230 protein-coding genes, 1 tRNA gene and 1 pseudogene (2 of these 232 only partly in view) are annotated in these 226483 nt (G+C 56.5%); 113 read left to right on the top strand and 119 right to left on the bottom strand.

Features of this window, described 5'->3' with window-relative positions; all coding sequences use genetic code 11:
* Positions 1-302, top strand: the 3' portion of a protein-coding gene (locus BXY66_RS06705; RefSeq protein ID WP_132859372.1) for a hypothetical protein. Its footprint begins 130 nt before the window's first position; only the last 302 of its 432 coding nucleotides appear in the window; its start codon lies off the left edge, out of view; its stop codon occupies positions 300-302.
* 18 nt (positions 303-320) lie between these two features.
* On the opposite strand, the gene ntrX is transcribed toward BXY66_RS06705, so the two are convergent.
* The 5 genes from ntrX to dusB form a co-directional block, all read right to left on the bottom strand.
* Positions 321-1748, bottom strand: coding sequence for a nitrogen assimilation response regulator NtrX (gene ntrX / locus BXY66_RS06700; protein ID WP_132859371.1), 1428 nt, complete (start codon positions 1746-1748; stop codon positions 321-323).
* Positions 1745-4012, bottom strand: a complete 2268-nt coding sequence (locus BXY66_RS06695) for a sensor histidine kinase NtrY-like (RefSeq protein ID WP_243694313.1) — start codon at positions 4010-4012, stop codon at positions 1745-1747. Before BXY66_RS06695 ends, ntrX begins: the two co-directional genes overlap by 4 nt.
* A 99-nt stretch (positions 4013-4111) precedes the next feature.
* The gene (locus tag BXY66_RS06690) at positions 4112-5476 is read right to left on the bottom strand and encodes a response regulator (RefSeq protein ID WP_132859370.1); all 1365 of its coding nucleotides are present in this window, start codon (positions 5474-5476) and stop codon (positions 4112-4114) included.
* The gene (locus tag BXY66_RS06685; RefSeq protein WP_132859369.1) at positions 5476-6561 is read right to left on the bottom strand and encodes a two-component system sensor histidine kinase NtrB; all 1086 of its coding nucleotides are present in this window, start codon (positions 6559-6561) and stop codon (positions 5476-5478) included. Before BXY66_RS06685 ends, BXY66_RS06690 begins: the two co-directional genes overlap by 1 nt.
* On the bottom strand, positions 6558-7565 hold the full coding sequence (gene dusB / locus BXY66_RS06680; RefSeq protein WP_132859368.1) for a tRNA dihydrouridine synthase DusB: 1008 nt from the start codon (positions 7563-7565) through the stop codon (positions 6558-6560). The genes BXY66_RS06685 and dusB overlap by 4 nt, the downstream gene beginning before the upstream one ends.
* Before the next feature lie 159 nt (positions 7566-7724).
* On the opposite strand from dusB, the gene BXY66_RS06675 reads away from it, so the two are divergent.
* The 5 genes from BXY66_RS06675 (at position 7725) to BXY66_RS06655 (ending at position 12008) form a co-directional block, all read left to right on the top strand.
* A complete protein-coding gene (locus BXY66_RS06675; protein WP_132859367.1) occupies positions 7725-8870 on the top strand; it encodes a bifunctional 2-C-methyl-D-erythritol 4-phosphate cytidylyltransferase/2-C-methyl-D-erythritol 2,4-cyclodiphosphate synthase in 1146 nt (381 codons plus the stop codon).
* Complete coding sequence (locus BXY66_RS06670) at positions 8867-9355, top strand: phosphatidylglycerophosphatase A family protein (protein ID WP_132859366.1); 489 nt, start codon at positions 8867-8869, stop codon at positions 9353-9355. Before BXY66_RS06675 ends, BXY66_RS06670 begins: the two co-directional genes overlap by 4 nt.
* Positions 9352-9840, top strand: a complete 489-nt coding sequence (locus BXY66_RS06665; protein ID WP_243694312.1) for a CinA family protein — start codon at positions 9352-9354, stop codon at positions 9838-9840. The genes BXY66_RS06670 and BXY66_RS06665 overlap by 4 nt, the downstream gene beginning before the upstream one ends.
* Positions 9841-9997: 157 nt before the next feature.
* Entirely contained in the window at positions 9998-11179 is a 1182-nt protein-coding gene (locus BXY66_RS06660) for an ammonium transporter (RefSeq protein ID WP_132859365.1), read from the top strand.
* A 319-nt stretch (positions 11180-11498) separates the two neighbouring features.
* Entirely contained in the window at positions 11499-12008 is a 510-nt protein-coding gene (locus tag BXY66_RS06655) for a hypothetical protein (protein ID WP_132859364.1), read from the top strand.
* Here the strand turns inward: BXY66_RS06655 and BXY66_RS06650 are convergent.
* Together BXY66_RS06650 and BXY66_RS06645 are read right to left on the bottom strand one after the other, a co-directional pair.
* Complete coding sequence (locus BXY66_RS06650) at positions 12001-13290, bottom strand: MmgE/PrpD family protein (protein WP_132859363.1); 1290 nt, start codon at positions 13288-13290, stop codon at positions 12001-12003. The two genes, BXY66_RS06655 and BXY66_RS06650, sit on opposite strands and share 8 nt — an antisense overlap.
* A gap of 29 nt (positions 13291-13319) precedes the next feature.
* Positions 13320-13763 carry a type II toxin-antitoxin system RatA family toxin gene (locus BXY66_RS06645; protein ID WP_132859362.1) on the bottom strand — a complete coding sequence of 148 codons (444 nt, stop codon included), beginning with the start codon at positions 13761-13763 and terminating at the stop codon, positions 13320-13322.
* 99 nt (positions 13764-13862) lie between these two features.
* Here BXY66_RS06645 and hpt point away from each other — a divergent pair, with 99 nt between their 5' ends.
* Together hpt and BXY66_RS06635 are read left to right on the top strand one after the other, a co-directional pair.
* Positions 13863-14405 (top strand): hypoxanthine phosphoribosyltransferase, encoded by a 543-nt coding sequence (hpt, locus tag BXY66_RS06640; protein ID WP_132859361.1) that lies wholly within the window; start codon positions 13863-13865, stop codon positions 14403-14405.
* The gene (locus tag BXY66_RS06635) at positions 14402-14590 is read left to right on the top strand and encodes a hypothetical protein (protein ID WP_132859360.1); all 189 of its coding nucleotides are present in this window, start codon (positions 14402-14404) and stop codon (positions 14588-14590) included. The genes hpt and BXY66_RS06635 overlap by 4 nt, the downstream gene beginning before the upstream one ends.
* Here BXY66_RS06635 and BXY66_RS06630 read toward each other — a convergent pair.
* Entirely contained in the window at positions 14580-15455 is an 876-nt protein-coding gene (locus BXY66_RS06630; protein WP_132859359.1) for a LysR family transcriptional regulator, read from the bottom strand. The two genes, BXY66_RS06635 and BXY66_RS06630, sit on opposite strands and share 11 nt — an antisense overlap.
* A gap of 92 nt (positions 15456-15547) precedes the next feature.
* On the opposite strand from BXY66_RS06630, the gene BXY66_RS06625 reads away from it, so the two are divergent.
* Both BXY66_RS06625 and BXY66_RS06620 read left to right on the top strand, forming a co-directional pair.
* The gene (locus tag BXY66_RS06625; RefSeq protein ID WP_132859358.1) at positions 15548-16012 is read left to right on the top strand and encodes a c-type cytochrome; all 465 of its coding nucleotides are present in this window, start codon (positions 15548-15550) and stop codon (positions 16010-16012) included.
* A 69-nt stretch (positions 16013-16081) separates the two neighbouring features.
* Positions 16082-16960: a c-type cytochrome gene (locus BXY66_RS06620; protein ID WP_132859357.1), complete on the top strand. Its 879-nt coding sequence runs from the start codon at positions 16082-16084 to the stop codon at positions 16958-16960.
* Between the two features lie 64 nt (positions 16961-17024).
* Here BXY66_RS06620 and lipA read toward each other — a convergent pair whose 3' ends face one another.
* Positions 17025-17975, bottom strand: a complete 951-nt coding sequence (gene lipA / locus BXY66_RS06615) for a lipoyl synthase (protein ID WP_132860368.1) — start codon at positions 17973-17975, stop codon at positions 17025-17027.
* Positions 17976-18184: 209 nt separating this feature from the next.
* Between lipA and BXY66_RS06610 the strand changes: the two genes are divergently transcribed.
* Entirely contained in the window at positions 18185-18733 is a 549-nt protein-coding gene (locus BXY66_RS06610; RefSeq protein WP_132859356.1) for a peroxiredoxin, read from the top strand.
* Positions 18734-18787: 54 nt separating this feature from the next.
* Here the strand turns inward: BXY66_RS06610 and BXY66_RS06605 are convergent, their stop codons facing one another.
* The gene (locus BXY66_RS06605) at positions 18788-19858 is read right to left on the bottom strand and encodes a DUF6456 domain-containing protein (protein WP_132859355.1); all 1071 of its coding nucleotides are present in this window, start codon (positions 19856-19858) and stop codon (positions 18788-18790) included.
* A gap of 244 nt (positions 19859-20102) precedes the next feature.
* On the opposite strand from BXY66_RS06605, the gene BXY66_RS06600 reads away from it, so the two are divergent.
* On the top strand, positions 20103-20393 hold the full coding sequence (locus tag BXY66_RS06600) for a DUF6477 family protein (RefSeq protein ID WP_132859354.1): 291 nt from the start codon (positions 20103-20105) through the stop codon (positions 20391-20393).
* 18 nt (positions 20394-20411) lie between these two features.
* On the opposite strand, the gene BXY66_RS06595 is transcribed toward BXY66_RS06600, so the two are convergent.
* On the bottom strand, positions 20412-21962 hold the full coding sequence (locus BXY66_RS06595) for a trimethylamine methyltransferase family protein (protein WP_132859353.1): 1551 nt from the start codon (positions 21960-21962) through the stop codon (positions 20412-20414).
* A gap of 315 nt (positions 21963-22277) precedes the next feature.
* On the opposite strand from BXY66_RS06595, the gene guaA reads away from it, so the two are divergent.
* The 12 genes from guaA (at position 22278) to BXY66_RS06535 (ending at position 34445) form a co-directional block, all read left to right on the top strand.
* Complete coding sequence (gene guaA / locus BXY66_RS06590; protein ID WP_132859352.1) at positions 22278-23837, top strand: glutamine-hydrolyzing GMP synthase; 1560 nt, start codon at positions 22278-22280, stop codon at positions 23835-23837.
* 195 nt (positions 23838-24032) lie between these two features.
* Entirely contained in the window at positions 24033-24908 is an 876-nt protein-coding gene (locus tag BXY66_RS06585; protein WP_132859351.1) for a DMT family transporter, read from the top strand.
* Positions 24909-24969: 61 nt separating this feature from the next.
* Positions 24970-25887 (top strand): DMT family transporter, encoded by a 918-nt coding sequence (locus BXY66_RS06580; RefSeq protein WP_132859350.1) that lies wholly within the window; start codon positions 24970-24972, stop codon positions 25885-25887.
* A 343-nt stretch (positions 25888-26230) separates the two neighbouring features.
* Complete coding sequence (locus BXY66_RS06575) at positions 26231-27274, top strand: outer membrane protein transport protein (protein ID WP_132859349.1); 1044 nt, start codon at positions 26231-26233, stop codon at positions 27272-27274.
* Between the two features lie 299 nt (positions 27275-27573).
* On the top strand, positions 27574-28653 hold the full coding sequence (locus tag BXY66_RS06570; RefSeq protein WP_132859348.1) for a transporter: 1080 nt from the start codon (positions 27574-27576) through the stop codon (positions 28651-28653).
* A 142-nt stretch (positions 28654-28795) separates the two neighbouring features.
* On the top strand, positions 28796-29470 hold the full coding sequence (locus tag BXY66_RS06565) for a thermonuclease family protein (RefSeq protein ID WP_243694311.1): 675 nt from the start codon (positions 28796-28798) through the stop codon (positions 29468-29470).
* A 115-nt stretch (positions 29471-29585) separates the two neighbouring features.
* Positions 29586-30446 carry an ATPase gene (locus BXY66_RS06560; RefSeq protein ID WP_132859347.1) on the top strand — a complete coding sequence of 287 codons (861 nt, stop codon included), beginning with the start codon at positions 29586-29588 and terminating at the stop codon, positions 30444-30446.
* A gap of 56 nt (positions 30447-30502) precedes the next feature.
* Positions 30503-31459, top strand: coding sequence for a homoserine O-acetyltransferase MetA (gene metA, locus BXY66_RS06555; protein ID WP_132859346.1), 957 nt, complete (start codon positions 30503-30505; stop codon positions 31457-31459).
* 86 nt (positions 31460-31545) lie between these two features.
* Positions 31546-32505, top strand: coding sequence for an alpha/beta fold hydrolase (locus BXY66_RS06550; protein WP_132859345.1), 960 nt, complete (start codon positions 31546-31548; stop codon positions 32503-32505).
* A 41-nt stretch (positions 32506-32546) separates the two neighbouring features.
* On the top strand, positions 32547-33416 hold the full coding sequence (gene ppk2 / locus BXY66_RS06545) for a polyphosphate kinase 2 (RefSeq protein WP_132859344.1): 870 nt from the start codon (positions 32547-32549) through the stop codon (positions 33414-33416).
* Positions 33409-34026, top strand: a complete 618-nt coding sequence (locus tag BXY66_RS06540; RefSeq protein ID WP_132859343.1) for a TetR/AcrR family transcriptional regulator — start codon at positions 33409-33411, stop codon at positions 34024-34026. Before ppk2 ends, BXY66_RS06540 begins: the two co-directional genes overlap by 8 nt.
* The gene (locus tag BXY66_RS06535; protein ID WP_132859342.1) at positions 34023-34445 is read left to right on the top strand and encodes a hypothetical protein; all 423 of its coding nucleotides are present in this window, start codon (positions 34023-34025) and stop codon (positions 34443-34445) included. Before BXY66_RS06540 ends, BXY66_RS06535 begins: the two co-directional genes overlap by 4 nt.
* Here BXY66_RS06535 and BXY66_RS06530 read toward each other — a convergent pair.
* The 6 genes from BXY66_RS06530 to BXY66_RS06505 all read right to left on the bottom strand — a co-directional run bounded on the left by BXY66_RS06530 (position 34439) and on the right by BXY66_RS06505 (position 39089).
* Positions 34439-34930, bottom strand: a complete 492-nt coding sequence (locus BXY66_RS06530; RefSeq protein ID WP_132859341.1) for a hypothetical protein — start codon at positions 34928-34930, stop codon at positions 34439-34441. The genes BXY66_RS06535 and BXY66_RS06530 overlap by 7 nt on opposite strands.
* The gene (locus BXY66_RS06525; protein WP_132859340.1) at positions 34918-35757 is read right to left on the bottom strand and encodes a c-type heme family protein; all 840 of its coding nucleotides are present in this window, start codon (positions 35755-35757) and stop codon (positions 34918-34920) included. The genes BXY66_RS06530 and BXY66_RS06525 overlap by 13 nt, the downstream gene beginning before the upstream one ends.
* Positions 35754-36434 carry a cytochrome c3 family protein gene (locus BXY66_RS06520; RefSeq protein ID WP_132859339.1) on the bottom strand — a complete coding sequence of 227 codons (681 nt, stop codon included), beginning with the start codon at positions 36432-36434 and terminating at the stop codon, positions 35754-35756. The genes BXY66_RS06525 and BXY66_RS06520 overlap by 4 nt, the downstream gene beginning before the upstream one ends.
* Positions 36435-36584: 150 nt before the next feature.
* On the bottom strand, positions 36585-37070 hold the full coding sequence (rpsI, locus tag BXY66_RS06515; RefSeq protein WP_132859338.1) for a 30S ribosomal protein S9: 486 nt from the start codon (positions 37068-37070) through the stop codon (positions 36585-36587).
* A gap of 3 nt (positions 37071-37073) precedes the next feature.
* Entirely contained in the window at positions 37074-37535 is a 462-nt protein-coding gene (rplM, locus tag BXY66_RS06510) for a 50S ribosomal protein L13 (protein WP_132859337.1), read from the bottom strand.
* 159 nt (positions 37536-37694) lie between these two features.
* Positions 37695-39089 carry an aminotransferase-like domain-containing protein gene (locus tag BXY66_RS06505; RefSeq protein WP_243694310.1) on the bottom strand — a complete coding sequence of 465 codons (1395 nt, stop codon included), beginning with the start codon at positions 39087-39089 and terminating at the stop codon, positions 37695-37697.
* An 89-nt stretch (positions 39090-39178) separates the two neighbouring features.
* Between BXY66_RS06505 and BXY66_RS06500 the strand changes: the two genes are divergently transcribed.
* Positions 39179-39409, top strand: a complete 231-nt coding sequence (locus BXY66_RS06500; protein ID WP_132859336.1) for a DUF1127 domain-containing protein — start codon at positions 39179-39181, stop codon at positions 39407-39409.
* Positions 39410-39471: 62 nt separating this feature from the next.
* Here the strand turns inward: BXY66_RS06500 and BXY66_RS06495 are convergent, their stop codons facing one another.
* Both BXY66_RS06495 and BXY66_RS06490 read right to left on the bottom strand, forming a co-directional pair.
* The gene (locus BXY66_RS06495; protein ID WP_132859335.1) at positions 39472-40116 is read right to left on the bottom strand and encodes a DUF2459 domain-containing protein; all 645 of its coding nucleotides are present in this window, start codon (positions 40114-40116) and stop codon (positions 39472-39474) included.
* Positions 40113-40532, bottom strand: coding sequence for a PaaI family thioesterase (locus tag BXY66_RS06490; protein WP_132859334.1), 420 nt, complete (start codon positions 40530-40532; stop codon positions 40113-40115). Before BXY66_RS06490 ends, BXY66_RS06495 begins: the two co-directional genes overlap by 4 nt.
* Before the next feature lie 56 nt (positions 40533-40588).
* Here BXY66_RS06490 and BXY66_RS06485 point away from each other — a divergent pair, with 56 nt between their 5' ends.
* The 4 genes from BXY66_RS06485 (at position 40589) to gluQRS (ending at position 44458) form a co-directional block, all read left to right on the top strand.
* Positions 40589-41377, top strand: a complete 789-nt coding sequence (locus BXY66_RS06485; RefSeq protein ID WP_132859333.1) for an enoyl-CoA hydratase — start codon at positions 40589-40591, stop codon at positions 41375-41377.
* 252 nt (positions 41378-41629) lie between these two features.
* Positions 41630-42973 carry a methylenetetrahydrofolate--tRNA-(uracil(54)-C(5))-methyltransferase (FADH(2)-oxidizing) TrmFO gene (trmFO, locus tag BXY66_RS06480; RefSeq protein WP_132859332.1) on the top strand — a complete coding sequence of 448 codons (1344 nt, stop codon included), beginning with the start codon at positions 41630-41632 and terminating at the stop codon, positions 42971-42973.
* 37 nt (positions 42974-43010) lie between these two features.
* A complete protein-coding gene (locus BXY66_RS06475; RefSeq protein ID WP_132859331.1) occupies positions 43011-43622 on the top strand; it encodes a class I SAM-dependent DNA methyltransferase in 612 nt (203 codons plus the stop codon).
* The gene (gluQRS, locus tag BXY66_RS06470) at positions 43619-44458 is read left to right on the top strand and encodes a tRNA glutamyl-Q(34) synthetase GluQRS (protein WP_132859330.1); all 840 of its coding nucleotides are present in this window, start codon (positions 43619-43621) and stop codon (positions 44456-44458) included. Before BXY66_RS06475 ends, gluQRS begins: the two co-directional genes overlap by 4 nt.
* Here gluQRS and hisI read toward each other — a convergent pair.
* A complete protein-coding gene (gene hisI / locus BXY66_RS06465; protein WP_132859329.1) occupies positions 44455-44817 on the bottom strand; it encodes a phosphoribosyl-AMP cyclohydrolase in 363 nt (120 codons plus the stop codon). The two genes, gluQRS and hisI, sit on opposite strands and share 4 nt — an antisense overlap.
* Before the next feature lie 68 nt (positions 44818-44885).
* Here hisI and BXY66_RS06460 point away from each other — a divergent pair, with 68 nt between their 5' ends.
* Positions 44886-45338, top strand: a complete 453-nt coding sequence (locus BXY66_RS06460; RefSeq protein WP_132859328.1) for an iron-sulfur cluster assembly scaffold protein — start codon at positions 44886-44888, stop codon at positions 45336-45338.
* A gap of 267 nt (positions 45339-45605) precedes the next feature.
* On the opposite strand, the gene BXY66_RS20685 is transcribed toward BXY66_RS06460, so the two are convergent.
* The 5 genes from BXY66_RS20685 to sciP all read right to left on the bottom strand — a co-directional run bounded on the left by BXY66_RS20685 (position 45606) and on the right by sciP (position 51501).
* The gene (locus BXY66_RS20685; RefSeq protein WP_279432485.1) at positions 45606-45728 is read right to left on the bottom strand and encodes a hypothetical protein; all 123 of its coding nucleotides are present in this window, start codon (positions 45726-45728) and stop codon (positions 45606-45608) included.
* A gap of 107 nt (positions 45729-45835) precedes the next feature.
* Positions 45836-47926, bottom strand: a complete 2091-nt coding sequence (recG, locus tag BXY66_RS06455; protein WP_132859327.1) for an ATP-dependent DNA helicase RecG — start codon at positions 47924-47926, stop codon at positions 45836-45838.
* A 7-nt stretch (positions 47927-47933) separates the two neighbouring features.
* Positions 47934-50189 (bottom strand): NAD-dependent DNA ligase LigA, encoded by a 2256-nt coding sequence (ligA, locus tag BXY66_RS06450; protein WP_132860365.1) that lies wholly within the window; start codon positions 50187-50189, stop codon positions 47934-47936.
* A gap of 87 nt (positions 50190-50276) precedes the next feature.
* On the bottom strand, positions 50277-50990 hold the full coding sequence (gene ctrA / locus BXY66_RS06445) for a response regulator transcription factor CtrA (RefSeq protein WP_132859326.1): 714 nt from the start codon (positions 50988-50990) through the stop codon (positions 50277-50279).
* 202 nt (positions 50991-51192) lie between these two features.
* A complete protein-coding gene (sciP, locus tag BXY66_RS06440; RefSeq protein ID WP_132859325.1) occupies positions 51193-51501 on the bottom strand; it encodes a CtrA inhibitor SciP in 309 nt (102 codons plus the stop codon).
* A 125-nt stretch (positions 51502-51626) separates the two neighbouring features.
* Here sciP and mnmA point away from each other — a divergent pair, with 125 nt between their 5' ends.
* Entirely contained in the window at positions 51627-52772 is a 1146-nt protein-coding gene (gene mnmA, locus BXY66_RS06435; protein WP_132859324.1) for a tRNA 2-thiouridine(34) synthase MnmA, read from the top strand.
* Positions 52773-52779: 7 nt separating this feature from the next.
* On the opposite strand, the gene BXY66_RS06430 is transcribed toward mnmA, so the two are convergent.
* The 14 genes from BXY66_RS06430 to pyrH form a co-directional block, all read right to left on the bottom strand.
* On the bottom strand, positions 52780-53352 hold the full coding sequence (locus BXY66_RS06430; RefSeq protein WP_132859323.1) for a hypothetical protein: 573 nt from the start codon (positions 53350-53352) through the stop codon (positions 52780-52782).
* A gap of 3 nt (positions 53353-53355) precedes the next feature.
* On the bottom strand, positions 53356-54510 hold the full coding sequence (gene lpxB / locus BXY66_RS06425; protein WP_132859322.1) for a lipid-A-disaccharide synthase: 1155 nt from the start codon (positions 54508-54510) through the stop codon (positions 53356-53358).
* A complete protein-coding gene (locus BXY66_RS06420) occupies positions 54510-55310 on the bottom strand; it encodes an LpxI family protein (RefSeq protein WP_132859321.1) in 801 nt (266 codons plus the stop codon). Before BXY66_RS06420 ends, lpxB begins: the two co-directional genes overlap by 1 nt.
* A 3-nt stretch (positions 55311-55313) precedes the next feature.
* A complete protein-coding gene (gene lpxA, locus BXY66_RS06415) occupies positions 55314-56111 on the bottom strand; it encodes an acyl-ACP--UDP-N-acetylglucosamine O-acyltransferase (RefSeq protein ID WP_132859320.1) in 798 nt (265 codons plus the stop codon).
* A gap of 5 nt (positions 56112-56116) precedes the next feature.
* A complete protein-coding gene (gene fabZ, locus BXY66_RS06410; protein WP_132859319.1) occupies positions 56117-56581 on the bottom strand; it encodes a 3-hydroxyacyl-ACP dehydratase FabZ in 465 nt (154 codons plus the stop codon).
* A gap of 115 nt (positions 56582-56696) precedes the next feature.
* Positions 56697-57251: an OmpH/Skp family outer membrane protein gene (locus BXY66_RS06405; protein ID WP_132859318.1), complete on the bottom strand. Its 555-nt coding sequence runs from the start codon at positions 57249-57251 to the stop codon at positions 56697-56699.
* A 6-nt stretch (positions 57252-57257) separates the two neighbouring features.
* Positions 57258-59612: an outer membrane protein assembly factor BamA gene (gene bamA / locus BXY66_RS06400; RefSeq protein ID WP_132859317.1), complete on the bottom strand. Its 2355-nt coding sequence runs from the start codon at positions 59610-59612 to the stop codon at positions 57258-57260.
* A 187-nt stretch (positions 59613-59799) separates the two neighbouring features.
* The gene (locus BXY66_RS20415; RefSeq protein ID WP_165929114.1) at positions 59800-59937 is read right to left on the bottom strand and encodes a hypothetical protein; all 138 of its coding nucleotides are present in this window, start codon (positions 59935-59937) and stop codon (positions 59800-59802) included.
* 81 nt (positions 59938-60018) lie between these two features.
* Positions 60019-61371, bottom strand: coding sequence for an RIP metalloprotease RseP (gene rseP, locus BXY66_RS06395; RefSeq protein WP_132859316.1), 1353 nt, complete (start codon positions 61369-61371; stop codon positions 60019-60021).
* Positions 61372-61381: 10 nt separating this feature from the next.
* On the bottom strand, positions 61382-62554 hold the full coding sequence (gene dxr, locus BXY66_RS06390; protein ID WP_132859315.1) for a 1-deoxy-D-xylulose-5-phosphate reductoisomerase: 1173 nt from the start codon (positions 62552-62554) through the stop codon (positions 61382-61384).
* The gene (locus tag BXY66_RS06385; RefSeq protein WP_243694309.1) at positions 62551-63321 is read right to left on the bottom strand and encodes a phosphatidate cytidylyltransferase; all 771 of its coding nucleotides are present in this window, start codon (positions 63319-63321) and stop codon (positions 62551-62553) included. The genes dxr and BXY66_RS06385 overlap by 4 nt, the downstream gene beginning before the upstream one ends.
* Positions 63318-64043, bottom strand: a complete 726-nt coding sequence (locus BXY66_RS06380; protein ID WP_132859314.1) for an isoprenyl transferase — start codon at positions 64041-64043, stop codon at positions 63318-63320. The genes BXY66_RS06385 and BXY66_RS06380 overlap by 4 nt, the downstream gene beginning before the upstream one ends.
* A 3-nt stretch (positions 64044-64046) precedes the next feature.
* Positions 64047-64613, bottom strand: coding sequence for a ribosome recycling factor (gene frr, locus BXY66_RS06375; RefSeq protein ID WP_132859313.1), 567 nt, complete (start codon positions 64611-64613; stop codon positions 64047-64049).
* Between the two features lie 180 nt (positions 64614-64793).
* Positions 64794-65528, bottom strand: a complete 735-nt coding sequence (gene pyrH, locus BXY66_RS06370; RefSeq protein ID WP_132859312.1) for a UMP kinase — start codon at positions 65526-65528, stop codon at positions 64794-64796.
* Between the two features lie 128 nt (positions 65529-65656).
* On the opposite strand from pyrH, the gene miaA reads away from it, so the two are divergent.
* From miaA to BXY66_RS06345, 5 genes are all read left to right on the top strand, one after another.
* Complete coding sequence (gene miaA, locus BXY66_RS06365; protein WP_132859311.1) at positions 65657-66535, top strand: tRNA (adenosine(37)-N6)-dimethylallyltransferase MiaA; 879 nt, start codon at positions 65657-65659, stop codon at positions 66533-66535.
* Positions 66536-66658: 123 nt separating this feature from the next.
* The gene (locus BXY66_RS06360) at positions 66659-67630 is read left to right on the top strand and encodes a helix-turn-helix domain-containing protein (protein WP_165929113.1); all 972 of its coding nucleotides are present in this window, start codon (positions 66659-66661) and stop codon (positions 67628-67630) included.
* Between the two features lie 232 nt (positions 67631-67862).
* Entirely contained in the window at positions 67863-68948 is a 1086-nt protein-coding gene (locus tag BXY66_RS06355) for an ABC transporter permease (RefSeq protein WP_132859309.1), read from the top strand.
* A gap of 15 nt (positions 68949-68963) precedes the next feature.
* Positions 68964-70415, top strand: coding sequence for an ABC transporter permease (locus BXY66_RS06350; protein ID WP_132859308.1), 1452 nt, complete (start codon positions 68964-68966; stop codon positions 70413-70415).
* 151 nt (positions 70416-70566) lie between these two features.
* Entirely contained in the window at positions 70567-72654 is a 2088-nt protein-coding gene (locus BXY66_RS06345) for a dipeptide ABC transporter ATP-binding protein (protein WP_132859307.1), read from the top strand.
* Positions 72655-72740: 86 nt separating this feature from the next.
* Here BXY66_RS06345 and BXY66_RS06340 read toward each other — a convergent pair whose 3' ends face one another.
* From BXY66_RS06340 to BXY66_RS06330, 3 genes are all read right to left on the bottom strand, one after another.
* The gene (locus tag BXY66_RS06340) at positions 72741-74210 is read right to left on the bottom strand and encodes a M20/M25/M40 family metallo-hydrolase (RefSeq protein ID WP_132859306.1); all 1470 of its coding nucleotides are present in this window, start codon (positions 74208-74210) and stop codon (positions 72741-72743) included.
* 77 nt (positions 74211-74287) lie between these two features.
* A complete protein-coding gene (locus BXY66_RS06335; protein WP_132859305.1) occupies positions 74288-75424 on the bottom strand; it encodes a cytochrome-c peroxidase in 1137 nt (378 codons plus the stop codon).
* Between the two features lie 114 nt (positions 75425-75538).
* Positions 75539-76126 carry a lytic transglycosylase domain-containing protein gene (locus BXY66_RS06330; RefSeq protein WP_132859304.1) on the bottom strand — a complete coding sequence of 196 codons (588 nt, stop codon included), beginning with the start codon at positions 76124-76126 and terminating at the stop codon, positions 75539-75541.
* 203 nt (positions 76127-76329) lie between these two features.
* On the opposite strand from BXY66_RS06330, the gene ssb reads away from it, so the two are divergent.
* The 3 genes from ssb (at position 76330) to BXY66_RS06315 (ending at position 79983) form a co-directional block, all read left to right on the top strand.
* On the top strand, positions 76330-76848 hold the full coding sequence (gene ssb / locus BXY66_RS06325) for a single-stranded DNA-binding protein (protein ID WP_132859303.1): 519 nt from the start codon (positions 76330-76332) through the stop codon (positions 76846-76848).
* A 118-nt stretch (positions 76849-76966) separates the two neighbouring features.
* Positions 76967-78211, top strand: coding sequence for a peptidase T (gene pepT, locus BXY66_RS06320; protein ID WP_132859302.1), 1245 nt, complete (start codon positions 76967-76969; stop codon positions 78209-78211).
* 122 nt (positions 78212-78333) lie between these two features.
* Positions 78334-79983, top strand: coding sequence for a fasciclin domain-containing protein (locus BXY66_RS06315; RefSeq protein ID WP_132859301.1), 1650 nt, complete (start codon positions 78334-78336; stop codon positions 79981-79983).
* A gap of 53 nt (positions 79984-80036) precedes the next feature.
* On the opposite strand, the gene aroB is transcribed toward BXY66_RS06315, so the two are convergent.
* Positions 80037-81149, bottom strand: a complete 1113-nt coding sequence (gene aroB / locus BXY66_RS06310) for a 3-dehydroquinate synthase (protein WP_132859300.1) — start codon at positions 81147-81149, stop codon at positions 80037-80039.
* Positions 81150-81152: 3 nt separating this feature from the next.
* Entirely contained in the window at positions 81153-81698 is a 546-nt protein-coding gene (locus BXY66_RS06305; protein ID WP_132859299.1) for a shikimate kinase, read from the bottom strand.
* Between the two features lie 118 nt (positions 81699-81816).
* Here BXY66_RS06305 and BXY66_RS20410 point away from each other — a divergent pair, with 118 nt between their 5' ends.
* From BXY66_RS20410 to BXY66_RS06295, 3 genes are read left to right on the top strand one after another with little or no spacing between them, the layout of a single operon-like run.
* A complete protein-coding gene (locus tag BXY66_RS20410) occupies positions 81817-81966 on the top strand; it encodes a hypothetical protein (RefSeq protein ID WP_165929112.1) in 150 nt (49 codons plus the stop codon).
* Positions 81956-83494: a hypothetical protein gene (locus tag BXY66_RS06300; RefSeq protein ID WP_132859298.1), complete on the top strand. Its 1539-nt coding sequence runs from the start codon at positions 81956-81958 to the stop codon at positions 83492-83494. The genes BXY66_RS20410 and BXY66_RS06300 overlap by 11 nt, the downstream gene beginning before the upstream one ends.
* 4 nt (positions 83495-83498) lie before the next feature.
* Positions 83499-84437 (top strand): site-specific tyrosine recombinase XerD, encoded by a 939-nt coding sequence (locus BXY66_RS06295; protein ID WP_243694308.1) that lies wholly within the window; start codon positions 83499-83501, stop codon positions 84435-84437.
* On the opposite strand, the gene BXY66_RS06290 is transcribed toward BXY66_RS06295, so the two are convergent.
* Complete coding sequence (locus BXY66_RS06290) at positions 84404-85222, bottom strand: metallophosphoesterase family protein (protein ID WP_132859296.1); 819 nt, start codon at positions 85220-85222, stop codon at positions 84404-84406. The two genes, BXY66_RS06295 and BXY66_RS06290, sit on opposite strands and share 34 nt — an antisense overlap.
* A 121-nt stretch (positions 85223-85343) precedes the next feature.
* Between BXY66_RS06290 and BXY66_RS06285 the strand changes: the two genes are divergently transcribed.
* The 4 genes from BXY66_RS06285 to eno all read left to right on the top strand — a co-directional run bounded on the left by BXY66_RS06285 (position 85344) and on the right by eno (position 89457).
* Positions 85344-86660: an HlyC/CorC family transporter gene (locus BXY66_RS06285; RefSeq protein WP_132859295.1), complete on the top strand. Its 1317-nt coding sequence runs from the start codon at positions 85344-85346 to the stop codon at positions 86658-86660.
* A gap of 155 nt (positions 86661-86815) precedes the next feature.
* Positions 86816-87037: a hypothetical protein gene (locus BXY66_RS06280; protein WP_132859294.1), complete on the top strand. Its 222-nt coding sequence runs from the start codon at positions 86816-86818 to the stop codon at positions 87035-87037.
* A gap of 142 nt (positions 87038-87179) precedes the next feature.
* The gene (locus BXY66_RS06275) at positions 87180-88055 is read left to right on the top strand and encodes a DMT family transporter (protein WP_132859293.1); all 876 of its coding nucleotides are present in this window, start codon (positions 87180-87182) and stop codon (positions 88053-88055) included.
* Between the two features lie 127 nt (positions 88056-88182).
* Entirely contained in the window at positions 88183-89457 is a 1275-nt protein-coding gene (eno, locus tag BXY66_RS06270) for a phosphopyruvate hydratase (protein ID WP_132859292.1), read from the top strand.
* Positions 89458-89519: 62 nt separating this feature from the next.
* Here eno and BXY66_RS06265 read toward each other — a convergent pair whose 3' ends face one another.
* The 5 genes from BXY66_RS06265 to BXY66_RS06245 form a co-directional block, all read right to left on the bottom strand.
* Entirely contained in the window at positions 89520-89993 is a 474-nt protein-coding gene (locus tag BXY66_RS06265) for a phosphoribosyl-AMP cyclohydrolase (protein WP_132859291.1), read from the bottom strand.
* Positions 89994-90077: 84 nt separating this feature from the next.
* Entirely contained in the window at positions 90078-91301 is a 1224-nt protein-coding gene (locus BXY66_RS06260) for a carbohydrate porin (protein WP_243694307.1), read from the bottom strand.
* 11 nt (positions 91302-91312) lie between these two features.
* Positions 91313-92467: an alpha/beta hydrolase gene (locus tag BXY66_RS06255; protein WP_132859290.1), complete on the bottom strand. Its 1155-nt coding sequence runs from the start codon at positions 92465-92467 to the stop codon at positions 91313-91315.
* A gap of 117 nt (positions 92468-92584) precedes the next feature.
* Positions 92585-93472: a hypothetical protein gene (locus BXY66_RS06250; RefSeq protein ID WP_132859289.1), complete on the bottom strand. Its 888-nt coding sequence runs from the start codon at positions 93470-93472 to the stop codon at positions 92585-92587.
* Between the two features lie 57 nt (positions 93473-93529).
* On the bottom strand, positions 93530-94915 hold the full coding sequence (locus BXY66_RS06245; protein WP_132859288.1) for an amidohydrolase family protein: 1386 nt from the start codon (positions 94913-94915) through the stop codon (positions 93530-93532).
* A gap of 166 nt (positions 94916-95081) precedes the next feature.
* Here BXY66_RS06245 and BXY66_RS06240 point away from each other — a divergent pair, with 166 nt between their 5' ends.
* From BXY66_RS06240 to BXY66_RS06225, 4 genes are all read left to right on the top strand, one after another.
* The gene (locus BXY66_RS06240) at positions 95082-96074 is read left to right on the top strand and encodes an AraC family transcriptional regulator (protein ID WP_132859287.1); all 993 of its coding nucleotides are present in this window, start codon (positions 95082-95084) and stop codon (positions 96072-96074) included.
* Between the two features lie 60 nt (positions 96075-96134).
* Positions 96135-96998, top strand: a complete 864-nt coding sequence (locus BXY66_RS06235) for an alpha/beta fold hydrolase (RefSeq protein WP_132859286.1) — start codon at positions 96135-96137, stop codon at positions 96996-96998.
* 70 nt (positions 96999-97068) lie between these two features.
* The gene (locus BXY66_RS06230) at positions 97069-97494 is read left to right on the top strand and encodes a cupin domain-containing protein (protein WP_132859285.1); all 426 of its coding nucleotides are present in this window, start codon (positions 97069-97071) and stop codon (positions 97492-97494) included.
* A complete protein-coding gene (locus tag BXY66_RS06225) occupies positions 97491-98399 on the top strand; it encodes a fatty acid desaturase (RefSeq protein ID WP_207911292.1) in 909 nt (302 codons plus the stop codon). The genes BXY66_RS06230 and BXY66_RS06225 overlap by 4 nt, the downstream gene beginning before the upstream one ends.
* 6 nt (positions 98400-98405) lie before the next feature.
* On the opposite strand, the gene BXY66_RS06220 is transcribed toward BXY66_RS06225, so the two are convergent.
* Complete coding sequence (locus BXY66_RS06220) at positions 98406-99515, bottom strand: anhydro-N-acetylmuramic acid kinase (RefSeq protein WP_132859284.1); 1110 nt, start codon at positions 99513-99515, stop codon at positions 98406-98408.
* A gap of 63 nt (positions 99516-99578) precedes the next feature.
* Here BXY66_RS06220 and tyrS point away from each other — a divergent pair, with 63 nt between their 5' ends.
* The 3 genes from tyrS to BXY66_RS06205 all read left to right on the top strand — a co-directional run bounded on the left by tyrS (position 99579) and on the right by BXY66_RS06205 (position 102527).
* Positions 99579-100826: a tyrosine--tRNA ligase gene (gene tyrS / locus BXY66_RS06215; RefSeq protein ID WP_132859283.1), complete on the top strand. Its 1248-nt coding sequence runs from the start codon at positions 99579-99581 to the stop codon at positions 100824-100826.
* A 192-nt stretch (positions 100827-101018) separates the two neighbouring features.
* The gene (locus BXY66_RS06210) at positions 101019-101774 is read left to right on the top strand and encodes an SDR family NAD(P)-dependent oxidoreductase (protein WP_132859282.1); all 756 of its coding nucleotides are present in this window, start codon (positions 101019-101021) and stop codon (positions 101772-101774) included.
* Between the two features lie 147 nt (positions 101775-101921).
* Positions 101922-102527, top strand: coding sequence for a hypothetical protein (locus tag BXY66_RS06205; protein WP_132859281.1), 606 nt, complete (start codon positions 101922-101924; stop codon positions 102525-102527).
* Positions 102528-102626: 99 nt separating this feature from the next.
* Here BXY66_RS06205 and coaD read toward each other — a convergent pair whose 3' ends face one another.
* From coaD to BXY66_RS06190, 3 genes are all read right to left on the bottom strand, one after another.
* The gene (gene coaD / locus BXY66_RS06200) at positions 102627-103124 is read right to left on the bottom strand and encodes a pantetheine-phosphate adenylyltransferase (RefSeq protein ID WP_132859280.1); all 498 of its coding nucleotides are present in this window, start codon (positions 103122-103124) and stop codon (positions 102627-102629) included.
* Positions 103125-103241: 117 nt separating this feature from the next.
* A complete protein-coding gene (locus BXY66_RS06195) occupies positions 103242-103676 on the bottom strand; it encodes a CBS domain-containing protein (RefSeq protein ID WP_132860361.1) in 435 nt (144 codons plus the stop codon).
* Between the two features lie 64 nt (positions 103677-103740).
* Complete coding sequence (locus BXY66_RS06190) at positions 103741-104664, bottom strand: LysR family transcriptional regulator (protein ID WP_243694306.1); 924 nt, start codon at positions 104662-104664, stop codon at positions 103741-103743.
* Between the two features lie 85 nt (positions 104665-104749).
* On the opposite strand from BXY66_RS06190, the gene BXY66_RS06185 reads away from it, so the two are divergent.
* The 7 genes from BXY66_RS06185 (at position 104750) to BXY66_RS06155 (ending at position 112327) form a co-directional block, all read left to right on the top strand.
* Entirely contained in the window at positions 104750-106249 is a 1500-nt protein-coding gene (locus tag BXY66_RS06185; protein ID WP_132859278.1) for a CoA-acylating methylmalonate-semialdehyde dehydrogenase, read from the top strand.
* Between the two features lie 85 nt (positions 106250-106334).
* Positions 106335-106763 (top strand): hypothetical protein, encoded by a 429-nt coding sequence (locus tag BXY66_RS06180; RefSeq protein WP_132859277.1) that lies wholly within the window; start codon positions 106335-106337, stop codon positions 106761-106763.
* 155 nt (positions 106764-106918) lie between these two features.
* Positions 106919-108763 (top strand): sensor domain-containing diguanylate cyclase, encoded by a 1845-nt coding sequence (locus BXY66_RS06175; RefSeq protein WP_132859276.1) that lies wholly within the window; start codon positions 106919-106921, stop codon positions 108761-108763.
* A gap of 159 nt (positions 108764-108922) precedes the next feature.
* Positions 108923-110062 (top strand): acyl-CoA dehydrogenase family protein, encoded by a 1140-nt coding sequence (locus BXY66_RS06170; RefSeq protein ID WP_132859275.1) that lies wholly within the window; start codon positions 108923-108925, stop codon positions 110060-110062.
* Between the two features lie 54 nt (positions 110063-110116).
* Positions 110117-111157 carry an enoyl-CoA hydratase/isomerase family protein gene (locus tag BXY66_RS06165; RefSeq protein ID WP_132859274.1) on the top strand — a complete coding sequence of 347 codons (1041 nt, stop codon included), beginning with the start codon at positions 110117-110119 and terminating at the stop codon, positions 111155-111157.
* A 4-nt stretch (positions 111158-111161) separates the two neighbouring features.
* Positions 111162-112034, top strand: coding sequence for a 3-hydroxyisobutyrate dehydrogenase (gene mmsB, locus BXY66_RS06160; RefSeq protein WP_132859273.1), 873 nt, complete (start codon positions 111162-111164; stop codon positions 112032-112034).
* A 101-nt stretch (positions 112035-112135) separates the two neighbouring features.
* On the top strand, positions 112136-112327 hold the full coding sequence (locus BXY66_RS06155; protein ID WP_132859272.1) for a YgaP family membrane protein: 192 nt from the start codon (positions 112136-112138) through the stop codon (positions 112325-112327).
* Here BXY66_RS06155 and BXY66_RS06150 read toward each other — a convergent pair.
* The gene (locus tag BXY66_RS06150) at positions 112324-113088 is read right to left on the bottom strand and encodes a helix-turn-helix transcriptional regulator (RefSeq protein ID WP_132859271.1); all 765 of its coding nucleotides are present in this window, start codon (positions 113086-113088) and stop codon (positions 112324-112326) included. The two genes, BXY66_RS06155 and BXY66_RS06150, sit on opposite strands and share 4 nt — an antisense overlap.
* Positions 113089-113209: 121 nt before the next feature.
* Between BXY66_RS06150 and BXY66_RS06145 the strand changes: the two genes are divergently transcribed.
* A complete protein-coding gene (locus tag BXY66_RS06145) occupies positions 113210-113641 on the top strand; it encodes an excinuclease ABC subunit A (RefSeq protein ID WP_132859270.1) in 432 nt (143 codons plus the stop codon).
* 174 nt (positions 113642-113815) lie between these two features.
* Positions 113816-115393, top strand: a complete 1578-nt coding sequence (locus BXY66_RS06140) for a Hint domain-containing protein (protein ID WP_132859269.1) — start codon at positions 113816-113818, stop codon at positions 115391-115393.
* A 188-nt stretch (positions 115394-115581) separates the two neighbouring features.
* Here BXY66_RS06140 and uvrA read toward each other — a convergent pair whose 3' ends face one another.
* Both uvrA and lpdA read right to left on the bottom strand, forming a co-directional pair.
* Positions 115582-118440, bottom strand: coding sequence for an excinuclease ABC subunit UvrA (gene uvrA, locus BXY66_RS06135; protein WP_132859268.1), 2859 nt, complete (start codon positions 118438-118440; stop codon positions 115582-115584).
* Positions 118441-118701: 261 nt separating this feature from the next.
* Complete coding sequence (gene lpdA / locus BXY66_RS06130; RefSeq protein WP_132859267.1) at positions 118702-120096, bottom strand: dihydrolipoyl dehydrogenase; 1395 nt, start codon at positions 120094-120096, stop codon at positions 118702-118704.
* 142 nt (positions 120097-120238) lie between these two features.
* On the opposite strand from lpdA, the gene BXY66_RS06125 reads away from it, so the two are divergent.
* Positions 120239-120664 (top strand): hypothetical protein, encoded by a 426-nt coding sequence (locus BXY66_RS06125; protein ID WP_132859266.1) that lies wholly within the window; start codon positions 120239-120241, stop codon positions 120662-120664.
* On the opposite strand, the gene BXY66_RS06120 is transcribed toward BXY66_RS06125, so the two are convergent.
* The 5 genes from BXY66_RS06120 to BXY66_RS06100 all read right to left on the bottom strand — a co-directional run bounded on the left by BXY66_RS06120 (position 120665) and on the right by BXY66_RS06100 (position 128037).
* Positions 120665-121246: a DUF924 family protein gene (locus BXY66_RS06120; protein WP_132859265.1), complete on the bottom strand. Its 582-nt coding sequence runs from the start codon at positions 121244-121246 to the stop codon at positions 120665-120667.
* A 211-nt stretch (positions 121247-121457) separates the two neighbouring features.
* The gene (locus tag BXY66_RS06115) at positions 121458-122165 is read right to left on the bottom strand and encodes a sulfotransferase family 2 domain-containing protein (RefSeq protein WP_132859264.1); all 708 of its coding nucleotides are present in this window, start codon (positions 122163-122165) and stop codon (positions 121458-121460) included.
* Positions 122166-122246: 81 nt separating this feature from the next.
* Positions 122247-123518, bottom strand: coding sequence for an MFS transporter (locus tag BXY66_RS06110; protein ID WP_132859263.1), 1272 nt, complete (start codon positions 123516-123518; stop codon positions 122247-122249).
* A 113-nt stretch (positions 123519-123631) separates the two neighbouring features.
* Positions 123632-124678, bottom strand: coding sequence for a tRNA preQ1(34) S-adenosylmethionine ribosyltransferase-isomerase QueA (gene queA, locus BXY66_RS06105; RefSeq protein ID WP_132859262.1), 1047 nt, complete (start codon positions 124676-124678; stop codon positions 123632-123634).
* A 2-nt stretch (positions 124679-124680) separates the two neighbouring features.
* Positions 124681-128037: a DUF3971 domain-containing protein gene (locus BXY66_RS06100; RefSeq protein WP_132859261.1), complete on the bottom strand. Its 3357-nt coding sequence runs from the start codon at positions 128035-128037 to the stop codon at positions 124681-124683.
* A gap of 35 nt (positions 128038-128072) precedes the next feature.
* On the opposite strand from BXY66_RS06100, the gene BXY66_RS06095 reads away from it, so the two are divergent.
* The 6 genes from BXY66_RS06095 to BXY66_RS06070 all read left to right on the top strand — a co-directional run bounded on the left by BXY66_RS06095 (position 128073) and on the right by BXY66_RS06070 (position 133537).
* Positions 128073-128534 (top strand): peroxiredoxin, encoded by a 462-nt coding sequence (locus BXY66_RS06095; RefSeq protein WP_132859260.1) that lies wholly within the window; start codon positions 128073-128075, stop codon positions 128532-128534.
* 12 nt (positions 128535-128546) lie between these two features.
* On the top strand, positions 128547-129377 hold the full coding sequence (locus BXY66_RS06090; protein WP_132859259.1) for a ferritin-like domain-containing protein: 831 nt from the start codon (positions 128547-128549) through the stop codon (positions 129375-129377).
* Positions 129378-129550: 173 nt separating this feature from the next.
* Positions 129551-130864, top strand: coding sequence for a M23 family metallopeptidase (locus tag BXY66_RS06085; protein WP_207911291.1), 1314 nt, complete (start codon positions 129551-129553; stop codon positions 130862-130864).
* Positions 130854-131378 carry a bactofilin family protein gene (locus BXY66_RS06080; RefSeq protein ID WP_132859258.1) on the top strand — a complete coding sequence of 175 codons (525 nt, stop codon included), beginning with the start codon at positions 130854-130856 and terminating at the stop codon, positions 131376-131378. Before BXY66_RS06085 ends, BXY66_RS06080 begins: the two co-directional genes overlap by 11 nt.
* Positions 131379-131538: 160 nt before the next feature.
* The gene (aqpZ, locus tag BXY66_RS06075) at positions 131539-132228 is read left to right on the top strand and encodes an aquaporin Z (protein WP_132859257.1); all 690 of its coding nucleotides are present in this window, start codon (positions 131539-131541) and stop codon (positions 132226-132228) included.
* A gap of 130 nt (positions 132229-132358) precedes the next feature.
* A complete protein-coding gene (locus BXY66_RS06070; protein WP_132859256.1) occupies positions 132359-133537 on the top strand; it encodes an ATP-grasp domain-containing protein in 1179 nt (392 codons plus the stop codon).
* A 10-nt stretch (positions 133538-133547) separates the two neighbouring features.
* On the opposite strand, the gene BXY66_RS06065 is transcribed toward BXY66_RS06070, so the two are convergent.
* The 5 genes from BXY66_RS06065 to BXY66_RS06045 all read right to left on the bottom strand — a co-directional run bounded on the left by BXY66_RS06065 (position 133548) and on the right by BXY66_RS06045 (position 137386).
* On the bottom strand, positions 133548-134774 hold the full coding sequence (locus tag BXY66_RS06065) for an HlyD family secretion protein (protein ID WP_132859255.1): 1227 nt from the start codon (positions 134772-134774) through the stop codon (positions 133548-133550).
* Positions 134767-135135 (bottom strand): hypothetical protein, encoded by a 369-nt coding sequence (locus BXY66_RS06060; RefSeq protein ID WP_132859254.1) that lies wholly within the window; start codon positions 135133-135135, stop codon positions 134767-134769. Before BXY66_RS06060 ends, BXY66_RS06065 begins: the two co-directional genes overlap by 8 nt.
* Before the next feature lie 82 nt (positions 135136-135217).
* Positions 135218-136189 carry a DUF3179 domain-containing protein gene (locus BXY66_RS06055; protein ID WP_132859253.1) on the bottom strand — a complete coding sequence of 324 codons (972 nt, stop codon included), beginning with the start codon at positions 136187-136189 and terminating at the stop codon, positions 135218-135220.
* Between the two features lie 137 nt (positions 136190-136326).
* Entirely contained in the window at positions 136327-136881 is a 555-nt protein-coding gene (locus BXY66_RS06050; RefSeq protein ID WP_132860359.1) for a peptidylprolyl isomerase, read from the bottom strand.
* On the bottom strand, positions 136874-137386 hold the full coding sequence (locus tag BXY66_RS06045) for a peptidylprolyl isomerase (RefSeq protein ID WP_132859252.1): 513 nt from the start codon (positions 137384-137386) through the stop codon (positions 136874-136876). Before BXY66_RS06045 ends, BXY66_RS06050 begins: the two co-directional genes overlap by 8 nt.
* A 129-nt stretch (positions 137387-137515) precedes the next feature.
* On the opposite strand from BXY66_RS06045, the gene BXY66_RS06040 reads away from it, so the two are divergent.
* Both BXY66_RS06040 and BXY66_RS06035 read left to right on the top strand, forming a co-directional pair.
* Positions 137516-138706 (top strand): phosphoglycerate kinase, encoded by a 1191-nt coding sequence (locus tag BXY66_RS06040; protein WP_132859251.1) that lies wholly within the window; start codon positions 137516-137518, stop codon positions 138704-138706.
* Between the two features lie 148 nt (positions 138707-138854).
* Positions 138855-139748 carry a fructose bisphosphate aldolase gene (locus tag BXY66_RS06035; protein ID WP_132859250.1) on the top strand — a complete coding sequence of 298 codons (894 nt, stop codon included), beginning with the start codon at positions 138855-138857 and terminating at the stop codon, positions 139746-139748.
* A gap of 184 nt (positions 139749-139932) precedes the next feature.
* On the opposite strand, the gene BXY66_RS06030 is transcribed toward BXY66_RS06035, so the two are convergent.
* Positions 139933-141558 (bottom strand): acyl-CoA dehydrogenase family protein, encoded by a 1626-nt coding sequence (locus tag BXY66_RS06030; RefSeq protein WP_132859249.1) that lies wholly within the window; start codon positions 141556-141558, stop codon positions 139933-139935.
* Positions 141559-141724: 166 nt separating this feature from the next.
* On the opposite strand from BXY66_RS06030, the gene BXY66_RS06025 reads away from it, so the two are divergent.
* The 5 genes from BXY66_RS06025 to BXY66_RS06005 all read left to right on the top strand — a co-directional run bounded on the left by BXY66_RS06025 (position 141725) and on the right by BXY66_RS06005 (position 146217).
* On the top strand, positions 141725-142027 hold the full coding sequence (locus tag BXY66_RS06025) for an FtsB family cell division protein (protein WP_132859248.1): 303 nt from the start codon (positions 141725-141727) through the stop codon (positions 142025-142027).
* Between the two features lie 115 nt (positions 142028-142142).
* Positions 142143-143141: a pyruvate dehydrogenase (acetyl-transferring) E1 component subunit alpha gene (pdhA, locus tag BXY66_RS06020; protein WP_132859247.1), complete on the top strand. Its 999-nt coding sequence runs from the start codon at positions 142143-142145 to the stop codon at positions 143139-143141.
* On the top strand, positions 143141-143530 hold the full coding sequence (locus BXY66_RS06015; RefSeq protein ID WP_132859246.1) for a VOC family protein: 390 nt from the start codon (positions 143141-143143) through the stop codon (positions 143528-143530). Before pdhA ends, BXY66_RS06015 begins: the two co-directional genes overlap by 1 nt.
* Positions 143531-143533: 3 nt before the next feature.
* Entirely contained in the window at positions 143534-144898 is a 1365-nt protein-coding gene (locus BXY66_RS06010) for a pyruvate dehydrogenase complex E1 component subunit beta (protein WP_132859245.1), read from the top strand.
* Positions 144899-144909: 11 nt separating this feature from the next.
* Positions 144910-146217, top strand: a complete 1308-nt coding sequence (locus BXY66_RS06005) for a pyruvate dehydrogenase complex dihydrolipoamide acetyltransferase (RefSeq protein WP_132859244.1) — start codon at positions 144910-144912, stop codon at positions 146215-146217.
* 66 nt (positions 146218-146283) lie between these two features.
* On the opposite strand, the gene cysE is transcribed toward BXY66_RS06005, so the two are convergent.
* From cysE to fabD, 9 genes and pseudogenes are all read right to left on the bottom strand, one after another.
* A complete protein-coding gene (gene cysE / locus BXY66_RS06000; protein WP_132859243.1) occupies positions 146284-147102 on the bottom strand; it encodes a serine O-acetyltransferase in 819 nt (272 codons plus the stop codon).
* Positions 147103-147234: 132 nt separating this feature from the next.
* Positions 147235-148128, bottom strand: a complete 894-nt coding sequence (locus tag BXY66_RS20745; protein WP_425057066.1) for a GTA baseplate fiber-binding domain-containing protein — start codon at positions 148126-148128, stop codon at positions 147235-147237.
* 63 nt (positions 148129-148191) lie between these two features.
* Positions 148192-148872 (bottom strand): annotated as a pseudogene (locus BXY66_RS05995) (phage portal protein); the annotation flags it as partial.
* A 153-nt stretch (positions 148873-149025) separates the two neighbouring features.
* A complete protein-coding gene (locus BXY66_RS05990; protein WP_425057060.1) occupies positions 149026-150444 on the bottom strand; it encodes a DNA-packaging protein in 1419 nt (472 codons plus the stop codon).
* A 389-nt stretch (positions 150445-150833) separates the two neighbouring features.
* A complete protein-coding gene (gene mltG, locus BXY66_RS05985) occupies positions 150834-151988 on the bottom strand; it encodes an endolytic transglycosylase MltG (protein WP_132859241.1) in 1155 nt (384 codons plus the stop codon).
* Positions 151988-153247 carry a beta-ketoacyl-ACP synthase II gene (fabF, locus tag BXY66_RS05980; protein WP_132859240.1) on the bottom strand — a complete coding sequence of 420 codons (1260 nt, stop codon included), beginning with the start codon at positions 153245-153247 and terminating at the stop codon, positions 151988-151990. Before fabF ends, mltG begins: the two co-directional genes overlap by 1 nt.
* Positions 153248-153521: 274 nt before the next feature.
* Positions 153522-153755, bottom strand: coding sequence for an acyl carrier protein (locus tag BXY66_RS05975; RefSeq protein ID WP_058240599.1), 234 nt, complete (start codon positions 153753-153755; stop codon positions 153522-153524).
* Between the two features lie 225 nt (positions 153756-153980).
* The gene (gene fabG, locus BXY66_RS05970; RefSeq protein ID WP_132859239.1) at positions 153981-154718 is read right to left on the bottom strand and encodes a 3-oxoacyl-[acyl-carrier-protein] reductase; all 738 of its coding nucleotides are present in this window, start codon (positions 154716-154718) and stop codon (positions 153981-153983) included.
* A gap of 18 nt (positions 154719-154736) precedes the next feature.
* On the bottom strand, positions 154737-155678 hold the full coding sequence (fabD, locus tag BXY66_RS05965; RefSeq protein ID WP_132859238.1) for an ACP S-malonyltransferase: 942 nt from the start codon (positions 155676-155678) through the stop codon (positions 154737-154739).
* 176 nt (positions 155679-155854) lie between these two features.
* Between fabD and BXY66_RS05960 the strand changes: the two genes are divergently transcribed.
* The gene (locus BXY66_RS05960) at positions 155855-157075 is read left to right on the top strand and encodes a cytochrome b/b6 domain-containing protein (RefSeq protein ID WP_132859237.1); all 1221 of its coding nucleotides are present in this window, start codon (positions 155855-155857) and stop codon (positions 157073-157075) included.
* Between the two features lie 136 nt (positions 157076-157211).
* Positions 157212-157424 (top strand): hypothetical protein, encoded by a 213-nt coding sequence (locus tag BXY66_RS05955; protein ID WP_132859236.1) that lies wholly within the window; start codon positions 157212-157214, stop codon positions 157422-157424.
* A 58-nt stretch (positions 157425-157482) separates the two neighbouring features.
* Here BXY66_RS05955 and BXY66_RS05950 read toward each other — a convergent pair whose 3' ends face one another.
* Complete coding sequence (locus tag BXY66_RS05950) at positions 157483-158055, bottom strand: YceI family protein (protein WP_132859235.1); 573 nt, start codon at positions 158053-158055, stop codon at positions 157483-157485.
* A gap of 178 nt (positions 158056-158233) precedes the next feature.
* The gene (locus tag BXY66_RS05945) at positions 158234-158728 is read right to left on the bottom strand and encodes a hypothetical protein (RefSeq protein ID WP_132859234.1); all 495 of its coding nucleotides are present in this window, start codon (positions 158726-158728) and stop codon (positions 158234-158236) included.
* A 114-nt stretch (positions 158729-158842) separates the two neighbouring features.
* On the opposite strand from BXY66_RS05945, the gene BXY66_RS20405 reads away from it, so the two are divergent.
* The 7 genes from BXY66_RS20405 to BXY66_RS05915 all read left to right on the top strand — a co-directional run bounded on the left by BXY66_RS20405 (position 158843) and on the right by BXY66_RS05915 (position 162656).
* Positions 158843-158998, top strand: a complete 156-nt coding sequence (locus tag BXY66_RS20405; RefSeq protein ID WP_165929111.1) for a hypothetical protein — start codon at positions 158843-158845, stop codon at positions 158996-158998.
* A gap of 15 nt (positions 158999-159013) precedes the next feature.
* Positions 159014-159370: a 30S ribosomal protein S6 gene (gene rpsF / locus BXY66_RS05940; RefSeq protein WP_132859233.1), complete on the top strand. Its 357-nt coding sequence runs from the start codon at positions 159014-159016 to the stop codon at positions 159368-159370.
* Between the two features lie 25 nt (positions 159371-159395).
* Positions 159396-159623, top strand: coding sequence for a 30S ribosomal protein S18 (gene rpsR / locus BXY66_RS05935; protein ID WP_008328567.1), 228 nt, complete (start codon positions 159396-159398; stop codon positions 159621-159623).
* A gap of 13 nt (positions 159624-159636) precedes the next feature.
* Positions 159637-160263, top strand: a complete 627-nt coding sequence (gene rplI, locus BXY66_RS05930; RefSeq protein WP_132859232.1) for a 50S ribosomal protein L9 — start codon at positions 159637-159639, stop codon at positions 160261-160263.
* 112 nt (positions 160264-160375) lie between these two features.
* Positions 160376-160840 (top strand): lytic transglycosylase domain-containing protein, encoded by a 465-nt coding sequence (locus tag BXY66_RS05925; RefSeq protein ID WP_132859231.1) that lies wholly within the window; start codon positions 160376-160378, stop codon positions 160838-160840.
* Positions 160841-160940: 100 nt separating this feature from the next.
* The gene (locus BXY66_RS05920) at positions 160941-161420 is read left to right on the top strand and encodes a hypothetical protein (protein WP_132859230.1); all 480 of its coding nucleotides are present in this window, start codon (positions 160941-160943) and stop codon (positions 161418-161420) included.
* 3 nt (positions 161421-161423) lie between these two features.
* A complete protein-coding gene (locus BXY66_RS05915) occupies positions 161424-162656 on the top strand; it encodes an HlyD family secretion protein (RefSeq protein ID WP_132859229.1) in 1233 nt (410 codons plus the stop codon).
* A gap of 55 nt (positions 162657-162711) precedes the next feature.
* Here the strand turns inward: BXY66_RS05915 and BXY66_RS05910 are convergent, their stop codons facing one another.
* From BXY66_RS05910 to BXY66_RS05900, 3 genes are all read right to left on the bottom strand, one after another.
* On the bottom strand, positions 162712-163128 hold the full coding sequence (locus BXY66_RS05910; RefSeq protein ID WP_132859228.1) for a DUF1330 domain-containing protein: 417 nt from the start codon (positions 163126-163128) through the stop codon (positions 162712-162714).
* A 141-nt stretch (positions 163129-163269) separates the two neighbouring features.
* The gene (gene tig / locus BXY66_RS05905) at positions 163270-164604 is read right to left on the bottom strand and encodes a trigger factor (protein ID WP_132859227.1); all 1335 of its coding nucleotides are present in this window, start codon (positions 164602-164604) and stop codon (positions 163270-163272) included.
* A 172-nt stretch (positions 164605-164776) separates the two neighbouring features.
* Positions 164777-165892, bottom strand: coding sequence for a porin (locus tag BXY66_RS05900; RefSeq protein WP_132859226.1), 1116 nt, complete (start codon positions 165890-165892; stop codon positions 164777-164779).
* Between the two features lie 358 nt (positions 165893-166250).
* Between BXY66_RS05900 and BXY66_RS05895 the strand changes: the two genes are divergently transcribed.
* Entirely contained in the window at positions 166251-166916 is a 666-nt protein-coding gene (locus BXY66_RS05895; RefSeq protein ID WP_132859225.1) for a BUD32 family EKC/KEOPS complex subunit, read from the top strand.
* Positions 166917-166918: 2 nt separating this feature from the next.
* Here BXY66_RS05895 and BXY66_RS05890 read toward each other — a convergent pair whose 3' ends face one another.
* Entirely contained in the window at positions 166919-168061 is a 1143-nt protein-coding gene (locus tag BXY66_RS05890; RefSeq protein WP_132859224.1) for a hypothetical protein, read from the bottom strand.
* Positions 168062-168406: 345 nt separating this feature from the next.
* Between BXY66_RS05890 and BXY66_RS05885 the strand changes: the two genes are divergently transcribed.
* Both BXY66_RS05885 and BXY66_RS05880 read left to right on the top strand, forming a co-directional pair.
* Positions 168407-169603, top strand: coding sequence for a tyrosine-type recombinase/integrase (locus tag BXY66_RS05885; RefSeq protein ID WP_165929110.1), 1197 nt, complete (start codon positions 168407-168409; stop codon positions 169601-169603).
* Complete coding sequence (locus BXY66_RS05880; RefSeq protein WP_132859222.1) at positions 169600-169815, top strand: hypothetical protein; 216 nt, start codon at positions 169600-169602, stop codon at positions 169813-169815. The genes BXY66_RS05885 and BXY66_RS05880 overlap by 4 nt, the downstream gene beginning before the upstream one ends.
* A 10-nt stretch (positions 169816-169825) precedes the next feature.
* Here BXY66_RS05880 and BXY66_RS05875 read toward each other — a convergent pair whose 3' ends face one another.
* Together BXY66_RS05875 and BXY66_RS05870 are read right to left on the bottom strand one after the other, a co-directional pair.
* Entirely contained in the window at positions 169826-170017 is a 192-nt protein-coding gene (locus tag BXY66_RS05875) for a hypothetical protein (RefSeq protein WP_132859221.1), read from the bottom strand.
* A gap of 92 nt (positions 170018-170109) precedes the next feature.
* Positions 170110-170298 carry a hypothetical protein gene (locus BXY66_RS05870; protein WP_132859220.1) on the bottom strand — a complete coding sequence of 63 codons (189 nt, stop codon included), beginning with the start codon at positions 170296-170298 and terminating at the stop codon, positions 170110-170112.
* Between the two features lie 226 nt (positions 170299-170524).
* Between BXY66_RS05870 and BXY66_RS05865 the strand changes: the two genes are divergently transcribed.
* Positions 170525-170809 (top strand): hypothetical protein, encoded by a 285-nt coding sequence (locus BXY66_RS05865; protein WP_132859219.1) that lies wholly within the window; start codon positions 170525-170527, stop codon positions 170807-170809.
* Between the two features lie 100 nt (positions 170810-170909).
* Here BXY66_RS05865 and BXY66_RS05860 read toward each other — a convergent pair whose 3' ends face one another.
* The gene (locus BXY66_RS05860; RefSeq protein WP_132859218.1) at positions 170910-171374 is read right to left on the bottom strand and encodes a hypothetical protein; all 465 of its coding nucleotides are present in this window, start codon (positions 171372-171374) and stop codon (positions 170910-170912) included.
* 284 nt (positions 171375-171658) lie between these two features.
* Between BXY66_RS05860 and BXY66_RS05855 the strand changes: the two genes are divergently transcribed.
* Complete coding sequence (locus BXY66_RS05855) at positions 171659-171880, top strand: hypothetical protein (RefSeq protein ID WP_132859217.1); 222 nt, start codon at positions 171659-171661, stop codon at positions 171878-171880.
* Between the two features lie 493 nt (positions 171881-172373).
* Here BXY66_RS05855 and BXY66_RS05850 read toward each other — a convergent pair whose 3' ends face one another.
* Positions 172374-172649, bottom strand: a complete 276-nt coding sequence (locus BXY66_RS05850) for a hypothetical protein (RefSeq protein WP_132859216.1) — start codon at positions 172647-172649, stop codon at positions 172374-172376.
* Between the two features lie 275 nt (positions 172650-172924).
* Between BXY66_RS05850 and BXY66_RS05845 the strand changes: the two genes are divergently transcribed.
* Positions 172925-173527, top strand: coding sequence for a hypothetical protein (locus BXY66_RS05845; RefSeq protein ID WP_132859215.1), 603 nt, complete (start codon positions 172925-172927; stop codon positions 173525-173527).
* Between the two features lie 23 nt (positions 173528-173550).
* On the opposite strand, the gene BXY66_RS05840 is transcribed toward BXY66_RS05845, so the two are convergent.
* From BXY66_RS05840 to BXY66_RS05835, 3 genes are all read right to left on the bottom strand, one after another.
* The gene (locus tag BXY66_RS05840; RefSeq protein WP_132859214.1) at positions 173551-173757 is read right to left on the bottom strand and encodes a hypothetical protein; all 207 of its coding nucleotides are present in this window, start codon (positions 173755-173757) and stop codon (positions 173551-173553) included.
* A 205-nt stretch (positions 173758-173962) separates the two neighbouring features.
* Positions 173963-174091: a hypothetical protein gene (locus tag BXY66_RS20680; protein WP_279432483.1), complete on the bottom strand. Its 129-nt coding sequence runs from the start codon at positions 174089-174091 to the stop codon at positions 173963-173965.
* Between the two features lie 123 nt (positions 174092-174214).
* Positions 174215-174574 carry an HNH endonuclease gene (locus tag BXY66_RS05835; RefSeq protein WP_132859213.1) on the bottom strand — a complete coding sequence of 120 codons (360 nt, stop codon included), beginning with the start codon at positions 174572-174574 and terminating at the stop codon, positions 174215-174217.
* Between the two features lie 214 nt (positions 174575-174788).
* On the opposite strand from BXY66_RS05835, the gene BXY66_RS05830 reads away from it, so the two are divergent.
* Complete coding sequence (locus BXY66_RS05830; RefSeq protein WP_132859212.1) at positions 174789-175313, top strand: hypothetical protein; 525 nt, start codon at positions 174789-174791, stop codon at positions 175311-175313.
* 35 nt (positions 175314-175348) lie between these two features.
* Positions 175349-175909: a hypothetical protein gene (locus BXY66_RS05825; protein WP_132859211.1), complete on the top strand. Its 561-nt coding sequence runs from the start codon at positions 175349-175351 to the stop codon at positions 175907-175909.
* Positions 175910-175919: 10 nt separating this feature from the next.
* On the opposite strand, the gene BXY66_RS05820 is transcribed toward BXY66_RS05825, so the two are convergent.
* The gene (locus BXY66_RS05820) at positions 175920-176126 is read right to left on the bottom strand and encodes a hypothetical protein (RefSeq protein WP_132859210.1); all 207 of its coding nucleotides are present in this window, start codon (positions 176124-176126) and stop codon (positions 175920-175922) included.
* 105 nt (positions 176127-176231) lie between these two features.
* Here BXY66_RS05820 and BXY66_RS05815 point away from each other — a divergent pair, with 105 nt between their 5' ends.
* Positions 176232-176852 carry a hypothetical protein gene (locus tag BXY66_RS05815; protein ID WP_132859209.1) on the top strand — a complete coding sequence of 207 codons (621 nt, stop codon included), beginning with the start codon at positions 176232-176234 and terminating at the stop codon, positions 176850-176852.
* 105 nt (positions 176853-176957) lie between these two features.
* On the opposite strand, the gene BXY66_RS20675 is transcribed toward BXY66_RS05815, so the two are convergent.
* From BXY66_RS20675 to BXY66_RS05790, 6 genes are all read right to left on the bottom strand, one after another.
* Positions 176958-177080, bottom strand: coding sequence for a hypothetical protein (locus BXY66_RS20675; RefSeq protein ID WP_279432482.1), 123 nt, complete (start codon positions 177078-177080; stop codon positions 176958-176960).
* A gap of 27 nt (positions 177081-177107) precedes the next feature.
* Positions 177108-177374, bottom strand: a complete 267-nt coding sequence (locus tag BXY66_RS05810) for a hypothetical protein (protein ID WP_132859208.1) — start codon at positions 177372-177374, stop codon at positions 177108-177110.
* Between the two features lie 590 nt (positions 177375-177964).
* Positions 177965-178049, bottom strand: a tRNA-Leu gene (locus tag BXY66_RS05805).
* 74 nt (positions 178050-178123) lie between these two features.
* On the bottom strand, positions 178124-179182 hold the full coding sequence (locus BXY66_RS05800) for a Hint domain-containing protein (RefSeq protein ID WP_132859207.1): 1059 nt from the start codon (positions 179180-179182) through the stop codon (positions 178124-178126).
* A gap of 74 nt (positions 179183-179256) precedes the next feature.
* Positions 179257-180954, bottom strand: a complete 1698-nt coding sequence (locus tag BXY66_RS05795) for an NAD(P)H-hydrate dehydratase (RefSeq protein ID WP_132859206.1) — start codon at positions 180952-180954, stop codon at positions 179257-179259.
* A 208-nt stretch (positions 180955-181162) separates the two neighbouring features.
* Complete coding sequence (locus tag BXY66_RS05790; protein ID WP_132859205.1) at positions 181163-181933, bottom strand: NAD(P)H-hydrate epimerase; 771 nt, start codon at positions 181931-181933, stop codon at positions 181163-181165.
* A 175-nt stretch (positions 181934-182108) separates the two neighbouring features.
* Here BXY66_RS05790 and BXY66_RS05785 point away from each other — a divergent pair, with 175 nt between their 5' ends.
* From BXY66_RS05785 to BXY66_RS05775, 3 genes are all read left to right on the top strand, one after another.
* On the top strand, positions 182109-182447 hold the full coding sequence (locus BXY66_RS05785; protein WP_132859204.1) for a P-II family nitrogen regulator: 339 nt from the start codon (positions 182109-182111) through the stop codon (positions 182445-182447).
* Positions 182448-182486: 39 nt separating this feature from the next.
* On the top strand, positions 182487-183893 hold the full coding sequence (glnA, locus tag BXY66_RS05780; RefSeq protein WP_132859203.1) for a type I glutamate--ammonia ligase: 1407 nt from the start codon (positions 182487-182489) through the stop codon (positions 183891-183893).
* A gap of 149 nt (positions 183894-184042) precedes the next feature.
* Positions 184043-184558, top strand: coding sequence for an aggregation factor core (locus BXY66_RS05775; RefSeq protein ID WP_132859202.1), 516 nt, complete (start codon positions 184043-184045; stop codon positions 184556-184558).
* Between the two features lie 4 nt (positions 184559-184562).
* Here the strand turns inward: BXY66_RS05775 and BXY66_RS05770 are convergent, their stop codons facing one another.
* The gene (locus BXY66_RS05770) at positions 184563-185573 is read right to left on the bottom strand and encodes an MBL fold metallo-hydrolase (protein WP_132859201.1); all 1011 of its coding nucleotides are present in this window, start codon (positions 185571-185573) and stop codon (positions 184563-184565) included.
* A 293-nt stretch (positions 185574-185866) separates the two neighbouring features.
* On the opposite strand from BXY66_RS05770, the gene BXY66_RS05765 reads away from it, so the two are divergent.
* The 4 genes from BXY66_RS05765 (at position 185867) to BXY66_RS05750 (ending at position 189877) form a co-directional block, all read left to right on the top strand.
* Positions 185867-186340 (top strand): peptidase associated/transthyretin-like domain-containing protein, encoded by a 474-nt coding sequence (locus BXY66_RS05765; protein ID WP_132859200.1) that lies wholly within the window; start codon positions 185867-185869, stop codon positions 186338-186340.
* 27 nt (positions 186341-186367) lie between these two features.
* Entirely contained in the window at positions 186368-186973 is a 606-nt protein-coding gene (locus BXY66_RS05760) for a ferric reductase-like transmembrane domain-containing protein (protein ID WP_243694305.1), read from the top strand.
* 28 nt (positions 186974-187001) lie between these two features.
* On the top strand, positions 187002-187880 hold the full coding sequence (locus tag BXY66_RS05755) for an amidohydrolase family protein (protein ID WP_132859198.1): 879 nt from the start codon (positions 187002-187004) through the stop codon (positions 187878-187880).
* 299 nt (positions 187881-188179) lie between these two features.
* Positions 188180-189877, top strand: a complete 1698-nt coding sequence (locus tag BXY66_RS05750) for an AbgT family transporter (RefSeq protein WP_132859197.1) — start codon at positions 188180-188182, stop codon at positions 189875-189877.
* Positions 189878-189898: 21 nt separating this feature from the next.
* Here BXY66_RS05750 and BXY66_RS05745 read toward each other — a convergent pair whose 3' ends face one another.
* Positions 189899-190447, bottom strand: coding sequence for a gamma carbonic anhydrase family protein (locus BXY66_RS05745; RefSeq protein WP_132859196.1), 549 nt, complete (start codon positions 190445-190447; stop codon positions 189899-189901).
* 132 nt (positions 190448-190579) lie between these two features.
* On the bottom strand, positions 190580-191389 hold the full coding sequence (locus BXY66_RS05740) for a heme-dependent oxidative N-demethylase family protein (RefSeq protein ID WP_341785787.1): 810 nt from the start codon (positions 191387-191389) through the stop codon (positions 190580-190582).
* 41 nt (positions 191390-191430) lie between these two features.
* On the opposite strand from BXY66_RS05740, the gene dddP reads away from it, so the two are divergent.
* Both dddP and BXY66_RS05730 read left to right on the top strand, forming a co-directional pair.
* The gene (gene dddP / locus BXY66_RS05735; protein WP_132859195.1) at positions 191431-192774 is read left to right on the top strand and encodes a dimethylsulfonioproprionate lyase DddP; all 1344 of its coding nucleotides are present in this window, start codon (positions 191431-191433) and stop codon (positions 192772-192774) included.
* A 100-nt stretch (positions 192775-192874) separates the two neighbouring features.
* Positions 192875-194086: a bifunctional alpha/beta hydrolase/OsmC family protein gene (locus BXY66_RS05730; protein ID WP_132859194.1), complete on the top strand. Its 1212-nt coding sequence runs from the start codon at positions 192875-192877 to the stop codon at positions 194084-194086.
* A 1-nt stretch (position 194087) separates the two neighbouring features.
* Here BXY66_RS05730 and BXY66_RS05725 read toward each other — a convergent pair whose 3' ends face one another.
* On the bottom strand, positions 194088-194426 hold the full coding sequence (locus BXY66_RS05725) for a hypothetical protein (RefSeq protein ID WP_132859193.1): 339 nt from the start codon (positions 194424-194426) through the stop codon (positions 194088-194090).
* Between the two features lie 80 nt (positions 194427-194506).
* On the opposite strand from BXY66_RS05725, the gene purB reads away from it, so the two are divergent.
* The 4 genes from purB to BXY66_RS05705 all read left to right on the top strand — a co-directional run bounded on the left by purB (position 194507) and on the right by BXY66_RS05705 (position 197847).
* A complete protein-coding gene (purB, locus tag BXY66_RS05720; RefSeq protein WP_132859192.1) occupies positions 194507-195811 on the top strand; it encodes an adenylosuccinate lyase in 1305 nt (434 codons plus the stop codon).
* 135 nt (positions 195812-195946) lie between these two features.
* Positions 195947-196105 (top strand): adenylosuccinate lyase, encoded by a 159-nt coding sequence (locus BXY66_RS05715; protein WP_132859191.1) that lies wholly within the window; start codon positions 195947-195949, stop codon positions 196103-196105.
* An 83-nt stretch (positions 196106-196188) separates the two neighbouring features.
* Positions 196189-196719: a tetratricopeptide repeat protein gene (locus BXY66_RS05710; protein WP_132859190.1), complete on the top strand. Its 531-nt coding sequence runs from the start codon at positions 196189-196191 to the stop codon at positions 196717-196719.
* Between the two features lie 69 nt (positions 196720-196788).
* Positions 196789-197847 (top strand): flagellar motor switch protein FliG, encoded by a 1059-nt coding sequence (locus tag BXY66_RS05705; protein ID WP_132859189.1) that lies wholly within the window; start codon positions 196789-196791, stop codon positions 197845-197847.
* Between the two features lie 2 nt (positions 197848-197849).
* Here BXY66_RS05705 and BXY66_RS05700 read toward each other — a convergent pair whose 3' ends face one another.
* Entirely contained in the window at positions 197850-198548 is a 699-nt protein-coding gene (locus tag BXY66_RS05700) for a DUF1223 domain-containing protein (protein WP_132859188.1), read from the bottom strand.
* A 186-nt stretch (positions 198549-198734) separates the two neighbouring features.
* Here BXY66_RS05700 and acnA point away from each other — a divergent pair, with 186 nt between their 5' ends.
* Positions 198735-201422, top strand: coding sequence for an aconitate hydratase AcnA (gene acnA / locus BXY66_RS05695; RefSeq protein WP_132859187.1), 2688 nt, complete (start codon positions 198735-198737; stop codon positions 201420-201422).
* A gap of 53 nt (positions 201423-201475) precedes the next feature.
* Here acnA and BXY66_RS05690 read toward each other — a convergent pair whose 3' ends face one another.
* From BXY66_RS05690 to yajC, 10 genes are all read right to left on the bottom strand, one after another.
* Positions 201476-202624, bottom strand: coding sequence for a serine hydrolase domain-containing protein (locus BXY66_RS05690; protein ID WP_132859186.1), 1149 nt, complete (start codon positions 202622-202624; stop codon positions 201476-201478).
* Between the two features lie 48 nt (positions 202625-202672).
* The gene (locus BXY66_RS05685; RefSeq protein WP_132860357.1) at positions 202673-203191 is read right to left on the bottom strand and encodes a DsbE family thiol:disulfide interchange protein; all 519 of its coding nucleotides are present in this window, start codon (positions 203189-203191) and stop codon (positions 202673-202675) included.
* A 43-nt stretch (positions 203192-203234) separates the two neighbouring features.
* Positions 203235-203387 (bottom strand): heme exporter protein CcmD, encoded by a 153-nt coding sequence (gene ccmD, locus BXY66_RS05680; protein ID WP_132859185.1) that lies wholly within the window; start codon positions 203385-203387, stop codon positions 203235-203237.
* A complete protein-coding gene (locus BXY66_RS05675) occupies positions 203387-204139 on the bottom strand; it encodes a heme ABC transporter permease (RefSeq protein WP_132859184.1) in 753 nt (250 codons plus the stop codon). The genes ccmD and BXY66_RS05675 overlap by 1 nt, the downstream gene beginning before the upstream one ends.
* Positions 204140-204229: 90 nt before the next feature.
* A complete protein-coding gene (ccmB, locus tag BXY66_RS05670; protein ID WP_132859183.1) occupies positions 204230-204886 on the bottom strand; it encodes a heme exporter protein CcmB in 657 nt (218 codons plus the stop codon).
* Entirely contained in the window at positions 204883-205503 is a 621-nt protein-coding gene (gene ccmA / locus BXY66_RS05665; RefSeq protein WP_132859182.1) for a heme ABC exporter ATP-binding protein CcmA, read from the bottom strand. The genes ccmB and ccmA overlap by 4 nt, the downstream gene beginning before the upstream one ends.
* Positions 205504-205722: 219 nt before the next feature.
* Positions 205723-206076, bottom strand: a complete 354-nt coding sequence (locus BXY66_RS05660) for an Mth938-like domain-containing protein (RefSeq protein WP_132859181.1) — start codon at positions 206074-206076, stop codon at positions 205723-205725.
* A gap of 69 nt (positions 206077-206145) precedes the next feature.
* Positions 206146-207114: a protein translocase subunit SecF gene (gene secF / locus BXY66_RS05655; RefSeq protein WP_132859180.1), complete on the bottom strand. Its 969-nt coding sequence runs from the start codon at positions 207112-207114 to the stop codon at positions 206146-206148.
* 4 nt (positions 207115-207118) lie between these two features.
* Entirely contained in the window at positions 207119-208780 is a 1662-nt protein-coding gene (gene secD, locus BXY66_RS05650) for a protein translocase subunit SecD (RefSeq protein WP_132859179.1), read from the bottom strand.
* Positions 208781-208823: 43 nt separating this feature from the next.
* On the bottom strand, positions 208824-209105 hold the full coding sequence (gene yajC / locus BXY66_RS05645; protein WP_132859178.1) for a preprotein translocase subunit YajC: 282 nt from the start codon (positions 209103-209105) through the stop codon (positions 208824-208826).
* A 223-nt stretch (positions 209106-209328) separates the two neighbouring features.
* Here yajC and serS point away from each other — a divergent pair, with 223 nt between their 5' ends.
* Together serS and BXY66_RS05635 are read left to right on the top strand one after the other, a co-directional pair.
* Entirely contained in the window at positions 209329-210621 is a 1293-nt protein-coding gene (gene serS, locus BXY66_RS05640; protein ID WP_132859177.1) for a serine--tRNA ligase, read from the top strand.
* Positions 210622-210806: 185 nt separating this feature from the next.
* On the top strand, positions 210807-211925 hold the full coding sequence (locus BXY66_RS05635; RefSeq protein WP_132859176.1) for an aminotransferase: 1119 nt from the start codon (positions 210807-210809) through the stop codon (positions 211923-211925).
* Between the two features lie 23 nt (positions 211926-211948).
* On the opposite strand, the gene BXY66_RS05630 is transcribed toward BXY66_RS05635, so the two are convergent.
* From BXY66_RS05630 to BXY66_RS05615, 4 genes are all read right to left on the bottom strand, one after another.
* Positions 211949-212929: a fatty acid desaturase gene (locus tag BXY66_RS05630; protein WP_132859175.1), complete on the bottom strand. Its 981-nt coding sequence runs from the start codon at positions 212927-212929 to the stop codon at positions 211949-211951.
* 184 nt (positions 212930-213113) lie between these two features.
* A complete protein-coding gene (der, locus tag BXY66_RS05625) occupies positions 213114-214592 on the bottom strand; it encodes a ribosome biogenesis GTPase Der (RefSeq protein WP_132859174.1) in 1479 nt (492 codons plus the stop codon).
* Between the two features lie 48 nt (positions 214593-214640).
* Positions 214641-215939: a PQQ-binding-like beta-propeller repeat protein gene (locus BXY66_RS05620; protein WP_243694304.1), complete on the bottom strand. Its 1299-nt coding sequence runs from the start codon at positions 215937-215939 to the stop codon at positions 214641-214643.
* A gap of 26 nt (positions 215940-215965) precedes the next feature.
* On the bottom strand, positions 215966-216646 hold the full coding sequence (locus tag BXY66_RS05615; protein ID WP_132859173.1) for a hypothetical protein: 681 nt from the start codon (positions 216644-216646) through the stop codon (positions 215966-215968).
* A gap of 223 nt (positions 216647-216869) precedes the next feature.
* Here BXY66_RS05615 and BXY66_RS05610 point away from each other — a divergent pair, with 223 nt between their 5' ends.
* Both BXY66_RS05610 and BXY66_RS05605 read left to right on the top strand, forming a co-directional pair.
* Positions 216870-218114: an efflux RND transporter periplasmic adaptor subunit gene (locus tag BXY66_RS05610; protein WP_132859172.1), complete on the top strand. Its 1245-nt coding sequence runs from the start codon at positions 216870-216872 to the stop codon at positions 218112-218114.
* Entirely contained in the window at positions 218114-222040 is a 3927-nt protein-coding gene (locus tag BXY66_RS05605; RefSeq protein ID WP_132859171.1) for an efflux RND transporter permease subunit, read from the top strand. The genes BXY66_RS05610 and BXY66_RS05605 overlap by 1 nt, the downstream gene beginning before the upstream one ends.
* Before the next feature lie 91 nt (positions 222041-222131).
* Here the strand turns inward: BXY66_RS05605 and BXY66_RS05600 are convergent, their stop codons facing one another.
* Together BXY66_RS05600 and BXY66_RS20570 are read right to left on the bottom strand one after the other, a co-directional pair.
* Positions 222132-223952: an ABCB family ABC transporter ATP-binding protein/permease gene (locus BXY66_RS05600; RefSeq protein WP_132859170.1), complete on the bottom strand. Its 1821-nt coding sequence runs from the start codon at positions 223950-223952 to the stop codon at positions 222132-222134.
* Positions 223953-224032: 80 nt separating this feature from the next.
* Positions 224033-225682 carry a LysM peptidoglycan-binding domain-containing protein gene (locus BXY66_RS20570; RefSeq protein ID WP_243694303.1) on the bottom strand — a complete coding sequence of 550 codons (1650 nt, stop codon included), beginning with the start codon at positions 225680-225682 and terminating at the stop codon, positions 224033-224035.
* 99 nt (positions 225683-225781) lie between these two features.
* Here BXY66_RS20570 and BXY66_RS05590 point away from each other — a divergent pair, with 99 nt between their 5' ends.
* Complete coding sequence (locus tag BXY66_RS05590; protein WP_132859169.1) at positions 225782-226333, top strand: LOG family protein; 552 nt, start codon at positions 225782-225784, stop codon at positions 226331-226333.
* Between the two features lie 79 nt (positions 226334-226412).
* On the opposite strand, the gene BXY66_RS05585 is transcribed toward BXY66_RS05590, so the two are convergent.
* A protein-coding gene (locus BXY66_RS05585; protein WP_132859168.1) for a superoxide dismutase crosses the window boundary here: on the bottom strand, positions 226413-226483 show its 3' portion. The gene runs 529 nt beyond the window's last position; 71 of the gene's 600 nt are visible here — the last part of the coding sequence; the start codon falls outside the window, past its right edge — the gene reads right to left on this strand; it ends in the stop codon at positions 226413-226415.

Genomic DNA, 226483 nt, shown 5'->3' with positions numbered 1-226483 from the left:
CCGCCAGCCGCTATCCACCTCGAATTGTGACTGACTGGGTGCCGATTTTTGACGCGCAGGGGCGCGTTATCAGCCACCGCATTGAACAATACGACATCAACGAAGCCAGACGCCGCGAAGGCGCACGCAGTTGCATGATCGCCCGCGGCTATGAATGGGCGACCATTCCGTTCTGCAAAGATGAGCAAATCGCAGGTCGCAGCTTTGCACCAGTGACAAAACTTCCTGCTTTGACACCGAATATATGCGGAATGCGCACCGACAGAGGTCGTGTGCTGATTGATCTCAGCAAGCCGCTGTAAGCAAAGCGAAGGCCGACGTCATCCGGCCTTGCGCGCTTCGTCGTCATCTTCCTCGGATACTCGGGCGACACGAGCGCCTGATTTGTTGGACGTAACCACACCAAGCGACTTTAGCTTTCGGTGAAGAGCGCTGCGCTCCATGCCGACAAAATTCGCGGTCCGACTGATGTTGCCACCAAACCTGTTGATCTGGGTCAGCAAATATTCCCTTTCAAACGCTTCACGTGCCTCACGCAAGGGCAAAGTAGCCAAGGCTCCGGACAACACCACGCGCCCGTCATCTCCACCGCCTGATCCGCCTTCTTCTGGCAACTCGGCCGCCTCGATTTCTCCGCTGCCTTCGCCAAGGATCAGCACACGCTCGATCAGGTTCTTGAGTTGCCGCACATTGCCCGGCCAAACCATCGTCTGCATAAGCGCGATTGCATCTTCGCTCAGCACTCTAAGTGGCAGCCCCTGCTGTTCGTTGAACCCCGCGATAAAGTGCTCTGCAAGCGCGGGAATGTCCTCGCGACGCTCTTCAAGCGACGGCACGGCGATTGGCACAACGTTCAGGCGATGGAACAACTCTTCACGGAATGTGCCGGCATCAATCTCCGCCATAAGGTCTTTGTTTGTCGAGGAAATTACGCGCAGGTCCACCTTGACCTTATCCGCGCCACCAACCCGGGTGAATTGCTGGTCCACAAGCACACGCAGGATTTTCGATTGCGCGGCAAGCGGCATGTCGGCGACTTCGTCGAAATAGATGATACCACCGTGTGCCTGCTCAAGCATCCCGGATTCAACACCCCGCTCAGCGCTTTCACGGCCGAACAACATCTCCTCGACGCGATCCGGATCCATGCCCGCACAATTTACCGTCACAAAGGGACCCGAAGCCCGATTGGAGTTCGCGTGAATGAATCGCGCAGCCACGTCTTTGCCGACACCGGCTGGGCCTGTCAGCATCACGCGCCCATTGGATCGAGTCACCTTCTCCAGTTGGCTCACCAACGTACGGAACGAAGCGCTTTCGCCGATCAGTTCCGAAGGCGCGCCGTCCTGTCGCTTCAATTCGGTGTTCTCGCGGCGCAAGCGGCTGGTTTCCATTGCGCGGCGGATCACTACCATCAGTTGGTCGATATTGAATGGCTTCTCAATGAAGTCATACGCGCCCTGTTTGATCGCTGCGACGGCGATCTCGATATTCCCGTGGCCGGAAATAATTACGACCGGCACTTCTGGATAATCCCGCTTCACGGCCTTCAGAATGTCGATGCCATCCATGTTGCTGTCTTTGAGCCAGATATCGAGGATCATCAGCGCTGGCTGCTTTTCCGTGACGGCCTTCATGGCATCGTCAGAATTGCCTGCCTTGCGCGTAGCAAAACCTTCGTCTTCAAGAATATCGGATATCAATTCCCGAATGTCGCGCTCGTCATCTACGATCAGAATGTCACTCATACTGCCAACTCACCTTTCTCATTGCCCTCACCCGTGCTTGGTCCTGCCTTCTGGACCGGCAGCATGACCTTCGCCATTGCGCCCACGTGCGAATTTCCTTCAAACTTTGGCGCGTCCAGCAGTTCCAACTGGCCGCCATGCTCTTCGATGATCTTTTTCACAATCGGCAAACCAAGACCGGTTCCCTTGTCTCGGGTCGTCACATAGGGCTCAAACAGCCGCGCTCGATCGACCGGCAGCCCGATACCATTGTCCGCAATTGTGACGACGGCTTGCCCGTCCTCTAGATGAAAACCAATCCGGATCTCGGGGGAAACCTCTAACTCCGGTTTCTTTTCTTGAAGAGTTTCAATGGCTTCACCCGCGTTCTTGATGAGATTTGTAAGCGCCTGCGTTATCATCGTTCCATCAAGTTCGGCCATCACGGGATCGGGTTTGATGTCAACGTTGAACGTGACATCCGGTTGTCCGGACTCCTGAAGCAACAGAACGCCCTGAACCAACTCCGTCAGATCCACGCTCTTGCGATCCGGTTCAGGCATTCGCGCAAACTTTGAAAACTCGTCCACAATCCTACGCAAATCATTTGTTTGCCGTACGATCACATCCGTCATCTGCTCCAGTTTCTCGCGATCCTCACCAACCTGTGCAGCGAACTTACGTTTTATACGCTCAGCGCTGAGCTGAATTGGTGTCAGCGGGTTCTTGATCTCATGAGCAATCCGGCGGGCCACGTCTCCCCAAGCCGCCATACGCTGTGCCGATACAAGATCGGTCACATCATCAAACGCGACAACATACCCTTCCAGTGACCCATCCTCTCGCCTCCGCGTAGACATGCGGACAAGCAGGTTCTCCAGGCGCCCTGCCCTCGTGACCTTGATCTCTTGCTGAGCCACTTCACGCCCGCTGGACTTCAACTCATCCAACAAGGCCCCAAACTCGGGAACGGCCACAGCAAGCGCGACATCCTGCTGGTCATCGCTCCAATCCAGCAGGCGACGTGCAGACCTGTTGACGAAAGCAACGCGCCCGTCACCATCAAGTCCGACCACACCCGAAGTCACCGAACTCAGTACGCTGTCAAACATCCGGCGGCGGCGATCGATCTGTCTGTTATTGTCGAGCAAAGTCTCCCTTTGCGCCTTAAGCTGCCTGGTCATCTGGTTGAAGTACCGCCCAAGCATGGCGATCTCATCGTCGCCCTCTTCTTCAACGACCTGCACATCAAGATCACCCGCCCCAACACGCTGCGCAGCACCAGTCAGCCGTCCCACCGGCTGCGACAACCTTTCGGCAAACCACATGCCCATCCAAATGGCTGCAAGGATAAGAATGACGGCAAAGCCCAGATAGATCAGGCCAAACTCGAACAGAACCCGACCTCGTTCACGCTCCAACTGTTCATACAACTGCGCTGTCGCCCGCGTATCGTCCAACAGATAAAAAATTTCTGCATCGACTTCTCGGCTGACATACAAATACCGGTCAACAAAAGCATCGAGCCGCACCAAAGCTCGGAGCTCGCTGTTTTCGAGATCACGGATAATATGCATTCCGGTGTTTTGTGTAGCCTGAAAAGCCTCGCGATCAGGCATGTCAAAGCCGAACAGATAGGACCGTTCACCCCGTGCCCGAATATCGCCTTCACCATCAATAACGTAGGCTTCTTTCAAGCCTCGTTGGATTTGTCCCTGCCCGTTTGCAAGTACAACCCGTAGATTTCCGTCATCCATAACGAACGTGCGACGGCGGTTTTCGTCAAGAAATTCGGCAAGAGCCAAAGCGTCAGTTTCCAGGTCGATCACGTGTTCGGCCTCGTAGGCCTGAGCCGCAGCAACCGAGTTGCCGATCACCTGTCTTACCCGGTCACTAAACCAGCCTTCGAGACCGATGTTTACCGTCAGTCCGGCGAACACGGCCACAGTCACCGCAGGCACAAGCGCCAATACCGCAAAAGCGCCCGTCAAACGAAGGTGCAGCCGTGATCCGGCGGACTTGGCCCGTCGGGACGAAATCACGCTGGCAACGCGACGCAGCACAAGAGCTGCGACCACGAGAACATAAACTATGTCCGCAAGAAGAATGGATCGCAGCGCGCCCGAAGACGCGCCAAGCGCAAACGGACCCATCGCAAGGAACGTGCTCAGCGCCAGCACTGGCCCAAGCACAACAAGCCCCAGCGTTGCGACATTCTGGACACGCCGCTGACGTCTCAAACGCCGAAAACGCGCCCAATGGGTGGATTCTGTCCGGCTCAACACCCGACGACCTCAACTGATATAGTGCCGCTTCTGCGGCACACCGCCATATTATGTGTGATCAATGGCCTGCGGCCAAAACGTCACGGTTATGTGGCCTATTTACATCAATTTGCGGCGGCGTGTCACGTGAATATCCAGATCAGTGATCTTTTTGCGCAGGGTATTTCTGTTAATTCCAAGCAAGTCCGCGCATTTCGCCTGATTGCCACCGGTTGCATCAAGTGCGATTTCAATCAGCGGCAACTCTATTTCCCGCAGAATCCGGGCATACAGCCCGACTGGCGGCAGCATATTGCCGTGAAGATCGAAGTAGCGGCGCAAATGTCGCGCAACGGATGCAGACAGTTTTTCAGTATCTTCCCCGCCCAATAGCGGACCAACCTGAGGCTGCGCACCCAAAACCATCTCAGCTTCAGTACGAGAGATTTCCTCACTTTGCGCGGTCAGCACAAGGCGCCGGACCGCATTTTCAAGCTGCCGCACGTTTCCGGGCCAGCTGTAGGCTCGGAACATCTCCATGGCGTCTTCTGAGAAAATCCGCATTGGCGCGCCGTCACGCTCGGCGCGATTCAGGAAATGCTCCACCAAAAGCGGAATATCATCCACGCGTTCACGCAAGCTCGGAACATAAATCGTTGCACCGTTCAAACGATAATACAGGTCCTGCCGAACCGTGCCTTTCTCCATCGCCTGCTCAAGATCAACTTGGCTGGTTGCCATAAAGCGCGGACTGTGTTCGCCCGGCGTGTCGATCATGCGCACAATGCGGGCTTGAACCTCATCGTCGATATCTCCGATTTCGTCGAAGAGGATGGTGCCACCTTTGGCCTTTGCCAAAACCCGGGCTGGTCCCTCAAGGTCAACGAGCTCGGAAGCATTGACCACAACAAATGGAAGCGACCGACGGTCGGAAAAATCGTGAATTTCGCGCGCAATCAGAGACTTACCAGTCCCGCTTTCCCCGGAAATCAACACGGGAAGATCGGTGTTCATGACGCGTGCCACTAGGCGATAAAGCGCCTGCATGGCAGGCGTACGCCCCACAAGCGGCAGTTCGTCCGGACGATCCTTGTCTCCTTGCTGCTCCGCGGGAGCCCGACGCTTTAGTTCAAGCGCCTTGCCTGTGCGCTTCATCAAGTCAGGCAAGTCGAAAGGCTTTGGCAAATAATCATAGGCCTCGGCTTCAGCTGCCTGAATGGCCGTCATGATGGTATTCTGTGCCGAAATCACGATCACGGGCAAACCGGGGCGATCTTCGGCAATCTTGGGCAACATCTCGAGCCCATTTCCGTCAGGCATCATCACATCAGTGATCACAACATCGCCTTTGCCTTCCGCAACCCAACGCATCAGCGTCGTCAGCGAAGACGTAGCATGTACTTTGCACCCTGCCCGCGTCAGCGCCTGTGTCAAAACTGTGCGGATCGTGCGGTCGTCATCCGCAACCAGAACCGTGCCATCCATCAGAGGCTCCCCTCATATTTTGCGATCACATCCTTGCCCGCTCGTGGCAAGGACAACTTAAAAACCGTGCGCCCCGGCACGCTGTCCACGGTGATCATCCCACCGTGGTCGGAAATGATTTTGCTGACCAAGGCCAGACCAAGTCCGGTGCCGTTCTCACGTCCGGAAACAAACGGGTCAAAGATGTCGCCCTGAATGTCCTGAGGAAGTCCCGGCCCGTTATCGATGATTTCCACCTGAAGCGGCAAAGGCTGACCGCCACCGTCCGCGCGGCGCAAACGAAAACTGTGCTCGTAGTAGGTCCTGATCCGAATTTTGCCATGCTCTTCAGAGGCTTCAGAGGCATTTTTCAACAGGTTCAATACAACCTGAACCAACTGATCTGCATCACCCTCCGCAGGCGGAAGAGACGGGTCATAGTCCTCGATAATGGTCATATGTGCACCAAAACCGACCAATGCCGACCGGCGAGCTCTGTCCAGAACATCGTGGATGTTCACCGGTTTTCGCGCAGGCAGAGACAGATTGCCGAACTGCTCAACTTGCTCGAGCAGTTTTACGATCCGCCGGCTTTCCGCCACGATCAGATCGGTCAACTCCAGGTCTTCCGCGCTCAGGTTCATGGAAAGAAGCTGCGCCGCACCCGTAATCCCCGCCAGCGGGTTCTTGATCTCGTGAGCCAACATCTCAGCCATACCAATCGCCGATTTCGCCGAAGACTTTACACCTTGGCTACGGGTCATACGGCCCGCCAATTCCCTTGAGGAAATCAGGAACAGCATTTGACCATCGCTGTCTGACAACGGAGCAATCTGCAAATTGCACTGAACCGGAGGCCCGTCGCCGGTTCCGACGTCTGCGTCATTCACAAAAAGCGGCGTCCCGTGTTGCCGCGCGCGATGAAATGCGTCCTCCAGCGGGGCATCGATCATGATCTTGTCCCAGATCGGTTGTCCGCGCATGGATTTTGTCGACGCATTCAGAAAGGTTTCTGCCGCCGGATTCAGGCTCAATATCTGATCCTGTTGGTCGACCAGCAAAGCTGGCACCGGCATTGAATTCCAAATGGCACTATCGCTGCTCATGCGGCCTCGTCTTTGTTTTCATTGTTATTTTTTGTCAGTGCGTCCGGCAGCAATGCCAAAACTTCGGTCGCATCCCGCCCCGTCAGGACCCGCCGCCGCAACAACGCCTCTGTGCCGACACCGTCCATGAACCACCCCAGATGCTTGCGCGCCACGCGCAACCCAAGATCTGCGCCATAAAACGACAACATCGCCTCGTAATGTCCGCCAACCAGATCGACCAAATCCGCGCCTTCCGGTACCTCAGGCTCGGGACCGCCAAAAACCTCAGCGGCAATTTGCGCCAATATCCAGGGTTTTCCCTGTGCCCCACGACCGACCATGACACCATCCGCGCCCGACGCAGCCAGCGCCGACCGCGCCGTCGCACCATCCACAATGTCGCCGTTGGCAATCACAGGGACAGACACGGACTCTTTCACGCCAGCTATGGCGTCCCAGTCCGCACTACCTTTGTAAAACTGACAGCGCGTCCGGCCATGAATCGTTATGAGTTGTACGCCCGCGTTCTCGGCCCGCTTCGCAAGCTCAGGTGCATTCAGCATATCGTCATCCCAACCGAGACGCGTTTTCAGTGTCACCGGAATATTCACGGCGCCAACAACGGCCTCGATCAGCGTCAACGCATGGTCCAAGTCCTTCATCAACGCGGAACCACTGGCGCCTGACCCGCTGGAACTGGTCACTTTTTTGGCAGGGCACCCCATATTTATGTCAATCAGCGTAGCGCCATTGGCTTCGACTTGCCGTGCGGCTTCCGCCATCCAGTGCGCTTCTCGACCAGCGAGCTGCACAGACGTCGTGGCGTCGCCAAAACCCAGCTCAGCGCGCTCACGCACACCGGGCTTGGCCTGTACCATCTCCTGACTGGCGACCATCTCACTCACCACCAACCCGGCACCAAAGCGAGACACCAAATCGCGAAACGGACGATCAGTGATGCCAGCGAGCGGCGCCAGAAAGACTGGAGGGCCTAAGGTCAAATGTGCGACTTGAACGGTCACTTGCTTATTCCTTGTGCATTGAGGCTTTGCTACCCGAGTCTGAACGACCCTTCAATGAAACCCAAAGGGATTTTGTTGCGGATTTACGCAATTGCCTATTTTTTAATCACAGACAAGGGGTCAATTGCTTCTGCGCGTTGCAGGATTTAGACAATGCCCATGACCAAACCGCTCCAAAAAACCGCCGTCGTGATTGTTGCCGCAGGGCGTGGAACCCGCGCCGGCCCCGGCGCGCCGAAACAATGGCGCCAACTTGCCGGCAAACGTGTGATTGACTGGACAGTGACCGCATTTGAGACTCATCCGGAGATTGACGAAATCATACTGGTTTTGCACCCCGACGACATGCATCTCGGCAACGGCTTGCCAGGCAAGCATGTCTCTGGCGGCACAACACGCGACTCTTCTGTCAAGAATGGCCTTGAAGCGCTGGCAAACTCTGACACGACCCATGTTCTCATTCACGATGTTGCCCGCGCAGGTATAGACGCCCTGACCATTTCCAACGTGGTTTCCGCCCTCGCAAATGGCGCGAAGGGCGCCGCGCCCGCACTGCCGGTTACCGATGCGCTTTGGCAAGGAGAAGACGGGGCGGTCACGGGGACCCGGTCGCGAGAAAAGCTCTTTCGTGCGCAAACACCACAAGGCTTTGACTTCAAAGCTATTCTGGCGGCTCATCGTGCGCACTCTGGCGGCGCGGCCGATGACGTAGAAGTTGCGCGCGCAGCTGGCCTTGACGTCACCATAACCGAAGGCTCAGAGAGCAATCTGAAAATCACAACAGCCGAGGATTTTGCCCGGCTCGAAACCCATCTGAGAGGCACAATGGACGTTCGCTTGGGAAACGGCTTTGATGTACATGCATTTGAGAACGGCGATCATGTCGTCCTTTGCGGCGTGCGCATCCCCCACGATAAAGCATTGAAAGGTCATTCCGACGCAGACGTAGGTATGCACGCCGTGACCGATGCCATCTACGGCGCCTTGGCACAAGGAGACATCGGCCGTCATTTCCCGCCTAGCGAAATGGCTTGGAAAGATGCCGACAGCGCCATTTTTCTTGAGCATGCCGTCAAACTCGCTGACAAAATGGGCTTCAAGATTTCCAACATTGATTGCACCCTGATCTGCGAGCAGCCGAAAATCGGCCCCCATGCACCCGCAATGATGGCTCGTATGGGAGAAATCATGGGTCTCGAAGAAAACCGCGTGTCCATCAAGGCCACCACAAGCGAAAAACTCGGCTTTACTGGGCGCGAAGAGGGAATTGCGGCCATTGCGACCGCAACATTGGTGAGCAAATGAGCAAGATGATCGCGACAATGATGGGGCTCGGCAACATAAGCACCATGCCTGGCACGCTCGGGTCCGCGGCGGCGGTGCCGTTGGCCATCATTATTCATATGGCCGGCGGTTTTTGGGCCCTCCTGATTGCAACTATTGCCATGACGGCTTTGGGCTGGTGGGCCACAGAAGCACAGGTGGCGACGCGTCCCGGCGAAGATCCCTCAGAAATCATCATCGACGAACTGGTTGGACAGTGGATTGCGCTCTGGATGGTCAGCTTCGGCGCCAGTCACGCAGGCGTTTCAATCCTCAAACTCTGGCCCGGAATCATCGCAGCATTCGTCTTGTTCCGGCTGTTTGACATAACAAAATGGGGTCTTGTTGGGATGGCCGACCGCCGCCACGACAGTCTGGGCATAATGCTGGACGACGTCGTCGCTGGAGTTCAGGCGGCGATCTGCGTCGCAATCCTAGGCTACCTTTGGCACGCGGTGATCATGTGAACAGTCCTCTGAACAGTCTGGCCGCTGAAACGCTTCAGGCAGCGCGCACCAAAAGCCTGCGAATTGCCACGGCTGAAAGCTGCACCGGCGGCATGGTGTCCGCCGCGTTGACCGACGTGGCCGGAAGCTCGGACGTGTTCGAGCGCGGCTTTGTAACTTACACCAACGTCGCAAAGACCGAGATGCTTGGGGTGCGGGAAGCCACCCTGGCGACCGTTGGTGCCGTCAGCGAAGACGTCGCGCGCGAAATGGCGGTAGGCGCGCTCGTGAATTCAGACGCGCACCTCGCAGTGTCCATCACTGGCATTGCCGGCCCGGGCGGATCCGAGTTCAAACCTGAGGGACGTGTTTGTTTTGGTCTGGCAAACGGAACAACATGCACCACCGAAACCGTCGAATTCGGTGCGCTTGGACGGGCCGAAGTGCGCGAAGCGGCGCGGAATCATGCGTTGACCCTGCTCAAAAATGCAGCCTCCGCATTCTGACGCAAAATTAGACACACCCCACTGCATTTCGCTCATTTTTTAATCAGATTGCAAAACGCCCACATTTGGTGCGCCCTGCCTGCAATTCCACCTTTGTCGTGCGCAGTTTTTCCGCTTTGTGGCGAAAAAAACATCACTCACGGGAAAGGGAACTCAAATGAACGGAGCGGATACCGCGTGGATCATCGTGGCGACAGCCTTGGTCCTGTTCATGACACTGCCGGGACTGGCGCTGTTTTATGGCGGCCTTGTACGCGCACGTAACGTGCTCAGCGTTTTCATGCAAACTTACGCAATCGCCTGCTTGATGAGCGTGCTGTGGCTCGCCGTTGGCTACTCAATTGCCTTTGGCAGCGGCACATCTGGCGTCTGGGGTGGTCTGGACAAAATGTTCCTCGCCGGCATTGACGCAGACACTCTGTCTGGCACCCTGCCCGAAGTCCTGTTCTTCGCCTTCCAGATGACTTTTGCGATCATCACACCGGCACTGATCGTCGGCGCTTACGTTGAACGCATCGGCTTCGGCTTTGTTCTGCTCTTTTCCGGTCTCTGGATGCTGCTTTGCTATGCACCCGTTGTGCACTGGATCTGGGGTGGCGGCATGATGGCAGATGGTGGCATCTTCGGTGAAACCGGTGTCATGGACTTTGCAGGCGGCATCGTGGTGCACGAAACCGCCGGTCTTGCCGCACTCGTTCTCGCTGTGATGCTGGGCGCACGCAAAAACCGCACGACACCGCCGCACGCACCTTGGATGGTGATGATCGGCGCAGCTATGCTTTGGGTGGGCTGGTTCGGATTCAATGGCGGCTCCCAACTTGCCGCAGATGGCGGCGCAGCCATGGCACTGACCGTGACACACATCTCTGCAGCAACGGCATCGCTCACTTGGGCGCTTTGGGAGCGTATCAAATACGGCAAGGCCTCGCTGGTCGGTCTGGTCACAGGCACGATTGCCGGTCTCGCATCCATTACACCGGCGTCTGGCTTTGTCGGCCCCGTTGAAGCTCTGATCATTGGCGCTGTTGCTGGTGTCCTGTGTCAGGAAGCCGTGAACCTTGTACGCAACGTGTTCAACATCGATGACACGCTCGACGTCTTCGCGGTTCACGGTTTCGGCGGCATCTTCGGCACAATCATGATCGCGGTTTTCGGCAACGGCGCTTGGGTTGCACAGCTTGGCGGTCTGGCCATTGTTGGTGTCTTCACCGTCGTCATGACCTTCGTCCTGATCAAGGTCGTCGGTATGATCACTCCGCTTCGCGTCGACGAAGAAACCGAAGTCAACGGTCTCGACCTGGCGGTTCACGGCGAACGCGCTTACGACACCGCATCCTAACACTCACGGAGAACACTCCGACTGGGGCGGCCTTCGGGTCGCCCTTTTTCTTTTGCAAAGGCTTGATCGAACGATCGAAGCTTGTGCAATCTGGAAGAACGATCTTTCGCGGAGCCCTCGCATGACTGTTCTCAAAACCACTGCGGTTTCCTTATTCGTTCTTTTGGCTCCACCTGCGCTTGCCGGTTCACCCATCAATGTCCCCATGACATGCCCTGTAGGCGGCGAAAGCTTCGAAATTACGTCTACCAGTTCCTGCTCGACAACCGGCCGCACAATGTCCTTCAGACCGCTAACAACTTGCGACTGGAAGACTCACATGCCCGCGTGTCCCACCAATGGCCTGCCAATCTATCGCGAGTTTTCCACTGAGGAAATTTCACATCTGGAGAACCATTTAGAAACAGAAGACTGGAAACGTGACCGTAAACTTCCTCCGCTGCAGCGCGCTTTCGCTCTTGCGGAACACATGGGAGACACAACCGCACCGTTCGGATTTTTCATGTTGCTGAACGCAATGTGGTATGAACCGACCAGCTTCTTGAAAAACGACGAGCAGAAAGACGCGTTCTTTGCTGCTGCAGCAGTAGAAATCGAGGAAAACCGGGACGGCAATGGCCCCTTTTTTCAAGCCATCCTCGCATACACCCTTGCCTTGGATGCGCAAACAGGCCGCGCAACGTCCGAATTGACAAAAGCAAGGGAGAAAACCGAGGCCAACCCGAACCTGCCAGACTTCCTGCGTCAGTACATATCTTCAATCGAAGCCTGCCTGCCCGATATCAACGTAGCAGACTGCGCGCCGGATGCGCCTCTGGATCTCAAATAAGCGCACCAAATTGCGCTGAACTTTCTGGCGCATTGATACAGCGCCACAAACCCTGCGCCTTGTCCGCCCCGACCAAGGCTTGCGCTTTGGCCCGCAAACGCGCTTCCCGATCCATCAGTGCGATCGGCGCATCCAAATCATGAAACGCCTCAATTGTTGTGCCGTCCGTCAGCGTTAGGGATACCCGCGCCTGCATTTCGCTCAGAGACGCGTCTTCAGCGACCGTCACCCTGTCTCGCAATGCCACCACCTCGCAGTCGGCACAAAGCGCGTCCGAATAATTCGACAAAGCCGCTGTGTCGTGCCCCAAGAGGGCCATCGCAACAACCACTCGATAGGAGAACTTTGCACCCAACCCCTCGGTAGGCTCCGGCTGGTTGCACACACTCATCCACCTCGGATGGGTCGTTACTTTCACTGCCACAACGTCAGACGCCGCAGGGCGATTTATCCCAGCCAGCGCTTCAAGGGTGGCATGAAGGCCGTGGCAGCAAGCGTGGAACTTGTGGCTGATCGTGTCCATCAACCAGTCGGCTCCCAAGCCGTCCAGGGCCCCGGCATCGGCCTCGCCATGATGCGTTGGACCAAATCCTTGCGCAGCTTCTAGTCCTGCCGGATTTCCTGACATGCCATTGGCCACCAATAGCGCCGCCTCAACTCCATTAGAGGCTGCGATACCCGCGTTGAACGGTTTCCCCATTGTTCCGAATTGTGCTTTCGAGCCGCTGGCTCGTGTTGCGACCAAACCTAATGCGGTCTCTACCTGTGTAGAATCCAGTCCAAGCAAGCGTGCCGCGGCGGCGGTCGCGCCAAAGGCCCCTGCCGTTCCGGTTTGATGAAACCCGCACTGATAGTGACCACGCCCCAACCAGACGCCGATGCGGATGCTGGTTTCGATCCCCAAAAGCGCGGCGTGCTGCAACGCTTCGCCGCTCTCCCCCTGACGCTCGGCGATGGCAAGCGCGGCCGGAAACACAGCCACGCTTGGATGGCCTATGTGTGCGAAATGAGTATCGTCGTAGTCAAGCGCATGGCTCGTTACGCCGTTTACCAAAGCGGCTGTTCTTGCCGGAGCCTTGCCGCCCCCAAACATCGACGCCTGTGGTGCACCGCCTTCCTCGCTTGCCAAGGAACGGCAAGCGCACGCTACCGGCTCCTCGATGCCGGCTATACCGCATGCGGCCCAATCCAACATGGACAGGCGCACCATATGTTTTGTGTCCTCAGGAACAGCATCAGCCGGAGTCTCCGCCACGAACGCCGCAAGTTTTTCGGTGATCATGGCTTTCTCCTTTAACTCAGCTCGGTATGTCAGCCGTGCAATGCTTTCGCCCGTGCTTCAAATGCGGCAACGATCCGGTTCATGGCCTCAAAAAACACCAAGCCAATCGCCTTTTGCAGGATGATATTCTTGAACTCGAAGTCCACAAAGAACTTCACCTCGACACCGTTTTCAACGTCCGCGAAATCCCAGGTCGACTTCATGTATTTGAACGGCCCATCCAGATATTCAGTATCAATGTGCTTTGTCTCGGGATGCAAAACCACCCGGCTTCCAAATCTTTCTCTGAACACTTTGAACGAAATCACGAGATCCGCGAGCATCTCCTCGCTTGTCCCGGATGGCGTACGAGAGCGGATGCGCGCAGCAGCGCACCAAGGCAAGAACTGCGGATAGGCCGCCACATCTGCCACGAGGTCATACATTTGCTGAGCCGTATATGGCAGCGTGCGAGTTTCAGAGTGCGTCGGCATGTCGTCCCATTTTCGTCGTGACAGCGCCAAACAGGGTCGCTATGCACTGTTCTGCCCGCGCACATAGCTGCGCGACCTAGGGGAAATCAAGAGGGTCCCATGTCAGAGCGTCCATATGTCATCGATCAAATGATCTCGGCGAAATCCATTGCAGCCCGCATTGAAGACCTCTGCGCAGAGATCCACGACGAATACGAAGGCACCGATAAACTGATTGTTGTGGGCCTGCTGCGAGGCTCATTCGTATTCATTGCCGATCTCGTGCGGGAGCTGGACTTGCCAGTCGAAGTCGATTTTCTGGAAGCAAGTTCCTACGGCAACTCGATGGAAAGCAGCCGGGAAGTTCGTATTCTCAAGGACTTGCGCGGTGAAATTGAAGGCCGCGATGTACTTGTAGTCGAAGATATTGTCGACACGGGCCACACCCTGACCCACGTTATGCATCTCCTGGAAGCGCGCAATCCGGCCAAGATCAAAACCATCGCGCTGCTGGACAAACCCTCCCGCCGCGAGGCCGACATCAAGGCAGACTGGATCGGCTTCTCCATCCCTGACGAATTTGTTGTTGGCTACGGCATCGATTTTGCACAGCGCAATCGCAACCTGCCGTTCATCGGCAAAGTGCGCTTCACCGAAGAATGAATCCGCGCCATTTCATGAAAATGGCGATGTGGGCCAAACGCCCGCCTTCGCAAAAACGGGTAATTCTCGTCTTTTCCGTGATCGCAATCTGCCTCGCAGTGGCCGCCGTCGAAAAGATTTTCGGGCTCGAGGACATGGTGCCGGAACTCAACAAAACCAACACACGCGTCAAGATCACGCCCTAGACATTTCTCCGGCCAGCCGGCCGGACATATTGCCCAACCCGTCCAAAAGATAACGACGCGTTGCTTCGATCCGGCTGACCCCCGCCATATCCACATGATTTGCCACCCAAATCGGAGCAGACGGAAGGCCACCGTCATCCAATCGCACAAGTCGGGGATCAATGTCGGCGATCACACAGGGCAAAATGGCTTTCCCCAATCCAAGCCCAGCCATGTAGGCAAGCACAACAAAACTGTCTGCGGCACCGACAATGCGCTCTGGCTCCACCCGCGCGGCCATCCAACGGGCTGCAAGCGATCTGGTCAGAGGCCCGGCAAGGCCGAGCCAGTCTTCTTGGTCGGGATCAACCGCGTATACCCCGAACCCGAGGTGCGCACCTATATCGCCAACCATATCTTCGCCCAGTTCATCCGTGGGCCGCACCGCAACATCTGCCTGCGACCGGCTGAAATCACTGCGCGCATTTGTTGACATCAACGCAATCCGCAATCCGCTCACGTCCTTGTGAAGCGCCCCCACCAACTCGGGCAAAACAAACTGACACAGGGAATCTGTGCTCGAAACGCGCACCGACCCCATCACTGGCGCCTGCTCACCTTGCAGCATCCGCGCGACGGAGTTCACAGCATTTTCGGCTTCTCTTGCGGCCTCGATCATTCGCACCCGATCAGGCCGAACTGAATAACCCTTTGCGGTACGGTCGAAAATCGCCAAACCAAAACGCGTTTCATAAGCCGCAACCCGCCTGAGAACCGTCGCGTGATTGACACCTAACTTTCGCGCCGCGCCGCTAACGGTCCCGGTCTCTGCAACCGCCAGAACAAAACGAAGGTCATCCCAATTCTCATTGTGCATAAATCGCATACTAACCTGCGAATTTAGCAAATGGTATTCGATTTCGTCACAGCTACGTTTTTTTAGACGTTTTCACACAGCCATCTTTTCAGGAGTCGCCCATGAAACGCTTTTTTGCTCTAACCACTGCCGCTGCCCTGACGTTTGTCGGAGCGACTGCTTTTGCAGACGGACACATCGACCATGCCATCAAGGCGCGTCAGGCCCAGATGCAACTCTATGCCTTCTCGCTCGGCACCCTCGGAGGCATGGCAAAAGGCGAGATCGAGTACAATGCGGAAATGGCTTCTGCTGCAGCCGATAATCTTGCGGCGCTGACGATGATGAACCAGTCCGCCTACTGGCCGCAGGGCTCCGACAGCGGCTCAAACGACAAGTCGCGCGCCAAGGCAGACATGTGGGCAAACTTTCCCGATGTTATGTCCAAAGGCCAAGCACTCGGCGAAGCAGCTGTCGCGATGAAGGCCGCAGCCGGCACTGATCTCGACGCACTGCGGGGGGCCATCGGCCCTGTCGGCGCAGCATGCCAAGCCTGTCACAAGGCCTATCGTGAACCCAACAACTGATTGCGGTCTCTGAAAAATTCAAAACCGGCGGCCCTCGGCTGCCGGTCTTTTTTGTGTTAAGGTATTCGCATGAAACGTTTTCTTTTGTCCCTTTGCGCGCTCGCCATTCTCGGCATCGGAATCGCTCTCTGGATCACTCGCGCCAATACCTTGCCTTCTGACGCGCTGGCCGGCCTGACCGCTGATGAAACCCGTGGCGAAACTGTTTTTCATGCCGCTGGATGCGCCTCATGTCATACAGCGCCTGGAGCCGAAAGTGCCGATGCCCCCGTTCTTTCAGGAGGTCAGCGCTTTGCATCTGATTTTGGCACCTTTCTCGCACCCAACATCTCCTCCGATACAACGCACGGCATCGGAGACTGGACTGCCTTGGAACTTGCAAACGCGGTCATGCGTGGCGTGTCACCAGCCGGACAACACTACTACCCTGCCTTTCCATACACATCTTACGTCCGCATGCAGCCTCAGGATCTGGTCGATTTGCACGCCTTTCTCGCAACCTTGCCCGCAAGCGACGTGCCCAGCCAACCTCACGAGGTGGCCTTCCCCTTGAACATCCGGCGCAGCGTCGGCGGGTGGAAATGGCTTTATATGGATGACAGCTGGATCATGCCTGCCGACACGCCTCAACTGGAGCGCGGTCGCTACCTGGTGGAGGCAATGGGCCACTGCGGTGAGTGCCACACGCCTCGAAACAGCCTGGGAGCCCTGGACCGCAGCGCCTGGCTTTCAGGAGCTCCGGATCCTTCAGGCCGCGGAAATATTCCGGATATCACTCCAGCGTCACTCACATGGTCCGACAATGACATCACCTATTATTTCGAAACTGGATTCACACCAGATTTCGACAGCGCCGGCGGCCACATGGCGCACGTGATCGAGAACCTCTCTCAGCTAACGGCTGAAGACAGACAATCGATCACAGCCTACCTGAAGGCACTTCCATAACCCATTGATAAAAATAAAAAGCCGCCCAATTTGGAGCGGCTTTTTCTTGGTCTGCTTCAGACATTCATGCCTTGGACAACTGCGCCTCACGCGCTGCACGCAACTGTGCGAAATCATCACCAGCGTGATAAGAAGACCGCGTCAACGGCGTCGCCGACACCATGAGAAAACCCTTGCCATAGGCGGCTTTCTCATAGCTCTCGAATTCTTCGGGCGTCACAAACCGATCGACTGCATGGTGTTTCGGCGTTGGCTGCAAATATTGACCAATCGTCAGAAAATCGATGTCAGCCGCACGCATGTCGTCCATCACCTGATGAACCGACTGTTTGTCTTCGCCGAGACCGACCATGATGCCCGATTTGGTAAAGATCGACGGATCAAGCTCTTTCACACGCTGCAAAAGCCGCAGACTGTGAAAATACCGCGCGCCCGGGCGCACTTCCGGATACAAACCGGGTACAGTTTCAAGGTTGTGATTGAAAACATCCGGTTTTGCTTCCACCACGACTTCAAGAACTTCAGGCGCGCATTTCAGAAAGTCAGGCGTTAGAATTTCAATCGTGGTCGATGGTGACCGGTGGCGAACCGCGCGGATCGTTTGCGCAAAATGCTCTGCACCACCATCCTTCAGGTCATCGCGATCCACGGAGGTGATCACCACGTGATTCAACCCCAGTTTTTGAACCGCGTCTGCCACGCGACCGGGTTCGAAAACGTCCAGCGCGTCCGGTTTTCCGGTCGCGATGTTGCAGAACGTACACCCGCGCGTACAGATCTCGCCCATGATCATCATTGTTGCGTGACCCTGAGACCAGCACTCGCCGGCATTGGGGCATCCCGCTTCCTCACAAACAGTGACCAGTTTGTTTTCACGCATGATTTTCTTTGTCGCGTTGTAGCCTTCGCCCGTAGGAGCTTTTACGCGAATCCACTTGGGCTTCTTTGGCTGAGCGTTGTCCGGACGGTGAGCTTTCTCCGGATGCCGTTGCTCTGGCAATTTCAGATCACGCAAGGTCTCTTCCCCAAGGTCAATTCTGGTTTCTGAATGCATACCATAGCCCACCGCGCCTGCTAGGGCCATAGACGCAACCCAGCTATGCAATTTGACTAAAATTTGCGCGTTTTCGCCTGCAGCATTCCATGATGCAAATGCAGCATTGCACGCCATTTTGGAATCATTATAGATCGGGCTCAAAGCAACCCAATACCAAGGAAATACCGATGCAAGTTGGCGTAAAAGTCCCCGCAGTCACCTTCAAAACCCGTGTTCGTGACGAAGCCGTGGGCGGCCCGAACCCTTTCCGCTGGCAGGACATGTCAAGCGACGACTACTTCAAGGGCAAGCGCGTTGTTCTGTTCTCTCTTCCAGGCGCCTTCACACCGACCTGCTCGACCTACCAACTTCCGGGTTTCGAAGAAAACTTTGCCAAATTCCAAGAGCTTGGCATCGATGGCATCTACTGCATGTCTGTTAACGACAGCTTCGTGATGAACAAATGGGCCGAATCTCAGGACGTCAAAAACGTTGACGTTATTCCTGACGGATCCGGCGAATTCACACGCAAAGTTGGTATGCTGGTCCGCAAAGACAACCTTGGTTTCGGTCTGCGCTCCTGGCGCTATGCGGCCATCATCAACGATGGCATCGTGGAAGCATGGTTCGAAGAGCCCGGTCTCGAAGACAACCACGGTGAAGACCCCTACGGCGAAAGCTCACCAGAGAACGTTCTCAAGTATCTCGAAGCCGCCAACGTTGAAACAGCAGCGTAACATCGGCGTCATCAAGACACGGAAAAGGCCCGCAAATAGCGGGCCTTTTTTGGTTTAGCCGATGTAATCGCCCTGACCACCAGCATTGCTTTCATAATGCACCCGAAATCGGCGCAAAGCGATGCGAAGAACAACCTTCGCCGAGCGCGCCGACCAACCAAACCGTTTCTCTACGGTCTCCAACCCCTCAAGATAGCAACAACAGCGTAGGACCACGTCTGCCAGGCCCTCACCCAGAGCACTAAGCGCATCCGCAACACGTGCTTTGGCAAAGTCAGTGGGGCTTTTACCTTCTGTGACGTACCCCGCCTGCCCGCTCCCTTGCAGGACAAGCTCCCACGCTTTGTCCTTCTTGCTACTCATGCGCGCCAACTCGAAGTCTTCGCGCAATCGTTCTCCGGCAGACACAAGGGCTGTATCCAGAAAAGGTGCGCCGTCACGGTCCTTTCTGCGCGCCAGAGACACCAAGGGGCTTTCCGACGTGTTGAAACGCGCCTTCACCGCTGCGTCTCCGACCTGCGGAACGGGTCCATCGAATCCGTCTTGCGTCTCCCCGAACCCAAATACCGCGTTGGCTTCTTCCGCGATAAAACGATTGAGTGCCGCGCGTCCTGAAGTCGTGATCGAATACCGGAACACCTTGCCCTGACCAGTCCCTTGTATCCAATCTTTCAACGCCATCGCTTGCGCAATTTCCTGCGCGACGGTCGCCGTCCTCACGGTTTCTCCATCCGGTAAATCCCTTACCACAACCGCATTTTCCATGCCCTTCGCAACCGCCAGCACAGCGCCATTTTCGCAAAGCCGCGCAAGTATCCGGCGTCCTTCGCGTCGCAGAACGCCTGCCTCGGGAATGGCATTGAATTCCGACGGTACGTCACTGGAATTATTGCATTTTAGCGATTTCTCCTGCACCTTAAATCTATCCAGCGCCGCGTCGACCATTGGATCGTCACGCTTTGTCTCCAGTTTTCGGATTTGCCGCAAAACGGTGGACGCGTGGCAACCATCGCGTCGGGCCAGTTCGCGAATGGAAAATCCATGTTTAGTATGCGCCACATAGCGAGCGACACTTTGCGGAACCCAGTTCGGGAACTCTGTTGCGCATGGCGGGTCAAAAGGCATTCAAATACTCCTTCCTGAAAAATGGACAAAAATATTGCCATTGTTTCCCCCACCTTCTCCCCAAAATTATCAACAGTAACGGGCTTGTCAGGCAGGCGCCTCTCGTAAGTCGGAGGCACGTGAAGCCTGATTAAGAGTTTTAAACGCTTGGAAAATCACGCGAACGGAGATTTACACTTCACGCAACACCCGCATTGGTTGTGCATAGCTGACTACGACAACCTAAAGGGAGGTCGATTCCAAAATGGAAATTTTTTCAATTCTGAACACTTTGAAACGCCCACGACTTTTGATCAGGGCAGCGCGCGCTGGATGCGAGAATTACCGCCGCGACACGCATCTTCAAAGGCACTTGGGGCCTGGAAAGTTGCCGAAACACGCCAAAGCCATGCGCCAACTCATCGAAAAGGAAGCCCAACTTGACGAAGCGCGCAAACAAAAGGCCACCGGCTATTCGCTGGTGGCCCATGTCGATGTTTTGATCGCCCTCATGGGCGAGGCCCGTCTTTTGCGGATGACGCAGCCTCAGGCCTAAGCCAGGCCGCGGGCCGGTTCACACAAATGCGTCGGGCATGGATGCCTTTTTCTCGGCCACATAGGCACGAAGGCGAGCCTCGATTTCTGGGTCAAGTGCGGGTTGCTCATAGGCCGCCAGCAACTCGGCAACGCGCGCCGATGCCAAGGCTTGAGTGTCCCGCGATCCTTCGTCCGCCCAGGTTTCAAAGGGTTTGTAGTCGAGCAACTCCGACCGCCAGAATGCGTCTTTGAAGTTCTCCTGCGTGTGCGCGCACCCAAGATAGTGTCCGCCCGGCCCCACTTCGCGCACCGCATCCATCGCCTGCGCGTTTTCATCATAGGCCACGCCCTGCGCCATTTTGTGCAGCGTACCCAGCTGATCCGCATCCATAACGAACTTTTCAAAGCTGGACACAAGCCCGCCTTCGAGCCAGCCACAGCTATGCAGCATAAAGTTCACACCACCGAGCAGCGCCGCATTGTGCGTGTGCGCGGTTTCATATGCTGCCTGTGCATCCGGCAACTTGGAGCCGCAAAGCCCCCCACCGGACCGGAACGGAAGCCCCATACGGCGCGCCAACTGACCTGCGCCATAAAGGATTTGACTTGCTTCCGGCGTGCCAAACGTCGGCGCTCCAGAGTTCATGTCGATAGAAGTCACGAAAGCGCCGAAAATGACCGGCGCCCCGGGACGCACGATCTGGCTGTAGGCGATACCGGCCAGAACTTCGGCAAGAACTTGCGTCAGCGTACCAGCAACAGACACCGGAGCCATCGCTCCACCGACAATGAACGGCGACACGATGCAGGCCTGATTGTTTTTGGCATAGACCTCAAGTGCCCCCATCATGATGTCGTCAAACGTCATCGGCGAGTTGATGTTGATGAGCGAAGTCATAACCGTGTTTTCCTGCACGAATTCCTTGCCAAACAGGATTTCGCACATCTCCACGCTGTCTTGCGCTCGGCTGGGTTCGGTCACAGACCCCATGAATGGCTTGTCAGACAGGGTCATGTGCGCGAGCAGCATGTCCAGATGGCGCTTGTTCACCGCCACATCGGTCGGCTCGCAAACGGTTCCGCCAGAGTGATGCAGCCACTTGGACATATACCCCAACTTCACGAACTTTTCGAAGTCGTCCATCGTGGCATATCGGCGCCCGCCCTCGGCGTCGCGCACAAACGGCGGTCCATACACAGGGGCGCACACCAGAGTGTTGCCTCCGATTTCCACAGTCTTTTCAGGGTTCCGTGCATGCTGGATGATCTTGCTCGGTGCCGTTTTGCAAAGCTCGCGCGCCATTCCGCGCGGGATGCGCACGCGCTCCGCCTGATAGTCGACTTCGGCACCAGCTTCTTTCCAGCGGTCCAGCGCAGCTTTGTTGTTCACAAAGTTGACGCCAACTTCCTCAAGGAGAATTTCCGCGTTCGCCTCGATCACCTGCAACGCTTCCTCGTTGAGGATTTCATAAAGCGGGATGTTGCGCTCAATGAATTTGGCAGTCTCGATTTTCACACCGGTCCGCGCTGCGCGTCGCGCTGCACCGCCACCACCCCGTCCCCGACGGCGAGTCGCTGCTTCAGCCATGGTTCGTCCTTCCAAAGCGTTGTCTTGATCCAAGTTGCAGCAAGATTTAGCCCGCCCGGACCACGCGCCACCGCGCAACAACGTCCTTTGGCGCATAAATGCGACATTGGCAGCGACGTAATCTGGTTCCGCGATCGTGGACTACGATTATTCACTTCCAAAGCCACCGCCGCGTGCGTTCTCACGCCGGCCGTGCGCACGCCCGGACCCGATGAGAGCTCCGCAGACGCGACCCATAGCTCAAAAAAGACAGCAAAGGCGCAGCGAACCCACTCAGCCCTTGCGCCAAAGCGCGCCATGGCCTAATGCCCGCGCATGACCCAGACATCCCACGACCGCCTTCTCATCATTGACTTCGGCAGCCAGGTCACACAGCTGATCGCCCGTCGCCTGCGCGAGCTGAACGTCTACTGCGAAATTCACCCATATCAGAACGTCGACATGGACTTCGTGCGTGCCTATGCGCCAAAGGCCGTGATCTTCTCTGGTGGTCCGGACAGCGTGACCCGTGAAGGCTCACCGCGTGCGCCACAAGAGATCTTTGACTACGGCGTCCCGATCCTCGGCATCTGCTACGGTCAGCAGACCATGATGACCCAGTTGGGCGGCAAAGTCGAAAGTGGCCACGGCACCGCCGAGTTCGGCCGCGCCTATGTGACCCCCAAAGACGGCTTGGATATTCTGGACGGCTGGTTTGCCGACGGTGACGAGCAAGTCTGGATGAGTCACGGCGACCATGTCTCTGAAATTGCACCAGGTTTTGAGGTCTACGGCACCTCGCCCAACGCGCCTTATGCCATCACCGCCGACACTTCTCGTCACTTTTACGCGGTGCAGTTCCACCCCGAAGTGCACCACACGCCGAATGGCGCAAAGCTCTATGAGAACTTTGTGAAACTGGCAGGTTTCAAGGGCGATTGGACCATGGGCGCCTACCGCGCCGAAATGGTCGAGAAAATCAAATCCCAGGTTGGTGACAAGAATGTCATCTGCGCACTCTCTGGCGGCGTGGACAGCTCTGTTGCCGCGGCCCTCTTGCACGAAGCCATTGGCGATCAGCTCACCTGTGTGTTTGTGGACCACGGCCTTCTGCGCAAGAACGAAGCGGACGAAGTGGTCGGCATGTTCCGCGACCACATGAACCTGCAAGTCATCCACGCGGATGAAACCGAACTCTTCCTTGGCGAACTGGAAGGTCAATCCGACCCCGAAACCAAGCGCAAGATCATCGGCAAGCTCTTCATCGACGTGTTCCAGAAATATGCGGACCAGATCGAAGGCGCCGAATTCCTCGCCCAGGGTACGCTCTATCCGGACGTAATCGAATCCGTATCGTTCTCTGGCGGCCCCTCCGTGACCATCAAGAGCCACCACAACGTGGGTGGCCTGCCTGAGAAAATGGGTCTCAAGCTGGTCGAACCGCTGCGCGAACTCTTCAAAGACGAAGTCCGCGCCTTGGGACACGAACTGGGCCTGCCCGCACATTTCATCGGCCGCCACCCCTTCCCGGGACCAGGCCTTGCCATTCGCTGCCCTGGCGAGATCACCCGCGAGAAACTGGAAATTCTGCGGGAAGCGGACGCGATCTACATCGACCAGATTCGCAAGCACGGTCTTTACGATGACATCTGGCAAGCCTTTGTGGCCATCCTGCCGGTACGGACTGTCGGCGTTATGGGAGACGGTCGCACCTATGATTATGCCTGCGCCCTACGTGCAGTCACGTCGGTCGATGGCATGACCGCCGACTACTATCCGTTCAGCCACGAATTCCTCGGCGAAACTGCGACGCGCATTATCAACGAGGTCAAAGGCATCAACCGGTGTACCTATGACATCACTTCGAAACCTCCGGGAACAATCGAGTGGGAATAAACCGCGTCGCCAATTTGCGAACGGACAGAAATTTGGAGCGCCGCCTTAAAAGGGCGGCGTTTTTCTTTGGTCCTGCCTTCTCAGACCACATCTCTTGCCTCTCCTCGACGCGCGTGCTCTTGTGCGCGGCAGTTGGCGACCACGTGCGAACAACCGTCGACAAAGCCGGAAACCTCAAGTTCAAAGACCACTCGAATGAGCCCCACGATCAAAGCAGCGCTCTGGATGACCGGCGCCATCGCCTCTTTCACGTCTATGGCGATTGCCGGACGGGCCGTCTCCAACGAACTCGACACCTTCGAGATCATGATGTACCGCAGCCTCGTCGGTGTCGTTATTGTCATCACCGTGGCAACCCTGTCGGGCACCATTTCACAGGTGAGCCGACAAAACCTCGGCCTGCATTTCATTCGTAATATCAGTCACTTTACAGGTCAGAACCTTTGGTTCTACGCCATTACGGTTATTCCTCTTGCGCAAGTATTCGCGCTGGAATTCACCTCTCCGATCTGGGCAATTCTTCTTGCCCCGTTGATCCTTGGTGAACGCCTGCGTCCCATCGGCTTACTGGCAGCGCTTGTCGGTTTCATCGGCATCCTGATCGTCGCACGTCCAACTCCAGAGACCGTCAACGTGGGGCAGCTTACCGCGCTTCTTGCAGCCATCGGATTCGCCCTGACGGCTCTCTTTACGCGAAAACTCACCCGCACAGAGTCCATCACGTCGATCCTGTTCTACCTGACTGTGATGCAGGCCATATTCGGCGTGATTTTCGCGGGATTTGATGGCGACATCGCTCTTCCGTCCGCGGCAACCGCACCTTGGCTGGTGCTCATCGCCTGCGCCGGACTTGTCGCGCATTTCTGCATGACCACCGCCCTGAGCCTCGCGCCAGCCGCTGTTGTCATGCCAATCGACTTTGTTCGCCTGCCATTGATCGCGGTTGTTGGCGCAGTGCTTTACAACGAAGCCATCGACATCTTTGTTGTCATCGGCGCAGCTTTAATCTTCGGCGGCAACTATCTGAATATCATAACAGAAAGCCGTTCCAAGCGCGCTGAAAAAGTCTGAGGCAGCATCTTTTGTCAAGAAACGGGTCGCCTTAGGGTCCTGTCTCTGTTTCTGTGCGCGCATGTCAGATCAAAAGTCCCTCTCTTCGCAAGCCTGGCTGGAACTGTTGCTGCTCGCCGCTATCTGGGGCGGGATTTTTCTGGCCAATCGCATCGCGTTGAATGAAATTCCGGTTTTCACTCTCGTGGCGCATCGGGTGTTCTGGGCTGCCCTGATTTTGTGGGTGGTCGTCGTATGGCGCCGACTTCCCATTCCGGTCCAGCCTTCGGTCTGGCTGGCATTCCTTGTCATGGGATTGCTCAACAACATCATTCCCTTCAGCCTGCTGAACTGGGCCCAATTGACCATCGAGTCCGGTTTGACCTCGATTTTCAACGCCACAACAGCAATTTTCGGCGTCCTTGTCGCAGCGATCCTTTTGCCCGACGAGCGTCTGTCCGCGCGCAAGGCGATCGGCGTTTCTATCGGCTTTATTGGTGTTGCGACGGCAATCGGGCTCAACAATCTCGCGGACCTGAACCCGCGCAGCCTCGCCCAGCTGGCAGCTGTCGGCGCAACGCTTTCTTATGCCTTCGCTGGCGTCTGGGCGCGAAAGCAACTGCAAGGACAGCCTCCGCAAATCGCGGCTGCAGGCATGTTGACCGGCGCCTCACTCGTGGCCATCCCTCTGGCTCATTGGCTCGAAGGACCGATCTCTTTCAATCTTCAACCAGCGACGTGGAGCGCCATCACCTATTGCGCGACCATAGCGACGGCCGGCGCGTATCTATTGTACTACCGCGTGCTCGATATGGCGGGCAGCGGCAACTTGATGTTGGTTACGCTCCTGATCCCGCCTTTCGCAATTGTTCTCGGTGCCGTGTTTCTTGGAGAATCCCTCGCTCCCCGCGCCTACTTCGGCTTTGGCCTGCTTGCCGTAGGCCTACTTGTTCTGGATGGTCGTCTCAAATTGCGAAAATTAGTTCATTTTTCGAATTAAAATCCGGCATTTAGTTCAAAGTAATCCGTTAATAAATCCCTTGGAGATCTGGCGTACTCCAGCCTGAATACCGGCTACTAATTCCGGATATTCCATTTTATTTCAGCGCACTAACGGAATTTCGTCTGCCGAGGTAAAACCGAAAGCAGCCCAAAAGCCCGAAACTCTGCTTGTCTGTGTCTCCCTCCCTCCGGCACAAATCCGCTCACTTCTGTCCAGTGGCTAAAATGAGAGTCGTATTGGCGGCGACGTCCAGATTGCGGTTAACGCCCGATCAACCATTTTTGCAGAAAACTCCGCTCACCCTCACGACTTCGATCCACTCACATTTGGGACAGTGAAAATGAAAAAGGCATTCTTGGGCGCGTCCGTGTTGACGTTCGCCGCAAGCGCCGCTTTTGCCGGCGGCATCGATCGCTCTGGCCAAGGCGTCAACATCCTCTTCGAAGAAGGCGACTTTGCACAGTTCTCCTTTGCCGCAATCAGCCCTAGCGTCAGCGGCGATGGCGTCTTTGGACCATTGGATGATGTTGCAAAGCACTACAACACCCCGTCTCTCGGATACAAACACTCGGTGAACGAAAACATCGACATCGCTTTCATCTATGACCACCCGTTTGGCGCACACGTGTACTATCCGACGATTGGTGGTTCTGGCGCCGACATCAGCAGCGAGGCCTACACAGGTATCCTGCGGTACAAGTTCGACAATGGTGTCAGCGTTTATGCAGGAGCCCGCGCCGCAAAGGTCGGCGGAAACATCCTGTCGACGCCCGGCTATCTCGAAGCCGACAGCAACCACGGTTTCGGCGGCCTTGTCGGTGTCAGCTATGAAAAGCCCGAAATCGCAATGCGTGTGGCTTTGACATACAACACCGGCATCACCACCGACTTCGAAGGTTTCTATGTGGATCCGACCGCGTCTGTGCACGCACGCGCCTTCGACGTTGAATTCCCCGAAAGCGTCAACCTCGACTTCCAGACGGGTATCGCCAAAGACACATTGATTTTCGGCACGGTTCGCTGGGTCGGCTGGGATGGCTTTAACCTGACGACCGAAGACGGCATTGAATGGGTCAGCTTTGACGACGACACCGTAACCTACAGCGTGGGCATCGGTCGCCAGATCAACAGCAAACTGTCTCTGGCGCTGTCAGCCGGTTATGAAAAGGCATCCTCCAAGGAAACCACCACATTGCTGGCTCCGACCGCAGGTTCAAGCAGTATTGGCATTGCTGCGACCTACCAAATCAACGAGTCCCTCTCCATCTCCGGTGGCCTGAACTACATCTGGCTGGGCGATACTTATTTCGGCGCCCCAGGCTTTGTTGACTTCAAAGACAACACAGCAATTGGGGCCGGTGTTCGCATCGGCATGCGCTTCTGATCCTCGTCAGATTCCCGATTTGAACGGCCCGCCTCGCGCGGGCCGTTTGCATTTTGAGTGCAGTTTTTCACCGTTGCGCATCCCGAACGCAAAAACGCGCCAACAAATTCCGCAAGGCAAAATTTGTGTTCAAATATCTGTTTTGAAATGAAAATTCGCGGCGGGTACACTCTTCGCTTACGTTTAGTCACTCCGGACCCTGACCCAAAGTCAATATTGCCCGACGCAAAATTGCGAATCTATGTTCCGTCACGCAATAAAAATACCGAGCCGCCGAATGTGGCTCACAGGGAGGAAATATGCGCAATACACTACTGGGTGCCGCGACTCTGTCGCTGGCAAGCGGCGCAGCTTTGGCTGGTGGTCTTGACCGCTCAGGTCAGGGCATCAACTTGATTTTCGAAGAAGGTCAGGTCCTGCAATTCGCCTATTCTTATGCTGACCCGAGTCTGTCTGGAACGTACTTCGGCATTGATTCCGGCGACATCGGCAAAGGCTATGGCTTGCCCCAACTGGGCTTCAAAACAGCTCTCTCCGACACTCTGGACTTCGCGCTGATCTACGACCAACCCTTTGGTGCGCACGTAGAGTATGCCCCGACATATCCGCTCAGCGTGCCTGCCATCCCGGGAATCGGCCTTCCTGACCAGCTACGAGCGGATGCGTCCACACAAGCACTGACTGCGATCCTGCGCCACAAGTTTGATACCGGCTTTAGCCTTTACGGTGGTCTGCGTGTCCAGCGTGCACAGGCAGAGGTCGATATCCCCGCATTGGCCTACACAATGAACTCCGACAAGGCGACAGATCTCGGCTATCTTGTCGGTGCGGCGTGGGAAAAGCCCGAAATCGCGGCGCGAATCTCGCTGACATATAACTCCGCGATCAAACAGTCGCTGACGCTCAATGAAGGTGGCGCAACAGGCACTCACATCAGCGAAATCGAAACACCGCAGTCGCTCAATCTGGACTTTCAGACCGGCGTCGCAGCCAACACTCTGGTTTTCGGCTCGGTACGCTGGGTGGACTGGAGCGAGTTCTCCCTGAGCTCGCCAAATTACCTAGGCGGCACAATCGTATCCTTCGCAAACGACTCGATCACCTACAACCTCGGTGTCGGCCATCGTTTTTCCGACGCGTTTTCCGGCGCGATCTCGCTCGGCTACGAGAAAAGCAATGGCGGCACCGTCTCTGATCTTGGGCCGTCCGACGGATACTTCAGTGTCGGTATTGGCGGCACTTACACGGTCGACAAAGCGCAAATCTCCTTCGGAATTCGTCGTATCCTGATGGGCGACGCGGTAACCAATGCCGGCGCAATTTTCGAAGACAACAACGCATGGGCTGCGGGCATTCAAGTCACCTATGCGCTGAATTAAGCCGATCGGGAGAGCGCCGATTGCGCTCTCCCCTCCTCCGCTCCATAAGGCAAAGGCCGGCCTCACTCTCCGGCGTTTCGAAATCTACCGATTGCCTGCGCGTTCCGTTTTTTTGCGGTTCTTGCGCGATGGAGTATTTGACGTGAAATTGGTTCGCCTCTTCACAGGCCTATGCCTTGCCGCCTTGACCGGCTTTCCCGCGACTGCACTGGATCGCCCTGTTTTGAAGGGCACGGCCAGCGTCATTGATGGCGACACCATCGAAATTCGCGGGCAACGTCTAAGATTACACGGCATCGACGCTCCGGAAAGCGGCCAACTCTGTCACGATGCAAACAATGATCCATGGCGTTGCGGCAAAGAAGCTGCCTTTGCTCTCTCCGACAAAATCGGACGTCGTCCTGTGTCCTGCAACTTGATCGATCAGGACCGCTACGGTCGTTGGATCGCGATTTGCGAGCAAAACGGCAAGACTCTGAATGCCTGGTTGGTCCGCGAAGGTTGGGCGATTGCCTACACGCGCTTTTCAGACGACTACGTACGAGAAGAACGGGCCGCAAGACGCGCGAAACGCGGAATCTGGCAAGGCAGCTTTGTCGCGCCCGAAGACTGGCGCCGCGGTACGCGGTTGCCGCCTAAAACCAAACCCGCGAATTGCAATATCAAAGGCAATATCAATAGCAAAGGTGATCGCATCTACCACGTTCCGGGCGGTAAATGGTACGATCGCACAACGGTCAATACCTCAAAAGGTCAACGATGGTTTTGCTCCGAGGCGGAAGCGCGGGCAGCAGGTTGGCGCAAATCCAAAAGCTGATACCGACGTTTTGCAGTCGCAATACCGACGCTTTGCAGCACGCACATTTCAATAGCATTTGACCCGCCTCCCCCCGCCCGTTACCACCTTTGGGAACGAGTTAGGGACCGCTGACATGATCTATCAAAGCGCGCAGGACTGGCGCGACGCCACTCAGAAAAAAGTGCTTCTGTTCGGAATGTCCGGCCTTGGAAAAACGCACATATCCAATGCGTTACGCGCCAGCGGCGACTGGTTTCACTATTCAGTGGATTACCGTATCGGCACCCGCTACATGGGCGAGCACATCACCGATAACGCCAAGCGCGAAGCGATGAAGGTGCCCTTCCTTCGTGAACTTTTGATGAGCGACAGCATCTATATCGGCTCCAACATCACCTTCAACAACCTCGCCCCACTCAGCACCTATCTCGGCAAACCGGGGGACGCCGCAAAAGGCGGCTTGCCGTTTGCGGAGTACCAGCGCCGTCAGGACCAGCATACGGCGGCGGAAATCGCCGCTCTGCTGGATACCAAATCCTTTATCGACCGCGCGCACGACCTCTATGGTTACGACCATTTTGTATGCGACACGGGCGGCTCCATATGTGAAGTTGTAAATCCCGACGATCCATCCGATCCAGTTTTGTCGCTACTCGCGAACAGCACTCTCATGGTTTGGATCAAAGGCAACGAGGCCCATACCGAAGAACTCGTCCGCCGATTTGATCGTGCACCTAAACCTATGTGTTACCAGCCAGAATTCCTTTTGGCCGCTTGGAATGAGTATCTGGCTGAAACCGGTGATTCAGAAGACAAGGTCGACCCCGACGCATTTGTACGGTGGACGTATGCCCGTGCACTCGCGCATCGCCAACCACGTTACGCCGCCATGGCAAAACAAGGCATCACGGTCTCTGCCGAAGATGTTGCGCGCGTCGAAACAGATGACGACTTTGTTGCGTTGATCTCCCAAACCCTTGAGGCCACGACTTGAAGCGCCTAACTATGGCCCTCACGCCGACAACGAACTACCCGAAGGAACCCTGAGCCATGCCTATCAAGATCCCGTCAGACCTGCCCGCCTTTGACGTGCTCACGCACGAAGGCGTAATGGTCATGGCCGAGGATCAAGCGGCCCGTCAGGACATCCGCCCCCTGCGCATCGGGCTTCTGAACCTGATGCCAAAGAAAATCCAGACTGAGAACCAGTTTGCGCGTTTGATCGGTGCCACCCCGCTGCAAATCGAATTGTCGCTGATCCGCATGAGCGAACACAAAACGCGCAACACCGCAGCCGAACACATGGCGGAGTTCTATCGCCCCTTTCAGGACGTTAAGGCGTCCGGCGAAAAGTTCGATGGCCTTATCATTACGGGTGCGCCGATCGAACACCTCCAGTTTGAGGACGTGACCTATTGGGAAGAACTTTGCGATGTCTTCGATTGGACACGCACCAATGTTCACTCCACGTTTGGCGTCTGTTGGGGGGGCATGGCGATGATCAACTATTTCCATGGCGTCAAAAAACACATCCTGGACCACAAGGCTTTTGGCTGTTTCCGGCACCGGAATCTGGCGCATGCATCGCCGTTTTTGCGTGGTTTTTCAGACGATTGCGTCATTCCCGTGAGCCGCTGGACGGAGATGCGCCAAGAGGAAATCGACGCGGTTCCGCAATTGCGCACATTGCTGTCGAGTGAAGACGTCGGCCCTTGTCTTGTAGAGCACCCGGAAACCAGATCTCTTTTTATTTTCAATCACTTCGAGTACGATTCTGATACGCTGAAGCAGGAATACGACCGCGACGTTGCCGAAGGCACACCCATCAACGTGCCGACAAACTACTATCCGGACGACGACCCATCCAACCCGCCGCAAAATCGCTGGCGCAGCCACGCGCATCTGCTTTATGGCAACTGGATTTCGGAGATCTATCAAACGACACCATTTGATATGTCCCGCATCGGTTACGAAACCACCGATTTGCGCGCACACGACGAAGACTGACCCTCACGTCACGTCAAAACATCGAAAACCGTTGCCCGACCGTAGGATCACACAGAATAGTTGTGAAAATCGGTTGGGAGACGAAGATGTTGAAATGGATCGGGTTATCACTTTTGACCCTGTTGATTGCGAGTGTTGTTGCAACACTCTGGAAAGTCGAACAGCGCAAGGCCACAGCCAAAAGCGATTTTCCCCCCGATGGCGAATTCACGGAAGTTGACGGACATCCCGTCCACTATGTTTCGATGGGTGCAGCGGACAGGCCAGCGGTCGTTCTCTTACACGGGGCGTCCGGAAATACCCGTGATTTCACCTTCGACCTGGCGCGACGTCTGGCCTCAGATTATCGTGTTGTTGTCTTTGACCGACCCGGTCTGGGACACACACCGGCTCTCGCACCAAATGGCGTGACGATCTCGGATCAAGCGGCTTTACTTTCAAAAGCGTCGGCAAATATTGGTGTTTTAAATCCGATAGTTGCGGGGCAAAGCTTCGGTGGTGCCGTGACAATGGCTTGGGCTGTCAATCATCCGGACAACATCGCCGCTGCGGTTTCGATCGCGGGTGCGACCTACCCATGGGAGGGCGGCTTTAGCGGCTTCTATGCCCGGTTGGCCGACCCGTGGAAAGGCCCTGTCGTGGCACGCCTGATTTCCGCGTGGGCCAGCGAAGACTACGTCGCGGACTCCATTGCTGGAATCTTTGCCCCTCAACCCGCGCCTGACGGGTATGCGGCGTATGTCGGTGTGCCATTGGTGTTGCGCCCCTCTTCACTGCTGGCCAACGCCCAGCAACGGCACGAGCTTCGCCCTCAATTGGCAGCGCTTGCACCGCAATACAAAAATCTCACATTGCCTGTCGAAATCGTCCATGGGGACAAAGACACCACTGTCGGGATCAATGTGCATTCGACGCGAATGGTGGAAGACATTCCGGGTGCGAACCTCGTCGCATTGGAGGGCATCGGACACATGCCGCACCATACCAACCCAGAAGATGTGATCGCCGCAATCGACAGGGCAGCAGTCCGCGCCGGATTGCGCTAATCTGTCTTGAAGGCCATATTGGCAAAAACAGGAGAGGTTTCATGGACTTGCCATTCGACGGCGCTATAAGCGGCTATTTCGAGAATGAAGCACCTGCCGACGTGCGGGACGCAATCCGCAAAGGCGGCAAAAAAGATATCCTGAGCGAAACCTACCCCCATTCTTCGCGGCTTGGGGGAAAATCCTACGAGTCCGACATCGCTGCCCTCCAAATCGAACTGGTCAAGATGCAGCATTGGGTCAAGGAAACCGGACAGCGCATTGCGATGGTTTTCGAAGGCAGAGACGCCGCAGGCAAAGGGGGTACAATCAAGCGGTTCCGCGAAAATCTGAACCCCCGTGGTGCACGCGTGGTCGCATTATCCAAACCGACAGAGGACGAAAGCACCCAATGGTACTTCCAGCGATACATCGATCATCTGCCATCCGGCGGAGAAATCGTTTTCTACGATCGCAGCTGGTACAACCGCGGCGTCGTTGAGAAGGTCTTCGGGTTTTGCGACGATGACCAACGGTCAAAATTTTTTAATCAAGTCGGGCCCTTGGAAAACACCCTCGTCGAAGAAGGGATCCACTTCTTCAAATTCTGGCTCAATGTCGGGCGCGCGGAACAACTCAGGCGCTTCTTGTCACGTGAAAACGACCCGCTTAAACAATGGAAACTCAGCTGGATCGACGTGGAAGGACTTAGACGCTGGGACGCCTATTCCGAAGCCATTCGCGAAACCCTCGACCGGACCCATAGTGACATAGCACCTTGGACAATCGTGCGCTCCGACGACAAACGCCGGGCGCGTCTAAACGCAATCCGCACCGTGCTGCATAGCCTTGACTATGATCGCAAAGACGTTGAAGCCATTGGGAAAATCGACACAGCGGTCTGTGGAGGCCCAGACATCTGGAATGGGTAAGCGCGGCTATCATCACGGCAACCTGCGTCAGGCGCTGGTCGAAGCTGCTCTCAGTCTGATCGAGGCCAAGGGACCGTCGGGTTTCACCTTGTCCGAGGCGGCAAAAACTGCGGGCGTAACACCCGCAGCGGTTTACCGGCATTTCGAGGGGCGCGACGACCTTATCGCCGAGGCCGCACGCCAAGGTTATGAAATCTTCGCCGACGTCATGCAATATGCCTACGAAAAGGGCCAACCTTCTGCGCTCGCTTCTTTCGAGGCCACCGGTCGCGCTTACCTCGCGTTTGCGAGGAAATATCCTGGCCATTACATTGCCATGTTCGAAAGCGGAATTTCTGTGAACCGGACACCGGAACTGGCCGCTGTCGCCGCCCGCGCTCGCGGTGTTATGGAACAGGCTGCAGGTGATCTTTCGCAACACATCCCCCCGGAGAAACGACCGCCCGCGTCCATGTTTTCTGCACACATCTGGGCTATGAGCCACGGCGTTGTTGAACTCTACGCCCGCAATTCGCCCGGCACGCAAAGCCCATTCGCGCCCGAGGACCTGCTTGAAAGCGGCATCGGCGTTTACCTCCGTGGGTTAGGTCTTATTGGCAATGACAGATGATCCCGCGCTTGCTGTCGGATAATGTGCATGCGGTATTGCTCAGGTATTTTGGCCGCGCGAAAGCGGACCGCTTGTATATCTTCTACTATCGCTTTTCTGGCCTCATTTTTTCCGCGCTAATTCTTATAGCCGGTGGTGTCGCCTTCATCGCACTCTATGAACCGACGCACTACAAAGCACAAAACAAACTTTTGGTACCGGTGCAGTTCATTTATCAGCACGCGTCCGATACCGGGCAGGCTCGTGTTTATGCGACTTTCGAACTTCCTGACGGAAATTCCCGGACGGTTTCAACGCAAAGTCTGGCAATCGCCGCCAGCACGCTTGAATCCATCTGCGTGTTTCGACTGAGCTCGGTAGATGGTAAGGAACGGTACCGATGGGTTCCCCTTTCCGATTGCGACCACACTTCCTATTGAAATGCCAGCGCGACCCAGATGTGCAGTCCGATGAGCGGCACCAACATCGCAGAAAACCCGATGTGTAACGCAAGCCAGATCAAATAGATCCAATTTTGCCGGTACCGCAGAACATCACGATTGAGCACGGCCGTAAACGCGACCAAGAAAAACACAACGCTCAACGTGGTCATCCAAACATGGCCGAACCTCACTGCATGCAAGGCGAATACATAGGTCATGCCCACGCCGACCCAGCGGTGGCTTTTCAGCACTTCGCGGGCCCGTGATGAATCTCGCGTTACGCGCTTGAAAAACAAGAGCCATTGGTAGCCATATCCAGTGACCAGTAACGCCCCCGTCACCACTTGAAATTCGAAGCCACCCAATGCCGACAACACATTGGTCTGCCACTCCCGAGAAATAACGACCGCCGCCAATGACAGTGCCATAAGGATCAGAAATGCGTAGGGCGCGCGGCGCGCGGTGTTCACTATGAGGCGCATTTTCCGACATCCCCCAATCCATCAACAGGCAACATCGCCTCAACAAGTTGCGCCGCCGCAGCTGCCCTGACCTCCGCCAGGAAAACATCTGCATCAGGCAAAGTGCGCCGCCCTTCTTTTGGCCAGTTCTCTCCAACACCAACCGGCAGTTCGAACCCCGTGGTCTTGTCCAAATATAGTTGATACGCCTCCTGAACGCTTACAAATGTAGCCTCTAGCGCGCTGAAATAACTATTAAGATTCAAAGTTTTATCTGGATAGGTCCATGTCGTCGCGCCCATGACATCGCCCAACTTCCAGTCTGTTTTCGGGCTGTCTTCGTGATCGTTGTGGCAGTCCACACATGGCGCCACCCCTGCGACATCCGGATACATACCCACATTCCCGGCAACAGCCGAAAGTAAGAAAACAGGCGTCCGCTTGGTTTTAACTTCTTCAAAACTGACCAGTTGCTCCGGCGTAAACAAATTGGATTTATTGATGGGGGCATCTGATCCAAGATAAAGGCCAAGTGGCGGGGGCTTGGTTTCCAAGCGCGCTGCAGTCAACCGCAGAAACAGAGCCGGCAAAGGCCCCTTTTCAACGGTTGGTTCCTGCCAGTCTTCGCCGAATGCGAGTCCCGCTAGCTTTCCGCCACCTACAACACGTTTCGTGTATATGGATCGTGCTGCATCGTTGATGGCGTTTACTCCGTCAAACAGTGATTGGACCTCAAACTGACAATCATCAATCGCTGTTACAGACCTGTCCGGCAGTGGTGCCGGCGCTGTGGCAAACAAGTAGACCATGATGCTGCCAAACATCCCTGCCAGAATAATCTTGATCATTCGCCGCCCTCTCTTCCCTTGAAAAGTTTCGGAAGCGGATAAGGGCTTGGACCCGCCTGCAAGTATAGCAGCACCGCCTCCGCCGGTATCGCGGCCTCTAACAGCGTTGGCGCCTGATGTTTGTGGTTCCCGTGGAAGTCATGACATCCCAAGCAAGTTTGCCACTCCAGATTGGCAATCAAGGTTTCATGGTTCACGTCAAGTGGGTCGGATTTCAGTTTCAAATCCTCATGACACGCCTGACAAAACAGCAAATCGATCGAGGCCCTGTGATTGGTATGTTCCGAATGACATCCCAGACAACTGGTGGCTTCGACTAGCGCCAGAGAAGCCTGAAATCGCGGTTCCTGGAACCGATAGATCGGATGACGCTCGTTCGGACGCTCGTGGCAAGCCAAACACGCCTTGGATGTCACCGCGCTGAATCCGAAATCCACGGGCGTTTCTCGCAACCCCAAAAGAAAGTGCAGCTTGCCTTGGACCTGCTGGCGAGCTGTTCCCGGGCTGGGCTGGTGGCATGCCTCGCACTGAATGCTCTCATGGCTTGCTTGGATTGGCCCGTGGGCCATGATTGGCATGGCAATGGGATCGGTCATGACCACGGCAGCAGCCAAAAACATCGGTAACCCAGCAAACACAGCGGCGATCCGGACCTGTCGTGCGGTGGGAGCTTTCATGACTGGCTCCGCTCAATCTCTAAATCAAAGGCTTTAACAGGGGCAGTTTTTGGCCAAATGCTTAACAGACCGTTAATTGCAGTGTCCGGCACAACGAAAAAAGGCCGCGCAGAACGCGCGGCCTTTTGAAATTCTTTGTTCGTCTGAAGCTTAACGCTTGGAGAACTGGAAAGAACGACGTGCTTTGCGCTTACCGTACTTCTTACGTTCAACAACACGGCTGTCGCGTGTCAGGAAGCCGGCGGCTTTCAGCGGCGCGCGCAGGGACGGTTCATAAAGCTGCAGAGCTTTGGAGATACCGTGCTTTACTGCACCGGCCTGACCGGTCAGACCACCACCTTTAACGGTGGCGTATACGTCAAATTCACCTTCGACGCCGGCAACCTGGAACGGTTGACGCAGGATCAGCTGCAGAACCGGACGCGCAAAATACTTGTCCTGATCTTTGCCGTTCACGACGACCTTACCGGAACCCGGTTTGATCCAAACGCGGGCAACAGCGTCTTTACGTTTACCGGTCGCATAGGAGCGGCCCAGTTCGTCACGTACCGGCTCACGCGGCGCGGCTTCGACTACGACAGCTTCTTCACCGGCAACGGCGTTCAGCTCTTCAAGCGAGTTGATTTGATCAGCCATGGATTAGCTCCGGGTGTTCTTGCTGTTCATGGACTTCACGTCCAGCACTTCAGGGGCCTGTGCTTCGTGCGGGTGCTCGGCACCGGCATAAACGCGCAGGTTGGTCATTTGCTTGCGGGACAGGCGGTTGCCCGGCAGCATGCGCTGAACAGCTTTGGTCACAACGCGCTCTGGGTGCGCGCCTTCCAGGATCTGTTCCGCAGTGCGGTGCTTGATGCCGCCCGGGTGGCCGGTGTGCCAGTAGTATTTCTTGTCCGTGCGTTTCTTGCCGGTCATCTGGACTTTGTCCGCGTTGATCACGATGACGTTGTCACCCATGTCCATGTGCGGGGTAAAGGACGCCTTGTGCTTGCCGCGCAGGCGCATGGCGACGATCGATGCGAGACGGCCCAGCACCACGCCTTCGGCGTCGATGATGATCCACTTCTTCTCGATGTCTGCCGGAGTAGCAGAGAAGGTTTTCATGTCAGGTCTTCCATGATTGGTTGACAGATGCGACGACGTACCGACGCATCAAAATGCGATGGGCAGGTTATAAAGCAGCCAATTGTCACGTCAAGCGCCACAACTTCAAAATAATCAAATGATTTCAATGTCTTGAAAAATAGGTATCATTTTACCCCACTAATATTCGGCGTGATAATGCGGTTTCGACAGCAAATCAGACATCAACTCCAACGCCGTCCGCAGTTCTGGCTCTGCTACATCCGACGGCAAAGCGATACGCACCGCATTCGGAGCCTGCCCGTCGGAAAGAACGTACTCGTCAGCGGATTTGATCCTGATCCCCTCCGCATCACAGGCTCGAACAAATGTTGATCCCCGCCAGCCCTGTGGCAGACGCAACCAGATAAACGGCAGATCTGGGCGCCAACGTATGTCCCAACTGCCAAGTACATTCACGGCAAGCTGTACACGCGACCTGATGGATTTTAGAACCTGCTCCCTGATCCTCTCCGCCTGTCCCGTAAGTATTAGTTCCGCACAGATATCAAGGATCGGCTGTGCCAAACCGTAAAAGTTGGATTGCGCCACATGCCTCGCGGTCTGAGCCCGCCCTTCCGGCGCAACCAGATACCCGAACCGTAACGCAGCCGAGACCGACTTCGTCAACGAACCGATGTACCACGCTCTGTCCGGACAGAGCGCGCGATAAGACGGCGTATCAGCTGTGCCAATCGCGTGGCAATCATCCTCGATGATCTGCAAGTTGTAGTGCCGCGCGAGTTCTGCAATTTCCTGCCGTCTTTCCAACGGAGTCTGGATCGTCGTCGGGCTGTGCGCCTGCGCCGACGTCACCAGAACCTGTCCGCCATGTCGACGCAAAGCGTCTTCCAGCAAATCCGGGCGCAGCCCATGCTGATCCTGTTCCACGCCAATGACCTCTGCCCTCAGCAGGCGTCCGGCATGCCGGACCCCGGGAAAAGTGACCGCCTCCGTAAGAACAGTCGGTGCATTTCCGTGCAAACAACATTGAAGAGCTATAACCGATGCATTCTGCGCGCCCATTGCCAGAACCACGTCGTCTGCACCAAACCTTCCTGCCAAGTCTGATCCCACCCAGTTGACCACGGCCTGACGTGCCAAAAGGTCAGTGGCAGAAGTGGCGCAACCGACATAAGGCGTGTGGCATCCCTTGGACAGTATGCCGAGGACATTGCGAATAATACGGTCCTGACCGACATCCGGCACGCGCACCGGGCGAAGATCCAGATCTTCGCTTTGGCTGATCGGCAACAATGGGTCTGACACCAGATCAGGTTCGGAACGGGTGTTGGCGACAAATGTTCCACGCCCAACTGTGGTCTCCAGCAGTCCTTCTTCCACAGCCATCTTGTACGCACGAGCCACCGTCCCTGGCGTGATCCCTAACTGCCACGCCAACTCCCTCACCGGTGGAAGCTTTTCCCCAATCGGAAGCTGTCCGTTGCGGACGGCTCCACGCAGTGATTGTATCAATACAATGTACTTTGGACCCGTGGATTTCTCAAAATCAGGCGGCCAAATTGTATCAATCACAATATTTCCCTCGCAATCATGGTGACATAGACATACACCCACTTTGTAACAAATTTGAGGTTTGTATCAATACAATATTGGAGACGCCCATGACTATGACCACAACCAATCTGCAATCTCTGACAAACCGCAATGCAAACGCTCAACTTCCTGTTGCTGCGCGTCTGGCACTGTCTTTTGCTGCAATGGTCACGGAATGGGATCAACGCGTTCGCACGCGCCGTGCACTCTCCAAGCTTTCCGAGGATCATTTGTGGGATGTCGGCCTTACTGTCGATGACGCCCGACTGGAGGCCCAGAAAAAGATGTGGCGGATCTGATCCCCGTCAGACGCCTCTTCCACTGGGCCGGGTCAATCCCGGCCCTTTTTCGTCAGTGCCCCTCAATTGTAACGACGTTTCAAATCCCAAAGTAGACCGGCACTCAGGACAGATGGGCCCGGTGCAGAACGCACGTCGCCTGCCCGCAAAGCCTGCGAAACCCAGCTGTTGCACGTTTGAAAAAGATGATAGGCGCCACGGCCTTGATAAAATCGGCTGACGCCGTAAAGCCCAGGCCCGAGCGGCACGTCGGTCGCAGCACCTGATTCAATAAAGGCAAGCATCTGGACAAGCGCATCATCCGTCACTGGAATTTCCACTCCGTCGGAATGAGAAAACACCGCAAACGGCGTTCCCGAACCGGTTGATATGTGCATCACACTGTCACTTGGCCACAAAAGCGCCTTGGCACCAATCGCCAGTGTAACGTTTTCATAAGCAGGCACTTCGAAGTAGAAACCCGTATCCCCCCACCCGAATTCAAACCAATCTGCTTCGGGAAATTGGGCCAGCCAGACCTGCGAACGCGCGCCCTCGAATTTACTCAGGCTACTTCGCGCAATCACCAAACCCGCGTGGTAGCCATGATCAAACACCCAAATTGGCGTGCCTTGGTCACGGTCGAACCCATCGTCCGCACCAAAAGCCACAAATCTGCTGGCAACAACCAACGTCACAATCAGCGCAATCAAGCGCGCCAAGCTCATTTTGGTGGGATCGAATAGGTCATGTTGGCGCGCGCCACCGGCGCGTCGCTGCCTTCCGAATAAATCAGGATACTGGTCACAGATAGCGTTCGTCCAAGCTTCAGAAGCGTTGCGTGCGCGATAAGATCTTTTCCTGCCTCGGGTTTGCGCATGAAGTCCATCGAACACCCCGTTGTCACGGTCAGCGCCTCTTTCCCAATCCGCGCCAATGTCGCCACATAGGCCGATACATCCGCCAAACCAAACATGCTTGGTCCGGATACTGTGCCGCCAGGCCGCAAGTGGCGCTCCGCCACCTTTAATCGCATGACCGTATTCACGCCGTCGATGCTCTCGATCACAAAATCATCCCGCACCTGCGGAAACACCCGTTCGAGAAACTCCGTCAAATCTTCTTTGGTCATCACGGCTTGCATGCTTTTCCTCTCCTCTTCCCACGGCTAAGGTTGCGCCAAAGGCATGGGAGGGCAAGATGGGAAATCTGGAACGTCGCGACGCAAATGCGGTCGCCTATCTGACAATGAACGCCCCAGAGCGTCTCAACGCATTGTCAGATGAAATGCTTGCCGAGTTGCAATCCGCGTTTGATGAAATTGCTCGAGACCAATCTGTCCGTACTGTGGTGCTCTCCGGCGAAGGCAAAGCTTTTTGCGCAGGGCACGACCTGAAGCAAATGACACAGGGCCGTCAAGCGGAGGACGGTGGCAAGGCCTACTTCAAAGCCCTTTTTACCCGTTGTGCCACAATGATGCAGACCATTCAGCGCATGCCTCAGCCGGTCATTGCACAAGTTCATGGCATTGCGACCGCTGCAGGATGCCAGCTCGTTGCCACATGCGACATGGCCGTGGCTGCCGACAACACCCGGTTTGGCGTCAATGGCGTCAACATCGGTCTGTTTTGCTCCACGCCAATGGTTGCCCTTTCGCGCAATATTCCGAGAAAACAGGCCTTCGAAATGCTCACGACCGGCGCCTTCATTGACGCTCACCGCGCATGCGGACTCGGTTTGATCAATCGGGTCGTTCCCGCCGACTCGCTCGCACAATCTACAACTGAACTGGCAGAAACGGTGGCTGGCAAACTCGGCGCTGCGGTCAAAATCGGAAAGCAGGCTTTCTACGAGCAACTCCAGAAACCATTGGACGAGGCCTATGACTACACGGGCGATGTCATGGTTCAGAACATGCTCTGGCGCGACACCGAAGAAGGCATTGCTGCCTTTCTTGAGAAACGCCCACCCGAGTGGTCAGATCAGTAAAATTTGCGGTGATATTGCCGCAAATACCTGTTTCTTAACGGATATATCGGCCAATCGCCGCGTGCTAGCCTTTCCTCATGTCTACGGCAATCCCTCGCGCCGGAAACATGGATCGCCAACAATCCCTCGTCCCTCTTCGGGGTCACTCTCTCTGATCCCACCTCGGGATGTTGGCGATCTTCCCAAAATTTCCAACCACATGTGATCATCGGCCTCTTCCCAATTGCCGCGCGCTCCCCTATCTCCGCCTTCATGACACAGACATTGCATATCGTGGGCGGCGGCATGGCCGGGTCCGAGGCCGCATGGCAGGCCGCCAACATGGGTGTTTCGGTGGTAATCCACGAAATGCGCCCCAAGGTCGAAACTTTCGCCCACCGCACGGGCCACCTCGCCGAAATGGTGTGTTCCAATTCATTCCGATCTGACGACCACGAACAGAACGCCGTCGGTTTGTTGCATTGGGAAATGCGTGCGGCAAACGGTCTAATCATGGCAATGGCGGACAAACACCGGCTACCTGCCGGTGGTGCGTTGGCTGTCGACCGCGACCCCTTTGCCGAATCCGTGACCGAAACGCTTATGTCTCACCCGAATGTATCTGTCGAATATGGCGAAATCACCGATCTGCCGGCTGAAGGACACTGGATCTTTGCAACCGGTCCGCTCACATCCACAGCACTCGGCGCCGCTATCCAAGCCGAGACAGGTGCAGACAGGCTCGCTTTTTTTGATGCCATAGCCCCGATTGTTTATGCCGATAGCATCGACATGGACATCGCATGGCTTCAATCGCGTTATGACAAGGGCGAAACGGAAGAAGAGCAAAAGGCCTATCTGAATTGCCCGATGAACAAGGAGCAATATGAGGCCTTCATTGATGCTCTCCTGTCCGCCGACAAAACCGAGTTCCACGAAGGTGAAACGGCTGGCTATTTCGATGGCTGCCTACCAATCGAGGTCATGGCGGAACGGGGCCGCGAAACCCTGCGCCATGGTCCAATGAAACCTGTCGGCCTCACAAATGCACACAATCCCGATGACAAGGCTTATGCAGTTGTGCAATTGCGCCGCGACAATGCGCTGGGAACCCTGCTGAATATCGTCGGCTTCCAGACCAAAATGAAATACGGCGCCCAAACCGAGGTATTCCGGATGATCCCCGGACTTGAAAACGCCAACTTTGCGCGTTTGGGGGGTATCCACCGCAACACGTTCATCAATTCACCGACACTTCTGGACGACCAGATGCGCTTGAAATCTCGCCCCAACATCCGATTTGCCGGACAGGTGACAGGGGTCGAAGGCTACGTTGAGAGCGCGGCCATGGGTCTTCTGGCGGGGCGACTGGCCGCCGCCGAAATTCTTGGCAACGAGCTGGATACAGCTCCGCTGAACACCGCCATGGGCGCACTCGTTCATCACATTACAGGTGGTGCTGAGGCCAAAACCTTCCAGCCGATGAATGTAAACTTCGGTTTGTTCCAGCCCGTCGATGGCCTTAAGGGTGGCCGCCGCGGACGCAAGGACCGCTACAAGGCCTACACCGATCGAGCCAAAGCGGAGTGGCAAACCTGGCTCGACAAACAAAGCTGACTGGACGCAAAGCAGGTCATGCGCTTACGCTGAGTGCATGACCCGCAAGTTTCTTGACGAAGCCTATAACCACATCGGCAAAGGCATCGAACATTTCTACAATGATTGGGCCGCCACCTATGAAACCGAGGTTGGCGAAAATGGCTACGTCACGCCAGCCCGTTGCGCCCGTCTGCTTGCCGCGCATCAAAAAGATCGCTCCCTGCCCGTTCTGGATTTTGGTTGCGGTACAGGTCTCTCTGGTCTGGCACTGCGCGCCGAAGGTTTCGAGACAATCGATGGAATGGATCTTTCCGCCGAAATGCTGGCAAAGGCGCGGACAAAAAACCTTTATCGTTCGCTTCTCCAAATTCAGGACGATGCACCCCCGCCCTTTGCGCAAGGCGACTACGACGCAATCGCCGCAATCGGTGTGATTGGCCCGGGCGCCGCGCCTCTGGACGTGTTTGACGTGCTGCTCTCAAAGCTCGCGCCCGGCGGACTGTTTGTCCTCTCTTTCAACGATCACGCTCTCGAAGACCCGGCCTACGCCGCCAAAATCACAGACTGCGTGGACAAGGGTCTGCTGCGGGTGCTAGAGCAGGAATACGGCCCGCACCTTCCGGCGCGAAACATCAACTCCACTGTGTATCTAGCTGAAAAACTGTGACTTTCACGACGAGGTTTGCTCCTTCGCCTACAGGCCCACTCCATTTGGGCCATGCTTACTCTGCTCTGCTTGCGCACGATATGGCCCGCGCTGCCGGCGGGCGGTTTCTCCTGCGCATTGACGATCTCGACCAATCCCGCGCACGCCCCGAATGGGAACAGCAGATCTATGATGACTTGGCGTGGCTCGGCCTGAGTTGGGACGAAAAACCACGCCGCCAATCAGATCACTTCGACGACTACGAAACCGTTCTGGACACCCTTCGTGCTCGCGCTCTCACGTTCGAGTGCCAATGCACCCGACGCGATATCGAGGCTGCGGCCTCTGCCCCACAAGAGGGAGCGCCGCTCTTTGGACCTGATGGACGCATCTATCCCGGAACATGCCGCGCCAAAGACCTTTCCGCTGATGAAGCCACCTGCACACGTTTGAACATGGCGCGCGCCGCCAAAGATCTTTATGCGCGCTTCATTGAAACCGGGCCTGCCTTTGCCGGAGACCACAACTTAACCCAAAGAGATCTCACCGAAACCATTGGCGACGTGGTGCTGTCGCGTCGCAATATGGCAGCGTCCTACCATTTGTCGGTGGTGCTGGATGACGCGGCCACCGGAGTCACCCACGTCGTCCGCGGCGAAGATCTCTTTGAAGCAACCCGCATTCACGTCTTGCTGCAAACGCTCCTCGGCTTGCCCGTTCCTCGGTATCACCACCATAGCCTGATCCGCGACGGCGCAGGAAAACGGCTTGCCAAACGCGATGACGCAAGGGCAATCGCAAAATTCCGTGACGAGGGAGCGAGCCCTGCAGAAATACGTGAAATGGTCGGCCTTTAGTCGTCCAGTGGCTTCATGAGCTCGACAGATTCGCCTTCCCGTACGGCCGTATAAAAACACGTGCGTCGGTTGGTGTGACACGCGGCACCAGTCTGATTGACGAGAACAAGAATGCAGTCCTGATCGCAGTCGTAGCGAAAATCCACCAACTCCTGCACATGGCCAGAGGTCTCGCCCTTGATCCAGAACGCCTGCCGCGAGCGGCTCCAATACGTGACCTTACCGGTTGCAAGGGTTTTTTCGACGGCCTCAGCATTCATCCACGCCATCATCAAGACTTCGTGGGTCTCGGCATCCTGCGCAATTGCCGGGATCAAACCCGCCTCATTGTATTTCAGGCCCTGCGCGTCAAATTGCATACCAACGTCCCTCTTTGCATCCGTGCTTGCGCCCTCTATCTATGAAAGCGTTAACAAAGGAAACCGCGATGTCCGGCGAAAATGACCTGATCAAGCTTTACTCCGGCCAGATCCTGAATCTGGCAGCAGCGATTCCGCATACGGACCGGCTCGAAAGCCCGGACGCAACCGTCAAGAAACGGGCGCCACTATGCGGATCTACTGTAACGGTCGACCTCAAGATCGAGGACGGGCGCATTGTAGAATTCGCACAAGACGTCAAAGCCTGCGCACTAGGTCAGGCCTCAGCGTCCGTCGTAGGATCCGCCGTAATAGGCCGCTCACGATCGGAAATCGAAGAAGCCCGCGCAGCTCTCAAAACCATGCTGAAGGAAGATGGCCCGACGCCAGCTGCGCCGTTTGATGGCCTTGAGGTGTTGCGCCCCGCGCGAGACTACAAAAACCGCCATGCCTCAATTCTGCTCGCGCTTGATGCCACGGCAGAAGCTTTTGAACAGGCGGAACAGGCAAACTGCGCCTGAACTCTACACCGAACTAAGGCAAAAAAAAACCGCCGCACTTTCTGGCAGGAAAGGCGGCGGCAGTGAGGTGCGTCTTCACGTGGGACCCGGTTCCTCGATGAAGGGGATCAGGCAGTGAACCCTTCGGGACTTAGAACAGGCAGAACAAGTCGAGATGCATCTAGATGGGGACAGGATGCGGGGACAAACCGGCGTGAAGGTCGCAGGCAGAAATCAAAAAACTCCAATCAAACAGAAAGACCTACGATCAAAAGTCTTCCAGACAGTTCAGATGTAACCGGGCACATGCAGAGCCAGAACCATCAACACAACAAGAACAACACCACCAAGTGCGTCCTGAACCAGAGTGTCGCCAGAATTGCGAACCACGGATTTAATTTGTTGCATCATGGGTGCCTCCTCCCGATCAATCCTTTGTTGCCTCTTTGTTCTCATATTCACCCCGCTCAGGCAAGAACTTTTTGAGAACATTTGAGAACAAAATGAGAGCGAAGGCGCTAACCGACTGAAATCAAACGGATCGCCTGGTCCTGCTCCATCAGCCAAAGGAGAACACGCGCTGCTTCGCCACGATCACCGCGAAGCTCCGGATCGTCGTGTAGGAGTTTTCTCGCGTCAGACTGCGCAACCGCCATGAGACTTGCCTGCGCCTCCATGTCTGCAATCCGAAATCTGGGCAAGCCTGACTGCGCAGTGCCGATCAGGTCGCCAGCGCCTCGCATTTGAAGATCCGTCTCGGCAATCACAAACCCGTCTTCACTGTCGCGCAGAACTGTCAGGCGCTTCTGCCCGCTCTCACTCAGAGGTGCCTGATACATCAGCAAACAAGTGGAAGCCTGCGACCCGCGTCCAACCCGCCCGCGCAACTGGTGAAGCTGTGCCAAACCGAAAATCTCGGCCCGTTCGATTACCATGATCGTGGCATTGGGCACATCCACGCCAACCTCAATCACTGTCGTCGCCACAAGCACCTGAGTCTCAGCCCGCTGGAATGCTGCCATGGCCGCATCTTTTTCTGCTGGCGGCATTTGCCCATGAACCAGCCCGACCACACCTTCGCCAAGAGCGGCTCGCAAGTGTTTGAACCGCTCCTCCGCCGCTGTAAAATCGACGTTCTCGCTTTCTTCAACAAGCGGACAAACCCAATAGGCCTGCTTACCCTCGGCAACGGCATTTCGCAGGTGCTCCACGACTTCATCCATACGGCCGGTGCTCACCAATGCTGTGGTAATCGGCTGTCGTCCTGGCGGTTTTTCGTCCAGAACAGAGACATCCATATCGCCGTACTGAGCCAGCGACAGGGAGCGTGGGATGGGGGTGGCGGTCATGACCAACACGTCCGCCCCGGCGCCTTTCTTGCCGAGTTCCAACCTCTGGCGCACACCAAAACGGTGCTGTTCGTCGATGATCGCCAGCCGGAGGTCGTCAAAGTGAACATCCTGCTGAAACACCGCATGCGTTCCTACCAGAACTTGAATATCTCCCCGAGCCAAAGCTTCCAGCTTTGCCTTGCGCTCTTTACCCTTGTCGCGGCCGGTCAGTATCTCCAACACAACGCCGGCGCTTTCGGCCAGAGGTTTCAGGCCTTCCATATGCTGACGCGCAAGAATTTCGGTCGGCGCCATCATCACGCCCTGCCCGCCAGCTTCGACCGCGATCAAGAGCGCCATAAAAGCCACCAGCGTCTTGCCTGCGCCCACATCTCCCTGCAGCAACCGGTTCATTCGGATCGGTTGCGCCATATCCCGCGCAATCGCCTCCACAGCGCGTTCTTGCGCTCCCGTAGGCGCAAAAGGCAGCGCTGCGCGTACTTTGGCCTGAAGCGCACCGGATTGTTCCGAAATGACACCTTTTGCCCGCTGCAACTGTGCCCGCGCCAGTGCCAAGGTCAGTTGATGTGCGAAAAACTCGTCATATGCGAGACGCTCCCGTGCCGGATGCGTCGGCGTCACCTCTGCCAAAGACATCGGCAAATGAACTTGTTCCATGGCCTCCCGCCAATGCGGCCATTTTGACTGGTCCTTCTGTGAAGGATCAATCCACTCCGCCAGTTCAGGCGCCCGATCAAGCGCTGAGCGAACGCCTTTGACCATTGTCTTTTGTGTCACCCCGTGCGTCAGCGGGTATACCGGTTCGAACGCGGGAATTGTGTCTGCCTCATTCGGCGCAACAATGTATTCAGGGTGAACCATCTGTGCGACACCGTCGAATAACTCGACCTTACCGCTCACCACGCGACGCTCGCCTTCGGGCAACACTTTCTTCAAGTATTCGCCCCGCGCATGAAAAAACACCAACTGGAACGTCGTCAGTGCATCCTGAACGGTAATCCGATACGCCCCGCCACGATTGCGTGCAGGGCGATGAGCACCGACCAATACCTGAACGGTAACCGTACACGGCAACTCCGCCTCATTGACCGAGATCTTGAGCGCGCGGTCAATTCCGGAATATGGAAGTGAAAACAATAGGTCACGCGGCTTTTCTACAGCAATCTGGCTGAGGTGCTGCGCCGTTTTTGGCCCCACGCCATCCAGTTTTGTCAGATCCGCAAACAGCGGATAGAGGATCTCTGGCCGCCCCGTCATTGCCCGATTACAACCCCTCGACCAGCGCCAGCCACGCGTCTTCATCTATCGTTTCAACGCCAAGATCCGCCGCTTTCTTGGCTTTTGAACCCGCTCCCGGTCCCGCCACCAACAGATCTGTCTTGCCGCTCACCGAGCCAGACACTTTGGCGCCAAGGCTCTCTGCCCTGACTTTGGCCTCGTCTCGCGTCATCTTTTCAAGCTTGCCTGTAAACACCACGGTCTTTCCAGCAACCGGGCTCTCGGTCGCAACCGCTTCCGGCGACTCAATGCTCAGCATACCCACAAGGCGGTCGATTTCCGCCCGTTCTTGCGGATTCGCAAAGGCATCCGTCAAAGACAACGCGACCGCCGCACCGATCCCGTCAATTCCCGTCAGATCATCCCACGCCGCTTGCGCAGATCGAGACACGTCCACTTCTGCCGCCGCAAGATCGCGTGCTTCCTTGATACGTCCGCGCCGCCCTTCCCTTGCTGCGGCAATACGCTCGGCCTCTTCCGCGACATCCGCAGCCCGCCAGCCTAATGCCGCTGGGCGCGCGGCCTCTGCGGCCTCAGCCAACTTGTCCCAAGTCATAAAATGCTGGGCCAGGTCTTTCGCTGCCGTCTCCCCGACATGTCGAATACCCAAACCAAACAGAAGACGGCCGAAACCAATCTCGCGCTTCGCATCGATCGCTGCAAACAGGTTCGCAACGCTCTTGTCCTTGAAACCTTTTCGGTTCTTCAGGCTGGTAAGGTTGGCTTCATCCCGCTCGGCAAGCGTGAAAATATCTGCGGGTGTTTTGATCGGAAGCTGTGCATCGTCGAAAAACATCTCGATCTGCTTCGCGCCCAGCCCTTCGATATCCAAAGCCTTGCGTGCCACGAAATGCTTTAATTTTTCAATAGCTTGAGCCGGACAAATCAATCCGCCGGTACAATACCGTACCGCATCCCCCTCCTCGCGCACCGCGGGACTTTCGCACTCCGGGCAAACATCCGGAAAGACATACGGCACGGCATCTTTGGGACGCTTCTTAAGGTCCACATCGGCGACCTTGGGGATCACATCGCCCGCACGATAGACCTGAACCCAGTCCCCAACGCGGATGTCCTTGCCATCGCGAATGTCTTCTCCCTTGCTGTCCCTGCCCGCGATGTAATCCTCGTTGTGGAGCGTCGCGTTGGACACGACAACGCCGCCCACGGTAACAGGATGCAATCGAGCCACAGGGCTGAGCGCGCCGGTGCGGCCCACCTGAATGTCGATCCCTTCCAGCCTTGTCCACGCGAGTTCTGCGGGAAACTTGTGCGCAACAGCCCATCGTGGGGTTGTTGAGCGAAAACCCAGTCGCCCCTGAAGCGCGAGATCGTCCACTTTGTAGACCACGCCATCGATGTCATATCCCAGCGACGCACGTTGCTCTTCTATCATCCGATAGTGCGCGATCATCGCGTCTGGTCCATCGCAAAGCGCTGTCAGGTCATTTGTGACGAACCCCAAATCAGAGAGCTTTTTGATTGCGCCCATCTGTGATGCTGCCAAAGGCTGGGAAAGGTCGCCCCATGCATATGCAAAAAACTTCAAGGGCCGCTCACGGGTCACATTGGGATCAAGCTGACGCAGGCTTCCAGCAGCCGCGTTACGCGGATTAGCAAAAACCGTTTGAGGTTTTTTTCCTTCCGCTTCCAACTTGGTGTTTTTCTCGACAATGCGCGCATTCAGCGCCTCGAAATCAGCGTGGCTCATGTAGACCTCGCCGCGCACCTCAATCACATCGGGCGCACCTTCCAGAACCTGAGGGATATCGGCAATGGTTCTGGCATTCTCGGTGACATTCTCACCGGTTTCCCCGTCACCACGGGTCGCCGCATAGACCAACTGTCCTCCTTCGTAGCGAAGCGAAAGACTCAACCCGTCAATCTTCGGCTCCGCCGTAAACCTCAGTTCATCACGCGGCAACATGTTGAGATATTTGCGGATGCGATCGTCAAAATCCACGACATCGCTATCCTCAAAAGCATTCCCGAGGCTCAGCATGGGCACCACATGAGTGATCTTGCCAAATCCTTCGGAAGGCGCCGCGCCCACTTGGTCGCTCGGGCTGTCAGCGCGCTTCAGTTCCGGGAACCGCGCTTCAATCTCCGCGTTCCGACGCTTGCCCGCGTCATAGTCGGCGTCGGAGATCTCCGGCGCATCCTCGGTATGGTAAGCTTCGTTGGCGCGCCCCAAAAACGCAGCAAGGCGCGCCAGTTCCAGGCGCGCCTGCTCTTTGGTCATTTCGCTCACTTTAAGCGCGTCGGTCACCGGCGTCTCCCTATCTACCCTCCCAAGTGATAGGGCCGCCGCTTTCCGACCTCAAGCGGCTTATGCGCGGAGTGCGACAGTCTCTTCCGAAACCGCAGGTTCCGGATCACGCAGCACATAGCCACGGCCCCAGACGGTCTCGATGTAGTTCTCGCCACCAGTCGCCTCGGACAGCTTCTTGCGCAATTTGCAGATGAAGACGTCAATGATTTTCAGTTCCGGCTCATCCATGCCGCCATAGAGGTGGTTCAGGAACATCTCTTTGGTCAACGTGGTGCCTTTGCGCAGGCTCAGCAGTTCCAGCATCTGGTACTCTTTGCCGGTCAGGTGAACAGGCTTGTTTTCAACCTCAACGGTTTTTGCGTCCAGGTTCACAGAAATCTGACCAGTGCGGATGACCGACTGGGAGTGGCCTTTGGAACGACGGATGATCGCGTGAATGCGAGCCACCAGCTCTTCGCGATGGAACGGTTTGGTCAGATAATCGTCCGCACCATATCCAAAGCCCTTGAGCTTGCTCTCGGTGTCATCTGCACCGGACAAGATCAGGATCGGTGTGTCGATGCGCGCGGTGCGCAGCTGGCGCAGAACTTCGTGGCCGGTCATGTCCGGCAGGCCCAGATCCAGCAGGATCAGGTCGTAGTCATAGAGCTTAGCCAGGTCGATGCCTTCTTCGCCAAGATCGGTGGAATACACATTCAGGTTCGCGTGCGTCAGCATCATCTCGATGCTTTTGGAGGTGGTGGGGTCGTCCTCAACCAACAAAACTCGCATTATAAAATCCTTACTTCAGGAGGGTTGCCTGTTAACCATGGCTAATAAAGGTTAACTCGTGGTTACTAGGTTGGTCTGTTAATGAAGATTACCATCCCCCTGACACCCAGATTTACACGTTTGACGAGTTTTCGCAAAGTATTGGCAAGAAATGGCCACCCCTTTTGCGTGTCCTCGCGGAAACCCACCTGTTTTTTGGCTTTTATGCGGTTGGACTTGCCCCCTCATCTGCCGTTTTTTCGCGATATTTCTGTACCGACGTCGCCTTGAGCGCATCGAATCCGTGACGCGAAACGGCTTTCACCCAGTGATTGAACTCCTCTTCGCTCAACCCATAGGTCTCCAAAGCCTCTTTCTGACTAATCAGGCCGTAAACGACCCCCTTAACAACCGCCGCCTTGCGCGAGGCAACCCACCTGCGCGTATCAGCCGGGGGCAAATCCGCACGCGTCATCACCGAGCCATCAGGCAAGGTCACACACCGCGGTCCCTCCACTTTTTTCAAAAACATCACACTTTATCCTTCTCAGGTGGCGACACACTGCCCCAACAGACTTAATGAGGTATGAAACCGCCCCTTGAGAGTAGTTAGGATTTTCCTATATTCTCGACGACTTCTGATCGGAGAGACTCATCATGGCGCTTGACAGCGACACAAAGCTGAATTCCCTCGGCTTTGCAAAACCCCCATCCGAGACCCGCGTGGTTGTTGCCATGTCCGGCGGCGTCGACAGTTCTGTTGTCGCGGCGAAACTGGCGGACGAAGGCTACGACGTGGTCGGCGTGACGTTGCAATTGTACGACCACGGTGCGGCTCTGGCCAAGAAGGGTGCCTGCTGTGCTGGGATCGATATTCACGATGCGCGTCGCGTGGCCGAAGAAAAGGGTTTTCCCCACTATGTCCTTGATTACGAAAACATCTTTCAGGACGCAGTGATCGATGAATTTGCCGACAGTTACCTCGCCGGCGCCACCCCTGTTCCCTGCATCCGGTGCAATGAGCGTGTGAAATTCAAGGACCTGCTGGAAACCGCCAAGGATCTGGACGCAGACTGCATGGCCACCGGACACTACATCCAGCGTAAAATAGGTCCCAACGGAGCGGAGTTGCACTCGGCCACCGACGCCCGTCGTGACCAGAGTTATTTTCTGTTTTCGACAACGCCGGAGCAGCTCGATTTCCTGCGATTCCCTCTGGGCCACCTGCCCAACAAAGACGCAACACGCGCATTGGCCGCTGAATATGGCCTTTCGGTTGCCGATAAACCGGACAGCCAGGACATCTGTTTTGTCCCAAATGGCGACTACGCCAGCGTTATCGAGAAGCTTCGCCCCGGAGCTGCCGAGCCCGGCGACATCGTGGATCACGAGGGCAACGTACGCGGAACGCACAACGGTGTTATTCATTACACCATTGGCCAGCGCCGCGGACTCGGCATTGGCGGCCTTACTGAACCGCTCTATGTGGTCAAACTCGATGTTGACGCGAAACAGGTGATTGTCGGCCCAAAGGAAATGCTGTCCACGCGCACCATTCCGGTCCGCGAAATCAACTGGCTCGGGGACGAACCTTTTGACAGCCGCAAGGAATGGCACGTTTCCGTAAAGGTGCGCTCAACCCGTCCCCCGCGCGAGGCGATCATCAGGCCGCTTGGCCCCGACACTGCGGAAGTGGAACTGCTCACGCCGGAAGAAGGCGTTTCGCCCGGCCAGGCTTGCGTCTTCTATGACAGCGAAAGCTCGCGCATTTTCGGCGGTGGATGGATCTGGCGCGGGTATTGATCCCGCGTCACACCATGTCCGTGGCCGTGTTCATCAACACGTAAAACCCGACCGCAATCATCACATAAGGGGCAAAACGGTCCAGCCGCACCACGCGGGTAATGAGCCCCCCTGTGGCCCGTGTCACAGCCAGACCGACTATCGCCAGCAAAAGCGCCGACACAGCAGCGCCGCCGAGCGCTGCTGCGCGATAGGAATCCGTGGAATCCGCCAACAGCGGCGCAAACACGGCGAAACTGTCCAATGACACACTCAAGAAAAGTGCGATCACCGCGATCACCCGCATCCGGTCGAAACTATGCTTGGCGTCTTCGCCGCCGCGCCACTGCCGCGCAAGAGCGGTGAACCCAAGAAGCAATGGCACAAGACCCAAATATCCAACGGCATTCGGCACTTCGCTCTCAAGGCCTTCGGCCAAAAGCATCGCCGCACCCAACATGATCACTTGCGCCGCAAGATACCCGACAGTCGTGCGCCAAATCCCAAGCGTCAAGATCATACCGGCCATAATCGCAAGGTTGTCGATATTGGTTAGCAAATGCGCGACAAAGGCTGAAAAACCGAAGCCAAGTATATCCATAGGCTAGCCCAATCCGTCCAAAACCGCTTTCGCCGCCCTCAGGCCCGGCGCTTCCTGCCCTTTGCCAAGGCGCTCCATAGTCAAGGCCATGACGTCCTTTTGCGCCTCTGGAGCCCGCAAAACGTTGACGACGGCCGGAGCTATATCTTCAGGTTTGAACGCAGGACCAAGAAATTCCGGAATCAACCGCGTGTCCGTGACAAGGTTGACCAGTGTTACCGTATCAATCAAAGCCGCGCGGCTCATGATCTGCCAGCTTAGCCAGCTCATGTCGTAGGCAATCACCGTCGGCGTTGAACTCGCCGCAAGCTCAAGTGATACCGTTCCAGATGCAGCCAAAGCAACATCGCCGGCAGCAAAAGCCGCGCGCTTCTCGTCAAGAGCCTCGCCTGGCGTCATTCCACGCGGATCAAGAACCAGAGGCGGCGTCGGCCATTCGGCCGTGATTTCGGACACCAACCCGGCCACCGGAGCCGCGGCAGGAACGACAACGCGCAAGTCTGGCACCTCCAGCTTGACCCGCGCTGCAACATCTCCAAATGTCGCTGCCAAACGGTTTACCTCCGACGCCCGCGAGCCGGGCAATGCGACCATCAGAGGCGCATCACCAAGACCGTGTCTGGCGCGAAAAGCCTCAACCTCGGCAGCGCTGGCAACCGGCTCATCCACAACCGGATGTCCTACAAAATCACACCGCACACCAGCGCGTTCCATATACGGGGGTTCGAACGGCAGCAGTGCAAGAACCTGATCGATAACCTTTGCCATCTTGTCCGCGCGTTTGGGCCGCCAGGCCCACACAGAAGGCGCCACATAGTGAACCGTACGGATGTCACTGGCTTTTTTGACCTCTTTGGCCACACGCAACCCGAAGTCCGGACTATCGATCGTGATCAGCACATCAGGCTGCATTTCAAGCACCGCCTGTGCTGTTTGATGCATTCGCTTGAGAAGATGCCGATATTTGGGCAACACCTCCGCGATCCCCATCACGCTCAACTCGTCCATCGGAAAAAGGCTTTCGAGCCCCTGCTCTGCCATCAAAGGACCGCCAACACCGGCAAAGACCACTTCCGGTTCAAGACTGCGCAACCCCGCCATCAAGGCCCCGCCAAGCCGGTCGCCCGACAATTCGCCTGCGACCAGAAACACTTTCATCAGATCACCTGACCCAGCAGGAAAAGTCCGGTCTCTTCAATCGCCTGCCGGATGCCGGGGGGATCAATGACCACAACATTGCCAGCGGCAACAACGATACCCGCCACTCCGGCTTCCGCCGCTCTGCGCACTGTGTCGGGGCCAATTGCAGGCATGTCAACGCGCAGGTCTTGCCCTAGCTTGGGCGCCTTCACGAATACACCTTTGCCACGGCGCAATTTTTCGGGGGTCTCTCCAACAAATCGCAAAAGCGCGTCCGTCCCTTGCAGCGTCTCGATCCCGAGACACAAACCCGCAGCGACAACCGCGCCCTGCCCGACGTCCACCGGTGCCAGTGCTGCCAGCACCTCTTTGGCTCTTTCGGCATCGGCAAGCGCAGCGGCGTCCGGTTCAGGCCCTCCGATTAAGCCTTCGGAGGCACAAATTTCCGGCAAAAGTTCGTGCGCACCAACGACTTCGAACCCCTGCTCTTCAAAAACCGCGATGATCAGGCGCAGCAAGGCGTCGTCGCCCTTTTGCATTGCCGCAAGCAAACGCGGCGCAATCGACATCATGCCCGCGTCCATGTCTGCAGGATTCAGGTCCGGACGTCCGAGACCACCGGCGAACACGACGCGCGTCACGCCTGCATCCTTCAACGCCTGCCAAATACCGCCGATCTTCGCGATGTTGTGCAAATCGACCGGCTCCGGCATGTCATGCGCAACGCCCTCGAAAACAACCCGCACAGCCTCCGGGTGCGCCTGCGCAATCATCACCGGCAGCGATCCGCCACCGCTCAGAATGGCCAACTTGCCCATGAGTTACCTCGGCGTCAGAAAAGAGCGATCGGTTTCGCCCAAAACAAAGTTGACGATGTCGCGCACATAGTCGCTGTCAGTTTCCTCGCCCAGACGGCGCGCACGTTCCTGAAACGCGCCCTCACCCTGCGCCAGCATCTGAAAGGCTGCCCGCAATGCGGTGATATCCGACCGCGGGACACCTCGACGCTTCAACCCAACCAGATTGAGGCCATCCAATTCGCCACGCGGAGCCTGTACTAGGCCATACGGGATCACGTCGTTGGTCACCATGGAAACAGCGCCAATGATCGCGCCTTTACCAATACGCACCCATTGGTGAATTCCGCACAGACCACCAATGATCACGTCATCCTCAATCACACAGTGACCGGCTACGGCCGCAGAATTCACAACAATCACGCGATCCCCGATCTGGGCGTCGTGGGCGATGTGGCAGCCGGCCATGAATAGCCCGTCGTCGCCCACGCGCGTCACGCCGCCGCCACCTTCGGTGCCGGAGTTCATCGTGACGTGTTCGCGAATGCGATTGCGCTTTCCGATGATCAATTGGCTTTCCTCACCCCCGAATTTCAAATCCTGAGGAATTTCACCAATAACCGAGAAGGAAAACACAATGGTTTCGGCACCGATTTCAGTGTTGCCGGTGATCACGACGTGGCTTTTGAGCTCCACATCTTGCTGCAGAATCACATTCGGCCCGATCACGCAAAACGGCCCTACGATGCAGCCGTCAGCGATCTGCGCTCCGTCCTCAATCACGGCGCTGGCATGCACCTGCGCGTTCGCGGAAATCGCCATAGAGCTTACTCCTTCGGCATGTCCATCATCGCGGTGAAATCGACCTCACAGGCCACGTCGCCTTCAACAGTCGCCAGACCCGTGAATTTCCACACTTTGCCGCCCGGCTTGCCACGCGTCGTCGTCAGCTGCATCTCAAGCACGTCTCCAGGCACGACCATGCGGCGGAATTTGCACTTGTCGATGCCCATGAAATAAACGAGCAGATCTTTGTCTACCATGTCCATTGCCACGCCGACCATCACAGCGGATGTCTGCGCCATTGCTTCGACAATGGTCACGCCCGGCATGATCGGCTTCGACGGGAAGTGTCCCTGAAAGTGAGGTTCGTTCATCGTGACATTCTTGATGCCGCGCGCGGATTTATAGCCGTCGATGTCGACAACCTTGTCCACCAGCAAAAACGGGTAACGGTGGGGAATGATCCGTTGGATCAGACCGATATCGGCGCTTTTGAGATCGTCAGACATGATCGGCTCCTGCAAATCCTTGAAGTGTAGTGTTTCCTAGCAACCCCGCTAGGCCGGGGCAAGCACCACCAGCCTTCTCCGACAAAGGAACGCAGGGGCGACTTTTCTGCGAATTCTAGTCCTGTGGCGCCGGAATGGCGCGGCCTTCCCCAAGCGTTTCATTCAGTCGCCGGATCGCCTCGTCCGTGATGTCGACGCTGTCGTTGGACAAAAGAACGGTGCGGCGCTCTAGAATAACACCAGCCCCGGTTTCCTGCATCAGCGCAAAAAGAATTGGCCGCGCGGCCTGAATGAACACTGCCTGTTCCCGTTCGCTCAACTCGTTGATCTCGGAGAACTTCGCATCCTGTTCGCGTCTGATCCGGCTGACGCGCTCATCAAATTCCCGCGCAAGCGCCGAGAATTCCTCCGCTGCCATAGTCTTTCGCTTCTCGGTTAGCTCGCGTTCTTCCTCTGTCAGGGATGTCTCCATCTCGGCATTCTGGGCAACAAGCTCCGCCTGAAGACGTGCAAGCTCTACAGCCACGCGTTGACCAAACAGTGACTCGGAAAACATCCTCTCACTTTCGACCACCAGAACGGGGGCCAAAGTTCCCTGAACATCCTGCGCCGACGCGGTGCCGGCAATCCCTGCCAGAACCAGCGTCAGCGCTTTGAGAAGACGCCCCATCAGACTTTAGAAAGTCGCGCTAACGGTGAAGTCGAAGTTCTGCTCGCGGTCAAAGTCTTCTTTCTTGAGAGCCTTGGTGAAGTTGAACCGCAGCGGTCCAATCGGTGTGTCCCAGAAAATCGAGAAACCGACCACATGACGCAGAGAGAAGTCTTCGTATAATACGCTGCCCGTGCCACTGACACCGTCATCCAGCCCCCAAAGCGAGCCTACATCGTAGAAAAGACCGCCGGAGATACCGATTTCTTCCGGAATACCAAGCGGGAACTCAGCTTCGAAACGGGCCACGGCGTAGAAGTTACCTCCGAGGCCGTCATCGTATCCCGCGCCAATTTCACGAGGACCGATACCGTAGGGGTCAAAGCCGCGCATTACACGGGAGTTCAGCTGGAAACGATCTCCGATCCGGCTGTCATTGTCGGGTGAAACAAGAGCACCACCTTCCAACACGGCGCGCAGCGTGACTTCTTCATACCAGATTTTGGTCTCGGCAATCGCCTTACCAGTAGTCTTGATAAAGGTGTAATCACCGCCGATACCGCCAAAGTCCTGTGCAAACTCCAGCAACACGCCGCGGTTGGGATCAAGGCCCTTACGACGTGTGTCGTAAATGTAGGAATAACCAACCGAACTGTTCCACAGATCTCCGCGCGCCGCCTCTTTATCGATGATAGAACCGGGTTGTGTTTCACCGGTATTGATCTCCATCGAGGTGTTTTGAAGCGTGTAACGGAACTGCGTGCGCGCGTATTCGCTAACCGGGAAGAACACAGACGGTTTGAACTCACCAACGGTGTTGGTAAAGCGCGTTTCACTGTTGTCGTTTTCGACAAACGACAGGTTCACACCCGCGGACACATTACGCCCGAGGAAATTCGGCTCGCGGAAGTTCAGGCCGTAGTCCACCAAGTCGGATGAGGTCGAGAAAGACAAACCGAACTGCTGGCCGCGGCCGAGGAAGTTGCGTTCGTTGAAACGCACGACCAGACCGAAACCGTCGTTTGTCGAATATGTACCACCGAAGGACAGTGAGCCTGTCGGTTGCTCCACAACGTCAACGTCAACAATCACCTGATCAGGCGACGTGCCTTCGCGTGCGTTCACGTCCACGTTGCCAAAAAAACCAAGTGCGCGGATACGTTCTGCGCTTTCGCGAATTTCACGCGGGTTGAAGGGGTCGCCTTCCACAATACGGAACTGGTTCCGGATAACCTTGTCCAACGTGGTCGTATTGCCCTCAACATCAATGCGTTCAACAAAGATACGCGGGCCTTTGACCAGTGCGAACTCGACATTCAATGTCAGATCACGATCGTTACGCGTGATCCTAGGGTCAACGCGCAGGAAATCGTGACCCTCCCTAAGCGCCCGCTTCTCCATTCTGGAAATGGAGTTTTCAATCAGCGACGGTGAATACACAACGCCAGGCTTCAGCCGCAGAACCTCAAGATATGGCAATGCATCCACACCGTCGATTTCACTGACGGCCGTAATGTCGCCGAACTTGAACTGCTGGCCTTCCTCGACATTGAAGGTCAAGAAGTAGCTGTCACGTTCGCGGCTCAACTCGGCGTTAACACCAGTAATCCGGAAGTCGACGTACCCGCGTGACAGATAGAAGTCGCGCAGCACCTGCTTGTCGAACTCGATCCGGTCCGCGACAAAAGTGTCCGACCTGAACAGCGCCCGAAGCAAACCGGCCTGCTTGGTTTCCAGAACCTGACGCAGACGGCGATCTGTGAAATTCTGGTTGCCCACAAAGCCAAGACGCTCGATTTCGGTAACGCCACCTTCGAAGATCTCAAACACCAGGTCGGCACGGTTGTCACTGCGCCGAATGATCCGCGGCTCAACCCGTGCTGCAAGTCGTCCCTGTTCAGAGTATGCTTGCGTGATGCGCGCAGCATCGCGTTCGGCAACAGTCGGGTTCAGAACCCGGCGTGACTGGCTTTCGATCACCGCTTCCAGCGCTTCGTCCTTGAGACGCGCATTGCCTTCGAAATTGATCCGGTTGATCGTCGGATACTCGACGACCTTGATGATCAATGTGCCTCCGCTGGGCACCATTTCCACAGTCTCGAAAAGACCACTCGCCAGAACCCGTTGGTAGGCTCCGTTCAGTTGGCCCGCTGTGATGCTTTGGCCGCGCTCGATTCCCGCATAGTTGACGATGGCAGAAGATTCGACCCTCTGGTTGCCCTCGACCTTTACACTGCTGAATGAGTAATTCTGCGCCGATGCGATCGTTGGCAGAACGATCAAAAGCGCTGAAATCAAAAGAAAAATAGCAACCGCAAATTGCCGGAATTGCCCGTGCTCACTGCTCTTGGCCAAAGCCAATGCCTGCGTTTGTTTGGTCATTCCCAAACCCTTCCAGAACTTCCCTGTGGGACTGTGAGTAACGGGTATGAATGCTCTTGTCAAAAGACCAAACGGCTCAAAAGCTTACCCACCGGCAGCGGGAGTTATCCACAGGCACTGGTGGCGCTGAAAAACGAGGCTACAGGATGTTGTGCTGAGAACGAGTTCGGCGCGGACCGAAACCGGCTCAGAAAGGTCCGAAGGTGGTGCCGATAAAGCTACCCAGCGTCAGGCCTGCCAAAATGGCTGCAGGAAACAGCAACCGTTCCCAGTTGATGTCGATCAGCAAACCAAGCGCGCGATATCCGTCTTCGATTGTGTGCATCTTGCCATTCCAAACTTTTGTCTGAAATCGACGCTATCTATCGATTTGGGCAAAATTAGGGCGCACTCGCCTTTTTGGCGATCAGCGGCACAAAATCAGATCGTTCAACAGTCCAAAGGTCATCAGCCCGAGAACAATCATCAATCCGACTTGCATCAACACGTTTAGCCAACCGTCGCTGGGCGGACGCCCCGTCACAGCTTCGTACGCGTAGAATACCAGATGTCCGCCATCCAGCATCGGGATCGGAAACAGGTTCAACATGCCGATCGCCGTCGAGATAACAGCAACAAACCAAAGGAAATCCACGATCCCGCGCGACGCCATCTCGCCTGCGGTTTCCGCGATCCCGACAGGTCCGGAAAGGTTACAGGAACTGATTGCGCCTGTGATCATATGATAAAGCCCGGAAACAGAGCCCGACGCCACCCGCCAGGTCTGGCCGACACCCAGCTCGAACGCCTGTCCCACAGGCACAGACTCTGTGGCGGACATTTCAAATGCCAGACCTCCGGTGACGCCAATACGCCAGAACGTCTTGAACCCGCCTTCTTCCTGCGGTTCGTCCGACCGTTTCGGTGTCATCTCGAATTGCATGGTTTCGCCGTTGCGGATCACGTCCAGCAAAAGTGTTTTGCCCTCGCTGCCTTCGACGGCCTTTTGCAGATGCGTGAACGCCTCTACCCTTTGACCGTCGACGGCGGTGATCACGTCGCCCACTTCAAGCCCTGCAGCCCGTGCCGCCGAACGGGGCACGATCGTATGAACGACCGGTGTATTGAAATAAGGCCCGGTGACTTCCATCACCTTGCCGTCCCGCTCCACCTCATAGAGCAATGGATCCACGACAGCCATGTCCTCCCAGAAGCTGACAAAGGCCTCACCGTCCTCCGAGCTGGGCACGTCAATTCCGTTGACTGACAGAACAACATCGCCTTCTTCGAGCGTGTAGGATTTGTGTGGCATTTCAAACAGCTTGCCGATCACAAGCTTGTCCCCCACTTGCCCGTTAATCATGATCACAGCGGCAAACATGAAAATCGACAGGATAAAATTGAAAACCGGACCTGCCGCAACCGTCGAGGCCCGCGCCCAAAGGGGTGCACCGTGCATGGTTGCCCGCAGTTCGGCCTCGTTCAGGCCTTCCATCGCATCCGCATCCTTGCCGGAAGCAGCGTTGGCATCGCCCTTGAACTTCACATAGCCGCCCAACGGGATTGCCGCAATTTGCCACTGCATTCCGCGTTTGTCCTTGCGCGACCAAATGACCGGTCCGAAGCCGATGGAAAACACATCAGCGCCAATCCCACTCCAGCGCCCGACGATGTAGTGACCGTATTCGTGGATCGCCACGACAATCGACAACGCCGCGATAAAGGCAAGAAGGGTGACAGCTCCACCACCAAAGCCGGAGATGATTGCGCTTAGATCCAAAACGTACGTCCTACCTGTTCAGTTCTTCAATGACCGCTTGTGCCGTCTTTCGGGCGAGATGGTCAGTTTCCGTGACCGTATCAAGGGTCATTTCGGCATTCTTAAGGCAATGTGATCCGGAAAGACGGCTCAGCACCTCTTCGACCACCTCTGCCATCTGCAAAAAACCAATGCGATGATCGATGAAACCGTCCAGTGCCACTTCCTTTGCAGCGTTGAACACTGCTCCGGCGTGACCGCCGGTCTCCAACACTTCATGCGCCAGCCGCAACGCCGGATACCGCACCGGATCCGGATCACGGAAATGCAAAGCTCCGATTTTCGCCAGATCGAGCCGTTCAACCGGCAGATTTTTCCGCTCAGGATAATGCAGAGCGTAGCCAATAGCATGGCGCATATCCGGCGGGCCGACATGAGCCATCAGCGCTCCGTCGTTGAACCCAACCAGCGCATGCACCATCGATTCCGGATGCACAAGCACCTCGATCATCTGATGCGAACACTGGAAGAACTCTTTTGTTTCAATGACCTCAAGCGCCTTGTTAAACATAGACGCACTGTCGATCGTGATCCTTTGCCCCATGTTCCAATTGGGATGGCTGCTGGCTTGCTCGGGCGTGGCTGCGGCCATATCTTCCAACGACCAGTCACGGAATGCCCCGCCACTTGCGGTGATGATAATGCGCTCCACCGAGCGCATGTCTTCCCCGACCAACCCCTGGAAAACCGCCGAATGCTCACTGTCGACAGGCAGGATTTGTCCAGCAGACTTTGCAGCGGTGCCCATCATCAAGGCGCCTGCCGTTACGAGGGATTCCTTGTTGGCAAGCGCGAGTGTCGCCCCCTGCTCAAGCGCAACCAATCCGGGCCGCAATCCCGCAGCACCCACGATGGCACTCATCACCCAATCAGCGGGACGCGCCGCAGCTTCGGCAATCGCATTGCTCCCCGCTGCAGCTTCGACATCTGATCCGGCCAAAGCGGTCCGCAACTCGTCCAGGCGTGCTTCATCAGCTGTAACCGCAACATCCGCGCGCAGGCGAATGGCATCTTCTGCGAGCTGATTGATATTCTGTCCGCCTGACAGCGCAACAACGTCATAGGCGTCCAAGTCCCGCGCGATCAGATCGATGGTGTTCTGACCGATCGACCCGGTTGCGCCAAAGATGGAAACTCGTCTCATACCGCAGGTAGGCCCAGAACAGCGCCCAATAGCAGCACAAACAGCGCCGCTGCCATCATCGCGTCAAAGCGATCCAGCAACCCGCCATGCCCCGGGATCAGGTTGGAACTGTCCTTGATACCCGCACGCCGCTTTATTGCGCTCTCGGCCACGTCGCCCATCTGGCTCGCAAAACTGGTCAGCACGCTCAAGACGATTAACGGCGTTCCACCAAAAACGATCCCGACGATTGCTGCCGCTATCCACCCCGCCGACGTTCCGGCCCAGGTTTTTTTCGGGCTGACTTTGGGCCAGAACTTCGGTCCGCCAATCAGGCGGCCCGCAAAATAGCCCGCGACATCCGTTGCGACCACCACCAGTACCAGCCAAACGACCCAATAGATGCCGCGCACGTCGCGCACCACGATCAAGCCATAGCAAGCAAGGATTAAACCTGCCGCGTAAGCCGCATAAATTAAACGATCTTTCTTGATTTGCCCTGTGCCGGCGAGGGCCACGGCAATCAAGGCTGGAAGCTTCACCTCCCAAGGCAGATAAGGCACTGCAACAAGTGCCACCGCCGCCAGAACACCCATCGGAATAGCCACTTTGGATGGGCCACCCATGATGCGCGTCAACTCCCAGAGCATGCCACCGCCAATAACCGCAACGAGCACATGAAACCAGAAACCACCCAGCCATATAGCCCCAGCGCCGACGATCAGCATCACCGCCGCCGACCCCATCCGGGCTGGCAAATCGCCCCATCTTCCGCCGTCGGAACTCACGCAGGTACCGCCCCGAACCGGCGGTCACGCGTCGAATAAGACCGGACCAGATCGCGGAAAACTTCACGCGTGAAATCCGGCCAGAGCGTGTCGATAAACTCGTACTCCGCATAAGCCGATTGCCACAGCAGGAAGTTGGAAATACGCGCTTCGCCGCTGGTGCGGATGACAAGATCCGGATCCGGCAAAACATGGGTGTCCAGATACTTTGGCAGCGTCTCCTCGCCGACGTCCTCGGGCTTGAGCCTGCCATCGGCCACGTCCTGCGCCAACCGTTGTGTAGCCCGCGCCACCTCATCCCGGCCACCGTAGTTCAACGCGATCGTAAGATGTACGCCGTCGTTGTCCTGTGTCAGCGCCTCGAGTTCATCCATCAATTCGCGCAGCTTTTCATCCAGACGCGGCCGGTCACCAATAAAACGCACTCGCACACCCTCGGCCTGCAAGGCCCGTGCTTCTTTGCGGATGTATTGGCGGAACAGGCTCATGAGACCAGCAACTTCGGACTGGGTCCGCTTCCAGTTTTCTGTCGAAAAACCAAATATTGTCAGATACTTGACACCCAAATCAGGACAGGCTCTAACGATTTCCTTGACCCGCTTCGCACCCGCATGGTGTCCAAACAGACGAGGCCGCCCGCGCGCCTGCGCCCAGCGACCGTTGCCGTCCATGATAATGGCCACATGACGTGGACCAGCTGCGGGGGCGTCGTCTTTTGACATCACTCAGACCTGCATAATCTCGGATTGCTTGGTCTCAAGTGCAGTATCGACCTGCTTGATAAAGCTATCGGTCAACTCCTGAACCTCGGTCTCCCAAAGCTTCTGGTCGTCCTCGGACATTCCTGCCGCCTTGGCCTTCTTGATCTGGTCCATCCCGTCGCGGCGCACATTGCGAACCGCAACACGGGCGTGTTCCGCATATTGGGCTGCAACCCGCGCAAGCTCGGTGCGGCGCTCTTCGTTCAGCTCGGGAATCGGGAGCATCACGATCGTACCGTTCGTTTGTGGGTTGATCCCCAGTCCGGAATTCATGATCGCTTTTTCGACCGCACCGACCAGAGACTTGTCCCAGACGTTCACCGTCACCATACGCGGCTCCGGCACGTTCACGGTCCCCACCTGGTTTATTGGGGTCTTGGAACCATAGGCATCCACCATCACCGGCTCCAGCATATTTGCCGACGCCCGCCCCGTGCGCAGTGAGGCAAATTCGGTTTTCAGGGCACCCATTGCGCCTTCCATGCGGCGGCTCAGGTCATCGGTGTCAATTTCGAAATCTTCTTCGGACATTGCTGCTCTTTCGATCGTTCACTGTCTCGTCACGCAAGCTCATAGGCGACTTGCCAAGTTTTGTATAGCACCACGCCGCAACGGTGAAGTCCCCCTGTGGTCCTTCCCGCCCTGTGGCCATGTCTGTCTATCTCTGGATTGGCACGAAAGGCCACCATGACCGGTGGCCCATTTGCCGGATCAGCTCACCTTCGTATAGGTGCCCTCACCCGCAAGAATACCGCGGAAACCACCTGGCTCATCCATGTTGAACACAATCAGGGGCAGGTTGTTGTCACGGGCCAACGCGATTGCGCTCGCATCCATTACTTTCAAGCGCTTCGCCAGAACCTCGTCGTAGCTGACTTCGTCATAGCGCACGGCGTCACCGTGCTCTTTCGGGTCCTTGTCATAGATGCCGTCGACCCCGTTCTTGCCCATAAAGATAGCCTCACAGGCCATTTCGTTGGCCCGCAGCGTCGCTGCTGTATCAGTTGTGAAATACGGGTTACCGGTACCTGCGGCAAAGATACAAACACGCTTTTTCTCAAGGTGCCGTACCGCCCGCCGACGGATATAAGGCTCTGCCACCTCATCCATCCGGATGGCGCTGATAACACGGGTAAACACGCCTTGCGCCTCAAGAGCGCTTTGCATTGCCAGAGCGTTCATCACTGTCGCCAGCATGCCCATATAGTCAGCAGTCGTGCGCTCCATACCCTGCGCAGCGCCGCTCAAGCCTCGGAACACGTTGCCACCACCAATCACCATACAAATTTCAACACCGAGATCGTGGACCGATTTGATCTCTTTGGCGACTCGCTCGATTGTGGGCGGATGCAAGCCAAAGCCCTGATCCCCCATCAGCGCCTCCCCCGAAATCTTGATCATTACACGTTTAAAGGTCGTGTCACTCGGGGCGGCAGCGTCACTCATGTTGCATGTCCTTGCAGCGTCGATTTAGGATTGCACGCAAAATGTCGGAAAACGCGGGCAGGTTCAATGCGAGAGTGGCCCTAGTCATCCAGAATCTTCATCTTTGCTCAACCGCCACCGGACACTTAATGACGACCCTGCCCTCCATTGCGCCCGATCAACCCGTGCTGATCGCTGGCCCGACTGCCTCCGGCAAAAGCGCGCTGGCCCTTGAAATCGCCGAAACCCAAGGCGGGGTTGTCGTGAATGCCGATGCCATACAGGTGTATGATAACTGGGACGTTCTGACCGCACGCCCACCGGCTGAGGACGAGGCCCGCGCACCACACGTTCTATATGGACACCAACCATTTGATGCAGACTACTCTGTCGGGCACTGGCTTCGCGAAGTTTCTCCTTTGCTCGAGTCCGGTCAACGCCCCATCATCACTGGTGGCACCGGGCTTTATTTTACCGCGTTGACGCAGGGTCTTGCCGATATTCCCCCAACGCCACCTGATCTGCGCGACTCAGCCAACGCTCGCGTTGCCAGGGAAGGCTACGAGGCACTCCTTGCGGAACTGGACACGGAAACGGCGTCCCGCATCGACACGCAAAATCCGATGCGCGTTCAACGCGCTTGGGAGGTTCTGAACGCAACAGGTCGCCCGCTGGCAGACTGGCAGGACAACACCCCCCCGCCTCTCCTCCCTCTCGCGAACACGATGCCCATCGTCTTTGACGTCGACAAAGACTGGCTCAACGATCGCATCGCCCGCCGTTTCGATTTGATGCTGCAACTTGGTGCGCTGGATGAAGCGCGGGCGAATCTGGACCGCTATGACCCTGCACTGCTCTCAATGAAAGCCATTGGCGCACCGGAACTCATCGCACATCTTCAGGGAAAAATGTCTCTGGATCAGGCACGTGAGGCCGCCACGATCGCAACGCGCCAATTCGCGAAACGCCAGCGCACGTGGTTCCGGTCAAAGATGTCGGATTGGGTCAAATACCGGCCCGAGACCTGACAGGAAACACAGTTTCACGCAGCCTCGGCATCGCGATCATTCTTCGAAACGCTTGCAATTTTCCGACAATTGTAGAGATTGTCGCTCGCAATGGCCGGAAAAAATATCAAAATACCGTCATTCATGACGAAATCTGGTGCGCGCAGCATGTCTCTGCCGACCCCGAAACCTGTTGCGATGCCAAAGCCTTCGCCTAAGCCCGTCGCACCACGCGCATCCACCATGGCCACCTCGACGCCCCGCCTTCAGGCGATGCCGGCTGGCTTCCTTGAGCTCCATCCTGCCCCGCACCAATCCCTGCCGCGCCCATTGGTTCACACCATTGCCCAGCACACCGCGGGTGCACCCTGGATGCTCGAATTGTTGCACGTACGCACCCATCACCTGCTGATCTGGACCACACGCGGTCAAGGTCGGGTGCTGCTGAACGGTGTGCGCCGCGGATTTGGCACCCACAACGCGATCTTTGCACCTGCGGGCAAACTGGTCTCCATCGAACTTGGCCTTCAGGTTCAGGGTCAGATCGCGCTCATTCCCGCAGATGACCGTTTTTCGTTTCCCGACCGAGCACAGCACCTGCGCCTGCAAGACGGCACAGAACAGCTCGAGTTTATCGCGATCCTGGAAGCCCTGCGCCGTGAACTGCACGAGGACCGCCCTTTTATCGAAGAAGCGCTCAACGCCCACACTCAGCTTCTGTCCGTGACACTGCGACGGGATTTGCTCGCAGCCGGCGATCCTCCGGCGGCAAAAGCGGCACAGAAACTTGCACGTGCCTACGGTGACCTCTTGTCCCGCCACTTTACCGAAGGCCACTCGATGGCGTGGTTTGCAGACAAGCTCGACGTGACGCCGACACACCTCTCGCGCGTTTGCAAGCAATCAGCCGGCATGACCGCAGCAGATATGCTGTCCCAACTGATCCAACACCGCGCAAGATTGCTGCTCATCGCCACCGACCGCCCCATGCGCATCATCGCGCAAGATCTCGGTTTCGGCTCCGCAGCCTATTTTACCCGCTTCTGCCAGCAGCATTTCGGCGCGCCACCAAGCCAGATTCGCAAACAGGCGCGCCCCGCGAAACGCAGCACCTGACCCGAACGTCACCTGCCTTTAGAGCACATACTCGACATCACGATGTCGTTTTTCGACCTCCTAATGACGATCCGAACCGTTGACGCAGCGTCCTATCCTGTGCCCGAATGGTTCCTAAGCCAACGGACCGGCGCAAACGCCGGCCAAAGCCACCGCCCCCCCCACCACGGGCCGCGTGGCTCAACAGGGAACCGGCGCACGCCTCCCAAGCGGCGCCTGACAAGGGGAGCACATGGGACTTTTCATCCTTCGACGATTTGGGATGATGTTGCTCACGGCATTTTGCCTGACGTACATCGTCTTTTTCATGACCAACCTTTATCCAAACTTGGAAAAGCTGGCCAAAACCCAAGGTAACTTCCGGATGTCGGAAGAAGCCGTCGACAGCTTCCTGGGCGATCGCGGATACCTGCAACCCACTCCAGTCAAGTATCTTCAATGGCTCGGCGTCATGCCCGGTTTTGCCAAAGAGCTTGAAGATGGCCGGTTGGTCGGCAAATGCGTCCGCCCCGGCGTTGCCCCTGAGGACACACCACGCTACTGCGGAATCCTGCAGGGCGATTGGGGTTTCTCTACGGTTTCAAAAGCCCCAGTGTCGGATGTCCTCGGCTCCCGCCTTGCCAACACAGGCAAGCTCATGTTCTGGGTCATGGTGGTCATGGTGCCCTCCGCCCTGATAATCGGGGTTCTGGCCGGCATGCGCGAAGGCTCCCGCACCGACAGATCGCTCTCGACAGTCTCAATCCTGTCAACGGCGACACCGGAATACGTCTCCGGCGTTATTTTCATCGCGCTTCTGGCTTCCACCCGCAACGGCCTCGGTCCATGGCTCAACGAAATGGGTCTGATCGAAGGGAAAGCGCTGTTCAAAGGCACAGCCAAATCCGCAATGGACGGCATCACCTTCCAGAACTTCACACTGCCGGTGATCACAATTGCGCTTTACGGCATGGGCTACATCGCCCGCATGACCCGCGCCTCGATGGCCGAGGTTATGACGGCCCAATACATCCGTACCGCGCGCCTCAAAGGGGTAAGTTTCCGCAACATCGTGATGAAACACGCTCTGCGCAACGCTCTGATCGCCCCATTTACCGTCATCATGCTGCAGTTCCCATGGCTGCTGAACGGCGTGGTGATCGTGGAAACGCTGTTCTCTTACACCGGCTTCGGCTGGCAGTTGGTGAATGCTGCGGGCAACAACGATATCGAGATGCTTCTCGCGGTCTCGGTGGTTTCGGTCTTCGTGGTTCTGGTGACCCAGCTGATTTCAGACATCGGCTACGTCTACCTCAACCCACGCATCCGAATTTCTTAAGGGAGGGTCTGAAATATGGAACCATTAACCTGGACAGGCTCTTTCGGTGGCATCATCGACCCGGTTTTCCAACTGGTCGCGCTGCTGTTCCTCATCGCTGTCGCAGCCCAGTTTGTCGGTGCCTACGTGTTTGCGCCAGTTAGCAACCAATACAACGCAGACGGCACCATCACCCGCGACCGAGGCGCCAACGCCAAGATTGCGACGGCAGTGCGCACGCTCCTGTTGGCGCTCTGTGCGCTGGTTGTCGTGTACATCGTCGTTGGCGTCTTCTCGCCGGTCGGCACCGTTGGCATTGTCGGCGCTGTCGCAAAGCAATTCTCGCCCGTTTGGATTGCGCTGCTTGCGACATTCCTGCTGTCGATCAGCTACAAGCGCCGCTTGGGCCTCTACGGCAAATTGTTTGACAGCACGGTCGGCATGATTGGCTTCGCGTTCGTCATGTTCTGGACCTACACAGCATTCTTTGTCGGGGTGTTCGACATGATCGCTGTACACGATCCGCTTTCGCAGTTGTCGGGCATGAAAAACAAGGTGCCTGGAACGCCTCTGCGCTCCCCTGAAGAAGGCCAATATGCCTATTACCTGCTTGGCGGCGACAACCTCGCGCGAGACGTCTTCTCGCGCATGGTCCATGGCTCGGTGATTGTGATTATCATTGCGCCTTTCGCGACATTGTTCGCCTTTATGGTCGGCATCACACTGGGCCTTCCGGCCGGATACTTCGGTGGAAAGCTGGATACGTTCCTGTCGTTCCTCGCAAACCTCGTTCTGGCCTTTCCCGTAATCTTGTTGTTCTATCTTTTGGTCACGCCGGAGATCGTTGCGACGGGTATTCCGAACTACATGGCAGCTGTCCTGTTTGTCTTCCCGATCATATTTGTGACAGTGCTTCTGAACTCGCGTTTCTACACCCGGCCTCACCTGCGCACACCGCTTCTGGCAGGTGTGCTCCTGGTCATGGTCTGGATCTATCTGTCTGCCATCTCGGCACCGGGGACCAAAATCAACATTCTCCCGGGCGCGATTGATCTCTTCAACATCAACTCGGGCATCCTCGTGGTGTTTGTCTCGGTGGTCTTTGTGAACGCGCCAACCGTGTTCAGGATCGTTCGTGGCCTCGTGCTGGACATCCAGACGCGCGACTACGTTGCGGCCGCCCAAACCCGCGGCGAGGGTCCGTGGTACATCATGCTTTGGGAAATCCTGCCCAATGCACGCGGTCCGCTGATCGTCGATTTCTGCCTGCGCATTGGCTACACCACGATCCTCTTGGGGACCTTGGGCTTCTTCGGCCTCGGCCTGCCACCCGAGAGTCCGGATTGGGGCACTACGATCAACGACGGGCGCAAGCTTCTCGCGATCTACCCGCATCCGGCAATCGTACCCGCTGTCTCGCTCCTGAGCCTCGTTCTGGGCCTCAACCTTCTGGCGGACGGCCTACGCGAAGAAAGCCTGCGTGACTGATGACACACGGGGCGGCCTCTGTCGCCCCGCTCAACCCATTCAAAGGAGGGCAACCGGTTAACGACGCAAGCGCCAAAACGAACCGATGTTTTGCAGACGTTTTGCCGACGCAATACCGACACTGCCTTCCGCCCCAAAAGGGAGAGAGTTAATGAGCAAAATGGCAGACTACGACGGGCCAATCCTGGAGATCGACCGACTGTCGATTTCTTTTTTCACCCGCCTGCGCGAAATCCCTGCAGTGATGGATTTCTCCGTCCGCGTGATGCCCGGCGAGGCCGTCGGCCTTGTGGGTGAATCCGGCTGCGGCAAATCCACTGTGGCGCTGGGCGTCATGCAGGACCTTGGCAAAAACGGCAAAATCGTCGGTGGCTCGATCAAGTTCAAGGGACGCGACCTCTCGGAAATGTCCGACGAGGAACTGCGGGACGTACGTGGCAACGAAATTGCTATGATTTATCAAGAGCCTATGGCGTCTCTCAATCCGGCAATGAAGATCGGCAAACAGCTGATGGAAGTGCCGATGATCCACGAAGGCGTCAGCGCTGAAGAGGCCTACAAACGCGCCCTTGAGGTGGTCACCGACGTGCGCCTGCCTGACCCGGAACGCATGCTCAACAGCTTCCCGCACCAGCTTTCGGGGGGGCAGCAACAACGCATCGTGATCGCCATGGCCCTGATGTCCAAACCCGCGCTCCTGATCTTGGACGAACCCACCACTGCCCTTGACGTAACAGTCGAGGCCGCGGTTGTGGAACTCGTCAAAGATCTTGGGAAAAAGTATGGAACATCAATGCTTTTCATCTCCCACAACCTCGGTCTGGTTCTCGAAACCTGCGACCGCCTGTGCGTGATGTATTCCGGCGAAGCGGTCGAACGTGGCTCCATCGAGGACGTTTTCGACAACATGCAGCACCCCTACACACAGGCTCTCTTCCGCTCCATCCCCCTGCCCGGGGCCGACAAGAACGCGCGCCCGCTGGTGGCAATCCCCGGCAACTTCCCCCTGCCCCACGAACGCCCGCCCGGCTGTAACTTCGGCCCGCGGTGCGACTACTTCGAGGAAGGCCGTTGCGATGCTGCCGCGATTGAAATGGTGCCGGTCAAAGGATTCGAGCGGCACACCACGCGCTGCCTGAAATCGGAAGAGATCGACTGGAACGCGCCAATAACTGTCGGAGAGCAAAAGGAAAAAGCCGAAGTCGGCGAAGTTGTCCTGAAGATGGATAACCTCAAGAAATACTACGAGGTCGCCGCAAATGCGCTCTTCGGCGGCGGTGAAAAGAAAGTGGTCAAAGCCAATGAAACCCTGAGTTTCGAGGCCCACGAATCCGAAACGCTGGCGATCGTCGGTGAATCCGGATGCGGAAAATCCACATTCGCGAAAGTTCTTATGGGGCTTGAAACCGCAACCGAAGGCAAAGTCCTTCTGGACGGCGGGGAAATCCAGGATACCCCTATTCAGGCCCGCAACACCAAGACCGTCGCGGACGTGCAGATGGTTTTCCAAAATCCCTTCGACACGCTCAATCCGTCCATGACCGTTGGTCGCCAGATTATGCGCGCTCTGGAAATTTTCGGGGTCGGTGACAACGAAGCCGGACGCCGCCAACGCATGCTCGAATTGCTCGATCTGGTAAAACTGCCTCGAGCCTTTGCTGATCGCATGCCCCGACAGCTGTCCGGCGGTCAAAAACAGCGGGTTGGTATCGCCCGTGCCTTTGCAGGCGGTGCACGCATTGTGGTTGCGGACGAACCCGTCTCTGCGCTTGACGTGTCCGTTCAAGCTGCGGTTACGGACCTCCTTATGGAAATCCAACGCGAAGAAAAGACCACTCTGCTGTTCATCTCTCACGACCTCAGCATCGTGCGCTATCTGTCTGATCGCGTTATGGTTATGTACTTGGGCCACGTTGTGGAAATGGGCACGACCGATCAGGTATTCTCGCCGCCTTATCACCCCTATACGGAGGCATTGCTCTCTGCTGTCCCAATCGCCGACACATCTGTTGAGAAGGAGCATATTGTCCTAGAAGGCGATATTCCGTCAGCGATGAATCCCCCACCCGGTTGCCCGTTCCAAACGCGTTGCCGCTGGAAATCGGAAGTGCCAGGTGGACTATGTGAACAGGAGGTTCCGCCTGTGCGGCACCTCGAAGACGGCCATCAGGTCAAATGCCATCTGGCCGACGACATACTTGCCCGCATGACACCTGTGATCAAAATCGCGGCCGAATAACAGACGGGATAACAGACAGGGACCCGAAAAAAGGGCGGCGCTTTTCAGCGTCGCCCTTTCTGCGTTTCGGTGCGTTTAGGATTTCTTTACCCGTCGAGCCCCATCATGATCTGCGCATAAAACTGAACCGCGCGTTCCAGATCCGCGATCGACACCCGTTCGTTGATCCCGTGGATGCGCGATAGGTCATCCGGACCGAATGTCATTGGGTTGAAACGGTAACTGTCGTCGGAAATCTTGGAAAAGTGCTTGGTGTCGGTACCGGCCACAGTCAGTCCAGGCACAAGGATCACATCCCCAAAAGCACCCAAGGTAGCCTGTGCAAGCAATTGAAACCCTTCGCTTTCCGAGCTGGAAACGGGACTAGGCAGGGTTGGCTCTCCCCGCACGGTTACCTCGACTTCGGGATTGTTAATCACGGCTTCAACATGGGCGACGACGCTTTCCACCGTATCTCGCGGGTGAATGCGGAAATTCACAACAGCAACCGCCTCTGTTGGCAGAACATTCTCCGTCAACGAGGCTTGCAACATAGTCGGCGCGGTGGTTGTGCGCAGCATGGCATTGGTCGGCCCGGATCCCGAAAGAATGCCTTCAAGTACAGGCCGGAACAGCCACTGGTTGGCAAACAACACGCGCTCCACCAAACCGAACTCCGGCGCTACGGAATCAAAGAAATCCGCGGTCGCATCTGTCAGGCCACCGGGCACCGGATTGGCCATCAACCTTTCCACGGCCACCGCCAGCGCGCCGACAGCTGTATCCGCGGGCGGCAACGATGAGTGTCCGCCCGTAGACTTGGCGGTAATGTTCAGGGTCACATAGCCCTTTTCAGCCACGTTGATGGACGCAACCGGCGCAGGCAACCCAGGGAGAACGTCGTCGAGCACCATCGAGCCTTCATCCAGCGACCATTCCATCTGAACACCCCGCGCGCGCAGCAATTCAACAGCGGCCCCGGCGCCGTTCTGGCCTCCGATTTCTTCATCGTGCCCAAAGATGAAATAAATTGTCCGTTCTGGCTGAAACCCCTTAGAAATCAAGGTTTCGGCGGCTTCCAAAAGGCCGATAACGCCGATTTTGTCATCTATCGTACCGCGCCCCCAAACGAAGTCGGCGTCCGCAATCCCCGCAAACGGTGGATGTTGCCAACGATCACGCTCTGCATCTGGTGCGGGAACAACGTCGTAGTGCCCAGTCATCAGAACCGGTTGGGCCTCGGGGTTCTTGCCGGTCCATTTGTAGATCGGGGTCAGGTTCGCCATCTCCCGATCCATAGAGGCGTGCACACCGGGATAGGTCTGCTCAATCCACTCCAGAAATCCGGTAAACTGCCCTTTGACCAAAGGGTCTACCAAATGCTGAGCGACCGTTTCGTAGGTGACTGCCTCTGCCATGTTCGCGACAATGCGTTCCACATCCACCGTGACATCCGGCAGTGCCGCCGCATCGGCAGGTGCGTAATCCGGCGCCTTATAAAGCGCTGTTTTCACAGCAAGAATGACGACCAGCACCAAAAGCGCCAATCCAATGTATTTTAGAACTCGCAAAATCATCCGTCCCTCCCCAGGCGATTTTGCTCACCCTAGAAGGACAAGACGCCCATTTGCAAAGGCGTCCCTACGTCAATCGTCTATTCAAGCAAGTGTTCATACCTTGCATCGGTGAGAGTCTTCATAAAGGCCACAAGCGCATCAATTCTTTGGTCATCCAGTGCAGGCCCCTCCGTCAGTTCTTCAACGGACAGAGAATGCGCAACCTCGGGCGCCTTCCAAACCTCGCCAGTCTCCGGATTGATCTGCCTCTTTGGGTCCTTGGAATTGTACTTGTTATAGAACAAGACGACAGTGCGAAGGTCTTCGAACGCGCCATTGTGCATGTAGGGGCCGGTTACCGCGACATTTCGCAGAGTCGGCGTTCGAAATTTTCCCATGTGCTTAGTCTTTTTTACATCAGGATTATCCAGCAAACCTTTGTCGACAAATCCCTTTTCACCAAGCACTTCCTGCAAAACGCTGTTCACGGGAACGCCGATGTTGTGATACTCGTAGTTGCTGAATGTTTCTTGCGGGTGCGTCTGACTGCGTCTCAGCTGATGGCATTCGGCACAGTTGGTGAACTGCTCGGAAAAGAACAATACGCGACCAAGCTCTTCCTCTTTCGATAGTGTCACCTCGCCGCGCAGATAGCGGTCGTACTTACTATCAAAGGGCGCAAACACGTCCGTTCGCTCAAAGGCTGCGATCGCTTGCGTCATGGCCGCATAACCCGCCTCTGCATCCTCAAGCACTCCCGGCGAAAACAGCGCCTCCATAGACACGACATAGTCCGGATTGGCCTTTAGCCGTGAAACCACCGACGCTTTGTCAGGCATCCCCATTTCCACGGGATTGAGCGGTGGCCCACCCGCCTGTTCCTCCAGCGTGTCGGCCCGACCGTCCCAAAACAATCCGCCTTCGGCATCCCCGTCCCACTCGCGATCAAACTCGGGGACAAAGGCTGCATAGCTGGCCGTTGGTGAGTTACGACCGCCAAGCGAGACGCCATCATCGCCAAGCGATACTGCCCGCCCTGCATCCGTCGTGCGCGGGTCAACAAAAGCAACGTCAGGATCATGGCACGTCGCACAGGATTGCGTGCGATTCAGAGACAGGTTTTCATCATGAAACAAGGCTTCGCCCAATGCCTCGACGCTCTCAAAAGGGGCAGCCACGCCGCCGGATGCCGAAAAACACAAACACAACGCGATTGCCGAGCGGGTCAGATGCATAGATTGGAACCTTCAGATAATTCGTACATGACATTCGACCATGCACCTGTGGTCGGGTTTGATAGAAATCAATAGCTGATAAAATTTGTCTGGAAAGAGTTGCGCTGAGAAGACTTAGCCTCCCAGAATAACCCGCACGTAGTTCTGCGTTTCCTTATATGGAGGAATACCCCCATATTTCTGTACCGCTTCCGGTCCCGCGTTGTAGGCCGCCAAAGCCAACCGCCATGAGCCGAAACGCAGATACTGAGCCTTGAGATACCGAGCACCGCCTTCCAAATTTTGCTGCGGATCAAGCGGGTCTACCCGCAAGGCTCGCGCGGTCGCGGGCATCAATTGCGCGAGGCCAAGTGCCCCTTTGTGGGATTTCGCAGCTGCATTCCAATTGCTCTCTTGCTTTACCAGTTTGAGAAAGAGGTCAACCGGGATGCCGTGCAACAAAGCCGCCTCGCGCGCCATGGCAAGATAAGGTCCGGAATACGTTCCGCGATAGCTGCCATCCCCCCATTTGGACGGAGTGTAAATCGGTTGCGGCTTCAAACGCACAGATCCGCGATACTGTTCGGAGGCCCGCCCATCCAGAACCTTGGTCTGATTCTTGAAAACACGGGCTTTGGACTTGGACGACACAGTCTGCGCCATCACGGGGGCACTTGCCAAAACCGCGATCATTGTCGCACCGATAACCTTGCGCAATACCATGCCCACACTGCCCTGACTTAGGTTGCAAAATTTGTAGCGTAGTCCAAACCCAAGATCAATTCCGACGCCCCGCGTGCTGATAGGGTGAATTTTAATCAACCTTTCGGTAACCATCTGGGTGCAAGAATCGGCTTTCCATCCCCCTGCACCAATGGTGTAAGGTGGCCCGAACCAAACAACAGATTCCACGGGAGACAAGGCGCATGGCCGGATCGGTGAACAAGGTTATTCTCATTGGCAACCTGGGGCGCGACCCCGAGGTGCGCACCTTCCAGAACGGCGGCAAGGTCTGCAACCTGCGTATCGCGACTTCCGAACAGTGGAAAGACCGCAACACCGGTGAACGCCGCGAGCGCACTGAATGGCACTCTGTCGCAATTTTTCAGGAAGGCCTCGTACGCATTGCCGAGCAATACCTGCGCAAAGGCTCAAAAGTTTATGTGGAAGGCAAATTGCAAACGCGTAAATGGCAGGACCAATCCGGTCAGGACCGTTACTCCACAGAAGTTGTCTTGCAGGGATTTGATGGTGTTCTGACCATGCTCGACGGGCGCTCCGGTGGCGATGGCGGCGGTTATGGCGGCGGCCAAGGCGGTGGCTTTGGCGGCGGATACGATCAGGGTGGCGGATACGATCAGGGCGGCAGCTTCGGCGGCGGTGGCGGCCAGCAAGGCGGCGGCGGTGCCCCATCCCGAGATCTGGACGACGAAATTCCGTTCTGATCCCGATTGGATCAAAACTGCAAAGGCTGCGCTTTGGCGTGGCCTTTTTCTTTGCCCTTTCGCCCGCTCATGCGAGCCGCTAAGACTGTGGTGAACGATCATTCACCGAGGAAGCAGCGTGACCGACACATCTTCTTTTGACAAAGCCCTCGAGCAACGTCTCGTGGCGTACTGCGAAATAGACAGCCAGAGCGACGAACACTCGCCCTCCAAACCGTCAACCGCCATTCAGTTGGATGTGCAGCGCCACTTGCAAGCCGAACTGGAAAAGATCGGCGCCTCGGATATCGAGTTGACCAGCTATGGCGCGTTGCTCGCCACAGTGCCGGCCACCGATCCCAATGCCCCGACCATCGGGTTTTGCGCCCACGTGGACACTGCACCACAGTTCAACGCCGCAAATGTGAAGCCCCGGGTCCACCGGGCCTGGAGCGGCACCGACATCACCTTCCCCGACAATGCGGATCTCGTTCTGAACGCAGAAACATCCGACTATCTTGGGGACCGTGTAGGAGATGACATCATCACCGCAAGTGGCCTTACCCTGTTGGGCGCTGACGACAAAGCCGGCGTTGCGATCATCATGACGATGGCCGAACACTTGCTTAGCACGCCGGGGCTCAAACACGGCAAAGTGCGTCTGGCTTTTACACCGGACGAGGAAATCGGGCGGGGTGTGGACGACGCTTTGCCGGAAGACTTCGGCGTTGACTTCGCTTATACACTTGATGGCGCCAAGCGTGGCACCATGGAGTATGAGACCTTCTCAGCCGACGGTGCAGTTGTCACGATTTCAGGCGTTTCGGCCCATCCGGGTTACGCCAAAGACAAGATGGTCAACGCGCTGCATGTGGCCGCGGCGATCACATCTGCACTCGACGAGGATGGCACGACGCCTGAAACAACGGATGGCACACAGGGGTTCACCCACATCTACGCACAGGATGGCGGAAGCTCTGAAACCACGCTGCGCTTCATTATCCGTGATTTCGAGCTGGAAGGACTCGCAGAAAGAGGCGCGCGCCTGCAGGCTGTCTGTGCCAAGGCAGAAGCCGACTTTCCCGGCGCCAAGGTGTCTTGCGAGATTACCAAGCAGTACCGGAATATGCGCTACTGGCTCGAAGATGACATGACACCCGTAGATCTCGCTCGAGACGCAATGCGAGAACTCGGCATGGATCCGAAATCTGTCCCGATCCGCGGCGGTACTGACGGATCGCGTCTCACCGAGCTCGGCGTACCCTGCCCCAACCTGTTCACCGGCATGATGGAAATTCACGGTCCGCTCGAATGGATTTCCGTACAGGACATGGCGCTTGCGACGAAAACAATCCTGACCATCATTGATCGCGCTGCGCGCTGAACCTCTTTGTGAGGACGGTCAAGCCGTCCTCACGACCTACCCACGCGTTTGTTACCTAACGTCAATAAACCGCATCACAGACCTCCCCGTAACCGCTTCATTGCAAATTCAGGGAGAACATTATGTCCACGCAATCTATCGCGACCATCGCCGCGACCAACGGTAACTTCGACATTCTTGTCGCAGCGCTCGGCGCCGCCGGTCTTGTCGATACATTCGCCAACCCAGGCGACTTCACCGTCTTCGCACCCACCGATGAAGCGTTCACACGCCTCGCGGAAGACACCTTCGGCATCGACACCACTGGTATGACGGAGACCGATATTGCCGTGGCACTGGTCAACACGCTTGGCGTGCCCACCTTGACAAATGTTCTCTTCTATCACGTTCAGGCAGGAAGCAGTTCACTGGCGGACATTCAAGCTGCCGGTTCAGTAGACACATTGCTGACCGACGCTAGCTTCGGAGTGGACGGCGACACTCTGAACGACGCGGACCCCGAAGTCGAAGATCCGGAGTTCGTTGAGGGCCTGACTGACATCGCGGCCTCAAACGGGGTAATCCACGTGATCGACCGCGTTCTGCTTCCTATCGACGTCGCAGAGGTAACCCCGCAACCCACAATCGCAGACGTCGCGACATCCAACCCGGCATTTGAAGCTCTCACTGGCGCACTGGTCGCAACCGGTCTGGTCGGCTTGTTCACAGACCGGAGCAACGATTTCACCGTGTTTGCTCCGACAGACGATGCATTCCGCTCGCTCGCCGAAGAACTCGGCATTGATACAACCGGTGTTGCCGATGCAGACCTACCGGGCGCACTTGTGGGCGCTCTGGGCATCGATCTTGTTCGTGATGTGCTGCTCTACCACGTACAGGCCGGCGGAAAATCCCTTGAGGACATCCAAGCAGACCGCTTGGTCGAAACCGCGCTTGATGGCGGCCGCTTCGCAGTAGAGGGCAACGCTCTTCGTGACGGCGATCCTTCCCGCGATGATCCCAATTTTGTCGAAGGTCTGACAGACATCGAAACCGCGAACGGCGAGATTCACGTCATCGACAAAGTCCTTCTCCCGATCGATGTAGGAACCGTGAAAAAAGTTGTCGACATCGGCAGTTTTGGCGCAGACGTTCAGATGGGCGGCGGAGCCAACGACAACCTCTTCGGACTGTTTGGCGATGATATCCAGATTGGTGGCGCCGGCAACGATCTCCTCATGGGCAATTGGGGTAAGGACGCCATGTTCGGCGGCTCCGGTGATGACCGCATGTTCGGTGGCGCTGGCAACGACATGATGGCTGGCGACACAGGCAACGACCGTATGAACGGCAACCGCGGCTCCGACGACATGAACGGTGGAGACGGCAACGACCTGATGTTCGGCGGGCGCGGAAATGATGCTGTCATGGGTGACGACGGCAACGACAAGATTTTCGGCAACTGGGGTGCGGACTACCTCTCCGGTGGTGAAGGCAATGACACCCTCGGCGGTGGTCGCGGCAACGACACACTCGATGGCGGCGAAGGCGACGACCTCCTGATCGGCGGCAACGGCTCTGACTACTTCGACTTTACGGAATTGTCGGGCAACGACACCGTCCGTGACTTCGGCGGCGGTGACAAAATCGTTCTGGATGCCGCAGAGTTTGCGAATTTCCACGAAGTCGAGGCCGCCACCTCGACAAGCGGACGAGGCGCGACCATCACCGGCGACAACGGATCGATCACGATCTACGGCCACTATGATGAAAGCGACTTTATGTTCATCTGATGTCGCCAGAACAAAGCTCGAAAGTCGCCGGTAACCGCCGGCGACTTTTGCGTTTACCGGCGATTCAGCTCTTCTGTCAGAAGATCACGCACGATATCGCGCGGCACATCTGCGGTCACAAATGCCTGCCCGATCCCCCGCGCCAAAATGAACCTCAGCTGCCCATCTACAACTTTCTTGTCCTGTCCCATCAGGTCCAGAAGACCGTCGGCATCCGGCAGATCGCCGTCAATGTCGCTCAGGTCCACTTTCATTCCCATTTCGCTCAGGTGTTGACGCACCCGACTCGGATCCTCCTGCGCGCACAGGCCCAGACGTGCACTCAGTTCAAACGCCAACGCGCATCCGACAGCAACTCCTTCGCCGTGCAATAGCCGGTCACCATAGCCTGTCGCGGCCTCCAGAGCGTGGCAAAACGTATGGCCGAGGTTGAGCAATGCCCGGTCGCCCTGCTCGGTCTCATCACGCATAACGATCTCGGCCTTCATTTTGCAGGACCGCTTTACCGCAGCAATTCGCGCGCCCATGTCCCCTTTGGCCAATGCCGGTCCCTGCGCTTCCAACCAGTCAAAAAAGTCGCTGTCTCCCAACAAACCGTATTTCACCACTTCGCCGTAACCTGCGAGGAAGTCACGCGGTGTCATGGTGCCGAGAACATCGATATCTGCCAAAACCATCTTTGGCTGGTGAAACGCCCCAATAAGGTTTTTACCTGCCGGAGAGTTGATACCGGTCTTGCCCCCGACAGAACTGTCCACTTGTGCCAAAAGGCTGGTCGGGATCTGAACAAATCCGACCCCACGGCGCAGAATTGCCGCAGCAAACCCCGTCAGATCGCCAATGACGCCACCGCCAAATGCCACCACCAGATCGCGCCGTTCAACCTTTTGCGCCAGCAACCACTCAACGGTCTCCTGCAAATAGTGCCAGCACTTGGTACTCTCGCCTGCCGGCAGAACGATCGCCTCCATGGAAATGCCTGCAGCCGCCAAACCCGCTCTCAGCGTTTCCAGATGAAGCTTTGAAACATTTTCGTCCGTCACGACACAGACTTGCTTGCGCGCCAGTAAAGGCCCGATCAGCGCCCCGCTGTTGGCGAGCAGGCCCGGCCCGATGTGAATATCGTATGCCCGTTCGTCCAATCCGACGTGTACGGTTTCCATCATCTTTCAGCTCTCCGTAAGCACATCGTCACGACCAGCCATCTCGCCGATCACCCGATCTGCCATTTCTTCAATGCTAAGCCCCGCCACAGCCTTCACAGGCAACTCGGCCTGGCTGTAAAAAGGCACGCGCTGTGCGAAAATCTCTTCCAACGTCTTGCGCGGATCAGGCGTACGCAGCAACGGCCGCGTGTCCTTGTGGCGTACGCGTGACCACAGAAGATCAACGTCGGCGTCCAGCCAGACTGCAACCCCCTTATCGGCGATCATCATCCGATTTTCTTCAGATAAGAAAGCACCACCGCCTGTGGAAAGGATGCAACGCTCCTCCTCCAGCAAACGCTCGATCACCTGCGTCTCCTTGCGCCGGAAAAAAGGTTCTCCATCGCGCTCGAATATCTCGGCAATAGTCATGTTGGCCGCCTTTTCGATCTCCGCATCCGAGTCGATAAAAGGCACCCCGAGTTTGGCGGCAACTGCGCGGCCGACGGCTGTCTTGCCGGCCCCCATCATGCCCACCATCACCACTGTTTTTTTCAAGTCAAACGTCATCTCACGCCCGCGATCGGCCAAGGTTCGCCAAAATTAACGGTTCGGCATTGAATGACGTGATCTTGCGGGAATTGCCAGTTATAAGTTTCCTAAAACAGGCAGGAAATTGGGGAGTTTCATGGGCAAAGTCGTAAGAGCGTTGGCGATTCTGTTGCTACTTGGCATTATTGGCCTTGTGGCCTACGCCTACTTCGGGCCATTTTTCGGGGCAGATTTTTCCGCACCCCAGACCGAAACCCGTATTCCTGTCGAACTGAATGGTTCCTGATTTTCCCAAGTTCTTGTACCCCGCCGTTCTCTGCGCGCTATGCGCGGCGCCGGTTTCTGCGCAGGTGGGCACTTCCAACGCGCCCCTGTCCGCGATCGAGTGGTTGAAGCAACAGCCCACTGTCACCCTCGACATGGGCCTCACCCCGACCACTCCAGATCCCGATTTTTCGCTGGAGACACCCAAAATTGCAGTCTCTCCACTTGGAGAGGAAACTCTTGATGCCGTCGGTCTTCTGCCACCGCACGTCACGGGATTACCGCGCACACTCTGGGCGAATTCCGATGCAAACAAGATTTCCGCCCTCATAGAGAGCCAGCGACCCGAGGCACTGCCCGCAATGCAGGCTCTGCTATACACGCTGTTGCTGGCCGAGGCGGATCCACCCAAAGATGCCGGAACGCAATATGCCGCCCTGCTCGCACGCATCGACAAGCTGGTGGAAATGGGCGCTCTGGAGCAAGCGGGCGCTCTTATCGAACGCGCTGGCGCGACAACCCCGGCTCTCTTCAAACGATGGTTCGACGTAACGCTTCTGATGGGTGACGAGGCGTTGGCCTGCGACGCGCTCATGCAAGCGCCTCATCTCGCCCCGGACTATCCTTCACGCATATTCTGTACCGCGCGTTCCGGCGACTGGCGTGCGGCCGCACTGACATTGGATACGGCCAAAGCGCTGGGTCTCATCTCCGAAGAGATGGATGCGCTGCTGTTGCGTTTCCTGGATCCGGAGTTGTTTGAGGGCGAACCCATTCTGGTTGCAGCCGGGGAGCCTACTCCGCTGAAATACCGTCTCTATGAGGCAATCGGCGAGGGTCAGACCTCTGCCAGCCTGCCACGCCCATACGCCCACGCGGATCTTCGGGAAACTGCTGGCTGGAAAGCCCAGCTCGAAGCGGCCGAACGTTTGGCGCGCACCTCTGCACTGCAGGAAAACCGATTGCTTGGCATATACACCGAGCGCAAACCTGCTGCCTCGGGCATGATCTGGGATCGGGTTGCCGCTCTGCAGGCGTTTGACAACGCCCTTCTGGCTCAAGATCCCGCTGCAGTCGCAGATACGCTTCCTGCAGCTTGGGCCGCCATGCATCAAGTCGATCTCGAAGTCGCCTTCGCACGACTGTATGGCGCCGATCTGCTCACGTTGCCTCTCCAAGGTACAACAGCCCGCAGCGCCCGCGACATTGCGCTTCTGTCCACCGAATATGAACGTGCCGCTCAGGCAGGCCCACGTGATTTTCTCGCGGGTCTTGCTCAGGGCAACCCGCCACGTACGCCAACCGATCCGCTCCATCGTGCAATTGCTGACGCCTTTCACGGCGCAGGAGTGCCTCAGGAACTCTCCGCCATGTTGGTGCGCGGACAACTGGGAGAAGTCATACTCTCGGCCATGTCTTTGATGGATGCCGGTGCCGCGGGCGACTTGCGAGCATTGACCGAAGCCCTCGCCACGCTGCGTGCTGTCGGTCTGGAAGACACCGCCAGACGTGCCGCCCTTCAGGTCGCGCTTCTCGACCGGCGCGGATAGACCCGTGAACGACCTCCAATGGATCGCCACCTTCCTTGATGCGCAGGCTGCAGAGCTTGGGGCGGCCAAGAACACGCAAGAAGCCTACGCCCGCGATCTCCGGGATTTCGCGCATTGGCTCGCTGGCCAACAAAACGGGCTGGAAACCGCATCTCAGGAAGACGTGGAAAACTATTTGGTCTTCTGTGACTCTCAGGGGTTGGCACAATCCACACGGGCCAGAAAATTGTCGTCCATCAAACAGCTGTATCGCTTTGCTTTTGAAGAAGGTTGGCGCGGCGACAATCCGGCGATCCGGATCAAAGGACCCGGCCGGTCAAAACGCTTACCCAAAACTTTGGACGTCGCTGAAGTCGACCAACTCCTGCAGGCCGCCCGTGCAACCGGTCGGACCAAAGAAGACCGCTTGCGTAACACCTGCCTGATGGAACTGCTTTATGCCACGGGTATGCGCGTCACCGAACTGGTCAGCCTCCCGGCAAGCGCAGCTCGTGGCGATCCGCAGATGTTGCTCGTGCTTGGCAAAGGCGGGAAAGAGCGCATGGTGCCCTTATCCCCGGACGCACGGGAAGCGCTGCAAACCTGGCTGGCCATCCGAGATAAGGCACAGGACGAAGCGCTGTCCAAAGGCAAACCTCCTTCGCGCTTCCTGTTTCCCTCCCGAGGCAAGTCTGGTCATGTGACGCGACATTGGTTTCACACCCTTATCAAAGACCTCGCCGTTCAGGGGGGTGTGAATCCTGAGAAGGTCACGCCGCACACACTGCGCCATGCCTTCGCCACCCACTTATTGGCCAACGGCGCCGATCTGAGGTCGATTCAGACCCTGCTGGGTCACGCCGATGTAGCAACAACCGAGATTTACACCCACGTTCTGGACGAACGCTTGCGCACCTTGGTCACCGAACATCACCCCTTGGCAAAATCAGACAAGCGAAGCTGATCAGGCAAAACATCTTCGGATGGCCAGCGCCCAGTCCGCAACGCGCGCTCATAACCCTGAGTCAGCCCAGCCCTCTGCATCGCACCAACCGCTGTCTGCACGTCATAGCGTAACGGTTTTATCTCGACGCCAGCTTTGGAAAGCAAAGCAAATGCCGTGTCTCGGCCACCATCATGCGGAGGCATCCCGATCACACCCGCGTTGACCCACGTCACATGTTTGACCCGACGCTGAAACGCGATCCCGCTGTGCCCGGCTACGACGACGTCGACATCCCCAATCAAATCGGCAATCGCTGACAGTTCTTCGACAAATACGGCTTCTTCCGACACCGACCAGATAAACCGCGCAATGTCGGTGATGCCACCATGGATGACGGCAACCCGCCTGTCATCGTGCGAGAACATAACCAAATCCGGCAGTCCCCCCATCCAGATCCGCGCGCCTTGATCTACGTGCCGATCCGCATGCGCAAACCAGCCAGCTGACAGAAGGTCACAAGCCGACCCTTCGTCGAACCCACACCCGCAATCCAGCGCGTTCGCCGCAAGTTGCTTTTCGCAGTTTCCAGCCACAACCACGACGCCACTTTCGCGCACAAGATCGACGGTTTCCGCCGGTTGCCCGCAATAGGCGACGATATCGCCTGTGCATATGATGTGCGAAGCCGGAATACCGCGCGCCGCAGCTTCAATCAAAACAGCTTCGATCGCCTGCAAATTTGAATAGGGCCCGCCAAACAACAAAACGTCGCCGTCGAGCACCCCGAGGTCTCTGATCTTCATGCCCTGTCCCTAACCTGCCGCTTTGACAAAAGGAATTCACATTCCCGCTAAGCCACAACTTGCAAAAATCGCATCGCTATCACTTGATACTGCTCAACTTGGCTCCCATAACAGCTGGGCTATGACTGACACAGTTTCGACCGCCGCGTCCCTCGACACCGCCTTCTGGATCAGCGCCAGCGTGATCCTCGGCCTGCTTTTACTCTCTGCCTTCTTCTCGGGCTCTGAAACCGCACTTACTGCCGCAAGCCGCGGCAAGCTGCGCACACAGGCCGACAAAGGCTCCAAGGGTGCACAACGCGCACTGGCAGTGACCGAAGACAACGAACGCCTGATCGGATCAGTCCTGCTGGGCAACAACCTCGTCAACATTCTTGCCACCTCACTGGCAACTGCCCTGTTTACCAAGGCGTTTGGCGAAGGCGGCGTTGCTTTGGCGACGCTGGTTATGACGCTGCTGGTGCTTATCTTTGCCGAGGTACTGCCCAAAACCTACGCAATCACACGGCCCGAGGGCGCAGCGTCTTTTGTTGCCGCGCCCATCAGCGTGGTCGTCACCGTGTTCGCACCAATCGTGTCCGCCGTTCGCCTGTTTGTGCGCGCTGTTCTGCGCGTCTTCGGCGTGCAAATCGATCCCGACAGCCACGTTCTTGCCGTGCGCGAAGAGATCGCGGGCGCCATTCAACTGGGCCACTCCGAAGGTATTGTAGAAAAAGAGGACCGTGACCGGATTCTGGGCGCGTTGGACCTCTCCGACCGCACAGTCGAAGAAATCATGTTGCACCGATCCGGGATCGAGCTGATCAACGCAGATGATTCACCTGCCGACATTCTCAAGCAATGTCTAGAGAGCAACCACACGCGTTTGCCAGTCTTCAAGGATGATCCGGAAAACATCATCGGTGTTGTCCATGCAAAAGACTTGTTCCGCAGCATGTACACCCGCGCTGTGGCCGACGGCACCAATGCGCGTGATCTTCTGGCGTTCGATCTGGCTGAAGCCGCAAACGAACCCTACTTCGTGCCGGAAACCACATCTCTGGACGATCAGATGCGCCAGTTCCTTCGTCGTCGCAGCCACTTTGCGCTTGTGGTGGATGAATACGGCTCCCTACAGGGTCTTATCACGCTCGAAGACATTCTCGAGGAAATCGTTGGTGAAATCACCGACGAATTTGACGAGGACACGGACCATCCGATCCGCAAATCCGACGATGGGCAATTCCTGATCGAAGGCGCGATGACCATCCGCGACCTCAACCGGGCCACGGATTGGAACTTGCCTGATGAAGAGGCCAATACAGTCGCGGGACTCGTTATCCACGAAGCCCAGATGATTCCGACGGTCGGACAGGTGTTCTCGTTTCACGGTTTCCGCTTCGAAGTCACAGGACGCGAGGCAAACCGCATCACAGCGTTGAAAATCCGCCCGCTCTAAACGGGTCCAAATAGCCCGGAACTCTTTTTTTCCGGGCTTTCCGATCCTATTGCACGCGCCACTATACCAAAGTGCGCGAAAGTATCCGTTTCAGCGCAACGAAAAAGACAGCCGTTTCCTAACTTTGAGTCAGACCCACAGTTAAGGAAAGCATCATGTCCCACATCGCCCAGCAGACCCGCGCAACAAGCACCACATCTATGGATCGCGCCAAACAACTTGCCCACAAGATCGTCGACGTAATGCAGGCGCAAGGCTACCGCGAAATCGAGTACATTCTCACCGGAAGCCAACTGAAAGTTGTGGCCTGCGCGTCCGGCATGGCCCCAAAAACCGAATACCTGTCCCTCCCGACCGGTGGACTGTCCACGACCTAAAGAGTCCGGACAGAAACGTCCCCGCGTCCACGTCTCTCCCAAAGATGGTCGCGGGGTTCATCAAGCCACAAATCGGCGTGGATCACCCTTGCCATTCCCAATGATCCCTGCGACGCATGTGCGTTCCTTTTGGGGGTCTCTTATGAACAACGTTACCGGCAGCCTACTCGTCATTGCAGCCATGCTTGGTTTTGCCACTGCCGACATGTTCATGAAGCAGCTGACCGGGTCACTTCATCCAGGTCAGGTACTGATGGGCCTCGGTTGCGGATCCGGCGCCATCTTTCTCTCCATAGTCCTGCTGACGCGCGCTCCACTCTTTGATCGCAAGAACTGGACACCGCTCCTGTTGCTTCGATCTGCAAGCGAGGCTGCAAGCGGCGTTATGTTCACCTTGGCCCTTTCCAGGATAGACCTTTCCACTGCCGCAGCCATTTTTCAGGCCATGCCTCTGATCCTGACGCTCTTGGCCGCAATGTTTCTGGGCGAAACCGTCGGTTGGCGTCGATGGAGCGCCCTTGCCATCGGTTTTGCAGGCGTCCTCCTGATTGTCCGCCCTGGCCTCAGTGGCTTCAACGTGAACGCCTTGCTGGTCCTCGGCGCTGCTACAGGCATCGCCATCCGTGACATTCTCACTCGCCGTATCGACCCGGCGGTGTCTTCACATGTGGTCGCTTTGCAGGGTTTTCTCGGCTTCTTTATCGCCGGCACAATCCTGATGGCCTTGTCAGGTGCCCAATTTCAGAGCCTCTCTCCGACAGATCTCGGCCGCTACGCCGGCGCAGCGCTCTTTGGTGCCGCGGGATACTGGGCGATAGTAAACGCGATGCGCATAGGTGAAGCTTCTGCTGTTGCCCCGTTCCGTTATACCCGTCTGGTCTTCGCAATGGCACTTGGTGTGTTGATCCTTGGAGAGCGTCCCGACGCTCTCACATTTGCAGGTTCGGCTTTGATCGTTGCCGCCGGGCTCTACACATTCCTGCGTGAACAAAAGCTGGCCCGCGACGCATCAAGTTGAGCCATCCTGTCACTGTTAGCCCTAAACCTCGCCAAATCGGCCGTTAGCGCTATCAATTTCATTTACTTTTGCACGCCCCCTGCTATGACTGCGCCCAACAATTGGCCAGTTCAGGGAACTCCTCATCATGAGCACCATCATTGACATCTTTGCCCGCGAAATCCTCGACAGCCGCGGCAACCCGACCGTCGAAGTCGACGTGACGCTTGAAGACGGCACAATCGGCCGCGCCGCCGTCCCGTCGGGCGCCTCTACCGGCGCACACGAAGCGGTCGAAAAACGCGACGGCGACAAAAGCCGCTACATGGGCAAGGGCGTGCTGGAAGCTGTGAATGCAGTCAACGGCGAGATCGCAGAGGAACTGGTCGGCATGGACGTCACTGAACAGGTGGCTCTGGATCAGGCAATGATCGAACTCGACGGCACCCCCAACAAAGGCCGCCTGGGTGCAAACGCCATCCTCGGCGTTTCGCTCGCCTGTGCAAAGGCAGCTGCCGACTACACCACACAACCGCTCTTCCGCTACGTGGGCGGCACCTCGGCTCGTGTCCTGCCGGTTCCGATGATGAACATCATCAACGGTGGCGAACACGCCGACAACCCTATCGATATTCAGGAATTCATGATCATGCCGGTCAGCGCGGACAACATCCGCGAGGCCATCCGCATGGGCGCCGAAGTCTTCCACACGCTGAAAAAAGAACTTTCAGCAGCAGGTTACAACACTGGCATCGGTGACGAAGGCGGATTTGCTCCGGCTCTGGAAAGTACCCGCGTCGCGCTGGACTTCATCAAAACTTCGGTCGAAAAAGCTGGCTACAAACTGGGTGAAGACATCTACCTCGCGCTCGATTGCGCCTCATCTGAATACTACAAAGACGGAAAGTACGAGATGGTAGGCGAAGGCAAATCGCTGACGTCGGCAGAAAACGCCCAATACCTCGCCGACCTCTGCAAAGACTACCCGATCATTTCCATCGAAGACGGCATGGATGAAGACGACTGGGAAGGCTGGAAACTACTGACCGACATGATTGGTGACAAAGTCCAGCTTGTGGGCGACGACCTGTTTGTGACCAACCCGACCCGTCTTGCAGATGGCATCGCAAAAGGCGTTGCGAACTCCATGCTGGTCAAGGTGAACCAGATCGGCTCGCTGACCGAAACGCTGCAAGCCGTCGATATGGCCCACCGTGCACGCTACACGAACGTCATGAGCCATCGCTCGGGCGAAACCGAAGACGCTACCATCGCGGATCTGGCAGTTGCCACCAACTGCGGCCAGATCAAAACAGGCTCCCTGTCCCGCTCTGATCGTCTGGCAAAATACAATCAGCTGATCCGCATCGAGGAAGCTCTCGGCGAAACCGCCGAATACGCAGGCCGCTCGATCCTGAAATAAGGTTAGCTGGGTCCCAAAAGAAAGCCCCGCCATTTGGCGGGGCTTTTTGTTTGTTCAACTCGTTATGGCTGATACGGAAGTGAGCTGTGGTGCTGCACAATCCGCAACACGCCATTCGCGTCTTTCTTGTAGCCGAAGCTCTTGTCGACCTTCGTTACGCCGCCATCCTTGTCTGTCAGGATCACCCAGCCCATCCACATCGCCACATCGCCTTCAATGAAGCTTGCAGAGGTCACGCTTTCCATTCCGCGCCAGCCCTTGATGCCAAAACCGCCGTCCAGAGGGTATTCCTCATCATGACCCACGAAGTAGGACAAAGCGCCTTTCTTGGTAGGGCGAAACGTCTGGTCGCCACTCGCCAGCGTCGGCTTGAACAGAACCGGACCAAGACCATACCCATAGGCCGCATCCAGAACGCCCTCTGCAACCTCGCGCGCCGCGTCGATGCCGTCTGCTTCATACGCTTTCGAAATGGCCACAAGTCCGTCGCCCCAGTTCTCGCGGGCCTTGCTCAGTTCTGCTTCAGTGATCGTCACGGGGTATCCCTCTCCTCAGTGCCAATTTGGGGAGTATTTGGCCGATCATTTACCCTGTTTCAAGAGACAAGCCCTCAGGTTGCTTCAGAACACCACACGCGCCCGCAATCCGAACAGGGTAATCGTATCCTGCCCAGGGTTCAGCAAAGGATTGGAAATCACCTGAACCGACGGTGTTATCTGCAGTCCGGGCGAAATCGAGAAACGATAGAATGCCTCAGCCGTGATCTGCCCTTCGCTGGAAGAGGCCCCTTCCGCCCAGTTAAGGCCAAAGCCAGCCGCGTCCGTGTTGCGGCCGTAATAAGCGACCCCAGCCGAAACCGACTTTTCATAAAGCGCGGCTGTTCCCTGACTCACCCCTGCCCGAAAGAACGGCAGCCATTTGTTGTCCAGAAACCAAGCTGCTGAAAACGCCGCGCCCCAATCTTCGGGGCGGCTTCCGTCGTTGGCGGCATCAGCATGCCAAAGCGTCAGGTGGATGTTATCGAAATAGATCCGATCAGGAGACGAGGTATACCCGATCTCGAGGCTCTTGAAGAGATTTCCGTCTTCAAAAACGTCAAAGTTCGGCTTCGTCGGGTCGGCATTCGCATCCGCAACACTGCCGACCATATAAAAGTTATCGCTCAAACGAAGACCGCCCGCGATGCCCAGCCCGGGATTGGGGGCGTTGATTGTCGGGTTGGTGTTGAAGGCAAGGTTCTGAAACCCGGAATACGGGCTGACGGCCGCATACAGGTCGAGAAAATCGGTCACGTCCAGTTGCCCGACTTGCAGCGTCCAGTTTCCATTTTCGGAGCGCTGGGTCCAGAACAGGTTGGTCAGCATTGTGCCATTGCCGTTGAAAGCGGTACCGGTGATCGACAAAGCCCCGCCATCAAGTCCGAGGAACTGTGGCGCTACCGCTCCGTACCGGTGCCGGTTCTCAATCTTGAACGTCAGACTACCGAGTTCCGTGGCCTGCCAGTTGCCGTAAAACCTCGCAATTCCGCCAGCGGCATCGCCCTCGCCAATGTTGGCATTACCCCATTGGCCCAGAGACAGGTAGTCGATGTTGAACTTGAACCCCTGTTCCGCCAAACCGTCTTTCCAAGCGAACCACCCCGGTGCCAGCTTGCGCGGGAAATCCGACCGGAACTGGGGATCGGTCAACCCGTCCCCCGGCTCGAGATCCGCAGCCGTGGAAGAAGGCCCTGACAAACCGCCCGCCTGAGCAGCGACCTCCGCCGGAGTGACAGCAGCCAAACATCCAGCCATAACACCGCCAGCAACAAATCTTTGCAAAGTGTCCTTAATGTGGGTGGCCATGGTCTCTCCTCCTATTCAAACGCGATGGTCACGGGGATACCTGCAATCAATTCGGTAATGCTGCTGGCCCGGTGGCTTCGGTCAAACTGCGCGTGCTGGTTCAAACCATAGCCCAGCAACTGCACGATTTCGGGCGATCCGGCGAATTTCGAGTGGCTGCCGGAAGCCGAGTCGTCAATTTCGCTCAAGTCGATCGCAACAACACCCAACGCGGAAAGAGCGTCGCTGTCCGCGGCGCCGACCCGCGGCACGCCGCCCGCGAGTTTGCGCGAAACGCTCAGCGCAGCGTCATCTTCCGAGTGCAGCACAAATATGTCGCCAGCCTTGTTCCCGATCACTTCCATATGCGTTCTGAACAGATCCATATCCACGTCCGGAGACGCCAGCACGATATTCCGCAACCGTCCGGTGTAGTTCAGCCGACCTGTCTTGGTGGCGTCCATCAGCGCTTCCATCGTCAGGAAGCCCCCCATGGAGTGGGCGAAAATCGTGTAGTGCTCAGCGTTGGTCCGCGCCAGCACATCCCCAATTTCTCCAAGTTTTGCCCGTGCGATCAACGCACTGTTCAGGTCGTAGACATAGCGCGTCAGCTTGTCGGCCGATGCCCAGTCGAACAAGACCGGCACCCCTTGAAAATCAGTGTCTTCCACGAATTGTGCCAATCGAAGAACGGCATCAGACGTCGAATTGTTGTACCCGTGGATAAAGAACAGAACGTCACGGTTGCCGCGCGGCCTCTTGCGCAACTCTTCGTTCATGCTGCGTATGAATGCGCTGTCATTGGCGTACACGATCGGATTGACCACAGCGAATTCCTTGCGCGGATCAGGCGGCAACCGTTTGGGCCGCTCCAGTTCACCACTGACGTGGTTGGGCGGGATGGACACGTCGACAGAGGCAAGCCCGACTTCCGGAGAGCGCGCACCCGAGAAAAACTCGCCCAACTCCTCGGACTGTGCCCGCGTTGTGGTGATGAACACCTTGTGCCGCGTCGCCGTGGTCACAGAATCCGCAGGCACATTCGGATTGTCGATCCCAATCAGATCGGGCGCAGGACTGCAGGCCACAACAAACACCGCAAGGCAGAAAGCCTGCAGCGTTTTCAGGGCAAAGGATTTGGGTCGGTCGGTCGAGCGGCGGCTCAATCGCAGAAAGGTACGGGTCATCATGGCTGGTGCGGTCTGTCCAAAGTCATCACGTGAAAAACATCCCCACTATGCCCGTGAAAATGGGCGTCTCCCAAGCTCTTTTTTGCCTTGGCATCAGAGATTTATCCAACAGCCTCAAAACTTCAGCGGCGCCAGAACCCGCGCCCGTGTGGCTGCATCCACCGGAGTCGGCGGATTGGGTTGCAACGGGTTCTTCACAACCGGGCTGACCGTCAGCGTATAGGTCCAATCCTCAGAGAAAGGATCCGGTGTCACCACGTTTTTCTCTGCCGAGAGATTGAGCTTCACCACGCGACCGCCAATGCCGGTTGTCTTGGACACCGCCAATTGAACCGGAACTGTCCATTCGTCCCCGCTGGGCGCGTTCCAGTTATACGTCATCGTCGGTCCGGTGCCGATCAGCCAGCCGTTGCCCAGACCGTAGAACAGGAAATACTGCAAGGACGTGATCGACGTTGCAGGACCGTCTCCCGCAACTTTCCAGTTGTGGAAGGGAAACAGCCCCCAAACCCCCCAGTCGGCGGTCCGAACGGCCAGAGCGCTCGGCCCCAGCAACCAGTTGTCGCTCGACGCGTCGGTGCCGGTCGGGATTGCCCCGACCACACCGGCACCAAAGGTCCAGCCGCTGTCACTCCAGGAATACAGCAAATCAAACGGTATATCGCCAAAACTGTTTACAGAATTGAAGCCGCCGACTGTGGGCTGCGCCTGATCCCATACGTAGCTGAACGCAGGCCGGAAAATCAGGTTGTTTCCGTTTCCGAGCACGAAAGGCAGGACCGGTTGAAAAGTCAGCGTCGTGCTGCTCTGGTCATCCGCCCCGGGCAATGTGCCGTCAAACGACCGGTGTTCCAGCTTGAAATTCATTGTGGCATTGGCGGCACCGGGGTTGGCCAGTTCTTTCGCCAACTCCTCGATGTTGGGACCAACCTGGGCATGAGCCGACCCGAAGGCTCCCAAAACCACAAGGATGCTTGCGGCCAGCCGCTTATAAACCGTCATCGTGCAAATCCCGTTCAAAAGGACGCGGCCCGCAGGAAACTGCGGGCCGCTTGCTCTTTAGTTCAGCGTGTTCTTATAGACGACACCGTCCTTCATGATCAGGCGGATGGTCTCGGGGCTGTCCGGCCGCGGATCAGCAGTGAACCACTCGTCGCCAGTGCCAACCACCGAAAAGTCCTCGAGCGGATTGCCATCGATCAGGAGAATGTCGGCATAGGCACCCTCTTCAATCACACCCAGCTTGCCGTTCGGGTAAGGATTGGTGAAATCACCCGTCAGAGCCGCAATCTCGCCTCCGACCGACGTCAACGTCACCAAAGACTGATACGCGCCAAAGAACTCGTTGTTCAGGTGCTTTTCGTAGGCAATCTGGATGTTGCAAGCTGCCACAGACCCAACACAGTCTGTCTGGAACCCACGCGGCGCTGGGCATTCCTTCATACTTGGGATGTAGTTGGCAAAGGACGCAGAGGCGCTTTTGGCTTTCGCCAGGCTCGAAGGCTGGTTCTTCACCGCAGGCACATCCAGCAGGCCTGGGTCAAACGCTGTAATGTTGGTGGTGATATAGGCGCCCTTCTCCTTCATGAGTGCGGAGATTTCGCAATCAAAGTGGAATCCGTGTTCGATGGTTTTCACGCCCGCGTTTAACGCATTGATGATCGCCTCTTTACGGTAGGAGTGTGCCATCACATAGGTGCCGTATTCATTGGCTACTTGAACCGCTGCTTCGATCTCTTCCTTGGAGCCAGCAAGCAGTTGCCAAGGATCAAAGGCCGAAACCACGCCACCAGACTGCATGAATTTCAGCTGGGTCGCGCCCATGCGCAGGTTGTTACGGCCGTACTTGTACACGTCGTCCACGCCGTTGACCTGTTGTGCCATGTTCAGCAGACCCATATTGGTTTGTGCACCGGGCGGTGACGTGAAAGAGGCAAAGTCTGCGTGGCCCCCACGTGTACCAATGAAAGCGCCGGAGTTATAAAAACGCGGACCGATGATCTGACCGCTGTCAATCCAGCGCCGCAGACCGGCATTAGCGCCACCCGCATCCCGCACAGTCGTGAACCCCTGCATCAGGTACATCTCGGCCATCTTGGTGCCGTGGATGGCGAAATCTTCCCATGTTGAGTTAGTCTCCATCGACGAGATCGATGGCCCCATCAGCATCAAGTGTGCGTGGTTCTCGATAAAGCCCGGCGTCAAAGTCCGTCCGCCGCCATCAATCACCTCCGCGTCCGGCGCATCAATTGCGTCAGTGGACACGGTTTTGATCATGTTGCCTTCCACAAGCACCGACGCATTCTCGAGGCGTGCTTCGTTTACGCCATCAAACACGTGTACATTGGTGAAAAGTATCTGGGGTAGCGCATCCTGTGCCACAGCCGAGGTGGCAAAAAATCCGGTCACTACCGCGATTGCACCTCTAAGCAGATTCTTTGTCATTCGAATTCTCCCGTTGAAATATTCTTCCAGCCTAGACCGAGTCGTTACGGCAAGTCGGCCATTTTTGGATGAAATTTCGGAAAGGACAAAAAAAACTGGCCGACAACAGGTGGTTTTGGGGGCAATACTGGCCCAAATACCAATTCCCATCGTCCAAGAGGTCCTCATGCCAAGCAAAACTGACGGATTTATTCGCTTGCCCCTCGTAATGCCGTTTGTCGACCTCGCCCGCTCCCGCGGCGTCGACATCGCATCGACCTTGGACCGGTTTGAATTGACCCGCGAGGACATTGCCAACCCCGACCGGTCCGTTCATGCCGAGGTCATCTATGGTCTGACAAACGGTCTTGCCAAAGCCACCAAGGACCCTCACTTCGGCTTTCATGTTGCCGAGGCTTTCGACATTCGTCAGTGGCAACCCACCAAAGACGCCTTTCAAAGGGCTCGAACCGTTGGAGATTTCTACACGCGGTTCCTTCTCGCCGTGCCGCAACAGGCCAGTTCCGTCCGCCATGTACTGGAGGTATCCGCTGATACAGCGACATACACTGTTAACAGGCTCGTCCGGACCCGAAATCAACCCGAACATGTCGAAGGGTTTGGTCTTGGGCTGCACCTTCGGCTGCTACGGCAGTTGCTTCGCGACCGCTGGAATGGAGAACAGGTTTCTCTGCTGACACCTTTCCCCCAAGCCGTCCCGAAGACCCCCCTGGGCGTCGCGGTGACCCAAAGCAACATCACTGGATTGGGCGTACGGTTCCCAAGTCACTGGTTGCTTTTACCAGTGCGTCAGGGCACCGCCGCGATGGAGACCGAAAACACTCCCGTTCCAGAGGAACTCTCGATTGTCAGCGCCCTGCGCACCGCGGCGCGCCCACAATTGGAAAAGAGAGATCTGAGCCTCGACGATTTTGCAAAAGAACTCGGGATGTCGCCGGCCCGTCTCAAAGCGACTCTGCAGGCTCAAAACACCACGTTTCCTCGTGAAATCAAACGGTTGCGCATAGACGTTGCAAGCGAGCTTCTGAGGGGATCCTCTACGACGGTTTCCGATATAGGTCGGCAACTTGGATATAACGACCAGTCCCATTTCGCCCGTTTCTTCCGGTCCCAAACCGGTCTTTCTCCGCTGGAATATCGCAATAAACAGTTGCGGTGATTTTTCCTGCCGCCGCAACGTCAGCCTTGCACGTCGGCAAGCTCGATTTAGCCTGCCCGCATGACTGCGCAAGCGATTATCACCCCTCTGAAACAAGGAAAGATGCCGGCCGTTCATCACATTGGTGACGGACCGCAGGTCTTGTTTCATCACGCAACCGGATTGGGCCCGCGTTGTTATGCGTCTTTTCTTTCCGAGCTCGCCCCGGACTTTTCACCTACAGCTCTCATGATGCGCCCGCTTTGGCCGGACGGCCCTGCCCCCGACCGAAAACGCGAATGGGACGTGTTTGCCGACGACATGATTGCATGGATCGAGGCCAATGGCTCCGCGCCTGTTTTGGCTGTCGGCCATTCCATCGGCGCAGCCACCACCGCGATGGCTGCTGTCAAACGCCCTGACTTGTTCAAAGGATTGGTGCTGCTCGAGCCTGCCGGCGTAACCGCCCGCATCAAGTTCCTCCTCCGCCTGATCCCATACATGATGCGGAGCACGCGCGGTCCCGCTGCAGAAGTTCTGAACGGACCGACCTCGTGGCCAGGCATTGATGCTGCGTTTGCCGACTATCGAAACTCCCGTGCCTATCGCCGGTTCGATGACCAAAAGCTTCGCACCCTGATCGAAGCTTTGACGGTGCCGAAAGAAGACGGCGGTATCCGGCTGGAATATCCGCGTGACTGGGAGGCTCATCTCTACGCGACGCCGCCATATATTTTGCCCACGCTCAAGAAACTCACTGTCCCGACACGCATCATCACCGGAAAGCCCAGCCTGTTCATGGATCCTTCCATCGCGCAGGCCCTGCACATTGCGCGTCCCGACCTCCCCTTCACAAGCCTCACCGACTATGGCCACCTGCTGCCGCTCGAAGCACCCGCCGAAGTCGGCCGTGCAACGCGAGAGGCCCTTGCCTCTTTGATGTAGCCTTTCTGCTTGCCCATCGCGGTCATTCCTGCACCATGTGACCGAAACCGACACTGGCGCAGGACACCCCATGACAGCCGACGAGATTATTGCTCACCTCGACCTCGCTCCGCACCCCGAAGGCGGTCACTACCGCCAGACCTGGATTGCCGGGTCTCAGGACGGCGAACGCCCTGCAGGCACGGCCATCTACTTTCTGCTCAAGGAAGGAGAAGCCAGCCACTGGCACCGCGTTGATGCCACCGAGATCTGGCACCACTATGCAGGTGATCCCTTGATCCTGTCCCTCGCCGAGACCGAAAAGGGCCCGGCCCGCGACCACACCCTTGGACCCGATCTGACGTCCGGCGCTTTGCCACAATTGATTGTGCCAGAAGGTCACTGGCAGGCAGCCCGTTCCACCGGCGGCTGGACACTCGTCGGCTGCACGGTTTCACCCGCGTTCCAGTTTGAGGGGTTCGAACTTGCCCCGAGCGGCTTCGACATTCCGCGATGAACGTCGGCGACGCGGAAATTCTGGATCACAAGGAGGCCTTGTCCCGCCTGTCACCAGAGCTCCGAGCCACACTTCAAACTCGGTCCGATGTCGCCGGCTTGCGGCACCTCTCTTGCTACTTGCTTGTTTTGATTGCATTTGCGCTCTGGGTTGGTCTCAAGCTTCCCCTATGGCCTGTTGCCCTGCTTCCCCTTGGCATTCTCTGGAGTTTCCTCTTCACGCTCAGCCATGAATGCACGCATGACACGCCATTTGCCTCCCGATGGATCAACCGCGTCGTTGGCAGCGCTTGCGCCCTTCCGCTTTTGTTGCCTTTCAACTGGTTTCGCGCCTTCCACATGGCGCACCATAAATTCACCAACGATCCCGCCAAAGATCCGGAACTGAACCATGGCCCCCGCCCCGAAACACTCTGGGCATACATGAAATATCTCTCGGGCTTGAGCTACTGGGCCGGCATGGCCAAAACGATCTGGAAAAACGCCTTCGGAGACATCGACGCACCCTACCTGCCACGGAGACAGCACAAAAGAATGCGGCTCGAAGCCCGCATTCTGCTGCTCGCTTATGCCGGACTTCTATGTTCGCTGATCTGGTCGCCCGTCTTGGTCTGGGTCTGGGTTGTGCCAAGCCTGATCGGCCAACCATTTCTGCGCGCCTACCTGTTGGCCGAGCACGGTCTCTGCCCACCCGTCGCCAACATGCTGGAAAACTCACGCACAACGTTTAGCAACCGCCTTGTGCGTTTTCTGGCGTGGAACATGCCCTTCCACGCGGAACATCACGCGTTTCCAAATGTGCCATTCCATCAGCTCCCCGCACTTCACGCGGAACTGAAACCACACTTGAAAAGCACATCGGACGGATACACGGCTTTTCACAAGGATTACCGCCGACAGCTTTGAAAAAGATTACCGCGACGGTTCGCTCACCGTGCCGCCACCGACCAGCGCCATGACGCCAGTGGTGGCCGGACAACTGGTCGGCAATCCACGTGCGACACGCACGGCCAGATAGGCAAAAGCCTGCGCTTCCAGCATATCTCCATCCAACCCGACATCCTCTACGGGCACCACCGGACACTCCAGCGACACACGCAGCATCTCCATCAACACCGGATTATGACGGCCACCGCCCGTGACCAGAACTTTCGACGGAGGCGTCGGACAGTGCGCCATACCCTGCGCGACCGACGCGGCGCACATCGCTGTCATCGTGGCCGCCGCATCTTCGTCAGACAATTCCCTCACAAGGTCCATCATTTCAGGAAAATCGTTCCGATCCAGAGACTTAGGTGGAATTCGTGAGAAATACGCTTCCTGCAGAAACAACTCCAATGCCCCGGTCGCGACAGTGCCGGCCGCGGCGACTTTGCCGCCTTCGTCAAAATTCATCCCGCGCCGCAACCGCAACAAGTCGTTGAGAGGCGCGTTGGCAGGGCCTGTGTCAAACGCCAACAAAGCACCGTCCTCTTCAGGCGCTCCTTTGCGCGGATCAACCCACGTCAAATTACCCACGCCGCCAAGGTTCAGAAAGGCAACCGGCTCGGTCGCGCCGAACCATTTCGCGCAGGCAAAGTGAAAGAACGGCGCCAGCGGCGCACCCTCCCCGCCAAGTTCCACATCAGCCGTCCGGAAATCCCAAACCACCGGCACGCCCAGTGTCTCGGCCAGAGCCTGACCATCGCCAACCTGACAGGTGCCGCGCCCACGCGGTTCATGCGCCAGTGTTTGGCCGTGAAATCCGACCAGACCTGCATCGGAAAACCCTCGTAGTACCTCGGCATGCGCGGCCTCGATCACTGCCGCAGCGGCCTCCGCTTCAACACCCGACCAGTGTCCCAGAGCAGCCTCGAGAACCTGTTGTTCCTCCCGCGAATAGGCACGATAGGCACTCTCGCCAAAGCTTTGAATTGCAACGCCATCTGTCTCGACCACGGCTGCGTCCACACCGTCCAGCGATGTCCCTGACATCGCCCCGAGAGCACGCACCACAGCCCCGCCGCTTTTGGCCTTCATCATGGCCTTTTCCTTCTGCTCATCCCCGCCTATACACGGTTTCACGAACAATACGGGATCGACACCATGACCTACCAGCCCAAATCGGATTTTCTGACCGTGATGCTCGAGCGCGGCTTTGTGGCCGATTGCACGGATTACGAAGCGCTTGACCAGGCGCTGCTGAATGGTGTTGTGCCCGGTTATATCGGTTTTGATGCGACGGCCAAGTCGCTGCACGTGGGCTCTCTGATCCAGATCATGATGTTGCGCTGGTTGCAAAAAACCGGCCACAAGCCGATTACACTGATGGGCGGCGGCACAACCAAAGTAGGCGATCCCTCCTTCCGCGCCGACGAACGACCGCTGCTGACCAATGACCAGATCGACGACAACATCGCCGGCATCAAAAAGGTCTTTGCCAAATACCTCGACTACGGAGACAGCGACACCGGCGCGCTGATGCTCAACAATGCCGAATGGCTGGACGATCTGAATTACTTGACGTTTTTGCGCGACATCGGACGTCACTTCTCGGTCAACCGCATGCTCAGCTTCGAGAGCGTCAAATCGCGTTTGGACCGCGAGCAATCGCTGTCCTTCCTCGAATTCAACTACATGATCCTGCAGGCCTATGACTTCCTCGAACTGAACCGCCGCTACGGTTGCATGATCCAGTTCGGCGGCTCCGATCAATGGGGCAACATTGTCAACGGCATCGACCTGACGCGCCGCGTGGACGATGGCCATGTCTTCGGTTTGACCTCCCCTTTGCTGACCACCTCGGACGGCAAAAAAATGGGCAAATCTGCTGACGGTGCGGTCTGGCTCAATGCCGACATGCGCAGCCCGTATGAGTTCTGGCAGTTCTGGCGCAACACTACCGATGCCGACGTGGGCCGCTTTTTGAAGCTCTACACGGAAATGCCGCTGGACGAATGCGAACGCCTCGGCGCACTGGCCGGTAGTGAAATCAACGCCGCCAAGATCATTCTGGCCAACGAGGTCACAACGCTCTGCCACGGTGCAGACGCCGCAGCCGCGGCCGAAGCCACTGCGCGCGAAGTGTTCGAAAAAGGCGGCGTGGGAGACGACTTGCCCACCATTTCCGTGGACACGGCCGATCTGCCCGTGTCCATTGTGCAGTTGATTGTAAAATCCGGTCTGGCCAAATCCGGCAAAGACGCAAAGCGGCTGATCAAGGAAAACGGCGCCAAACTGGATGACGCGCCACTCACTGACGCGGGTCTGATGATTGACGCTGCAGCCTTGTCCAACCCGATCAAGCTCTCCGCCGGCAAGAAACGCCACGCGCTGGTACAGCTCGCCAGCTGACCCCGAACCGGCTTCCGAATTCACAAAGACCCGTCCTTTGGCGGGTCTTTTTCGTTTTTTCTCAAAAGTTGCGCAAGGCGGGGGAACGCTGGTCGTTGAGGCCCAAAACACCTGCCTCGCTTCACCTCTGGACAGGGGGCCTGCACATGGGTTATTTGAACATACGTTCATTTACTTCGGAGGAGCCCGCTCATGAAACTCGACCAAACCTGTGCCGTAATCACCGGCGGTGCATCCGGTCTTGGCGAAGCCACCGCACGTCACTTTGCAGCAAATGGCGCCAAAGTCGCGCTGTTTGACCTCAATGAAGAGCGAGGCACCGAAGTCGCGGCTGAACTCGGTGGAACGTTCCATAAAACCGACGTCACCGACGAGGCGAGCGTCGCAGCCGCAATCGCTGCTGCCAAGTCTGCGATGGGCACCATCACCGCTGCCGTGAACTGCGCGGGCATCGCCCCTGCCGCAACCACCATTGGCAAAAACGGCCCGCACCCGCTGCACACCTTCCAGAAAACCATCGACATCAACCTCGTAGGCTCCTTCAACGTTGCCCGCCTCGCGGCAGAGGTGATTGCAGAGAACGAAGCCGAAGCGGATGGCGCCCGCGGCGTGATCATCAACACAGCCTCTATTGCCGCGATGGACGGCCAGCGCGGTCAAGCCGCCTACGCCGCATCCAAAGGCGGCATCGTTGGCCTCTCCCTGCCAATGGCCCGTGACCTCGCGCGCTCCGGCATCCGTGTCATGGCCATCGCTCCGGGCATCTTCCTGACGCCAATGCTGCAAGGCCTACCGCAAGAAGTGCAGGATCAATTGGCGGCAGACGTGACCTGCCCCAAGCGCCTCGGCGATCCGTCCGAATATGCGCGCCTCGCAGGATTCATCGTCGAAAACGGTTATCTGAACGGCGAAGTCATCCGCATCGACGGCGCCCTGCGCATGCAATAACCCCTGACAGGCGCGCCCCGCGCGCCTACTCAAATCGCCGGAAACCTATTTGATTGCAGCGAACCCACTCCGGTTCCTGCGCAATCAAGTCGCGCGCTCTTTGCGTTCACCGATTCCATGCTACGCTCCTTTCCAAAGGAGACCCGCATGCCCCGCCAGAACCGTGTTCAGCCCACCGGGGAAATACTCGCGGTACCGGAGCGCGGTGCGTTTCTGGGCAACCGTGGTATCCTGCACGACGACACCGCCCATCAACACGGCCTGCTGACTCACCGTCGGTGGCGACACAAAGCCTGGGTCTGCTGCGTACTCGAATTCAAGAACCGCAGACGCAAACTGATGTCACCCAACCGCTACACGGAACTCTTCTTCCATGACGAAGCGGTCGCTCTCGCCGCTGGGCACCGCCCCTGCGGCGAATGCAGACGGGCCGACTACAAAGCCTTTCTCGCCGCTGCAGGCCACGCCGGTCGTGTCGCAGGTTTTGACAACCAACTCCACGCCGCGCGCGCCATTCCCCGCAGCTATGGTCAGCGAAGACACGAAACCGAAGCTGGTTTTCTGCCGGATGGAAGCTTCGTTTTGGTTGAAACTGGACCTGCATTGATATGGCAGGACGCGCTGCACCCATTCACGGCTTCCGGGTACGGCACACCACAGACAAAGCCCGCGGGAAGAGTCTGCGTACTGACACCTGAACCTACACTCAAGGCACTTCGCGCAGGGTTCATACCCATCGTCCGATTGCCGTAGTGTGAACCGACCCGATACCGACGTTTTACCGACGCGATGCAGACAACAAAAAGGCGACCCGCAGGCCGCCTTCGTCAACTTTGTAAGCTCGGATCTCGCTTAGGCTTTGCCAAGCCGCTCCAACAAGGCGGCGTTGACAGCGGGTGTCACAAACTTGGACACGTCCCCGTCTAGCCGCGCGATCTCCTTCACAAGCTTCGAGGCAATCGCCTGATGTTTCAGGTCTGCCATCAGGAATACCGTCTCGATAGAGCTGTCCAGCGCACGGTTCATGCCAACCATCTGGTACTCGTATTCGAAATCGGTCACAGCCCGCAGACCCCGCACGATGATCTGTGCGCCAACTTCCTTGGCACAATCAATCAGCAGGTTTTCGAAAGGATGCGCCACAATTTCGGTACCGGTTTCCGCCGAAAGCTTCGCGCATTCACCCTCGATCATAGCCACGCGCTCTTCCAGCGAGAACAACGGGCCCTTGTCGCGATTGATCGCCACGCCGATCACAAGCCGATCTACAAGAACAGACGCCCTGCGGATGATATCAACATGTCCAAGCGTAATTGGATCAAACGTGCCGGGGTAAAGTGCCGTGCGCATGGGTGCCTCCCTGTGGTCCTGCGCGCACGCAACATTATTGCGCGCCCATTTGCAAGCGCCTCAGTGCCACATGGGTATTTCTGCGGGATTTGCGACGCAACGGCACATCAGATGGCCTCAATGCCCCATGATCATGCCTTCCAGCGCATCCTTCTCCATTGCCAGCTCGCTCAGACGCGCCTTCACCGTATCACCCAATGAAATCAGGCCAACAAGCTTGCCACCGTCCATCACCGGCATATGACGGAACCGCCCCTCGGTCATGCGCTCCAGCACGCTCACGGCGTCATCGTCACGTCCACAGGTGATAACGTTGGTTGTCATGTAATCGTCGATGGAATCCGACAGACACCCCGGACCGCGCTTACCAAGCTCGCGGACAATGTCACGCTCCGAAAGAATCCCGTCCGGCGTTTCTCCATCGCCCGAAACGATCACCGTCCCGATCCGCTTTTCGGCAAGTAATTTCGCAGCCTCCGACACCAGCGTCCCGGGTTTGACAGTGATGACGCCTTCTGACCCTTTGGACTTCAAAATCTGGTGTACGAGCATGGGCTTAACCTCCGGTCCTAGAAAATTCCCTTGGGTCAAGCGTCGCTCCAAACGGCCTGATCTGTCAAGTTTGGGCTTCCAAGCGGGCAACTTCCTTACGCAAACCCTCGCACAGTGCCTCCGAAAAACGGTTCATTCGCTCGAGTCGCCGGTCGTCTGCATGACGGATCAGGTAAAAGCTGCGCGTCAGCGACACGTCCTCCGGAAGCACCTTGACCATGCCTTTGGCTGACGGAATTGCGAAGTCATGAACTATGCCAACGCCGGCCCCTCTGCGCACCCAGTTGAACTGAACGCTTGCGGAGTTCGAGGCAAGTCGCACGCGGTCAATGCCGGCCTCGTTCAAATAATCCAGTTCCTTGTCGAAAATCATATCGGGGATATATCCGATCACCATGTGCTCCCGCAGATCTTCAACGGATTTAATATCGGGATGACGCCGAAGATACCAACGTGCCGCGGCCAGATGCAGCTTATAGTCCGTGATCTTCTGCACGGTCAGCTTACCCGCTGTCGGGGCACTTACAGCCACCACCAAGTCAGCTTCCCTGCGCGACAGGCTAACAACCCTCGGCAGCGCAACGATCTGAATTTCCAGATCAGGGTTGTCTTCCGCGATTTGCGCACAGACTTGCGGCAAGAGGTAATTCGCAGCGCCGTCTGGTGCGCCAATACGGATTTGCCCCGACAAGCCCGAGGTCTGCCCTACCATGTCTTCAGCGGCTTCCTCCAAAGATTGCTCAACACGCAAGGCATGTGTCATCAATCTCTGCCCCGCGTCGGTCAGTGCGTAACCCGTTGGCGACTTTACGAAAAGCGGCGTTTCAAACGCCGTTTCCAAGCGACCGACACGACGCCCGACCGTCGCGGGATCCACGTTTAGCCTGCGTCCCGCCGCGGAAAGGCTCTCTTCACGCGCAACCGCAAGGAACACTCGCAAATCATCCCAATGTGCCGTCTGGACCACCATCTCCGCTCCCCTCCGCATTTTTGCAAAGCTGTTTTGAATACTTGCGGCTTTTCAGGGGATTTTTGCAAGCCTATTGTTCGGACCAAATAGAATGGAGGATGCCATGCAAGAGTTGACTCACTACATAAACGGCGAACACGTCAAAGGGACGTCTGGCCGTTTTGCCGATGTCTACAACCCCGCAACCGGGGAAGTTCAGGCCAAAGTGCCGCTGGCCAGCAAAGCCGAAATGGACGCAGCAGTTGCCGCAGCTGCCAGCGCACAACCCGCTTGGGCCGCGGTGAACCCGCAACGCCGTGCGCGCGTTCTGATGAAGTTCGTCGACCTTCTGAACCGCGACATGGACAAACTGGCCGAAGCTTTGTCCCGCGAACACGGCAAAACCTTCCCCGATGCCAAAGGCGATATCCAGCGTGGTCTTGAGGTTGCGGAATACTGCATTGCAGCCCCGCAAATGCTCAAAGGCGAGTATACTGACGCCGCAGGCCCGGGCATCGACATCTACTCGATGCGCCAACCACTGGGCGTCACCGCCGGCATCACCCCCTTCAACTTCCCCGCCATGATCCCGATGTGGATGTTCGCACCCGCGATTGCATGCGGCAACGCCTTCATATTGAAGCCGTCTGAACGTGACCCGTCCGTACCGCTCATGCTGGCAGAGCTGATGGAAGAAGCCGGATTGCCCAAAGGCATCCTGCAGGTCGTAAATGGTGACAAGGAAGCCGTTGACGCGATCCTTTATGATCCGACCATTCAATCCGTCGGCTTCGTTGGCTCGACGCCGATTGCCGAATACATCTACGGCACCGGCTGCGCCCAGGGCAAACGCGTTCAGTGCTTCGGCGGTGCCAAAAACCACATGATTATCATGCCTGACGCCGACCTCGATCAGGCAGCTGACGCACTTGTGGGCGCCGGCTACGGTGCCGCCGGTGAGCGCTGCATGGCGATTTCCGTCGCGGTTCCTGTCGGCGAAGAAACCGCCGACAAACTGCGCGACAAGCTTGTTCCACGCATCGAAAAGCTCAAGATCGCGCCCTACACTGCTGGCGATGATGTCGACTACGGCCCCGTCGTAACCGGCGCTGCCAAGGAAAACATCCTGCGCCTCGTGCAAACCGGTGTCGATCAGGGCGCTGATCTCGTTGTTGATGGGCGCGACTTCTCGCTGCAAGGCTACGAGGATGGGTTCTTCGTGGGGCCTCATCTCTTCGACAAAGTCACCAAAGACATGGACATCTACAAAACCGAAATCTTCGGTCCGGTCCTGTCGATGGTGCGCGCGCAGTCCTACGAAGAAGCGCTGGGGCTGGCGATGGATCACGAGTATGGCAACGGCACCGCGATCTTCACCCGCGATGGTGACACCGCCCGCGACTTTGCCAATCGCATCAACATCGGCATGGTTGGCGTCAACGTGCCAATCCCGGTGCCGTTGGCCTACCACACCTTTGGCGGCTGGAAGAAATCCGCCTTTGGCGACTTGAACCAGCACGGCCCCGATGCGTTCAAGTTCTACACGCGTACGAAAACAGTGACCTCCCGCTGGCCGTCGGGCATCAAGGAAGGCGGCGAGTTCCACTTCAAACAGATGGATTGATACCCATCTCGCTTTATGATTGATTACAGGAAGGGGCGGTCTCCACCGCCCCTTCTTTTCCTTTATTCGCAATTACGGACCGCACATGCCCGCTTCGCTGCGCATTCTGAAACCTCATGGCCTTGTCTTCGTCGACTACGAGGGCATAGCGACCTTGCAAGATACCATGCAGGTCTTTGGCGAATACTTGTCTCATCCGGATTTCCACCCTGGGCAGAAACACCTTGTCGACATGTCCAAGGTCGACGATTGGGAAGGTACATACGTCGATCTGATGTCCTCACAAGCGCACAAGGCCTCCGCCTTTGTTGGCCAAGGCGCGCAAACGCTCATCGTCTACTACGTCCCGACAGAAATCGCGCGCACCATAGGGCAGCTGGTTGTGAATTCCTGGGAGCCCTTCCCGTCCGTTGTGCCAATTTTGGTCGACACCGAAGAGACCGCTCTCTCTACGCTTGGCATTGATTTCACGACATTCGCGGAACTGCTCGCCTCTTGTGAGCGAAAAACTTAAAGGCAAAACGCCAATTTTCGGTGATTTTCAGCCAAAACCGCTCCGAGGGGGCGGTTTCCTGCTTGTTTTCAAATCTCCGGGCTGGACGTTTAAGTCGGCATTAACCAGTTCAGCGGCATAAAGAGCGCGCAAAAGTTAATACAGGTTTGCGTCCAATGCCCCTGATCTTCCGCATAATTGCATTGCGGTTCCTTCTGATCCTTTCGGTCGCCGTCACGGCGGCGCTGCCCGCAAACGCGGACGGGCCAGCACCTGTGTTCGATTTCCGTCAGGTCGACTTCCAAGATAGGGGCGATGTCACCATGAAGGGCGACTGGCTCTTCAGATACGGTGAACTGCTGTCCCCAGTCGAAGCCTATGCTGCCTATGAATCCGGCAACATGGACGTTGTCGACGTACCTTCCCCCTGGAGCCAACATGTTCCAGAAGCCAAAGAAAACCGACTTCTTAAAGGCTACGGCAGCTACGTTGTCCGCATGCTCCTACCCGAAGCAGGAGAAGACCCGCTCGTACTCGTCGCCCCGAGAATCAAGGACGCCTACGAAATCTACTGGATTCCGATGAACGCACCCGACGAAGCTGTGCGTATTGCCGCCGAAGGGACAATGACTGGAAAGCTCGTGGCCAGCCAGGGCCATCAGGCGCACGGTCTCGCCCGCGGCTCCGACGGGCTCCTGCTGATCAACGTTCGCTCGGAAATGACGGTTCGGCAGGGCATCGTGCGCGCCCTGAAAGTCTATGAATCTTCGCACTATCAGGCGAGCCTGCAAATGGAGCGCCTTTTCGAAGGTGCCCTTATGGGGTTCATGCTGCTGGTCGCAGTGCTGAACCTCTGTCTCTACATTTTCCATCGCAAAGATCATGCTACGCTGGTCCTGACGTTGGCTGGCCTCGCCATTCTGATCCGCTCGGTCTGTGTCGGCGGCAGTATCGAAACCGTGTTCGGCCCCGAATGGCGCCCGTTCCGACTGCGCCTTGAATACGCGAATGCCTTTTTCCTGCTATGGACGGCAGTCCTTCTGAACCAGACTCTGCTTTGGGAACGCATTCGTCACTGGCGCATGATCACCATTGTTGGCGGACTATGTGCAATCGGTGTTGCCTACAGCTTGATCGCACCGCTTCCTTACGTGACCATGGCGGCGCGGACCATTCAATGGGCAGGATTTGCGGCCATTCTGATGATCCTAATTGGCTGCTGCCTCGCGGTGTATCGCAAAGTGCCAAATGCAATCCCCTTCCTGTTGGGCTGGCTCACAATGCTCACCGCGGCGGTTTATGACGTGGTGACAACCCTCTACACCGGGCACATGGTCAACACGCTGGACGTGATGTTTGCGATTGGCATCATGGCTTACTCCGTCACTGTTGGTCGACGCGTTATTCAGGCTATCAACCGTGCCGAGTTCCTCGAGGAAGAGCGTGCACTGCTGCAAAAACTGCATCAGGACGCCGTCGATACTGCGCGCCACGACCACCTTACGGGCCTGCTCAACCGTCAGGCATTTGACGACGAGATGGCCCATGCCTGGCTCCAGCGCGAAAAAGAAGACGGCCAACTGTCCCTGGTCTTGTTCGACATTGACCATTTCAAAGGCATCAATGACACGCACGGTCACCCGATTGGCGACAAGGTACTGAAGTCCGTTGCCGCACTGCTCAAGGAAACACGACTGCGCAAGTCCGATCGTATCTGTCGCTACGGCGGTGAAGAATTCGCCCTCATTTTACCCGGCACCCGCGGCAAAGACGCTGTTAAGATTGCAGAACGCCTTCGCCAATCGATCGCAGGACACATTACCGAGTGTTCCCCTGACCTGTCGCTGATAATCACCTGCTCGTTCGGCGTCGCCTCGGCAAGCGCCAAAGGCCCGTCTGAGCCTGCCCTGCTCATCGAAGAAGCTGACGCTGCACTCTATCAGGCCAAAGCCACAGGCCGGAACCGCGTAGAGCGCTATGGCATGCCACCGCAAGCAGACATATCTGCAAAAACCGCCTGACCGACAGCCTCACAGCTGAAATGATCTTGCATTTTTGCGGGGCCATTTTGCGTATTTTACCGCAGTCCCCACCTTTGCAACACTTGCGCAAGGATGCTAATTTAACATGCGTTCAATTCACGGCATGTGCCGTCGCGGGAAGCAAAGGGAGAGCGGAAGATGGATTTTGCACTGAGCGAAGAGCAGACCCTGATCTTTGATATGGCCAAGGGTTTCGGCGAAGAACACATCGCCCCCAATGCCCAGAAATGGGAGGCCGAAGGCTCAATACCCAAAGACCTATGGCCCCAGATTGCCGAGCTCGGGCTCGGTGGCATTTATGTTTCAGAAGAATACGGCGGGTCCGGTCTTTCTCGCCTTGATGCAACCCTCGTGTTCGAGGCCTTGGCTATGGCCTGCCCGTCCGTTGGATCTTTCCTGTCTATTCACAATATGTGCGGCGGCATGATCGACAAGTTTGGCTCCGAGGAGACCAAACAAAAATGGCTCCCTGACCTTTGCTCAATGAACAAGGTGTTTTCCTACTGCCTGACAGAACCCGGCTCCGGCTCCGACGCCGCTGCTTTGAAAACCCGTGCAGATCGCACCAACGAGGGTTTCACACTCAACGGCACAAAGGCCTTCATCTCTGGCGGATCCTACTCTGACGCATATGTCTGCATGGTCCGCACTGGCGAAGACGGCCCCAAGGGTATCTCTACAGTCGTTGTGGAAGATGGGACCGACGGGCTGTCGTTTGGCGCGCTGGAAAAAAAGATGGGCTGGCTCTCTCAGCCTACGTCACAGGTTCAGTTCGACGACTGCAAAGTTCCAAGCGACAACTTGATTGGCGAAGAAGGCAAAGGTTTCACCTACGCCATGAACGGGCTGGATGGCGGTCGCTTGAATATCTCTGCGGGCGCTCTTGGTGGCGCGCAAAAAGCATTGGACCTGACCGTTCAATACATGTCCGAGCGCAAGGCATTCGGTAAATCCATCAACCAGTTTCAAGCGCTCCAGTTCCGTCTCGCAGAGTATGAGACCAAACTTCAGGCTGCCCGGACTTTCCTGCGTCAGGCCGCATGGAAACTCGACAACGGCGAACACGACGCCACCAAATTCTGCGCCATGGCGAAACTGATGGTCACCGACGTAAGCTTTGAAGTCGCCAACGGCTGCTTGCAGTTGCACGGTGGATATGGCTACCTCGCGGACTATGGCATCGAGAAGATCGTTCGGGATCTGCGCGTACACCAGATTCTCGAAGGCACCAACGAGATCATGCGCCTGATCGTCTCCCGTCAGATGATCGCAGCCTAAACAAGACCGGGCCGCCCTTCGGGAGCGGCCTTTTTCAAAGACGGAGCGCCGCGCGTGTCTGATATCAACATCCGCAAATCCGGTCAGGTTGGCCGCATCACCTTCACGCGCCCCAAGGCGCTCAATGCGATGTCTTACGACATGTGTATCGCGATCGAGAACGCGCTTGATGCGTGGGCGAGCGATGACGCCGTAAAGATGATCCTGATCGACGCCGAAGGCGACAAGGCCTTTTGCGCCGGTGGCGACATTGCCGAACTGTATGACACCGGCACCAAGGGTGATTTCGCATACGGGCAGAAATTCTGGGCCGACGAATACCGCATGAACGCCAAGATGTTCGAATTCCCCAAACCGGTGGCAAGCTTTATGCAGGGCTTCACCATGGGAGGCGGCGTCGGCGTCGGGTGCCATGCCTCCCACCGCATCGTCGGAGACAGCAGCCAGATCGCCATGCCCGAATGCGGCATCGGACTTGTTCCCGATGTTGGCGGCTCCCTCATACTCGCCCGCGCACCCGGACGACTGGGCGAATACCTCGGACTAACGGCTGCGCGCCTCAACGCTGCAGATGCGATCTACGCCGGTTTTGCAGACTACTACATTCCCGAAGCCGATTGGCCCGCCCTCATCGCCAAACTCGAAGAAACCGGCGAATGGGAAAACATCGACATGGCCGCCAAGCAGCCTGCGCTCGGCCCTCTCTCCAAACAGCAGTCCGACATAGACGCGTGCTTTGGCGGCGAAACCCTGAATGACGTTTTGAATGCACTCAAGTTTTCGGACACCGATTTTGCCTCGGACGCCCTGAAAAAGCTGGGCCGCAATTCCCCAATTGCCATGGGGGCCGCTCTGGAAATAATCCATCGTGTCCGCACCCGGGACGACATCCGTTTTGCGCTCGACCAGGAATACCGCTTCACCTTCCGCGCCATGGAACACGGTGATTTTCTTGAGGGCATCCGCGCGCAAATCATCGACAAAGACCGTAATCCGCAATGGAAATACACCTTGGAGGAGGTTCCCGCCGGCATCATAACAAAGATGGTGATGCCACTGGGGGCGGATGCGCTGACATTTGAAAAGGGAGAGTGAAACCATGAAGATCGGCTTTATCGGACTGGGCAACATGGGTGGCCCGATGGCCGCCAATCTGGCCAAGGCTGGCCATGAGGTCATCGGCTTCGACATGGCGAGCGTCAACATCGAAGGCGTCACGCTGGCCGACAGTGGCGCGGCGGCCGCGGCAGGCGCTGACGTTGTTATCACAATGCTGCCTAACGGGCAGATCCTTCGGGCTGTGGCAGACGAGATCATTCCCGCGATGACCGCAGGCGCCGCTTTCGTCGATTGCTCCACCGTGGACGTCGACAGCGCACGCGCAGTGGCCGAGAAAGCCACCGCAGCAAACCTTCTGCCGGTAGACGCACCGGTTTCCGGCGGTATCGGTGGCGCGGCGGCAGGAACGCTGACCTTTATGGCCGGCGGCTCTTCCGATGCGTTTGCCAAGGCCGATCCACTCTTCGACATCATGGGCCAAAAGGCCGTACATTGCGGCGACTCCGGCGCAGGCCAAGCCGCCAAAATCTGCAACAACATGATCCTTGGCGTGACCATGATCGCGACCTGCGAGGCCTTCTCTCTCGCGGACAAGCTGGGACTTGACCGTCAGAAGATGTTTGACGTGGTCTCGACCTCTTCGGGCTACAGCTGGACCATGAACGCCTATTGCCCGGCACCAGGAGTTGGCCCGCAATCACCGGCAGACAACGACTACCAGCCCGGTTTTGCCTCGGAGCTGATGCTCAAGGACCTGCGTCTCAGCCAGCAAGCCGCCGAAAGTGCTGATGCCGACACACCAATGGGTCAGGCGGCTACCGCGCTCTACGAACAGTTCGTGGAAAATGAAGGTGGTCTCGGCACTGACTTCTCCGCCATGCTGCCGCGTTTCGAGAAGCGTTCTCGAGGTTAAAAATATGGGGCGCTTTCCAAAATGCGCCCCGTACTTGCGTCAGATCAAGGCGCATTCATCTACAGTTCACTAATGTCTCCTCATCAGTTTGGAGACGGATCATGTTTGCAAAGAACGTAGGAACTATCGACAAGCTCATGCGCTATTTTCTTGGCGTCGCTCTGATATTCGGCGCTCTGAATGGCTATGGCACCTGGATGTGGATCGGGTTGCTCCCCTTGCTCACAGGTATGTTTGGCACCTGCCCGCTCTATAGCGTTCTCGGCGTCCGGACCTGCAAAGCAGAGAGTTAGGCCATCGCCTCCAAAGCCGCCTTTGTCGCTTCATCGGCTGGAAAGAACATCTCGATGCGCAGTTCGGAGAGCGCAATGTCTTCGGTCGACCCAAACTGGCTGATCGTGGAAAACAGGCTCAGACGCATACCACCGAGGTTGTAAATTGCCGGGATCACAGCTGGTCGGATTCCGTCAGGGTCCCCGCCCTGCTCGCCCACAATTTCTTCGAATTGCGCGATTGCGGTTTCCAGCACAGGATCATGCCCGAAATGCGCTGCTTCTACCCGAAGCCGTGCCAATAAGTGCTCAGCGATCTCTTCGTAGTTTTCCAAAGCTTCGCGTACGACGGGATTGGCGGTCATCATGTCCAGCATGCTGTCGCCTTCTTGCATGCCAAAACCGGCCAGCATGGTCGCACAACTGCGGTTGGCTTGAACCAGACGCCAATGCTTGTCCATTGCCAGCGCAGGATACGGCGCATGGCGCTCCAGCGTCCAAGCAACCGCCTCCCGCATCGGCGCCATTTCTTCTTCGGAGAGATCACGCTCGGCATAGGCCGGACTCAAACCGGCCGCCGTCAGCATCCGGTTTCGCTGGGCAATTGGCACTTCCAGCTCGTCGCAAAGTCGTAGAACCATGCCGCGGCTTGGGCGTGATCGCCCCGTTTCCAGAAACGATATGTGCCGCGAGCTCACACCCGCAGACAGACCAAGATCAAGTTGGCTGATCCGTCTGGTACGTCGCCATTCCTTCAGTGCCGCGCCAAAATCCAATCCCATCAGTCATCCTCCTGCCCATAGTCTACCTGCCTACACGCGCCCAAGCACTTACCCCAGAGGTAATTGTTTTACCTCACTTGCCTGCGCCAATTTGCCAGCATCTTAGCCAAAGGAGCGCAAAATGACTCACGATACAGCCACATCTTCACTCAAATTTGCCAGTCTATTCAGTGCCTTCATTGGACTTCTGATGTTTGCTAGCCTTTTGGGGGGACAGCCTCTCATGGTGCTGTTCCTCGATCTGATCCATCTCCCGCTTGACGGAACTCAGACATTTTCCAGCGATAGCGAACTGGTTCTTGGCGCAATCAGCGGCGGTCTGCTTGTTGGTTTCGGAGTGATGGTCCATCAGGTCACAGTCCATGTCTATGCCGACAACCCGGAACTGGGTGGACGAATGGTCCTGCGCGCCATTTTCGCTTGGTTCATCGTCGACAGCACCGGCTCCGTTCTTGCTGGCGCATGGTTCAATGTTGTTTTGAACGGCGCGTTCCTCGCACTTTTCGTTGTGCCTGTTCTGGCCGCGCGCGCGACGAAATCCGCCACAGCCTGACATAGAAAAAACAATGGGGGCGGCACGGTTCAGACCGACCAGCCGCCCCAATCTTTGGTTAATCTTTCCTTAACACTGCCCCGAAGCCGCCACCTTTCAGGACCACTGGTTGTTCTCAACGAGGAAACAAAAGTTTCCCGCCACTACGAGCAGTCAGGATTTGGGGCAGGCATCATGCCAACGGCAACCGAACTAAATATCGATACCACAGCCACGGCCGCGCAAATGGCCGAGGAAATCTTTGGTGATCCCACGCGGATCGTTGATGCTGAATACAACGGCGACAACCTGTCTTCCGGAATTTACACCGGAGCAGACACCACATCCGCCGGAGTTGCCCCCGCAGACAGCGGCGTGATCCTCTCCACCGGTCACGTGGAAGACTTCACAAACGACAGCGGCACCACCAACACCAACGTGCGTGGAAACACCTCCACGAACACGACGGGTGAAAACAACAACGCGCTTTTCAACGACGTCGCGGGAACAAGCACCTTTGACGCATCATACATGGTCATCGACTTCAACGGCTCCGCCGGCGAAATGCTGACCATCGATTTCGTGCTCTCATCGGAAGAATACCCGGAGTACCTGTCCTACAACGACGCTATTGGCGTTTGGGTCAACGGGGTCGAAGCCCAGATTTCCGTCGGTGACGGCACCGCCACCATTGGCAACATCAACGACGCCAACGAAAACATTTACAACGACAACTCAAACGACGAATTCAACACCGAAATGGACGGCTTTACGATCACCCTGACGTTCGTTGCGCCGCTACAGGACGGTGTAAATGAGCTGATTATCGGCATCGCGGATGCGCAGGACAGCAGCTATGACTCCAATTTGCTGATCGCAGGCGGGTCCGTACAAACAGCCATCGTTGCCCAGGATGATGCGGTTTCGATCAAATACGGCGGAACAAAAAATCTCAATGTTCTGGACAACGACAACTCGACCGCAGGCCCTACCCTGACAATCACACATATCAATGGCGTCGCCGTCAGCGCAGATGGAAGCGGCGGGTTGCCAAACAGCGTCACGCTGTCGACAGGACAAGTCGTGACACTGAATGCCGATGGAACCCTCACCATCGACGCCGACACGGACAACGAAACCGTCTACTTCAACTACACAATCGAAGACGAGGACGGGAATACCGACACGGCGCTTGTCGAAATTGAACAGCATCCCCCCTGTTTTACTGCAGGCACGCTGATACGCACGTCGGACGGCGACGTACCAGTCGAGCATCTGCGGCGCGGAATGCTGCTGCAAACCCTCGATCATGGCCTGCAACCAATTGAATGGATTGGCAGTTCCCGCATGGCGCCTCGTTTTGACTCACTGCCCATCCGCATCAAGGCCGGTGTTCTGGACAACGAGCGCGACCTGATCGTCTCCCCGCAACACCGCGTCCTTCTGACCGGTGCCCGCGCAGAGTTGCTCTTTGGCAGCGACGAAGTTCTCGTCAAGGCCAAGCATCTGGTGAACGAGCGTGACGTCCTGCGCTGTCCGACAGACGAGACCATCACCTACTTCCACATCCTGCTTCCGCAGCACGAGCTGGTGTTCTCCGAAGGTCAATGGAGCGAAAGCTTCATGCCCGGACCGATGACCCGCCACAGCTTTGATCCGTTTGCAAACCGATCACTGCGCGTGATCATGTCCAAGCGCGGTGTCGACACGCAAGACGTATCAGCACGTCCCAGTCTGCGCAGCTTCGAAGCCGCCGCGCTTTTGGCCGCTTAATGCATTGAAAGGCCCGCATCCTGCGCGATGCTGCTCTTTTCTTTGGAGGCTTCCGCAGCAGGATGGAGCACAAGCACCATCATCCGTCTCAAACCGGACTCAAGCGGCCGGTTCGCTGGTCTTTGCGGGGCGCGACGAATGGCACCGGCCTCCCGCCCTGCCCGAGCAGAGCGGGAAGCCGGCTACGATCATTCCGCCGCCACCTTCTTGGCGCCAAGCATCTCCTTGAGATAACGCCCGGTATGACTGCGTTCTACTTCGGCCACCTCTTCAGGCGTGCCAACCGCAACCACTTCTCCGCCACCATCGCCCCCTTCAGGGCCAATATCGATAATGTGGTCGGCCGTCTTAACCACGTCCAGATTGTGCTCGATCACCACAACCGAATTGCCCTGATCCACAAGTTCGTGCAGCACATCGAGCAGCTTGCGAACATCCTCGAAATGCAAACCCGTTGTCGGCTCGTCCAGAATGTAGAGCGTCCGCCCCGTCGAGCGTTTCGCGAGTTCCTTGGACAGTTTCACCCGCTGCGCTTCACCGCCTGACAGCGTCGTTGCCTGCTGACCCACCTTGATGTAGCCAAGCCCGACACGCATGAGAGCGTCCATCTTGTCCCGAATGCTGGGAACTGCCTTGAAGAACTCCTGAGCCTCCTCGACGGTCATATCAAGAACGTCGGCTATGCTCTTGCCTTTAAACTTGATTTCCAGAGTTTCGCGATTGTACCGAGCGCCTTTACAGGTTTCGCACTCCACGTAGACATCCGGCAAGAAGTGCATCTCGATCTTGATCACACCGTCGCCTTGGCACGCTTCGCAACGCCCCCCTTTGACGTTGAAGCTGAAGCGCCCCGGTTTGTAGCCACGCGCCTTTGCCTCGGGTAAACCGGCAAACCAGTCCCGAATTGGAGTAAAGGCGCCTGTGTAAGTCGCGGGGTTGGACCGCGGTGTCCGCCCGATTGGTCGCTGGTCGATGTCGATGACCTTGTCCAGATGCTCCAGCCCCCGGATGGTTTCACAGGGTGCTGGCGTCTGCCGCGCTCCGTTGAGCCGCATAGAGGCTGTCTTGAACAGCGTTTCAATCGTCAGAGTCGACTTGCCGCCTCCTGACACGCCGGTCACGCAAACAAATTTGCCCAGCGGGAATTTGGCACTCACCTTTTTCAGGTTGTTGCCCGTGGCCTTCACCACTTCGACAGATTTCCCATTGCCCTCTCGCCGCTCTGCAGGCACTGCAATTTCCCGCGCGCCGCTCAGGTATTGCCCGGTCATTGACGCCGGATCAGCGGCAATTTCCTCGGGCTTGCCCTTTGACACCACTTGGCCACCGTGCACACCGGCACCCGGACCGATGTCGAAGACATAATCCGCCTCGCGGATCGCCTCCTCATCGTGCTCCACGACAATAACGGTGTTGCCCTGATCCCGCAGGTTTTTCAGCGTTGTCAGCAGCCGCCCGTTGTCGCGTTGATGCAATCCAATCGAGGGCTCGTCGAGCACATATAGCACGCCTGTCAGGCCAGAGCCGATCTGGCTCGCCAGACGAATACGCTGACTCTCGCCACCCGAAAGCGTTCCACTGTTCCGGCTAAGTGTCAGATACTCCAGCCCCACGTTGTTGAGGAACCCGAGCCGCTCACGGATTTCCTTCACAATCGCGCGTGCGATTTCCTGTTTTTGCGGTGTCAGATGGTTCGGCACATCCTCGATCCACGCGAGCGCCTCGCGAATGGATTTCTCTACCACCTGCCCAACGTGCAAACCGGCGATTTTCACAGCCAGCGCTTCTGGCCGCAAACGATAGCCCTCGCAAGTCCCGCAGGGTCGGTTGTTCTGGTACCGTTCGAATTCCTCTCGGATCCAGCTGCTGTCCGTCTCGCGGTAACGGCGCTCCATATTCGGGATCACACCTTCGAAAACGCGGGTTACCTGATAAACCCGTCCGCCTTCATCGTAGCGGAATTCGATCTCTTCCTCGCCTGAGCCATAAAGGAACACCTGCTGCACCTTCTTGGGCAGCTGCTTCCAAGGCGTGTTCTTGTCAAACTCGTAGTGTTTGGCAATCGCTTCAATCGTTTGCAGGAAATATGGAGACTTGCCTTTTCGCCAAGGCGCCAGCGCCCCGTCATAGACCTTCAAGGTTACATCCGGCACAACCAGCCGTTCGTCAAAGAAAAGCTCCACACCAAGCCCGTCGCAATCCGGACAGGCTCCGAAAGGCGCGTTGAACGAAAACATACGTGGCTCGATCTCGGGAATCGTGAACCCGCTGACCGGACAGGCAAAGTTCTCCGAGAATGTGATCCTTTCCGGATCGCCTTCCTTCGGCGCAGTCTCCAGAACCGAAATCCCGTCTGCCAGATCAAGAGCTGTGCGCAAACTGTCCGCCAGGCGCGTCTCCACGCCTTCCCGCACTACGATGCGGTCAACGACGACATCGATGTCATGACGGAACTTCTTGTCCAGTGTCGGCGGCTCGTCCAGTTCATAGAAAGCACCGTCCACCTTAACGCGCTGAAACCCCTGCTTGCGCAATTCAAGGAATTCCTTGCGATACTCACCTTTTCTGTCACGCACAATCGGCGCAAGGAGGTAGGCACGGGTGCCTTCTTCCATTTCCATGATCCGGTCGACCATGTCCTGCACCTGCTGCGCCTCGATCGGCAGGCCGGTGGCCGGAGAGTATGGCGTCCCTGCTCTCGCGAACAGCAAACGCAGGTAGTCATAGATCTCGGTCACCGTGCCAACGGTCGAACGGGGGTTCTTCGATGTGGTTTTTTGCTCGATGGAAATCGCGGGACTCAAGCCGCTGATGTGATCCACGTCCGGCTTTTCCATCATATCGAGGAACTGCCGCGCATAAGCCGACAGGCTTTCGACATAGCGGCGCTGCCCCTCAGCATAAATTGTGTCGAACGCCAGCGACGACTTGCCAGAGCCTGAAAGTCCGGTAATTACCACCAGCTCGTCGCGTGGAATATCCACATCGATCGACTTCAGGTTATGCTCGCGCGCGCCGCGCACCTCGATATTCTTCAGCTCGGCCATTCAAACCCCCAACGGATACAGCACAAGACATAGGGCAGCCGGCGAAAACTGCCAACCAGATATTGCGAACATAGAGAGAACATTTTATTTCGCCAAGCCCGTTTTGGCACTGGCTTGGCGTTGCGTTCCGAATTTCATTGCCGCGTCAGAAGATTACGAAGCGTCGGCCAAATCAGATGTGCATTGTCACGTCCGCGTGTTCAAATATCGATCTGAAACGCACCGACGCGTTGCCGACGTAAAACCGATGTTTGGCAGCGGTCAAATGTGGATCACACGATCAAATGCATCAAGCACACTCTCATGCATCATTTCGCTGAGCGTCGGATGCGGGAAGACTGTCTCCATAAGCTCGGCCTCCGTGGTCTCAAGCTGGCGACCAACCACGTAGCCCTGTATGAGTTCGGTCACTTCCGCTCCAACCATATGCGCCCCCAGAAGCTCACCGGTCTTGGCGTCAAACACGGTTTTTACAAGCCCTTCGGGTTCTCCCAGCGCAATTGCCTTGCCATTGCCGATGAACGGGAACCGACCGACTTTGACGTCGTGCCCTGCCTCCTTTGCCTTGGCCTCGGTCATCCCGACACTGGCAACCTGTGGGTGGCAATAGGTACAGCCGGCAATGCTGCCCGGTTTGATCGGATGCGGCTTTCCGCCTGCGATAAGTTCAGCAACCATAACACCTTCATGGCTTGCCTTGTGCGCCAACCACGGCGCGCCCGCGATGTCGCCAATTGCGTACAATCCATCAACACCAGTGCGGCAGTACTCGTCCGTGACCACATGCGTTCTGTCGATGTTCACCCCCAGAGCCTCAAGCCCGAGGTTTTCAACATTCCCGACAATGCCAACCGCAGAAATCACCGTATCAAATTCATGGGTTTCAACCTTGCCACCCGTCTCGATATGCGCGGTCACTTTTCCTTTGGCACGATCCAGCTTCTTAACCATGGCTTGCTCCATGATCTTCATGCCCTGTTTTACAAATTTCTTTTTTGCAAAAGCACTTATCTCTTCATCTTCAACCGGCAGAACACGATCCATGACCTCGACAACGGTGGTGTCCGCACCAAGTGTGTTAAAGAAGCTCGCAAATTCGATTCCGATCGCTCCAGAGCCAATCACCAGAAGTTTCTTGGGCATGCGCGGCGGTTGAAGCGCGTGGCGATACGTCCAAACAAGATCTCCATCTGCTTCCAGCCCGGGGAGCTCGCGCGCCCGCGCGCCTGTCGCGAGAATGATGTTCTTGGCCGTCAGTTCCTCGGTGCCTTGTTCGGTCTTCACCGACACCTTGCCCTTCGCCGGAATACTGGCTTCCCCCATCACAACCGTGACTTTGTTTTTTTTCATCAGAAAGCCCACGCCACCGCTCAACTGCTTGGCGACAGCCCGCGAACGGCTGACCACGGCATCGATGTCGTATCCAATTTTGTCCGCCGACAAGCCAAACTCACTGGCCCGCTCCATCAGATGGAAAACCTCGGCAGAACGCAGCAGGGCCTTCGTCGGAATACAGCCCCAGTTTAGGCAAATACCCCCAAGGTTTTCACGCTCGACAATGGCCACTTTCTGACCCAGTTGCGCTGCGCGAATGGCGGCGACATAGCCCCCTGGACCCGATCCGATCACGATAACGTCGAAACTGCTGGCAGCCATCTGCGTCTCCTCCTGCGGTGTTATCGCTGACACTAGATTACTTGTGTGGCCACTTCAACGCGCCGCTTCCGTGATTTCCGCTGGCAATTGAACGCCCTGCGCATCATCCTGCGCTCAAAGCGAAAATTGCGGGAGGCCCGTCATGAAAACCGTAAAAGACCTGCTGCTGGCACTACTGAATGCAACGCTGATCCTTGTGGCTCTGTGCCTGTTTCTGTTGTGGCAAGTGTCACGCAGCGGAGAGCGGATCGCGGCAAGCTTTGCACAGAGTCTGACACAACTTAACCCTGTCGAACAAAGTGTGGATGGTCTCCGCGAAGAAGTTGTGACCCTGCGCAATGACCTGCGCTCCCTTACCGAGGGATCAGCCGAACTTTCGGAAGCTGCAGTAGCCCGTTTTGAAGTCGGCGCTAGCCGTCTGGACCGCGCCCTGTCCAATATCGAAGGCGAGATGGCCAAGCTTGCGGCTACGCCGGAGAACTTGACGGACTATGCGATAGACCGAACTGCAGAGCGTGTCTCAAAGGAACTGCAAGCGCTTATGCAGTGCCGCCAACCGGATGCCTGATCAGGCGACCGTCGCCTGCATTTCGCGAACCGTGTGCCCGTAGCCACCCTGCGCAACATAGGCCACTTCAACTTCCGTCGAGGCCCGATCCAGCGCGTCATTGCGGTATGGAAAACGCCCAAACTGCCGAATAACCTCGCGATGCGCCTTGGCGTGAAACAGATTGCCCGCTCCGCCTTCCGGCATGCGTTCACAGAACAACCGGATACATTGCTCTTGATCGCACAGGTTCTCCGAATGCATCAGCGGCATATAGAAAAACTGACGCGCTGGTTCGTCGATCTTGAGATCCCATTTCTTTGAAATCGCCGCCTTGGCTGCCGCAACTGCTTGCCGATCCGTGGCAAAGGCCCTGCCTGACCCCCGAAACATGTTTCGCGGAAACTGGTCCGTCAGGATCAGGTAAGCCAATGTACCAGACGGATACGTAAGCCATTGCCCCATTCCGCCTGATTTGGCCAACTCCCAGGTATCCATGAACCTTTGGCGGATGGTTTCATCCAAATCCTCAGATACCGCATACCATCCTTCTGGCCCGACCTCATCAAGCCAAAACGCAAGCACTTCCTCGGGCTTAATCATGCCCTTCTCCTTTGCTCTGCACTCTCCCCACAGGAGGCATCGTTACAAAAATGTTAAACTCAGGTTACGGAGAAAAAACAGTCACAAATTGCGACATGGCGTCATTCACCGCGATCACTGTGTCGCTTTCAGACTTATCTGGGGAGTTGGGCGAATATTCCAAGCGCACGAAAACTGCCTGCGCGGACAGTCGCCGACACGCTGAAAAAAATCAGCCAAGTGCTTTTCTGATGAGTTTTTCGCCAAGAATATTGTGGCGGATCAAGCGGCTATTGAAATGCACCATCACCTCATTGCCACCTTCCGGCCGAGAGGCGCTATAGCCAAAAGTGGCGCAATCCTTGGCGGCGGCTATCCGCACAGCTTGCCAGGACTCTTTGTCATAGAAAGCAGCAAAATCACGCGCAGTTTGGGGACGATCGTTGCCGCGCTCCCGCAACTCCGAGATGTCGATCTTCTTCGGCAGTTCCATTTGGCGAGACAGCTTGCGCAAACCTTCTGCCAGTCGATCATACCGGATCACATGGTCCACAATCGGAAAGCCACGCCAATAGAGCGACCCCGTTGTGTCAAAAATCGAGCCCCGTTCGTCAAACAGAAACGCACCGCTTGTGATCCATTCTCGAAATGCCACAACCTGCTCGGATTGCGGCTTTTCTGCCAAAAGCCTGTTACGGTGAAAAAACATCGAAACGGCGCGATCCCATGGGTTTCGAACCACCGAATAAAAACGGTAGTCCACGACCTCTTCCCCGTATTTGCTCATGACCTGAGCCACGTTGTAATGCGGCGGCTGGCTGACAATCTCGCTTTTGTCGCTGTGCGCCCGCAAAACATTCATCATTGCTATTTCGGTGCTGGTTCCACCCACCTTCATCGGACGGATGAAAACGAACTTGAATTTGTGGGAAATGATCATGCCAATCGCCGCGTAATTTCGCGATGATCATGGAACAGCATCTCCTAACTTTCAATGAAAGCGCCTTTTTGAAGTCCGCCTCTACGCGTTGGCGGCAGCCTCTTCTTGCTCTTCTTCCAGCGCATATTCGATTGCAACCTCCTGAGCGACTTCAACAGCCACCGGCGACGCCGTAGGCATAACTGCCGCGTAGGTACCGGTATCTTCCACCGCGGGGGCCGAACGGCGCGTTGTCCTGTATCCGGCGTATCCGCCCAAAAGTGCCAGTAGCAACGTGAGATAGATGAAAAAACCTTGCGGCCCGACAACATCCATCGACCAACCGATAATGATCGGGCCAGCAATCGCTCCGACCCCGTTTACAAAGACCAGACCGCCAGAAGCCGCGGCCATGTCCTCATACTCGAGGAAGTCATTTGTATGCGCGATCAGGAGGGAATACAGCGGGTTCGAAAACCCGCCGATGGCAAAGGCAGAAAGCAACAACATTGCAAAGCTTTCACCCGCAAAATAGCCAAGCACCGCGCCGATCGCCCCTACAAAACTGACCACCATAATCAACACACGCCGGTCCATACGATCGCTGATCCAGCCAAGCGGATACTGGCACACCGTTGCTCCCACATAAAACGTCGCGATAAACAGGGACAGTTCGCTGACACTCAGACCCGCACGGGTAGCATATACAGCCGACATACCAAATTGCGCCGAAAACACGCCCCCCATCAGGAACATGCCTGCAACACCGAGCGGAGAGTGATTGACCAACTCGCGCATGGTCATGGGTTTGGTTGTGTCAAACGCCGGCGTGGGCGAAATCGAAAGAAGAATGGGAGCAAAACTGATTGAAACCAGAACCGAGGGAATGACAAAGAGCACAAACCCCGAAGGATCTGGCAATGTCACAAGCCCCTGCGCGGTTACGATCCCGATCATTTGCACCATCATGTAAAGTGATAGCGCTTTCCCGCGCGTTTCATTGCTCGCAGCATTGTTGAGCCAACTCTCCGCTGTCACATAAACACCGGAGAAACAGAACCCGATCAGAACACGACCCAGCACCCAGGCAACCGGATGCTCAAATGTCGGGTACATAATCAAAACCGCTGAAATAAACGACGCCAGCGCCGCAAAGACCCGTACATGGCCGACACGACGGATCATTTCCGGCGTCATCCTTGACCCGCCGAGAAAGCCCACAAAATAGGCTGACATTATGGTCGACATTTCGAATGTGGAGAATCCCGCCGCCTCACCCCGGATACCCAGAAGCGTGCCGTGCATGCCGTTGCCAATCATCAACAGCATCATGCCAAGCAAAAGCGCCCATGCACTCTTGAAAAACTCGACCATGACGAAACCCTCTCACGTTTCTGCAAGGTTGCAAGCAATGCGATTCATATTCGCACTTGTTCGCGACAGGCCTGTGTCGTTTTGCGGCCCGGTCTACATCGGTCAGTCCCTTTTCAGGGGATCAACAGCGACGCGTCTCCGTATGAAAAGAACCGGTATTCTTCGGCCACAGCATGAGTATAGACCTCGCGAATACGGTCCTGCCCAACCAAAGCGCTCACAAGCATCATCAATGTTGATTTCGGCAAATGGAAATTGGTCATCAGCGCGTCCGCAACATGAAACTGGAACCCGGGATAAATGAAGATATCTGTCTTGCCTTCCCACGGTGCAATCGCACCTTCGCGGGCTGCACTCTCGATCAGTCGAAGTGCTGTCGTCCCCACAGGGATCACACGACCACCCGAAGCCTTGGTCGCCGCGATTTCATCTGCAGCCTGCGGTGTCACCCGCCCCCATTCGGCGTGCATCTTGTGTTCTTTGACGTTGTCCACTTTTACGGGAAGAAACGTGCCCGCTCCAACGTGCAGCGTCACATGCGTAAAGCCGACACCCTTTTGCGACAACCTGTGAAGAAGGGCCTCATCAAAGTGCAGCGACGCCGTGGGCGCGGCCACCGCACCGGAGTGTTTCGCCCAAACGGTTTGGTAGTCGGTTTTGTCCTTGTCGTCAGCCGCGCGCTTCGCAGCGATATATGGCGGCAAAGGCATATTCCCTGCCGCATCCAACGCAGCATCGAAATCCTCACCTTCAAGATCAAATGAAATGACGCCCTGTCCCTCTGACTTGGACGTCAGCGTTCCCTTCAACCCCGCAGCAAAGATAATCTCTTCACCTTCGCGGATCTTTTTTAGCGGCTTAACCAAGGCTGCCCAGGCACCGCCCGCACGCGGTTCCAGCAAGGTGACTTCCATTTTCGCCTGCGTCTCACCCTCCGGTCCGGACCGCACGCGATACCCCATCAATCGTGCCGGTATGACCTTCGTGTCGTTCAACACAAGCCTATCTCCGGGACGCAGCCAATCCACGAGGTCGGTAACCACACCATCGGTGATTTTGTCGGCTTCGCTCACAAGCAGGCGCGCCGACGATCGTGGCTCCGCAGGCCGAGTCGCTATCAACGCGTCGGGCAATTCAAAATCAAAATCGGAAAGCTGCATGCTCAGTTGCTCAGGTCAGGGGGCGGGCGCCGAAAAATCTCACGAAAGAAACCGGGCGTCAGCGCGGACAGCGGGTTGACGAAAATCTCAGGATTCTTAGCCGGCCCTTTTAGTTGATAGTTGAAGCCAATCAACCCCTCGCCGCGCTTCGAGATCGGGCGCCCGATCACATTGACCGCATAAATCGGCGACAGCACGCCCTGAATATCCAACGCATTCTGTTCTGTGTAAAATAGCCCGTCCGCAGACACCCCCATAGACGCGCCAACCGCGCTGGCTTCGCCAATCACGATCTGCCCAGGCGCCATCTTGAATTTGGAATAGACCTCATTGAACAAAAGTCCCGGTCCGTTGAGTTGCTCCAGCAGTCCAACCACGCTGACCGCGTTCAGCAACTCGGCAAACGCTGGTAAATTCTGGATCTTGATATTGGCAATGTTCAACACGCCGTCGTAAACGCCCTTCGGCCCGCGCGGCGTCAGGTTCAGACGCAAATCCCCCTTTTCTGCTTTTGCCACAAGACCCATTGTCTGCACCACAGAACCGGCATTGGGGGATGTCACTTCAACCGCCGTTCCGTTCGGGTGCGGAGTCAAAGTGCCGAACATCGGTGCTCGGCCTCCCAGAGCGCCTTCAAACGTTCCGCTCAATCCACCTTGGGTGTCCAGCGAAACCCGCGTGCTCTGGACCACAATGCTTTCGGTGATCGTCACCCGATCAAGGGTGCCCGTGATTGGCCCGCCTTGCGCCTGCCCGCCGCCCCGTCCGCCAAAGTCGGGCATGTATCGCATGTCAAACCGGCCACTGCGCAATTCCACCGCAGGCATGACGCCCTTGCCCCGCCCCCGCAAACGCACCGCCCCAGACAACCACCGGCCGACTCTGAAGTCTGGTATGTCCACCACGCCGAGTTCACCGTTCTCAAGGAGCGACACCGTACCCGCCGCCGTCAGCCCCGGCGCTGTCAGGCTAATGAGATCGACACTTGGCCGCTCGCCCAGCGTCATCTCAAGCTTCAACTCACCTTCCGTTGCGGCCGGTTTGCGCCATCCCAACGGTTGCGCAGCTACCTCGAGCCCGATCAGATCAGAAGTCATCTTCAAAGACGGTGCACTACCCGACTTCAGAAGCACCTGAAAATCCGCAGGTGCATCACCACTGACTGTGCGCGGAGGAAGGTCTACTTCAAACTCGTCCAAAGCCGCCTGATTGAGCATCATCCGGCCGACAACCTGGCTTTCCCCTGGGCCGCCCTGCCCCGGCTTGCCAAGTTTGCTGCGCCAGCTTGCGGTAACCGGAACATCCCCAACAGAACCCGGCCCAAAAATCTCTACGGCCTCGTTGGTTGCGGTAAGGCGAAGATCACCTTGCAACCGCTTGCCCTCGATCAGTTTGGTGCTGTCGACCAAAAGTAGCTTACCGCTTACATCAAAGGCAACTTCCTCGGGTGGCAATTTGGGCTTCATTGTGAAATTCAGACGCCCCTTCGCCTCTACCCGTCCCTGCGCGATGTCGACCGGTAAATTGGCTTTGTCAAAGACATGTAATGGCGCGCGGTTCAGCAAAGACGCCGCCGCCTCAATGGAGCCGACCGCTTTCACGTCAGCCTGCCCGGGGGATTGCTTCAACCGTGTGTCCAGAACCACAAAGCTTGAACCGGAAACATCCACGGTACCGCCTTGCTCAGGTGTGATGTAGCCGCGTTCGACCCCAACGTGGAACTTGTTGTCAGTCGCCACGGCAAAGCCTCGCCCGCCTTCAATCGGCGGCATGGTTTTCACAGCCTTGACCACGGCATCCCGAAACTGGAAGTCGGCATATACATCCGGCGTTGCATCCTCGCGGGATCGCAGCGCCAGATTGACGTTGTTCAGTTCGGCCTGATGGACGTTCTCGTCAATCCAGATCCGCAGTTTCGGTTTGAACTGCTCTGGCCAAATTGCCAGAACACGCTCCGGACGCACCGCGTTCATATGCCCGTCCAAAGCGAACTGCCATTTTTCCCGCGCGTCCAATGATCCGCTCAGGTACATCTGCATGTCGCCCTGATTCACCACCAGTTGGCCAAGGGTCAGACTGAATGGATCAAGACGCAGACGAAAATCCGCAAATGAGGTGTCCAATGCAACGGCGCCACCTTCTAGCTGTTCCGGGTTTGCGGCAAACCTGTTCAGTGTAAGTTGCGCCACCAGAGCATTCGGAAATCCTCCGACGAAATCTTCAAGCAATGCATGTCCGGACACTGATGCCTCGATCCAGTCCGCTTTGACGGAAAGCTCGTCAAAGCCGATCCGCCGCGTCTCCGCATTGTAGGTCAAATAGCTGCGCAGGCTCTCAAACGGAATTGGCCGAACGTCTTCGCTGGGCTGCAAAAACCCGTCCACCGCACTGATCGTCGCGTTGATGGCGCCGAGGTTGCCCTGATCGTCGATCTCCGCCCGCATCGCGCCCGAAATCGGCGCGCGCAACACCTCAAGCCAGCTCAAAGCCGCCATCTGTGTTGCAAGTTCCTCCGACGGAGCGTCATCGAATTGCACCGACAACTGTACCGCTTGACTGCCATAGTAGGTAACAAGGCTTCCTTGAAGCGTTGTCGCGTAACTTCGGCCCCCCAAAAGAGACATGGTTGAGGAAATGGAAATCTCGTCACCGCTTCGACGCAACGCAATACTGCCGCCGTCGATGTTCCACGCCCGTCCGCTCAGCACATCTTCGTAGCGAACATTCACGTCTTCGATTTCAAAAAGAGTCAGAAAGCGAAACCCGGGACGCGCCATAAACGCTTCGATTTCTCCCCCGAGCGTTGCAATGCTGGCATCGCCGCCCAAACCTTCGCCACCTTCCTGACCCAGTGTGACATTCACTGTCCCGTCATTTCGGCGCAAAACACGTAGCGAAACGCCGGACACCCGCACATGACGTGGCGCGATCTGCCGCTCGATCAATGGCTCCATCGCCAGTCGCATGTCGACCTGCTCGAACCGGATTCCACTGCCACCCTCCTTCGGGCGCATCACCAGTCCGCCAACGCGAATACGGGGATCCCAGTTTTCCTCAATGACCAGAGATACGTCGCTCAGCGTGACGTCTACGGCGCTTAGTTGTTGATCCAACGTCCGTTCCACGCGGTCACGTGCCCATTCGGGAAACACCACTGGCCCACCGGAAAATGCTGCAAACAGAATCGCAGCGACAGCAGCGGGCACCAACATCGCCACCAACAGCACGATCCCAAAACCCCTTGCCCGACGCGCACCACGTCGACGGGGCTTGGTTTCTTCCGCCATATCTTCGGACTCTTCGGTCAGGGTTGATGCCTCAGGTTGGTCTGTTATCGGTTGCCCACCGTATGCGATCATATACCGTAACCGCGCCTGACCCAAGAAGTGAGACTATGTCCGACACACTGAAAATCGCCCCCGACTTCACCCTCCCGTCCACTGGCGGAGAAGACGTAACTCTGTCCGCGCTTCGGCCTGCACCCGTCATTCTGTTCTTCTATCCGCGCGACAACACATCTGGCTGCACCAAAGAATCTATCGCGTTCTCCGGACTGCTGCCGGACTTCGAGGCCGCAGGTGCCCGCGTTTTCGGAATCTCAAAAGACAGCATGTCCAGCCACGACAAATTTGTAAGTAAACAAAATCTGACCGTGCCGCTCTTGTCGGATGAACACGGCTCGGTGTGTGAGGACTACGGCGTATGGGCCGAGAAAAAGATGTACGGCAAAACCTTCATGGGGATAGTCCGTTCCACTTTCCTGATTGATGCAGATGGCAACATCGCCCGCCACTGGCCAAAAGTGAAAGTCGACGGTCACGCCGAGGAGGTTCTGGAAGCGCTCAAATCGCTCTGATAGAGCGGTGCCATGACCAAGACCCTTTCACAAATGGCCGTCGAGGTGCTTACCACCGCCGACGGCCGCGCCAAAACAGCGCTGTCCCATGCACATGCTGCAACATGGTTTGCGAGCCGTGACGCAGGTACTCCATTACCCATTGGCGACACCAAACCGCCTCTTCGTCCGTCGCGGCCGGAAAAGCCGGAGCTTCTCGATCCGCGGGAGGTTCCCCGACGCCGCCCCGGTAGCGAACAGGGTCGCCTCGCCATGCTGCACGCGGTTGGGCACATCGAACTCAACGCGGTTGACCTTCACTGGGACATAATCGCGCGCTTCACCCACATTGAAATGCCTTTGGGGTTTTACGATGACTGGGTTAAATCCGCGGACGAAGAATCCAAACATTTCAACTTGATATGCGACAGCCTTGAAGCCAAGGGCAGCTATTATGGCGCGTTGCCGGCTCACGCAGGCATGTGGCGAGCCGCTGAAGATACAGCCGACGATTTTCTAGGTCGTCTTGCTGTCGTACCCATGGTTTTGGAAGCACGCGGCCTCGACGTGACCCCCGGCATGATCAAAATTTTCCAGCAGGCCAAGGACCAGCAAACTCTCGACGCTTTGGAAATCATCTACGCCGAAGAAGTTGGCCATGTGGCTTATGGTTCCAAATGGTTCAACTTCCTTTGCGGCCGACATGCGCTTGACCCCAAAGCCACCTTCCACGACCTCGTTCAACGCTATTTCCACGGCGCCTTGAAACCGCCGTTCAACGAAGAAAAACGCGCAGATGCGGGTTTGCCACCGGATTTCTATTGGCCCCTGTCGGATCAGGAACCGCCGGCCTACGCCCGCTGACGGATCGCTCCATCGGCGGGTTTCCGCGCATCTCGGCGCCGTGATTGTACGTGACGGACCCACGCGGGCAAAAACCTTGCCCGACGCCCGCGTGTTGGCTAAACCCTTGGCGCGGGCGCCCAAGTAACAAAAACAACAGCGCTCTCGATGGGGAAGAATAAGGAAGACAACCGGTGAGAACACGCCTTGCCATCCGCATGCACGCCATTCTGGAACGTCATTTTCCGGAACGCCGTTTGTTCCTGCGCTCGGACAACGACACACGCTTTATCCGTCTCAAACCAAGTACACAGCTTTTCGCCTTCGTGGGCGGGTCCGCCATAGTGGCGTGGACCATTGTCGCGACCGCGATCCTTCTCATGGATTCAATAGGTTCCGGCAACTTCCGCGAACAGGCTCGCCGCGATCAGCAGACCTATGAATTCCGTCTGAACGCGTTGTCTGACGAACGCGACGCCCGCACCGAGGAAGCCCTTGCCGCGCAGGCCCGTTTCAATACCGCGCTCGAACAGATTTCCGAAATGCAGTCGCAACTTCTGGAAAGCGAAACCCGCCGTCGCGAACTCGAAACGGGGATCGAAGTCATCCAGTCCACACTGCGCCGCACCATGCAGGAACGCGACGTGGCCCGCGCCGAAGCGCGGGAACTCGATCAGGTTCAGACCGAAATTGCGTCAGCCGCAGTTGGGGCCTCCCCCCAAGGCAACGCGATGCTCGATGTGATATCTACAGCACTTGCAGACACCGCAGCCGAGCGTGACCAGGTGATCCGGGATGCGCAGACAGCCCTGAGCCTTGCTGAAGAGATGAAACTCGAACTGGCTCTCATGGAAGAGAAGAATGATCAAATCTTCCGCCAACTCGAAGATGCAATGACCATCTCCGTCGAGCCACTGGAGAAAATGTTCACGTCTGCCGGTCTTTCGACCAAGTCGTTGATGGACGAAGTGAAACGGGGTTACTCCGGTCAAGGCGGCCCGATGATGCCGCTAAGCTTCTCCACCAAGGGCGGCGATCTGACCGCAGAAACACTGCGCGCCAATCGTCTTTTGGATCAACTCGATCAGTTGAACATGTACCGCATCGCGGCTGAAACCGCGCCATTTGCCAACCCGCTGCAATCGGCCTTCCGTTACACCTCGGGCTTTGGCATGCGCTGGGGACGGATGCACAAAGGCACCGACTTTGCAGCGCCATACGGCACTCCGATCCATGCGACTGCTGACGGCGTTGTCAGCCACGCTGGATGGCTTTCCGGTTACGGTCGCCTGATCAAGGTGAAACACGCCAACGGAATCGAAACCCGTTACGCCCATCTGGCAAAAATCCGCGTGAATGAGGGCCAAAGGGTCTCGCGTGGTGACGTGATTGGTGATATGGGCAACTCTGGACGCTCGACTGGAACGCACCTGCACTACGAAGTGCGCGTCAATGGTCGCGCAGTGAACCCGATGACATTTATCAAGGCTGGACAGAATGTTTTCTAAATCCAAGATCAACGACCCCGCACCGAAAACTGACGATGCGGCGAAACCGGCGGCCAAAGAAGCCTCTGCAGTTCCGCCCGCTCCTGCCAAAGCCAGCGAGTTCAAGTCGAGCGCAGCGCCGAAGGCGAAACCTGCGGCATCGACCCTGTCATCGGATCTGCACATTACCGGCAATCTGCGCACCACTGGTGACATCGTTGTCGAAGGAACCGTCGAAGGCGACATCCGCGCGCACCTTCTGACCGTGGGCGAGAGTGCTACGATCAAAGGCGAAGTTATCGCAGATGACGTTGTCGTGAACGGCCGCATCGTCGGTCGCGTCCGCGGCCTCAAAGTCCGACTGACATCGACCGCACGTGTCGAAGGCGACATCATCCACAAGACCATCGCGATCGAGAGCGGCGCACATTTCGAAGGCTCTGTTCAGCGGCAGGATGACCCGCTGTCTGCTGGCAAAGCTGCGGCCCCCGCAGTCCCACCCGCCGCCGCAGCAAAGCCGGCCAAAGCGGAATAAGCCTATCGGCAATCTGTTTCAAAGGCGTCCCTTCGGGGCGCCTTTTCTTCTTTGGGACACAATTTTTACGATCTGCCAAACCGTTCAAAAACTTCCCCTTTTGCGATTTTGCAAACTGCGCTTACCCTAGCGTCACAATTAAGTGATTGGAGGGTAAGACATGTTCAAGAAACTCGGCGCCGAATTCATCGGCACCTTCTGGCTGGTATTGGGGGGCTGTGGTAGCGCAGTTCTTGCAGCCGGTGTGGCCGACGTAGGCATCGGTTGGCTTGGCGTCAGCTTCGCTTTCGGCCTCACGGTCCTTACGATGGCCTATGCAGTCGGACATATCTCGGGCGGCCACTTTAACCCCGCTGTGAGCCTCGGCCTGATGATGGCTGGCAAGTTCGAGGCGAAGGACCTGATCCCGTATTGGGTGGCGCAAGTGGCTGGCGCAATCGTTGCCGCTATCGTTTTGTACGTGATCGTATCGGGCGCGCCGGATTTCGCTGGCGTCGGCGGGTTTGCCTCCAACGGATACGGCGAAGCCTCGCCTGGCGGCTATTCCATGATGTCGGCCCTCGTGATCGAGATCGTGCTGACGGCCGCGTTTCTTTTCATCATCCTTGGCGCCACATCAGCGGGGGCGCCTCCGGGTTTTGCACCCATCGCGATTGGTCTGGGGCTCACCCTCATCCACCTGATCTCCATTCCGGTGACCAACACGTCAGTTAATCCGGCGCGGTCGACAGGCGTGGCCCTCTTTGCTGACGGGCCTGCGCTCACCCAGCTCTGGCTGTTCTGGGTGGCCCCATTGGTGGGCGGCGCAGCTGGTGGAATTCTCTGGAAGATCTTTGGTTCGGACGACTGATCTGACCGTGAAAAATCACCAACGCCGCCCTTCAAATGGGGCGGCGTTTTTATGCCCGCGGGTTTGGCGCTGCACACTTCATTAACCAAAATCTGCGATGCCCCTCCTGACCAGAAATTCAGGAGCCAGAATGGAACCTCAAGTCAGACTCGGCGTCGCGCATCTTTCGAAACTTGCCTATTCGGGCATCGATCTGAACACAGTGCAGATGGAATGTCTCACCCAGATGTTAAGCGGCAACAACACCAGCGCCGCGCTGATGGACCTCTCCATTATCGCCCAAATTCACGGCGATCCCGATCTTGGCCTCGAATTTCAGGACAAGGCTCTGGAAACGCACCGAGCCTTCGCTACACGCCGTCGCCACGACAAACAGCCAAAGCTTCTGGTGTTCGCAGAGCCCAAGGTGATGGGCGGCAATACCCCGGTTGAATTCCTGCTGGAAACGTCCGACTTTGAAGTGGTGACGTTCTATCAGCTTCAGAACAGCACCGCCGCGGACCTTCCAAAGCATGACCTTGCCTTCTGCGCAGCCAGCACCGAAAGCCCGACCGCCGAAACCTTTTTTGCCAAAGTCCGCGAATTGACCAAGGACACTTCCGCCAAGGTTTTGAACCTGCCGGAAACACTGGTCAAACCCGAACGTGACGCACTTCAACGTCTCTTCCCTGATGTCCCAGGCCTGCGCACGGCAAAAACCGCGTTGCTGTCACGTGCCGAATTGTTGGACGGCGTTGACCCAATCCCGGGACAGATCGGCGCCTACCCCAATATTATCCGCCCCGAAGGATCGCACGCCGGTGTTGGCCTGGTTAAACTGTCTTCCAGCGACGACCTCGCCACCTATTTGGCGCAGCGGACCGAAGACACCTTCTTTGTGTCAGAATTTATGAACTACGCCGATCCCAAAGACGGCCTTTTCCGCAAACAGCGCGTGGTTCTGATCAACGGTCAGGCTTTTCCCGCTCACATGGCCGTCGCTGATCATTGGGACGTCTGGTACATGAACGCGGGCATGGACAAGTCCGCTGCCAAACGGGCCGAGGAACAAGCGTTCATGGATGACTTCGACTCTTTCCGCATCCGCCACAAGGACGCTCTGGCCGCCCTGAACTCTGCCTTTGATCTTGAATACTTCGGTATCGACTGTGCCGAAGACCGTGACGGCAACCTTGTTGTGTTTGAAGTCGACAACGCGCTCATCGTGCACAACATGGAGCCCGAGGCGATCTACCCATACAAGGGACCGCACATGATGAAGCTGTTCAAAGCCTTCGAAGACATGCTCCTGCAGTCGTTGCCCGGATAACCGGCGAAACTCAGGAAAAGACCAAGGCCTTGACCGGCAAAAGCACCGCCTGCGCGCGCATAATAATCGCGTTGGCGATGCCCATCCCATCCACCAAGCCGGTTACAAAGGCTTGAAAGCCACGGATTTCACCGTTCGCCATCGCCAGCCCACGATTGCTGTAGGCCACGCCCACACACTGGCTACCCGGCAGAATGTCGTCTGTATGGCCCTGGAAGACAGGTTCTAGGAACACCGTAACCGTTCCGGGTCGGCGGCGGTCAAACCCGTCAACCAAAGCATCACCAGGTCGGAACTGACCACCGGCGATTACACCCTGTCGTTCCGCGATCACCATAGGCACCACTGCCATCGGCTTTGAGGGGCAGGCAATTTCAACAAGCATCCCTTCGACCAAAACCGGCGCGGAAATTTGTTTGAAAGAAGCCACAAACCGTCCCGATCCGGTGACATCCGGGACAAGAATTCCGGCGGGTCTCAGGATCGGGTTAACGAGGTCCCCTGGCTTGAGCAGAAACTGGGTCACGGTCCCTGAAATCTCGGCGTGCACGGTTGAAAGTGCTATTTCGGTTTGTGCTTCCGCCAACTGCGCTTCGGCACGAGCTCGTTGTGCTGGCAAGACTTCGTTCAGACGTGTTTGCGCGCCCTCGAAAACTGCCAGGGCCGCATCACGCGCACCTTCTGCCTGCATGACTGCGTTTTTTAACCGCTGCAACTCCTGTGCACTGACGACGGTATTGTTGCGCTCAGCGATCCCTTCCCGTCGCACCAAATCATCCAGGGCTTGCGCGAACGCAGCTTGCGCCGCGTCCGCCTGCCCGCGCGCCACGGCCAAATCTGATTGGCCAAGTGTCATCGCGGCATCAACCTCCGCTATGCTCCGCCGGGCCGTTTCTGCCGCAGCCTCCTGACGGCTGGTGTCCAGCCTGAACAAAGCTTCACCTTCCGCAACGGAGGCGTTGTTTTCGACAAAGACTTCAGCCACCCGCCCGGCCCGTTCCGACAGCACACTGACAGTCCTGAACGGGGCCTGAACGGTGAGCGCTGTAGGATGGAAATGGAAAATCACAGTGATCAGCGCGATAGCGAGTACAGCGCAGCCAGTAAGCCCCCACCGCAACTCGTACCAGACGTTGAAAAGGGTAATCTCATGCCCGATCCGTTTTCCTTGTCTGTAGCGGCGGAAAAGGTAATCCGGCAAGATCGTCACAAGGGCAGAGAAAATCAGCTCAATCATGGCCGTCCTCCACCCCTGGCTTTGCACCAGTCTCCCCTGCCCCAATGTCTGTAAGTCGCGCACCCGGGAAAATTTCGTGTATTGGCACCGCTGCAATCAGTATGGCGGCGATCCAGAACGCGTTGTTGAGGGTGAACAGCGAAATCAGCCCCAAAACACTTACCAATTGGATCTGAACTTTATGCATTCCCGTGGCCATGCGATCTGGAATGGACTGGATCGTGAAATACAATGCGCCAAAGCCAAGCAACGCCGCAACCAATACAAACCCGACGACCCACATAAAGCCGTCTGTCTGATCCGGTCCGGTGACCCAAAATGGCATATGGGCCATCGCCTCAACTGAAATATTGGTTTCCATTGAAACCCCCAAGTCTGGCGCGTTCACCCCAGTTCACTTGGAAATCCCTGAAAAATCAATGACTCAGTTCTAGACCGTCTCCTCAATTGCCCAGCATCCACTGCCCGTCCGGCCAGAATGCATGAAAGGCAAATGCAAACATCACGTCGTGAGGCAAGTCACGCCCCTGCGCATCGCGAACCCGAATTGACCCGACATCTCGCCCACGCGCAATGGTGGCTGAGTCCAAAGCGCTTGCCTGTCCGGCCTGCCACTCAATCTCGACTCCGGCTTCGCGCACCAATCCAATATCTGCCAACCGCGTCATCGGCCAGGCGCGATCTCCGACCCGCACAACACGCTCAAGCGCTGGTATGTCGTGCGGAGGCATCTCACCGTTGTAAAGGAAGGGGCGCTGGGAACTGTCATAGCTCACATACGGGTTTGCTCCGTAACGACGCGGAAACGCCGGCTCGGCCATGACAAGCCCATCGGGGTGGCGCTCCTTGAACTGCGCCCAGCTTTCCATCCATGTGGGCAAAGCCGTCAGCTTGACGCCGTTCATTTGACCAACGATGCCCTGTCCCACCGCTTGCTGCCACCAGCTTTGGGTCTCGCGGTCATACATCACCATGTCGGAATGGCGCAGCTTGCCGGACACGCCGAAAGTCAAAACCTGTCCCTTGACCCGTCGATCAAAGGTGATCGCGGAATTGCAAAGCGGGCAGAACGTCACGGCAACCGGAACGTTTCCCACGGTGTCATTTACAATCTCATGCCACGTCAGATAGCGGATCGGATAGGCGCGCGGTTCTGCACCGGTAATCTCCACCGTCACAACAGGCTCCGTCGGCCCGATACCCCGCTCTTTCGACGCCCGAATAAACTGCGGATCGCTGATCGCCGGAATCCCGTCCTTAGGAGGGCCACCCGAGAGAATTTCCCCCCAGTGTTTCACAGAAGTGTTGGAAAAATCTGTCTCCGGCCACTCATGCTTCCAGAAATTCGGATCCGCTACTGCGGCGCCACTCGTCAATGACAACACGACCAAAGCCTGCAAAACGCGTTTGAACATGATGCTCCCCTCCTACCGCGCTCAAGCTGCGGTAAAACGGCTCACCAATCTACCCTGCACACGTCCTTGTGAGGGGCTGTGCGCAACAAAAAAGGCCGGAGCATCGCCCCGGCCTTTCTTTCAGTCCAGTGATAACCTCACTCGGTAATGGTCACCTTTTTCATCACGTCCGGCTTGCCTGTGATGGCACCGGTACGCGGGTGGCCGCGTTTGATCTGATCGACGATATCCATGCCGTTGGTCACAGTCCCGATCACAGTGTACTGCCCGTTCAGAAACGCGCCTTCCTGGAACATGATGAAGAACTGCGAGTTTGCGGTGTCCACACTGTTGCCTTTGCGGGCCATACCGACGACACCGCGGTCAAAGTTGATGTCGGAAAACTCCTGCGTCAGATCCGCAAGACCTGAAGATCCGGTGCCGGCGCGGCGTGCGTCATAGTTGGCGTTCGTGTTGCCAAACTGCACATCACCTGTTTGCGCCATAAAACCTTCGATCACTCGGTGAAACGCCACGCCGTCATAACGCCCTGCGTCGGCGATCTCCTTGAGACGGGCAACATGACCGGGCGCAACATCTTCCAACAGATCGATCGTAATCGTGCCGTTGGCATAGCCTTCAACTTCGATCGTCATCTCAGTGGCCATTGCAGGTGCGGCCATCAGCGCAAAGGCTGCAACCAGATTACGCATCAACATCGGCGGCCACCTTTACTGAAATCATGCGATCCGGATTCACCGGCGGTTCGCCTTTTACGATCGCATCAACGTGTTCCATACCCTCAATCACGCGACCGTAGACGGTATACTGACCGTTCAGGAAGTGGTTGTCCTTGAAGTTGATGAAGAACTGCGAGTTTGCGCTGTCAGGCATCTGACTGCGTGCGGCTCCCAACGTGCCACGGTCATGCGGCAGCTTGGAGAACTCGGCTTTCAGGTTCGGCAGATCGGAGCCCCCGGTACCCGCCATACGCAGGTTGAAGTCCTTTTCCATGTTGCCGTTTGCAACATCGCCGGTCTGCGCCATAAAGCCGTCAATCACGCGGTGGAAGCAGACATTGTCATATTGACCCGACCGCGCCAGTTCTTTCATGCGCTCGGAGTGGCCAGGGGCCACATCAGGCAGAAGTTCGATGACAACGGTGCCGTCCTTGAGTTCCATCAGGATGGTGTTTTCGGGATCTTTGATATCGGCCATTGGGCTCTCCACTGGATAACTTTGCGCGCAAGGTAATCGCGGCTTGCGAGAAAGCCAAGAGAGCGCATTGACCCCTGCCCTGATTGCGCTAGGAAAGAGCCAACAGTTATTTTTAGCGGAGTACGCACAATGGCCTGGAAAACTCTCGATCAGATGGAGCTTGCGGGCAAAAACGTCCTTACGCGCGTCGACATCAATGTTCCCGTTTCTGACGGAGAAGTGACCGACACGACTCGCATCGACCGAATTGTACCCACTGTAAAAGACATTCTTTCCGCAGGCGGCAAACCGGTTCTGCTGGCACACTTTGGTCGCCCGAAGGGCGAACGTGTCCCTGAAATGTCGCTGCAACAACTTGTCCCCGCGCTCGAAACCGCGTTCGGCACAACCGTAATGTTCGCCGCAGATTGCGTTGGACCAGCGGCGCAGGCCGCCGTCGACGCCTTGGCAGACGGACAAGTTCTTTTGCTGGAGAATACCCGCTACCACGCGGGTGAAACCAAAAACGATCCGGACCTGACCACACAAATGGCCGCCCTTGGCGACGTTTACTGCAATGATGCCTTCTCTGCCGCCCACCGCGCACATTCGTCCACCTGTGGCCTTGCGCAGAAACTGCCGGCATGCGCCGGACGTTTGATGCAGGCCGAACTTTCAGCGCTCGAGGGTGCACTTGGAAACCCTGTCCGCCCTGTGACTGCCGTGGTTGGCGGTGCCAAGGTTTCCACCAAACTCGAACTTCTGGGTAACCTCGTGACCAAAGTCGACCACCTCGTGATCGGTGGCGGCATGGCCAATACATTTCTCGCGGCACAAGGCATCAACGTCGGCAAATCGCTGGCCGAGCATGATATGACCGACACGGCCGCCGAAATCATGGACAAGGCAAAGACCGCAGGCTGCAACATCGTGCTGCCGACCGACGTTGTCGTCGCCCGGGAATTTGCCGCCAACGCCGCCAACGAAACCGTTGCCGCCGACGCATGCCCTGCCGATGCCATGATCCTTGATGCTGGCCCTGCAACTGTCGCCAAGGTCGCCAGCGTGTTTGAGGCGTCCAAAACCCTGATCTGGAATGGTCCGATGGGGGCATTTGAAATTGAACCCTTCAACGCGGCCACCGACGCCGCTGCGCTAAAGGCCGCAGAGCTTACGAAATCCGGCGAACTGGTTTCTGTGGCTGGCGGCGGCGACACTGTTGCAGCCCTGAACGCTTCCGGTGCAGCCGACGATTTCACCTACATTTCGACGGCAGGCGGCGCTTTCCTCGAGTGGATGGAAGGCAAGGAACTGCCCGGTGTTGCAGCGCTCAGCCAGTAAAGCAGTGGAAATCAGGCGCATAAATTAAGCCGAGACTCAAATTAAATCTCGCTAGCGCCACCATAATTGAAACCTTTGCCCCGCTGATCTAAGACGCGGGGCAAGAGGGCCTAACGCCTTTTGCGAAACCAGTTTTTAGGGGTCAGACATGACAAACCAAGCTCAAGCGGACAAGATTTCTGCAGGACAAGGCTTCATCGCCGCACTCGATCAATCCGGCGGCTCGACTCCCAAGGCTCTCGGTCTCTACGGCATTGAAAGCGACGGATACTCCTCCGATGCTGAAATGTTCGACCTGATCCACGGCATGCGCGCGCGGATCGCCGAAGCACCCGCGTTCACCGGCGACAAGGTCGTCGGTGCGATACTGTTTGAAATGACCATGGACCGCGAAATCGGCGGCAAGCCAACCCCATCTTACATGTGGGAAGAAAAGGGTGTCGTGCCTTTCCTGAAAGTCGACAAAGGCCTGGCCGACGAAGAGAACGGCTGTCAGGTCATGAAGCCGATGCCGGAACTCGACACCCTATGCGAACGCGCTGTCGCCAAAGGCGTATTCGGCACCAAGATGCGTTCTGTGATCTCTGCGGCGAACACTGACGGCATCAAAGCCGTTGTTTCCCAACAGTTCGAGGTGGGCAAACAAATCATCGGTCACGGCCTGATGCCGATCATCGAACCCGAAGTGACCATTTCCATCGCTGACAAGGCCGAAGCGGAAGATATCTTGCTGGCAGAACTGACTGCAGAGCTCGACGCCCTCCCTGCCGATCAGCAGGTCATGCTCAAGCTGACCCTTCCAAGCAGTGCAAATCACTACAAATCTCTGGTGGACCACCCGCGTGTGATGAAAGTTGTTGCTCTGTCCGGTGGTTACTCCCGCGATGAAGCCAATGCAAAACTGGCCGAAAATACCGGCATGATTGCCAGTTTCTCGCGCGCTTTGACCGAAGGCCTCAGCGCACAACAATCCGATGACGAATTCAATGATACGATTGCGAGTTCGATCGACAGTATCTACCAGGCCTCAATCGCGGGCTAACCAGCCACAAACTCCACACGATAGGGCGCGCAGCTTTTGCGCGCCCTTTTTGTGTTGTCCGCCCTCGTTGACGGAACGGGTAACCAGAACTCAGAAGAAGCAGCCGCCTTCGATTCAAAAACCGACGCGATACCGACGTTATGCCGACGTTTTGCAGTCCAAGCCATTTCATTGATCGCAAAGATCAATCCGTTTCCAGGCGCTCCAAAATGTCGTCAACACGCAGATCCGCGATTGCCCCCGCGAAACTCCCCCTGTCGCCTGCCACACGGGATGTCACAAAGCCCTCTGCTACCGCAGAAGGTGCTGTTTTCAAAAGGCTTGCCGCAGTCAAAAGATTGGCCAAACTCTCCGTAAACCAACGCGCTTCCGCCTCATTTGGCAACTTGGGCCACCGCGCCAGATGCGCTTTCAATGCTGCATCAAATCGGGCATCCCCGCCGGTTGCAGAGGCAAGCAGGCTCATCAAAGCCTCGCCGGCCGCCGGCTCTCTTGATAACGCCCTAAGTACATCCAAACAAATGACATTTCCGGATCCTTCCCAGATGCCATTGAGCGGCGCTTCACGGTAGATCATCGGCATGGGTGTTTCCTCGACGTAACCCATGCCGCCCAAAACCTCCATGGCTTCGGCAATCACTCCGATGCATCGTTTGTTGTTGAGGTACTTTGCAAGCGCCACACCAACTCTCGCCAATGCACGGCTTTCTTCATTGTCCCTGTCAAACGCCGCCGCAAGCATCATTCCAACCGACAAAGCCGCCTCGGTATCCACAGCCAGATCTGCCATAACGGATCGCATAAGCGGTTGGTCAATCAATCTTTTCTGGAAAGTAGATCGCCCATTGATCCACCAGTGCGCCTCACTCAGCGCGGCACGCATTAACCCCGCTGGCGCCAAAACCGTGTCCAGCCGTGTGTGGTGTACCATTTCGATTATGGTTCTTATCCCAGCACCTTCCTCGCCAACGCGATAAGCCAACGCGTCATGGTATTCTATTTCGGAACTGGCATTCGCCTTGTTTCCCAATTTGTCCTTGAGCCTCTGTAGACGCATGCCATTCCGTTCACCTTCCAGCCAACGTGGCACCAGAAAACAGGTCAATCCCCCTTCTGCCTGCGCAAGCGTCAGGAACCCGTCGCACATTGGCGCTGAACAGAACCACTTGTGCCCTCTCAAGCGATAAGCATCACCGTCCCGATGGGCCACGGTCGTATTCGCGCGGACATCTGACCCCCCCTGTTTTTCGGTCATCGCCATTCCGAGCGTCGCTCCGGCCTTTGACGCGATTGGTGTCAATGACGGGTCGTAAACCCCTGAAGACAAGCGCGGATTCCACACCTCAGCCAATTGTGGTTCATTGCGTAGAGCGGGGACAGCGGCATAGGTCATGGTTAGCGGACAGGCGACGCCCGGCTCCAGTTGAGCCTGATAGTAGACCAAAGCGGCATGTGTCGCATGGCCGCCGGCCTCTCCATCCCAGGCGAGGGACACATATCCGGCCTCCAAGCCCGCCGCCATCAACATATGGTAGCCTGGATGGAACTCCACCTCGTCCACGCGCCGTCCTGCTCGGTCGAACAGTTTTAGCCGAGGTAAGTCGCGCCGCGCATCGACGGCGGCTTGCTGTAGCCGTTCAGATCCGAAAGCCTCCGCAACAATTGCCAAGTGACCCGCCCGTGCACCATTGGCTGCTGCGTGTTCTTGCAAAGCTTTGTCCTGCGTCCAGTAGTTGTTTTGCCTCTTCGGCTCGGGCTGATTAAAAACATCATGTGTGCCCAACCGAGTCACAGGTTCTGAAGAACTCATGCGCGCCTCCCCTTCTGGAGACCAGCCTGTAGCGCGGAACTGGGTCTGCCAACTATCCCGTTGCGTCACAAAAAATGGACAGTTCTTTGCGTTTAGGGGATTCACAGAGCGAATCACTTAGGGTATACTTGTCGAAAGCACATAAAAAAGTGCGTAAGAGGCAGAAATGACAGCAAAAAAATCCCGCCCCGCCCTAGGCGCGCTCGCATTTTTCGGGCTGGCATTTGCCGTTTCAGTCTACTTTGTTTTCGCTGCCGTTCAGGGCGACTACGGTTTGTTCCGTCGTGCCGAAATCGCAGCTGACAAGGAACGCCTCCAAGCCGAACTGGATACGCTTCAAGACGAGGTCGCCCGTATGGAAAATCTCACGCGGCGCCTGTCGGACAGTTATCTGGATCTCGACTTGCTTGATCAACAGGCGCGCGACGTACTTGGCCTGCTACGCGCCGACGAGATCGTTATCCGCTAGTTTCACGTAGGCGATTGATCGTTAAACGCTTTTTCCTCTCGCAACCTTTCTGGCAATCCGCTACGCTTCTACCCAAGCTAGTTTAAGGCTAAACTATCTGCCTGGGAGGAATGCGATGGCTGCCAAACGCGCCACGAAAAAATCCAACGTGTCCGGCGAGGAGCTGACACAGTTTTACCGCGACATGCTTTTGATCCGCCGCTTTGAGGAAAAAGCCGGCCAGTTATACGGCATGGGTCTGATTGGCGGCTTCTGCCACCTCTACATCGGTCAAGAGGCCGTTGTCGTTGGCCTGGAAGCAGCAACCAAGGAAGGCGACAAGCGGATCACTTCGTATCGCGATCACGGGCACATGCTTGCCTGTGGCATGGATGCAAACGGCGTCATGGCTGAACTCACCGGACGCAGTGGAGGCTACTCCAAGGGCAAGGGCGGCTCCATGCATATGTTCTCCAAGGAAAAACATTTCTATGGCGGGCACGGGATAGTAGGTGCACAGGTTCCACTGGGCGCGGGCCTCTCATTTGCTGACAAATACAACGGCACCGACAACGTAACCTTTACTTACTTCGGTGATGGCGCGGCAAACCAGGGACAAGTCTACGAGACGTTCAACATGGCTGCGCTCTGGGACCTCCCCTGTATTTTTGTAATTGAAAATAACCAGTATGCGATGGGTACTGCGCAAGCACGTTCCACCTCATCCCAAGACATCTACAAGCGCGGCGAAGCCTTTGGAATTCCAGGTGAAATGGTTGATGGTATGGATGTGCTCGCGGTCAAGGACGCAGGCGAACGCGCGGTAAAGCACTGTCGTTCCGGCAAGGGTCCCTACATTCTGGAAGTAAAAACCTACCGGTACCGCGGTCACTCGATGTCGGATCCTGCAAAGTATCGTACACGCGAAGAAGTTCAGAAAATGCGCGAAGAACGCGACCCAATCGAACATGTTCGCCAACTCCTACTGACGGGCAAACACGCGTCCGAGGAAGATCTCAAATCCATCGACAAAGACATCAAGGCAATCGTAAACGCGAGCGCCGACTTTGCGAAAGAAAGCCCCCTCCCGGACGAGTCCGAGCTTTGGACAGACATCTACGCGGAGGCCCACTGATGCCGCATTTTGAAATCCATGTGGCCGACGTAGACGCTGCGAAGGCCTTCTACTCCGGTTTGTTCGGGTGGTCCTTTACGCCCATGCCGGGAGGTGAAGAAATCGGCTACCACCTGATCGAGGGCGAGAAAATCGGCGCGGGTAACGCGCTGACCGCGGGGCTAATGGCCCGAACCGGCCCTGCTCCGGATGCCGGCTCCGGCGTTCGGGGCGGCACGATGACATTCGATGTGTCCGACTGTGACGCCAGCTACAATTGGGCGTTGTCCAACGGCGGCGCCGAAGCATTGCCTCCGCAAGACTATCCGGGGATCGGACGCTGTGCGTATATCGAGGACGGCCAAGGCAACATCGTTGGAATGATCGCTCCGACCAAAGAGGGAAACTGATTTATGGCAACAGAAATTCTCATGCCCGCACTTTCCCCGACGATGGAGGAAGGCACTTTGGCCAAGTGGTTGGTCAAGGAAGGCGACACCGTGCAAAGCGGTGATATCATCGCGGAGATCGAAACCGACAAAGCCACTATGGAGTTCGAGGCCGTTGACGAGGGCGTCATCGGCAAAATTCTAGTGGCAGAGGGAACCGAAGGTGTGGCGGTAAATACTGCAATCGCAATTCTGGCCGAGGACGGCGAAGATGTAAGCACGATTGAGGTCGCCCCTTCAACGGCTTCGGCAGCTGAAGCAGCACCCGCGGCCGCAGCCCCAGCCCAACCCGCAGCGCCAGAAGCTCCAAAGCCTGATCTCGCCCCGGATTGGCCCAGCGGAACGCCCATGAAGACCTGTACCGTCCGTGAGGCGCTTCGAGACGCGATGGCGGAAGAAATGCGGGCGAATGAAGCTGTCTATCTGATGGGCGAAGAAGTCGCCGAGTACCAAGGCGCCTACAAAGTCTCTCAAGGCCTGTTGGATGAATTCGGCTCAAAACGGGTTATTGACACGCCCATCACCGAACATGGTTTTGCAGGGATCGCAGTAGGCGCAGCATTTGGCGGACTGAACCCCATCGTGGAGTTCATGACGTTTAATTTTGCCATGCAAGCCATTGACCAAATTATCAATTCGGCGGCTAAGACCTTGTACATGTCCGGTGGCCAAATGGGTGCGCCAATGGTGTTCCGCGGCCCGAATGGCGCTGCTGCACGTGTTGGCGCGCAACATAGCCACGACTACGCAGCCTGGTATGCCCAGATACCCGGCCTAAAGGTTGCGATGCCCTACTCCGCTGCAGACGCAAAGGGACTTCTGAAATCCGCAATCCGCGACCCCAACCCGGTGATCTTCCTTGAGAACGAAATCCTCTATGGTCGCAGCTTCGAAGTACCGGACATTGACGATTTCACCATTCCGTTTGGCAAGGCTCGCATCTGGCGCGAAGGCTCTGACGTGACGATCGTCAGCTTCGGCATCGGCATGCAATATGCCCTTGAGGCCGCCGACAAGCTGGCCGAGGACGGCATCTCCGCCGAAGTCATCGACCTGCGTACACTCCGCCCAATTGATTACGACACGGTGATCGCATCGGTGATGAAAACCAACCGCTGCGTAACTGTCGAAGAAGGCTTCCCCGTCGGCTCCATCGGCAATCACCTGTCCGCCACGATCATGCAACGCGCTTTTGACTACCTGGACGCGCCGGTGATCAATTGTGCCGGCAAAGACGTCCCGATGCCTTATGCCGCGAACCTCGAAAAACTGGCGCTTGTGACGACCGATGAAGTCATAGCGGCCGTGAAACAAGTGACCTATCGCTGAGGAGAAATAAGATGCCCATCGAAATCCTCATGCCTGCCCTTTCCCCCACTATGGAAGAAGGCACATTGGCCAAATGGTTGGTCAAGGAAGGCGACGAAGTCTCCTCTGGTGACCTGATTGCCGAGATCGAAACCGACAAAGCCACCATGGAGTTCGAAGCCGTGGACGAAGGCGTGATCGGCAAGATTCTCGTTGCCGAAGGAAGCGAAGGCGTAGCGGTCAACTCTCCTATCGCCGTCCTTCTGGCCGACGGCGAAACCGCCGACGACATTGGCGCAACACCAGCGGCGGCACCGGAAGCGGCCCCAGCCGCTGACGCAGGCAAGGAGGCGGCTCCCACAGGGGGCTCCGACGCGCCTGCCGCGGCCCCGGCGTCAGCAAGGAGTGCCGATGGCTCGCGTATCTTTGCGTCCCCGCTGGCGCGGCGCATTGCGGCGGACAAAGGCATCGATCTGGCAACTGTTGCAGGCTCCGGTCCCCGTGGTCGTATCGTCAAAGCCGACGTTGAAGGCACAACTGCCGCCGCGTCTGCGCCAGCCAAACCCGCAGCGGCTCCTGCTCCTTCGGCACCTGCGCCGGTTGCCTCCGGCCCTGCCACAGACATCGTACTGCGAATGTACGAGGACCGTGAGACAGAAGAAATCGCGCTCGACGGTATGCGCAAAACCATTGCTGCGCGTCTGACAGAAGCCAAACAATCGATCCCGCACTTTTACTTGCGCCGCGACATTAAGCTCGACGCTTTGCTGTCGTTCCGCAGCCAGCTAAACGGTCAGCTGGAAAAGCGTGGCGCGAAGCTCTCTGTCAATGACTTCGTCATCAAGGCCTGCGCATTGGCGCTGCAGGAAGTGCCAGAAGCCAATGCCGTCTGGGCCAACGACCGCATTCTGCGCCTCAAACCTTCTGATGTCGCAGTCGCAGTCGCCATCGAAGGCGGCCTGTTCACGCCGGTCCTCAGAGATGCGGACGCGAAGTCCCTGTCTGCCCTGTCATCGGAGATGAAAGACCTAGCCTCCCGCGCAAGGGATAGAAAACTCGCCCCGCACGAGTATCAGGGCGGCAGCTTTGCGATTTCCAACCTTGGCATGTTCGGGATCGATAATTTTGATGCGGTCATTAATCCACCGCACGGCGCGATCCTGGCAGTTGGGGCTGGCACCAAGAAACCCGTTGTTGGCCCGGACGGTGCAATCGAAGTCGCCACCGTTATGTCTGTAACTCTTTCGGTAGATCACCGAGTTATAGACGGCGCACTGGGTGCTCAATTGCTTCAAGCAATTGTCGACAATCTGGAAAACCCGATGGCGATGCTCGCTTAAGCAGAAGATCATATTCCAAAAGAAAAGGCCCGCTGTTGCGGGCCTTTTTTGCAAACGTGACGTTGATTATTGGATTTTCGAGCAGTCAGCGAAATCCTGATCCATGCTCACGGCAGGCTGATCGCAGCCGGCTTCCCCAACCACTTTCGCAGGAACGCCAGCCACGGTTGTGCAGGGCGGAACTTCTTGGAGAACAACAGATCCAGCGGCGACGCGACTGCAATGGCCGACTTTTATGTTGCCCAAGACCTTGGCGCCTGCGCCAATTAGCACGCCATCGCCAATTTTCGGGTGGCGGTCTTCTTCTTCTTTTCCGGTGCCCCCAAGGGTTACCGAATGCAACATCGACACGTTGTCACCAACAACCGCGGTTTCACCAATAACGATGGAGTGCGCGTGATCGATCATGATGCCTTTCCCGATACGCGCAGCCGGGTGAATATCAATGCCGAAGATTTCGCTTGTGCGCATCTGGATGAAGTACGCGAGATCCGTTCGTCCCTGCTGCCAAAGCCAATGTCCGATACGATAGGCTTGAACTGCCTGATACCCCTTAAAGTACAGAATTGGCTGAAGAAGCCGGTGACATGCTGGGTCACGCTCAAAAATTGCCATCAGATCGGAACGCGCTGCTTCGATCAATTCGGGTGAAGCGGCGTACGCCTCGTCCGCAATCTCTCGCAAGATTACCATCGACATCTCATTCGACGACAGCTTGGCTGCGAACCGATAACTGAGCGCGCGCTCCAACGAAGCATGGTGAAGCACGCAAGCATGTACCAGACCACCCATAAGCGGTTCTTCGGCGACCGCTTCACGCGCCTCATCCGAAATGCGCTGCCATACAGGGTCGACTTCCGTCAGTTTTGGTTTCAGCTCAGCCATGGTGTCCTCATCCTCTCTCGACCAACGTACTACAAATAGGATGGCGGTCGCAAATTCAAAGCCGTGAACAAGGCGATCAGTCCTAAAGATGTGATCGAATGTCACCACGCATAGTCGACAGTTCTCTTTCCACTACAAAATAGTGCTGGCAAATTTTCCCACGCCATATCGAGCCGAAATCTGAGCCACTTCAATGATGTCGCCGACCGCTGCGCCATCGGTACTCATTGCCCCTGCCGAATAAGTCCAAAATGGTTGTCCGACTTCCTGAGACCGCAAAACCTGCGCCCCCCGGCGAACACGTACAAGGTATTTTTCATAGTCTTCTCCGACCGGAACTTCCGGTGTTTCCCATGTGTCCCCGTCTATGCGGGTGCGCCGAATCCAGCTCAAAGACGAACCAGCTGCATTACCTCTTTCAATTCGTAGGTGCACAGGAGCATAGGGTCTTAATCCGATGCCTTTGAATGCGTGCACACTGTGTCCGTAGGTTTCGTGAGAATATGTCTGAGTTGCGGGGCCAATGCGGTAGTGACGGGCAACATTTCGAAGCCTAGCCGCCAACTCAAGTTGAGAAATACCTTCGTTTACGGCCACCACCCAGCTGCCTTGCGGCCAAACACTACCAGCAGACCTTTCTGTTCCAAGCTGGCCGCGCAGTCTATTGCTCAACTGATAGGTTTGTTCTCCTACCAGTTCCGCGGTGCGCGCTTGAAACAGCTCCCAATTGTCCGGTACGCCATCTCCGATAGCGAAAAAATTGCCGCCGTTCAGAAATTTCGCGCGACCGACACTTTCCAGATCCCCGACCAACATTCTAACCAACAGTGGCAGACCACGATCCATCCTTCCACTTGGAACCATGCCCAGCGCAGACTCGGTTACTCCAATAACGGAACCGGTCGTGACAAAGCTGTTCAAAACATAGTCTTCGTCGGCGTCGGCTTCATACACCGCGACGGTTCCCGGCCACGGGTCGGCCAAAACCGCGAGGTGCGGCGCATGCGGAACTTCGTCTCCTCGCATCAATGGTAGATCCAGAAACAAGCCTTCGACCGGAGACGGCGCTGCGAAACTATTGGACCGCCTGCCTTGACCTTCGCTACCGCGGTAAACTATCGCCCCTGAGGGTCGCGCTGCATTGTCCAGCAGCGCTTTGGACCACCGAGAGGCGCTGTTGTGAACGTCGATCGCCATTGCCGCCGCCTGCATCGGTGAAAACCCGTAGTGATCGTCCTGCGGGTGAAATGCTTTGATGTGACAAATCGGAGATACGCGCCCGGCTTCAAACCGGTGTTTTCTGGCTCCCACGGCATATTCATACGCTACAGGCCAGCCATCGCTTCCAGGCACAACCTTCATCCGATCGGACCGCAAAACATGCAATTCTACGGGCGCCCCTTCCTCGTCTCCTACCGCCTCAAGGTAACCATTGCCCGACAACAACAACTGGCCGAAAAGCGCTTCAAATAGTTCGGCACGTCCTTGCGCGGCATTCGGCGCACGCAGGAGGGACAGAATAGGGTGCCGCTCAAAGCGCTCGGCTGCAGATTGTAATACAAGTGGCAAGGCTGCTGCTGCCTCTGCAATCAGCTTTACTGAACGAAATCCCACTGGATTGCCGGAAAACCCCGATCGCGTCAGCGACACAGTATCTCTGGGGCTCCACGCCACTCGCCCGGCGCCATGCCATGCCATCACCGGGCCGGTCGCACTTGCCTTTGTCTCTGGTGCCGACGCGGCTTCGCGCCGAAAGAAATCCAATAGCATATCTGCCGCTCCCGCCTGAAATCACTCCCGAAGCCAATCGCCACGGTGGGTCAAAAAATTTCCGTTCCCTTTCGACAAATCCAGTTATCCACGAAGGGCATTAATTTGTTCCGACAGGTGCGTACGGTCCCCGTTGCGTGGATGACGACTGCTTTAAAGTCCACGCAGTCTTGGACGCCGCCACTTGGACGCCGGCTCAATAACCAATTCGGTCAGAGCCCAAACAAGAGCGTCCACCCGATCTGGCGATCCGCTACCGTCGAAACCCTGTGTAGTCATCGCGCACATCTGGTCTTCCAGCTCGTCCAGGTCATGCATGTGATTGACGCGGCCTTGCTCATACAACGCGGCGACAGGCTCCGCTCGGGCAACTTTTCCCCGAGTGGCCCGCACGGCCTTGAACGGTACAAGCGGATCAATCTGGTTGATGACGGATTTCACCAGATCTCCACCTTGATTGACCTCTGCGATCAGCCGTTCTGCCCCCCAGGCCTCCATTGCAGCCAGCGCTACACGAGCCCAGGCATCGGGCGTCGCCGCGCGGACGGTCACATCGTCAAGGACAACCGCGCGCCAATTTTGCACAGCACCCTTTGCAATCACGCCTGCGACAACAATCCCGCAGGAATCTGAGCCCGCATGCCCCGTTACCGGCGGATCCACCGCCACAACGATCCGGTCCAGTTCCGGCACAATATCAAGTCGTCCATCGTCAAGAGCCTCACGCCGCCAAAGCGCTCCGTCGCGGTCCTCAAGCAACTGGCCGTCAAGTTCCTGCCGTCCCAGTCGGGTTCCAGCATATCGGCTGCGGACTTCTTCAAGGAAGCTCTCGGCAAGGTTCGCCCGATTTGCCTCGGTCGGAGCCGTGGTTTTCACAGTGCTCGCCGCCGCCAGGATCTTTTTCAGCACGCCGACGTTACGTGGTGTCGTTGTCACACATTGTTGTGGGTGTTCCCCAAGGCGCAATCCGAATTGAAGCTGGTCCCACGTGGCTTGCCCTTTACGCCATTTGGCAATCTCATCCGTCCACGCCGCATCAAATTGGGGTCCGCGCAATGCCTCTGGGTCATGGGCCGAAAACGCCTGAGCTACGGCTCCGTTCGGCCAGACAAGGCGCTTGCGCCCCGCCTCCCAGACAGGTCGCCTGTCTGGTGGCGAACAGGCCAACAAGCCGCTATCGCCGAACACCATGACCTCGCGCACCTGATCTATGGTCTCTCCAACCAATGCCACGCGACGTGCCGCGCCTGAATCCAGCGGACCAGCGCCTTCGACTTTAGAGCGAACCCACTCGGCACCTGCTCGAGTCTTGCCTGCTCCCCTCCCACCAAGAATGACCCAGGTTTTCCAGTCACCTTCCGGCGGCAACTGATGCGGCAGCGCCCAGAAATCGAACAAATATGGCAGCGCTAGAAGCTCATCATTTGTCAGTTCGTCCAGAAACTCGGTCTGCACTGTGACAGGTGCGGAGGCGATCCAGCCTGCACCGGATCGAAGATCGCGCGTGTTCGAGGTCGAGGTCTGGGCCGGCACGGCCGTTTCCTTTTTCAATGTCGCGTTTTTCAAGGTCACTTTCAGCCTCCATCGCCAAGCGAACGCATTGGCGCACTTCATTCAAAACAAGCCCGGCATCCCCCGGCAAAACAGAACCTGCCGCCTGTAGCTGACGGCACATGACAAGCAATTCATCGGTCGCCGACCTTAGTGCAGCGCGAATAGCCGCCATCTCGTGGTCGAGCGCCAAAGCCAACTTTGGCGGGTAAGTTAGGGTCATAGGTGTTTCATGCCTCTCGAACCGATGTACCTCCTCGGCAAAGGACACGAAGAAAAAGCGGCCTTGGATGATCCAAGGCCGCTTTCGCGTGTCTTCCCAGCATCGTGAATCAACCACACCGCTGATAAGCTATTCAAAGTTGCAAACTATTACCCAACCGCACGATCAATCAGCGGCGAAGGCAACGTCAGTTGTCACTGGCACGTTCCGCTTCAATTTGGCGCCACTTCGCAACATTTGCGTTGTGTTCAGCCAAAGTTTCGGCAAACGCGTGACCGCCCGTGCCATCCGCCACAAAGAAAATGTAAGGCGTTTCATCGGGGTTGGCAGCAGCTTCAAGGCTCGCGCGCCCTGGGTTGGCAATCGGCGTGGGTGGCAAACCTTCAATCACGTATGTGTTCCAAGGTGTAGGGCCGCGCAACTCGCTCTGGCGCAAGCCGCGTCCAAGAACGCCAACGCCCTTTGTCACCCCATAGATCACAGTCGGGTCGGTCTGGAGGCGCATGCCTCGATCCAGACGGTTTGCAAAAACGCTGGCCACTTGACGACGCTCTTCAGGAACGCCGGTTTCCTTTTCGATGATCGACGCAAGAATAAGCAATTCTTCCGGAGAGTTGAGCGGCACTTCCGGCGAACGGGCCTCCCATGCCGCATTCAGCAGCACGTCCTGAGCGGCTTCCATTCGCGCGATCACGCTGGCGCGGGTATCGCCTTCGCTCACCTCATAGCTATCCGGAGCAAGGGTGCCCTCCGCTGGCTGTTCAATCTCTCCGCTCAACAGTTCGATGCCATTTAGCGCGTCCATCACTTGCCAGCTTGTCACGCCTTCAGCGAGAGCAATGCGATAGCGTGTGTCTGCCTCTGCCCTGACTTTATCAAACGCTTCAGGTGTCTCATCCTCAGCTGGGTTGAACTCTGCCACTTCGACAAAGCGGCCCGTCGACGGGTCCAATTCACGCACTTGAACCTGCTTACGGGTTACACCAATGCGATACACAACTTCAGTGCCACAGGTGCTCGCACCGCCACGCGTCACGATATCTACGATCTGCTCCATCGACGCGTTTTCAGGCACAAGAAAGCTGCCAGCCTTCAACTGACTTGTCTTGTCCTGATAGTCGGCGCCGATCCGGAACAGCGCGCCATTTGCAATTGCACCGGCTTGCTCGAGATCTTCTGATACGCGGCCCATGTTCGATCCGGGTTGCACCCGCAGGCACATGGCGTCCGTCAAAGGCCCTTCAGCTCGGTAGGTGGTTTGACCAACCAGTATGACGCCCCCCAACAGGAAAAGCGCCACGATCAACATCGTGACCGCGTTAGAGGCGATGTGACGCCACATCAGTCAACCTTTCCGAAGATCACCGAGGCGTTCGTACCACCAAAACCAAAGCTGTTGGACAGAGCAACGTTGATTTCACGTTCAACTTTCTTGTTTGGCGCAAGATCAATCGGCGTTTCCACCGCTTGATTGTCCAGATTGATGGTCGGCGGAGCAACCTGATCACGGATCGCCAGTATGGAGAAAATTGCTTCGATCGCGCCTGCAGCACCCAAAAGGTGCCCGGTCATCGATTTTGTTGACGACATCGTCACCTTGCTGGCGTGTTCGCCCAACATGCGCTCGACCGCGCCAAGTTCGATGGTGTCCGCCATCGTCGATGTGCCATGCGCGTTGATGTAGTCGATGTCCTTGGGCTCGAGCCCTGCTTTTTTCAACGCCGCCCGCATGGAACGCTCGCCACCCTCGCCTGTCTCGGCTGGTGCGGTGATGTGATAGGCATCGCCGGAAAGCCCGTATCCAAGCACTTCTGCATAAATCTTGGCGCCACGTGCCTTTGCATGCTCGTATTCCTCGAGCACCACAATGCCGGCACCCTCCCCCATCACGAAACCGTCGCGGTCTGCATCATAAGGACGGCTTGCTTTCTGCGGGTCATCTGCATGCTGAGTAGACAGAGCTTTACAGGCGTTAAAGCCTGCGATCCCGATCTCACAGATCGCTGCCTCGCCACCGCCAGCAACCATCACGTCGGCGTCGTCAGAGGCGATAAGTCGGGCAGCATCGCCAATTGCGTGTGCACCGGTCGAGCACGCTGTCACAACAGAGTGGTTCGGGCCTTTGAAACCATACTTGATGCTGACCTGACCAGAGATCAGGTTGATAAGCGCTCCTGGGATAAAGAACGGAGATACACGGCGCGGGCCTTTCTCAGCCATCATCAGCGTGGTGGCTTCGATAGATTGCAGGCCACCAATGCCGGAACCAATCATCACACCGGTACGTTCCAGGGATTCTGTATCTTCAGGCATCCAGCCGGAATCTTCGACAGCCATCTGCGAGGCGGCAAGACCGTAAAGAATAAAGTCATCGACTTTACGGCGTTCTTTAGGCGCCATGAAATCATCTGCATTGAATGTCCCGTCGGTGCCGTCGCCAAGCGGAACTTCACACGCATATTTTGTGGTCACGCGCTCGGGATTGAAGCGGGTGATGGTACCGGCGCCGGACTGACCGTCCAGAATACGAGACCAGCTTTCTTCCACACCGGAAGCCAAAGGAGTGACGAGCCCAAGCCCGGTGACAACAACACGACGCATTTTTCTATGCCCTTCCTCAGAAGTCTTTTCCTGCTCTTACCGCGTATCCGCCGCCATGAGCAATAGTGCGGCAGCGAAACAATCCGGCGCAACACGGCGCGCCCGCTCGCAAGTGGGCTTCGGCCAATGAGCTTTCAACCGCCTATTCCGCCATTTCCCGCCAAAGCAACAATCATTCCGGACAAAAGAAAACGCCCGCTGCGTCTCTCTCGCAACGGGCGTTTATCTGTCCACCCCGGAGTCGGCCGTTCTGACCTACAACCGGGTCTCGGGCTTAGGAAGCTTCCGAGATGAATTTCACAGCGTCGCCGAAGGTCTGGATGGTTTCGGCTGCGTCGTCCGGGATCTCGATGCCGAACTCTTCTTCGAAGGCCATTACCAGTTCCACGGTGTCCAGGCTGTCTGCGCCCAGATCGTCGATGAAGGATGCGGCTTCGACAACTTTGTCTTCTTCAACACCCAGGTGCTCAACAACGATCTTTTTTACGCGGTCTGCGACGTCGCTCATATCAATTCCTCATTCGTATGGGCTTTTGGCCCGTGTTGCTCCCCTACCGGCGTGGCAGGAATGGTACATGCCCTATCAGGGCGGTTTTGGTCCGGCTTACCGGTAAGTCCCCGCATGCCGCAAAGGCACCCGGAGAAATTCTGAGCCGCCTATAGCACATCCGCCTTACGACGCAAACGCTTTCCCCGACGACATCGGCGGCCCCGTTTCCGGTGCCGCCAGCGCTTACAACATGGCCATACCGCCGTTCACATGCAAGGTCGAACCTGTCACATAACCGGCTTCCGGGCTTGCAAGGTACAGTACTGCCGCAGCAATTTCCTCAGCAGACCCCATACGGTTTGCCGGAATCTGCGTGTTGATCTTGTCCTTCTGATCATCTGTGAGCTTGTCAGTCATTGCAGTCGCAATAAAGCCAGGCGCAATCGCATTCGCGGTGATTCCCCGGCTCGCAACCTCATATGCGATGGATTTTGTCATGCCGACCATACCGGCTTTGGATGCCGCATAGTTGACTTGCCCGGGGTTGCCCGTTGCGCCAACAATCGAGCTGATATTGATGATCCGTCCCCAACGGGATTTCATCATCGGGCGCATCACACCGCGGCACAAACGCATGGCACTGGTCAAGTTTACGTCGATCACGCTCTGCCATTCGTCGTCCGACATCCGCATGAAAATTTGGTCGCGTGTAATACCGGCATTGTTGACCAGAATGTCCACGCCACCCATCGCTTCAATCGCCTGCTTGGGCAGCGCATCGACCGCCTCTGGATCGCTAAGATTACACGGCAGCACATGCGCGCGCTCACCCAGTTCCGCCGCCAAAGCTTGCAGTGGTTCAACACGGGTGCCGGAAAGACCAACGGTTGCCCCGGCACCATGAAGTGCTTTGGCGATCGCGCCACCAATGCCACCCGAAGCGCCTGTCACAAGCGCTGTTTTTCCTGTCAGATCAAACATTAATACGTCCCTACTATTTTAGCCGTTCAGTGCCTCGACGGCGGCTTTTACATCATCAGGTGTGCCGACAGCGCGAACGCCGTTGGCGCGATCGATCTTGCGGATCATGCCCGAAAGCGCTTTGCCAGCACCAATTTCCCAAAATTCCGTCACACCTTCAGCGGTCATGTTCATCACTGATTCGCGCCAGCGCACCGAGCCAGTAACCTGTTCGACAAGCAAGTCACGGATCATTGCAGGATCAGTCACAGCTGCTGCGCGAACATTGGCGATTACCGGAACAGCGGGTGTGTCGATGTTCACACCGGCCAGCGCCTCGGCCATTGCATCCGCAGCGGGTTGCATCAAGGCGCAGTGGAACGGTGCGCTGACCGGCAGCATAACCGCCCGCCGCGCTCCTTTTTCCTTGGCGATTTCCGCAGCGCGTTCTACGGCAGCCTTCGCGCCTGAAACGACCACCTGAGTTGGATCGTTGTCATTTGCGGCTTGGCAAACTTCATTCTGCGCGGCTGCTTGTGCTACTTCCTGCACCGCCGCAAAGTCCAATCCCAAAATAGCGGCCATTGCCCCTTCGCCGACCGGTACCGCAGCTTGCATGGCTTCTCCGCGGATCCGCAGCAAACGCGCTGTGTCACCAACGCTCAAAGCTCCCGCAGCAGCCAAGGCGGAGTATTCACCCAACGAATGCCCCGCAACACACGACGCCGCTTCGATTGTAATGCCTTCCGCTTCCAGAGCCTTCATCGCGGCCAGAGAGGTCGCCATAAGTGCAGGTTGCGCGTTTTGCGTGAGCGTCAGCGTTTCCTGATCACCGCCCCAGATCAATCCGCTCAGGCTTTCGCCGAGCGCCTCATCCACCTCATCAAAAACTGCTTTTGCTTGCGGATAGGCTTCGGCCAGTGCCTGCCCCATTCCGATTGTCTGAGCGCCCTGCCCCGGAAATACAAATGCGCGGCTCATTGATGCCTCCTCACTTTTCTTTCGCAGGGAATACCGCGCCCGACCGCATGGTGCAACGCCATTGCTGACCCGACGTCTGCCAATGTGCGCAGCTTCGCACCTGATCTGTGCACAGGCGCCAATTGTTTCCTGCCGCCCGCAGGAACAGTTTCAAGGCACATAAACCCGAGGCCCCAATGTCACGCACAAACACACATCAAACCTATGGCAGCGTTGCCAAAACCTTTCACTGGCTCACGGCCTTGTTCATCCTGTCCGCTCTTGCCCTTGGCTTCATCGCGCATAACGCGGCCTATGAAAACGCAGAACAGCTTGCATTCAAGGCAACGCTCTTCTCTCTGCACAAAACTGTGGGACTAGCGGCCTTTTTCACCGCAGTTCTCCGCATACTATGGGCCTTTACCCAGCCTCGTCCAAAATTGCTGAACGGCAACCACAGGGTCGAATCCCTCGCAGCAGAAACCGCTCACTGGTTGCTTTATGGAGCCATGGTGCTGGTACCGCTCACAGGGTGGATGCACCATGCCTCGACAACAGGCTTCGCCCCGATATGGTGGCCTTTTGGCCAGTCCCTGCCGTTTGTACCGAAAGACCCGGACCTCGCATCCACTCTGGGCGCCCTGCACTATAGCTTTATGATCGTTCTCGTTCTTACGCTTTTGGCTCACATCGGTGGCGCGTTGAAACATGCGATCATCGACAAGGACGACACGCTCGCGCGTATGCTTCCAGGTAGCCACCCCTCGAAACGCCCGCCAAGCGCGCAACCAGGTCATGTAAAACCGGCGACAGCAGCCTTTGCAGTGTGGGTCCTCGTGTTCGCTTTTGGCGTCTACGGACCCCAACAAGAAACGGTCCCGCAATCTTCAGGCATTGAGCTTGCCGAAGTACAATCCGGTTGGGCAGTTGAAAGCGGAACTCTTGGAATCACCGTCTCTCAGTTCGGCAGCGAAGTTTCAGGCAGGTTCGGCAACTGGACAGCAGACATCGATTTTGACGAAGCGCGAGCATCAGACGACTTGGGATCGGTAACTGTCCAGATCGCCGTCGACTCGCTGACCCTCGGGTCCGTCACCGATCAGGCGCTCGGCCCCGACTATCTCAATGCAATGGCACACCCGACCGCGGAATTCACCGCAGCAATCAGTACTCTGGAGACGTCGTACGTGGCGAAAGGCAATCTCACCCTGAATGGGCAAAGCGTTCCGCTCGACTTGCCATTTGATCTCGAAATCGCCGGCGACAAAGCCACAATGTCAGGTGAACTTGTCCTCGACCGGCGCGCGTTCCACGTCGGAGACAGCATGACCGATGAAAGCTCTCTTGGATTTTCAGTCACCGTGAGCATTGCTCTCACAGCAAATCGCGGCGCGTCCAACGACAACCTGCTCAACTGATCACAAAAGACACGAAGACCGCCCTCCCTGGTCGGTCTTCGTGTCTGGACTTCCTCAATTTACTTGCTGAAGCGCTTGTGCTCCGCTCTTCCAGAGCCGCTCGGCTCTGATTATTTTTTTTCAGGAGTTTTCAAACATGCGCGCAGTGACGATTACATTTGTAGGCGACGGGTCGGACGAAGTTGCTCAGGCATTTTACACCTACTTCGTCGATGGCGGCCTTGAGGATCAGGTAATTGACGTCCTTACCGACAACACTTCACCGAATATCGAGGTCGAAGGGCTTATTGATATTAACAACGACACGCTCGACATCGCTATCCTCAGCAAGTCCACCGACAACAAATAAAGAAAACAAAAAAGGCCGCCCTCACTGGGCGGCCTTTCAAAGATCATGGGATCTGTCTTTATTCGGCTTTCATTGCTTCCAGCGAAATCTGAACCTGAACTTCGTCGCCTACGAAAGGTGCAAAGGCACCGACTTCAAAGTCTGTACGCTTCACAGTTGTTGTTGCATTGAACCCGGCCCATGGCTTCTTCGCCATAGGATGCTCCCCAGCAGCATTCAATTGCGCGTCCAGCACAACAGATTTGGTGACACCATTCATAGTGAGGTCGCCAGTAATCAAGGCAGTTTGCTCGCCTGTGACTTCGATGCCGGTGGAGACAAAAGTCACGAGCTCGCCTTCAGCAGCACCAAAGAAATCATCGCTCATCAAATGCGCCTCACGCTCCTCCCAACCGGTGAACATGGACATCAGCGGCATGGACACGTTTACAGAGCTGGCAGCAGGGTCTTCCTGATCAAACATGATCTCACCCTCAAACCCCGAGAACATGCCCCAAGTCGTGGAGTAGCCGAGGTGGTTGTAGGAAAAGAGAACTTGGCTGTGGGACGCATCAAGGATGTATTTTTCAGGCGCTGCGACGGCAGTAGTTGCAGCAAGTGCGAGGCCAGCGGCCAAAAGGGTGCGTTTCATTCTTAGTCTCCAAGACGTGGATTTGAATTGTGATGAGTTCAAATTGCGCACCCTGCGAAATTCCTCAACTCCAAGCAAAAAAACAACTTATGTGCGATCATGCACACAATCAAACGCCAAGAAAAAAGGCCCGCACAATGCGGACCTTTCCAGCGACTTTATGATGTTCAATGGCACGTCACATCGGAAAGATTGCCTGACTGCGCAACTGCGCCACGGCATCGAGCCGTGCGTGCTCTCCGTCCAACTGCAACGACACCAGCGTCTTGCCGCACTCTCCGCTCACTTCAAGCTTCCTGTCGGTGATGTCGACACGCGCGATGTCTTCATAGTTGATAGTCTGAGTGACATGCATGCGTTCGCGCGGCAGGCTTTCAAGAACAAGCAACTGGCGATTACGCGCGTCAAAATGCAATTCCTTGCGCGGTTTCTCAGTGGCGATCTGCGTCATGCCGACACCGGCAGTCACCATCAGGATCGACAAGCCCATTTTGGCCAGAAGAACGTAAGGTGTCATGTCCAAACCGGGCACCAACCAAAGGCCGACGCCGGCCCAAATAAAGGTGAACCCGAAAAACACCGAGGCCGCGCGCACACCAAATGGCTGTGCCTTGCCTTCTACAGTCGCGACCCGCGACCGGGCTTCTTCCATGAAATTGGACAGAGCTATCATTTTTTGAACTCCCGCTTCTACTGGGATACCGCTTTGCAAACACACTGGTTAGGAAATCGGGCGAGATTGGGGCACGTTCTGGAAATCACCGTGCCAAAACGATAAAACCGCGACATGCCCACGCCCCTGGAAAACAAGGGAGGTAATGGGTTGCACTTGCGCCAGTTTCCGCTATACGTCGCGCTCCTTCGCAAATATCTGAACCGCGCAGTCTCTCGTGGGTGGGGTGCGAAGGACACGATTGCCCCGCTCTTTGAAATGCGCCTGTAAATGAATGGAGAGCACATGCCGCTGTATGAGCATGTTTTCATCTCGCGCCAGGACCTGTCCAACGCGCAAGCAGAGAGCCTCGTTGAACACTTCAGCACCGTTCTGACCGATAATGGCGGTTCCGTTATCGACTCCGAATACTGGGGCGTCAAAACGATGGCCTACAAGATCAACAAAAACCGCAAGGGCCACTACGCCTTCCTGAAAACTGACGCACCCGCGCCGGCCGTTCAGGAAATGGAACGCCTGATGCGCCTGCACGACGACGTGATGCGCGTTCTGACCATCAAGGTCGACGATCACGCCGAGGGCCCTTCGGTCCAGATGCAGAAACGTGACGAACGTGGCGACCGCCGCGAACGCCGCTCCTGATCGCTTGAAGAAAGGACACTAAGTCATGGCTGCAAAACCGTTTTTCCGCCGTCGTAAAGTATGCCCCTTCTCGGGCGACAACGCGCCGAAGATCGACTACAAAGACACCAAGCTGCTGCAACGCTACATCTCTGAGCGTGGCAAGATCGTGCCTTCGCGCATCACCGCAGTTTCGGCCAAGAAACAGCGTGAACTGGCTCGTGCCATCAAGCGCGCCCGTTTCCTCGCCCTGCTGCCCTACGCTGTGAAGTAAGGAGACCTGACAGATGCAAGTTATCCTTCTCGAACGTGTTGCCAAGCTCGGCCAAATGGGTGACGTCGTTGACGTAAAACCCGGCTACGCACGCAACTTCCTGCTGCCGCAGGGCAAAGCTCTGACCGCTTCCGACGCCAATGTGGCATCTTTCGAAGCGCAAAAAGCTCAGCTTGAAGCACGCAACCTCGAAACCAAAAAAGAAGCCGAAGCACTGGCAGAGAAACTCGATGGCGAACAGTTCATCGTGATTCGCTCCGCCTCCGATGCTGGCGCTCTCTACGGCTCTGTTACTCCGCGTGACGCGGCAGAAGCAGCAACCGAAGCAGGTTTCACTGTGGACAAGAAACAGATTGTTCTGGCCAAGCCGATCAAAGATCTGGGCCTGCATGCTGTTCACGTTCTGCTGCACCCTGAAGTGGACGTAACAATCCACCTCAATGTTGCCCGCTCCGAAGAGGAAGCAGAACTGCAAGCGTCCGGCAAGTCCATTCAGGAACTGGCCGCAGAAGCAGAAGCGGAAGCAGAATTCGAAATCGCAGAATTGTTTGACGATATCGGTGCTGCCGCGTCCGACGACGACGAGCTCGTCGAAGACGCTCCTGCAGAAGAAGCACCTGCGGAAGAAGAAGAGAAGTAAACTCTTCCTCTCAGCAAAAAATCGCAGGCCGCGCCCCTTAATTGGGACGCGGCCTTTTCTTTTGTGCAGGTTCGGCCAAACTTGGATGACGCACCCTCTCAAAGGAATCCTTATGCCCAGCCTGTCCCGCCGACGTTTCATTGTTATTTTGGGCGCCCTGCCCATCGCTGCTTGCGGCACTCCGGAACCGGCCTCCTTTGACCCACCGCTTTACCCCAACGAAACGCCGGAACTTCGCGCCCTCATCAACAAGTGGGCCGACCACTACGAAGTCCCCCGTGACCTTGTGCATAGGGTGATAATCCGGGAAAGCACCCACCGTCCTTGGGCAACCAACGGCCCCAACATCGGCCTGATGCAAATCCAGTTACCAACTGCCCGCGGCATGGGCTATTCCGGCGACCGCGCGGGTCTACTCGATGCCGAAACCAATCTGACCTACGCCGTAAAATATCTCCGCGGCGCACTTCTTGTGGCCGAGGGCAACTACGATCGGGCGGTGTTCCTTTACGCCAAGGGATACTATCCAGAAGCCAAGCGCGCAGGTCTGCTCAAGGAAACCGGCCTCGCCCCCTAGGACAATGACAGGCAGGCAGCCGCCCGCTTTCTGCAAAAACCTTGTGGCAACAGAGGCTTATTCTTAGACTGGCTTCAGTGCAACATAACCGGAGTCCTAAATGGCCACGTCCAGCGATGCCACACTTCACCCGATGGCCCCGCATTTCATCCCGTCCTGGATGCCGAATGCAGACGGATCGGACCCGTTTCTTATGGCCATGGCCGTCTTGGTGGTCCTGCTTGTCCTCGGGGCCGGTGTCTTTTACCTGACCATGCACGCCCTGCCCGAGCAGATGGCACACGGCGTCGGCAGCACCCAAATTCAGATCATCAGCATTCTGGCCCTGCTCGCGCTCTTCACCCACAACAATGCGTTCTGGATCTTGGCGTTGCTTCTCGCGGCGATCAACCTGCCGGACTTCCTTACGCCGTTGCAACGCATTTCAAATGCCCTTGACCGCGCCACGGGCTCAACCGAGCCCCCCTTCGAGATGCAGACAAACTATCCCCATCACGAAGCGCCGGAAGCCGCTGCGACACAGACTGAGGCAGCGCCCAAATACGCTGAATCTTCTGAAGCACCGACCAAGGAGGGCTAACACATGATTGAGTTTTTCCTCTGTTCGCTGCTCACGATCCTGCCAGACTTCCTGTTCCGTCGATACCGACAGGGCAAACGCTGGGGACAGGAGCTGACCATTTTCACCATGTGGTACGAACTGCGCTGGGGCATCACATCATGCCTGATCCTTACGATCAGCCTGATCACCGCAATTTTCTACTACCACCCGTCGACGACCAACGTGATCAACTACTTCCGCGCCATCACAGTTATGCCGGAAGCGCTTGGCCGCGTTGAAGAAGTCTATGTGCGCAACGGTGATTTCGTGAAAGCAGGAGACCGCCTCTTCAAACTCGACGCTGAAAAGCCCGAAGCCGCGGCCGCCACGGCCCGTGCGAGCATTCTGGAAATCGATGCGGCAATCGCCGTTGCCGCATCCGAACTCGATAGCGCTGAGGCCAGGGTCGATCAGGCCGAAGCTGCGCTGGAGCAGACCAAAGACGAATTCGAACGCACCAACACGCTATTTGAACGAGGCTCTTCCGCGGTTTCGGAACGTGAAGTGGAACGGCTCATCAACCTGATGGACCAAAGAGAGGCCGCCGTCGAAGCCTCAGAAGCCGGTTTGAAGGCCGTAGAGGACAAGATTGCCGTCCAACTGCCTGCCCAACGCGCCAGCGCCGAAGCCCGCCTAAAAGAGGCCGAAACCGCCATCTCAAAAACGGTGGTATATGCGAGCGTTGACGGACACGTTGAACAGTTTGGCTTGTTCAAGGGAGACATTGTAAATCCGTTTGTGCGCCCAGCCGGTGTACTTGTACCAAAGGATTCCGGCGAAAACCGGTTCCAGGCCGGCTTTGGACAACTGACAGGCCCAGTCCTTCACGAAGGCATGCTCGCAGAGATCACCTGTTTCTCACGTCCCTTCAAGATTTACCCGATGGTCATCACGCAAATTCAAGATGTGATTCCAACCGGTCAGTTCCGTGCACAGGAACAACTGATTGATCCAGCTCTCTCACCACGCCCTGGGTCTATCATTGCCATCCTGGAACCACTCTATCCCGAACAGACGGAATTGATCCCACCCGGCTCAAAGTGCGTGGCAAACGCCTACACCAACAACCATGACAAACTGGACGACCCCAACCTGTCGTCAACACAAAAACTGGTTCTACACGCAGTCGACGCAGTTGGCCTCGTGCACGCCGCCATCCTGCGACTGCAGACACTTTTGATGCCGGTCCAGACACTGGTTCTCAGCGGTCACTGAGGCCGATTCACTGGCAAAACGAAACCGGTGCTTTATTGGCGCCGGTTTGTCTCTTTCAATCTCCAAAATTTCCGCCCAATGGGATCGGAGCCATCCTGATCAATCTGCTGTCTTCCACAGCTGCCTGACGGTGCGGCATCGCCTTTCGGTATTCCGGATCGCCCAGCATGTCGACGAAGGCCTGCGGATTGGGGTATTCGGCAATAAAACACAGGTCCCATGTTTCCTCACTTGGCCCGATAACCACCAATTCCTGTGCCCCGCGCCACACGATCTTGCCGCCAAGCCTCTGAAACACCGGGGCGCTTTCCTTGCCATATGCGGCATAGGCTTCCTTACCACTCATCTCTCGTCCGTCGTCGTACTCCGCTTTCGCACGCAACTTCACCAAGTTCAGCATATGGATAGGCCCCTCCCGATCCATCGCCTTAAAAGCCTCAAACGTCTCGCGGTCAAAAGCCTTATGTCCCATGTCGCTCTCCTCCTGTTCTTCACAGGCTCGGCGTTCCTTGTGCCGGTCGTCAACCGGAACGCACCGTAACAACTTGGCAAAACGGAAAAAGGCCGCCCCGACAGGGACGGCCTTTCGCAAATTCTTTGCGGCGTAGGAGACTTATTCGTCGTCCAGAGATTCCACCGCTTTCTGCAATGCGTCTTTGTCGACTTCCTTCTCGGCGACTTCTGCCAGTTCGAGAACATAGTCCACAACTTTGTCTTCAAAGATCGGCGCGCGCAGTTGCTGCTGCATCTGTGCGTTCTGCTGCACGAACTCGAAGAACTGACGTTCCTGACCAGGGTACTGACGTGCCTGATTCATGATCGCCTGTGTCATTTCCGCGTCGGTCACTTCAACCTCTGCTTTTTGACCAAGTTCCGCCAACAGCAGACCCAGACGCACGCGGCGCTCTGCCAGCGTGTTGTGTTCGTCAGTCGGCTCGATGGTGTCGTGGTCGTGACCTTCGACTTCAGGGTTTTCTTCATGCCACAACTGGTGTGCAATCTGGCCCGCTTCCGCTTCTACCAGAGACGGCGGCAGGTCGAAGGATACCAACTTGTCGAGTTCATCCAGAAGCGCGCGCTTGGTTACGGCACGTGCCGCTCCCGCATATTCCGCTTCCAAACGCTCGGACACCTGAGTCTTGAGACCAGCGAGGTCCTCAGCACCGAATTTTTGCGCCAGATCGTCGTTGATTTCTGCTGCAACCGGCTCTTTCACCTCTTTGATAGTGCAAGAGAACACGGCTTCTTTGCCAGCAAGGTTCTCGGCGCCATAATCATCGGGGAAAGACACGGTTACGTCTTTCTCTTCTTCGGCTTTCACGCCAACCAGCTGCTCTTCAAAGCCGGGGATGAACTGGCCGGAACCCAGCACCAGCGGGAAGTCCTCGCCTGCGCCACCGTCAAATGCTTCACCGTCGATGCGGCCAACGAAGTCCATGACAACCTGATCGCCGTCTTTCGCTTTGGAACCTTTGCGACGCGCTTTGAAGTCCTGCGCTGTCTCTGCGAGGTTGCCAAGTGCTTCTTCTACAGCCGCGTCATCGGCCTTCACTACCAGCTTCTCGAGCTTGATACCCTTCAGGTCAACTTCCGGAATTTCCGGCAGTGCTTCATAGGACATATCCACTTCGACGTCAGAACCGGGTTTCCATTCTTCGCCGTTTTTCATTTCGACTTTCGGCTGCAACGCAGGGCGGTCGCCGGAGTCTTCGAAGTGCTTGTTCATCGCACCGTCGATGGCTTCCTGCATTGCTTCACCCAGCAGACGCTCGCCGAACTGCTTGCGAAGAAGCGGCATCGGCACTTTACCTTTGCGGAAACCTTTCATTTCGATTTCCGGCTGCGCTTCAACCAGCTTTTCGTTTACTTTCTCGTCCAGCTCCGCTGCGGTCACAACGATGTTGTAGCCGCGCTTCAGACCTTCGTTCAGCGTCTCGGTGACCTGCATCAGGATACCCCATAAGTAGCGGTGCGCGGGACTCGCCCGCGCACGGTCAAAAAAAATCTGGCCTCTTCTAGTTGGCCCAGAGCAGCGGCGCAAGGGCAAAGGCTGTAAAAAGAAGCCCGCCCGACGCGTTCTGCGCCGAGCGGGCCATGTCATCAATCAATTGAGGGCGGTATTACCAGAACCAGCGTCCGCCAAGTCCCCAAACACCAATGTTTTCATAGCTGGTGCCCGCGACATCGTAGCTGTGCTGACGATAGGACAGATACAGCTCCATATTCGCGTTCTCGACCACCTGGGTGCCTTGAATACCCCAAGTGAAACTGTCGTCTCCCGCGGACACATAGTCACCGCCCCAGAAGAAGTCAGCCGAAAGCCGGGTTTCGCCCCACGCCATCCAATCCCGGCGAATACCGAGTTTCGTGTAGATATAGTTGCTACCCAAGCCGCTATTGTCGCGCCAGCCTGCGGCGATGGTGCCGTTTACGCCACTATCAAGATGCAACGCGCTGAACGACCCGACGACGCTGTTGTTATCGGGGTTACCGTTCTGGCCATCGACCCAAGCCGCACCCAGACGACCGGCATATTTCATGCCGCCGTTCTCGCTCGCATACCAAAGGGCGATGTCATAGTTCAGATCGTCATTGCCACTGGTCAGGATATTCTCGCCAACCGACGCGCCAACAAAGAAGCCTCCGCCAAATGTCGGAGAGTCATACCGCAAACGACCAAGACGGGCACCGTCGAAATCCGCGAAGGTGGAGCCAACCGTCGGACCTGGCGTACCAGTTCCGGTTTGCCGGAAAGCGTAACCGGCTGAAATATCCGAGATCGAGCGTGTCGAAATGAAGTCGTTGCCCGACAGGTCGGCGCCGGCGATGCTGTCCGTCGCCATACTACCCTGACCGACGTAGACCTTGCCGAAGTTTCCTTCGTAAATGAATTCAACCTTACGCAGACTGCCGCGAGAGTAGTTGAAGAAATTCGGATCAGGGTCGATCTGGCTCAAGTTTGATGCTTGGCGAATACCAAGTGCCGTCTCGAAATTGAATTTCAGAGTGCCAGCGCCGACGGCGTTCTCCCACCAAAAGCCCAAGCGGCTTGGTGCGTTGGAGTTGTCGGCAAGCTGTGTATTGGTGGTAAATCCGTCATCCACGCCTGCGACGACAAGGTTAAAGAATCCGTAGAAGCGTGCATTGTTGTCCTGAGCTGCCGCAGGCAGCGCCAACATGGAAAACGCAAAGGCGGCCGCCCCTCCGTTCGCATACCGCAGAATAGACCTTCGCATATCACATTCTCCTGAAAATTTTGCCTTAAAGTAGTCAAAGGTTAACGTCCTATGCTTCGGACGTCAAAACGGGAAATCCGCATTTTCTGAGACAAACTGTCCGAGGAACAGCAACACCCGAAAATTGCGCCTTTTTCGCAACGCAAAGTCGGTCTAGTTACTATAGGCTCAGCGGTTCCAACGGCTGGCAGCATGAGGCCGCAGTATTGCCGCTAAAAGCGCTGGACAGAACCTCGTCACATTGCAATCCTGCGAAAACTGAGGATGGACGAACAGATAATTGGATATCAAATCACAAAATTTGCCGAGCGGGTTTGAAGACGCGCTGCACTCTCACCTTTCAACCAATCAGTCGCGCGTGTCCCGCCTTGTTTTTGAAGGCAAGACGTTCTGGGTAAAACAGCGCGAACGGGTCAAAGGTTCAAACCGGATTTTCAAGCACTCTCCTGCGAAGCGGTTCAAGCGCGAGTTGCAAATTCACATGGGCATGATCGACGCAGGAGCGCCGGTGCCCGAAATAGTCCTCGCTGGCGAGGAATTCGTCGTTTTCGCTGATGCCGGACCAACGCTGCAAGCCATCTGGTCCAACGGAAGTAAATCGCCGGAAGAAAAGACAATGATTTGCTTCAAGGCGGGTCAAGCTCTTGCGGAACTGCACAACACCGGCAATTACCACGGCAGGCCGGCCGCCAGAGATCTGTGTTGGGATGGAAGCCGGATCGTTTTCTTGGATTTTGAACACCATTCCAAACGCCGCGACAACAAGACCGGTCGGGCTTTGGATGTCATTTGCTTCGTGCACAACCTCGCCTCGCAGAAGGCACCCGATTCTCAAGCGGTAAAGGCCGTCGTCGACGGCTATCGGGACAGCGATCGGAGTGAGGTTTGGCAGGAAGCCTGCTCAATCGTACGTCGATATGGTTGGCTTGAAATCCTCACGCGCCCAATTCAGGCCCGAAAGGACCCGCACGCCCTCGAGTTCAAATCTCTACCTGGGATCATTCGGATCTTTTCTGAACCCTAGCTTCAGAAAGTCCAATTGAAGCCAAACGCCTGAACCGTCGATTTCAGGAAGTCTTCATTGGGAAGCCCGATGTTGGTGTACCCGTCATAGTTTCGCACGGTCAGGAATACCTCGAGGTCGTACTTGTCGACCCGTTGCACAATGGAGATACCGTCAGAGAGACTTTCGCTTCCTGCTGCCCCGAAGCTGCCACCGTTATAATAGTCATACGAAATTGCGGTGCTGCCGAACGAGAAGAAATCTCGCTTTAAGCCAATTTTGGCGTACCCAAAGTGGGCCTCGGTGTGACCAATGATCGGGTGCGCTGTGGAAACCGCAAAATTCAGACCACTCGGTTTATGAATGATCGCAAGCCCGCTTCCGCCAGCATAGTCACCGCCACCAAGGCCTTTGAGGGACAACTCCACAGCCAGATCGATGGTTCTCCACTGTTTGTCATAGCGCGCAACCACGTCGAAGTATGTGGAATCATCGCCGCTGGTCAGCACCTCGCGCCCAACTGACGTCGACAGGCGAAAATTGGCAAACTGCGGCGAGTCGTATCTCAGACGCAAACGACGCCCGGAACTGTAGTTCCCGAAAGACTCGTTGAGCTGTCGTGCTTTTAGCCCACCGCCCGGATCCAACCGCCAAAAGTTGCCACCCGCCAGCTCTGCGGGATTGTTTGACGCGATCACATCTGTGCCGGAGAAATCCGGGGCGGACCCCTTGCCGGACATATCACCATGCCCGATGTAGAACGTTCCCACACCATCCTGTGCGAACGCGACGTCCAGTTTTCTGAGGCTGGTTTCGTCAAAACTCCAGCTGGAATTGTCTCGGTCCAGTTGGCTGACCTGATTGGAACGTTTCGGCGCCAGCCCGAACTCAAACGTGCCGGTCATGTCCCAGCCGGAGGAAAGAACCCGATCAAATCGCGCCCCGAACCGGTTGACGTTGTCCCCGACGGCATTGTCGACGCGTCCATAGTTGATGCTCTCAACACCATCATCGTAATTCATGATCGCCTGATTGATGGCGCCATAAAATGTAAGACCCTCCGGCACCTGCGCCGACGCGTCTGAAACACACACGCCCAAAACGGCGGCACCCATAAACATACCCGCAAATTCACGGACACCTGCTCTTCGAGTTAATTTTGTCATCCCCAACAGTCTCTTCAAGTATTGGCGTAAAATGGTCTTTAGTTAACTATTTCAGAAATAGTCCGACCCGACATCTCAAATTTGGTGTCTTACGTTGAAATGCTGTGTGACCTGAGTTTTTTCGGTCACGGCGGACTGCTCGTTGCCCTGCAGCCAAAACTGGCCAAAACCCAAAAACAGCTTGGTTTTTCTAGGAAGAGTGGTGCGGGTGGAGCGACCCGAACACTTGTCTGGTGCAATCGTTTACCATTGCAATGGCCATTGTTTTACAGCAACATTTTGAAAAACCCTCCGATGCCTTCCGCTTAAATCCGATCAAAGTGGGGACCAAAGTGGGGGCCAGATTTGGCGAGAAACAAGCTGACAGCACTTCAGGCAAAAAACGGCAATGGAAAGCTGTTTGATGGCGCAGGCCTATACTTGCAGAAGCGATCCGCGACATCGGGGCGATGGATATATCGCTACACGCTGCAAGGACGGTCGCGCGAAATGGGACTTGGCCCTTTCCCCGCCGTTACACTGGCGGACGCGCGCAAGCAGCGCGACGGATGGGAAAGCATCCTGAGGTCTGGCAAAGACCCGATGGCAGAAAGAGAGAGGCAGGAAGAGGCGGCGCGGATCGAAGCCAGCCGCGCAGACCCGACTTTCGCTGAAGCCGTACAAACGACTTTTGAAGCCAAGAAGGGCGGACTTCGCGGCGAAGGCAAAGCAGGCAGATGGCTCAGTCCAATTAACCTCTATGTGACGCCTGTGATCGGCCATATGCGCATGAGCGCAATCCACCAGTCCGATATTCACAGGGCGCTGAAACCGATCTGGCGAAAGAAACACCCGACCGCCGAAAAAGCGATCCAGCGCACCAGCATCATCTTCCGGCACATGCGACTGTCCGGCGTTGAATGCGACCCCTTCACCGTCGATATGGCAAAGCACATGCTTGGTGAATATCAGCACAAACCACAGAAGACCCGCGCGTCAGACTGGCGCGACATGCCGGAAATCTTCGCAGCTCTCAATCGGGACGATGCCTCGCACCTTTGCCTGCGTTTCAAAATCCTGACGATGGGGCGATCTGCCGCCGTGCGCGGCGCGCGCTTCGATGAAATTGAAGGCGACGTCTGGCACATCCCGGCAGAGCGGATGAAAGGCCGCGAAGGTGTTGTCCAAGATTTTCGCATCCCGCTGTCGCCAGCGGCACTGGAAGTGATCGAGCGCGCGGAAGCCTGGCGCAGGGGCGGGTTTCTGTTTCCCGGTCAGACGCGGGGCGGCGTTTCGGACGTCGCCATCAACAAGGTTTTCAAAAAGGTGGACCCAAACGGCACCCCGCATGGAGTCCGCACCAGCTTCAGAACGTGGGTTCAGGATACCGACGCAGCGCATTTTGATGTGGCAGAGACAGCTTTGGCGCATATCGTCGGAAACAAGGTAGAACGCGCCTATGCCCGCTCCGATCTGCTGGATCGCCGCCGGATCCTCATGAATGCCTGGTCAGACTTTGTGACTGGTGCGGCAAGTCAGGTTGTGCAATTGCGTAATGCATGAACTCGCAAAATTGGCCCTTTGAAACCGTTGAAATCGCCTGTGACCATTGCGGGCGGTTTGGCCGGTATCACAAGGCGACCTTTCTGGAAGTTGTTGGGGAGCAAATAGAGCTGCCGCAAGCGCTGGAAATCGTGTCACAAGACTGCCCGCATCGCGCAAACGACTTGGACCCGATGCGGAAAGTGTGCAGGCCCTATTATGCGCAGGACTGATGGAAATCGGCTACGCCATCCCAATAATCGCAGACTGCTCCCGCATCTTTTCCAGACGGCCATAAAGACTCCCATACAGAAGGAATAAATCGCGGTCATTGTCCCGCACCGCAGCCCTGCCGAGATGCTTCACAACTCGCCCCAGATCCTCTTCAGAGATCGCAATATAGTTTTTGTCCGGACCGTTAACCTGCGTTTCCATGATTTCCCAAATGCCTTTTCGTCCAAAAAATCTTGTCAGGAGAAAGTTGACTCGGGATTGGTAAACAGTCGGTTAACGCGCCGAACGGTTGCTTAATACTTGTGAATGGAAAACAGCAGACTGTGATAGCCGCGCCGATCAATGGTTGAGATGATGTCTTGATACAGGTCCAAAGCGACAGTCCCGGTTGGGTTCAACGTCTCTTCTTCCAGGCGCTTGATCCACCGCGCAACGTCTTCAAATGGAATGCAGACTTCAGATTTCCTCTTATGAATATTCATTAAAAAATTCTCCCTAAAACAACACCGTCACCAACCTCGAACGCAACGGAGAACTCTTGAAACCAAAGGGAAGAGCCGCGGCCCTCCCCTCATAAATGCTTTGGTATTGAGATTGATAGTTTGATAAATTTAGTGCTGCTCGACGGGATTAATGCTGACAAACTATGCTTAATAAGAAGTTACCGTCGCGAATCCGGTCGCTGCGCTAGAATGGAGGAAAGGCAACGTGTTCTTTTGCAAAGTTGGTCGCGTACTCGCTTGGATTGTCTTTGTGCTATCTGTTTTTGGCATTGTGAGCGGTTTCTTTGTGGCGTTCAGCAGCCCGACGCTGGAAGACAATATGGCAATGTCTCGAAATATCTTGGGGACGGAAACGTCTGGCGAACATATAACCCGATCAACGTATATGCTTCTGGGCGCGCTGGTCTTGGGGATACTTTCGGAAATTGGTTTGAAACTGGCCGCTACTTCGAGCGCCAAGCCCGCGCAGCATCAAGAGCAAGACACCTAAGCGCTACCAAGGAACACACAGCCAATTTCTGCGCTGAGAAATTAGGCGGACGCCTTGCGGTCCGAAGTACACGTATGACTGTTAGCAACTCAAAAAAAATTTAGAGAATAACGCTACTTACCTGCCAGATGCCAACAATGAACGACGCGAGAGACACAACGGCTATCACCAGCGCGGCCACATGGAAAAAATTCACCAACTTGCGTCTTCCAACGGTCTTTGGCCCTTCAACAACGAAGGGATGCGCGTATTTGAACTCATGGGATTGTGCATGCGTTGCCTGCAAATACATGACGACATAACAGAAACCCGCCGTAAGAACCGCAAACCCCGCGCCGCCCGCATACCAGACCAATGACCGAACGACTGACGGCAAATCGATAGCCGAGTCATTTGCTGCGCCAAGGTTTGCTACAAACGCGAGCATGGCCACCGCAGCACCACCGTTCAAAAGCAGTAGCGCTTTAACAGTCGCCTCTGCGAAACCGACCGCAGCTTCATTCATATACCGGATCTGGGAAGACCACTCGTCATGCTTCCCCTTTGCAAGCTCGATTTGTTCCATTCCGCCCTTTCCGCGAGAGGTTTTACACCTCCTTTTTGCACGTTTTGGTGCATTTTTTGCTTTGCATTTTGCACCAATTAGTGCATAATATAGATGTGCAGAGGGGGCGGGATGGTCCCGCCCCGCACAGGAGGAGAAAAAGATGAAACTTCAAATCATCGCCCTCATCCTCCAGATCATCACTGTGGTGGCGCTCGTCGCAAACATTGTCCACCACTGGTGATCGGAGAAGTCAGCCCTGAGCAATCAGGGCTGGCGCTCTCCCTCTATTTAAGGACGTGACCATGAAGGCGCAAGATTTTCTGGACTGGATGGAAAAAGCAGATGCCCGCTATGCAGCGGACATCGTGCGGCATCTGGACTGCGGACGCAATCGCGCGCAAGCCATGAAGAACGCGGCAGAAGAAGGCGAAGACGTACCGGTCAATCGCACCACTGCGCTGGCCATGTCCGCAATTGCCGCTGGCCTTCCGGCCTGGGGCGAGAAAGGAGACTTCGATGAATAGAAGACTGACCTGGCTGTCCATCGGCCTCTCGATCCTGATCCTGATCCTGATCGCGATCAACTTTCAGGTTCAATAAACGTAATATGCCCCCGCCGGATAACCTGCGGGGGCACTGCTTTTTGACGGCTAGACTTCCGGTTTCGCAAGGTTCAATCTTTGATTGATCATGCCAAAACTGCTTGGTAGAGCAACCCTACCACTCATACTAGAAACCGTTGCAGATCTACATCAACTTCGCAACTCAAGTACCTAATTTTTAACTTTTTCTCCCGTCTTCCTGCTTTGCTGCTACGCGGTGTTCATGAACCGATAATCAGTAAAGGACACCAATGCCTCGTTTTCTCCTACTCGTCGCATCCGGCACTCTTTGTGTTGGCTTTGCCATCGCCACTGCTTCTCAATTTTGTGACGGGGGTTTTCTAGCCGGCGCGGGATCGGGCTTTCTCGCTGTGGTCAGTGGATGGGCATTCGGCAGAATATTTCAAAGCAAGGACTAATTGGCGCCCTGGCCCGGACAACCCTGCCCGGTCAGAGTACATACAATCGCGGCCAGCGTGGCGATCTGATCGCTGGCGGCATCCATCCATTCTTCGGTGCGGACCAGATAACGCGCGGCTTCGGCATTGCCTGCGCCAGCTTCCGGCAAAAGCGGTTTGTCCGGCACAGCCAGCACATCGGGCGGCACTTCAATCTTTGGCGCGGTGTCGCCGCAGGAGATCAAAAGCGTGATCGACAGCAGGGCTGCGACAGGTTTCAGGGTCGGTGACATCTGCAAGATCCTTTGTGATTGACCGGAAAGCTTCCGCCAGCTCGCGCGAAAAAGAGTATGAAATCATTGCCTTTTTCATTGGATGGCCTTTCGGATCAGGCGCGCATTGGAACCGTCTACGCATTGCGAGGCACTGTGTAGAATTCAGAAAGCGACTTTCCACCTACCGTTGCCAAACTATTTTATTTCATTTATTGAAATATTTTTCGGAAACTATAACTGTTCAGCGAAAGTGATCTACCAGCCCACTAATCTAGCAAACGGGACTAATTACGATGTCTAAATTTACTTCGATGCAAGCGCTCAAATGGGGCTTCATCTTCCTTAGCGTCAACAGCTTGGTAATTTTCCTGGTTCCTGTGCCAGCCCAGTTTGATCCGACTGCCGAACTCATTCTTGCGCCGATTGCAGGTTTTCCCGTTGGAGCCGCCCTGTATTTTTTTCACCTGTTTCCAGCTGAAGCAACGCGCTACATCAGATATCGCTTGGCGATGCTGCGCGGCTCACAATGGCCCAACGAGGGAACCGCGAAGACTATTCGGACGATGTGGCTATGTGGTGTCATCGGTTCGGGCCTTCTATGTGTGACCTTTATTGATCTCGCCTATGTTACTTTTCCACAGACCTACACGGCTCCGGGCTCCATTTATTCTTATAACGGCCCGCCAGCCTCCCTGCTTCTACCGATGTTTGAGGTCGCTGGTTTTGTGATAGGCGTGAGTGCCTTCTTCCTTTTTAAGGGGCTGGCAACAATCTTCGAGTTTTCGGCCCCCAAAATAAACAAAGCAAAGCCAGTGGTTTCAAGCGCAGCCAGCAATATGAGTTCTTGGTCGGCGAACCAATTTGCGAATTGGAAAAACCATGACTATCGAAAGTGATCTAACCTAGTGCTAAACTAATGTCAGAGTTGACACCCTAAGCCTGTCAGCGTGCAAACGGTGCCCGCCATCAGGCTGATCTGACAAAGCGCGGCATCCATCCATTCTTCGGAGCGGGCCAGATAGCGTGCGACTGCGGCATTGCTTGCGCAAGATGCTGGAAAAAGCGGTTTGTCCGGCACAGCCAGCACAACCAACGGCACAGGCAAGGCCCGTGTCAAACAGATCACGCACGGCGCACGAATCTTATCGGAGTGGATATTGTCACAATCAAGCGCCAGACGCGGAATAGCATCCCCTTGTTTAGTAGTAAAAAATCAATGCTGTGACCGTTTATGTCGAACCAGTCAGTATCGACTTGTGCAGACAACGCCACACGACTGGCCTGCGGGCGGAAATTTGAATTTCAAGCTGGTTGCTCTTAGTCGCAAAGCCCTATCGCCAGCGCCTTGGCCGCAGGTCATCCAGCCGGGCTCGCACCCGCTCATCCAGAATATACAGCTCGATGCCCGCTTCGGTCAGAGGCACCACCTTTTCTTCCTTCGGTTTGCGCCCCCTTGCCATGATCTCAAAACCCTCTCAGATGTGGCTTTCTCTATTCAATTCCGACTTTGCACACAGAAAGGTTCCCCCTCCGGTTTCATGCTTGGGCGGGATTTCTTGAACCCTCCCCCCTCCCTTTTCAGATCAGCGGTTTGCCGGATGCTGCGGATCAATCGGCCAGCCGTCTGCGCCGCGCTCTTCGGAATAGCCGCGCACTTCCAGACGCTGTTTGTTTTGGTCGTGATCATCAGGGCAAAGTGTCTGGAGGTTTTCAGGATCAAAGAACAATTCCAGATCGCCGCGATGCGGGATGATATGGTCAACCGCCAGGTAACAGCGGCGCGGGTTGGTTTGCTTTGCGCCCGATGCCGTAAGCGACCCGACATTGATGATGCCGCGCCGCGCACAAGCCCGACAGACCGGCTCCTTCAGAAGGTGCGCTGGCCGCAACCCACTTCGCCACGCCGCCTTGTTGTAAAGGTGATGGTAGGACTCACTCGCCATGTCATGACCCCGCCGCCAAAGCAAAAGCGCCCGACCGTTTCCGGTGGGCGCTCTTGTAGATGATGCACAAGTGATAAGATGCCGGTGGATTAAGCGTCAACAACTTTCTCATAAGTCTTTGTTTTCATAATTAAATAACCAGTCATTGCGTGTTGAATATCCGTTAACCAAAATCCTGTAGCCAAAGCCTGAATTCAATACAGGATCATCCGCCATGAAACCCGCAATCGCCGTGATCACCGCCGCCGCATTGACGCTCGGAGCGCCAGCAAATGCTGGACCAGACGAGACGACAAGGCATTTGATGAATGAGTATGTGACCTTGCTGGACTGGGGAGTGTACCGCTTGACAAACAGATTGGACAAGATGGACCTCGGATCGTTTTGGGCGACTGCTTCCTACGACTGGGACACCAACCAAATTGAAATAGAACTCATTCAATCCTCCAAAGGCAAAAACTTAGAAAATCACAAGGCCGAATGCCGCCGAGCCATTGGCCTAGTCCGCAACAATGCAGGCTATGATCCCGATGGAAACCTATACCAGAGCATGAAACACAGCATCTACGCAGGGCTGTTCAGCCATACAGGTTTTGTGAACGGTGGCATAACCGAGCAACACACGCGCCTTGCTGACCTCGATAAAAAGATCACCATTGGCACTAGCACCTATTTTAGTGGAGGGGTGCTGCACTGCTCTGCCAAACTCGCTGGCACAAGCGTAAGCTTCACTGAGTAACTGAGGCTAACCCGAAAATGAATAAGGGCGACATCATGAAATCCGCTATTGCATCGATCACCGCTGCCGCTTTGACGCTTGGAACGCCAGTCAGCGCAGGGCCAGACGACATCACCAAACACTTAATGACGGAACCTGCTTCTCTACTTGATTTGGGATTGGTTAGACTCCAGCAACGCTTGCAGGAGTCCCAAAAGGACGGCGACAAATATCATTACTCGACCAACTTTTTTTTTGAGACGAATACCATTGGGGTGTTTGCGGCGCGAGCGCTAGTTTCAGAAACGGATCGCTCAAGAGAAGAAGCCGCGTCTCTCTGCGACGACAAATTGGTTCAATTGCGCCTTGATGGAGGCGTCTGGCCTGCAAGTGGCGAATTAGGAGTCGGAGAATACTCAAGGTGGTCCTCTCTCTTTACCCACATAGGCTATACGACCGGGTCGTCCGAAGTTGGAACGGAAAGCCTGAAGGGGCTAGATAAGAAGTTTCAGATCTCCGTCATTGAATACTTCATGGATGGCGAGGACACCAAGGTACTGAAATGCGTAGGAGCGCTTTTAGGCACTGGCTTTTCAGAACAAGTCCTCGACTATTGACGCCAATTGATCACCCAAAGATCGGGTTGGTGCGGCCTTCACTAAAGGTGATCGCGCGCTGGTTTGCGCGGATGGCTGGCCCCATCATCCGGTCCAGCACCGCGCGCAATGCGGATTGCAGATCCGCGATCAACTTTGCGTTCTTCGTCCAGCCGTGTTGGCGCAGCACATCGGACAAGGTGCCGTCTTCCAGACAAACGATGTCGACCAGCTGCATGGCTGCCCAGGTCCGCCAGGTCGGCTGCCTCTCCGCTATTGCTGTAGGTTGATTTGCCTTGGCCCTTACCGTTTAGTCCTCGGAAGAAAATTCAAGGACCAATCGATGAAAGAACTTCTCTCAGACCATAGTGATTTTGAAAAAACCAAACGCGCCTTTATGGCTTCCTCAGTTGCGTTGATTGTGGTTCAGGCGCTGACGTTTCAATCCGACCACATCGAAGTGTTTAAGCTAAAGCTAGCAGTAGACGCTGAAAAACTGATCTTCGCGGCGCAGGCGGCTTGCCTCTACTTCTTTGTCATTTTTATCTTTCGCGCGGTCCCATTTACCGTCACTGCAATTCAGTCGGACAGGCTCGACACGATTTCACGCAAAGCGAAAGAAATTTCCAAGCTAATATCCATAGAGATAAACGAAGTTACTCAAAAAGAACTGAGGGAGCTAATCGATCAAGTTCGCAGCGGCAGTCCGTTCGCGACTCTTACTGAATCCGAACGGAACCTACTGAACTCCATGACACAGGAGTTTGAGGGTCTGCCTTATCGGCTTGAAACGGGATCTAGAAAAATTGTCCAAGCGGTGATCGATAAAAAGACCCGCTGGGTGAATTGGACTCAGGACGCCGAGTTCGTTGCAGTAAACTTGGTGGCTCCGCTTCTAGTTTTCTTTGTAGCGTTAGTCTTCCCGACAATCGAAAAACTCGCCTATTTGCTTGATTGGCTGTAATGGGAAAGCCACCAATTCCCCGCGCGCGTTGTGACCTAATTGGGTGAGAAGATGAGCTGGTGGAGACACTTCTTCCGTTCCTCGCCTCGCCCACGAAATTCCAACTCACCCAAAGATTAGATTGGTGTGACCCTCGCCATAGGTGATCGCCAGCTGGTTTGCTCGGATGGCTGGCCCCATCATCCGGTCCAGCACCGCTCGCAAAGCGGATTGCAGATAAGACCGCACCAGCCTGCTTTCGCTGGATGGCGGCACCTAAAGAGCGCGCGCCCAATTGGCGATGGAGACTTCGGACGACCAGCAATTTTTGTGCGCGCCGGTTGCACAGTTGGCGACGGTTTCGCGCAGCGCTTCCAACCGGTCGGCCTTCATATAGGCCAGCCGCGCCATCGGGCCATCCAGAAACGCTTGGTGTTTGCTCTCACTCACATTGCGCTTGCGAACCATGCCCAGTTCCAGCAGCGGTTTGATCAACAAGTCTCTCACACGGTCTTTGCCGTCTTTCAGTGCCTGACCTTCCATGTGCCTGCGCTTTTCTCAGCAATCGCGACTTATCCTCAGGCACTGCGCTGTTTTGCAGACCAATCCCCTGCAAAAACGTCCGCGCAAGCCTGTATCTCTTTCTTTTGATTTCTTCTCTTTTCCTTTCAGCGGCGCGGTTTTCGGAAGAAATAAAACTTCCAAAAACGGTTTTATTTCTTCCAGCGGAAGGTTTTGTGTAGCTTGTTTAAGTCCAAGTTCTGCGCGTCAGCCAAAGCATTTTGTGCTTCCATGATACGTTACTGCGTGGCGCTGCCGCAATGGTAATTCTCTTCGGTCTAGTCTTTAATGGCGTTCCCGCGGTCTTCTCTGGCCGCAATGGTTGGCAGCGGACCTGCGCCTGGCAGTCCGCTCTTAAGGTGGGCGCGCTAGCCATTTGGCCGCGACACCTTTTAGCGGATGGTGAAGTCCGGCGTGCTCGAGAAGTTTCGCCCGTTTGAAGGTGCGCACCCAGTCTACGCCGTCGCGCAAATCGACTCTGTCCACACCCATGAAGCTAAAATAGAAGTGGGGACCAAAGTGGGGGCCAAAACCCCACCCATCACGTTTTTTCATTTTTTTCAATGATGTAGTGGTGCGGGTGGAGGGACTTGAACCCCCACGCCTCGCGGCGCCAGAACCTAAATCTGGTGCGTCTACCAATTTCGCCACACCCGCACGTAGCGCGCCTCTTAGCAAAGCTTTTTCAGGGATGCGAGAGGAAAAATATCGCAACGCGCATTTCTTTGCGATTACCCTACCGCAAGAATGGCCTCGACTTCACGCCGATACGCCAACGGGCGGGCCGGAGCACGCTCGGGGCCAGCCTCAAGTTCCGGAAACAGGGCACGCAACTCGGCCTTTGACTCGTCGGGCAAGGACGACATCGCGACCTCACCAGGGTTCAAACTTTCGCTCGGCACCCCATCAGAGAGCAAGATTTCGTGTTGGTCCAGCTGCAGATGAATATAGGTGACAGCGCGCAAACCTTCAGCCACGCGAACTCCCTCGCCGTCCACAAGATGTGCAGCCGCTGCCAGCACCTGCGGCTCACCGCAAATCAACTCGGCCCGCCAGCCACCCAGCAAAATTCGATGCTGAGGCGAAACCATCATGTCCCGCTCCGGCATCATCACACCAAGTGCGCCTTTGCGGATGAGGATAGGCCGGTATTCGGGTCGCGTCCGAAGCACATCTTCTGACACGCTCACATGGCCGACCCAACGCACTGTCTGCGGTCCGCGATCCAGTGTCATGACTTCATCACCGACCTGTATCTCTTCGACCGGCTTTTCTCCACGCTTCATGCGGATACGGGTTCCCGGCGTAAAACATGGCGGTGCTGCGATTGTGCTTTGTTCAACAGCCGACCCACCCGAAGGTCCCTCCTGAGCAGAAATGACGTTGAGCGCGACACCAACCGGTGGGAATTCGTCGACAAACGCCAAGCCCTCGATCGTGCCGTAGGCTGGCGACGAGTTGCGAAAATTCACAGACAGGACCCGATACGTCAGGCCGGTATTGGGGTCCTGCAGCACAAACTCGTATTCGGCTTCGATCCGTGTGTTGTTGGAATAGCTGACGCCATCGAAGGTTTGCGTTCCGTCGAGCCTCTGATTGCCGTCGTTGTCGTCGAAATTGCTGTCACTGCCGCCGTCGCTTACGTGAATTTGCTCCCACGCGCTGGCGTTCAGCGTGATCGTCTCCCCCACAAGGTGAGATCCATCGCCCTGCGTGACTCCATCCAGCTGCTCTCCGCCGGACACCGAAACATGGGACTCGCCAAGAGCCCAAAAACTGTAATTTGCCATGTAAGCTGGACCTGCCCGATCCGCGTAGTTTTGTTATTCCGGAAAGTTTATCACAAATTGGAACAACCTCGCAATCACTCCGCAAGGCCGGCAAGCACTTTCGGCAGTATTTCGGGCAGGTCTTCCGCGATCAGACCGGGCCCGAACGCACGCGCGCATTCCACATGCAACCACGCTGCCGTCTCCGCCGCTGCCATCGGCGCAAATCCCCGCGCCAAAAGCCCCGCGATGAAACCCGCAAGAACATCACCCGAGCCCGCGGTCGCCAACCACGGCGCCGCCCGCTCATAGACCGCCGCATTCACCGAACACCGACCAGAGGGGTCCGCGATCACCGTATCCGCCCCTTTATAAAGAACAACACACCCGGCCCGCGCCGCCGCCTCCCGCGTCGCATCCACCTTGGAATAAGCCGGTCCCTTGGTGGGCACCTCCGCCAACTTCGCGGCAATGTCGGGAAACAACTTGGCAAACTCCCCGCCATGCGGCGTCAGCACGCATTTCTCATGTAGCATCTCAAAAAGCGTTTCCGGCCCCTTTGCAAACGCCGTCAACGCATCCGCATCCAACACCGTCGCACGCTTGGTCGCCAAAGCCACCGGTACCAGCTCCCGCGCCCGCACCAAGCCCATTCCCGGCCCCAGACACAGCGCGTTGATCCGCGCATCGTCCAAAACAGCCGACAGCCGCTCACCATCCGCCACCCGCTTGAGCATCAACGCCGTGATCTGACAGGCCACCTCCTGCTGCGCCGAGGGCGGCACACCGAGCGTCACCAGCCCCGCGCCAACCCGCAACGCCCCCCGCGCCGCCAGCCGCGCCGCGCCGGTTTTGCCGGAGCCTCCGGTGAGGATGAGGGCGTGGCCGTGGGAGAATTTGTGGCTGTCGCTTCGCTTGCAAATAAAACTCGGATGTATCGCGCCAACCTCCTTAACTAAGCTCCTTCTAGCGACACGCCATAGAGCCACGTCATCCCCAACTTCTGGAGCGCAGTTCTTCACCCACAAGTGCCTGCTTTGAGTGTCTTCTAGTCCGATATCCACTACCCGCAACTTTCCACGCCTTTTCGCGCCCTCGCCCAGAATGTGGCCCACTTTTGCGCGATGAAACGAAATCGTAAGGTGGGCCGCGGCAGAAAACCTGTGCCAGACCTCTTCATGCTCAAACTCACACCCGCTGTCGGCACAGACGCCGCTGGGAATGTCTACCGCGACAATTGCTGGTCGCCCGCGTTCGTGCCCGAACTCAACATCAAAACAATCGACCATGTCCTCCATATTCCAGAAGAGGTTGCTAAGTTCCTGCAAGCCGCGCTTCAACCCGGTTCCGAACAACGCGTCGACAAGCACATCGCATTGCCAGCCATCCGAATGGGCGTATTCCTCCAGCGCCTCAACCGCCCCAATCTCCACCCACCGCTCATAATTCCAGCGCGCATCCGGCGGCAACTTCTTGGCATCCCCATAAAGAAACACCTCCACATCCCAGCCGCGCCCCTGCAACAGCCGCGCCACCACAAACCCGTCGCCGCCATTGTTCCCCGGACCGCATAGCACGACCGCTCGCCGCGCCTTTTCTGTGTTGGAACTCTCGGGCTTGCCAGAGTCACCAGCCCTGCCCCGCTCCTCCCCAAGCTCCGGCCACTCCTCGAAAATGGCCTCCACAACACCCCGCCCGGCCCGCTCCATCAACTCCAGACCAGTCACTTCACCCGACTCAATCGCCGCCTGCTCGATGGCGCGCATTTGCGCAGCCGTTAGCAATTCGCTCATTTCCAAATCTTCCCTAAGTTCGATTGAGCGGCTTTCGCCACACTGACAATTTCCTATGACACCAGCCTAATCGGCCCTCCCGGAGTGCACTCGGAAACGCACGACACCAGACCGACACCGGGCAGACGTTGCGACCGCCAATCCTAGTTCGTGACGCTAGCGCATTTTTGATTGACCCGTACGGCGTGCTTTTTCGAGCGTCCGTCACTCAATTTTCGTTTTTTTGGTCAACCTGCGGGCCGTTTCCCAACCCAATATCCTTTACCACCAGCTTGCCAGACCACTCTTTTGCACGACGCCGCGTGTGTCCGCATTTCGCTCTATGAAATGTCACTGTTAGGTCGGCACGAAGGCAAAGCTCAGACATTTCTTCGCCGGTGTCTCCGTTCAATCCGCTTAAAATATCAACCGCCACCAGCCTATTGGACTGCCAATTTCTTTCGTACCGGATGTTATTGAACAGCTCCAAGATTTCCTCCGGCAATGGACGGTCCAATCCGGTTCCAAAAATTGCATCAACAAACACATCAAACTTCTTTTCTGCCAACCTCATGTCTCTATGACCCAGCGGGTATATAGCGTGAAGCTGCTTATACTTTTTATACCAGAGCTCTGCGCATTTGTGAGCTTCTGGTGGCTGTATGGAGGGCGGCCCCAAGAAAAAGACTTCTACATTCAATCCGCGATCGGCAAGCAACTTAGCAATTACAAACCCATAGCCTCCATTGTTGCCTGGGCCGCATAAAACTCCGATCCGTGGTGTCCCAACGGCGCGGCGCAAACGCCAGCGCGCCGCCTTTGCCCGCAAACCAGCTCCATGCGCCATCTTTGGAGTATCCAACTCCGGCCACTCCTCGAAAATGGCCTCCACAACACCCCGCCCGGCACGCTCCATCAACTCCAGACCAGTCACTTCAGCCGACTCAATCGCCGCCTGCTCGATGGCGCGCATTTGCGCAGCCGTTAGCAATTCGCTCATTTCCCGTGCATCCCGCGATTCAATTCAGCGCATTTTCGCGCCACTTTGCCTATTTTTTAATCACACACCCTGAAACCGCCACTGCCCAAGGCCCTGCGTCACCCTATCCAATTGTGACCCACAAATGAAAGTGATCTGTCCGGTTCCAAGAACTCACTTGAGGAGGGGTCTCCATATGAAAAAGATCGAAGCCATCATCAAGCCGTTCAAGCTTGATGAAGTCAAAGAAGCACTCCAGGATTTCGGCATCCAGGGTCTGAGCGTTGTCGAAGTCAAAGGCTTTGGTCGCCAGAAGGGACACACCGAACTGTATCGCGGCGCGGAATACGTCGTGGACTTCCTGCCGAAAGTCAAAATCGAGGTTGTGCTCGAGGACGATCAGGTAGACGGCGCCATCGAAGCCATCGTGGGCGCTGCCAAGACCGACAAGATCGGTGACGGCAAGATCTTTGTCTCCCCGGTGGAGCAAGCCATTCGCATCCGTACCGGTGAATCCGGCCCGGACGCGCTGTAATATCACCCAAAATTCAAAGCAATCAGAAGGACTAAGGGAATGAGCGCAGACGCAGTTCTCCAGCTGATCAAAGACGAAGATGCGGCATATGTCGACATCCGTTTCACCGACACACGCGGCAAGCTGCAGCACGTGACCGTGGACGTGGACCTCGTAGACGAAGACTTCCTCGAAGAAGGCTTTATGTTTGACGGTTCCTCCATCGCGGGCTGGAAATCGATCGAAGCTTCCGACATGAAGCTGATCCCCGACACCGCTTCGGCATATGTTGACCCGTTCTATGCGGAAAAAACCATCTGTCTGCACTGCTCGATCGTTGAGCCTGACACTGGTGAATCCTACGAGCGCGACCCGCGCGGCACCGCAGAAAAAGCCGAAGCCTACCTGAAAGCATCCGGCATCGGTGACGTGGCTTACATGGGCCCGGAAGCAGAATTCTTCCTGTTCGACGACGTGCGCTTCTCCAACACCATCAACAAAGTGTCTTACGAAGTAGACGCGATCGATGGTTCCTGGAACACCGACACCGAATACGAAATGGGCAACATGGGCCACCGCCCTGGTGTCAAAGGCGGCTACTTCCCGGTCAACCCGACCGACGACAGCCACGACCTGCGTTCCGAGATGCTCTCCACCATGAAGCGTCTGGGCATGAAAGTGGACAAGCACCACCACGAGGTTGCCTCCTGTCAGCACGAGCTGGGCCTGATCTTTGACAGCCTGACCAAGCAGGCGGACGAACTGCAGAAGTACAAGTACGTGATCCACAACGTGGCCGCGTCCTACGGGAAATCCGCAACCTTCATGCCCAAGCCGATCTACGGCGACAACGGCACCGGCATGCACGTGAACATGTCGATCTGGAAAGACGGCAAGCCGCTCTTTGCTGGTGACAAATATGCCGACCTGTCTGACGAAGCACTGTACTTCATCGGCGGCATCCTGAAGCACGCGAAAACGCTGAACGCCTTCACCAACCCGTCGACCAACTCCTACAAGCGTCTGATCCCGGGCTTCGAGGCACCTGTTCTGCGCGCCTACTCCGCACGCAACCGCTCGGGCTGTGTCCGTATTCCGTGGACCGAAAGCCCGAAAGCAAAGCGCGTAGAGGCACGTTTCCCGGATCCGTCCGCGAACCCATACCTCGCGTTTGCAGCCCTGCTGATGGCTGGCCTGGACGGCATCAAGAACAAGATCAACCCTGGCGAAGCCATGGACAAGAACCTGTACGATCTGCCTGCCGAAGAACTGGCCGGTATCCCGACTGTATGTGGGTCCCTGCGCGAAGCTCTGGAATGCCTCGAAGCAGACCACGACTTCCTGCTGGCTGGCGACGTGTTCACCAAAGACCAGATCGAGGGCTACATCGAGCTCAAGATGGAAGAGGTCGAAACCTACGAACACACACCGCACCCTGTTGAATTCGGCATGTACTACTCCTGCTAATTCGCAGAACTGGGACAGTGAAAAGAAAGGGCGCTCTCCGGAGCGCCCTTTTGCTTTCGGTGTCCTCTCCACGTAGCAGTTAACAAATTCAATGATCCGCTCTGCCTCTCCCTGCGTAACACTGTTGTTACCCACCGAGAGGCATTTCCATGCGCATTCCCTTTGCCACTGTTTTCTTCCCCACCCTGGCCCTCGCTGCAGTGGTCGCCACCCACGCGCTCTCCGATGTGGATGTGCGATTTGTTGAAGGCGCGCCTAAGGATCGCTTCGAGGTCACAAACTCCGGCGCTTGTGCCCTGACAGCATCTACAGTCGCGCTTGATCTTTCGACATCTCAAGCGGGACTGATTTTTGACGTCACGGGTGCCGGTGCCGGAGTTGAAGTGTTCCAGCCTTTTGAAATCACGGCGGGGAAAGAAGCTTTGAAACGCATCCCGGTTGTTACCGACGGGCAAGACAAGCTTCTTCTGGAAATCGAAACGCTCGAACCCGGAGCAATGGTCAGCTTCACCATCGATGTGGACGACACGATCGGACAGCGCGAAATCACTGTTTCCGGCTCGGAAATCGAAGGGGCATCCGTACATCTTCAACAAGCCGACGCCAAAACGATTGCGACCTTCACACCAAGCGCAACGGCCCGCATCGAAACTGCAGGATGCTGACCTCTTAGCTGTCGATCCCAGCAAAGGGGTCAAAAGCATCTATCACCGGAGCAAACCCAACGTCCGCGGCAAACTCTTGTGTCACGCTGTCCATGACAGCCAAAGTTCGGTCTAGCCGCATGATTGCTGACGGCTCGAGTTGGACATTCTGGCTATCATGCCCTTCGCCGAACAATTTGGTCGAATCCTTGTCCCAATGAATTGGAATGATCCGTTTCGCGCCCGCCTCTTCTGCGAGGGACGTAAAGACATTTTCGAGATAAGACTTACTTTTCCAACCGTTGCCACCAATCCCCATCATGACAACATCCGCTTTGATGCCGTGTTCGGCCACAACCGTTTCAAACGCATTGGAACTTGGCACGATCAAAAGACCTTTGTCTCCCTGCTCCACCAATATCGACACTGCCACGCCTTCCTTCATGCCAAACAGAGACGTCGGCAAAACAATGTCTTCGGGATTGTTCCCCGCGCCGAACTCGGTGATGAACGAACAGAAGTGCTCGGTCCGATAAAGCGTGATTTTGAAACTACCGGCGCCAAAGCTACGCGCGTTCTGTGCTCCGCTATCGAAGTATTCTGACGGTGCCACCCGATCCCAGTCACAATCGTCACAATTGTCTCCGACAAATGTTCTGGCCGCCGCACGCAGGTCCCTGCCGCTTTCATCAGCCAACAAAATCGCACCGTGCCTCGCCGCAACAATCGCGCTGTCCATCGCGTGGTCATAGTGTCCATGTGCCGGAATTATCACTGAAAGACCGCTGTATTGCCGGCTTGCGCATGTGTTGGCCGGCTCGGCCACCGCGTTGATACACTCAAAATCTCGGATACCGAGAGCATCAGAGCCTGCCACGATCTGCTCAAGATCCGGCGCCATGGTGTTGAACAGGCTTCTATGCACCCTCGAAAAATAGCCATCGATCAGAACTTGCGTCCGCCCGTCATCCACCAGAATTGTACTGACACCGGAAAATTTGACGGTGAACCTCTCCTTGTCTTCCGTTACCGGCAATGTGTCCGTCTCAACCCTCTTCCGAAACTCGTTACTGCAGGATGGCAAGACGAGCGCGAGGCCTGCCAGAGCCAACAAACAAGGGATTGCTCTCTTCAAAATCCGGGGCATCAAAATTTCCTAAAGCTGAAATGCACGCTACAATAGCAACCATTGCGGTGTTCTCAAAACGTGGTGGAGGATCACGGATGCGGCACTCACACAGGCGTGAGCGCCGTTGACCCTCTTATCTCTCCGCCAAGCGCAATGACTGGGCTATACTGACTGCGTCCCGGTCACACAGGAGCAGCCCAATGGTCTTCACCCGCCGTACGTTTCTTGCCGCTTCCGGCGCATCGCTTTTGGCATCAGGCGGCATGCATCCGGCTCGAGCCAAGTCTCTTGCGCCTACCCGTACCATGCGCGGAGGCGCGAACAACTACATCCCCAACGCACCAATCGTTAAGCGCATCGGAGGCGGTGGTTTTTGGATGACCGGCTCCGTGCGTCGCGCCGGAGATGGCGCACCACTTGAAAACATCCGAATTCAAATATGGGCCCACACAACGGAAGGCTACGAACGCGACTGGCACAGCCACGGCGCAACCCTGACCGACGCCAAAGGGAACTTCCGCCTTGAAATGCCACAGATCGTGCCGGCCTTTGGACAGGCTCACGGCCACCTCGCTTATGACAGTGGTGATTACAAAACGGTGTTTTTGCGGCCCGTCATGCGCAGTTCCAAAGACACAACTCTGAACGCCGATTTTGTTCTCGAACCGTCCTGATTGCACCGCCCGATGCCTCGCTCTGCCTTGCTTTGGTCGCTGTTCGCGATCGTCTTCGTGACACCACTGGCACTCGCTGGCACATCCCCGTTGCTTGCGTGGAGGAGCGGTATCTACATCGCCGCCAGTTTTGCAGGAATCATCGCTTTCGGCCTTTGCCTCCTGCAACCGCTACTGGCGACCGCAATTCTGTCCGTTAACTCGCCCCAGCAGGCACGACGCTTGCACCGCCTGACTGGCACGGTCGTTTTCTCAGGCGTTCTATTCCACATCTCAGGACTCTGGATCACCAGCCCGCCGGACGTCATCGACGCGTTGCTGCTCCGCTCACCGACGCCGTTTTCAATTTGGGGAGTGCTGGCAACTTGGGCGCTCCTATTAATCGCCTTCCTTGCGGTCGCCCGACGAAAGTTACGATGGCCACCTCAAAGATGGGGACGTGTACATCTCCTGCTTGCCACAATACTCGTGACCGGGGCTATTCTTCATGTCCTGCTTATCGAGGGCACAATGGAGCCGCTTTCCAAATTCCTGCTTTGCCTGCTTCTTTTGGCCGCAACTTTGAACGCAGTAAAAAGAGCCGCCGCGCAAAAAAATCGATTTTTTACATCCACAAAGCCAAAAAGAAGGTAATACTGGGGCAAACCAGCCGGAGTCGCCCATGTTCAAGCCCATCCTTCCAATGCTTACCGTTTGTCTAGCAACCCAGGCATGGGCCGATGGTGATCATGAACCCATCGGAGATGCCGTGAAAGACCTGCCAATCTTTGACGCACACATTCACTACAAACAGCCTGCTTGGTCTGAATACTCCGTCGCATCGGTGATCGAGCTTATGGACAAATCCGGAGTTGCCATGGGGCTGGTGTCCTCCACTCCGGACGAAGGCACCATCATGCTTTGGGAATACGCTCCCAATCGTATTGTTCCGGAACTTCGCCCCTACCACGGCAGCGCTGGCTCCTCGAACTGGGCCAAGGCCGAAGGTATGGCGGACTACCTGGAGAAACGTCTGAATGCCTACCCGCATCAAGGCATCGGCGAATTTCACATTCACCGCCTCGACACGTCCGACGCAAAGCTGTTTAGGCAGATCATCAAAATGGCCCGCAGCCGTGACATATATCTACATGTTCACGCGGGCACAGAGCCGATCCGCTGGCTCAAATCACTCGATCCAAGGGTCAAAATCATCTGGGCCCACGCGGGCCTCGGCACGCCTGCACCCGAAGTCTATGACCTGATGGCGGAATTCCCGGACTTGCTGGCGGACACCTCGCTTCGCGAATACGACATTCTGGATCGGTCCGGAAAACTGGATCTTGATTGGGGCAAGGTGATTTTCGCCTTTCCGGACAGGTTGATGGTTGGCTCTGACACTTGGGTCAACAGCCAGTGGGACAACTACGAAGCCATCATCGCTTCCAACCGGGCGTGGCTGTCCGTGCTGCCCAGAGATATCGCGGAACAGATCGCCTACAAGAACGCCGAACGGGTTTTTGGCCGTACGGTGTCGCGCTCCCTCTTGGGCACACGGTAACTCACCTAAGCCATTTATTGCCAAGTTTGGCGCTCCAATCGGCCAGTTTTGGCGCACAATCGCGCCCTTAACTCATTCCAAATTGTGAAGAATCCCATTCCGGTTTATCGCCAACTCCGGAAACGCGCGCGACTGCGAATGCTTGATTTTCGCGGCATAGCTGGGCTTGATAGCTACAGTTGATCACACGACCGGCCATGCCGGACCGTCGACGTTTCTGCATTTGGCATGTCGGGTTGGCGGTATTTTATTACGACGCACTCGCCAGAAACGACGCGCGTGCCACAAAGGACAGTTAAATGACTGACACAGATACGACCAGCAAATCCAGCGCGATGCAGCGCTTTCTTGCAATGGTCGAAGGCCTCGGCAACCGCCTGCCCCATCCCACAATTCTCTTTATTTGGCTGTGTCTCGGTATCCTCGCGCTGACTGCCATTCTTGCAGCCCTCGGCGTTTCGGTGGAAACCGCAACTGGAACCTATGCGGTCAACAACCTGATCGGCAACGAACCGATCGACCTGCAAAACCCGCGCAACGGTCAGGTGATCGCGTCCTACCCCTCTGGCTGGCAGTATCTCTTCTCCACACTGACACCCAACTTCGTGAACTTTGCTCCCTTTGGCATGGTTGTCGTCATCATGATCGCGATTGGCGTGGCAGAGCATTCCGGCTTGATTGGGGCAACCATTCGCAAATTGGTGGTGTCCGTACCCGCAGCATTGGTGACACCAACTGTGGTGTTTGCAGGGGTTATGGCCAACATCGCGGCCGATGCAGGCTACTTTGTTCTTATCCCCTTGGGAGCTCTGGTCTTTTGGGGGTTGGGTCGCCACCCGCTGGCCGGCCTCGCGGCGGCATTTGCCGGCGTTTCCGGCGGCTTCTCCGCGAACCTGGTCATCACCTCACTTGACCCTCTGCTTGGCGGCTTTACGCAACCTGCCGCGGCGGTCGGTGACAGCATTCTCGGCACCGACTTTGCCGAGACCATGAACATTGCGACGATGAACTACTATTTCCTCGTCGTCTCCACAGCTTTGGTGGTGGTCATTGGCACGATCGTGGTGAACAAAATCGTCGAGCCTCACCTTGGCAGCTACACACCGGACGAAGACGCAGAATTGCCGGAAATGCCGCAAGGCGCGTCTGCGGCAGAGACCCGCGCTCTGCGGCTGGCTGGCCTCTCCGCCCTGCTTTACATTGGCGTGATCGTCTGGACTGCCCTGCCGACGCAAGGCAGCCTGCCACTTCAGGGCGTGTTCTCGACAGCATCACTCGCACCGGACACCATCGCCGCTCTGGAAGCCCGCTACGGCTCTGTCAACATCACCCATGCGCCTCTCTTCCAAACGCATATTCTGGTGTCCATCCTGTTCTTCTTCTTCCTGATCCCGGGGTTTGTTTACGGCCGGGCAGTTGGCGCCTTCAAAACCGGCGCGGACTTTGTCCGCACGATGGAAAAAGCGGCCCTGTCCATGGCTGGTTTCATCGTGATGGTCTTCTTCATGGCGCAGTTCGTGGCTTACTTTAATGCGTCCAACATCGGCGTTGTCATCGCGATGCAAGGCGCCGAGCTTCTGGAAGCCCTGCCCGCCGACAGCACCGGAGGCCGCATTGCGCTGATCCTCTGCTTTGTGATCCTGTCTGGGTTCATCAACCTGTTTATGGGATCTGCTTCAGCCAAATGGGCTATCCTCGCACCGATCTTTGTGCCCGTGATGATGACCGTCGGCATTACCCCTGCTGCGACGCAGATGCTTTATCGCATCGGGGACAGCACCACCAACATCATCACGCCGTTGATGACCTACTTCGCATTTGTCATCACTGTCGGCGCCAAATACCGTCCTGGTTTCGGCATCGGCTCCTTGGTTTCGTTGATGCTGCCCTTCTCGATCAGCTTCATGATCGCATGGACCATCCTCTTCATGCTGTGGGCCTTCGCTGGTCTCCCACTTGGGCCCGATGCAGGCATCTTCTTCGAATTGCCAAAGTAAAAAATTGCACGGGGCGGCCGTTCAGCCTTGGAACAGCTGCCCCAACGCCATCAACTGTTCATTTGAAAACACGTCTCGCCCTTCTGCAAAGTTGCGGGCGTTCATCTCGTAGAATTTGGCATTTGCCAGATTGGCCATTCCGTTATCACGCGTTGCCACAACCTTCGCCGGCACACCTGCAATCACCGAGTTTTCCGGGAAAACCGAGCCCTCAGATACAATGGCGTGCCCGGCAACAATCGAATTCGCGCCGATCTTCGCGCCGTCCATAATTGTCGCGCCAATGCCGATTAGGCACCGGTCACCGATTTCACATCCATGCAAAGTCACACGATGCGTGATCGAACAGTCTTCCCCGACAATCGTCGGTGTGGCCATACCGACATGGATCATTACAAAGTCCTGAATGTTGGTACGCGCACCAATTCGAATTTCAAACACCTCGGCCCGCGTCACAACGTGAGGCCAGACTGACGCCCCTTTGCCTATGTGGACGTTGCCGTAGAGCAGCGCGCTGTCATGCACAAAGGCAGGATCATCCAGTGTCACGTTCTTTCCGATATGTCCCACAACACTCTCCTTTTCGGGACATCAAATCAGAGCTAACCTTAACGTCAATCAATACTGCTGCGCCTCCCGTTACGTCACCGACGCAATGCCGACGTCATACCGACGCTTTGCAGACAGCACGAACGGACCGCTTCAGGCAGGTAAATCCTCACGTCGCAAAACGAACGTATGGATGCCAAAAATGACGGCCTGCGATTTGGGTAAACGCACCAGACTCTGTCGCTCGCTCCGCAGATAGTTGCCCTCAACTTCCTGTTTTCGCGGCGCGTTTTCCCTCCGGGGATGGAAAAGATCCGGCTCCAGATACCAATGCGCGTTCTTGCGCCAAAGAGGCTTTCCCACCCGTATTCCATCGAACAGCCGCTGCACCCTACGGGCAATGTTCGCATCATACTCCGACACAGGAATATGAATATCTATCAGTGGCTTACCTATCTTCTCTTCAAGTGTCCAACTCGCCGGAAAACACAAGACAGCAGCCGTCATCACGTGCTCATCGCCACGTTTTTCAAGTACGCAGAAATCTTGCTGGACAAGTTTGCAAAGGGTCCCAAGGGGGTCATTTTCGTCGACCACAACCCTCCGCCCATCAGGGCGCTTCACAGATGGTCCAACTTGATAATCCGCGCGCGACTCCAATGCGCTCAAGACTGCGTCCAGCAACTCGGCACAAGCCTCCTCCGCACCCGCGGTCACGGCAACCACTTCCTCACGACGTTCCGCCAAAAGCCGTTCCCTTTCAGACATTTGAGCGGCAAAGGCGTCGTCAACCAATACCCAATCGTTCTTATCCATCGGACCGATACCCGGCAACGACACATCGGCCAATGCATCGTATGGGATGGTTTTCTGAAGTATCTCTGTCATGCGCCTTTGGTAGCCGTCAAACACGCTGTCTGCATCCGAAAACGAACTTATGCGCGTCGCAAACAGGCGCGTCACGTGCCGAATCCACGGGTCAATCTGCTTAAAGGGAGGCAGTTATGAACCAACACTTTAGCGACACTCGAAAAATCGATCCCTCACGTGGTGCCCTGCTTGGGGACAACACACCCAACGATGGCAACCGTATCGAAATCGGCCCGACGCGTCTCGCGATAAAAGAATGGGCTGCAGCTGGACTTCAGCAACCCGATCTCCAGGCCATGAGAAAACACCGTTGGAAGCGCCTGACCAAACACATCGTTGATCGTGGCTATGCCGGCCTTCTGATGTTTGATCCGCTGAATATCCGCTACGCCACGGACAGCACCAATATGCAACTGTGGAACACGCACAACCCGTTTCGCGCCGTGCTTCTCTGCGCAGACGGATATATGGTGATCTGGGACTATAAGAACTCTCCATTTTTGAGTGAATTCAATCCATTGGTTCGCGAAGCTCGTTCAGGAGCAGACCTGTTCTATTTCGACCGGGGCGACAAAATTGACGTGGCAGCAGACGTCTTCTCCAACGAAGTCCGAACCCTTCTTGAAGAACACGCAGGAGGCAACAAGCGCTTGGCCGTGGACAAGATTATGCTCCATGGGCTGCGCGCGCTTGAGGCTCAGGGCTTTGAGATCAAGGAAGGTGAAGAGGTCACAGAAAAGGCCCGCGCCGTCAAAGGCCCGGACGAGATTCTTGCCATGCGTTGCGCCCACCACGCATGTGAAACCGCCGTGGCCGAGATGGAAAAATTCACACGGGAAAAGGTACCGTTCGGAAACACCTCGGAGGATGACATCTGGGCTGTCCTACACGCAGAGAATATCCGCCGCGGAGGTGAGTGGATCGAGACCCGCCTCCTCGCGTCCGGACCTCGCACCAATCCATGGTTTCAGGAATGTGGCCCACGCATTGTCCAGAACAACGAAATTGTTGCGTTTGATACTGACCTTGTCGGTTCCTATGGCATCTGTATCGATATCTCCCGTACCTGGTGGGTAGGTGAAGAAAAACCGACCGACGCAATGGTCTATGCAATGCGTCATGCGCACGAACACATCATGACCAATATGGAAATGCTCAAGCCCGGTGTCACGATCCCGGAACTGACTGCCAACGCCCACAAACTCGACGAAAAATTCATGCAGCAAAAATACGGGTGCCTGATGCATGGCGTCGGTCTCTGTGATGAATGGCCATTGGTGTCTTACGCCGATAAGGCAGTTCCCGGCGCGTTCGACTACGCACTTGAACCGGGTATGGTGCTTTGCGTTGAGGCGTTGGTCGGAGAAGTCGGAGGTGATTTTTCTATCAAACTCGAGGATCAGGTCCTGATTACCGAAGACGGATATGAAAATTTGACGTCTTATCCTTTCGACCCACAGCTTATGGGGGAATCCTGAGCCTCGCGCACAGTCACCATGACGTTACCTGACGCGTTGCGCTCTTCACGGTAACGGTTTGGTCACGCACATTGGTGAGCATGGCAGCAAGGAGAGCCAAATGCCCACCAAACGCGTTACCTTTCAAGGCCACGATGGCGGCAAACTTGCGGCCCGGCTGGACATGCCGGACGGTCCGCATCTTGCAACGGCGCTTTTCGCGCATTGCTTCACTTGCTCCAAGGACATTCCTGCGGCGCGACGGATATCTGGGCGTCTCAGCGCCATGGGGATAGCCGTACTTCGGTTTGATTTCACGGGGCTGGGACATTCTGAAGGTGAGTTTTCCAACACCAACTTTTCTTCCAATGTCAGCGACTTACTAGCGGCAGCACAGTTTCTTACTGCTGAAGGCATGCCTCCGACTTTGCTGATTGGACACAGCCTTGGCGGCGCGGCGGTGCTACGCGCTGCAGGCGAAATTGCGTCGGTTAAGGCGGTAACGACACTAGGAACGCCGTTCGACCCCGGTCACGTGACTCACAACTTTGGCGGGGCGCTCGAAACGATCGCCAAGGAAGGTGCCGCCGAGGTCAACCTTGGCGGTCGCCCGTTCACGATCAGGCAGAGTTTTGTGGAAGACGTGAACGCGGCGAACCTTGCTCAGGCGATAGGCGCATTGAAAAAGGCCCTGCTGGTCCTGCACGCCCCGCGAGACGAAATTGTTGGCATAGACAACGCTGGCGAAATCTTCCAAGCCGCGAAACATCCCAAGAGTTTTGTGACCCTCGACGACGCTGATCATCTGATTTCCGACGCGGAGGATGCAGAGTACGCCGCCGAGGTTATTGCTGCTTGGGCAGGTCGCTACCTTGATTTGAAACCGCCAGCTCCGCCGCCAGGCGCTCCGGAGGGAATTGTTCGGGTTTCCGAGGCCGATTCAAAAGGCTTCCTACAGGACGTAAACGCAGGTCCACTTCACCACGCGCTCGCTGACGAGCCATTAGCGTACGGTGGAACAAACCGCGGGATGACCCCATACGGGTTCTTGTCTGCGGGCCTTGGTGCCTGCACGTCGATGACAATTCGAATGTATGCCCGCCGAAAAGGCTGGCCTCTCGACCACGTCTGGGTCGATGTCAGCCACGACAAACTCCACGTGAAAGATGCCGAAGCACCAAATGGCGACAAGGTCGATACGTTCAAACGGGTCATTCACCTTTCGGGCACTCTTTCAGCAGACCAACGAGACAAGCTTGTCGAGATTGCGGACAGATGCCCGGTCCACAAAACTTTGGAACGCACAAGCAAAGTCATCACGACTGTCGCATGATCTAATCATGATACACGCCGTCTGAATACGATCCGTCAGTGCCTTGAAAGCGCACGGTTTTCCCATTCAGCAAGACGTCATAGCAATCCCACAACCCGCTTGGCGGCCATTGGCTGCAATATTGATCGCCCTGTATCTGCCAATACCCCCAACTGTCCGAACCTGCGTTATACAATGTCCTTCCAGAGGCATAGAAAACTTGTGTTGCGGTCTCATAATGTAGCGTGCGGTCGGTTAAAACATCAGCAATTTCCGAGCCTGACAATTGCCGCATATCATTTGCAGCCAGCAGCCCCGGCCACAGCGATGTAACCCCCAAAACAACGGCAATACGTCCCACCTTGCCCCTCCTGCCTTGCTGAACGGATCAACACAGTCTAAACCGCGCGCAACCCCAGCTACACAACACAAGGCCGTGATATGATCCCTCGCTACGCCCGCCCCGACATGGTTGCCGTTTGGTCGCCTGAAACCAAGTTCCGCATCTGGTTCGAGATCGAGGCGCACGCCTGCGACGCACAGGCCAAGCTGGGAGTGATCCCACAGGAAAACGCGGATGCAGTTTGGAAAGCCAAGGATGTCGAATTTGATGTTGCAAGGATCGACGAAATCGAAGCCGTCACCAAACATGACGTCATCGCATTCCTGACGCACCTTGCAGAACACGTGGGTTCGGAAGAAGCGCGCTTTGTACATCAGGGAATGACCTCCTCTGACGTTCTGGACACTTGCCTTAACGTTCAGATGGTCAAGGCCGCGGACATCCTTCTCGAGGGCATGGACAAGGTCCTGGCGGCCCTGAAGAAACGTGCATTCGAGCATAAAGACACCCTGCGTGTTGGTCGTTCACACGGGATCCATGCGGAACCCACAACTATGGGGCTGACCTTCGCGCGTTTCTATGCCGAAATGGATCGCAACAAGAACCGCCTGGAGAAGGCGCGCTGGGAAATCGCAACTGGTGCGGTCTCCGGAGCTGTCGGTACATTCGCGAACATAGACCCTTCGGTTGAAGAACATGTTTGTGAGCAGCTCGGTCTGCGTCCTGAGCCGATCTCAACACAAGTTATCCCGCGCGACCGTCACGCAATGTTCTTTGCCACGCTCGGCGTGATCGCTTCTTCCATCGAAAACATCGCCATCGAGATTCGCCATATGCAGCGAACCGAAGTTCTGGAAGGCGCGGAGTTTTTCTCCATGGGGCAAAAGGGGTCGTCGGCGATGCCGCACAAAAAGAACCCCGTGTTGACCGAAAACCTGACTGGCCTCGCACGTCTGGTTCGAATGGCAGTCATTCCGGCAATGGAAAACGTTGCGCTTTGGCATGAACGTGACATCTCACACAGTTCTGTTGAACGCGGCATCGGCCCAGACGCAACCATCACTCTCGACTTTGCTTTGAACCGCCTGGCCGGTGTGGTCGAAAAAATGCTGATCTTCCCGGAGAACATGCTGGAAAATATGAACAAATTCCCAGGCCTCGTAATGTCTCAGCGGGTTCTGCTGGCGTTGACACAAGCGGGCGTTTCTCGGGAAGACGCTTACTCTATGGTACAACGCAACGCGCTGAAGGTTTGGGAAGAACGCGTAGATTTCCAGGAACAGCTTCTTGCAGATGCCGACGTTGTCAAAGCACTGGGCGAAGATGGCATCAAAGAGAAATTCGACATGGGGTATCATACCAAACACGTCGACACGATTTTCAATCGGGTGTTTGGAGAATAACGCAACACTCTGAAAACAAAAGAAAAGGCCGCAAAAATCGTTGCGGCCTTTTTTGTATCTCCCCGATTAACGCGCCTGTGATTTAGCGTTTACTGTCACTTGTGTTAGCTTGTTAGCAGCCAAAGGGAGAAGAACATGACTTTCAAATCACTGATCATCGCCGCGGCGCTCGCCGCAACGCCTGGCCTCACTTTTGCAATGGGCTGCGGACCGGAACATGATGCATCCGCCTGTGTGGAAGGCACCGTCTGGGATCTGGCCAAACAACGCTGCGTGAACGTATCTTCCAGTTGATCCGACACGCCAACCATGGCGTAATTTGTTTATTCGGCCCGTGATGAAAGTCGCGGGCCTCTCTTTCAGGAGTTAGTTCGATCATGTTGAAAGTCTTTTTGTCCGGCGCACTCGCCCTAACACTGGCCGCCCCCGCATTTGCGGCCGGCGACGCGACCCCGACTGCCCCTAAGCCTGTGAAAGAATGCAAAAACGGTAAAGTCTGGAGCGAGAAGAAGAACCGCTGCACCAAACCGGAAAACGCAAGCCTGACAGACGATCAGCTCTACGATAACGTCCGCGCACTGGCACACAACGAGCGTTTCAATGATGCTCAATCCGTCCTCTCCGCAATGTCGGACCAGAGTGAGGATCGCGTGTTGACCTATTGGGGCTTCACCCATCGGAAACTTGGTGACATTGCTCTTGGCATGACTTTTTACGAACAGGCGATCACCCAGAACCCAAACAATATTCTCGCCCGCTCATATCTTGGCCAAGCCCACGTTGAAGCCGGAAATCTGGCAGCGGCGCGAGCAGAACTGCACGAAATCCGACAACGTGGCGGCGCTGACACCTGGGCGGAAACCTCTCTGGCCGCAGCTTTGCAGTCTGGCGTCACATTTAATTACTAATCGGGACAACTTGTTCAGGGATTCTTTAATCTTGGGTGTTTGATTGCACCCAAGACAAAGGAGAACCCTATGAGCGCGATTCCAATGGCACAAATCACCCCGTCCCCAATGGGCGGCGGAGGATCCAATCTGTCGCGCAAGCAAAAGGCTGCAATCATTGTCCGCTTTCTCTTGAACGAAGGCGCAGACCTCGAACTCACCAACTTGTCCGAGGAAAACCAGTCCGACCTCACCTATCTGATGGGTGAGATGGGATATATCGACCGTGACACCTTGGGCGAGGTTCTTATGGAATTCGCCCACGAACTCGAGTCCATCGGACTCTCCTTCCCGAACGGCATATCCGGCGCACTCAACGTACTTGAAGGCAAAATCAGCCCATTGACCGCGGCCCGCTTGCGTAAAGAAGCTGGCGTGCGCGTCGCAGGCCAACCTTGGCAGCGCATCAAAGGTTTGCCGATCAGCGATCTGGTCGATCTTCTGTCTGCTGAAAGCATCGAAGTTTCGGCAGTTCTGATCTCAAAGCTCGATGTCGACAAAGCCGCGACCTTGCTGAGTCAATTGCCGGGCGACAAGGCCCGCCGAATTACGCACGCGATGTCCATGACCGATCATATTGGTCCGGAGGCGGTTGACCGTATCGGTCTTACGTTGGCTTGCCAGATCGACGACCGTCCACCACGCGCATTCAACGACGGCCCCGACAGCCGTTTGGGCGCCATCCTTAACAACTCCACCATTGCAACCCGTGATGACATTCTGGAATCCTTGGATGAAACGGACGCTGATTTCGCCGCCAAAGTGCGCAAGACAATTTTCACCTATGCACACATCCACAAACGAGTGAAGAAACTCGATGTACCGGCAATTCTACGCGACATTGATCAGGGCGATTTGATCACCGCAATGACATACGCCACCGAGGGAGACCTGGGCAGCACAACAGACTTCTTGTTGGAGAACATCTCAAACCGTCTTGCAGATCAGTTGCGCGAAGGTGTCGAAGAACGCGGCACGGTGAAACTTGCAGAAGCCGAGCCTGCGATGGCCGAAATCACCAAAACCGTGCGCAGCCTGGTCGATTTGGGGGATATCGAGCTGATTATCCCGGACGACGACGAAGGGTAACCTTACTCTACGCGCGCTGCGGCGAGAATTGGGCCACCGTTGGCAACCTGAACAAGAACGACGACCGGTCCCTCTCCTTTGGAGTTGGCTTCAAACTTCAGCGCAGAGCGTCCGTTCCAGCTTTTTGCAACGGTCCACTCGTCAACAATATTGGCATAAGTCAAAGTTTTACCTGCGTTTTCACCGCGCTTGATAGAAACCTTTTCGCTGCCAAGATAGCGAACGATATGAACACGCATGTCCTGCCGCGTTGCGGCCTCCGCCTCAATGCGCAAACGGTTGCCTTTGCGAGAAACACTTAGCTCGACAGTCGGAGCTTTGGCCTTGTGCGCGTTGATCAGTTTCTCAACCTTGGACGGATGCGTGCCGACGACATGATCTTCGCCATTCACAATCATCTGTGGTGTGTAAACGGAACGGTGCCCCGCTGCCTGCGCGTAGAGCTTTTGCCTGTTCGTATAAGCGGGATCAGCAAAGTTGTCTTTCCAGCCGATGTAATCCCAATAGTCTACATGCAAAGCCAGCGCGATGACGTCATCTCGTCCGGCCAATTGGGTACGAAGGTACTCATCCGCCGGCGGACAGCTTGAACATCCTTGGGAGGTATAGAGTTCGACAACCACCGGATTTGTTGTTTGCGCATACACCGCGCCCGACAACACACACCAAACGGTTGCGAAAATAGCTGCCACTCTAGTCATTGTTGGTCCATTCCGTGAACGTATTCCCCAACCCTGTTCTAGGCTGGGAGGCTTCGTAACACCAATCAACGTTTTGCGAGAAACGAGTGAGGTTCCCCTGCTTCCCAAATCCGTTGCCTCTTGAACCCCGTTTCCCGAAGCGCGACACTGCTCTCAGCAGAACCTTCGTCCCAAAGGGAGGCCAACATGCCAATCAATGTCGGACTGGATACCGCCGGTGTCCGCAAAGAGCTTTCAATCAACGGTAAGACCATCGCTTTCTATTCCATCGCAGCGGCGCAAAGCGCTGGTCTCGGCGACTTCTCCCGTTTACCGGCGGCGTTGCGGGTGGTCTTGGAAAACCTTTTGCGCTTTGAAGACGGCGGCTTTTCCGTTTCAACGGAGGACATTGCCGCTTTCGGAATTTGGGCCAAGCAAGGCGGGAGAAACCCGCGTGAAATTGCCTATCGCCCTGCCCGCGTTCTGATGCAAGACTTTACCGGCGTCCCAGCGGTCGTGGACCTTGCCGCCATGCGAGACGGCATTGTTGGTCTCAATGGTTCCGCGTCCAAAATCAACCCGCAGGTACCTGTGGACCTTGTGATCGACCACTCTGTAATGATCGATGAGTTCGGCAACCCACGGGCCTTTCAGATGAATGTTGATCGTGAATACGAACGCAACATGGAGCGCTATACGTTCTTGAAATGGGGGCAATCGGCCTTTGACAACTTTCGTGTCGTTCCACCAGGAACAGGCATCTGCCACCAGGTAAACCTCGAATACTTAGCCCAAACTGTTTGGACAGACGTTGACCAAGATGGGGCAACTGTTGCGTATCCGGACACTTTGGTGGGAACCGACAGTCACACAACAATGGTCAACGGCGCTGCCGTTCTCGGCTGGGGAGTTGGCGGCATCGAAGCCGAGGCCGCCATGCTCGGACAACCCATCTCCATGCTCATTCCGGAAGTCGTTGGCTTCGAATTGACTGGTGCAATGATTGAAGGCACGACGGGTACAGACCTAGTTCTCAAGGTGGTAGAGATGCTGAGGGCCAAAGGCGTCGTTGGCAAATTCGTCGAATTCTTTGGCGACGGATTGGACCGCCTGCCTCTCGCCGACCGGGCGACGATCGCCAACATGGCTCCCGAATACGGGGCGACTTGTGGCTTCTTTCCAATTGATAACGAAACACTGCGCTACCTGCACAATACCGGCCGCGACGATGACCGGATCGCGCTTGTTGAAGCCTATGCAAAAGAAAACGGTCTCTGGCGTGATGCAGGCTATGCGCCGATTTACACAGACACTCTGCATCTGGATATGAGCACGATCGTTCCCGCGATTTCAGGGCCAAAGCGCCCGCAGGACTTTGTGGCACTCAGTGATGGAAAATCTGCCTTCCGACGAGAGATGACAGAGACTTTCGAACGCCCTATGGGCAAGCGAGTGGCCGTTTCAGGCGAAGACTACACACTGGAAAGCGGAAAGGTTGTGATCGCGTCCATCACCTCCTGCACCAACACCTCAAATCCTTACGTGATGATCGGAGCGGGGCTGGTGGCACGAAAGGCAAATGAACTCGGCCTTACCCGCAAACCTTGGGTGAAAACCTCGCTCGCGCCCGGCTCTCAGGTAGTCTCTGCCTATCTTGAGGCGGCCGGGTTGCAGGACGATCTTGATGCTATCGGTTTCAACCTAGTTGGATATGGCTGTACCACCTGTATCGGTAATTCCGGCCCACTCCAGAAAGAGATCAGTGAAGCGATTGCCGAAGGCGATCTGGTTGCCACGTCGGTTCTGTCAGGCAATCGAAACTTCGAAGGCCGCATCTCACCCGATGTCCGCGCAAACTACCTGGCCTCGCCGCCACTTGTTGTTGCATATGCGCTAGCAGGGACTATGGACATTGACCTGACTGCAGAGCCACTCGGCAAAGACAACAGCGGTAACGACGTCTATTTGAAAGACATCTGGCCCGATGCTCGGGAAGTCGCTGAACTGGTTGAAAAGACCGTCACCCGCGATGCATTTCAGAGCAAATATGCGGATGTTTTCAAAGGCGATGAGAAGTGGCGCGGCGTAAAAGTGCCCGATCAGGAAACCTACGACTGGCCTGCGGCATCAACCTATATTCAGAACCCACCCTATTTTCAGGGTATGGGACCAGAACCGGGACAAATCGAAAATGTTGATGGTGCAAGGATTTTGCTGATGTTGGGCGACATGATAACAACGGACCACATCTCTCCAGCAGGGTCGTTCTCGCAATCGTCGCCGGCTGGTCAGTACCTTATTGACCGACAAGTCGCACCGCGCGACTTCAATTCCTACGGATCCCGCCGTGGAAATCATGAGATCATGATGCGCGGCACCTTTGCCAATATCCGCATTAAGAATGAAATGCTGGACGGGGTTGAAGGCGGCTATACCAAAGGTCCGGATGGCGTGAAGACTTCGGTATATGAGGCTGCTATGGCCTATCAGGCGCAGGGCATTCCATTGGTGGTATTCGGCGGTGCGCAATACGGCGCAGGTTCGTCCCGGGATTGGGCCGCAAAAGGCACCGCACTTCTCGGCGTTAAAGCAGTTATTGCCGAAAGTTTCGAACGCATACACCGATCAAACCTCGTTGGCATGGGAGTGATCCCGTTTGAGTTCACCAACGGTGACACTCGCAATTCGCTTGACCTCAAAGGCGACGAAACTGTCAGCATCTCGGGGCTGGACAGCGTCAAACCGCTGCAAGAAGTGCCATGCGATATCACCTATGCTAACGGGGAAACGCGAACGATCACTCTAAAATGCCGGATCGATACTGCGCCAGAAATCGAATACGTCGAACATGGCGGCGTCTTGCACTATGTGCTCCGGAACCTCGCAAAAGTATGATCCCACCGAGCGCTGTATGAAATGAAAGGCCTGAGCAGATCAATTCCGGGCCTTTATCCCGAGAGTTTTTGCGCGATCTGCTGAAACAAGCACAGAGTTTCCAGTGTCCGCATAGGACCGTCAGTCGTGTAGTCCGGATAGGCCGCATTCATAGCGATCACCACCTCTCGGGCCGGATTTACATAAAGGAACTGACCATAGATTCCGATTGCGCTGAAGTCGCCGCCATCCCGGCGCATCGGTATCCACCATTGGTTTTTGTACCCGTATTCGCTTTCTGCATAGGGTGGCCCAACGCCTGGAAAGAGCGGTTTCCGATCGGGTTCAGCCATGGACGTGATCCAGCCTGCCGGTACGATTTGTGAACCATCAAGCGCCCGGCCGGCGTCGAGCACCATTTGTCCAACCCGCGCAAGATCGCGAAGGGTCATGAACATCCCACCAAATACAACCGGTTCACCAACTCGATCGGCAAGGATATGCAGATCACCCTCTGCGCCAAGTTTGGACCAGAGGCGGGTCCGCAAAAAGTCCTGGATGCGTTCACCGGTTGCGCGACGCAAAACCCATCCAAGCACGTGCGTTTCAATGCTCGCATACTGGTTGAAAGTGCCCGGTTGGCGTTGTCGCTTCATTTCGCAGGCGAAATCGTCCTGTGATCCGATCTGGAAGCTGACCACGGACCGCACAACTTCGCTGTCTGGATCATCGTAGACCTCGCGCCAGCGAATACCCGACAGCATATCAAGCACTTGTTGAATAGAGACACCTTGATAGCCAGTTCCTAGTAGTTCGGGCACGTAGTCCGTCACTGGAGCATTCAAGTCGGATAACGCACCTTCCCCATGTGCTATCCCGACAAGAAGGGCTGTTATTGCCTTGCTAACTGACCAAAGGATTGCCGGATCGTTCTGGTTGCGCCCGCGCCCGTATGCTTCGTGCACGAGATGGCCTCTATGCAAGATTGCAAACCCGCTGGTCCGCATGGCCTCGAGATGCGCGGCAGTCTCAACCGACCGCCTACCAACGTAAAAAATTGTGGGTAATGACGACTTTTCTCCAACGTTAAGGGCGAGCGTGTTTTTCGGTTTCGGCACCGTCAAAGAAGGCCATGTCTTCCACATAGAACGGAAATTCAGATCGATGTCGTTTGGGTCGAAAATATCCTCCCAACGCTTCTTCGCTTCCGCCTGTGTCAACATTTCAACCTCCGGCCTTGCCCTATGGTCCGAAAGAGCGGCCGCGGGGCTTCACTGTTTTTGAAGGCTATCCATCGCCGGACGCAGCCGTTCTTCGATCTCGCGCTGGGTGACTGGTCCCGCGATACGTTCAACGACGTTGCCGTCACCGTCGATCAAGTATGTCTCGGGGACACCATAAACACCCCAATTGAGCGCCATCCGCCCCGTGGTGTCCGCACCGCCTTTGGCATAAGGATCACCCAACTCGGCGAGAAATCGCACCGCATTGGTCGCGGGGTCTTTGTAATTCACGCCGATGATCTCAATGCCCTCGGCCTGAAGCGCCATCAGGTTAGGATGCTCCACACGACAAGGACCACACCAGCTCGCCCAGAAATTAACGAGTTTCATTTCGCCGGAGCGAAGGTCGGCGTCGGTCACCATTTGCATATCGGAAAACTGGGACACCTGAACGGCGGGCGCCTGACGTCCAACAAGCGCGCTGGGGAGCTCATCCGGATTGTCGCGGTTCATACCCAACAAAAAAAGCAGCGCCAATCCACCGAACAAAATCGGTGGCAGAAGCATCAAAAAGGAAACGCCTTTCTTCTTAGGAGCTTCACCGTTCGCATTATCCGTCATTGCGTCGTGCCTCCGCTGCTTCAAGTTCCAATTGAGCCCTGCGGGCGGACCGCAAACTGCCAATCACCAGCGAAACCACCAGAATGATCGCCACTCCATATGCCGACAAAACCTCGGCTGCGTATTTTCCAAGATCTGGCATTATCCCAAACGCTCCCGAGCCAAGAGCGCCGACGTGCGGCGCTTGTGGATTTCTGTACGTGTGCGCAAGAAAACCAACGCCACAAACAAGAGGACAAACCCGAAGATGCACAACAGCAGCGGGTAGAAAAAGATATTGGACACTTTCTCCTCGGTGTCCGTGCCGGTGACCGCTCCGGCACGCATAACGGAAGCGCCCTGATGCAGACCCTGGTTCCAGAAGTTCACAGCATACCGACTCAACAGGGCGAAAACCGATCCGACAATACAAAGCACGGACGTCAGGTCTGCCGCCGTGTCAGGGTTATCAATAGCTTCCCACAAGGCCAGATAGCCAAGATAAAAAAGGAAAAGGATCAGAAAAGACGTGAGGCGCGGATCCCAAACCCACCAGGTGCCCCACATCGGTTGCCCCCAAACCGCACCTGTGAAAAGGGCGATCAAAGTCATCACAACTCCCACAGTCGCGGCGCCCTTAGCAGCGAGAACCGAGACGTGATGACGCCGGATCAACCAGACCAGCGATGCTACGAGCATCATTACCCAGATGTTGATAGCCATCATCGCAGAGGGCACGTGCAGATAAATAATCTTAACGGTTGACCCCTGCCTGAAATCATCCGGTGTGAAGAAAAACCCCCAGACCAGCCCAACAAACAGACATATGCCTGCAAGCGCGGAGGCCCAGGGCACAACGACGCCAGCAGTTTTGCTGAACTTCACCGGATTGGCATATTCCCAGATCGAATTCATGGCTTTGTCCTAGCTGGCTTTTCTAAGGGTTGCATCTCACATCGCCGAGAGCGCACACCGAAACTTTGACATGGATTAAACAATAGCGCTCTACCGTAGATTTATCCGCAAAACCAACGCGCTGGCAAAGGGCAAAAGCGCGATTACTCCAAAGGTAATGCCCGCAAGCATCAGGAGCGGTGTCGTCGTAGCCTGCCCTTCGGCGCCACGGCGCGCCAATTCCGCTCCAAAGATAAGCGTTGGAACGTAGAGTGGCAGTACGAGCAAGGAAAGCAACAAGCCACCCCGCTTGATCCCAACGGTCAGTGCAGCGCCGAAAGTGCCTACGACACTTAAAGCAGGGGTCCCGATCAAAAGGGAAAAAACCAACCAGAGATACCCGTCGACAGGGAGGTTGAGCAGCAACCCAAACAGTGGCGCAGCGACAACCAGCGGCAAACCGGTCGTAAGCCAATGTGCCAGCGACTTAATAGCAACAACACCTTCAAGCGGCAGCGGTGACGTCGCCACCAGATCCAAGGTTCCGTCCTCCCAATCCAAAGCCAGAATTCGGTCCAGAGACAAAAGACACGCGAGCAAGGCGCCGAGCCACAAAATACCGGGAGCAATACGGGAAAGCAGTCCACTTTCCGGGCCAACTGAAAACGGGACAAGTATCACAACTATGAGAAAAAATGCGAGACCCAAGCCAAACCCGCCGCCAGCGCGCACGGCCAATCTTAAGTCACGGGCCAAAAGAGCGATCATAGGAAACTCTCGTCAAATCCGGAGGGGTCCGCGTATTGACCCGTGGCTTTGAAAACACCCACGTCCAACACATCACCTTCCAAACCCAAGTCAATATGCGTCGCGATCAACGCGCTGCCTCCACCTGAAAGGTGGTCTCGAACAGCATCTGCAAACCGGCTGACAGACTGTTTATCCAGAGAGACGGTAGGTTCATCCAGAATCCAGATCGGGCGGCCTGTCACCAGTAGTCGAGCCAAACCCAAACGCCGCTTTTGTCCGGCTGACAGAGTGCCCGCGAGGCGCGGCATTAGCTCTATCAAATCAAAGGCCTGTACAGCGTTATCAATCTCGACTTGCCCAAAAACCGACGCCCAGAATCTAAGGTTCTCCTCCACGGACAACATGGCCTTCAATCCGTCGCTGTGCGCAGCATAGGCGATGCTTTCTTCAGGCGCATCTACACGCCCCGTCATCGGCGGCTGAAGCCCAGCGACAGTCCGCAGCATGGTGGTTTTGCCGATGCCGTTTGGGCCACGCAGTATCAAGGCTCGTCCCGGCGTCAGAGTGAAATTCACGCCTTCAAGAACGGCAATTCCGCCGCGAGACACAGTCAAGTCTTTGACAGTCAAAGTCATATAATCGGCTTAGCCCATACCTGCGCGCGACAAAAGCAAAAAGCCGGTTTCGGGCATTTGGTCGCGCCATGTTGTAACGCGCTGAAAATACGGGGAAACCGGTCATCTGCAAAGGGTCTGCAAAACGTCGGTATTACGTCGGTGCCTTATCCGCATCCGGTGATCTTGAATTTGAGCAATTATGCTTGGGAAATTTCCGGGATCAGTCCGCGTGACGCGTCACACCGGCAGCACAACGGCTGCGACGCGACGCCCTTCGCTAACCAGCACATTGTAGGTGCGACACGCAGAGGGAGAAGCCATGGGCTCCACGCCGATACCGGCTTCTTCAAGAGCAGTTCGGAACTGCGCATCCACCGGTGTCATGTTCTCACCAGTGCCCATCAGGACAAAATCCACTTCATCCTGCAAAGCCAAAACAGCGGACACATCCTCGTAGCCTGCCCAACTCCTTGCGCCGGTGGCAGTGATAATCGCAGCGCCTTTTATGACTTCACCGTTGATACGGAAAAATCCCGGACCGTAGCCGTCTATTGGAACGGCGTCCGAATATGTCACTTCAGTGATCTGCATTTTTCAGGCTCCGGAGCAAAGAAAAAGGGCGGCCCCTTTCGACGCCGCCCTCTTTATAGAATGTCTGCCTCAGGCGTCCACATTCGCGAACTGGTTACCCGAGGTATTGTCGGGTTTGGACCAATCGCGTTTCACGCCAAGCTTCAACAGCACGGCAGAAGCGATGAAGATCGACGAATACGTACCAACGATCACACCCCAGATCATGGCGAAAACAAAACCGCGGATCACATCCCCGCCCAGCACGAAGAGCGAAATCAGAGCCAAAAGCGTGGTGACAGAAGTCATCACTGTCCGGCTCAGCGTTTCGTTGATCGAGAGGTTCATTACCTCCTTCAGATCCATTTTCTTGTACTTGCGCAGGTTCTCCCGCACGCGGTCGAACACAACCACCGTATCGTTCAGCGAATAGCCGACAATCGTCAGAAGGGCTGCGATGATGGCGAGGTCGAACTTGATTTGCAGTTCGGAAAAAACGCCGATTGTCAGTACAACGTCGTGCACAAGCGCAGCCACCGCACCTAGCGCAAACTGCCATTCGAACCGAAGCCAGATGTAGATCAGAACCGCGCCGATCGCCAAGGCAACCGCAATGATTGCGGTCTGGATCAACTCGCCGGAAACCTTCGGACCGACCGATTCAACAGACACAAAGGTAATATCAGGCGCAACAGTCTTCAGCGCTTCTTCAGCCTTACGGATGAGGTCAGCCGTGACCGCTTCTTCGCCTTCCTGTGCCTGGATCTTGATCTGGGCTACATGTTGGTTCGCGTCAAACAGCGGGTCGTTCACCTCAACAATGGTTACGTCGCCCAACTCAAGAGTTGCCAGCGCATCACGATAGTCGGACACAACGACTTCCTGCTGGCTTTCGGTCCGGATCGTGGTTCCACCGGTAAAGTCGATGCCTAGGTTCAGGCCAACCACAAAAAAGCTGACCATGGCCGCAACCATCAGCGCACCGGAGATGCCAAGCCAGAGGAAGGGACGGGAGAAGAAATCCCAGTTGGTCTCTTTTGGAACGAGTCTCAAACGCATGGGATCAAACCTCCAGCTTCTTGGGTCGGCGGCGTTCAAACCATATGACAATCATCAGACGGGTCACAAAGATCGCAGTGAAGACGGAGGTCATGATGCCCAGCCCCAAGGTGATCGCAAACCCCCGCACTGGTCCAGAGCCCACGGCAAATAGGATGACGGCAGTGATGAATGTGGTGATGTTGGCATCCAGAATGGCGGACAACGCCTTCTCGTAGCCGAGATCGATCGCCCTTGCCGGCCCCTTGGAAGTCTTGAGCTCTTCGCGGATACGTTCAAACACAAGCACGTTGGCGTCCACGGCCATACCGATTGTCAAAACGATACCAGCAATACCCGGCAAGGTTAGAGTCGCGCCAATCAGACTGAGCAGGCCAAAGATAAGGCCGACGTTGATCACAAGCGCGATATTGGCGAAAAGACCAAACGTGCCGTAGCTCAGGAACATGAAAACCAGAACTGCGACGAAGGCCACGATACAAGCGATGCGGCCTGCCTCGATGCTGTCCTGACCAAGTTCCGGGCCGATGGTCCGCTCTTCCAGAAACTCGAGGCCGGCGGGCAAAGCACCCGCCCGCAGCAAAACGGCAAGGTTCGTGGTTTCTTCAACGGTGAAACGCCCGGTAATGATGCCCGAGCCGCCGGGGATGTGGCTTTGGATAACAGGCGCAGACACAACCTCACCGTCAAGCGTGATGGCGAATGGGCTACCGATGTTGTCCGCCGTATAGTCGCCAAACTTGCGCGCGCCTGAGGCGTTGAATCGGAAACTCACTGCCGGACGCCCGTTTTGGTCAAAGCTGGGCTGCGCATCCACCAGATCTTCGCCGGTAACAACCGGTGCGCTCTCGATGGTGTAGTAAAGCCCTTCTTCATCAAGAGACGGCAGGATTTCGTTTCCTGCACCGGCAGATGCGTCCGGGTTGGAGCCTCGGCCCACCACAGGGTTGAACGTTAGTTGAGCAGTCGTACCAATGATGTCCTTGAGTTCGGAAGCCGAACCGATGCCGGGAACCTGAATCAGAATTCGGTCGCTGCCCTGACGCTGGATCGTGGGCTCGCGGGTGCCGACCTCATCGATCCGTCGGCGTACGATTTCCAGCGCCTGTTGAACGGTGCGCTCATCTGTGGCGAGTTTCTCCGCATCCGACAGACGCACGACGATCACGTCACCATCGGTCGAAACCTGTATGTCCGTCGCCCCTGCCCCGGTCAGTGAAACCACCGGACGCGCAAGACCACGCACCAGAGTTGCCGCTTCCTGAATGGCTTCCGGCTTGGAAATTTTCACGCGCAGTTCGTCTACAGGGCTTGGCTGCAGACGGATGGTCCCGATCGTCGCGCGTTCTTCACGCAGCAGATCGCGCACTTCAGGCCACATTGCCTTGATCCGCGTTTCGTACACGTCTTCGACTTGGACTTCGGCCAGCAAATGTGCGCCGCCGCGCAGGTCAAGACCGAGGTTTACGAGGCTGGAGGGCATCCAGCTTGGCCACCCTGCGGCAAGCTCCTCAAGGCCATTGCCTGAAAACCCTGCTTCCAAGTCAGCGACGGCGTCGTTGTGGGCCTCGACCCGTGGATAAAAGGCATTTGGCAGGGCAAGAAGCAGGCCCACCACACAGGTGAGCAGGATCAATACCCGTTTCCAGCCGTCGATTTGCAGCATAAGCGCAGCCCCCGGTCAGATCGTGAGGTCAGTTATTTTTTGTTCAGCCGTTCGCCGGTTCGGTTTTGGACAGAACCTGGGCGATTGTCGATTTCACAACGCGCACTTTGACGCCTTCGGAGATCTCGACTTCGACTTCGTTGTCTTCTTTGACCTTCACCACTTTGCCGATCAGACCGCCCTGAGTCACAACCTGATCACCACGACGCAGCGCGTCCACCATCGCCTGATGTTCTTTGACCTTCTTCTGCTGCGGGCGGATCAGCAGGAAATACATGATGGCGAAGATCAGGATGAGCGGCAGAAACTGGCCGAATGCTTCCATGGTGTGGCGTCCTTTGTCTGTTGGCGGGTCTCTCCCGCAAAGTCGCAGGGAACCTATGGGGGAAAGGCGTCACTTGCAAGGCGTCAAACCGCTTGACTAACGCGTTGTAGCGCTTCATGGCCTGCCCAGCGTTCCGAAATCGACTTCTGGTTACGATTACCCAAGAAATCGGTCATAAGCAGGGACGTGAACCGATTCACTTTTTGCATGAAGGACAAGACCAATGCACGACATTAAAGCGATCCGCGAGAACCCGGCCGCTTTCGACGCCGCCCTGACCCGCCGTGGGGATGAGGCCGTCTCGTCGTCCCTGTTGGCCTTGGACGAAGAACGCCGTGCCAAAATTGCGGCCGCTGAGGCTGCGCAAGCCGCCCAGAAGGCCGCCGCCAAAGAGGTGGGGGCAGCAAAGGCCAAAGGCGATGAGGCCGAGTTTGAACGGCTGCGCGCCCTGGTGGGCGAGAAGAAAGCCGAAGTTGCGGCCATGCAGAACGAGGCAAAAGAACTGGACGCCAAGCTGACTGATGCTTTGGCCCGCATCGCCAACCTGCCGGCCGACGATGTGCCTCAGGGAGCGGATGAAGACGACAATGTCGAAGTCAACCGCTGGGGCACCGCGCGGGAAATGGATTTCGACCCTGTCGAGCATTTTGAAATCAAGGGCGTGGCCGCGGCCATGGACTTTGAAACTGCGGCCAAAATTTCCGGCGCGCGGTTTGTGATGCTCAAAGGGGCGGTCGCACGCGTCCACCGCGCTCTGGCCCAGTTCATGATCGACACCCACGTGGACGAAAACGGGCTGACCGAAGTCAACTCTCCGGTGCTGGTGCGCGACGAGGCCATGTACGGAACGGATAAGCTGCCAAAATTTGGTGAGGACAGCTATCAGACAACGAACGGATGGTGGCTGGTGCCAACGTCCGAAGTACCGCTGACCTATAGCGTTGCGGGCGACATTCTTGAGGAAAGCGCCCTGCCGATCCGCATGACCGCGCACACTCTGTGTTTCCGTTCCGAAGCCGGCAGCGCCGGCAAAGACACCTCCGGTATGCTGCGTCAGCACCAGTTCGAGAAAGTCGAAATGGTCTCGGTCGTGCATCCGGATGAAAGCGACAACGAGCAAAAACGCATGTTGCGCTGTGCGGAGGACCTGTTGGAGCGGTTGGGTATCCCGTATCGCACCGTCGTGCTCTGCACAGGCGATATGGGCTTCGGCGCGCGCCGCACCTTTGACATCGAGGCGTGGATTCCGGGACAGAACACCTATCGTGAGATCAGCTCGGTCTCAACCACAGGGGCATTCCAAGCTCGCAGGATGAACGCACGCTTCCGCCCCGCCGATGGTGGCAAGCCTGCCTATGTGCACACATTGAATGGCTCTGGCCTCGCGGTAGGTCGGTGCCTGATCGCCGTTCTGGAAAACGGCCAGAATGCTGATGGCTCGGTCACTTTGCCAGAGGTGCTTGCGCCCTATCTTGGCGGCAAAACCACGCTGAATGCCGAGGGCGTTTTGGTCTAAGCCGACCAATCAGACAAAACAGAAAGCGCGGCAGCAGAAATGCAGGCCGCGTTTTTTTTGTGGCCCGAGAAGCTCTCGAAGTCTTTCGAGGCTTCATGGCGAAAACGGGCTGCTCCGCTCCCTTTCCTCCGTCGGTTCACCACGCTAGCCTGCCCGCACTCAAAGCAGAGACTCAGGAGCCTCCCATGCACATCGAACCCTTCGGCGTCGAAATCTGGATGAATGAATGGGAAACCAAGTGTGACTGGAACCTTGCGGAGACCTGTGTAGAAAGCCTGACCATCGGTGAGTTGCTGTCGCTTGCGGGTAAGAACGATACCGATTTGTCCGACCTACTGCCGATGAAGATGACCTACGGCGCTATCGAAGGTTCGGATCGCCTGCGCAGCGCGATCTCTGCGCTATACGACACGCAAGCTCCGGAGAATGTCATTGTCACTCACGGCACGATCGGGGCGAATATGTTGGTGCACAAAGCACTGGTCGAAAGAGACGACCGTGTCGTAGCGGTCGTACCGACCTATCAACAGCACTATTCCATCCCTTCCAGTATCGGGGCAGATGTTCTGCAGCTCAAACTGCGCGAGGAAGACGGTTTCTTGCCCGATCTGGACGCGCTTCGTGCATTGGTGACGCCGGAAACCAAACTGATCGCACTCAACAATCCGAACAACCCAACCGGCGCTCTCATGGATCGGGGCATGCTTGAACAGATCGCGGACATTGCCCGCGAAGCAGGAGCATGGATTCTCTGTGACGAGGTTTATCGCGGAACGGATCAGTTCGGTGACGGCATGACCGTATCGATTGCAGACGTCTATGAGAAAGGCATCAGCACTGCCGGCATGTCGAAAGCCTATTCGCTGGCAGGTCTGCGTCTGGGCTGGATTGCCGCACCGACCGAAGTGATCGAAGCCGTCTCTATCCACCGCGACTATGACACGATCTCGGTGGGCATGATCGACGACCATTTCGCAGCGCTGGCCTTGGAAAATCGCGACAAAGTGTTGGGCCGCTCACAGGCCATCACACGTGGCAATCTCGCCATTTTGGAAAAATGGGTAGAGAACGAGCCCCAAATCGATTGGGTCAAACCCAAATCCGGAACGACAGCTCTGCTGAAGTACGATTTTCCGATGTCCTCACGCGATTTCTGCGTCGCTCTTCTTCGGGAAACCGGCGTGATGTTCACGCCCGGCAGCGCGCTGAATATGGAAGGCTACGTGCGGATCGGATACGCCAACACGCCGTCCATTTTGCGGGAAGGTCTGTCCCGCGTCTCCAGATTTCTCAAAGAATTCTAGAGCCGCGCACTCACTTCAACCGCTCATTCCGCCGGTACGGCACCGCTGGGAGCAGCTTTGGGAAACGGCACCAGACGTTCCTGCTCCTCATCCCAGAGCTTGAGTGAGAATGATCGGATTGCCTCGGGCCATTCAATAGTCGGCAGATCAAACTCTTCGCGGATCATCTGGTGGCACTTGCGCAAATTGTAGTGCGGGATACGGGCATTGAAGTGGTGGATGTCGTGATAGGCAATGTTGGCGGATGCCAAATCCATCCACCAGCCGAGATCCAGTGCAGACGACCCCTGAAGCGCGGCCAAACGCGGGTCAAGATCCGGTCTCCGATCCCAGTAGGTGTCTTCAAAATTGTGCTGCAGATAGACCATGAACACGCCAACCATGCCACCAAACAAGGATGCAACGAACCAGATCAGCACGCCATTCCAACCTGACAGTGCGTAAATTGCCGCCATGTAGCAAAGGATGGCCACGTTATGAACCAACACCGAGCGCCACATGGTGTGGGCGTTCTTGGGCCAGCGATACCGAATGAAATAGGTAAACAGGCTGCCTGCCGGAATCAGAATGAACGGATTGCGGTACGCACGGTACTGCAGTCTCTCCCAAAACCCTGCCTCGTTCCACTCCCGGACGGTCATCGTATGGATTTCACCGGTATCGCGATGATCCAGATTGCCCAGATGCGAATGGTGCATGTTGTGATTGTGACGCATCGCGGCATAGGGCGCGAATGTCACAACCGAGAGAGCCTCTCCGGCCCAATCATTATGCTTGCGCGACTTGAACAACGATGCGTGGCCGGTGTCGTGCTGCAACACGTAAAGTCGGACCGCCGAAAGACCGTTTAACACCATCATCGGTACGAGAACCCACCACGTCTGCTGGTTCGCAATCGCCAGATACAGCGTCAGGAAGTAAAAGGCGAAAGTTCCGAAAAAGCTGAGCGCGCCAAGGCGGTCGTCTTGCACCGTGTAGTCTTTCAGGCGTTCGCGAATGTCCATCGCCAACCTCATTTAGTTCAATCGTTTCAAGCTTGGCCGTCACCGACGGTTGGCTATGTCAAATATACGTGACAGGCGCGTGACGGATCACGAAAAGCCCTTTTGTTAACCACGACTATAACGCGAAATCTGCGCTTGCCAAATGGCGGGCAACCTGACCTGAAAATTGAACGATCCCCGCGCCTTAGCGGGAATCGCGGCCGTGAATGTGTTTGCGCAGACGGCTGGGCGTCGACTTTTTCTTGCCTTTGTAGGGGTTCTTGTCCCCCTGCCCGCGCATCGTGAGGCGGATCGGCGTGCCAGGCATGTCAAAGTCTTCGCGCAGTCCATTGACCAGATAGCGTGAATAGCTGTCCGGCATTTTGTCAGGGTGGCTGCACATCACCACAAACCCGGGTGGACGGGTCTTGGCCTGCGTCATGTATCTCAGCTTGATCCGTTTGCCTTGCGGCGCGGGCGGCGGGTGCTGTTCAAGCATGCCGGCAAGCCAACGATTGAGATGCGCGGTGGACACGCGACGGTTCCAGACATCGTAGGCACGCAGAATGGCATCATGTAAACGATCCAGTCCGCGCCCTGTCTTGGCCGAAACCGTGATAAGTGGCGCGCCGCGCAATTGCGGCAACAGACGGGTAAAAGACTCTTTCAGATCGCGCAGCTTTTCCTGCTTGGCGTCCTCGATATCCCACTTGTTCACGGCAACCACCACAGCGCGGCCTTCGCGCTCGGCGAGGTCGGCGATACGCAAATCCTGCTGTTCAAATGGAATGGCCGCATCCAGCAACACAACCACCACTTCGGCAAATTTCACAGCCCGCAGACCATCGGCGACAGAAAGTTTTTCAACCTTGTCCTGCACCTTGGCCTTTTTGCGCATGCCGGCGGTATCAAAGATCCGCATCGGCGTTTCGCCCCACTCAGTGCGCAGGGAAATGGCATCTCGCGTAATGCCTGCCTCGGGGCCGGTCAGCAGGCGATCTTCACCAATGATCTTGTTAATCAGCGTCGACTTGCCCGCATTGGGGCGCCCAACCACGGCTATCTGCAACGGTTTGGATTCGGTGATCAATTCAGAGGGCAGAGCCTCTTCGTCATCATATTCCGCGTCTTCTTCAAGCTCGACATCGGTCTCGACCGTGTCCGCCAACGCCTCTGCCTTCTTTTCGAACTCGTCTGATATCGGCATGAGATGCGTGTAGAGATCGTTCAGACCCTCGCCGTGTTCGGCCGAAAGTCGAATCGGCTCACCCAATCCCAAAGAATAGGCCTCGATCACGCCTGCATCCGCTGCAGATCCCTCACCTTTGTTCGCGGCGAGGATCACATGTGCGGAGCGTTTGCGAAGAATTTCGGCGAAGATCATGTCTGTCGGGGTAACCCCTGCCCGAGCATCAATCATGAACAAGCAGATGTCGGCCATGTCTACGGCTCGCTCTGTCAAACGACGCATCCGCCCTTGCAGGCTGTCATCTGTCGCATCTTCCAGACCGGCTGTATCGATCGCGGTAAACCGGATATCGCCGAGCTTGGCTTCGCCTTCGCGCAGATCGCGCGTCACACCAGGTTGGTCGTCAACCAGCGCAAGCTTTTTGCCGACAAGGCGATTGAACAGCGTGGATTTGCCCACATTTGGGCGCCCCACGATGGCGAGGGTGAAACTCATAACAGGTCTCCGGAACGTCTGAGGTCGCTCCGATATACCATTATTGCGTCAACGGAAAGCGTGCAATTGCCCCTTACCACTCACGATGTACAACACGCCGTCAGCAACAACCGGGTTCGTCGCCGCCCCGCCGGGGATTTCGGTCACATAAACCTCGTTGCCCGATTGCGGATCAAACAGGCGCAGCTTTTCGTCCGAGGATGGCACTACAAGACGCCCGCCGGCAATGATCGGGCCATAGTGCACGTGCAAAGTTGCCTGGCGGCGCGGACGGTCCTTCGTAAAATACGGCAACTCCTGCGACCAGATGACGGTACCGTCGCGTGCGTCCAGGCGCATCAAGCGGTTGCGGTCGGACACGAAGAACAAGGAATTGCCAGTCGGGAACACAGGGCTGAGCGACCCTTCGTCAGCAGTCCAGATGCGCTCTCCGGTTTCTGTGTCCAGCGCAACCATACGGCCTGAGTGGTTTGCCACATAAAGGCGGCTGCCAACCAAAACCGGGTCCCCGGACAGGTCGCCAACGGTATTGGATGCGCGGCCCGGGCGGGTGTCGGAAATGCCGGCGGTCCAGCGGCTGATCCCGCCGCGACGGAAATTGGCCTGAACCTCGCCGGAACCGTAGGGGAAATAGACCAGACGATCATCAACCGCTGGTGCTGACGGACTTTGAACGTTCTGGATGTCAGGCAGGGAAAGTGCCTGCCAAACCACCTTGCCGGTCTTGGCATCAATTGCCCAACCGGTTGCATCGCCGGATACAACGTATACCAGCCCGCCAAAGACGGTTGGTGTTCCGCTGCCGACTGCCTGGAACTTTTGCTCCCAGACATCTGCGCCGGTTTTGGGATCAAACGCACGGATGGACCCAAATCCCGTTGTGGCAAACAGTAGCCCTTCGCCATATGCTAGGCCGCCCGTGGAAGCGTTTCCGGCCTTATCTCTCACCGGAGTAAGATCGCGCGACCACAAGGCCGCACCGCTTGTCGAGGTCGCGCTCAGGGTCGCCTCGGAATCCATCGTGAAGATTCGGCCTTCGGCGACGACTGGATCCGCAGTGATACGGTTCCTGCGGCTTTCGCCTTTTCCGATCGGCGTGGACCACGCGAGCCGAGGCGTTGCAGACAACGCAGCGTTGGACACGCGGTATTTCTGTGTGCCGATCCGGTGGGTCCAGCTCGAATTGCGGGTTTGCTTGGACAGGCTTACGGCTGGCGCTGTGTTTTCGACCTGTTCAGCCAACTGGCGAAGGTCTTCCCGCTCGCCTGGCAGAATGACTTCTTTCTTGGCGCATGACATCAGGAGCGCCGCCCCTGCTGCCGCCAATATCAAGGTCTTGCTATTCACTGCTCCGGCCCCCACCAGAAGAATTATTATTGGTCAATCGTCGCGCCAATGGCGTCGTTGGGTGTTCCACCCAAAGCCACAATCAACTGAGAGGCGCGTCGACGCAAGCCCGGTGTCACTCCAGCGTCTTCGATGATGCCGTTCAAACGCTCGATTGCCGCTGTGGAATCACCGTCTTCAATATCCGCAAGCGCAAGCTGTTCCTGCGCCAAGAGTGCCATGGGCGCACCCGGGCTTGCCAGCGCTTCGAGAGCGGAACGGCGCTCTGCCAAGGGCATGGTTTCAGCACGTGCCAGAAGCGCTTTGAACGCGGCAATGTCGCGGTAAATGGCTGGCGTGTCACCACCGGCAAGCGCGATGCCGTCAAAGGTTTCTGCCGCTGCTGCATTGTCGCCGTTTGCGAGTTGCTCTGCCCCAAGCAAAAGATCAGCGACGATCTGAGCATTCGCAGATTCTGTTGTAAGACCTTCGAGACCCGACACATCGCCGCCATCGGTGGCATTTTGGACCGCCGCGAGAATCGCGTCTCCGGTCGCCTGCGCTGCAGTTTCCGCCTGAGATTTACGCACTTCGTTGTAAGCTGCACCACCAACGATCAGAATGATCAAAACGACGGCAATCCAACCATAGCGGCGCATCATCGCGAAAAGCTTGTCTCTTTTGACCTCTTCGGTCACTTCTTCGATGAAACTGTCCGTGTTGCTCACGCCGCTCTCCCGCCGCTTTATCGTTGAGTTTGCACCCTCTTATCGGTTTGTCAGCAAGCTGCCAAGAGGCGCGGCAAAAGAGCAACAAACTGGCTTGCAGACGGATAAATCTAAAAATATTCTGAACCCAACAGTTCAGTTTTTACGTAGATGAGCTTGTTTCCGCCGATAATCCACCCAATATGTCGGTGAATAATTTGCGCTACGATACAGGGAATTTCACATGCGCCTGATTCCGATTCTCACCGCGGTCCTTGTGATCGGAGCTCTTTATGTGCTTGTGGCTGAGCGAGACAAGCTGGCCGAATTTGCGGCCGGAGACAGTGTTGAGGCGGTTGCTGCGCCCGCGACCGAAACGGCAGAGGCATCCGAGACTGCAACCGAAGAGCCCGGCGGCAAGAAAGTTCGCGTAGTTGCGCTGCGCTCGGAAGCCACCATGATCGATAGCGCCGTGATCCTGCGCGGAGAAACCGAGGCCAACCGAGAGGTTGAAGTGCGTGCAGAAACAGGAGGTCTCGTAATCAGCGAACCTTTGCGCCGTGGCTCGCACGTCGAATTCGGGCAGGAGCTTTGCCGCCTTGAAGCTGGCACACGTGATGCCATTCTGGCCGAGGCCAAGGCGCGCCTTGTCGAAGCACGCGCCCGTGTCCCCTCAACAGAAGCGGGCGTGGCCGAGGCTGAAGCCCGACTTGAAGAAGCCCGTATCAACGACAACGCAGCCCGCAAGCTTTCAGAAGGCGGTTTCGCCTCTTCCACGCGCGTTGCATCCGCAGCCGCCGCGGTTCGCGCCGCCGAAGCAGGCCTGCAATCCGCCCGCTCGGGCCTCGACAGCACACAGGCCGGCATCGAATCGGCCGAAGCTCTTGTCGCCGCGGCGCAACGCGACATCGACCGCTTAGTCGTGACCGCTCCGTTCAGTGGCATTCTGGAAAGCGACACCGCCGAACTTGGCAGTCTCGTCCAGCAAGGCAGCTTGTGTGGCACTGTTATCCAGCTCGATCCGATCCGCATCGTCGGGTTTGTGCCCGAGACTGAAATCAACCGCGTAAATGTCGGCGCACTGGCTGGTGCAAGACTGACAACAGGCGAGCAAGTCACGGGACAGGTCACTTTTGTTTCCCGTTCGGCGGACCCGCTGACCCGCACTTTCCGTGTCGAAGTGGCAATCCCGAACGAGGACCTTCGTATTCGCGACGGCCAGACAGCAGAAATTGCAATTTCCTCTGATGGCGCCGAGGCGCATCTGGTGCCGCAGTCGGCTCTGACCCTGAATGACGACGGTACCCTTGGGGTGCGTCTTGTTGGAGACAACGACGTTGTCGAGTTTGTGCCGGTCGAGTTGTTGCGGGATGTCGCCGAAGGCATCTGGATCGAAGGCCCTCCGCATGAGGCCAACATCATCATCATCGGGCAGGAGTACGTCGAAGAGGGCGTAACCGTTCTGCCTTTCTATGAGGAGCCCGCCTGATGATTGGTATGGTCGATTGGGCTGCTGGTCGCGCCCGAATGGTTCTGGCCTTTATCTTCCTGTCGCTTGCGGTGGGGGGATTTGCCTATTGGGGTCTGCCCAAAGAAGGTGAACCGGACATCCAGATCCCCGGTCTTTTCGTCTCTGTCCCCTTCCCCGGAATTTCCGCGACAGACAGCGAACAAATGCTTATCCGACCAATGGAAACAGAACTGGCGGACATCGACGGTCTCGACAAAATGAGCGCGACCGCTTCCGAAGGCTACGCCGGCGTGTTCCTGGAGTTCGAGTTTGGCTGGGACAAGTCGCGGGTCATGGCAGACGTGCGCGAAGCCATGAACACGGCCGAAGGCAGCTTTCCGGACGGCTTTGAAAAATACACAATCAACGAGATCAACTTTTCCGAGTTTCCGATCATTATCGTGAACCTCACCGGCCGGGTGCCAGAGCGGACAATGTTCCGCATTGCCAAAGACTTGCAGCGCGACCTTGAAACTATGGATGCCGTGCTTGAGGCGGGTATCGCCGGTCAGCGTGACGAGATGGTCGAGGTGGTCATCGATCCCCTGCGCCTTGAGAGCTATAACGTGACCGCGCAGGAATTGATCGACGTAGTTGTGCAGAACAACCAATTGATCGCCGCTGGCGAAGTCGACAGCGCACAAGGCACCTTTGCGGTGAAAATCCCTTCATCGTTTAGCGAGCCGCGTGACATCTACACCCTGCCCGTAAAAACAAATGGCGATCGCGTGGTCACACTCGGAGATCTTGCCGAGATCAACCTGACATTTCAGGACCGCGCAGGCACCGCGCGGTTTAACGGTGAGGACACCGTTGCCCTGCAAGTTGTGAAGCGCAAAGGCTTCAACCTGATCGATACCGCCGAAGAAATCAAATTGGCCGTTGCCGAGGCTCAGAAGAAGTGGCCGGACGAGCTTCAGGCGGCTGTGAACATCGGCACATCCAACGACCAGAGCCGTCAGGTAGGCGCGATGGTCAGCCAGCTTGAAGGGTCGGTTCTCACAGCCATCGCGCTTGTGATGATTGTGGTTCTGGCCGCGCTGGGTCTGCGGGCCGCATTGCTGGTCGGCTTCGCGATCCCCACATCATTCTTGTTATGTTTTGCGCTTCTCGCCGCGATGGAAATCACGATCTCCAATATCGTGATGTTCGGCCTGATCCTCGCGGTCGGTATGCTCGTGGACGGCGCAATCGTTGTCGTCGAATACGCGGACAAGCGCATCAAGGAAGGCGTCGGCCCGATGCACGCCTATGTTGAAGCGGCCAAGCGCATGTTCTGGCCGATTGTCAGTTCGACTGCGACAACGCTTTGCGCCTTTTTGCCCATGCTGTTCTGGCCCGGTGTCCCCGGTCAGTTCATGGGAATGCTTCCGGTCACCCTGATCTTCGTTTTGTCTGCTTCGCTTGTGGTGGCCCTGATCTACCTGCCCGTGATGGGGGGCATCACGGGTCGCACGACCCGCTGGTTCGGCGCACAGTTTGATCGTATTGCCACAAGCAAATGGTGGCTGCACCTGTTGATGCTGCCCGCTTTCGCCGGTGCGGCTGTCGCGGGTGCCGCGGGCGGCTCGGCCCTGTTTGATGCTGCCTTCGCCACCTTCGATACGATGAACTCGGAACAAATTCTTGGTTCGGTTGTCCCGACGTTCGCAGCATTCTTTGTTATCGGATTGGGCGGTGCGGCTGGCGCCATCCTCGCGCTTGTCTCAGGCATTGCCCTTCTTCTCGCAGTCGCAGCCTTTATCACGCGGGCGAAGCTGGTTGTGCTTTGGGCCTTCCGCAAGGTGTTCCCGCGCCGCGAAGGGAAGATCAAGTCCGGCTATCGCCGGTCTCTGTTCGGATCATTCATCCACGGCATCGTTGGCAATCCGGTGATGCCGCTGGTCACTATCGGTGCTGTCGTCGTGGTGGTCGGCACGGTGTTCATTTACTTTGGTCAGAACAACCGTGGCGTCGAATTCTTTGTTGAGAGCGAACCTGAGCAGGCAATTGTTTATGTCAAAGCGCGGGGCAACCTGTCGCTGACCCAGAAAGACAACCTGTTGCAGCAAGCCGAGGCGGTCGTTCTAAAACACCCTGGCATCGACACTGCTTTTGCCTTTGCAGGAGAAGGTGGTCTGGACAGCAACACTGGCGGCGCTCAAGCCCCCAAGGATATGGTCGGGCAAATCCAGCTGGAAACCATCCCTTGGGAAGATCGCCCTACGACTTGGGAAACTTGGTTCACCATTCCGATCCTTGGAATCGAAGTCCCACGCGAGGTCAAAGACGCGGAATGGTCAGGCTTTAAGGTCATTCGTGACATCGAAGCCGAGCTTCAGCTCATTCCCGGAGTCGAGATCGAGATTCTGGAGCTTGGGCGTGGCCCAGCGTCCGCAAAACCGGTTCACCTCCGCTTCAAGGGAGACAACTGGGACGATCTGATCACGGCAACGACAATGGCGCGGGCTGCGTTTGACGCAACAGACGGCCTCGTGAATATCGAGGATACGCGCCCCCTGCCCGGCATCGACTGGGAAATCGAGGTGGATGTGGCCAAAGCAGGTCGCTATGGCGCGAATGTCGCCACGGTGGGTGCAATGGTCCAACTCGTGACACGCGGTATCCTTCTGGACACCATGCGCGTTGACAGCTCCGACGAGGAAATCGACATCAGAGTGCGTCTGCCCGAAGAGGACCGCGTTCTAAGCACTTTGGACACACTCAAGGTGCGCACGGCCGAAGGTCTGGTTCCGCTGTCCAACTTCATCACGCGCAAACCGGTTGCCAAACTGGCGGAGATCAACCGCATTGATCAGCAACGGTACTTCGATGTCAAAGCTGGCGTAATGTCGGACATGATCTCGTTGCACAATCCGGAAACCGGAGCCCGCGAGATCATCGAAGCCGACCTTTGGAATGATAATCCGGACATCAAATCATCCTATCAGGACCGAGGGTTTGAAGGTGTTGTGATGACACCCAACGAACGCATCGGTGTTTTGACAGACTGGGTTGAAAATGCGGACCTGCCTGCGAGCGTCAAGTGGGAGTGGACTGGCGATCAGGAAGATGAGGCCGAGAGTCAGGCCTTCCTCAGCTCCGCCTTTGCGGGTGCGCTGTTTCTGATGTTCATTATCTTGCTGGCGCAGTTCAACAGCCTCTACAATTCCATTTTGGTTTTGTTGGCGGTCATTCTGTCTACCACTGGTGTGTTGATCGGCATGCTGGTTATGGATCAGGCTTTCTCGATCATCATGACCGGTACTGGCATCGTGGCGCTGGCGGGCATTGTGGTGAACAACAACATTGTTCTTATCGATACCTATCAGGAATACAGCCAATATATGCCGCGAATCGAAGCGATTGTGCGCACGGCCCAAAGCCGTATACGTCCGGTTCTGCTAACCACGATCACCACAATGGCCGGTCTTGCACCGATGATGTACGGGCTGAGCCTCGACTTTATCAACGGTGGGTATTCCTTCGACAGCCCGACATCCCTCTGGTGGAAGCAACTTGCGACAGCTGTGGTGTTTGGTCTTGGTATTGCAACGGTTCTGACGCTGGTGGTGACCCCATCGCTGCTGGCGGTCCGCGTCTGGTTCGGCACGTATGTTCAGTGGCTTTCGATGCTGCTGGGTCGCCTTTCCATGGGCCGTGCAAGTCAGGCGGGTCAGGACTGGGCCCTGCGCCATGCAGCGCAACAGGTCAAATCACCGGTCTTGTTCTGGGATGAGGAACCTGCCGCCGAGGCCCCTGCCGAAGACAAGGCCGAACCGATCCCGGAACCGACCGCGGAGGACATCGCCAAGGCCGAAGCCGCAAAGCCCGAGCCGGAAGAACTGGCGCCGGAAGTCGAAGCTCCACGCGACGAAGAGGCTAAGAAAAACAAGGGCCCGGACGGGCTGCAAGCTGCGGAGTAAATCGGCGCTGCAACTGAGGCCGGCACGCTAACAGAAAGGGGCAAACCTACTTTGAAGGTTTGCCCCTTTTTTCTTTGCGAAGTGGTCAGCCTCAGGCCGCTTCATCTTCGTTGGCCTGACGTTGCCAAAGCTGGGCGTAACGGCCTTGCCGTTCTAACAACTCGGCGTGCGTCCCCTCCTCGACCACTTCGCCTTTCTCTAGCACCACGATCCGATCGCTTTCAGCAATGGTGCTCAGACGGTGGGCAATCGTTATCACCGTGCGACCCTGCCCAGCCAGCGCCAACGCTTCCTTGATGCCCTGTTCGGTTTCGGTATCCAGCGCCGACGTCGCTTCGTCCAGCAACAGCAGCGGAGGATTCTTCAGCAGCGTGCGTGCGATTCCTACGCGCTGTTTTTCACCACCAGACAGTTTCAACCCGCGCTCGCCGACCGCCGTGTCATAGCCATCAGGCAATTGGGAAATAAAATCGTGAATTTGCGCGGCTTTGGCGGCATCGATGATTTCGGCATCGGTTGCGCCATCACGGCCATAGGCGATGTTGTAACGAATGGTGTCGTTAAACAACACGGTGTCTTGAGGCACCACGCCGATCACGTCGTGCAGGCTTTCCTGAGTCACGTCCCGCACGTCCTGGCCGTCGATGCGCACGCCCCCTCCCTGCACATCGTAGAACCGGAACAGAAGCCTTCCGATAGTCGACTTTCCCGACCCAGAGGCGCCAACGATGGCAACGGTTTGCCCACCTTCCACGTTCAAGCTGACACCGCGCAGGATCGGGCGTTCGGGATCATAGCCAAACGCCACATTGTCGAGTTCGATCTTGCCACGTTCCACGTCGATTGATTTGGCGTCCGGCTTGTCCGACACTTCGCTTGGCTGCTCCAGCAGATCGAACATCTCCCCCATATCCACAAGGCTTTGCCGGATTTCGCGATACACGGTACCAAGGAAATTCAACGGCATGGTGATCTGGATCATGTAAGCGTTGACCATGACAAAGTCGCCTACAGTCAGCGTGCCATTTTCGACGCCAAGCGCAGCCATGACCATTACAGCCACCAGCCCGGACGTGATCAGAAACGCCTGTCCAAAGTTCAGGAACGCCAGCGAATAAGACGTCTTGAGCGCGGCTTCCTCATAGCCTGCCATGGCCGAGTCATACCGCGCAGCTTCCCGTCGCTCGGCGCCAAAGTACTTGACCGTCTCGAAATTCAGCAGACTGTCGATGGCTTTCTGGTTCGCGTCCGTGTCCTGATCGTTCATCTTACGACGAAGTTTCACGCGCCATTCCGTGACCTTGAAGGTGAAGGCGACATAGGTCGCAATCGTCACCGCGACGACCACCAGGTACCAGATGTCAAACACCACCGCGAGGATCACCCCGATGAGCAGCAGTTCGAGAATGAGCGGGCCAATGGAAAACAGCATAAAGCGTAGCAGGAATTCAACGCCCTTCACGCCGCGTTCGATGATGCGGCTCAGTCCACCTGTTTTGCGCGTGATGTGATACCGCATCGACAGTCTGTGGATGTGTTCGAAGGTCTCAAGCGCCAGCTGTCGCAGCGCGCGCTGTGCAACTTTTGCAAAAATCGCGTCGCGCAACTGCTGAAAGCCGTTCGCCATGAGCCGTGCCACACCATAAGCAACGGTCAAACCGACCGCCCCCAACATCAAAGGCGACACGGCATCTTCTGCCAGTGCGTCTACGGCCCCCTTGTAAAGCATCGGGGTGTAGACGGCGACGAGCTTGGACGCCAGCAGCGCCAGCATGGCCAGCACAACACGGTATTTGACCCACGCCTTGTCTTCTGGCCACAGGTATGGCGCGACCTTGCGGATCGTGCGCCATCCGGAGCGCTGTTCGTTGCGGGCGAGTTCTTCTTCGGTGGCGGTGTGCCCCATGGACATGATGCGTGCCTCAAAAATTGCCTGAGCCGGACGAAACTATCGCCCGGCTCAATGGATTACCAGCCATGAAGGTGCACAGATCACTCTGGAACGGTGAACACCTGACCGGGGTAGATCAGATCCGGATTGCGGATCTTGTCCTGATTGGCCTCGAAAACGCGCACATACATCGTTCCCTCTCCGTAGCGATCACGCGCAATGGCCCATAGACTGGAACCCGGTTGTACCGTCACGATCTGGACCGCTGGCTGCGCCGGAGTCGCGGTCTGCGCGGTTTCCGTTTCCGGCGCAGGTTGCGTTTCCGCTTTTACCGGGTCGGCCTCTGCGGCCTCCTTTTCCGGTTCCTCGACTGCATTTGACGCAACTTCTCTGGACGGCGCAGAGGCTTCTTCTTCGGAACTTGCAACCACCGCGTTTTCCGCGGGTTGCTCTTCGGAAGGCACTTCTTTCGTCACGGTCACGTCCGGTTCTTCAGTGGCTTCCGCCTCAGAGGCGGCCGGTGCGTCTTCAACAGCAGGTTCGTCGGCAGATTGCGACGCCTGCGCAATTGCCTGAGCCTCTGCGACCCGTTCGGGTGTTTCACGCTTAAAGGGCGTTTCGACGCGGCTGAGAACCTTGCCGTCAGCGTTCACTTCGTCGGCCCGCATGGTGTAAAGACCGGAATCAACATCCAGCAATTCCGCGCTCCATACACCGCTCGCGTCAACACGTGTGGTCAATGCCAAGGCGTTGTTCAAATAAAGGCGCACAAAACCATCTGGCAAGCCCCGGCCGGCCACTACAACCGAGCCCCCTTCCGAATAGCTTATGGCGTCAATCGACACGGCCGACTCGACCTCTGGCTCATCCGATGACCCCGCTGGTTGCACCACCCGCACACCATCAGAGTCCGACACCAGCACAGCGGGTGCTTTCGGTTCTGATTGAGCCGGTTCAGATTGGGCAGTTTGCATCTGCTCCGCTTCGCTATCAGTCTCGCCGGTTTCGCTCTCAGCCACCTGAGCCGCGTCGTCTACAACGTCTTCGGTCTGCTCGGCGGTCGCCTCATCCACGGCCTCAGAGGTTTCATCCTCTGCCTGAGCAATCACGACAGGCGCTGCGATCGGGGCTACAAGGAAAGAGCTTTCAGATGTAAGGTCACCTGCTGCCCGACGTTCAACGAGCAACAATTCCCGCGGTTGAGGATTTGGCCCCAACGTTATGAAAGTAAAGAATTTACCTGAAGCGTCCGCCTGAACCCGCGCGATTTCCCCGCCGTCCAGAAGCAAGGCCACCAACGCATGAGGTGCCGCCGTGCCTGCTATCTGTCCCTCGCCATCTGGCTCGATCCGTACAAGGTCAAATACCGGCAGGGTTTCTATCGGCGCTTCGGTTTCCGTCTGGGCCGTTTCGGCAACATCCGGCGCCACTGTCTCTTCCTGAGAGGACTCGTCAGCTGCGGTGCTTTCTTCTACCGCCACTTCCTCGGTGGCGATTGGCGCCGTGGCGGCAGTTTCTGTAGTGTCTTCCTTCGGCTCGCTGGCGACAGCAGGTTCATCAACCGCATCTTCCTGCGGCTTGATAGTCTTTGGCGCCTCTACGGCAGCCTGCGTTGCGGGCTCCGCAGTGGGCATTTCCTGCGGTCCGAGAACGCCATTTGCGACCAACGCGACCAACGCCACTGTTGTCACAGCAACAACGCCGCCCACCAGCGATGCATTGCTGCTTAGAAATGTAGTGAGTTTGCTCATCCGCCCCCATCCCCCGAAATCGGCGCTTATCTTTGTTGAGCGACATTAGCAACAGGGGTATTGCTGGTCAAAACAGCTTTGAAGATATTGAGGAAAATCATGAGCAAGCGGTCTGTTTGTGTCTTTTGTGGTTCACGTTTCGGCGCCGATCCCGCCTATCAGGAGGCCGCGGAGGCTCTGGGTGAGCGGCTCGCAGCGAATGAGTGGCGGCTGGTATACGGCGCTGGTGACGTCGGGCTGATGGGAGCCGTGGCCACAGCCGCGCAATCCGCTGGTGCAGAGACATTCGGTGTGATCCCGACACATTTGCTGGATTGGGAAGTTGGCAAACGGGATCTCACGAATTTCATCGTCACGGAAAACATGCATGAACGCAAAAAGGTGATGTTCATGAACTGCGATGCTATTGTCGTTCTTCCCGGGGGGGCAGGATCGCTGGACGAGTTTTTTGAAGTGTTGACCTGGCGCCAACTTGGCCTGCATGAGAAGCCAGTTCTGCTTCTGAATGTAAACGGCTTCTGGGACCCACTGGTCGGCTTGCTGGATCACGTGATCGGCGAAGGATTTGCCGAAGAAAGCCTCAAGGGCTTTGTGCAGGTGGTGGACACAGTCACAGAAGCGGAGGTGCGCCTTTCGCAAGCGTTTGCCTGAGGCGAATTCGATCTGAAAGAAATAATAAAGCCCGCCAAAGGTACTCCTTGGCGGGCTTTCATGATGCGATCAACGCGACTTACATGCGCGAAGCTACGTTTTCCCAGTTCACTAGATTGTCGAGGAAGTTGGACAGGTATGCCGGGCGTT

The organism is Shimia isoporae, from assembly GCF_004346865.1.
GTDB classification, from domain to species: Bacteria; Pseudomonadota; Alphaproteobacteria; order Rhodobacterales; family Rhodobacteraceae; genus Shimia; species Shimia isoporae.
This window is presented reverse-complemented; position numbering and strand designations above follow the sequence as displayed.

Bases quoted from the DNA above. Each gene is read 5' to 3' on its own strand.
- BXY66_RS06380 (WP_132859314.1), bottom strand. From the start codon at position 64,043: ATGTCAAAAGACGACGCCCCCGCAGCTGGTCCACGTCATGTGGCCATT.
- BXY66_RS06240 (WP_132859287.1), top strand. From the start codon at position 95,082: ATGCCAAGCAAAACTGACGGATTTATTCGCTTGCCCCTCGTAATGCCG.
- acnA (WP_132859187.1), top strand. From the start codon at position 198,735: ATGCCAATCAATGTCGGACTGGATACCGCCGGTGTCCGCAAAGAGCTT.
- BXY66_RS06285 (WP_132859295.1), top strand. From the start codon at position 85,344: ATGACTGACACAGTTTCGACCGCCGCGTCCCTCGACACCGCCTTCTGG.
- uvrA (WP_132859268.1), bottom strand. From the start codon at position 118,440: ATGGCCGAGCTGAAGAATATCGAGGTGCGCGGCGCGCGCGAGCATAAC.
- BXY66_RS06275 (WP_132859293.1), top strand. From the start codon at position 87,180: ATGAACAACGTTACCGGCAGCCTACTCGTCATTGCAGCCATGCTTGGT.
- BXY66_RS05800 (WP_132859207.1), bottom strand. From the start codon at position 179,182: ATGGCAAATTACAGTTTTTGGGCTCTTGGCGAGTCCCATGTTTCGGTG.
- eno (WP_132859292.1), top strand. From the start codon at position 88,183: ATGAGCACCATCATTGACATCTTTGCCCGCGAAATCCTCGACAGCCGC.
- dxr (WP_132859315.1), bottom strand. From the start codon at position 62,554: ATGAGACGAGTTTCCATCTTTGGCGCAACCGGGTCGATCGGTCAGAAC.
- BXY66_RS06575 (WP_132859349.1), top strand. From the start codon at position 26,231: ATGAAAAAGGCATTCTTGGGCGCGTCCGTGTTGACGTTCGCCGCAAGC.
- ssb (WP_132859303.1), top strand. From the start codon at position 76,330: ATGGCCGGATCGGTGAACAAGGTTATTCTCATTGGCAACCTGGGGCGC.
- pdhA (WP_132859247.1), top strand. From the start codon at position 142,143: ATGGCTGCCAAACGCGCCACGAAAAAATCCAACGTGTCCGGCGAGGAG.
- hpt (WP_132859361.1), top strand. From the start codon at position 13,863: ATGTCAGAGCGTCCATATGTCATCGATCAAATGATCTCGGCGAAATCC.
- BXY66_RS05900 (WP_132859226.1), bottom strand. From the start codon at position 165,892: ATGCGAAGGTCTATTCTGCGGTATGCGAACGGAGGGGCGGCCGCCTTT.
- BXY66_RS06690 (WP_132859370.1), bottom strand. From the start codon at position 5,476: ATGGATGGCACGGTTCTGGTTGCGGATGACGACCGCACGATCCGCACA.
- BXY66_RS06345 (WP_132859307.1), top strand. From the start codon at position 70,567: ATGAGCAAAATGGCAGACTACGACGGGCCAATCCTGGAGATCGACCGA.
- BXY66_RS06595 (WP_132859353.1), bottom strand. From the start codon at position 21,962: ATGGCTGAAGCAGCGACTCGCCGTCGGGGACGGGGTGGTGGCGGTGCA.
- BXY66_RS05765 (WP_132859200.1), top strand. From the start codon at position 185,867: ATGGTCTTCACCCGCCGTACGTTTCTTGCCGCTTCCGGCGCATCGCTT.
- trmFO (WP_132859332.1), top strand. From the start codon at position 41,630: ATGACACAGACATTGCATATCGTGGGCGGCGGCATGGCCGGGTCCGAG.
- BXY66_RS05705 (WP_132859189.1), top strand. From the start codon at position 196,789: ATGAGCGCGATTCCAATGGCACAAATCACCCCGTCCCCAATGGGCGGC.
- tyrS (WP_132859283.1), top strand. From the start codon at position 99,579: ATGACCTACCAGCCCAAATCGGATTTTCTGACCGTGATGCTCGAGCGC.
- BXY66_RS06155 (WP_132859272.1), top strand. From the start codon at position 112,136: ATGTTTGCAAAGAACGTAGGAACTATCGACAAGCTCATGCGCTATTTT.
- BXY66_RS06030 (WP_132859249.1), bottom strand. From the start codon at position 141,558: ATGAGTTCTTCAGAACCTGTGACTCGGTTGGGCACACATGATGTTTTT.
- BXY66_RS06250 (WP_132859289.1), bottom strand. From the start codon at position 93,472: ATGACGGTTTATAAGCGGCTGGCCGCAAGCATCCTTGTGGTTTTGGGA.
- BXY66_RS06430 (WP_132859323.1), bottom strand. From the start codon at position 53,352: ATGGATATACTTGGCTTCGGTTTTTCAGCCTTTGTCGCGCATTTGCTA.
- serS (WP_132859177.1), top strand. From the start codon at position 209,329: ATGCACGACATTAAAGCGATCCGCGAGAACCCGGCCGCTTTCGACGCC.
- BXY66_RS05925 (WP_132859231.1), top strand. From the start codon at position 160,376: ATGCCCAGCCTGTCCCGCCGACGTTTCATTGTTATTTTGGGCGCCCTG.
- BXY66_RS06685 (WP_132859369.1), bottom strand. From the start codon at position 6,561: ATGAGCAGCGATAGTGCCATTTGGAATTCAATGCCGGTGCCAGCTTTG.
- cysE (WP_132859243.1), bottom strand. From the start codon at position 147,102: ATGGCTGAGCTGAAACCAAAACTGACGGAAGTCGACCCTGTATGGCAG.
- BXY66_RS05825 (WP_132859211.1), top strand. From the start codon at position 175,349: ATGAAATCCGCTATTGCATCGATCACCGCTGCCGCTTTGACGCTTGGA.
- fabG (WP_132859239.1), bottom strand. From the start codon at position 154,718: ATGTTTGATCTGACAGGAAAAACAGCGCTTGTGACAGGCGCTTCGGGT.
- BXY66_RS06120 (WP_132859265.1), bottom strand. From the start codon at position 121,246: ATGATTAAGCCCGAGGAAGTGCTTGCGTTTTGGCTTGATGAGGTCGGG.
- BXY66_RS06475 (WP_132859331.1), top strand. From the start codon at position 43,011: ATGACCCGCAAGTTTCTTGACGAAGCCTATAACCACATCGGCAAAGGC.
- miaA (WP_132859311.1), top strand. From the start codon at position 65,657: ATGACGACCCTGCCCTCCATTGCGCCCGATCAACCCGTGCTGATCGCT.
- BXY66_RS05820 (WP_132859210.1), bottom strand. From the start codon at position 176,126: ATGCAGCTGGTCGACATCGTTTGTCTGGAAGACGGCACCTTGTCCGAT.
- BXY66_RS05910 (WP_132859228.1), bottom strand. From the start codon at position 163,128: ATGGGACATAAGGCTTTTGACCGCGAGACGTTTGAGGCTTTTAAGGCG.
- BXY66_RS20410 (WP_165929112.1), top strand. From the start codon at position 81,817: ATGGGCAAAGTCGTAAGAGCGTTGGCGATTCTGTTGCTACTTGGCATT.
- BXY66_RS06460 (WP_132859328.1), top strand. From the start codon at position 44,886: ATGTCCGGCGAAAATGACCTGATCAAGCTTTACTCCGGCCAGATCCTG.
- BXY66_RS06300 (WP_132859298.1), top strand. From the start codon at position 81,956: ATGGTTCCTGATTTTCCCAAGTTCTTGTACCCCGCCGTTCTCTGCGCG.
- BXY66_RS06670 (WP_132859366.1), top strand. From the start codon at position 8,867: ATGAGCAAGATGATCGCGACAATGATGGGGCTCGGCAACATAAGCACC.
- rplM (WP_132859337.1), bottom strand. From the start codon at position 37,535: ATGAAAACCTTCTCTGCTACTCCGGCAGACATCGAGAAGAAGTGGATC.
- BXY66_RS06035 (WP_132859250.1), top strand. From the start codon at position 138,855: ATGACAAACCAAGCTCAAGCGGACAAGATTTCTGCAGGACAAGGCTTC.
- BXY66_RS05915 (WP_132859229.1), top strand. From the start codon at position 161,424: ATGATTGAGTTTTTCCTCTGTTCGCTGCTCACGATCCTGCCAGACTTC.
- BXY66_RS06050 (WP_132860359.1), bottom strand. From the start codon at position 136,881: ATGCGTAATCTGGTTGCAGCCTTTGCGCTGATGGCCGCACCTGCAATG.
- guaA (WP_132859352.1), top strand. From the start codon at position 22,278: ATGACCCAGACATCCCACGACCGCCTTCTCATCATTGACTTCGGCAGC.
- BXY66_RS06170 (WP_132859275.1), top strand. From the start codon at position 108,923: ATGGATTTTGCACTGAGCGAAGAGCAGACCCTGATCTTTGATATGGCC.
- lpxA (WP_132859320.1), bottom strand. From the start codon at position 56,111: ATGGCGATTTCCGCGAACGCGCAGGTGCATGCCAGCGCCGTGATTGAG.
- BXY66_RS06235 (WP_132859286.1), top strand. From the start codon at position 96,135: ATGACTGCGCAAGCGATTATCACCCCTCTGAAACAAGGAAAGATGCCG.
- BXY66_RS06205 (WP_132859281.1), top strand. From the start codon at position 101,922: ATGCCCCGCCAGAACCGTGTTCAGCCCACCGGGGAAATACTCGCGGTA.
- BXY66_RS05875 (WP_132859221.1), bottom strand. From the start codon at position 170,017: ATGGAAACGCAGGTTAACGGTCCGGACAAAAACTATATTGCGATCTCT.
- ppk2 (WP_132859344.1), top strand. From the start codon at position 32,547: ATGGACTTGCCATTCGACGGCGCTATAAGCGGCTATTTCGAGAATGAA.
- BXY66_RS05880 (WP_132859222.1), top strand. From the start codon at position 169,600: ATGAACTCGCAAAATTGGCCCTTTGAAACCGTTGAAATCGCCTGTGAC.
- BXY66_RS05830 (WP_132859212.1), top strand. From the start codon at position 174,789: ATGAAACCCGCAATCGCCGTGATCACCGCCGCCGCATTGACGCTCGGA.
- BXY66_RS05945 (WP_132859234.1), bottom strand. From the start codon at position 158,728: ATGATAGCTCTGTCCAATTTCATGGAAGAAGCCCGGTCGCGGGTCGCG.
- BXY66_RS06675 (WP_132859367.1), top strand. From the start codon at position 7,725: ATGACCAAACCGCTCCAAAAAACCGCCGTCGTGATTGTTGCCGCAGGG.
- BXY66_RS06025 (WP_132859248.1), top strand. From the start codon at position 141,725: ATGACAGCAAAAAAATCCCGCCCCGCCCTAGGCGCGCTCGCATTTTTC.
- BXY66_RS05700 (WP_132859188.1), bottom strand. From the start codon at position 198,548: ATGACTAGAGTGGCAGCTATTTTCGCAACCGTTTGGTGTGTGTTGTCG.
- BXY66_RS06620 (WP_132859357.1), top strand. From the start codon at position 16,082: ATGAAACGTTTTCTTTTGTCCCTTTGCGCGCTCGCCATTCTCGGCATC.
- BXY66_RS06245 (WP_132859288.1), bottom strand. From the start codon at position 94,915: ATGACAAAGAATCTGCTTAGAGGTGCAATCGCGGTAGTGACCGGATTT.
- BXY66_RS06500 (WP_132859336.1), top strand. From the start codon at position 39,179: ATGACTATGACCACAACCAATCTGCAATCTCTGACAAACCGCAATGCA.
- BXY66_RS05950 (WP_132859235.1), bottom strand. From the start codon at position 158,055: ATGAAACGCACCCTTTTGGCCGCTGGCCTCGCACTTGCTGCAACTACT.
- BXY66_RS06570 (WP_132859348.1), top strand. From the start codon at position 27,574: ATGCGCAATACACTACTGGGTGCCGCGACTCTGTCGCTGGCAAGCGGC.
- tig (WP_132859227.1), bottom strand. From the start codon at position 164,604: ATGCAGGTCACCGAGACGCTGAACGAAGGTCTGAAGCGCGGCTACAAC.
- ccmD (WP_132859185.1), bottom strand. From the start codon at position 203,387: ATGCCAGATCTTGGAAAATACGCAGCCGAGGTTTTGTCGGCATATGGA.
- lpdA (WP_132859267.1), bottom strand. From the start codon at position 120,096: ATGGCTGCCAGCAGTTTCGACGTTATCGTGATCGGATCGGGTCCAGGG.
- BXY66_RS06485 (WP_132859333.1), top strand. From the start codon at position 40,589: ATGGGAAATCTGGAACGTCGCGACGCAAATGCGGTCGCCTATCTGACA.
- BXY66_RS06195 (WP_132860361.1), bottom strand. From the start codon at position 103,676: ATGCTCGTACACCAGATTTTGAAGTCCAAAGGGTCAGAAGGCGTCATC.
- BXY66_RS06530 (WP_132859341.1), bottom strand. From the start codon at position 34,930: ATGCGCCTCATAGTGAACACCGCGCGCCGCGCGCCCTACGCATTTCTG.
- secF (WP_132859180.1), bottom strand. From the start codon at position 207,114: ATGCGTTTGAGACTCGTTCCAAAAGAGACCAACTGGGATTTCTTCTCC.
- metA (WP_132859346.1), top strand. From the start codon at position 30,503: ATGCCTATCAAGATCCCGTCAGACCTGCCCGCCTTTGACGTGCTCACG.
- BXY66_RS20405 (WP_165929111.1), top strand. From the start codon at position 158,843: ATGCCCACGCCCCTGGAAAACAAGGGAGGTAATGGGTTGCACTTGCGC.
- BXY66_RS06605 (WP_132859355.1), bottom strand. From the start codon at position 19,858: ATGCCTTTTGACCCGCCATGCGCAACAGAGTTCCCGAACTGGGTTCCG.
- BXY66_RS06340 (WP_132859306.1), bottom strand. From the start codon at position 74,210: ATGATTTTGCGAGTTCTAAAATACATTGGATTGGCGCTTTTGGTGCTG.
- BXY66_RS05590 (WP_132859169.1), top strand. From the start codon at position 225,782: ATGAGCAAGCGGTCTGTTTGTGTCTTTTGTGGTTCACGTTTCGGCGCC.
- BXY66_RS06055 (WP_132859253.1), bottom strand. From the start codon at position 136,189: ATGTTCAAACGCGTTTTGCAGGCTTTGGTCGTGTTGTCATTGACGAGT.
- BXY66_RS05755 (WP_132859198.1), top strand. From the start codon at position 187,002: ATGTTCAAGCCCATCCTTCCAATGCTTACCGTTTGTCTAGCAACCCAG.
- BXY66_RS05605 (WP_132859171.1), top strand. From the start codon at position 218,114: ATGATTGGTATGGTCGATTGGGCTGCTGGTCGCGCCCGAATGGTTCTG.
- BXY66_RS06070 (WP_132859256.1), top strand. From the start codon at position 132,359: ATGGAACCTCAAGTCAGACTCGGCGTCGCGCATCTTTCGAAACTTGCC.
- ccmA (WP_132859182.1), bottom strand. From the start codon at position 205,503: ATGACTTTGACTGTCAAAGACTTGACTGTGTCTCGCGGCGGAATTGCC.
- mmsB (WP_132859273.1), top strand. From the start codon at position 111,162: ATGAAGATCGGCTTTATCGGACTGGGCAACATGGGTGGCCCGATGGCC.
- BXY66_RS06550 (WP_132859345.1), top strand. From the start codon at position 31,546: ATGTTGAAATGGATCGGGTTATCACTTTTGACCCTGTTGATTGCGAGT.
- BXY66_RS06180 (WP_132859277.1), top strand. From the start codon at position 106,335: ATGCCCGCTTCGCTGCGCATTCTGAAACCTCATGGCCTTGTCTTCGTC.
- BXY66_RS05835 (WP_132859213.1), bottom strand. From the start codon at position 174,574: ATGGCGAGTGAGTCCTACCATCACCTTTACAACAAGGCGGCGTGGCGA.
- BXY66_RS06110 (WP_132859263.1), bottom strand. From the start codon at position 123,518: ATGGTCGAGTTTTTCAAGAGTGCATGGGCGCTTTTGCTTGGCATGATG.
- BXY66_RS06280 (WP_132859294.1), top strand. From the start codon at position 86,816: ATGTCCCACATCGCCCAGCAGACCCGCGCAACAAGCACCACATCTATG.
- BXY66_RS06360 (WP_165929113.1), top strand. From the start codon at position 66,659: ATGACGAAATCTGGTGCGCGCAGCATGTCTCTGCCGACCCCGAAACCT.
- BXY66_RS06645 (WP_132859362.1), bottom strand. From the start codon at position 13,763: ATGCCGACGCACTCTGAAACTCGCACGCTGCCATATACGGCTCAGCAA.
- BXY66_RS05600 (WP_132859170.1), bottom strand. From the start codon at position 223,952: ATGTCCATGGGGCACACCGCCACCGAAGAAGAACTCGCCCGCAACGAA.
- rpsF (WP_132859233.1), top strand. From the start codon at position 159,014: ATGCCGCTGTATGAGCATGTTTTCATCTCGCGCCAGGACCTGTCCAAC.
- BXY66_RS05610 (WP_132859172.1), top strand. From the start codon at position 216,870: ATGCGCCTGATTCCGATTCTCACCGCGGTCCTTGTGATCGGAGCTCTT.
- BXY66_RS06625 (WP_132859358.1), top strand. From the start codon at position 15,548: ATGAAACGCTTTTTTGCTCTAACCACTGCCGCTGCCCTGACGTTTGTC.
- sciP (WP_132859325.1), bottom strand. From the start codon at position 51,501: ATGTTTTTGAAAAAAGTGGAGGGACCGCGGTGTGTGACCTTGCCTGAT.
- BXY66_RS06580 (WP_132859350.1), top strand. From the start codon at position 24,970: ATGTCAGATCAAAAGTCCCTCTCTTCGCAAGCCTGGCTGGAACTGTTG.
- BXY66_RS20415 (WP_165929114.1), bottom strand. From the start codon at position 59,937: ATGCACACAATCGAAGACGGATATCGCGCGCTTGGTTTGCTGATCGAC.
- BXY66_RS05675 (WP_132859184.1), bottom strand. From the start codon at position 204,139: ATGAATTCGATCTGGGAATATGCCAATCCGGTGAAGTTCAGCAAAACT.
- ligA (WP_132860365.1), bottom strand. From the start codon at position 50,189: ATGACCAAAGAGCAGGCGCGCCTGGAACTGGCGCGCCTTGCTGCGTTT.
- BXY66_RS06150 (WP_132859271.1), bottom strand. From the start codon at position 113,088: ATGGGATTGGATTTTGGCGCGGCACTGAAGGAATGGCGACGTACCAGA.
- BXY66_RS06090 (WP_132859259.1), top strand. From the start codon at position 128,547: ATGACCAAGACCCTTTCACAAATGGCCGTCGAGGTGCTTACCACCGCC.
- BXY66_RS06010 (WP_132859245.1), top strand. From the start codon at position 143,534: ATGGCAACAGAAATTCTCATGCCCGCACTTTCCCCGACGATGGAGGAA.
- BXY66_RS06230 (WP_132859285.1), top strand. From the start codon at position 97,069: ATGACAGCCGACGAGATTATTGCTCACCTCGACCTCGCTCCGCACCCC.
- BXY66_RS06315 (WP_132859301.1), top strand. From the start codon at position 78,334: ATGTCCACGCAATCTATCGCGACCATCGCCGCGACCAACGGTAACTTC.
- BXY66_RS05715 (WP_132859191.1), top strand. From the start codon at position 195,947: ATGACTTTCAAATCACTGATCATCGCCGCGGCGCTCGCCGCAACGCCT.
- BXY66_RS05660 (WP_132859181.1), bottom strand. From the start codon at position 206,076: ATGCAGATCACTGAAGTGACATATTCGGACGCCGTTCCAATAGACGGC.
- BXY66_RS06260 (WP_243694307.1), bottom strand. From the start codon at position 91,301: ATGGCCACCCACATTAAGGACACTTTGCAAAGATTTGTTGCTGGCGGT.
- fabZ (WP_132859319.1), bottom strand. From the start codon at position 56,581: ATGTCTGACGATCTCAAAAGCGCCGATATCGGTCTGATCCAACGGATC.
- BXY66_RS05750 (WP_132859197.1), top strand. From the start codon at position 188,180: ATGACTGACACAGATACGACCAGCAAATCCAGCGCGATGCAGCGCTTT.
- coaD (WP_132859280.1), bottom strand. From the start codon at position 103,124: ATGCGCACGGCACTTTACCCCGGCACGTTTGATCCAATTACGCTTGGA.
- BXY66_RS05860 (WP_132859218.1), bottom strand. From the start codon at position 171,374: ATGGAACAAATCGAGCTTGCAAAGGGGAAGCATGACGAGTGGTCTTCC.
- BXY66_RS06600 (WP_132859354.1), top strand. From the start codon at position 20,103: ATGGAAATTTTTTCAATTCTGAACACTTTGAAACGCCCACGACTTTTG.
- BXY66_RS05690 (WP_132859186.1), bottom strand. From the start codon at position 202,624: ATGTTGACACAGGCGGAAGCGAAGAAGCGTTGGGAGGATATTTTCGAC.
- BXY66_RS06115 (WP_132859264.1), bottom strand. From the start codon at position 122,165: ATGATCATTTCCCACAAATTCAAGTTCGTTTTCATCCGTCCGATGAAG.
- BXY66_RS06490 (WP_132859334.1), bottom strand. From the start codon at position 40,532: ATGCAAGCCGTGATGACCAAAGAAGATTTGACGGAGTTTCTCGAACGG.
- BXY66_RS06190 (WP_243694306.1), bottom strand. From the start codon at position 104,664: ATGCGGAGGGGAGCGGAGATGGTGGTCCAGACGGCACATTGGGATGAT.
- BXY66_RS06015 (WP_132859246.1), top strand. From the start codon at position 143,141: ATGCCGCATTTTGAAATCCATGTGGCCGACGTAGACGCTGCGAAGGCC.
- BXY66_RS06650 (WP_132859363.1), bottom strand. From the start codon at position 13,290: ATGATCACCGAAAAACTTGCGGCGTTCGTGGCGGAGACTCCGGCTGAT.
- BXY66_RS06065 (WP_132859255.1), bottom strand. From the start codon at position 134,774: ATGATTGAGCTGATTTTCTCTGCCCTTGTGACGATCTTGCCGGATTAC.
- ccmB (WP_132859183.1), bottom strand. From the start codon at position 204,886: ATGATCGCTCTTTTGGCCCGTGACTTAAGATTGGCCGTGCGCGCTGGC.
- aroB (WP_132859300.1), bottom strand. From the start codon at position 81,149: ATGATGGAAACCGTACACGTCGGATTGGACGAACGGGCATACGATATT.
- BXY66_RS05850 (WP_132859216.1), bottom strand. From the start codon at position 172,649: ATGTCACCGACCCTGAAACCTGTCGCAGCCCTGCTGTCGATCACGCTT.
- BXY66_RS05730 (WP_132859194.1), top strand. From the start codon at position 192,875: ATGCCCACCAAACGCGTTACCTTTCAAGGCCACGATGGCGGCAAACTT.
- BXY66_RS20570 (WP_243694303.1), bottom strand. From the start codon at position 225,682: ATGAGCAAACTCACTACATTTCTAAGCAGCAATGCATCGCTGGTGGGC.
- BXY66_RS06350 (WP_132859308.1), top strand. From the start codon at position 68,964: ATGGAACCATTAACCTGGACAGGCTCTTTCGGTGGCATCATCGACCCG.
- BXY66_RS06290 (WP_132859296.1), bottom strand. From the start codon at position 85,222: ATGAAGATCAGAGACCTCGGGGTGCTCGACGGCGACGTTTTGTTGTTT.
- BXY66_RS05920 (WP_132859230.1), top strand. From the start codon at position 160,941: ATGGCCACGTCCAGCGATGCCACACTTCACCCGATGGCCCCGCATTTC.
- BXY66_RS06330 (WP_132859304.1), bottom strand. From the start codon at position 76,126: ATGGTATTGCGCAAGGTTATCGGTGCGACAATGATCGCGGTTTTGGCA.
- BXY66_RS06520 (WP_132859339.1), bottom strand. From the start codon at position 36,434: ATGAAAGCTCCCACCGCACGACAGGTCCGGATCGCCGCTGTGTTTGCT.
- secD (WP_132859179.1), bottom strand. From the start codon at position 208,780: ATGCTGCAAATCGACGGCTGGAAACGGGTATTGATCCTGCTCACCTGT.
- BXY66_RS05785 (WP_132859204.1), top strand. From the start codon at position 182,109: ATGAAAAAGATCGAAGCCATCATCAAGCCGTTCAAGCTTGATGAAGTC.
- fabD (WP_132859238.1), bottom strand. From the start codon at position 155,678: ATGAGCCGCGCATTTGTATTTCCGGGGCAGGGCGCTCAGACAATCGGA.
- ntrX (WP_132859371.1), bottom strand. From the start codon at position 1,748: ATGAGTGACATTCTGATCGTAGATGACGAGCGCGACATTCGGGAATTG.
- BXY66_RS05775 (WP_132859202.1), top strand. From the start codon at position 184,043: ATGCGCATTCCCTTTGCCACTGTTTTCTTCCCCACCCTGGCCCTCGCT.
- BXY66_RS05960 (WP_132859237.1), top strand. From the start codon at position 155,855: ATGTCACGCACAAACACACATCAAACCTATGGCAGCGTTGCCAAAACC.
- ctrA (WP_132859326.1), bottom strand. From the start codon at position 50,990: ATGCGAGTTTTGTTGGTTGAGGACGACCCCACCACCTCCAAAAGCATC.
- BXY66_RS20680 (WP_279432483.1), bottom strand. From the start codon at position 174,091: ATGGCAAGGGGGCGCAAACCGAAGGAAGAAAAGGTGGTGCCTCTGACC.
- rpsR (WP_008328567.1), top strand. From the start codon at position 159,396: ATGGCTGCAAAACCGTTTTTCCGCCGTCGTAAAGTATGCCCCTTCTCG.
- BXY66_RS05635 (WP_132859176.1), top strand. From the start codon at position 210,807: ATGCACATCGAACCCTTCGGCGTCGAAATCTGGATGAATGAATGGGAA.
- BXY66_RS06225 (WP_207911292.1), top strand. From the start codon at position 97,491: ATGAACGTCGGCGACGCGGAAATTCTGGATCACAAGGAGGCCTTGTCC.
- BXY66_RS05975 (WP_058240599.1), bottom strand. From the start codon at position 153,755: ATGAGCGACGTCGCAGACCGCGTAAAAAAGATCGTTGTTGAGCACCTG.
- mnmA (WP_132859324.1), top strand. From the start codon at position 51,627: ATGGCGCTTGACAGCGACACAAAGCTGAATTCCCTCGGCTTTGCAAAA.
- BXY66_RS06535 (WP_132859342.1), top strand. From the start codon at position 34,023: ATGATCCCGCGCTTGCTGTCGGATAATGTGCATGCGGTATTGCTCAGG.
- BXY66_RS05870 (WP_132859220.1), bottom strand. From the start codon at position 170,298: ATGAATATTCATAAGAGGAAATCTGAAGTCTGCATTCCATTTGAAGAC.
- BXY66_RS06525 (WP_132859340.1), bottom strand. From the start codon at position 35,757: ATGATCAAGATTATTCTGGCAGGGATGTTTGGCAGCATCATGGTCTAC.
- BXY66_RS05810 (WP_132859208.1), bottom strand. From the start codon at position 177,374: ATGGAAGGTCAGGCACTGAAAGACGGCAAAGACCGTGTGAGAGACTTG.
- yajC (WP_132859178.1), bottom strand. From the start codon at position 209,105: ATGGAAGCATTCGGCCAGTTTCTGCCGCTCATCCTGATCTTCGCCATC.
- purB (WP_132859192.1), top strand. From the start codon at position 194,507: ATGATCCCTCGCTACGCCCGCCCCGACATGGTTGCCGTTTGGTCGCCT.
- mltG (WP_132859241.1), bottom strand. From the start codon at position 151,988: ATGTGGCGTCACATCGCCTCTAACGCGGTCACGATGTTGATCGTGGCG.
- BXY66_RS06540 (WP_132859343.1), top strand. From the start codon at position 33,409: ATGGGTAAGCGCGGCTATCATCACGGCAACCTGCGTCAGGCGCTGGTC.
- BXY66_RS06145 (WP_132859270.1), top strand. From the start codon at position 113,210: ATGACTCACGATACAGCCACATCTTCACTCAAATTTGCCAGTCTATTC.
- BXY66_RS06060 (WP_132859254.1), bottom strand. From the start codon at position 135,135: ATGGAAACCAATATTTCAGTTGAGGCGATGGCCCATATGCCATTTTGG.
- BXY66_RS05955 (WP_132859236.1), top strand. From the start codon at position 157,212: ATGCGCGCAGTGACGATTACATTTGTAGGCGACGGGTCGGACGAAGTT.
- frr (WP_132859313.1), bottom strand. From the start codon at position 64,613: ATGTCCGAAGAAGATTTCGAAATTGACACCGATGACCTGAGCCGCCGC.
- BXY66_RS06610 (WP_132859356.1), top strand. From the start codon at position 18,185: ATGCAAGTTGGCGTAAAAGTCCCCGCAGTCACCTTCAAAACCCGTGTT.
- BXY66_RS06175 (WP_132859276.1), top strand. From the start codon at position 106,919: ATGCCCCTGATCTTCCGCATAATTGCATTGCGGTTCCTTCTGATCCTT.
- lpxB (WP_132859322.1), bottom strand. From the start codon at position 54,510: ATGAAAGTGTTTCTGGTCGCAGGCGAATTGTCGGGCGACCGGCTTGGC.
- BXY66_RS05845 (WP_132859215.1), top strand. From the start codon at position 172,925: ATGTCTAAATTTACTTCGATGCAAGCGCTCAAATGGGGCTTCATCTTC.
- BXY66_RS20685 (WP_279432485.1), bottom strand. From the start codon at position 45,728: ATGATGCAACAAATTAAATCCGTGGTTCGCAATTCTGGCGACACTCTG.
- BXY66_RS06355 (WP_132859309.1), top strand. From the start codon at position 67,863: ATGGGACTTTTCATCCTTCGACGATTTGGGATGATGTTGCTCACGGCA.
- BXY66_RS06335 (WP_132859305.1), bottom strand. From the start codon at position 75,424: ATGCATCTGACCCGCTCGGCAATCGCGTTGTGTTTGTGTTTTTCGGCA.
- BXY66_RS06045 (WP_132859252.1), bottom strand. From the start codon at position 137,386: ATGGCCGATATCAAAGATCCCGAAAACACCATCCTGATGGAACTCAAG.
- fabF (WP_132859240.1), bottom strand. From the start codon at position 153,247: ATGCGTCGTGTTGTTGTCACCGGGCTTGGGCTCGTCACTCCTTTGGCT.
- BXY66_RS06495 (WP_132859335.1), bottom strand. From the start codon at position 40,116: ATGAGCTTGGCGCGCTTGATTGCGCTGATTGTGACGTTGGTTGTTGCC.
- BXY66_RS06585 (WP_132859351.1), top strand. From the start codon at position 24,033: ATGAGCCCCACGATCAAAGCAGCGCTCTGGATGACCGGCGCCATCGCC.
- BXY66_RS06125 (WP_132859266.1), top strand. From the start codon at position 120,239: ATGAAAACCGTAAAAGACCTGCTGCTGGCACTACTGAATGCAACGCTG.
- BXY66_RS06100 (WP_132859261.1), bottom strand. From the start codon at position 128,037: ATGATCGCATACGGTGGGCAACCGATAACAGACCAACCTGAGGCATCA.
- BXY66_RS06255 (WP_132859290.1), bottom strand. From the start codon at position 92,467: ATGACCCGTACCTTTCTGCGATTGAGCCGCCGCTCGACCGACCGACCC.
- BXY66_RS05795 (WP_132859206.1), bottom strand. From the start codon at position 180,954: ATGAGCGAATTGCTAACGGCTGCGCAAATGCGCGCCATCGAGCAGGCG.
- rplI (WP_132859232.1), top strand. From the start codon at position 159,637: ATGCAAGTTATCCTTCTCGAACGTGTTGCCAAGCTCGGCCAAATGGGT.
- BXY66_RS06185 (WP_132859278.1), top strand. From the start codon at position 104,750: ATGCAAGAGTTGACTCACTACATAAACGGCGAACACGTCAAAGGGACG.
- BXY66_RS05855 (WP_132859217.1), top strand. From the start codon at position 171,659: ATGAAGGCGCAAGATTTTCTGGACTGGATGGAAAAAGCAGATGCCCGC.
- BXY66_RS06305 (WP_132859299.1), bottom strand. From the start codon at position 81,698: ATGACGTTTGACTTGAAAAAAACAGTGGTGATGGTGGGCATGATGGGG.
- BXY66_RS06220 (WP_132859284.1), bottom strand. From the start codon at position 99,515: ATGATGAAGGCCAAAAGCGGCGGGGCTGTGGTGCGTGCTCTCGGGGCG.
- BXY66_RS06210 (WP_132859282.1), top strand. From the start codon at position 101,019: ATGAAACTCGACCAAACCTGTGCCGTAATCACCGGCGGTGCATCCGGT.
- BXY66_RS05630 (WP_132859175.1), bottom strand. From the start codon at position 212,929: ATGGACATTCGCGAACGCCTGAAAGACTACACGGTGCAAGACGACCGC.
- recG (WP_132859327.1), bottom strand. From the start codon at position 47,926: ATGACGGGGCGGCCAGAGATCCTCTATCCGCTGTTTGCGGATCTGACA.
- BXY66_RS06660 (WP_132859365.1), top strand. From the start codon at position 9,998: ATGAACGGAGCGGATACCGCGTGGATCATCGTGGCGACAGCCTTGGTC.
- BXY66_RS06405 (WP_132859318.1), bottom strand. From the start codon at position 57,251: ATGGGGCGTCTTCTCAAAGCGCTGACGCTGGTTCTGGCAGGGATTGCC.
- hisI (WP_132859329.1), bottom strand. From the start codon at position 44,817: ATGCAATTTGACGCGCAGGGCCTGAAATACAATGAGGCGGGTTTGATC.
- BXY66_RS06560 (WP_132859347.1), top strand. From the start codon at position 29,586: ATGATCTATCAAAGCGCGCAGGACTGGCGCGACGCCACTCAGAAAAAA.
- BXY66_RS06655 (WP_132859364.1), top strand. From the start codon at position 11,499: ATGCCCGCGTGTCCCACCAATGGCCTGCCAATCTATCGCGAGTTTTCC.
- BXY66_RS06080 (WP_132859258.1), top strand. From the start codon at position 130,854: ATGTTTTCTAAATCCAAGATCAACGACCCCGCACCGAAAACTGACGAT.
- pyrH (WP_132859312.1), bottom strand. From the start codon at position 65,528: ATGAGTGACGCTGCCGCCCCGAGTGACACGACCTTTAAACGTGTAATG.
- BXY66_RS06140 (WP_132859269.1), top strand. From the start codon at position 113,816: ATGCCAACGGCAACCGAACTAAATATCGATACCACAGCCACGGCCGCG.
- aqpZ (WP_132859257.1), top strand. From the start codon at position 131,539: ATGTTCAAGAAACTCGGCGCCGAATTCATCGGCACCTTCTGGCTGGTA.
- rpsI (WP_132859338.1), bottom strand. From the start codon at position 37,070: ATGGCTGATCAAATCAACTCGCTTGAAGAGCTGAACGCCGTTGCCGGT.
- bamA (WP_132859317.1), bottom strand. From the start codon at position 59,612: ATGACCAAACAAACGCAGGCATTGGCTTTGGCCAAGAGCAGTGAGCAC.
- BXY66_RS05790 (WP_132859205.1), bottom strand. From the start codon at position 181,933: ATGAGCGAATTGCTAACGGCTGCGCAAATGCGCGCCATCGAGCAGGCG.
- BXY66_RS06095 (WP_132859260.1), top strand. From the start codon at position 128,073: ATGTCCGACACACTGAAAATCGCCCCCGACTTCACCCTCCCGTCCACT.
- BXY66_RS06040 (WP_132859251.1), top strand. From the start codon at position 137,516: ATGGCCTGGAAAACTCTCGATCAGATGGAGCTTGCGGGCAAAAACGTC.
- BXY66_RS20745 (WP_425057066.1), bottom strand. From the start codon at position 148,128: ATGCGAGGAGACGAAGTTCCGCATGCGCCGCACCTCGCGGTTTTGGCC.
- dddP (WP_132859195.1), top strand. From the start codon at position 191,431: ATGAACCAACACTTTAGCGACACTCGAAAAATCGATCCCTCACGTGGT.
- BXY66_RS06420 (WP_132859321.1), bottom strand. From the start codon at position 55,310: ATGGGCAAGTTGGCCATTCTGAGCGGTGGCGGATCGCTGCCGGTGATG.
- der (WP_132859174.1), bottom strand. From the start codon at position 214,592: ATGAGTTTCACCCTCGCCATCGTGGGGCGCCCAAATGTGGGCAAATCC.
- BXY66_RS06630 (WP_132859359.1), bottom strand. From the start codon at position 15,455: ATGCGATTTATGCACAATGAGAATTGGGATGACCTTCGTTTTGTTCTG.
- BXY66_RS05890 (WP_132859224.1), bottom strand. From the start codon at position 168,061: ATGACAAAATTAACTCGAAGAGCAGGTGTCCGTGAATTTGCGGGTATG.
- BXY66_RS05685 (WP_132860357.1), bottom strand. From the start codon at position 203,191: ATGCTTCTGCCACCGATTTTGTTCGGTGGATTGGCGCTGCTTTTTTTG.
- BXY66_RS05815 (WP_132859209.1), top strand. From the start codon at position 176,232: ATGAAAGAACTTCTCTCAGACCATAGTGATTTTGAAAAAACCAAACGC.
- BXY66_RS06635 (WP_132859360.1), top strand. From the start codon at position 14,402: ATGAATCCGCGCCATTTCATGAAAATGGCGATGTGGGCCAAACGCCCG.
- BXY66_RS06005 (WP_132859244.1), top strand. From the start codon at position 144,910: ATGCCCATCGAAATCCTCATGCCTGCCCTTTCCCCCACTATGGAAGAA.
- glnA (WP_132859203.1), top strand. From the start codon at position 182,487: ATGAGCGCAGACGCAGTTCTCCAGCTGATCAAAGACGAAGATGCGGCA.
- BXY66_RS05710 (WP_132859190.1), top strand. From the start codon at position 196,189: ATGTTGAAAGTCTTTTTGTCCGGCGCACTCGCCCTAACACTGGCCGCC.
- queA (WP_132859262.1), bottom strand. From the start codon at position 124,678: ATGCAGCTTTCCGATTTTGATTTTGAATTGCCCGACGCGTTGATAGCG.